The sequence below is a fragment of the Pedobacter jaeyakensis genome (assembly GCF_054461315.1).
Map to the genome: position 1 here is coordinate 863,888 of NZ_CM136921.1, position 230,686 is coordinate 1,094,573.

Consider the following 230,686-nt stretch of genomic DNA (forward strand, 5'->3'; position numbering starts at 1 on the left):
ATTGGAACAAATCTATGTTAGGTCTCGGATAAACGTAGATTTCATAATTTTTTAATAAAACCTCATAATTCTTCCACTTTTTAAAAGATGTAAGGTTGTCTGCCCCCATAATTAATGCGAAATTCCTTTCTGGGTATTTTTCGTTAAGGTAGGTTAGTGTATCTATGGTAAAGGAGGGTTGAGGAAGACCGAACTCAATATCACTCACTTTAATGTGCTTGGCATTATCGGTAGCCAACTTGGCCATCTCCAGGCGATCGTACATATTTGCCAAACCATTTTTATTCTTTAAAGGATTATGAGGAGATACAACTAGCCACACCTCATCAAGACCGCTAAATCCAGCCATGTAGTTAGCGATAACCAAGTGTCCAATGTGTATGGGGTTAAAAGATCCGAAAAATAGCCCTGTTTTCATTAAGCTGATTACTAGTTTCCCAGAAATTTACTTATCAACTCTTCGGCCTCAGCACAGGCGGTGTCTAGGTCGTGGTTCTTTAATATGATGTCAAACTTATCAGCATATTCCAACTCTTTCTCTGCTTTTGTAAATCGTTCCTGAAGTTTCTCCTGACTATCTGTACCGCGACCACTTAAACGTTCCTTTAAAACGTCAAGAGAAGGCGGTTGTACGAAAATAGCCAATGCATCCTGTTCGTATTTACGTTTTAAACGCAGACCGCCTTCTACATCAATATCAAATATGACGTGTTTGTCATCATTCCAAATTCTTTCTATTTCGGATCTTAAGGTGCCGTAGAATGTACCATTATACACCTCCTCAAATTCTACAAATTCCTGGCGCGCAACACGGTGAAGGAAATCCTCCTTGGTAATGAAATAATAATCTTTTTCATTCTGTTCATCGCCCCTTGATTCGCGGGTTGTTGCAGAAATAGAGAAACTTAAGTTCGGAAATTTCTTAAGCAAATGCTTTACTATAGTTGTTTTGCCTGCTCCAGAAGGTGCTGAAAATATAATGAGTTTACCTTGTTTCATTTAATTTATTTGGTCCTCAAGCAAAAGCTTAAAGAACGTTTAATAGTTGTTCCTTAATTTTTTCAAGCTCTTCTTTCATTCCAACAACAAGTTGTTGTATTTGTGCGTCGTTAGCTTTAGCTCCCATTGTGTTAATCTCACGGCCAATTTCCTGAGAAATAAACCCGAGTTTCTTACCATTAGCATCCTTGCTTTTTAGGGTTTCAATAAAATAGTCGCAGTGACTTTTAAGTCTTATTTTCTCTTCAGTAATGTCAAGCTTATCAATATAATATATCAATTCTTGCTCTAAACGGTTCTGGTCTATGTTTAGTTTTCCTACATTATCTTCCAGAAACTGATTTAATCTGTTTTTTATGGAAGGAATACGGAGTGGTTCCAACACCTCAACTTCAGCGAAAAATTGTAATATGTTTTTAATTCTTAATTCAAGGTCCGTCCTTAAGACCATACCTTCTGCGGCTCTAAATTGGTTAAAGTTGGTCAAAGCGTTGACAAATGTAGCATTAAGTATATCCCAGTCACCTTCATTAATCTCCTCTTCAGCATAGCTGATCACCTCAGGGAAATTAAGTGCAGCCTGTAAAAGATTAGTTGAATCTGCTCCTAGACTTTGATTAATTTCTTGTAGCTGCTTATAATACTTACTTAACAGTCCCGCATTAATTGTTGCTCCTTTTAAATTTTCTTCACCACGTTCTACGTTAATAGCTACGCTAACTTTGCCACGTTCAATGTCTTTACTGCAAATGTTGCGCAAAAGCAATTCTTTTTCTGAAAACGCTCTTGGCATTTTTAAGTTCAGTTCTAAGAACTTGCTGTTTAGGGACTTGATCTCTACTGAAAATTTTGCATTTTCATGATCAGTTAAGGCAAGGCCATACCCTGTCATTGATTTTATCATGTGCAAAGATATAATTTATTGCGTTTTCAAAACCATTTAACTTTTTTTAACTTATTCTATTAGCAAACTTTCTTAAGTTTACCCAATTATATGTAGCTAATGTTAATTAATCGCCTATATCTTTTATTAAGCTTCCTGGCGTTATCGCTTTCCTCCACCTCGCTTTTCGCCCAACAAGAATTCCAGTTGAAGGGGGCTATACTTGAATTGGGTACAAATAATAGGATTGGCTCTGCACAAATTCAAAATAGAAGAACAACATTCACTTCCACTACCAATAGCCTTGGCATTTTTGAAATCAAGGCTGCTGTTGGGGATACCTTATTAATTTATGCAGGCGAGTTTTCAGACTCCGCTGTTGTGGTTCGATCTCAGACAGACCTATTAATTAAGTTGAGGAGGGGAACCATGCTGAAAGAAGTAAAAATTACAGAGCAGTCAAAAAAGCTTGAACTTACAGAGATGAAGCAGGAGTACCGAAATAAGGGCGTCTTTTATTCAGGTAAGCCTCCAGTGCTATCCTTCCTTTTTAAGCCACTTACCGCACTTTATGAGACCTTTGGCCGGACCCCAAAGAATGCAAGGAGGTTTGGCAAATACTATGAGACTGAAATGCAACAAACACTGATTGACGGATTTTTTAATGAGACAATTATTCAGGAGAATACAGATTTGAAGGGAACGGATTTAGAAGATTTTATGATTTATTACCGCCCACCATTTGATAAGGCGCAGTATTGGGCTAAATATGATGCCATTAAATATATAAGAGAATCCTATAAAACTTATAAAGAAAGCCTAAAAAAATAAAAGATTAAATGGATAATGCTTCGCAGGCTTTCTCTGCAGCTAGCTTTTCGGCGTTCTTTTTATTGTAATCTCTTCCCACTCCAAAACTTTCGCCTTCAATAACAGCATTTATTGTGAACAATTTTGTGCTTTCTCCTTCGCTATTTTGTACCATGTCAAATGAAATATCTTTACCATGACGCTGGCACCATTCGATTAACTTACTCTTAAAATTGGTTTCTGTTAATTCAAGAGTATGAATGTCTATGTACGGCTTCACAATCCTTTTAAGCAAGAAGTCTTTAGTGAAATTGTAGCCCTTATCCAGATAAATGGCCCCAATTAAAGCTTCGAATGCATCGCCCAACATAGAATGATGTTTGGTTTGGACGTTTACTGTTTTCTGATCAAATACAATAAGCTGATCAAAACCCATCTTTCTTGCAAGTTGATTTAAATTGGCTCGGTTTACAATTTTAGATCGCATTTCCGTCAGAAATCCCTCTTCTTTGTAAGGATAGCTTTTAAAAAGCAACTCTGCTATTACTGACCCTAGAATTGCATCGCCTAAAAACTCCAATCGCTCATTGCTGCTTCTGCTGCCGTTTTTCAAGATTTTTGCAACAGACCTGTGTCTGAACGCCATTTTATACAAAACGGTATTTCCAGGCACGAAGCCTAAAATATTGTTCAACTTTTTTATAAAGTCTTTATCTGCGGACAGATAAAGTTTATACAGGTCAAGTATTGACATTAATTGAAATAAGGACTGTTACTCTTCGTATTTTTTGAAAATCACAGAAGCATTATGGCCACCAAATCCAAATGTGTTGCTTAATGCCGCACGTATAGGACGTTTTTGTGACTTATTGAATGTGAAGTTTAATTTTGGATCAAAATCTGGATCATCTGTAAAGTGATTGATTGTAGGAGGTACTACATCATTCTGTACTGCAAGTATAGACGCAATTGCTTCTATAGCACCAGCGGCCCCTAATAAATGGCCAGTCATCGATTTAGTTGAACTAATGTTTAGTTTGTAAGCGTCTTCGCCAAAAAGATCAACAATAGCCCTGCTTTCTGATATATCACCCAATGGGGTAGAAGTACCATGAACGTTAATGTAGTCAATGTCGGCAGTAGTCATGCCCGCATCTCTCAATGCGTTGGTCATCACCATTCTCGCACCCAATCCTTGCGGGTGAGGAGCCGTTATGTGATTGGCATCTGCACTCATGCCGCCACCAACAAGTTCGGCATAAATTTTTGCGCCGCGTTTTTTTGCATGTTCCAGTTCTTCGAGTATAATCGTCCCTGCACCTTCCCCGGCAACAAAACCATCGCGGTCTTTGTCAAACGGTCTGGATGCAGTTGCAGCGTCATCATTTCTTGTAGAAAGCGCATGCATTGCGTTAAAGCCCCCTATGCCTGCTTCGTTGATAATTGCTTCAGATCCACCGCTGATGATCACATCACACATATTTAGTCTGATGTAATTGTAAGCGTCGATCATTGCATTTGTCGAAGAGGCACAAGCAGAAACTGTTGCGAAATTTGGTCCACGTAAACCATATTTTATAGAAATATGGCCTGGAACAATGTCAATAATGACTTTAGGAATAAAGAAGGGATTAATGCGTGGCGTGCCGTCACCCAAGAAAAAGTTCTTCATTTCATCCTGAAAAGTTTTAAAACCGCCTATACCTGATCCCCAGATTACACCAATACGATTGGTATCCAATTCAGAAAAATTGAAGTTTCCGTCTTTTACGGCTTCATCGGTTGATACTAAGGCATATTGAACAAATGGATCTAATTTGCGGGCCTCCTTTTTATCCAAAAAGTCTTCAGGATTGAAGTTTTTAAGCTCACATGCAAATTTTGTTTTGAACTTTGAGGTGTCAAAACCAGTAATAGGGCCAGCGCCGCTCACACCATTTAATAAGCCATCCCAAAACTCAGGGATGGTATTACCAATTGGAGTGAGCGCACCTAACCCTGTAACTACAACTCTTTTTAATTCCATTTATGCGGATTATACGGAGACCGTATTTTACTTAACGTTTTTTTCCAGGTAAGCAATTGCTTGACCAACTGTACCAATGGTCTCAGCCTGATCATCAGGGATTGCTACATTGAATTCTTTTTCAAACTCCATAATAAGTTCTACTGTATCTAAAGAATCCGCACCCAAGTCGTTAGTGAAAGAAGCTTCTGGTGTAACTTCGCTTTCGTCCACACCTAATTTTTCAACGATAATAGCCTTAACTCTTGAAGCAATATCAGACATAATGATTATAATTTAATGGTTAAATAATTCAGTGCAAAGAAAAATAAATTCTAACACATTTCAAATGTTTTTATTTCTCTATCAATTTTAATGTTTTTATTTCGAACATTAAAGTAAAATTAGTTTTATAATTTCGTATTCCAGTAATCATATTGTGTTTTGAACAAAACTTATTTAAAACTATCATTAGATCTCGATTTTGTCCTTATTGCCATTACTGCGTCTCTTAAAGACTATGTTCTTTGTCACAAAATCAATACCCGCCTTAACTTTGATTTTGAAAAAATCGAAGACCATGAAGTTTATTTTAATATTGATGAAGACCCACTTTCTTTCACTAAGTACTATTTCTTTGTGGAACAGGGCGAAATCGAATACTATTTGATAAACAACCGAAACGCAGAAGGGTTTTTAATTCCAGAAATGAATAAAGTAGATTTTTTTATGGTCATACACCAATATATAGATAAGGAAGACCTCAATTACATACTTAGTGGATTAAATAAACTTCCTGATATTCAGGTAGCTGCGCAGATAGATCCAAAGCGGTTAAAGTCTCGTGAAAACTTGGTAATGTAAATTTTATATTGTGGGTGTATTAAATACACTATATTTGAAGTTAGAATATCAGACAAAATTATATTAATAACCTAATGAAACCATTTCATTCAAGAACAAAAATTGTAGCTACCTTAGGTCCTGCATCAGCCAAACCTGAAGTTTTATATAGTATGTTTAACGCCGGACTTGACGTTTGTCGTTTAAATTTTTCTCACGGTTCTCAAGCAGACCACCAGGCAGTACTGGACACCATTCGTGGTCTTAATGAAAAATATGGCTATAATGTAGGTATTCTTGCGGATTTGCAAGGCCCTAAAATTCGTATCGGGATGGTACAAGATGGCGGTATAAATCTTATAAATGGTTCACGAACAATCATCACTACTCAGAAATGCGTAGGTAACGAAGAACGTATTTATATCACATATGATACTTTTCCTCAGGATGTAAAGCCTGGTGAGATCATCCTTCTGGATGACGGGAAACTACAGATGCGTGTAATTGAAACTAATTTGAAAGATGAAGTATTATGTGAAGTTGTTCATGGAGGTATCCTGACCTCAAGAAAGGGTGTTAACCTTCCAAATACTAAAGTATCAATTCCTTCTTTGACACCGGAAGACAAAGAGAACCTGGAATTCGTACTACAAAATGATGTAGAATGGATCGGTCTTTCGTTTGTGCGTAACGCAGAAGACATTACCGAATTAAAAGAAATTATTGCTGCACGCGGAAAAACTGCAAGGGTAATTGCTAAAATAGAGAAACCAGAAGCTATTGCTAACATTGATGCAATTATTGCCGTTTCAGACGGTGTTATGGTTGCCCGTGGTGATCTTGGGGTTGAAATGCCGATGGAAGAGGTTCCATTATTGCAAAAAATGATCGTTCAGAAGTGTCGTGCAGCCTCTAAGCCAGTTATCGTGGCTACACAAATGCTAGAGAGCATGATCACTACGCCTAGGCCCACACGTGCTGAGGTAAATGATGTGGCTAACTCTGTATTGGACGGAGCAGATGCGGTAATGCTTAGCGGAGAGACATCTGTAGGAGAGTTTCCTTTGATCGTTATTGAAACCATGCAGAAAATCATCCAGAACATTGAGCAGAATAACTATCCATTTCATCCTGAAAAGTTCCTTAAGCCCAAAGCTGAAAGCTTCTTGAGTGATGCTGTTTGCGATTCTGCTTGTTTCTTGTCTAAACAAACCAATGCTGTTGGTATTGTATCTATGACTGTTAGTGGTTACACTGCTTTTGAGATATCAAGTCACAGACCAAAAGCATTGACTTACATCTTCACCAGTAACAGAAGCTTATTAAACAGTTTAAGTTTAATTTGGGGTGTACAGGGCTTTTATTATGATAAGTTTGAAAGTACTGATGAGACGATCCAAGACGTTAATGACTTGCTTAAAGAATATAAGCTAGTTAAAAAAGGTGATGTAATTATCAATACTGCCGCTATACCAATGGAGCAAAAAGGTAAAACCAATATGCTGAAAGTAACGGTTATCGAATAATTTTTCTACTTTTGCAATCCTTCAAAAGGAGAGTTGTCCGAGTGGTTGAAGGAGCACGCCTGGAAAGTGTGTATACCTCAAAAGGGTATCGAGAGTTCGAATCTCTCACTCTCCGCCAGAAGTAAACTAGAAGCCCGGTGTTAACGCACTGGGCTTTTTTATTTATAGCAGACCTTGCTTTGATAGATTTTTTGACATCTTGTTCGTTCTAGCTTCAGTATGAATATCATATCCAGGTAACCATACATTATCAATTCTATACTGTTGCATATCGAAAAGACAAACTAATGATCATTCATGGCCTACCAATTTGCTTACTACACATTTTATCAAGTTAAGACTAAAGAGCCTTTATAGTATATATTCGTTATTAATTGGCTTGATGGGTTCTGGAATTTTATCCTCTCCCAACATCTGTAGAAGGTTAATTTCTATATTGCGAGTAATCTGGTTTAATGGAACGCCTGCTGATTTGTTATCGAATGGATTGACCAAACTCATACCATTTATCTGGGTAGAAACAAACACAAACCCTATTAACCATCCTAAGAAAATGGAATACACTCCTGCCGATTGACTAATTACCAAAGTAAAACTGATAACAAAGAGCCAAATAAATACTTTGGTGAGGTAGGTGTAAGTAGTTGGAAATACAGTGTTTTTTATTCTTTCACTCATCCCCATGGAGTCCGAAAAGCGGGTAAGCATTTGGCTAATCTCCATAAATCTAAAGCCATCGATGGCGTTCTTTTTCGAGATAAGTTGGAGATCCCGTGCTTGAAGATTGAGAATCGCATTGTGTAAATTGCTGTGTTTTGATATCTCATGAAGATCAGCGGTGGTTAAGTATTTGGTATAGATTTCATCAGTTACCCCTCTTAAATTTGCTTTTAAGGCATATAAGAAGGCTATGTGACGATAAATCATTCGCTTTGATACTTCGGGTTCATTTTCCACATAGTTAATCAACGCTCGTGCGAAAGACCTAGAGTCGTTGACTAAAGATCCCCAAATTTTTCTTCCTTCCCACCACCTATCATATGCTTGATTGTTGTTGAAGCCAATAAAAAATGCAATAGCAGTTCCCAACAGAGATGGGATGATTACAGGTATCTCAAAATGATGCGCGATCAAGTATTCCCTAACAAGATATGCGGCTGTACAGGAGCCTATCATGATAAGGTCCACCTGCCATGTATTTCTTAGAATTCGGGAAAGTCTTATATTTTGAATGAGTAACATAATTGACGCTTGGGATTTTTCAAAACAAAATAAGTGCCTAAAATTTAAAAAGGCCACCTTGAATTTCAAGATGGCCTTTTTTCTTTCCTAAACAATCGGATGAATTATTTGGAGTTCTTTTTTTCTGTGATTTCTTTGCGGATCTCAGTAGCTAAGTTTTTCAAATCCTGCATTCCCTTGCGTACGCGGGTACCTGCAGCACCATTGCCGCCGTTGTAAAATTTTTCTGCATCCTTCTGGATTGAATCCACAAGATCTTTCACTTTTTGAAACTTGTCCATACGTTTTTTTAATTTATGAGTTTATAATTGATTGGTTTTGAGGAGTGAATATATCAAAAAATATATTTAATATGTTTCTATATTAATAATAATTTATCTCATCAACATTTATTATAACCATTTAGGGGCATTCTGCAACAGAATGCAAATTCTGACCGCGTTATTTTACTTTATCTTCAAGTAGTTTTATGATTTTAGATTTATCTTGAAGTTGTTCTTTGAGGATCAATACTTCTTCCTTAAGCTTTTTGTTCTGAGTTTTGATGGACCTTACCTCATTTTTAGATGAACTTTCTAAGTATAGCCTGTTTTCATCAGTTTCTAAAACTGAATTATTTAAGTTTTTATTCTCGTATTCTTTTAGAGTTGCTGAGAAGAACGTGGATGGAGATACCTCCAGAGCTTCAGACATACGCGAAAGTTCATCAAATTTAATAGAATGGTTTTTTAAAGCCAATCTAAAGCCATCTGGTTGCATCTTTACTTTTGCGGCCAACCATCTTTTAGTGAGCTTTTTTTCTTTAAGAAGAGTATCTACAATTTCCTTTAAATCCATAAAAAATTAAGTATTATTTGTATAGTGCGTAATAAATTAAGTAATATTGTGTAATAAACTCGTGACGTCTTTCGTTAAAATTTTGGTAAAAATAAATAAAATTTAGGATACGTGGTGAGAAATAATACTAGATGTTAATTTTTAGATATCGTTTTTATATTAATAACTAATTATTCATGGAAAAAAAATCGAGAACAGTGGTTAAACCCGGACAAATAAGAAAGTATAAAATCAACGAATGCTTGCTTAAATATAATTTGCCTGATCACCAGCAAGCAATGAAGAAATTGCCTAAGTTATTGAACATATCATTAAACACTTTTCACAACTACCGTAATATGCTGATAGATGCAAAGCAGGATATTCCACATGAGAAGGTCGTATTGTTTGAAGAATTATTTGAATTGAAAAGAGGAGAATTGTTAAATAAGGTGGTACGTATTACACCTTTAAAGGAAATCTTACGCCGCGAACTTGATTAGATGATAGCTTAATTTGCCTGGCAGACTAAAGTTTATCACTTAAAGCTCTATGAAATAGACATGTGCTCAACAGAGCGCGTATTGTTTAAGTATTTTGTTGTTTTTGTAAACAAACATTATATTTACATCCATGAGTAAAGGTAGATTTCAGGCAGATGCTCTAATGTTGCGCATTAAGAATATCAGGAAATTTAAGGGATATTCTCAATATCAAATAGCTCAAAAATTGGCGCTTTCTCAAAATGCTTACAGCAAGTTAGAGTTAGGACGCAGTAATCTCACTTTGGATAAGCTTTTTGATATTGCAGATATATTGGAAACTGATGTAGTTGATTTCTTTGAAAGCAATTCACACAAAATTGAACGAATTAAAGGTCAAAAAAAAACCGACAACCTTAATTGTTGTCGGTCTATTATTTACTGGTTTCGGTATTTTTTTCTGAAAATGCCCATTCTCTAAAAATATTTTTTAAGAGTAATTTTGCTTCAGCCGGGTTGACGTTACCAGCAATTGTTAGATAGGACTTAGAAGGCTGGAAAGATACTAAGTATAGATTTTTTAGATCAGCAAGGTTCAATTTATTGATTGTTGCTTCCGTGACATCTTCTGGGAAGTATTTTGTCCTATCTTTTATCTTATTCACTAGCTCAATTTTAAGATTTCTAAAGGATTCCTCACTAAACGAGGCATAGTAAACAGTCTTTTGTAAAGCAGATAATGCATATTCCAAACCTGCAATTGAAGTAGAGATGTTGCCGCCTTTCTCGTTAAAAGTAATGCCGGCTTGAGATTCAATCGCCATTTTATTGAGCGTCATATTCAACAACTCGAGTAAGGCGTAGTTAGGTGCTGTGCTAATTTCATCAACAGTAAGGCTAGCGTATACCTTTTGTGTATTTTTGTTTTCCGCTACAATAACATGCATTCCGTTTTTTAATTTGAAGCCAACAGGATTCATAAAGCCAACCTGCGACTTGGCTGAATAAGATAGAATGATGAGTAATATTGTGAATGACAGATTTCTTTTTGTTTTCATTTTTGTATTAGAAGTCCGCAAATGTATAGTTTACGTAAATTCTATCAAATAAGGAATAGATAGAAAGGCGATTTCAGAAGATAAGCACCCCAAATTGCCCGTTTAAAATAAAAATCTGATATACCTTTTTAATTTTTATTTATTTTAGTGTAAACAACCCTATGCCGAATGAATTGCTTGATTGTTGACGACAACAAAATTGAACTAACAGCACTAAAACAGTTAGTGAGCATGGATTCCTCATTAAGGCTAGTTGGCGAATGTTCTGATGCTGCTACCGCGGCTAGGGAGATGGTAAACTCATCTGTAGATTTAATGTTCTTAGATATAGAGATGCCAGAAATGAGTGGGATAGAACTTGTTAAAAGTTTAAGCGGAACTAGGCCGATAATTATATTTACAACATCGGGCTCTGAATACGCAGCAGAAGCGTATGATTTAAATGTTGTTGATTTTATTACGAAGCCTGTTTCTCCTGTTAGATTTCTACAAGCAGTTACGAAGGCCAGAGAACTTAAAAAGATGAGGAGTTTCGCATTAGAAAGCAGAGGAGATGAATTCATCTTCATCCGCGACTCTAATATTGTAAGAAGATTAAAATTAATTGATATTTTCTATTTCGAAGCTATGGGAGATTATGTAAAAGTATGCTTGGATGGACAAGAATATATTATTCATTCCACTTTAAAAGCAGTTGAACAAAAGTTAGTAGGGAATGATTTTTTTAGAGTGCATCGATCTTTTATAATAAATGTGGGGAGGATTGATACAATCGATGGAGGAATGATAATTATGAATAATATTTTGATTCCTGTGTCTGACGCTTTTCGCGCGGCACTTAATAAGCGAATGCAGATTCTTTAAAGTAGTTAATAGCTAATGTATTAAATTTGATACATGTTGTTTTCATTTTCGTGGGCGTCAGTTTTTCATAAATAGCACCTTAAAAGCTGCCTATCGTGTTTTAACGGCCTTTTTTGTCAATTTTCTTTCTTGAAGTGAAAATCATGGCACATTTCTTTCATAAGTCTGTGAAAAATTAAACACATGAAAAAGATAATTATTTTGGCAATTGGCCTTTTCGCGGCAACAGCTGCAAGCGCACAAGTTAGGTTAGGCGTAAAAGCAGGACTAAACTTACCTGATATTATTAAGGGAGATGGTAACAATAACTTTGATACGAAAGTTAATCCTGGCTTCAACGCTGGTGTAACAGTTGATATTCCGTTAATTAAGGGCTTAGCATTTACGCCTGAGCTATTGTATGCAACAAAAGGCTACAAGGCAACCACGAGTTTTGGTGAGTTCACCCAAACAACCAGCTTTATTGATATTCCAATTTTAGCGAGTATCAACCTTGGTGGAAGTGGTTTAAATCTAGTGGTTGGTCCGCAAGTATCATTTTTAACTAGCACTAAAAACAAATTTGATAGTGCCTTCGGAAGTGCACAGGAAACTATTGTTGAGGACGAATCTGACCGTTTCAAGAAAAGTCTTCTTGGTGGTGTGATTGGTTTCCGTTACGATATTAATAGCCAATTTGACATCCATGGCCGTTATGCGTTGGATTTCCAGAAAAATAATGAAGACGGTTCAAGAACTACGCCTGAATACAAAAACCAAGTGTTTTCTGTAGGTGTAGGTGTAAAATTTTAAACTGCTAAACATTGATAAAAAAGCCGCTCAAAAAGTGGCTTTTTTACTTACCACATTTTAGAGAAGTTTTATTCAAACAATAATAAGTGATGTGACGTTTATAATTTGTACTTAAATAAGAAGTTATGAAAACGACAACAGATTTAAAGCATACAGGGAGTCCACAAGGAAATCCAACGTCAGACCGTTCCTTTCACAATGCGAAGGATGATAAGAAACAACAAGGAATAACTAATGGGGGCGGTCAGCGATCAGACCAAACTTCCAATAAGGACAATGATCGAAAACGAGAGAAATAATAAACGAGTTATTTGTGTGAGGATAACATCCCTTTTAAAGAGCCGCCTGCAACATCAGGCGGTTTTTCTTTAACCAGAGGTTTTACATAACTTTGAATTTTATACCTAGCTTCTTAAATGGCAATTAAACACTACCTCATCTTCCCTTTTTTATTTATCACATTATTATGTGCAGGGCAAATAAAGAATAAGTCATACATAAAGTCGCTCTCTGAACCAAATCCATGGGTTGACTCTGTATTTAGCAAACTCAATAAGCGACAAAAAATTGCACAACTGTTTTTCGTAAGAGCACACACAAATTTGGGTAAAGCCTATGAGGATTCTGTTGGCAAAGTGATCAGAAAGGAACACCTCGGTGGAGTAGTTTTTTTTCAGGGAGGCCCTGGAAGGCAGGCTTTACTAACGAACAAATACCAGTCAGATGCGAAAGTACCTTTGCTGATTGCGTCTGATGGTGAATGGGGATTAGGCATGCGATTGGACAGTACTATTTCTTATCCTTATCAAATGGCCTTAGGTGCTGTACAAAACAAAGACTTAATTTACCAGATGGGATTGGAGATAGCTAAAGATTACCGAAGGGTAGGTATTCAGCTTAATCTGGCACCTGATGTAGACGTAAATAACAATGCTAAAAACCCAGTAATTAATTACCGTTCTTTTGGCGAGGATAAGTATAATGTAGCTAACAAAGCCGGGGCATTTATGAAAGGTATGCAGGACGGCGGATTATTGGTGAGTCTTAAACATTTTCCGGGTCACGGCGATACAGACGTAGATTCTCACTATGATTTGCCTCAGCTGAAGTTTAGTAAGGCGAGACTGGACAGCCTTGAGATTTATCCCTTTCGTGAATTGATCAAGGCAGAAGCCGCAGGAGTGATGATAGCACACATGAACATCCCTGCTCTTGACAGCACCCCAAACATGCCATCAACCCTATCACAGCCTATTGTTACTGGAATATTGAAAGCTGAACTTGGATTCAAAGGACTTATCATATCAGATGCTATGGGTATGAAGGGAGTGATTAAATATTTTAAGAATGGGGAGGCTGATGTGATGGCAGTAATTGCCGGTAATGACATTCTGGAGCTCTCTGAAAATAGTGAAAGAGCCATTAGGTTAGTGGCTAAGGCGATACGTCAAAAAAGACTCACAATGGAACGTATTGACGAGAGCGTAAAAAAAATTCTAACTGCAAAATACTGGTCGGGATTAAACAAACGGGACACGATAGTGACGCAAAATGTTGTTCAGGATGTAACACGTCCCGAAAGTTTAAAATTATTGCAGCACCTAGCTGAAGCATCAATGACGGTATTGAGAGGTAAAGCGGTTATTCAAAAGTTGGGCAAAGAAAAAAGAACTGCCATTATTAGTATTGGTACTTCTGGAGTAACTACTTTTCAGCGTAGCCTCGGGGCAGATTACCAAAACTCGGTTTTTTACTCTTTGGATAAAAATGCAAATGCAAATGAGATTGCGAAGGTATTGGCTGGTATACCAGATTTTGAACAGGTTATTATTAGTATACATGACACAAGAATCCGGCCGGGCAACGGAATGGTGCTTAGCCCCGACCTAAAAATGATGATTAGCGACATGGCTAAAAAAGAAGCATCTTTTGTTCTTTTTGCTAATCCGTATAATTTGGCCTCACTGCCTGGTTTGGAAAATAGTAGTGCGCTTCTAGTAGCTTACCAAAAGGAGGATTTTATGCAACAAGCTGCGGCATCTGTATTCAAAAACCAAATTACTGCCACCGGGAAATTACCAGTTACAGTGAATACCTATTTTAAATATGGCGACGGAGAATAACTATTTTGTAGCTTTACTTTTATGCCTCAACAGCCTCTTAAAATTTTACAAGCCTCTGCGGGTTCTGGAAAAACTTTTAGTTTAACAGCACATTACCTCACCTTATTACTTTCTGGAGAAACCAAGTATCGGGAGATTTTGGCAGTTACCTTTACCAATAAGGCTACCGAAGAAATGAAAACCCGCATATTGGAAGTGCTAGAGGGTTTGGCCAAAGGCGATAAGTCAAAAAAAATAGAGGATTACAGGTTATTGGTGTTAAAAGCCCACTCATCTCTTAGTGCGCAAGAGCTGCAGCTGAAGGCTGAAAGGATTTATAGGAAGATATTACATGACTATAGCCGTTTTTCTGTAAGTACCATTGATGGTTTCGTACAAAAGGTAATTCGCGGATTTGCTTTTGAGTTGGGCCTCAATGCAGATTATAGTTTGGAAATGAACTATAACAAAGTAAAAGACGATCTCGTTGCAAAATTAGATGAGGCACTGGACCACAACAAGCAGCTCTTACAATGGATCATTGATCTGGCGATTGAGCGCATAAGCGATAACAAAAGCTGGAATTATAAAACTGAACTCTATAATCTAATCGGTGAGATCTTTACCGAACGTTTCCAGGTTTTTGAACAGGCTGTAGAAGAGTTGGGTACAGACAATATCGATGACCTCTTTAAGAGATATATCGAAGTTACCCGACAGGAGATCAGTAGTTTTGAATCTAAGATTATTGAGTTGGCAAAGGGCATTTTCGAGATTTTTGATAAACATGACGTAAAATTAGATGTATTTAAAGGCAAATCACGAAGTGGACTTGCCAAAATTACTCTGGTTGCTAGGGGAGATTTATCTAAAGTAGAACCCCTATTTAAATACATAGATGAACCCGAGGAATGGTTCCAAAAGAACAACTACCTCGATGCAGTTTATCATGCTGCGAATCCTTTGCTTCGGGAATTGAAGACGCAATACCTTGCTAAATTGCCGGAATACAGTCTTGCTGTAGCCTTTAATAAAAACCTGTATTATTTGCGATTGATGCAGGAAATTGCTGTTTTGCTTAAAAGGTATAGAAGTGAAAACGAAAATTTGCTGATCAGCGATGCCCAGAAACTTATTTCAGAAATAACGAAGGATGCCGGAGATAACCCTTCCTTTATTTGGGAAAAGGTAGGCAACCGCTACAAGAATTTTTTATTTGATGAATTTCAGGACACTTCGACCAGCCAGTGGGGTAGTTTTAAATCTCTGCTCGCAAATGCCATTGCAACTCCAACAGGAAACATGATTGATCACCTAATTGTTGGCGATACCAAACAATCTATTTACAGATGGCGTAATGGTGATTGGAATATTTTACATAAACTCGCTAAGCTCGATATCGGGGTTATTAATGTTTTGGAAGAAAGTTTAGCTGAAAACTATCGCAGTGCTGAGAATATTATAACTTTTAACAACTTCCTTTACCGGTCAATACCTCAAACGTTACAGCAGGAGTTGAATGAAAATATCGCAGTAAGGGCGGATGATATAAGAACTTGGTGGGCAAACGAAAATTATGGGCAAATCATCACAGATATCTATGAAGGCTCAACCCAAAACTTCGCTTCCGGGACGCTGAAGGGCGGTACGGTAAAGATCAAAAGATTTGGTAAGGAAGATTCTCCAAATGAAACAAGATTCACAGAAACAGTGTTCAGGGATTTAGCTTTAAACGACATTGTAGAAGAAATTTTTTATCTAAAAGATCAGCTCCAATATGCCTTGAAAGACATTGCCATATTGGTACGTTCAAATAGCGAAGCTCTTTTAACTGTGAAAACATTGATGGGTTATAATTTGCCGGTTCTATCTGGCGAAGCCTTATTGATTGTAAACAACAAGGCGATTCAGCTAATTATTAACACCCTGCGGATGTTAGTTGGATTAGAATCGCAAATTGCTCTATACAAGGCCAATTGTATTTCGCTCTACCATACGCTCCATGGGAATGAGCCCGAAGCCAGGTACTTCCTGCATCTCAATACCACCCCGCTTTCCGGTTTAGATCAGGTGTTACCTAAAACATTATGTGATAACTGGCAGAGCTGGCTACAATTGCCCTTACCGGAATTGGTAGAAATATTGATTGACAGTTATAAATTGAAGGACCTGCTGGATCATTTGCCATACCTCCTTGCATTTAGGGATCTCTGTGCCCATGCTGGAAAACTAGGTGAAAAAGGAATTATCGCTTTTTTAACCTGGTGGGAAGAAGATGGGGTGCTGAAGTCACTGCCTTCGCCGGAAGGAGCGGATGCCATACAGGTAATTACGATCCACAAGTCCAAGGGTTTGGCATTTAGGGCTGTATTTGTCCCTTTCTGTAACTGGGAAATTAAAGGAAAAGTAAATTCTACTTTTTGGGTGTCATCTGAAGATACTGTATACAAAGAACTTCGGGGTATACCATTACGATATAATGAAGCATTGGCGGATTCGTCCATTGCAAAGGCATATTATGAGGAGTTGTTATACAATAATATGGATGCTTTAAATATGCTTTATGTTGCCACCACTCGCTCCAAGGATTACCTCTACATCGCCACTATGGCTAAAAAAGAAGTAGGTAAGCTGAGCAACATGGGCGACGTACTAAACCATACTTTTGAAAATGATTTTGATGGAAACACCTACGAAATTGTTGAGCACGTGAGCATCAAAAGCAAAATTGAAGAATTGAATTTAATTAAGCTGGATAGTTACCCAACTACATTGCGTTTGGCAGAACTTTATGTGCCCTCTGAAGAAAAGCATTTGAAGCATGTGTTGAATATGGAGCGCTCTGGCAGAAAGGGATCCTTGCTCCACGAAATCTTGGCCAATGCGAGTAACGAAAAACAAGTCAACGTAGTGATTGATAATCTTGTAATCGATGGGGTGATACAGGAGGATGAGCGAAACGGACTAACGATAGAGGTGCTTGAGGTATTAAATAATTCAGATCTGCAACAGATTTTTAGTAGAGGAAAAGACAATATAACTGAGAAAAGTATAATCGATGTAAATGGCAAAATGTACAGACCAGACCGAGTAGTAATTACTAATGAGGAGGTGATTATCCTTGATTACAAGTTTACCATTGAACAAAGTGAAAAGCATATTGAGCAGGTTACTACCTACAAAGGGCTGTTGCTCGCCATGGGTTACAGCAATGTGAAAACCTATTTGTTTTATGCGGTGAGCGGCACTTTAAAATTAGTTTAACAGAATGAAGCCTTTTTTAGAAGAAGTAGCGGAAGATTTAGTGGCGAGGTTTGGCGACAATTTGCAATACTGTGCAATTGTTTTTAATAACAAACGCCCAACATCTTATTTGCAAAAGTATCTTGCGCAATATATAAATAGGCCTTTTTTTAGTCCGTCGTTTTTTACAATTCAAGAATTTTTCGCAGCATCATCTAGTTACAAGGTGTCTGATTTTTACATGCAGTTTTTTACGCTGCATAAAATATATAACGAACTGCTTGCCGAGGAGAGATTGGAGCCGATCAGTAGTTATAAATTTTTCCCGCTGGCAAAGATCATGCTCAGCGATTTTAACCAGCTTGATATTGACCTGGTGGACGCTGGTAAGCTGTACCGTGACCTGGAGGATATATCTGTCATTAATCAGGATTTTGATTACCTGAGTACGGAGCAATATGAATTTTTATCGCAGTTCTGGACCTCGTATTCGGAGGGAAAGCATAAAAAACAACAAGAGCTGTTTATAAAAATGTGGAGACGAATGCCAAAGCTATACCATAAGTTTCATGCATCCCTAAAGGAGCAACAGCACATTACTAATGGCTATGTTTACAGGTTGCTGGCAGAATTGGGCGTAAGTGAGCAAGGTTTTATTAAAAGCTTCGATAAAGGTAAAATTATCTTCATTGGCTTTAATGCCCTGAGTGCTGCCGAGGCTAAAATATTTACACAGCTGCAGGAAGCAGGGAAAGCGTTGTTCTATTTTGACACAGACCCTTATTACCTTGACGATCCGCTACAGGAGGCTGGTCTGTTTTTACGAAAGAATATTAACCAACTTAAATTAATCAATACGTTTGCTAACCGCTCAGGTTTTATGGGTTTCGGAGCCCAGCATGTAGATGTTTATAAAGTTCAGGGTCAATCTGTCCAAGCCAAGATATTGAACACCATGCTGGCGGATGATTACCTTGACAATAAAGAGGTAGGTTCTACAGTAGTTGTGCTTGCAGATGAAAGTTTGCTAATCCCCACACTACAAACTATTCCCTCAGCTTACCATGGTCAGGAAGTAGCCTTAAATGTTACCATGGGATTTGCCTTATCTACCTCCAGTATCTTTGGGTTAACAGATTTATGGCTTAATAGTCAGCTAGAGATTTTGAAGAGTAAAAAGGTAACCTACCAAAATGTAGAAGCATTTTTAACGCACCCTTTGACCGGGTTGAGTCAACGCATGCGAGACAAAATCCAGGCCGCCCTGCTTACTGAAAACCAGGTGGAGATAGCACAAGAACGACTGCTGCGGCAAAGTGGGTTATTTGAAGTCTTTTACAAGGAGATTGGAGGTCCAGAAGAGGTTGTGTCTGGATTATTAGGAATGCTCGATTTTGTGCTTAACAGGCTATCGAACACAAAAGCACTGAAGAAAATTGATGCCGAGCTTTTTGTAAAAACTATTCAGGAATTGAATAGGTTACATGATACCTTTGGCAAGCACATTGGCGGCGAGGACATTACGTTTATAATTTTCCTGGTACAAAAGGCACTTAAATCAGTTGCTGTTCCACTTTCCGGAGATCCTTTGAAAGGGATACAAGTAATGGGTTTATTGGAGACAAGAAATCTGAATTTTGATAAGGTAGTTATTTTAGGTTTTAATGAAGGGATTATACCCAAATCTTCAATAGGCAATAGTTTCATCCCAGATAGCATCAGGCGAGTTTATGGCTTACCTGTTTTGGAGAATCTGGATGCTATCTCTTCTTATATGGTCTACAGATTGATACAAAGGGCTAAAAGCATTAGTTTGGTGTACAACAGTTTAACAGACGAATCTACATCTGGGGAAGCCAGTCGCATTTTAAAGCAGCTGGCTTTTGAGAGCGGCTTCAGCTTTAAATATCATGAGTTGAGTCTCAGTGTTAAGGCTACACCAGCTAAGAGCATTGAAATTGATAAGCATAGTAATGCTTTCATTCGCGAGACTTTGCAACTTTACTTAGATAAAAAGAAAATGTTCTCGCCATCGGCATTAACGCAGTATATCTCCAATCCCATAGATTTCTTCTTTAATTATATTGCCGGAATTAAAGAGCCAAAAGAAGTGAGTACTGTTGTAGAGGCAAATGAAATTGGTTCTATACTTCATAAGGTGATGGAGTATTTTTACCAGGAACTTAAGGATGGGCAAATCACGAAGGAACTGATTGAAATTAGGAGAACTAAAGTTCCCGCGTTGATACAAAAAGCCTTTTCGGCAGTTATGTTCCAAAATCCACAGCTTGTTATCGAATATAAGGGTATGCAGAAAGTAGTTTTGGCGATAGTTGATGCCTACGTCAATGTAATATTAAACCAAGATGAGTCACAGACGCCGTTTACCATTATTAGTCTCGAGCAAAAAGTTGAGGCTGAAGTGTTCTTTCCGTTAAATGGACGTGAAGCAAGCGTAAAAATATTTGGATACATTGACCGGGTTGACGTTAAGGACGGAATCACTAAGATCATTGATTATAAGACTGGTAGTGATAAATTGACATTTAAAGATATCGAAGAACTATTTAATACAGATGGGAAACATATTAATAAAGCCTTGGTTCAAACGTTGCTTTACACCTATGCCTATGAGCAGTTTGCAGGAAAGAACTGTGTTGAACCTAATCTTTATATCGTAAAAACTATGAGCCAGGATGGCGTTTGGTTTAAAACAGGCAGGCAAAATCTAAACGGAGAATTTTTAGAAGAAATTAAGCCTCAGTTTTTGGATGCTTTGCGTAAAAAACTAACTGAATTGTTCGAGGCGCCCTCATTTAAGCCCAGTTTGGTAGAAGATAATTATAAATATTCCATTTACAAGACGTTATTCGGAAAATAGTGTAACACTTTACTTTCAATCAAAATGCATAGATTGATAAAATTGCATATAAAAACAATTTTATCTAAGTTTGCTACAATTAATATTTTCATAGATAATGAGAGAGATTCAATTTAGAGAAGCTTTACGTGAAGCCTTAAGCGAAGAAATGCGCAAGAACGAGAACATTTTTTTGATGGGCGAAGAAGTGGCGCAATACAATGGTGCCTATAAGGTGAGCCAGGGTATGCTGGATGAGTTTGGCGACAAACGCGTTATCGACACGCCTATTGCCGAACTGGGTTTTTCAGGAATAGGAATAGGCGCTGCGATGAATGGATTGATTCCAGTTATTGAGTTCATGACGTTTAACTTCTCTTTGGTTGCTATTGATCAAATTATCAATGCTGCTGCCAAAATATTGTCTATGAGCGGTGGTCAGTTTTCTGTGCCGATTGTATTCCGCGGACCAACAGGTAATGCTGGCCAGCTTGGCGCTCAACACTCTCAAAACTTTGAAAACTGGTTTGCCAACTGTCCCGGTTTAAAGGTAGTTGTTCCTTCTACTCCATACGATGCCAAGGGATTGTTAAAGCAAGCTATACTTGATCCCGATCCAGTTATTTTCATGGAGTCTGAAGTGATGTATGGCGATAAAGGCGAAGTTCCTGAAGGCGAGTATTATTTACCAATAGGAAAAGCTAATGTTGTCAAAGAAGGAACTGATGTAACCATCGTTACTTTTGGAAAAATGCTTACCCGTGTTGTTAACCCAGCAGTTGAGGAATTGACTAAAGAAGGTATTAGTGTTGAAGTGATCGATTTGCGTACTGTACGCCCTATTGATTATCCTGCCATCATTGCCTCAGTTAAGAAAACTAATCGTTTGGTAATTGTAGAGGAAGCTTGGCCTTTAGCGTCTATCTCTTCAGAGATCGCGTTTAATGTGCAAAAGAATGCATTTGATTATCTTGATGCTCCAGTGCTTAGGATTACATGTGCAGACGTTCCTTTACCATATGCACCTACTCTAATTGCCGCTAGTTTGCCAAATGCAGAAAAAGTGGTAAAAGCAGTAAAAGAAGTGCTATACGTAACAAAGTAACAAAGTACTAGGTTATCACATAACAAAAATATAATCCCGCTGGTGAAGGCCTGCGGGATTTTTTATTTACTTTTGGCGCCGTTGCGCCTGAAAATTAAATAAGAAATAAAATGAGTAATTACTCTAAAATTATCGCCACAGAACTTGGCATATCAGAAAAGCAGGTTTCTGCAACTGCTTTGCTATTGGATGATGGTGCTACCGTACCATTTATTTCACGTTACCGTAAAGAAATGACTGGAACGTTGGACGAGGTACAAGTTGCTTCAATCCGCGATCGCATACTTCAGTTGCGGGAACTCGATAAACGTCGCGAAGCCATATTAAAAGCGCTTTCCGCACTTGATAGACTCACTCCAGAAATTGAGGCACAAATCAATGCAGCTATTAATATTGCTACGATAGAAGACATTTACCTACCCTATAAGCCAAAAAGGAAAACGAGAGCTTCTGAAGCTAGAAAAAAAGGACTAGAACCGTTAGCATTAAAACTTCTCGCGCAAGAAAATTCCAATCCTGAAGAACTGGCGAAAGCCTACTTAAATACAGCACTTGAAGTTAATTCCAGTGAAGAGGCATTGCAGGGTGCAAGAGATATTATTGCTGAAATGATCAATGAAAACGTGGATGCGAGAACATCCATGAGGCAATATTTTCAGCAACATGCCATTTTTAAATCTACCCTGATTAAAGGTAAAGACGAAGAGGGCGCTAAATACAAAGATTATTTCAACTGGGAAGAGCCTCTAAAAGCGGTGCCTTCTCATCGCTTGCTAGCCATTAGGAGAGCTGAAAATGAAAACGTGCTTAAAGTGGATACTTTGCCTTCCGAAGAAGGGGCAATAGTTTTACTGGAGAAGCAATTCATAAAGAATGGAAGTCAGAGTGCAAAGCAGGTCAAACTTGCAGTCTATGATAGCTATAAAAGGCTGCTGGGACCGGCGATGGAAACAGAAGTTCGCGGAATTTCAAAAGAAAAAGCCGATGAAGAAGCCATTCGGGTATTTGCTGAAAATGCAAGACAACTTCTTTTAGCCGCCCCCATGGGAGAGAAAAACGTGATGGGAATTGATCCGGGTTTTCGTACAGGATGCAAGGTAGTTTGTCTTGATGCTCAAGGCAAATTGCTAGAAAATACCACCATCTATCCGCACAGTGGAAACAGGGCAGCTAAAGATTCAGCAACAATTATTAATAATTTAATTTCTGAATATAAAATTGAAGCAGTTGCCATCGGCAATGGCACAGCGGGACGAGAAACAGAATCATTTTTAAGAGGATTGGTACTGCCCGATGTGCTGATTGTTATGGTTAACGAAAATGGTGCATCTGTCTATTCGGCGTCTGATGTGGCACGTGAAGAATTTCCTAAGCAAGACATTACTGTTCGTGGAGCGGTTTCTATTGGCCGCCGCCTAATGGATCCACTTGCAGAACTTGTAAAAATTGACCCCAAATCCATCGGTGTGGGTCAATACCAGCACGATGTAGATCAAACCAAACTACAGGCATCTCTTGATGATACAGTAATGAGTTGTGTTAATGCAGTTGGCGTTGAGCTCAATACAGCCTCAAAGCAAATATTAGCCTATGTTTCTGGATTAGGACCTCAGCTAGCGCAAAATATCATCAATTATCGCAATGAAAACGGCGCGTTTAAAACACGCGAAAGTTTAAGAAAGGTTCCTAGACTTGGAGATAAGGCTTTTGAGCAGGCGGCGGGCTTTTTAAGAATCAGGAATGCAGAACATGCTCTTGATACCAGTGCAGTCCATCCCGAAAGATATCCATTGGTAAATAAAATGGCCAGGGATCTTAACTGTAGTGTGTCACAACTAATGAAGGATGCAGATTTGCGCAAACAGATTAAACTTCAGCAATATGTAAGCGATGAGATTGGATTGCCTACATTAAACGATATTTTATCAGAATTGGCCAAACCTGGCAGAGATCCCAGGGATCAATTTGAAGCTTTTAGCTTTACAGATGGAGTAAATGCAATTGCTGATTTAAAGATTGGTATGAAACTTCCCGGTATTGTTACGAACATTACCAATTTTGGGGCTTTTGTTGATATTGGTGTTCATCAGGACGGACTTGTTCATACCAGTCAGCTCTCAAATAAATTTGTTTCTAATGCAAATGAAGTTGTTAAGGTGCATCAGAAAGTTGAGGTTACTGTTGTTGAGGTTGATGTGGCGAGAAAAAGAATCTCTCTTTCTATGAAAACAGAAGCTGCAGCGCCAAAACAAAAGCAGGAGCAAAGGACACCTGCTGGGAAATCGAAGAATCCTGGTAGAGTCCAACGGCCGGAACAGAATAGGCAGCCTGCTAAACAGCAAAATCCAAAGGCTGTTCATAAAGAGAAAAAAAATGCGGATGGTGATCTGCAATTAAAACTGGAGGCTTTAAAAAATATGTTTAAATAAAAAATGGGGCAATTGCCCCATTTTTTATAATTCGATTTGTCTTCTTATACTTTCTTCCAGGGAAATCAATGTTTCGGTTCTTTGAATCCCTGGAACAGCCTGAATCTCCTCATTTAATACATGTCTTAGGTGACTTGTATCCCGGCAAATAATCTTTGCAAACATACTGTATGAGCCTGTAGTGTAGTGAAGTTCTACAACTTCCTTTATTTTACTTAACTGTGCTACCGCATCTTTATATTGGATTCCTTTTTCCAGGTAGATACCTAAAAAAGCACAAATGTCATAACCTGCTTTTTGAGGATCGATGATGAGGTGAGAGCCCTTAATGATCCCCATTTCATGCAATTTTTTCATTCTCACGTGTATCGTTCCCCCTGAAACTATCAAATCTTTAGCGATTTCCGTATAGGGTTTTGTGGCATCCAGCATCAATTGTTTGAGGATGTCAATATCTAGGTTATCAATTTCTAAATTTTGGTTTTCTTTTTTAAGCATCATTTTAATATTTGGTAACTAATATCAAATTTAATTATTAATATTATAAAAATAAAATTAAATGTTTAAAATATTTGCAACGTTAATAGCTTGTTGTTACATTTGTATCAAGAAAGTAATAAAAAATAGTTCTTTAACACATGCTTATACTCTGTAGGGTGGTGAAACTGGCAGACGCACCTCCTTGTCTCGGTGGTGGAGAATTGGGAAACCCGTAAGGGCTAACTACTCCTTGAAGGTTCGATTCCTTCCCCTACAGCAAATAAATAGCAGGATGCTGTTTATAAAGATCGTTCTTTATATAATGTTGGGTGGTGAAATTGGCAGACACGCCTTCTTGTCTCGGTGGTGGGGACTAATGGATAAACGCAGTTTATGGGTTGACCACAAATTAATTTTTGAACTGTAGCTAACTACCCCTTGAAGGTTCGACTCCTTCCCCAACAGCCAGTTTTTTTATGAATAATAAGTTAGTTAAAATCGAGTGACCCCGGATAGGGCCACTCTTTTTTATGCTCTATTTTTTAAGCTTTTTCAGCAGTAATTCAGGTTCATTCGTAGTGATGTATTCAACAGATTCGCTTAAAAGCCAATCCATTGCGGCCTCGTCATTTACCGTCCAGACGTTGGTAATTAGCTTATTGGCTTTCGCTTCCTTTATCCATTCTGGGTTTTGCTTTAACACCTTTAGGTTATAGTCTAAGCCGCTAATCCCATCCGCCACTAGCTCAGCCGGTGTTTTGTCGCCATTTAAGTATTGTACCTTTGCCTTGGGGGCAATTTTTATCATTTCCTTACAGATTTCATAGTCAAAACTGATGTAGTCTACTTTCGATTCCGCCTTAAGGCTCTTTACCATTTCCAATACCTTATGAGATAAAGCAATCCCTCGCTCTTTATTGATCGCTGATGGTTTTATTTCTAACACCAGGCGCGTTTTCTTTTGCTTTATACCAGCAAGGAGATAATCTTTAAGCTTGGGGAAAGCTTCCCCATTTTCCAGTTTCAAAGCAGATAATATTTCTGAGGAGGTTCTCTCGATAGGCAAGCCTTGAATATTGGCGTCATGGTTGATGAATAGCACAGAATCGGCAGACATATGTACATCAAACTCACTTCCAGCGCAACCCATTTTTATAGCAGCTTTTAAAGATGCGATTGAATTTTCAGGGGCACCTGTATTCTTCCATGCACCGCGATGTGCCACTACTTTAGTTTGGCTAAACGCCTCACCAGTTAATACGATTAGAAACATTGCCGCGGGTACTAAGATTTTTTTCATAATGTGATAATAGAGATATTAAATAACACCGAAGATATGTATCGTATGTTACATAAATTATATTTGTATGTTAACAAAAAAGAGCGCCTAAAAAGATGCCCTTTAAATTAGCAATCACAAAGGTTATTTTTTTTCAGCACTATATTTATCACTGAATTTTTTGTCTAATTGTTTGTGTAAATTGTCCAGGTTGATATCTCTTCCCTGTATAAATGCTTTTTCCACCTTGTTTGTCTTCATATCCAATGCATCTCCAGCAGAGATGAGTAGAGTAGCATCCTTTCCAATTTCTAAACTACCAGTCGTTTTATCTATCCCCAAAACTCTAGCAGTATTCAGTGTAATCGTCTGCAGTGCTTTTTCCTTATCCAGGCCCCATGCAGCAACGGTTCCAGCCATAAAAGGAAGATTTCTTTGCTGCCAGTAGCCGTCTATGCTTACCACAACCTCAATCCCTGAATTGGCAAGCAGGCCAGCATTTTTGTAAGGCATATTTACATCATCATCGTTGTTATTTGGCAAAGCATGTGGTTGTTTCACAACAACAGCAATCCCATTTTCTTTTAAAAACGGGATGATTAAGTATGCTTCGTCACCGCCAACAATGACAGGTGTTATGCCGTATTTTTTGGCAAATTTAATGGCATCAGTGATGTCTTTCTGGGAATCCGCAGTAATAAAGAGCTTTTCTTTTCCATCAAAAAGGTGCCTCATTGCTGCCAATCGAGAATTTGTAACTGTTGGTTTATCCGTTTCAGCATAAGCTTTCGCTTCAGCAAATAGCTGATCCAGCTCATTAATTAATGCTTGTGTACGTTCCTGAAGGGCGTCAAGGCTTCCTCCAGAGGCTCTTCCAAACCCACCCCTAAAGCTAGGTGTAACAGGCCAGGTCATATGTTGGGCATCATCTTTTTTAATTGCTGCGTCTTCCCAGTTCCAGGCATCTAGTTGGACAACTGATGAACTTCCTGAAATGGTTCCTCCCTGCGGGGTCACTTGTGCCATTAAGATCCCATTACTTCGTAATGTTGCAGGTACTTTTGAATCGGTATTATAAGCCACTAACGAGCGAATGTGCGGATTGAAATTACCGATCTCCTCAAAATCAAGTGTAGCTTTTACAGATTCAAACTCCGTTAATCCTAAATTGGTAACCGGTGCGATAAAACCGGGGTAAACATGTTTACCATTCGCCGTGATCACATTGATGCCCGTTAAATCGAACTTTGCTACTGTGGCATCTCCTACGGCAATTATCTTTCCTTTATCAAAGATCAAGTAGCCATTTTCAATTACGTGTCCATTACCCAGATGCAGCTTTGCACCCATAATTGCCGTCTTTTTGTCTTGGGCTTTAGCAGGATAAATGTTTGCCTGCGCAAAAGCACCAAGTCCCAATCCCACTAGGAGTAGGGTTAAAATATATTTATTCATGAGAATGGTTCCTTTCTAGTTCATTTAATCCTGCAGAATAGTCTTCAAGTGTTTCACAGTTATATAGTCGCGGTGCATCTCCAAGCGGGCGTTGTGTTTTAACGCCATTTTTTTTGCTGTCTAACATTTTTTGAATCAGTCTTTTGCGTTCTGTCTTTTGATCCTTTCTTACTTGTGCATCACGTTCCATATCCCAATATGCAATGCCATCCACAAAGGTTTTTTCAGCCTTCGCATAAATGGATAGCGGGTTGTCAGACCAAACAACGAGGTCCGCGTCCTTTCCTAACTTTAAACTGCCAACTTTATTGTCAATGTGAAGCATTTTTGCGGGGTTAAGTGTAACAAACTTAAGTGCGTCTTCTTCAGGGACGCCGCCATACAGGACGGCCTTTCCAGCCTCCTGATTTAGTCTCCTCGCCATTTCGGCATCATCTGAGTTGAAAGCGGTAGTGATACCTACATTATGCATGATTTTACCATTATATGGAATGGCCTCTGCAACTTCTATTTTGTAGGCCCACCAATCAGAGAAGGTAGATGCATTAATTCCACGTGCTTTCATTTTATCGGCTACTTTGTAGCCTTCAAGAATGTGTGTAAAGGTGTTGATCTTGAATCCAAGGCTATCTGCTACATTCATGAGCATGTTGATCTCAGATTGCACATAGGAGTGGCAAGTAATAAAGCGCTTATTGTCCAGGATTTCTACGATAGCATCAAGTTCCAAATCTTTGCGTACACTATTACCTTTAACAGATAGTGCGGCTTTATATTCCTTCGCACGCGTAAATTCATCGACAAACGATTGTTCTACACCCATCCTGGTTACCGGAAAGCGCATTCCTGTGCCAAAATTGCTTTGCTTAACATTTTCTCCCAGGGCGAACTTAATGAAACCATCAGCCCCCGCAAACTTCAGTTCTTCAGGTAGCTTTCCCCAACGTAATTTAATCAGCTGAGATTGTCCGCCAACAGGATTGGCTGAGCCGTGTAAAATATGAGAAGTAGTTACCCCGCCAGCCAGCTGACGATAAATATTTACGTCTTCAGAATTGATCACATCTGCAATCCTAACTTCAGCGGAAGAGGATTGCGCTCCTTCATTAATTCCTCCCGCACCGGCGATATGTGAGTGTTCATCAACTATACCCGGTGTAATGTGTTTGCCTGTTGCGTCAATAACTTTTGCATTTCCCGCACTTAGGTTTTTACCAACTGCTTTAATTTTGCCATTTTCAATTAATACATCTGCATTTTGCAAAATCCCCTCTTTCTCGTTTGTCCAAACCGTTGCGTTTTTTAATAGAATGGTTTCCTGGGTTGGCGCTGTGGCAGCTCCAAAGGCAGAAAATGGATAGATCAACTGACCCATGACTACAGGTTTTTTAGGCTCTGTTTTTTTTGCAATCGACTTATTTAAGCTGTCCTTAGGAATGGTAACATTCCCGGAAGCATCTTTTTTAACTAAGATAAAGCGCTTGCCCTGTACCCAGTTTTCTTCAATAACATTGGTTTTTTTAAATAGGCTATCAGAAGTAATCAGGAAGTTGGCAAGTTTGCCTTTTTCCAGGGTGCCTACCTTATCTGAAATACCGATCATACCTGCAGGAATTTCCGTAATAGATAACAAAGCTTGCTTCTCTGTGAGACCGTTTTCGATAGCTGCGCGGATATTCGTCCAGAAGTCCTTTACATTGTCCAACCCAAAAGCTGTCAACGAGAATTTTATCCCAGCTTTCTCCAAAACAGCGGGGTTGGTAGGAGCAAGTTCCCAGGCTTTCATTTGTGCAAGGGTAATATTTCTCGCCTCTATAGAATCTTCTACTTCATAGGCTTTGGCGAAATTGATTGGGACGATCAAACTGGCTCCAGTAGCTTTTATGGCATCTATACGCTGGTATTCATCTCCTCCAGATTTGATGATGTATTGCTTACTGAACTCTTTTCCAATTTTGTCTGCCCGCAATACATTTTGCCATCCGTCAACCTCAAATAGTTGAGGAATATTTTGCTGGGTATTGAATTCGGCTAAAGAAATGTTGTATTCTTCTTTCTGTTTGCCATACCATTGGGCATCATAATAAGTTTGACGTAGTAAGGCGATGGAACCCATTAGTGATGTAGGGTAGTCATTTTGAGACGTTCCTTTATTAAATGAGTAGTTTGCAGATGCTTTAGCATTTAGCATGGTACTGTTTTCTTTTTCGTCACTAAGTGTTACCGCGGCAGATGTTCCTCTGGCAATGCCATCCCGGTTAATTGCATTAACACTACCAAAGCCAACCTTTCGCAATTCTTCGGCTTGTTTTGTGTCGGCAGTAAATATGGCACTTACCTGCGTTTCCGGTCTGATCGCTTCGTTCCATCCATATGCCCCTTTCTTGGTAGAGGTGAAGATGGATTGACGCGCGCCACCGCCAAAACCACGAGCCAGTACAGGCGCTGTTGAGGGTAAGCCGTAAGAAGTAAAGGCATCAACGAGCGAAGGGTAAATGAATTTTCCCTTCAGATCAATAACCACATATCCTTTGGGTATGGTGGTACCCGTACCTGCAGATTGAATGGTTTGGCCTTTTACTAGCAACGTGCCATTTTTGATGGTTTGGTTTACGCTGACTACAATGTTTGCATTTATAAAGGCAAATAACCCCTGTCTAATATCATAAGAACCATTAACGGGGTAGGTTTGCTGGGCAAACATTAGTGTAGCAGAAAACACCAAAGCCAAGCTGAGTAGAATTTTCTTCATAAGATTTAGTTAAGTCTTTAAATCTATCACAAAAAAAGTAGGGATTAAGATTATAACACCATTTTTACTCGATTTTGCCGTTTATTTTGAGGAAATGTGAAAATTTTTGTCCAATAAATGCTGAGTAAACTCAAATTAATGGCTTTGATCTACCCTTAGCCAACCAGTAATGCTCAGTCTCGATTTGTGAGTTACCAGCACCTCGTGCTCCAGCTCATCGCTTTGAAAAAATACCCCTTTGCCATTAGTTGGCGCTATATTCTCTAACCAATCAGCATGATGTATCCTAAGTTCACCTCCATCAGCAGCTGTCCAATCTTCATTCAGGTAAATAATGACGGAGTATTTTCTGGCCGTATTGTTTTTAAACTGATCTAAATGCTTTTTATAGAAATGGCCTTTCTCATACAGCGTATAGTGAAACTCGTAGCCAGTGATGCCGGTATAACAGGTGCTGTTGAGTTCATAAACCAGTTGATCTATTAAATCGAAGAAAGAATTTTCATACGCATTGTTGTGTTTCCTGTCCAGCCAATAAATCTTATCTCCCCTTACTTTTTTGTCATGAGATACCACTGTCGCATTGCCAGTGCCCGCCGCTAAAAGCAGATGACCATGGTTTAGGGCGTGTAGTCTTTTTTGTAAGCCCGTAGATAGATTTTTGCTTAGAAAGTTATTCGAAATGCCAACACGATTTTCAATAAAAGTATCTATCAGGCCACTAATTTTGTTTTCCAATTGAAAAATTGAGCACTATGAAACTGATTATTGGCAAGGTAATCTAAAAAACAGCTAATAATTTGTTAAATAGTAACTGGTCTTTTATAATTTAAGCTCTAAATACTTATTTTAGTTGAAAAATTATTACATGAAAAAACATATATGGTTATTTCCTGTAGCAGCTCTACTTACATTTAGCGCGTCTGCTCAGGATAAGAAAAAAGCACTGGAGAAAACGGTCGACTCGGTGAAAAAAGTTATTGCTCCACCAGCCAAGGCGAGTATCACAGAGAAAATTAAGTCCAGCAAGAAAATTGATGGCCTCTTTACACTGTATAAAGATACAGTTACAGGTAGTTTGCAGCTCTATGTAAAGAAAGACCAGCTGGGTAAAGATTTTATTTACCAAAGCTTTTCAATGGGCGGACCAACTACCTTATTCTTAAACCAGAATATGATTAGAAGTACCATTTTATTCCATATTAGTAAAGCAGATGATAAAATTGAATTCCTTCAGGAAAATACCAATTTCTATTATGATAAAGCTAATCCGGTAAGCAAAGCCTCAAACGTAGACGTCTCTGATGCTGTTTTTTATTCTGATAAATTTAGCGCAAGTGACTCAACAGGATATCTGATTGGCGTTGACGGTTTATTTATGAGTGAGAAACTCGACCCAGTAAAACCTATGACGCCTCCGGGGATGCCGCCAGGTGCGATGTTTAATTTAGGAGGGCTAAATACTTCTAAGTCGAAATACACAGCGGTAAAGTCCTTTCCGGGCAATACGGATGTTGTAGTAGATCTTGCTTATGATAACCCGATGCCATTTAATGGAGGAGGAAAAGATATTACCGATGCCAGATATGTTAGGGTAAAAATGCAGCATTCGTTTATGGAGGTTCCTAAAAATGACTTCCGTCCACGTAAGGATGATCCAAGGGTGGGTTATTTTGGTGCAGAAGTTGATAACCTTACCTCGCTATCTCCAACCCCATATAAGGATTTTATTAGTCGCTGGTATTTGAAGAAAAAAGACCCCTCTGCCAAATTGAGTGAGCCAGTAGAGCCAATTGTTTTCTGGATCGAGAACACTACCCCAATTGAGTACCGCCCAATTATTAAAGAAGCAGGGGAAAAGTGGAATGAAGCATTTGAAAAGGCTGGTTTTAAAAATGCAGTTGTGATGAAACAAATGCCTGATAATGCCACCTGGGATCCTTCAGATATTTCTTATAACGTAATCCGCTGGGTTTCTTCAGCCTATCCTTCTTACGGTGCAATTGGCCCAAGTTTCTTTAACCCCTTAACAGGGCAAATTCTTGGTGCAGATATTACTGTTGAATGGAAATCAGGTGCTGGTGTTGCCATTCAGGACGAACTTTACAACGGTGGAAGTGCTGCTGCAATTTCTTTGCCTTGGGAAAATCCAATTCAAGCAATGGCTCAAACACAACAGGGGCACATGAGCTTCGATAAAAGCCACATGGCTAGTTGTACATTGGCCCAAGAGTTAAGTGCACAATACCAAACAGGCTTGTCTGCAATTGAAGTATTGGATGCAGACGCTCCTGAGGCAGTGAGAGCAGCAACTGTAAAAGAGATGCATAAGCAATTTCTTTATTATCTGATTATGCATGAGATGGGTCACACTTTAGGCCTTAATCACAACATGAAAGCCAGCCAAATGCTTAGCCCAGCACAAATGAACGACACAAAATTAACCAGGAAAATTGGTTTGCAGGGATCTGTAATGGATTATCCAGCCATTAACGTGAGCAGCGACCGCAGCAAACAGGGTGATTATTATACGACCAAAGCTGGCCCATATGATCTTTGGGCTATTGAATACGGTTATACGCCGTTTTCAGAAGCTGAAGAAGAGGCAGGACTAAATAAAATTTTAAATCGCAGTACTGATCCACAACTTGCCTTTGGTAATGATGCTGATGACATGCGTAGTCCGGGTGGTGGTATAGATCCTCGTGTAAATGTTAACGATCAGACCAATGATATGGTTACGTATGGAGAAGATAGGTTTAAGTTGATCAACACCATGATCCCTAAATTAAAATCCAGATTCAGTAAGCCAAACCAGAGCTATCAGGAACTTCGGAGCCGCTATCAGCAACTAAACGGACAACGCTCTAGTATGGCTACAGCACTAAGTCGTTTTGTAGGTGGTGTATATGTAGACAGGAGTTTTGTTGGCCAGAAAACAACAACAGCACCTTTTACACCCGTTCCTGAGGCTTATCAAAAAAAATCATTGGAATTGTTAAGTAAATATGTTTTTGCTCCAGATGCATTTGATGCTGATAAAGCGCTATTCCCATATCTACAAATACAACGTAGGGGATTCGGTTTCTCAGGAAATAATGAAGACATCAAGCCGCAAAGTACATTCCTCTCGCTACAAATGAGTACGCTTGCGCAGTTGTTACACCCTTCAACATTAAGTAGGATTAATAACAGCGGATTGTACGGCAATACCTATTCGGTTGCCAGCGTTTTAAATGACCTTTCTGACGATATATTTGCTGCCGATCTTAAAAGCAATGTTAACCTATTCCGCCAAAATCTTCAAACAGAATATGTAAAAGCGCTTACAGCTATCGTGGCTTCACCAGGTGGTTACGACAATGCAAGTAAGGCTGCAGCCTTATCAAGTTTAGTAAAACTTAAAGATCAGTTGGGGTCAGCAGTTAGTTCTGATGAACAAACAAAGGCACATAGAACTGCACTTAATTTTATAATTGATAAAGCGCTATCGGTAAATAAATAATTCGATAAAGCAGTACCCGTTAAAACGGAGTTCAAAAATAGAAAGTCCGGATGTACTGAAGATATTTCAGACAGCCGGACTTTTTATTTGTAGGTATCTTAATGTATCCGGCTTTTCAAAGATTCCTTGATGTGTCCATGCCACTCCGGTTTTAAAATGCTGAGAATAATAGAATCCCTTCTATTTCCATCTGGCAGTTTTAGGCTTTGCCTTAATACGCCTTCTGGAGTACAGCCTATACTTTTCATGGCAGCTATACTGCGCTCATTTCTAAGGTCGGCTCTAAACTCAACTCTTTCCATGCCCAATGTTTCAAAAGCAAACTGAAGCAACAGGTATTTGCAACGCTTGTTTATTCCCGTGCCCCTGCTTCGCTCTGCGTACCAGGTATAGCCTAACTGTGTAGTTTGATGATATGGCTGGATGTCGTAAAATCTGGTACAGCCTACATATTGCTCTTTTAATTTGTCGAAAACTATAAACGCATAGCTGGTCTGATTATCGCGTTGCTTCAAAGCATCAGTAATATAAGCTAGCATTCCATCCTCGCCAATCAGGCTTACAGCCGAATACTTCCAGGTATCTGGTTCATTCAATGCATAGGGAGCTAGTAATTTGTAATCTGACGAAGTAAGTGGGCGTAATCGAACGCGATCATCCTCCAGGATATAATTATTAGAAAAGTCCATAAACGAAAGTAAGAGATTATAGTCAAGTCTCCCACTTGTTCGATGTTTTCCCTAGCTTTCTCCCATATAAGTGCCGTTGAAAGTACTTTTTGAGGGAGAATCGTGGGAGAAAGGCAGGAGAAAGTAGGAACATGTTGTGAACCGTTCTATAACTTGTAGAAATGCAGGATGTGTGCTATCTTTATCAGATTATGAAACCGAACAGAAGAAAATTTCTAGGAACTGCTGCGGCGCTTGCTGCAGGTACGGTTGCCGCCAAAGCAATGCCTTTTACAAATATGGAAAATAAATATCCCGTGGTTCACCATGTGTTCTTCTGGTTAAAGAACCCAGATTCAAAAGAAGACAAAGACAAGCTGATTGCAGGTTTAAAAAAGCTGAAGAAGATCGAAACAGTTAAAGAGCTTCATGTAGGCGTTGTGGCCTCAACCGAAAAAAGGGATGTGGTAGATACAAGCTGGAGTGTATCAGAATTAATGTTTTTTAGTGATTTAAAAGGACAGGAAGTTTATCAAACGCATCCACTTCACCTGGAGTTTATTAAAAACTGTAGCCCACTTTGGGAAAAGGTTGTTGTTTATGATGCTTTGGAGGCATAAAGAGAAACATATTCTTTAAGTTTGAAAAAAAATTAAATTATGTATAGCATTTTAAAGAGCGCTCACTCCGGTTGGCGTTACATTGTTTTAACTTTATTGATTCTGGCTTTCATACAAGCGTTTACAGGTTGGCTAGGTAAAAAACCTTATACTGAAGGAAACAGGAAATTTAATGTGTTTACACTAATTTCCGCGCACATACAGTTATTGATTGGGCTAATTCTTTACTTTATGAACGATTGGTATAAAGCGGATAGCAGTGTAGCAATCGGCAGGTATTGGAAAATGGAACACATTGGTATGATGGTACTTGCTATTATTTTAATTACTTATGGTAATGCGAGATCGAAGAAAACTACAGATGAGGGACCAGTTAGGCACCGTAATATTGCTTTATACTTCGGGCTTGCGTTAGTGCTGATTGTTGCGGCAATTGTAGCAATGGTTAAAGCTGATCCAACACGCTCATTGTTTGGGGTTTCATAAAATTGACAATTTAATTTTGCTTTGTAACTTTTATTTATATTTTTGTTGGACATGATTAACAATATACATACTTGGCAATGGCATAGCAATTCTGAAAAGAGTTTCGTCGAATCCTCGTGTACCTTATAGTTTATCAACCTAAACCAAACCACATTGAAGACCCGACGTAGACCACACGCCGGGTTTTTGTTTTTTACAACTAATTTAAAATGAGATCCTGAAACAAGTTCAGGATAACGAGTATGAGTAATTATAAAATCAGTACTGCTTACAAAAAGAGACTTGCAGATACCACTACACCGGTAAGCATTTATTTGAGGCTTAGGGATGTTTTTCCGAATACTATCCTTTTGGAGAGTTCAGACTACCATAGTCGCGAGAACTCCGTTAGTTATGTTTGTGCTAAACCCGTATCAGGTATCGTACTGCAGAATGGCTTGCTGAAAACTTATTTTCCTGACGGCAGGAAAGAAGAAAAAGACAGCTTTGTGCTTACGGAAGAAATAGAGCGTTTCAAAGCGGAATTTACACCAGACCGGCTGGAGGATAAGCGTTACATTTCCAGCGGACTATTTGGTTATTTTACCTGGAATGCTGTGCAGCATTTTGAAGATATTGTTTTCACTGCACAATCTCCTAAGCAGGAAGAAATACCAGTTATGCAATATCATATTTACAGATACATCATTGCAATTGACCACTTCAGGAACGAGATCACCTTGTTTAAAAATACGTTTAATGGGGACGATACTGATGATTTGGAAAAGATAGAGTATATCATCAGGAATAAGAATTTTCCAGAATATAGCTTTAAAACTAATGGCGAAGAGACTTCTAACCTAAAAGACCAGGATTTCAGGGATATTGTTGAAAAGATGAAAAAGCACATTCTTAGAGGGGATGTGTTTCAGATTGTACCGTCCAGGGCGTATAAGCAAGCTTTTTTAGGAGATGAGTTTAACGTATACCGCTGTTTAAGATCTATTAATCCTTCGCCATATCTCTTTTATTTTGATTATGGAAGTTTTAAGCTATTTGGCTCCTCACCAGAAGCACAAATTACAATAAAGAACAGTGTGGCAAATATTTTTCCTATAGCCGGAACGTTTAAACGGACAGGTAATGATGAGGAAGACGCGGAACAAGCCAGGAAACTGGAGAATGACCCTAAGGAAAGTGCTGAGCATGTGATGTTGGTAGATTTAGCACGTAACGATTTAAGCAGGCATTGTACTGGTGTTGAGGTTAAATCTTTTAAAGAAGTACAATACTATTCTCATTTGATCCATTTGGTATCAAAAGTTTCAGGGAACCTGCAGGCCAATATACCTGCCTTTAAAATTGTGGCTGATACCTATCCGGCAGGTACTTTAAGCGGGGCACCAAAATACAGGGCGATGCAACTAATTGATGAGTACGAAGGGTTGGGCAGGAATTTTTATGCAGGTGCACTGGGCTACATGGGCTTTAACGATGAGTTTAACCATTGCATCATGATAAGAACCTTTATGAGTAAAAATAATGATCTTCATTACAGGGCAGGGGCAGGCATAGTAGCAGATTCCATTGCAGAAAATGAGCTAAATGAAGTAAATAACAAAATTGCTGCGTTGAGAAAAGCAATTCAAATGGCAGCTGATATTTAATAAAAAATGAAAGAGATGAAAGACATGCCTAATAAGGTATTGGTTATAGATAATTATGATTCCTTTACTTACAATCTGGTGCATTTAGTAAATGAGCTGGGTAGAGATGTTGAGGTGTGGCGTAATGATAAATTTGAACTGGCCGATGTAGGTCAGTTTGAAAAGATTTTGTTGTCTCCGGGGCCTGGAATTCCGGAAGAAGCTGGTTTGCTGCTTGATGTGATTAAAACCTATGCGCCGACAAAAAGTATATTCGGTGTATGTTTAGGGCAACAGGCTATTGCAGAGGCTTTTGGCGGTAGCTTATTGAATCTTGGCAGGCCAATGCATGGAATTGCAACGCCTATAACCGTGACCGATAAGGATGAGCTGTTATTTAAAGACTGTCCGGAGGTAATTAACGTAGGCAGATACCACTCTTGGGTAGTCAGCAACGAAGGCTTGCCTGATTGCCTAACTGTGACTGCAACAGATCATACTAATGAGATTATGGCATTGAGACACAAGGTGTTGGATGTTCGTGGTGTTCAGTTTCACCCCGAGAGTGTGCTTACTGAATATGGAAAACAGATGATGAAAAACTGGTTAGAAAGCTAATATGAATATTTTAGATCAGATTGTTTTAAGGAAAAAAGTAGAGGTTGCGGAAGCTAAGCAATTGGTTTCTGTTGAGCAGCTAAAACAAGAGGTGCATTTTAAAAGGGAGACTTATTCTTTCAAAGAATTTCTATTGGCCCCAAACCGGACAGGTATTATTGCGGAATTTAAGCGCAGATCTCCTTCTAAAGGAGTGATTAACGGAATTGCAAAGGTTGCTGATGTTACCAATGGTTATGCTCTTGCTGGTGCATCGGCGCTATCTGTGCTAACGGATGTGGACTTTTTTGGTGGTAAGTCTGAAGATCTTTTAGAAGCCAGGGCTGCCAATACTATTCCGATATTGAGAAAAGATTTTATGATAGATCAATATCAGCTGCTTGAGGCAAAAGCCTGGGGTGCCGATATCATCCTTTTAATAGCAGCAATTCTATCTCCTGCTGAAATCAAAGCGCTTGCAGGCTTTGCCAAAGATTTAGGACTTAACGTATTGTTGGAGGTCCATAATCAAGAAGAACTCGAGCGAAGCATTTGTGATGATCTAGACGCGATAGGGGTAAACAATAGGAATCTGGCTGATTTTACAGTGAATATCCAAACATCATTTCATTTGGTAAAGCAAATCCCGGATCAGTTTATGAAAATTTCTGAAAGTGCCATTAGCAATACGCACACAATTAAGGATTTAAAGCTAGCAGGGTTTAATGGGTTTCTTATTGGAGAGAATTTTATGAAAACTTCTGACCCTGCACTAGCCATGCGCAGCTTTGTGACTGAATTGAACTCGGTATAACTTTTGTATCTTTGTACTTTACAATGGGAAAACAAAAATATTACGATACAGCGCTTAAGCAGGAACGCGCGATACTTGTTGGGGTAGTCAGACCTGGGGAAAAGGCTGAGGAGACCAGGGAATATCTAGACGAGCTTGCCTTTTTGGTAGATACAGCGGGTGGTGTGGTGGAGCATGAATTTACTCAAAAGATGCTGAAACCGGACCGTGCTACCTTTGTTGGCACAGGAAAATTAGAGGAAATACAGGCTTATGTCAAGTCTGAAGAGATAGATATGGTGGTGTTTGACGATGAATTATCGCCATCACAACTTCGTAATATTGAACGTGAGCTACAGGTTAAGGTATTGGATCGGAGTAACCTGATTTTAGATATTTTTGCTAGTCGTGCGCAAACTGCACAAGCTAAAACCCAGGTAGAACTGGCACAACTCCAATACCTTTTGCCAAGGCTAACCAGGCTTTGGACCCACCTTGAGCGACAAAAAGGAGGGATTGGTATGAGGGGCCCCGGGGAAACTCAGATAGAGAGCGACAGGAGGATGATTTTGGAGAAGATTTCGTTACTGAAGGGCAGGTTAAAATTGATAGATAAGCAAAATGAAACCCAACGAAAGAATCGTGTTGAGCTAATCAGAGTTGCACTTGTTGGCTATACCAATGTAGGCAAGTCTACCATCATGAATATGCTTTCTAAATCAGAAGTTTTTGCTGAAAATAAGCTGTTTGCAACATTGGATACAACAGTTAGAAAGGTTGTTATAGAAAACCTTCCTTTCTTGTTGTCAGATACGGTAGGTTTCATCAGGAAATTGCCTCATCACCTTGTGGAGTGCTTTAAATCAACACTGGATGAAGTAAGAGAGGCAGATATACTTATTCATGTAGTTGATGTATCACATAGTCATTTTGAAGATCAAATCAATGTGGTTAATGAAACCTTGAAAGAATTGGGTGCCAGGGATAAGCCAACCATCATGGTTTTTAATAAAATTGATGCCTATGTGAATCCTGAACTTAAGGATGAAGAAGGCGAGCCAGTAATCTTAACACTGGATGATTTTAAAAAGAGCTGGATGGGTACAAATAATGCTCCAGCACTATTTATATCTGCCCTGCATAAGGAGAATTTGGAAGAATTTAAGCAATTATTGTACGATAAAGTTGTGGCATTACATACAGAACGCTACCCCTATGATAAGCTGTTATACTAGTTGAGAGTTGTTATAGAATAAAGAAATTATGGAAAGTAAACGTCAACAAAAATTTGCCGGTGTATTACAGGAAGAGCTGGCAGGCATTTTTCAGCGCGAAGGGTCGGCTTATTTACCCAATACCCTGGTTACGATAACTAAGGTTCGGGTATCTCCTGATCTTGCTGTCGCTAAGGTTTATTTGAGCTTTCTGAATACCAATAATACCACACTTTCTGTTGCCGAGGTGAACTCGCATGTGGGAGAGATTCGTTACAAATTAGGTTCAAGAATACGCCATCAGGCGAGGGTCGTTCCTACATTAACTTTTTTTGTTGATGATACCAACGAGTATGTGGAGCATATGGATAAGATCTTTGATAAGATCTCAAGAGAGCGTAAAGAAGACGAAGAGCAGGCAGGTTAGCCATGAAACAGGTAGTAGATTTTATTATTGGTAAGGATAGTCTTTATCATTTTGATTTCACTATCAAGAACAAGGAATTAACTACAGTGGATTTAAGTGATACAGACTTTTTTTCTCACTGGGTTAATCGAAAGTTACAACAAAGCAACTGTAGGTACGGCATAGGCGGCTATAATGAGCATCGTACTATTTATAGTCGCAGTGCCCATTTCGATACGGAGGAGGAACCCAGGAGATTACATTTGGGGGTAGACATCTGGGGCGCTGTAGGCACACCTGTATATAATTTTAACGATGCAGTTGTGCATAGTTATCATTTCAATAATAATTTTGGGGATTACGGGGCTACCATCATTCTTAAGTATGAGCTCAATGGCCTGCACTTTCACGTCTTATATGGGCACCTTAGTCTTTCGGCTCTGGATGGATTGAAAGCAGGAATGCCAATTGCTGCCGGGGAAAAATTCGCTTCATTTGGTAAGAAAGAAGAAAATGGCTATTGGCCACCGCATTTACATTTTCAGGTAATAAAAGATATGGAGGGGCTAACTGGTGATTATCCAGGCGTTTGTCGATATTCCGAAAGCGAAGCATTTCTGGAGAATTGCCCTGACCCGTTGTTTATTCTATGCAATACATTTGGAACTAACTCGTTTTAAATTGCGTAGATTTAAGTATGAGACGACTTCTTTTTGTTTTGTTGACATTTTCGGGATTTTACCTCCATGCCCAGCCATCATTAAAAGGTGGGCTGGAATCTTTCATCCAGAACAATAAGATCTATCCTAAATATTCCCTATCCAATTGCATTAGCGGAACAGTTACCATTGCCTTCAAGCTTAATAATAAAGGGAGGGTATACTATTCTGAGGTGAGAAAAGGAATTGGAACTGATCTCGACGATGAAGCGTTGCGATTAATTAGGTTAAGCAGCGGTAAGTGGACAGTGCCTCAGGGTCATGATAGTACTCTAGTAGTTATTGCGCCTATATCTTTTAAACTTACAGATTGCGAAGGGCGTACACCTCAAGATGTTAAGGCGGCCATTGAAGCGTATAAGGCAAATACCGATTTGACGAACGCGGTATTAAATTATTATCGGGATAAAGAAATGAATAAAAAGCCAGGCATAACTGAAAGTAAAGCCTCGGAATTGAAAGCCTTGTTGGGCTACGATGATAGTTATTTATTGCAGCGTTTACAAGATGGTAAACAAAAGATAAGGCAGGGCGATCTGCAGGGCGCCTGCGAAGAATTTAAATTTATCAAATATATGGGATCTGACCTTTCTAAAGAGTTATTGGCTAAATATTGTAAGTGAGGTTAAACAATAACACTAATTGCTGCTTTGATAATGGTGGCGTCGACTTTGTTTACCTTGCCTAAATACTCTCCATCTACTTGAAAATGTGCTTTGTGCTTGGTTTTAATGGTCAGTTCCGTAGTTTGAAACACCTCTATGTTTTCTGGGTTTAGCTTCATTTCTGTGAACTTTAGCTTCAAGATTTCCATTACAGAATACTTTTTGACAAGTACCACTTCAAAGACCTGATCGTCAAGCTTTCCATCGGGATTGATTTTTACACCTGTACCATACATCGTAGCATTGGCTATAACTACCATTGCCGCCTCAGAACGGATCATTTTATTTTTGATTTTAAAGGCAACTTCCATTTTATGGTGGCTCCACAGTGCCTGCCATGCAGCTTTTGTATAGCCCCACATGCCTCTGTGCCCAAGATTATCGAATTTTTTAACCAAGTATGCGTTAAAGCCAATATCTGCGAGGTGAATACACAATTCATCATTAACAGTTACTGCATGAATTTTTTTTGGTGTTCCCTGTAAACATACCTCCAAAGCTAAAGCAGGCTCTAAAGGAATCCCTAACTCTTTAGCCATTCCATTAGCTGATCCGGCAGGTATAATTCCGATAGGAGTATCTGTACCTAAAAGGCAATCAGCTACCAGCTTTAAGGTGCCATCACCTCCAACCGCAATAACTTTATCTGCTTTGGCTGTGGTTATTTTGTCTTTTAGCTTTTGAATGGAGCATTTTTTTGGGAGTGTGTAGATCTCAAAAATATGACTCGTTTTTGAGAGATGGTTTTGAATAACCTCTTTCAAATCTGTCTGACCGTTGCCTGATCCTGGGTTTAAAATAAAAAGTAAGTTCTGGGTTTTGCCAGCGTTGGACATGGTGTATTATTTAATTACACAAACAAGTTTAATGGTACACTGTTTTGATAAGTAATGAATAAATCTACAAGTGTTAAAGTTTACCACGGATACGGGCATACAAATAACCTGGTGGTATACGGGCATGTTTTCAGGTTTAAAGCCAAAACAACTCAGAAGTTTAGCAATAGTCTTTTTGTAAACATCGTACACTTGTTTAAACTCTTTATCTTAAAGCCTTATCCTTTTGTTAAAGTTAGGCTAACTTTTAATGGGCAGGAAGTTTACAATAGAACAGAATACGATGGATTCTTCAAATTTGAATGGAAAGCCAATAATGAGGTTAAAGCTGGCTGGCATGGCGTACAGGTAGAAGCCATTGCAGATGACGGCTCCGTACTGGCAATAGGTCAGGGAAAGATTTACGTTCCACATATTACTCAATATGCTTTCATTTCTGATATAGATGACACCATAATGGTCTCTCACTCTGCAACGATTAGTAAAAGACTGAGAGAACTGTTCATTAAAAATCCAAGAACAAGGAAGACTTTCAAGGATGCGTACACTCATTACAAATTATTGGCAAATGCACATACTGACAGCGATCAGCCAAATCCTTTTTTTTATGTTTCCAGCAGCGAATGGAATTTATATGACTATTTGGTAGAAACCTTCAGGTTCAACAGATTACCCGAAGGAGCTTTTTTACTAAACCAGATAAAGCGATGGAAGGATTTGATTAAGACAGGGAAGACAGGTCATGAAGGAAAATTGATCCGCGTGATGCGAATCCTCGATGCATTTCCCAATCAGAAGTTCGTTTTCTTTGGTGATAACTCTCAGAGAGATCCTACCATTTATACTGCGATTGCAGAAAAATATCCCCAGAATATTGCTGCAGTATACATTAGAAACGTTAGGAAGGATAAGGAATTCGACACCAATGAGCTTTTAAAAAGGATCAGTCGCCAGCAAATTAGTACTTGTTTATTTGACACGAGTAAAGAAGCGATAGAACACTCCAAAAGTATTGGGCTGATCGCACAATAGTCTTATTATTGTAAATGGTTTTTAGATTGCCTGATGATCAAGTTATTTTTCCTAATCCAAGATTGGCTGATCCCGACGGTCTGCTTGCCGTTGGTGGTGACTTAAGTTTGGAGCGGTTGCTTCTAGCTTATCAGAATGGCATATTCCCTTGGTTTAGTGAAGAAGATCCCATTTGCTGGTACTCCCCTCACGAGCGTTGTGTAATTTACCCTAAAGATGTTAAAGTAAGTAAGAGTATGAATAAGGTGCTTAAATCTGGAATGTTCAGCGTCACATACAACACAGCTTTCGAGGACGTGATTTTAAATTGTGCAAAAATAGGAAGGAAAGATCAGCCTGGGACGTGGATTACCCAAGAAATGCAAGTAGCCTATATTGACCTATTTGAGAAAGGATACGCAGGTAGTGTTGAAGTATGGATGAATGAAAAGCTTGTTGGTGGCTTATATGGGGTGATCTTAGGAAAGGTATTTTGTGGAGAAAGTATGTTTAGTTTAGTTAGCAATGCATCAAAAGCAGCACTCATCAATCTGTGTATGTCAAGGCATTACGGACTTATCGACTGCCAAATCCCAAATGATCATCTATTGAGTCTGGGTGCGACGATGATTGAAAGAACTAAATACATGGAATGGCTTAATGTTTAGCTTAAGATCTCCTGGATATCCTCTTTGCTTAAGGATTTTATAAAACTTTCTTCCGTGGTGATCAAAGAACTTGCCAGTCTTTTTTTTCTGTTTTGTAGTGCCAGAATCTTTTCTTCCACAGTATCTTTAGCAATGAACTTGTAAATAAATACTTTCTTTTCTTGTCCAATACGATGGCTTCTGTCAATTGCCTGCTGCTCTACGGCAGGATTCCACCATGGATCTAAAATAAATACATAGTCAGCTTGTGTCAGGTTGATGCCTACACCACCGGCTTTAATGGAGATTAAAAACACTTTTAAATCGGTGTTCATTTGGAAATCCGCTACGATTTCCCCACGGTTCTTTGTTGAGCCGTCTAAGTAGGCAAATGGAATGCGCTCTCGCTCAAAGTATTTTTTGAAGATGGCCAGATGCTTTACGAATTGTGAGAAAATAAGGACTTTATGCCCTCCCTTAAGTACGTTGTCCAATGTATGAATGACGTTTTCAAATTTCCCGGAATCCGAATCATATTCATCATCAATCATTATTGGATGGTTTGCCAGCTGACGTAAGGCAGTTAACCCTTGAAGTAATTGCACTTGTTTTTTCTTGAACGATCCATCATCCATACTGCTCAGTAGATCGTTTCGATACGCTGATTTTGTTTTCTCATAAGAAGCGGCCTGATCTTCGCTCATTGTGCAATAAAATATCTGCTCGGTTTTTGAAGGGAGCTCTGCGGCTACTTGTTCTTTTGTTCTTCGTAAAACAAAAGGCTTGATGATGGCCTGCAGCTTTTTCGCTTTGTCTTCATCTTTGCGTTTTTCGATGGACTGTACGTACTCTTCATTAAAGAATGACTGGGTACCCAAAAGACCTGGATTTAAGAACGTTAGCTGGGTCCATAGGTCACTCACTGAGTTCTCTACCGGCGTACCGCTCAATATCAGCTTATTTTTAGATTTGAGGACTTTAACAGCCTTAAAGGACTTAGACGTAGGGTTTTTTATGTTCTGACTTTCGTCTAGAATGATGTAGTTGAAATAATAATTCTTTAAAATTTCTACATCTACTCTGGTAATGCCATATGTAGTGATTATGATATCATATTTTGCAAACTTAGTTACATCTTTGTTTCTTGAAGTACCAGTATGCGCATGGATTTTTAGCTTTGGAGTGAATTTCTTTGCTTCATTTAGCCAGTTGTAAATTAAAGAAGTGGGCATCACTATTAATGAGGTACTGTGTGCTAATGTCTGCTCATCTTCTTCCTTTAGCTTTTGGAGCATTGCCAGAGTTTGAATGGTTTTACCTAAACCCATATCATCTGCCAGGCAACCGCCAAAGTTATATTCTCTCAAAAAGCTAAACCAGTTGTAACCCGCCTTTTGATAACTGCGCAGATCTCCTTTGAAATTTACCGGCATTTGCATATCTGCGATGTTTTCAAAGTTGTTTAACTTCTCTAACTTTCTGCTGAGGGTAACATTCGCAATACCATCTTCTGCAAGTTCATTAATTAAACCGATGTGGTGTTTTTTTAGACGAAGGTTTTTGGATACATCAGCAAGGCTAAACAAGCTGCCATATTGCGTAAACCATTTTTCAGGAATGATAGCTATCGATCCATCTGGCAAAGTAAACTCCCTTTTCTTGTTTAAAATATGCTGTTTTAAAGAGATAAAGGGTATTGGATGATTGCCGAAATAAACGATGGCATTTATGTCAAACCAGTCATTGTCTTCCTTAACGTCGAAATCTATCTTGTTTGTTGCGAATAGAAACTTTTTGGATCCGGTTGGTGCTTCAATTTCAAAACCTTTTTCCGTAAGCGTCAATATATGTTCGTTAACCCAATTGATCATAGAGTATGCATTGGCCTCTTCTTGATGAAGGGTAACTACTTCCATATTATAAAATAAGGGGCTAACTTTTTTTAAGCCCATTCCTAGCAGTAGGTTGAAGGTAGACTTTTCAAAAGTTGAGTCTCTCTTTATTCTGGTGAAGGTGTAGTTGTCGCCATCTTTCAATAGTCGGACAGTAATTTTTTTTTCGCTACCCATAGTGAATGCATGTTCACCATATTTAAAATAAAGTTGTAGCTGAGAAATGCCATTTTCTACATATATTACTTTGATAACAGGTATTGGATTAAATCTTGCGGTTTTAATCTCAAAACCCTCTGCGTAAACATGATATTTTTCAATCAAAGGGGCAACAAATTTCTGAAAGTAAGTCTCTTCGGTAGCTTTTGGTATGGTGATGAAGCGCTTATTTAAGAAAGGTAAAAGTTTTTTGCCTTCGATGTCCTGCTCAAAAAAATAAATCATATCATTTAGAAGTAGCCAGGCTGGTTGGTTACTGATGATCTGAGCATCCTTAAACATGAAATCTATACGAAGGTCCTGATATTTTATTGTCGGAAAATAACGGGTTTCCTCCTCATTTCTCCTGAAATGGAAAAGTACAGTAGAAGGTGATGTTGCAATGTCTATCTTTCGCTCGGCGGGCCAGCCATCGTTATCTGTCAGGTATAAAGATGTTTTGGTCTTCAATACTTCCAGTACTTCTGATAGTCTTTTTTCAATTTTAGGACGTACGCTGTCGTAAAATTTATCTGTAAAGAACTTACTAAAGAATTCTACTGGTCTAACAGGTTTTTTATAGTATTTCTTTATGATGAAATCCTGCTCAGTCTCATCAAGTATCTTAATTAATTTGAAATCCTGTTCTGTTAGATGGGATGCAAATTCCCTGGCAGTATGAGAAAATAGTCTTTGATAGGTTAATGAAAAATCGCCCTGTGGATTTAATTGAACAATATGAGGTTCAATGAGATAGCCCAAATACGTATGCTTACATAATGAATATACAATTTTGCAAGGTTTGGTACTATCTACACGTAACATTTATCAGAGATTAAAACAAACGGATTGTAAGTATTTAAAATCTTTAAACATACATCAAATTGGAATGCTTTCAAATAAACATACTCATTATTCCATAATATTTATTTGTGTTGGTCAAAGATCAAATTTTATACCTTGCGCAAGCGGCAATGTATTTGCAAAATTTATGGTATTTGTTTGTCTGCGCATATAGGCCTTCCAGGCATCAGATCCGCTCTCTCTTCCTCCTCCAGTTTCTTTTTCTCCCCCAAAGGCGCCGCCAATTTCAGCTCCTGAGGTACCAATGTTGACATTGGCAATGCCGCAGTCTGAGCCTGAGACTGATAGGAAATGTTCAGCTTCGCGAAGATTTAGCGTCATTATTGAAGATGATAACCCTTGTGGTACTCCATTTTGCAGAGCGATGGCTTCATCCAGGGAGCTATACTTGATAAGATACAATATTGGCGCAAAGGTTTCCTGTTGGACTATTTCAAAATGATTGTCAACTTCCGCGATACATGGTTTTACATAGCATCCGGAAAGATACGCTTGCCCTGTTAAAACACCTCCCTCTGCAAGGAAATTTCCCCCTTCTGATTTACATTTCTCTATTGAACTTAAGTAATTATGAACAGCGTCGATATCTATAAGCGGTCCAATATGGTTGGTCTCGTCTAAAGGGTCACCAATTCTTAACTGACCGTAGGCGCTTACCAATTTAGAAGTAAATATATCATAGATGTCTTCATGGATAATTAACCTCCTTGTTGTTGTACAACGCTGTCCTGCGGTCCCTACTGCCCCGAAAACGGCACCAATAATTGCCATATCAAGATCTGCGTCTTTAGAAATGATGATCGCATTGTTTCCTCCCAGTTCCAAGATCGATTTGCCAAGTCGACCGGCGACGGCTACACTAACAGCCTTTCCCATTTTTGTAGATCCAGTTGCCGAAATCAAAGGAATATTACTGTCTTCACTCAACATCTTTCCGATGTCGGCACCCCCAATGATTAAGTTTGATACTCCGTCCGGTATGTCATTTGCGATAAGTACATTAGCAATGATACGCTGACAAGCGATTGCAGTTATTGGAGTTTTCTCTGATGGTTTCCAAACACAAACATTACCACAAACCCATGCCAATGCAGCATTCCAGCTCCAGACAGCTACAGGAAAATTGAATGCTGATATGATGCCTACAATTCCAAGAGGGTGCCATTGCTCATACATTCTATGTTCTGGCCGTTCAGAGTGCATGTTTAAACCGTAAAGTTGCCTGGATAAACCAACTGCAAAATCACATATGTCAATCATCTCCTGGACTTCACCTAATCCCTCCTGCAAACTCTTTCCCATTTCGTAAGATACCAGTGTTCCAAGATCGCGCTTATTTTTGCGTAGTGCGTCGCCAAATTGCCTTACAATCTCCCCCCGTTTGGGTGCTGGTAGTTTTCTCCAAATTATTGAAGCCGACTTGGCAGTTGCTATGACATGCTGATAATCATGTGTAGTAATTACTTCTACCATTGCTATAGAAAGTGCATCTACAGGTGAAAGACTATTGATGGTGGTTCCGTTATGTAAGTTAGACCACTTACTTCCTGTACTATAAGATGGGTTGATGTCTTTTATACCCAGTTTTTCCAGAACACTTTTGATATTGTCGCGCATATGTTATTATTATCGGGAGATCAGACGCAGGTTTTCGTGACCTTAAGATTACCCACGATAGGCTAAAGTTACGTTATTTTGTAAAACATTTCAGTCCAGGACCCCGATATCATTTATTATCAGTTATTTATAAGTAAGGCTGTTTGGATGTGGAAAATTATTTGAAAAGTTTTACAAATATTATTGTAAACTTATAAGATATAGTCAACAGGGATCTGTTCTTTAATCATTCGATATATGGAAGAGGAATTTTATTTTGAATTTAGTGACGATGCCCAACGTTCTGTAGAACGTTATGAAGAAATGATACGCAATCAGGATCAGTATTTCTTTGATGCACAGGCTTTCGAGAATATCATAGATTATTACATTGAAAAGAACGATCCTGTAAAAGCACTTCAGGTGATTGAATATGCTTTAAACCAGCATCCTTATGCTGCTGTTTTCTTAGTTAAGCAGGCCCAATTGTATTTCGTAACCGATCAATTAGAGCGCTCGTTTCTTGCATTACAGAAAGCAGAACTTTTAGAAGCATCCGAGTCGGAAATCTATGTCTTAAGAGGAAATATTTACAACAGCCTGGAGCGTTACTCTGAGGCGCTAGACAATTTTCAAGTTGCTTTAAAGTTCGCTGAAACCACAGATGAGATCTTGCTTCAAATTGCATATGTTTACCAAAATATGTTGGATTACGAGAGCGCAATAATTTATATAAAACAAAGTCTGGAGCTTAACATGGAAAATAAGGACGGGCTTTATGAACTTGCTTTTTGTTACGATATTTTAGATAAACAAGAAGAGAGTATTCAGTTTTATGAAGAGTATATCGATAAGGATCCTTATTCATATGCTGCCTGGTATAATCTGGCTAATTCTTACCATAAGCTTGATCTTTTTGAAAAAGCGATAGACGCGTATGACTATGCCATTTTGATAAAGGATAATTTTGCGTCTGCCTATTATAACAAGGGCAATGCATTGGTACAGTTAGATCGCTATGCAGAAGCAATAGAGGTTTATAAGCAAACTTTTGAGTATGAGAAGCCAAATGCGGATACTTATTGTGCAATTGGAGAGTGCTATGAGAAGCTTGAAAAAATGGATGAGGCGCGGTCCTATTATAAGAAATCTGTAAAAATGGACCCCAAAATGGCTGATGCCTGGTTTGGAATTGGGGTAACTTTAAACTTTGAGGAGCGCTTTTTCGAATCCTTACATTTTTACAGAAAGGCTATAGGACTGGATGACGAAAATCCTGATTTTTGGTTCGCAATGGCTGATGCCTATTATAAACTTGGGCAGATTGAGGAATCAGTAGAAGCATATTATAAAGTATTAGAATATAACCCATTAGATGTTGAAGCCTGGTTGGATTTTTCAACTGTACTGTATGAGCAAGGTAAGTTGCTCGAGGCATCTGAGACAATTGCCGATGCGATCAAGAATAATCCAGACGCAGCGGAGTTGTATTATCGCATGGTAGCCTATTTATTTGCACTCGGACAAAAGAATGATGCACTTATTTATCTTGAAACTGCACTGGCTATCGATCCGGAAAAACATTACATCCTTTTTGAATACTTACCGCAATTGCAGGAAAATGGGTCTATACTAGAAGTAATTAGTCGGTTCATAAAATAACAACTACCGGTTTATTAAATATTACTTGTAAAAACTGTCTGATTTTTTTCACCTTTGTGACTAATATGAATTACCCATTAAATAATATACCAGAGCGCCCTGTAAAACCCCGAAATAAAGGGATTACCATGGTAATGGACAAAGGACTAAGTTTGAGGCAAACGGAAGATTTTATAGATGTTGCAGGCGTTCATACAGATATTGTAAAACTAGGATGGGCAACTTCATTTGTAACACCTAAGCTGAAAGAAAAACTTTCCATTTATAAATCTGCAGGAATCCCAACATACTTTGGGGGAACATTGTTTGAGGCATTTATCATTAGAAATCAATTTGATGATTATTGCCGGGTATTGGAACAATTTGGAATGGAGTATGTTGAGGTTTCTGATGGATCAATTACTATCGAACACGATTTAAAGTGTGAGTATATCCAAAAGCTTTCTAAACATGTCACTGTGATATCTGAGGTTGGATCAAAAGATGCCGCAAAAATATTTGCTCCTTATAAATGGATTAAATTGATGCAGGCTGAGCTTGATGCTGGTTCCTGGAAAGTGATTGCAGAAGCCAGAGAAGGTGGGAATGTAGGAATCTATCGAGGTTCCGGGGAGGTTAGAGAAGGCCTGGTAGATGAAATATTAACGCAAATTCCAGAGGAAACCATCATTTGGGAAGCACCACAAAAAGAACAGCAGGTTTGGTTCATTAAATTATTAGGCACAAATGTGAATCTGGGTAATATCGCTCCGGCTGAGGTTATTCCTTTGGAAACCATTAGATTAGGTTTAAGGGGTGATACATTTGACTATTTTCTGAATCTTAATAACCAGTAATTCCAATGAGAAAATTTGGACTCATAGGTTTCCCCTTATCTCACTCTTTCTCTAAAAAATTTTTTGCTGCAAAATTTGACAATGAATCGATAACAGGTTGTGACTATGAGTTGTATCCATTGGAGAATTTCCAAATGTTTGAAAGTTTGATCAATGGCGATAAGCAACTGGAAGGATTAAATGTGACCATTCCATACAAATTAGAGGTATTAACGGTCTTGAATGAGGTCGATGACGCGGCTAAAGCTATTGGGGCGGTGAATTGCATTAAGATAGAACGGATAGCAGGGGTTGCATCTCTTAAAGGATATAACACGGACGCTTATGGATTCGAAGAATCTCTGAGGCCACTTCTAGAATCTGATCATAAAAAGGCACTTGTCTTAGGCGACGGCGGGGCGGCTAAAGCTGTTAAATATGTGCTGAATAAATTGGGGATACCATTTATCATTGTTGCAAGGAGGCCTTCGGAGGCATCAATTCTGTATTCTGACATTACCTCAGAGATGATGAAAGAATATACGATAATTATCAATACTACTCCTCTGGGGATGTCGCCAGATGTGGTATCATGTCCGGAGATTCCTTATGATAAATTGAGTCCAGCCCACTTGGTTTATGATCTGGTCTATAATCCTGAAGAAACTACCTTTCTAAACAAAGCAAGGATCAATGGATCGAAAGTTAAAAATGGTTTGGAAATGTTGTACCTCCAGGCAGAAAGATCATGGTATCTTTGGAATCAGTAGATGGGTAAACTAAGGTCAGTATTCTTTTTTCTTGTCTTTGCTTTGTTTTCCTGCAATGGTGATAGCTATGCGCCAAAGCCTCGTGGCTTTTATAAAATAGATTTTCCAACAAAGGCTTATCAAGAGTTCAACAAGGGTTGTGCCTATTCATTTGATTATCCCATTTATGCAGAGATGGTACCTGAGCCGTCCGGAAAATCGGGCAACTGCTGGTACAACTTATATTTTAAGCAATTTAATGGGAGGCTGCACCTAACTTATTATGATGTGCTTAATAAGGAAGAGTACGAAGGACTGGTCGAAGACGCAAGAACCTTCGCTTTTAAGCATACTGTTAAAGCCAATGCAATTGATCAAAAACTAATCAACTATCCAGAAAAGAAGGTTTACGGCATATATTATGCTATTGAAGGTAATACGGCATCTTCTGTCCAGTTTTTTTTAACTGATAGCGTTAAACATTATTTTAGAGGTGCTTTGTATTTTAATGAGCGCCCTCAATATGATTCAATTCAACCAGTGGTCACATTTATCAAAAAAGATATTGACAAAATGATCGAGACCTTTAGATGGCATAATTAACACTAATTATTATGATCAAAATCAAGAAGTTTACATTCAACCCCATAGGTGAAAACACCTATGTTTTATACGATGAGACGAACCAATGCGTAATTATCGATCCTGGAATGTACGACGGGGAGGAGCAAAATGAGTTGGTAAACTTTATAAAGCTTGAGAAGTTGACTCCTGTTCTGCTACTTAATACACATTGTCATTACGATCATGTTTTTGGAAACAAGTTTGTATTTGATAATTGGGGTTTGAAACCACAGTTTCATAAGGGCGAGCTTGTTGTATTACAAGCTATTGCTAGTTATTTGCCAGCTATGGGCCTTAGATATGATTTATCTCCTGAACCAGAAGTTTTTCTGCCTGAAACCGGATACGTATCGTTCGGTAAAAGTACTTTAGAACTTGTTTTCGCACCGGGCCATTCTCCTGCTCACCTATGCTTTTATGCTAAAGATGATAACTTTTTAATTGGTGGAGACGTTCTCTTTTACAATAGTATAGGACGCACTGATCTCCCTGGAGGAAATCATGCCCAATTAATAAATAGTATAAAGAATAACTTGTTTAAATTACCTGATGACTGTGAAGTCTACCCAGGCCACGGTCCGGCTACTACAATTGGATTTGAAAAACTACACAACCCATTCTTAACATAAAGCGCAGGACGTTGAATACGCCATTTTATATCGCCCGAAGGTATCTTTTTGCAAAGAAGTCTACTAATGCAATTAATATTATTTCAACAATTTCTGTTGTCGGTGTATTCGTGGGTAGCGCAGCCTTAATCATCATTTTATCGGTATTTAATGGATTCGGTGAGGTAGTGCTTAAAATGTTTAATACGATTACCCCTGAGATCATAATATCGCCGAAAGAGGGTAAAACTTTTGATCCTGGTTCTGCATATTTTAAAAGCTTGAAGAAGAATCCAGCTATTTACTCGTATTCGGAAGTTTTATCTGAAAACGCTCTGTTAAGATATAATGACAAACAGTCCGTTGGACTAGTTAAAGGTGTGAGTGAAGAATACTTGAGAAACAAAAGTTTGGACAGCATTACCGTTGAAGGAAGGTTTTTATTACACAATAGTTCAGGGTCATATGCTGTGTTAGGATCGGCGCTCCAAACGTATCTTATGGTCAACATAACTGATCCTTTCAATCAGCTTCAAATTTTCTCCCCGAAAAAAGGAAAAGCCTCAAATTCACTCAATCCGGCAGATGATTTTACTGTACTTTCAGTGCCTGTGTCAGGAATATTTGAGGTGCAGCAGGATTTTGATAACATCGCCGTTGTCCAGCTCCAATTTGCCAGGGAACTTCTTGGAGAGCCTATAAATATTTCTTCTATTGAGATAAACCTTAAACAGGGTGTTAATGCCGAAGATTTTAAAGAGGATATAGAAGCTAAAATTGGAAACAAGTTTGAAGTAAAAGACAGAATTCAGCAAAATAAAGTGCTCTATAATATTCTTGGAAGTGAGAAATGGGCCGTGTATATTATTTTAACATTCATATTAATTATCGCTATATTTAATATCATTGGCTCTTTGACCATGCTGGTGATTGATAAATTAAAAGACATAGCTATTCTCAGTAGTTTGGGGGCGGGAAAGTCACTTATCAGAAAGATTTTTTTATTTGAAGGCATGATGATTACCATGACCGGCTGTATGTTTGGCTTAATAATCGGCTTCATTTTTTGTCTTCTGCAGCAAAAATTTGGAATGGTTAAGATGTCTCAAGAGAACCTGATGATTTCTAATGCTTACCCTGTTGCTTTCAAGTGGACAGATTTTCTGCTGGTGTTTTCAACGGTTAGTCTTTTCTCTTTTGTGGCATCAGCTTTGTCAGCTAATTTGAGTGTTAAAAAAATTGATTATTTAAATCAACAATTATAATAGTATGAGCTTTTTCACGAGATCGATAATCCTTGCCATATCATTTATTACTATGCTTGTTGCTTGTGATCGGAAATCTGCAAACGAGGAAAAACATGTGCCGAAGATATTCAAAGGACTTTATAGTTTTGGCCCTGAGATCAAGTCTTTCACCGATTGTGAAGAGGGTAAAGAATATTGGGTTGCTGATAGTGCGAAAACGCTGGAGCTTGCTTATAGTAACTTTAACTTTGAAAAGCCTTACGAACCCGTATATATAGAGGTTGTATGTCATTTAATTAAATCAGACAGTTCTATAGTATCATCTGATTTTGATTCTACTATGGTGGTAACCAAAGTTCTTAAGATTACAAAAGAAATTCCGGACGGCCCTTGCAATTAGTTTAGCTAGTTAAGAACAGAGCCTTCTTTAGTGGATTTATAATACCTCTTTCCGCTGCGATCTTAAACAAGACTTCGATTGCTTTTTTTCCCTCTTGGCCCAAATCAATTGAATACTTGTTTACATAGAGATCAATATGTTTATACATCACTTCTTCGCTCATTTCCTGTGCATGTTTTTTGATGAAGTCCAAACCTGATTTTGGATTGGCAAATGCATATTCAACAGACTTTTTAATTAATCTGTTAACTTTTTGCTGCACTTTAAAATCTAATGATCTGTTTATAACGATGCCCCCTAAAGGAATCGCACATCCGGTGAGTTTTTCCCAATAACTGCCCAGATCGACTACTTTATGAAGTCCTTTTTCCTCGTAAGTAAACCTGTTTTCGTGAATAATCACGCCTAAATCGATATTATTATTGATCAGTGCAGTTTCTATTTCAGAAAATAATAATGTTTTTTTATTAGTAAGGTTAGGGTAGGCAATTCCCAGTAAGAAATTGGCTGTGGTATATTTACCGGGAATTCCTACTAATAATTTTTCATCGAGATTAGTTGTTGCCGCAAGGTATTGATCGTCTTTACAGATCAGCAACGGACCCACGCCAAATCCAAGAGCGCTGCCTGCATCAAGTAGTGCATATTGTTCATTAACATACGCGTAAGCATGAAAACTAAGTTTAGTAATATCTAATTGGGTATTTAAAGCCTTTTTGTTTAGCGTTTCAACATCATCAAACGATACCTCAAATTCTAATCCTTCAGTTTCAATTTTATGATGTATCAGGGCATCAAAAATAAACGTATCATTTGGGCAGGGAGAAAATCCTAAGCTAAGTTTCATAATGTAAAAGTAAATACAATATAAAGGCGCTACGTTAGGTATTTGTCAAAAAGCCAATTGCCCAATTATTCAGGTTTTTAATTGCTAATCCAATTTGCCAATTATCCTTATTTCGTCTTTCCACATAATTAGATATTGCCCTAATTTGCAGGCATGGAACAACAGCCTTTTCACAGCAGTAGAGTACAGCTGCTCCTTCCATGCTTTCTGTTGTCGGCCTTACACTCTTGATGATCTTTTCGATTGTGAGGTCATTACCATGTACGGTATTGACGGTGATTCCATTGCACTTCTGTAAATCAGAGATGGAGTGTAGTGTTGAACTATGCTGTGATGTAAATTGGCTTCTCCCAAAGCCAAGTTCATCTATTGAAATAAATGCCTCTCCATCTTCTGCCCCAAGCTCAGAGAATGTATCACTAACTATATTTACAACACTGCCTAATAGAATATTTCTGTCGAAACTTCCGGCAATACCTAAATTCAAAACCAGATCGTATTTCAAATGCAGATACCTGCCAAGCGCATATGCCGTTGCGGCAATACCAACTCCAGTAACGAGTATGTCAAAGGCATCTGATTGTAAAAATTCACCTTCAGGCAAATGGAAGTATTCTATGAGTGGCGATAATTCCTGCCTTGTGGCTACAACTATGAGGATTTTCATTTAGGGCTTGCCTTTGGGGCATGAATTTAGCAAACTTTTATCTAAGTTTGCCAATATTATAACCTGCAATGATATATATAACGAGAAAGGCATCATTCAATGCCGCCCATAAATTATCAAGGCCAGACTGGACGGAAGATGAAAATACGGCAGTTTATGGTAAATGCGCTAATCCAAATTGGCATGGACATAACTACCAACTGTATGTTACTGTAAAAGGTGAAGTTAATCCTGAAACCGGTTTCTTGGTTGATCTAAAATGGCTGAAAGATATTACCAATACCTATGTCGTAGATAAAATTGACCACAGAAATCTAAATCTTGACGTAGATTTCATGCAAGGTAAATTGGCATCAACCGAAAATTTGGCAATCGCTATTTGGGAGCAGTTGGTTGATCTGATTAATGAATCTGGTGCTCAATTACATTCCATTAAGATCTATGAAACTGAGAACAATTTTGTAGAATATTTCGGTTAGCATTACACATATGAATCATATAGAACATTTGGATGATGAAGGGAACGGCTATATTAAAATAGACCGGTATAATCAGGTTAAAATAGAGTCCGTAGCTCATCATTATAAAGATATTTTAGTTCAGTTGGGTGAAAATCCAGAACGGGAGGGTTTACTGAAAACGCCTGAAAGGGTTGCGAAAGCACTTCAATACCTAACCCATGGTTACGATCTCAATCCTGCCGAGATACTTAAAAGCGCGATGTTTAAAGAAGATTATAGCCAAATGGTAGTGGTAAAAGACATAGAAGTATTTTCAATGTGCGAACACCATATGCTGCCTTTTTTTGGAAAAGCGCATATCGCTTACATCCCTAACGGGCATATCGTAGGATTAAGCAAAATACCTCGCATCGTAGATGCTTTCGCTCGCCGTTTGCAAGTCCAGGAGCGGTTAACAAATGAAATTAGAGACTGCATTCAAGATACATTAATGCCTGCTGGTGTAGCCGTTGTGATTGAATGTAAACACCTGTGTATGGCAATGCGGGGAATCCAGAAACAAAATTCTGTAACAACAACCTCAGCATTTACAGGGGAATTTGCAAAAGATAAAACAAGGGCAGAATTTTTAAGGTTAATCACCGCGAACCTTCATTAGTATTGTAATTACAACTAAGAAAGAAACTACTCAACAATTTAATTTAATTTAATGACAACAATGAAAGCATATATATTTCCAGGACAAGGTGCTCAGTTTTCGGGCATGGGAAGAGAGCTATACGAGAACCCTATAGCTAAAGATCTTTTTGAAAAGGCAAACGAAATTATAGGCTTCCGCATAAGTGATATTATGTTTTCCGGAACTGAAGAGGAACTTAAGCAAACTAAGGTAACTCAGCCCGCCATATTCCTTCATTCTGTTATTTTAGCTAAAGTACTGGGTGAAGACTTTAAACCAGACATGGTTGCTGGCCATTCTCTAGGTGAATTTTCTGCATTGGTAGCAACTTCAGCGCTAACATTTGAAGATGGTTTACGTCTTGTGATTACGCGCGCAAACGCAATGCAAAAAGCATGTGAACTTGAACCCTCTACAATGGCAGCCATTCTTGGTCTTGCGGATGAAGTTGTAGAAAATATTTGTAGTGAGATTAATGATGTAGTTGTGGCGGCAAATTATAATTGTCCTGGTCAAGTTGTAATTTCCGGAAGTATCTCAGGAATTGATATTGCCTGTGAAAAGTTAACAGCAGCTGGAGCAAAGCGTGCACTAAAATTGAACGTTGGTGGCGCGTTCCATTCACCTTTGATGGAGCCCGCCAGGTTGGAATTGAAAGAAGCGATTGATAAAATCACTGTTTTATCTCCTGTTTGTCCAATATATCAAAATGTCTTTCCAAAGGCCAATACAAGTCCTGAAAAAATTAAAGAGAACTTAATAACACAGCTTACAGGGGCGGTGCGATGGACTCAAGATGTGGAGCAAATGATTGCAGACGGTGCAACTGAATTTATTGAAGTTGGTCCGGGTAATGTTTTACAAGGTTTAGTAAAAAAGGTTAACAGAACATTAACTACATCTTCAGCAGCAATAGTATAATGTAGTGCACAAGTAACTTAAAAATTATTAATGTGAGTATAGGAGGCAAAATAAGATTTCTGTTGTTGATATTAGGTGCCTGCTGCATTATCACGGCTATTTCTTTAAGACACTCTATCACAAAAAAAGAACTTCTGGATCATGAAGGTGCTCAGTTACAGGAGAGCTTAACTAAAAAGGAGCTGATTGTAAACCGGTTCTTATCTGATAAAAATGAATTAGCAAGAATTAAGCGGTTTTATAAAGATGAAGAGTTAGGAAGGAATTTTATTTTAACCTATAGGGAGCAAGGAATAAATCTGCTTACTTATGAAGGGGATGAGTTAAAATTTTGGAGTTCAATAAAAGCAATTCCTTCTAATCCGGAGCTCATAAAAGAAGGGTCTTCTTTCCTGCAATTTTCCAATGGCTGGTATGAGGTGGTTAAGAAATCTCTTGATGAGGTCACCATTTTCTTCCTCATACAGGTAGAAAATCAATACAGCATACAGAATCAGTATCTCGAAAATGAAATTTCTAGTTACCTCTCGGATAAACAATCGCTTGCAAGGGCGACTTTTTCTGATTATGACGTGTACCCAATCTCAAATCTTAATGGCAAGCTACTTTTTGAGGTCAAGCTAAAACAAGGCTATTCCAAAAGTATTTACGCAAGCATTGAGATCTGGCTGTGGGCAATTGGACTTTTCAGTTTTTGCCTTTTTTTTAATTCTTTCTGTTCATGGCTTGCGAAGCGGGGAGATTTAATTCCTGGCACTATTTTGATTGCCTTATTCTTTTTAACGATAAGGATAACCGATCTTGAATATGGTTGGTTCAACAGGCAGTTTGAATTGTCCATTTTTAATCCCAGTGTATATGCCGAAAGCTTTTTTTTGCCTTCCCTTGGAGATTTCTTGCTGAATGTAATCGCATTATCCTGGGTGGTTCTTTTCATTTACACCTATAGCGACAGGTATAAATTACCATCATGGCTTTCTAGAAGTAAGATAGCAGGCCTTGTATTTCAATTTGTCCTGTTAATTCTCTTTGGTATACTCGCATTCATTTTTAATAACGTCTTTCTTGGATTAATTGAGAACTCCAAGATCAATTTTGACATTACAAACATCATTGACCTCGGTTGGATCAGCTGGATCAGCATCATTATTTTATGCCTGGTTTGGTTTAACATTTATATCATAGCGAGTGTATTTATGCAGTTAACACTGCAGTTAAATGTAACCAATAGGGAGCGCATCTTACTATTTTTTGCGGCTTTTTTCGCGTACTTTATTTTTAGTCTGCAAGCTGGATTAAGCTTGTTTTTCGTGCTTTACGCTCTTTTTATATTTATTATTGGTTGGAATTTTTATGTAAGAGAGAATAGATTCTCTGTAACCGTATTCGCAGCCTTGTTTTTTTGCCTTGCATCCATTTCTTCACTTAAATACCAGGAATTCATAGATGATAAAGAGAAAGGTAATAGGATTGCACTTGCTCAAAAACTTGTAGCGCCTGATGATATTGCAGTTGTCAGTACAATTGAAAATCTTGAAAACGGTATCCTTTCTAATAACTTCGTTCTTAATTATTTCAGGCAGCCAGCGTTAAATAGTATTCTTGAACTGAAGAAAAACATCGATAAACAGTATCTTGACGACTATCTTCCACGTTTTGAGTACAACATCTTTGTTTATAATAGTTTAGATTCTCCAATTGCCGTTCAGGAAACACTACCGTTAAATTATTTCAAGAAACTGGTTCAATCTGGTTCAATAAAACTACCTGAATCCAACTTCTTTTACCGTTTAAACGACACATTTGGCTATCAGAACTACTTTGGGATCATTCCCCTGTATAGCAGGAATAGGTTGCTGGGTACATTGGTTGTCGAGTTGAAATCTCAAGCCTATAATTACAGAGGTCAACTGCCTGAGATTTTAGTGGACAAATTGATCAAGAATGACAAAGATTACAACAATTACTCAATAGCCTTTTATAAGGATGATAAACTGGAAAGCCAGTCGGGCAAATTTACTTATAAAGTGTCCTCTGCGGAGTTTGCAAAGAGATCACTTAAAACATATTTCACTAATGATACTTCTAACTACTCTCATTTAGTTTATTCCCCTGTAAAGTCAAAAATTGTAGTCATCAGCAAAGAAAGAGTTAGCAGTATTATGTTGCTGGCTACATTGTCATTCTTCTTTTTGGTGTTTATTATTTTTTCAGCGATCCTCTATATATTGATCTGGTTATTAAAAAACATAGATGAAAGCTGGGGCGGCTGGTTTAACATTAACCGCTCTTTAATGATTAATGCAAATAAAATATTATATAAAACCAGGATACAGTTTTCTATAATTCTTTCTGTAGTTGCTACACTGCTCATAGTGGGGTGGGCAACTTATTTCTATATCAGCAAAGAATATCGAATTCAGCAAGATGACTTCATAAAGGATAAGGTACGCAAAGTTCAGCAGTCGTACGAGAGACAAATTTCAGTTGGCGGTATTCCAGCGGTAACTGACAAGTCAATTAATGATTTTAACCAGTTTGCTGACATCAATGCTGCTTATCTAAACCTGTTTGATATCAGTGGGGCATTAATTTACACATCTCTTCCAAAAATGTTTGATCTTGGTATAATTAATAGGAGGATGGGCCCGGTGGCATTTATTAATTTGAGCAAACTGCAGAAATCGGACTACATCAATTCGATGGAAAGAATCGGAACTTTTACTTATTCAGCTGCATATGCCCCAATCCGTAATGCACAGAATCAAACAATCGCATATATCAGCGTGCCTTATTATGCTAACGAAGCAGATTATAGGAGTAAGATTGGAATTTTTATCAATACACTGATCAATATTTACGCATTGGTATTTGTCGGTATAGGAATATTGGCAGTGTTTCTTGCTAATCAGATCACCAGTCCGCTTACTTTTATTCAAGAAAGCATTAAGAAAACAAAATTAGGTCAGAAGAATCAACCAATTTTATGGTCGCGACATGATGAGATCGGCTCATTGATACGGGAATATAATAAAATGATAGCAGCCCTTGAGGAAAGTGCGATCAGATTAGCCCGTTCAGAGCGGGAGAGTGCTTGGCGTGAAATGGCCAAACAAGTTGCGCATGAAATTAAAAACCCACTGACACCACTTAAGTTAGGTGTGCAACTTCTTGAAAAGTCATGGAAAGAGAAGGATCCAAATTTTGAAGCAAAGTTTGAAAGATTTAGTAAATCTTTCATTGAACAAATTGATAGCTTATCTACCATTGCTTCGGAATTTTCCAACTTCGCGAAGATGCCTGATACCAAATTGGAGAAGTTACAATTGCTTCCAATAATTAGCCAGGCAAGAAATGTCTTCACAAATAGCGATTCAGTTGAAATCTATATATTAAACCACACTACTACTGAGATTAGTATTTTGGGAGATAAAGATCAGCTTCTAAGAACATTCAACAACCTTTTGAAAAATGCTATCGAAGCATCTCTAGATACTAAGAAGTGCTTGATTAAGATACTCATTAGTAACGATGAAGAGCAAGTTTATATAGAGATAGAGGATAATGGGAAAGGTATTGATATTTCGCTGCAGGAAAAGATCTTTGTGCCGAACTTTACTACAAAGTCTTCAGGTACGGGGCTCGGACTGGCATTCGTAAAACAGGCTGTAGAAAATGCAGGCGGTGCGGTTGTATTTAAATCGGTGGAAAATGTAGGTACTACATTCTATCTGTCTTTCCCTCTATCTTAGTACAATAGACGCCCTACCCATGGTATAGCCGTCAGCATAGAGAATTACATCATATGTTCCTTTAACAAACTCATTAGGATTAACCCAATCCATTTTATAAGATGTGTTGTCGTCGTTGAAAGAAATGGAAGTTGAACTGGTAAACTGCATTTCCTGTCCATCAGCCTCAAACATGTTGTTCTCGTCTGCTACTAAATTTCCCGAAGGATTAAAAATTCTCAGGTATATTTTGTGATAATCTTTCGCTGCAAGCTGATTGGGTACAATTTCAAAGGTAACAGTTAGCTTTTTAGCCGTAGAAGCCTTAGTTACTTCAATGCTTTTTCCGCTGCTCTTTACCCGATAAGCCGTTACGAAAATGTTGGATGCCTTAAGTGCAGCGCTGGTTTTAACTTTTGCACTCAGTTCTGCGTTTCGTTTGGCCAATGCTTCGGCTTCCAGTTTAGCAGTTAACGCAAAGGATTCCAGACTGTCCATTTCTGTTTTTAAGTGAGAATTCTCTTTCTTAAGTTTGAGTAGGTCTTCATTGTAACGCTGGAGAAATTCTCGCAGTTCCCTTATCTGTTGTTGCGCATCGGACAGGTCCTTTTCAGTTAAGGAACCTTTTTCAAGAGCAAGTTTTAATTCCGCAATTTTTTCCCTGGCAAGTCTTTGCTCAGTAATTAACTTATCACTTAAGGCAACATTAATTGTATTGACTTTATCAAGTTCAGCCTCTATTTTCTCTACTTCCAGTTTAAGCCGATCTTTTTCAAGATTTACACTAACAAAACGCTGACTTTCATGTTTGTCTTTAAAAAAAAGGTAAGCATTGGTACCTAGTAACGCGGCAATCACAATCACAAGAAAATAAATCTTATTGCGGTCTCCTTTGTTTACTAAATCGGTTTTGTCGGCCATTTTTAACTTCTATCAGATTAGGTGGAAGCGAACATAAATAAAAAATAGTTAAAAGGTAAAAAAAACAAGTTTTTTATATGAGACATTAAAAAAAATCGTTTACTTGCTTAGGTTGGCAGTAGTAACGCACTCCAAACAACACAAATGAAACTTTATTTTCTATAACACACAACATTAAAAAATGCTTAAAACCAGCATCTGCGGGCTTTTATTATTTCTGGTATCCCCTTTAAGTCTGTTTTCACAAAACACGTCAAAAATTGCTCCAAAAAGAGAGTTTAGGGGCGTTTGGGTCGCCACAGTTTCTAATATTGATTGGCCTTCAAAGCCAGGCTTAACTGTTGATGCGCAAAAGCAAGAGCTAATTGGCTTGTTAGAACGACATAAAGCAAATGGAATAAATGCCATTATGTTGCAAGTTAGGCCAGCTGCTGATGCCTTTTATGCTAAATCCCGTGAGCCCTGGAGCCAGTGGTTAATGGGGAAGCAAGGTTTATCGCCAGCTCCTGGTTACGATCCATTAGAGTTTGCAATCAAGGAAGCCCATTTCAGGGGAATGGAGTTGCATGCTTGGTTTAATCCTTATCGAGCGTCCATGGGACCGGGTGCAGTAATGCACGAGACACACATGACCAGGAAGCGGCCTGATTTGTTTTTTACTTATGCAGGGAAAAAGCAATTTGACCCAGGCATACCGGAAGTTCGTGAATACATCATTCAGGTAATTTTAGATGTAGTGAAGGGCTATGATGTAGATGGAATCCATTTTGATGATTACTTTTATCCTTACAAGGTGGAAGGTCAGCGCATAAATGATGCATCGACTTTTGCGAAATATGGACAGGGTTTCACAGATATTGGCGACTGGAGAAGGAACAATGTCAATACCCTGATCAAGCAATTGGATGATAGTATCCATTTTTACAAGAACTATGTGAAGTTCGGAATTAGCCCATTTGGTATTTGGCGAAACAGTTCTGAAGATACCTTGGGGTCTGCAACAGCTGGATTATCAAATTATGCAGAACTTTTTGCAGATTCCAGAAAATGGGTTCAGGAGGGTTGGGTAGACTATATAAATCCACAAATCTATTTTAGCTTTACCAGAAAAGTTGCACCATTCGCTACACTGGTTGATTGGTGGAGCAATAATACCTTTGGCAGGCATCTTTACATTGGGCAGGCGGCTTATTTAGTTAACCAACGGTCTGAAGCTGCCTGGAGTATACCAAACCAGATTCCCGAACAAATAAGGTATATTAGAAAGAATACCCGTGTACAGGGAAGTGTATTCTTTAGTTCTAAATCGTTTACCAATGTAGCTCGCGCAGTCGGAGATTCACTAAAAAATGACTTGTATATCTATCCCGCCCTTCCACCGCAAATGCCCTGGTTAGACGACATCTTGCCTAATCCACCCCAACAATTGTCGGCAGAGGCATTAGGCGACGGAGTACATTTAAAGTGGCTCAGGCCATTTAAGGCTAAAGATGGAGAAACTGCTTCAGGATATGTTATTTATAGATTTCAAGAAGGAGAGGAGGTTAGTATCCTTAATCCAAAAAATATCCTTAAGATCAGCTACGAAGAATTCAATTCTTTCATTGATACCGATACTGAGAAAGGAAAGCGCTACAACTATTTGGTTACAGCTCTTGACAGGCTTAAAAATGAAAGTGAGCCAAGTGGCCCTGTTGGTATACTTAGATAAGTCTAGATCTTTATAAAGATCTGCTTTTTATACATCACCCACAGGATACCAAGCCAGCAAAGAACGAAAGTGATTGCCCAGGCAAGAGAAGCGTTAATTGGCGAGAAATAGTTTTGAAAACCTGAATATAAATATGTACTTAAACTGATTTCATTGCCATCTTTTGCTTGTACAGTTATGATATTTAAAATCCTGGGTATGAGCCCTGAGATAAAGAATACGGTTATGGCATTCCTTCCGTAAACAACAAATGGTGTCGTAAACCTGGTGTACTGTTGTACATCTATGATCCAGTAGCATAATGCGAATACCATTGTTGCGATACCGCCGGCATACAATACAAACGAACTGGTCCAAAGTGCTTTGTTTATTGGAAATTGTAAGTTCCAAAGTAATCCCAGCCCAATTGCAGCAAGACCTGTACAAAATAACCAGGATATTTTTGTAGCTGGATCAATATCCTTTCTCTTAAGATAAATTCCAACAAGTACACCAAAAAGTCCTGTCGCAATTGCGGGTATTGTGCCTAAAATGCCTTCTGGATCCCAGGTTTTTGATGATTTCCAAAGATGTGCCTCTGTTAATAGACCTCTGTCTATCCACGCACCCAAGTTGGTTTCTTTTTCCAGATTTGGATAACCAACTCCCGGAACGGGCACAAAAGTCATCAATGCCCAATAAATAGTTAGAAGAATAATGATAATTTTAAAGATCGTTTTCTCAGATGATTTAACAAAAATGATAGAAGAGAAAAGAAATACGAGGGCGATCCTTTGCAGGACGCCCGGAATCCGGACATGTTCAAATGATTCGATGGGGTTTGTAAATACTTTAGGGAAAAGGGATAAGAATATCCCGAGTCCAAAAAGAATTAATGCCCGCTTAAACGCCTTTAATAAAATATTTTTGTGTGAGGCGGGATCCAACTTTTTTGTGCCCATCGCGTATGATATAGATACCCCTACTATAAAAAGAAAAGAGGGGAAAATCAAATCTGTCGGGGTACACCCGTTCCATTCCGCATGCTCTAAAGGCGCATAGATATTTCCCCAATCACCAGGATTATTTACTAGTATCATGGCCGCAACTGTGGCACCTCTAAAGACATCTAAAGAAAGCAGTCTGTTGGGCGCCGGCAGCGCGTGTTGGGGTGTAGTCATGTATTATAAATAAAAGGCTTAAAATTTATACCGAACAAACGCCTCCATTGCCTCATATTCGGCCAGGCCCAGCTCATCATAAGCATTTGCCGTTTCCCTATTTCTATCTTCTGCTCTCTGCCAAAATTCTCTGGCGTCGTCACCCGGGAAAACAGCCCTGTCTTTTTGCGACTGATGTTTGAATATAGCGAATTTTTTTCTTTCCACCTCCTGTGGACTTAGCGGTACAGCCATCTCAATTTCATGAGTTTCAAACTCTTTCCACGCACCTCTGTACATCCATACCCAACAGTCGCTTACCCAACTTTCAGTCTTGGCAATTCTTCTCAACGCTTCTATAATAATGTTAAAGCAAACAATATGCGTTCCGTGTGGATCCTCAAAATCTCCGGCGGCAAATACCTGATGTGGTTTTATTTTCTGTAGAAGGTCAATTGTAAGTTCGACATCCAGATCGGTAACCGGATTTTTTTGGTTTTTCCCACTTTCGTAAAAAGGCAGGGCCATAAAATGAATATGGTCATCTTCCAGTCCGCAATAACGAGCTCCAGCAATAGCCTCACCTTTACGCACCAAACCTTTAACGGTTTGAATCTCGGGAGTATCCACCTGGTTAGGGAGTTTTTGACTCATAAAGGAACGCATGTTAGTATAAAGCTCCTTTAAGTCCGGTCTTTCCATCCCCATTTTCTCTGAAAAATCTATGCTGAATTCTACAAAACGGAGCGCATCATCATCCCAAACAGCCGTATTACCCGAAGTTTGATAAGCAACGTGAACGTCATGCTGTTGATCTACTAGTCTAATAAATGTACCACCCATCGAGATGACGTCATCATCAGGGTGCGGTGAAAAAATTACTGCCCTTTTCTTCGCCGGTTCCGCGCGTTCTGGTCGTTGAGAATCATCAGCATGTGGCTTGCCGCCTGGCCAACCAGTTATTGTGTGTTGGAGTTTGTTAAATATGTGAATGTTAATATTATAAACAGGTCCATTATCCAGGGCCAACTGTGCCATGCCGTGGTTGTTGTAGTCATCTTCAGTTAGCTTAAGGACTGGTTTGTTTAAGGAGTTTGCCAACCATATCACTGCTTTTCTGGTTATCACTTCATCCCAACTGCAGTCCTTAACCAACCAAGGAGTATCAAAACGTGTAAGCAATGAAGCAGCATCCTGATCCAGAATAAATTCTACGTTTTCAGATAATTGAAGATAGGTGGCAGGGACCTCGCTTGAAATTTCACCTTCAACCGCCTTTTTTATAATTGATGCTTTTTTTCTATTCCATGCCATGAGTATAATTTCCCGGGCTTTAAAAATAGTACCAATTCCCATTGTGATTGCTTTAGTAGGGACAAATGACTTTCCTCCAAAGTCGCGGGCAGCATCTCTTCTTGTCAGGTCATCTAAGGTTACCAATCTAGTTCCAGAGTTTGGCGCGGATCCTGGTTCATTAAAACCAATGTGCCCAGTTCTTCCTATGCCGAGTATTTGTATATCTAGACCACCTAGTTCGCCGATCTTTTTTTCGTACGCAAGGCAAAATGCGGGAATATCTTCCAGCTTTAAAGTACCATCTGGAATGTTCACATTCGATTTGTCAATATCGATATGATCAAAAAGATTTTCGTTCATAAACGAAACATAACTCTGAACGGCATAGGGTGCCATTGGATAGTACTCGTCAAGATTAAAGGTAATTACGTTCTTAAAACTTAGCCCCTCTTCTTTGTGCATTCTTACTAGTTCTGCATATACTGCAACCGGTGTGGCACCAGTAGCGAGTCCCAGAACCGCAGATTTACCTTCTTTTTGTTTTTCCTTTATAATGTTTCCAATTCTTTGTGCTACACTTAAAGAAGCTAATTTCGGATTTTCAAAAACTGAAACCGGAAGTTTCTCAAACCTGGTTTCTTCAAGAAGATTCAATCTTGCCATTTACTATATGTTATTTGTTTATACGGAGCAGCAAATATAATTGGCACAATGGACTTATTCAAATTATTAAAAAGTTTTGGGTATCTTTTTAATAATGTATAGTGCCCATTGCAACCTACTTGTGAATTTACAGATTATCATTTCAAATTTCTTCAATTTTCCTACATTTAAAAGTACTGTCAGTTCTTCTTTGGTTTGAACTGGTTAATACTTAAAAATCCACGATGAATTTAAATTGGACAAGGCTTTTTAATACGATTAAAAAGGAAGAAAAGTTAATAGTCGGGTTGATGTCGGGAACTTCATTAGATGGGCTGGACATTGCCTTGTGTTCTATATCCGGTAATGGAATCGCTACACAACTTAAGCTACTTCAGTTTAAAACAACGTCCTATAGTAATTCTTTTAAGGAAGAGATCAGATCAGTATTCTCAAAAAGAGCTGCTGATTTACAAATGGTTAGTTTACTAAACGAAAAAATAGGGCAGGTACACGGATCAATGGTGTTAGAAGCACTGGAAAGCTGGGATGTTAGCGCTGATCATGTGGATATTATTGCTAGCCATGGACAAACAATATTCCATGCACCACGATCATTGCATCAATTGGATGAGTTCCCGAATGCAACCCTACAAATAGGTGATGGAGATCATATTGCAGTTAAAACTGGCATCATTACCATTTGTGATTTTCGACAGAAGCACATTGCCGGAGGGGGAGAGGGAGCGCCGTTAGCAGTATATGGAGATTATTTGTTGTTCTCTAAGCATGGGGATGAGCGGATTTTGTTAAATATAGGAGGCATAGCAAATTTTACCTATTTGCCAGCAGATAATGATGCGGGTAAAGTATTTTCCACAGATGTCGGTCCGGGGAATACCATAATGGATCATTTTGTGCAAAAACATTATGAAGGTATGGAATTTGATGACGATGGACGTTTAGCAGCATCGGGAACGATCAATACCGAATTATTACAGGCCCTACTGGATCTGGATTTTTTCTCTACTGCTTTTCCAAAGACCACAGGACCTGAATTGTTCAATCTTGACTATCTTAAAGCGGCGCAGGATCGATCAGGTACTCTATATATCGCAAAGGAAGATGTGCTTGCTACTTTAACCAAATTTACTGCGGAAGTAATTGTTCAAGCCATAAACCGATGCATCACATATCCGCAACAAACCAAGATCTATATAAGTGGTGGTGGTGCACATAATACACTTTTACTACATACACTTAAAAACTCATTGTCTCCTATTGAATTTTTCACAACAGGAGAGTTGGGTATTAGCCCGGATGCAAAAGAGGCGGTTCTATTCGCATTACTGGCCAACGAAACATTATCGGGCACGGCGGTGGATTTTGGCGACAGGGAGACACTTCCTTCAATTACAATGGGGAAAATATGCTTACCGTTTTAAAAGAAAGGTAGAACTAATCAAATATCTTTTGAGATGGGTTAGTTGTTTAACGCTTATTTTATACTTTTGTACAAAACGAATACTATGGCAAGTTTTACGCTTACTCCTGAAACCTGGCTTAAGGTTAAAATAAAATTTCTAAGAAAATACCGTGATTTGGCCCAGTCGGACATCTCTTTTTTACCCGGACAGGAAGACGTGTTGGTAAACCAACTAATGGGACTTGTAAAGAGAGACCGTGATTACGTGGAGTTCACCATAAAAAAGGCGCTGGCAGACCCAGACGGTAATAGACTTTAAAGCTTTTGTATTATACTGCAGTAATTGCAAATGAGTGCTTTTTTTTCTAAGTTTACTTTATACAGATCAGTGAACGATGAAAAAAATCCAATTAATTACGGCACTTTGTCTAGTGGCTTTTGCTACCTTAACCTGGTCATTCAAAGAGGATCTTTTCCAGGTTTCTAAAAATATAGACGTTTTCGCTTCACTATATAAGGAGATTAACATCAATTACGTAGAAGAGACCAATCCTTCTGAACTGATGAAAAATGGCATCGATGCCATGCTTGGTAATCTTGATCCTTATACAGAATACATTCCTGAATCTGAAATAGAAGATTATAAACTTAAATATGTAAGCACCCAATACGGAGGTATAGGTGCCGGAACACTGTTTATAGAGGGGAAGCTATTTGTAAATGAGGTTACTGAAGGCTATCCGGCCGATAAACAAGGTTTAAAACCTGGCGATCAGTTGGTGAAAATTAATGATAATGAGATAAAAGGTAAAGACAGAACTCAAATAAGTCAGCTATTGAGAGGACCTAAAGGCTCTGCTGTTGATCTTGTGATTATTCGTGAAGGAGCGGTTATGTCAAAAAAGTTAATCAGGGATGAAATCAAACAGCCAAATGTGTCTTATTCCGGAATATTGCCAGACAATATTGGCTATATACGTTTGGACAAGTTTTTGGAAAATTCAGCTCAAGAGGTTAAAGATGCTGCTGTAGCATTAAATAAACAACAACCCAAGGGTTTGATTCTTGATTTGCGGTATAACGGTGGGGGTATTTTGCAAGAGGCTGTAAAAATAGTCAACCTGTTTATTAACAAAAATATATTGGTGGTTACGCAGAAAGGGAGGAATCCACAAAAAACCATCACATACAAAACATACAACGATCCTTTGCTCCTTCAAATTCCGTTGGTTGTTTTGGTGGGGGGTTCTTCAGCCTCAGCTTCTGAAATTGTTGCAGGTTCTTTGCAGGATCTTGACAGGGCCATCATCGTTGGCCAGCGCAGTTATGGTAAAGGGCTTGTGCAGCAGACCTTCAATTTGCCATACAATAGCCTTGTGAAGGTTACGGTAGCTAAATATTACACGCCATCAGGGAGATGCATCCAAGCCCTTGATTATGCGCATAGGGATGCGAATGGAGCTACTATCAAGTTTGCCGATTCCGTAGTGTCTAAATTTAGTACAAGCGCAGGAAGAAGTGTTTACGACGGAAATGGTGTCTATCCTGATGTATTTATCAATAATAGCAAGCCAAGTCCAATAACTGCTTCCATTGTTTCTAAAAATCTATTCTTTGATTATGCCAATGTCTATAGAAAGAAAAATAAAGAAATTGCCCCGGCTGCTGTCTTTCAGTTGAGTGATGCAGATTATTCAGATTTTGTAACCTCTCTTGCAGGGAAAGATTATTCTTATTCTTCGCAAACAGAAAAGTTGCTTTCAGATCTGAGATCTGAGGCAGAAAAAGAAAACAAGCTAGCTGCGGTTAAAGCAGACCTTGATGATTTGAAAGAGAAAATGCTTGGCGCTAAAAAGACTGATTTAATTACCTATAAACCAGAGATCAAAAGAATTTTAGAGACACAGATTGTAAGCCGTTATTATTACGAGAAAGGCAAAGTAGTCCAGGCGTTTCAGTACGATAAAGAACTGGCTGCAGCTAAAGCTTTGTTGACCAATTCTAACAAGATGCTGGCAATTTTAAAGGGCGAAGGTGAATATAAAACTATTGGCAGCCCTGTAAAGTCGATCGCTTCAGTAAAAGATTAAAGGTTTACAATATTTGCTTTAGGTTCCATGTAGTTTTACAACCAAGCCATTCATATTGTGGTTTAACTGCAACTGACAGGCAAGTCTGCTGTTTGGCAAAAGATCGGGTAGTGTGTCAAGCATCGCATACTCATCGTCTGTCATTTCGTTTAACTTTTCTTCACCTTCAAGTACATCTACGCAACAGGTAGCGCATAGTGCCATTCCACCGCAAGTTGCAAGAATATCATACTCACAGGCCTTTAAAAATTCCATCAAACTTAAACCCATGTCTACAGGAGCCTCAAGATCGGTTAAACTCCCATCAGGATTTTGTACGTGTACAAGTATATTATTTTCTTCCATCGTTAGAACTCTGAAACGCCATTTACAGTAGTGTACTTCATGGTATATTTAATACCAGGGTTCATGTATTGATAAGCACTATGACTCATCAATGCAGCTTCATGAAAACCACAAAGAATAAGCTTTAGCTTGTTGGTGTAGGTATTGATGTCTCCAATTGCGTAAATACCAGGAATGTTGGTAGAGTAGTCGTCCGTATTTACTTCAATTGCACTTTTGCTAATATTTAAGCTCCACTGTTCGATCGGGCCTAACTTAGGGCTCAAACCAAATAAAGGAATCAAGTGGTCTGCCTCAACAACCGTTTTCTCCATGGTTTTATTATGGATTAGTTCAACTACCTCCAACTTACCTTCTCCAGAGACAGAATTGAGGTTACTGTTTAAAACAAGGTTGATTTTGCCGCTTTCTGCAAGTTCCATTACTTTGTTGACAGAGTCTGGAGCACCTCTAAAGCTTTCGCTGCGGTGCACCAAGGTTAGCTCGCTTACAATATCTGCAAGGAAAATAGTCCAGTCCAGCGCCGAGTCCCCACCTCCTGCGATAACCATTTTTTGATCACGGTATTTCTCAGGGTCGAGAATCATATAATTTACCCCTCTTCCGTTTTCAAACTGTTCCAAACCTGATACAGCCGGCTTGCGGGGCTCAAAACAACCTAGCCCTCCAGCTATAACCACAACCTTAGATTCGATAACAGTGCCCATGTTGGTGGTCAACACAAAATCGGCTTCACCACGTTTTTCTAAGCTTTCAATTCGTTCTCCTAATGTAAAGCCTGGATGAAATGGCTTAGCCTGCTCCATTAAATTATCTACTAGCTCCTGCGCCAAAACCGTAGGGTATCCTGGGATATCATAGATTGGCTTTTTAGGATAGATTTCTGACAGCTGACCACCAACCTGAGGTAAATAATCAATCAAATGACAGCGCATTTTCAATAAACCAGCTTCAAATATTGCAAATAAACCTACGGGTCCGGCGCCTATTACGGCTATATCAGTAGAAATCATGTATTTAAATTTTGGGCGAATTTACGAACTTTTGTTTGTAAATCATTGCTATTTATAAATAATCTATATAGTCCGTAGGACTTATGACAGTTGGGTGGTTTGATAATTTAATTATCTTTGTTTATCAATGACTAAGAACCTTTATTTCGCTTCCGACTTTCACCTGGGATCTCCAAATCATAAGGAAAGTCGTTTACGTGAAGATAAAATCATACGGTGGCTGGACGAAATTGAGCCAACTTGTGCGGAACTTTTCCTCGTAGGTGATGTGTTTGATTTCTGGTATGAGTATAAAATGGTAATTCCAAAGGGATTTATTCGTCTGCAAGGAAAGCTTGCTGCAATGACAGATGCTGGAATAAAAATTTATATGTTTAAGGGTAATCATGACATGTGGATGAATGAATATTTCACTACAGAAATGGGCATCCAGATTATCAGTGATGAACTGATCATGGAGCGCGGAGGCAAAAAGTTTTATTTGCACCATGGCGACGGACTCGGCCCGGGTGATCATAAATATAAGATATTAAGAAAGATCTTCAGAAATCCGCTTTGTCAGTGGCTATTTTCTCTGGTTCCACCTGCCATTGGCTTGGGATTTGGAAATTGGTGGTCCAGCCATAGCAGGCATACCAGTACTTCAGAAGAACATTTTATGGGGCTGGAGAATGAATGGCTGGCAGTCTATTCGAAGGAGCAGTTGCAGCAGCAACATTTCGATTACTTTATTTTCGGACACAGGCATTTGCCGCTGGAACTTGAGCTGGGGGACGGTGTCAAATATGTAAATACCGGAGAATGGCTACATTATTGTTCATATGCTGAGTTCAATGGCAAAGAGCTTAGCCTGAAATATTTCGAAAAAGATTAATTCAAAAGCCGTATTTTTGCTGCCCGAATAAATATTACATTTATTATTAGTTTCTGAAAAAGATATGTTAGAAAAGTTAGAAGCAATCAAACTTCGTTGGGAAGATGTTGAGGAACAGCTAAGTAATCCTGATACTATGCAGGATATGAAGCGTTTTGCCGCTTTGAATAAGGAATATAAAGACTTAGGCAAAATTGTAGATGAATATAAGATCTACAAAAATGTGATGAGTAATATTGACGCGAACCGGGAGATCTTAAGCACGGAGAAAGATCAGGAAATGCGAGAAATGGCAAAAGAAGAGCTGGATTTATTATTGAAACAGCAGGAAGAACTGGAAGAAAAGGTTCGATTGATGTTAATTCCAGTAGATCCTGAAGATGCAAAGAACGCAGTTTTTGAAATTAGGGGTGGTACAGGTGGAGATGAGGCAGCTTTATTTGCTGGAGATTTGTACCGGATGTATAGTCGCTTCTTTGAGCAAAAAGGCTGGAAGGTAGAAACCGTAGATGTGACTGAAGGAACAGCGGGAGGTTATAAGGAAGTTATCTTAAAGGTTAGTGGAGAAGACGTATATGGCCAATTAAAATATGAGTCTGGTGTACATCGTGTGCAAAGGGTTCCAGATACAGAGACGCAGGGCAGAGTGCATACGTCGGCAGCTTCAGTAGCTGTATTACCAGAGGCTGAAGAAATTGATCTTTACATCAATCCTGCGGATATCGAGTTGCACACCTCTCGTTCTGGAGGTGCTGGTGGACAGAATGTAAATAAGGTGGAAACCAAAGTACAGCTAACACACAAACCGTCTGGTATTGTGGTGGTTTGTCAGCAAGACAGGTCTCAGTTAGGTAATAGGTTAATTGCGATGGAAATGTTGCGTAGTAAGCTATACGATATAGAGCTTCAGAAAAAGAATGGCGATACAGCCGCAAGACGTAAGACAATGGTTTCTACTGGTGATCGATCTGCGAAGATCAGAACTTACAACTATCCTCAGGGAAGGGTAACTGATCACCGCATTGGTTTGACACTTTATAACTTAGGTGGTATCATGGATGGGGGCGTACAAGAGCTTATTGATGCGCTACAGTTTGCAGAGAACGCGGAGAAGATGAAAGAAGGCTCTGTAGCATAGCAGGTTACAATTATTTTAAAATATATATTGCGAATTAAAATAATCGCGCTATATTTGCAATCCCGAAACGAAAGTAACGGAAAAACGGACCGGTAGTTCAGCTGGTTAGAATGCCGCCCTGTCACGGCGGAGGTCGCGGGTTCGAGTCCCGTCCGGTCCGCAAAAGCCACTCAATCGAGTGGCTTTTTTGCTATATCCGTTTTTCTCTGATGTCTCAAAAGGCTAGCCTTTCGATTTTAAAGCTCGAATAAATATTAGAGCGAGCAATGAGCATAGGTTTTACACATAATAAAATGGTATTCCGCGTAGGTAAGAGTTCTTAGAACTGCAGCCAAACTCAAGTATAAGATCCGTACAATTCCCGTGTTTGGTTCAGGTTATGTTCAGGTCTTGTTCAGGTTATGTTCAGGTCATGTTCAGGTTTACCTGAGTCTAACCTGAGTAGAACCTGATTATAACCTGATGATTACCTGAAGTAGGCATGGGTGTTGTCCTGCAGATGTATGGTAGATTATAGGCAGTTCCATGAGCCGTGCCTTAATCCAGCGGTGCGTCAATAAAAAGGGCCCAATATCATATGATATTAGGCCCTTTTTATTGTTTTATTTTTATTCTGAACTAAAAGTTAAAGCGTAAGGTAGCACCAAATGTTCTAGGATCACCAAGTACTCCGGCGTATAATCCTGAGTTACCTGCTGCAGCTTGCAGTTGCTCATAATAGTGGGTGTTGCCAATATTTCTACTCCATGCAAATAGCGAGAATTTGTCTGATTTAAAGCCAATTCTGCCATTTAAAAGTGAATATGCCTCCACATTTAGTACCCTGGAAGGAGTTGGATTTGAAGAATACCCAGAACGGTGACTTGCATCGCCAGCAATAAAATATCTGCCTTCTCTTGTGGCTAAACTACCCGGGATGCTGAATTCTGCGCCACCAGAAACATTCCACTTTGAGACTCCCGGTAATCTACCTCCGGAAGCGTCTTTAAAAGCTACCTGTGTGGCAACATTATTAACAAGTTCAGTATGACCGGTTTCCTCTAAAGGAAGTGGTGCATTTGTAAATTTAACGTACTTGCCGTCTAAATATGCAACAGCTGCATTCAATGTTAAGAATTTTTGTGCTTGATAAGTTCCATCAATTTCAAGCCCTTGCACTTTTACCTTCTCTGCATTAGCGAGGTAACCCCTGTTTACTCCTAGCTGTGGCGATTGAACATTGGTTTGATAATCTTTAATTTCTGTATCGAAAGCGGTTATATTTACTATAGCGCCCTTAACAGGCTTTGTTTTAAATCCCAATTCGTAATGTTTAACATATTCTGGTTTAACGACGGCTAACGATAAATCAGCTTCTCCTGTTGCCGTAGTTGGTAAACCACCTACATTAACCCCAACAGGTTTGTAAGCCGTGGAAAAAGTTCCATACACATTTAATTTGGTGGTTGGACGGTATGATAATGTTAAGTTGCCAGACAGGTTGTTATTGTCTGTACTGGTGTTGAATTTTTGATTGGCATAAACAGCTGCCTTAAGTGCAAGTAAAGCAGCATCTGAAGTTTGTAGACCTCCATATGTTACCCTGTCGTAATCGACATCCTTTTTGTCATATGTAAACCTTAAGCCCGGTAAAACATGAAAGTGTTCTAGAAACTCCCAATCTGCTTGTGCAAATATTGCAGTACTTAGTGATTTAATGGTTGAATTGGTTTTGATGCCATAACCATCCAGTAAGCCTGGTTCTGAATAGCGAGCTTGAGCGCCTGTGGCAGCAGTTTGTACAAATCTCCACTGGTCTTTACCAACCTCTTCTGTTTGAGAAAGACCTTTCAAATTTTGGTAAAGGGCAAATACACCTATTACACCGCTTACTTTTTCGGCAATATCACCAGCATATCTTACCTCTTGTGAATATTGATCATGGCGGGAGGTACCTTGAGATTTGGTAAGAACGGAGAATTCAGAGAAATCCCTATCATTTGTTGGATCCCAATTCCAGAATCTCCATGCCGTAGTAGAGGTTAATGTTCCATTTCCGATTTTGTAGTCTACGTTTGCAGATACTCCACCGATAGACTGGTTATGTTTCCAAGGTGTATTGGTATAAATCTCTCTAGAAAACGGATCTATTTTTGGTTGCTGGTAACCAAGATCTGCTACGATTTTAGCGTACTGGCGATATGCGCTTCTTTCCGTCGTAGTAATTCCGGCAACAACTAGCGGGTAACCTGCAGGGTGCTGGAAGCTCGCGTCGCCGCTCAATAATACAGATAGTTTGTCTGAAGGTGTATAGTACAGCTGACCTTTGAAGCCGAGGTTATTTTGACCGCTATATTGACGTTGTTCGGTAACGTTGTATATCGTGCCGTCTCGTTGTGTGCCAGATAGGGATAGCTTTAGCGCAAGATCTTTTGCAACCCCTCCAGAAACTGTAGCCTTAGCTTGAAAGAAATTGTAGTTTCCGGCACTAAATTCTGCCTTTGCAGTTGGGGTAAATGTTGGTTTTGTTGTGGTGATGTTGAATGCACCTGCAGTGGTATTTTTACCAAATAATGTTCCCTGCGGGCCACGCAAAACCTCTATTTGTTCAATATCTAAAAAGTCGGTTGATGTAGCAGCAGGTCGGGCTTGGTAAACGCCATCAACATAGAAACCAACTCCCGGATCTATACCATCATTAGTTAATCCAAAAGTGGATCCTAGACCCCTGATGTTTAAAGTAGTGTTTCTTGCATTGGAGGCGTACAATTGAACCGAAGGAACAAGCTCCTTTAAACGGTTAACGTTAAAAGCTCCCGCGTTTTCGGCTGCTTGTCCGCCTATTACTGTAATTGCGATAGGTACATCCTGAAGTACTTCTGATCTTCTTCTGGATGTTACAACGATTTCATCTAGTAGTGCGCTTTCCACCAAAACTAAGTCCAAAGGCGTATCCTGGATTTTTAGAATTTGAAAATCTTGTGGTTTGTACCCAACTGAGCGTACCTGAAGGTAGAATGGTGTCTCTTGCTTAGCGTCGATAGTGAATGCGCCGTTGTCATCTGCACTTACGGAAATATTGGTTCCTCTTATTAATACCGTTGCTCGCGGCAACGTTTCACCTTTAGTATTTTTTACCACCCCGGTTAATTTCGTTTGAGCCAGGATAGTTGAAGCTTGTAAAAGCAGGATAATTAATGGCAGTAATTTTATTATTTGTAATAATCGTTTCATGTAATGGCTTATCTGGTATGAGTTTTTAAATTGGATTCTTTCTGTTGTGTAAGATTTGTTAGTGCTGAAAATCAACAACAACAGCATCCTGGAGGGAAGTTTATTTCATTATTGGGAAGCGAAAAAGTAGAGTACTTGAACATAGTCTATAGATTTAGTGGGCAAATGTACTGTGATTTTTTACATCTGCAAATTATTTTTTAAAAAAGGGATCTTATTACCCTAAAATCACCACCGATCAATTGTTTTTAGGGCTTGGCAGAAATATGGGTAAATAAAAAAAGCCTCATAGAGGCTTTTAAATATTAAAATGAGTTTTGGCTTAGCTGAATAACTCTTGTAGATCGCGGTCAGCCGTGGGGATTTTTTTAAGAAAATCATTGAACCCAGCTCCGTCTTGTGAACTGTACATTCCGTATGCATCAAGAATGTAACCAACCTGATGGTCTTTATCCTCTAATATATATAGCACAGAGTTATCTGCCGGATCTGAGTCTCCTTCAAAACGATATGTTTTAATAATAGTAAGGTCTTCCGGCTTATAGATTTTATCAAATCCAACACCCTGCATCTTACCATGATCTGTCATTTTTATTTCGTTGTCTAAACCTTTAAGTCTCAATTTTTCTAAAATTTGACTAAGTGTGTTCATTTCTACCGGACGTTCCATAATAATTTGTTTTTATTAATAACAACTGCAAAAGAGAATGGTTTGACCACAAAAAAATCAGCCTATTTGTTGAGTATAGGCTGATTAAATAAGTTGTTTGTTTATAGGTGTTTACAGAGAAAAAGTTGTTTTGACTTTATCTACGAAATCAAGTTTTTCCCAGGTAAACAAATCAACGGTAACTGTTTTTTCTTCGCCGTTAGGTGTTCTGAAAGTTTTGGTTACTGTTTCCGGCTTCCGGCCCATGTGTCCGTATGCTGCTGTTTCGCTATAAATAGGGTTTCTTAATTTTAAACGTTGCTCGATGAAATATGGGCGCATGTCAAACAAGTCCTCTACAATTTTCGCAATCTCACCGTCCGTTTTATTCACTTTACCTGTTCCATAAGTATTGATGTAGATACCCATTGGTTTAGCAACACCGATGGCATAGCTCACCTGTACCAGTATCTCTTCTGCAACACCGGCTGCTACCAGGTTTTTAGCGATGTGACGGGTAGCGTAAGCCGCACTCCTGTCTACCTTACTTGGGTCTTTACCAGAGAAAGCACCACCACCATGGGCACCTTTACCACCATAGGTGTCAACAATGATCTTACGGCCGGTTAAACCGGTATCGCCATGCGGACCACCGATTACAAATTTACCGGTTGGGTTAATGTGGTATTCAATCTGATCATTGAATAAATGAGCATACTGAGGATATTTTGCAATGATTCTTGGAATCAGGATGTCTACCAGGTCTTTTTTGATTTTGGCAAGCATTGTTGCCTCCTCATCAAAATCATCATGCTGGGTGGAGATAACAATGGCATCAATGCGAACAGGCTTGTTGTTATCATCGTATTCTAACGTTACCTGCGATTTTGCATCCGGGCGTAAATAAGAGATCTCCTTATTTTCGCGGCGTAATGCGGCAAGCTCCTGTAGTAATTTATGAGACAGGTCTAGTGCCAACGGCATGTAGTCTTCAGTTTCGTTAGTAGCATAACCAAACATCATACCCTGGTCGCCTGCACCCTGCTCTTCTTTGCTGCTTCTGTCTACACCCTGGTTGATGTCTTGCGACTGCTCATGGATGGCAGAAAGGATTCCGCAGGAATTGGCCTCGAACATGTATTCACTTTTGGTATAACCGATTTTACGGATCACATCACGGGCGATCTGCTGAACATCAAGATAGGTTTTAGATTTTACTTCACCTGCCAGAATTACCTGGCCTGTGGTTACCAGGGTTTCACAGGCAACCTTTGACTCGGCATCAAATGCTAAAAAGTTATCAATAAGTGCATCTGAGATTTGATCTGCAATTTTATCAGGGTGACCCTCAGAAACTGATTCGGATGTGAATAGATATGACATTATATATAATTTATTTTTGGGTTAAACAATTATACAAATGATCCTGATCCTGCAAAAAACAGGCAGTAAAATGAAGTGTATGTTAAATTAGCACTTTTTTTTACGTGGTTGCAATCCCGCTATAAAAATAGCATCGCAAATCAGTCCACTTGACGCGGCTAAATTACTATATATATTTAAATTAGTCAAAAAATATCGATTATTTTGCGGAGTATTAAACGAACGCATTTGTCCAGATCCAACATTCTATTTGTTATTAATCCCATCTCTGGTGGGAAAAATAAAGACAAAATTCCTGCATTAATTGAAAAGAGATTAGACAACACCAGGTTCGTAGCCAATTACAGTTTTACGGAATATGCCGGTCATGCTGCTGAAATTGCAGAAGAGGCGGCAAATAAAAGCTTTGATATTATTGTGGCCGTTGGAGGTGATGGAACTATTAATGAAGTTGCCTCAGTGGTGTTGAAACACAATAAAGTACTTGGTATTATCCCTTTTGGTTCGGGAAATGGCCTTGCCAGGTTTTTAAAGATTCCGCTAAAACCGGCTGGCGCGATAGATCTTATCAATCATTATCAGGTTGCAACAATCGACAGTGGGTTATTTAATGGCAAGGGATTTTATAATATGGCGGGTTTAGGCTTTGATGCCTATATCAGCTCCGTATTTGCTGGTGATAAATCCAGGGGGTTGACAGGGTATTTAAAACTTGGTTTAAAAGAGGTATTGAATTATAAAGCGCAAATTTACCACCTTAACATAGATGGAATTGATTATACGTTTAAAGCTTTCCTTATCAGTATTGCAAATTCTTCACAATATGGAAACAATGCCCACATATCTCCGAAAGCATCTGTGACAGATGGATTGTTAGATATTTGTATCGTAAAGGAATTTTCCATGTTTAAGTTGCCGTTACTTGCCTACGAGATGATTAGTGCGGTTACAGATAGATCTAAGATGGTACAAATTATAAAAGGTAGAAAAGTGAAAATAAAGAGGGTAGAGGATGGGCCTATCCATATAGATGGAGAACCATTTTTTATGGGAAAGGAAATTGAGATATCAGTTTCTCCATTGTCGCTAAACATTATAGTTCCTTAATAAATTGATTATGAAACCAAAAAAAAAGACTTTAAGTGACCTTGGTGGCATTATGTATTCTACAGATCCGTCTTTTTCTTATGAAGAAGAGCATGATGAGATGAGTTTGCCAGTTGCCAATAATCAACAAGATTTAAGAGTATCACTGGATAAAAAGAACCGGGGTGGAAAAGCTGTAACTTTAGTTACTGGTTTTCGTAGCAGTGATGAGGAGATTGAAAAATTGGGTAAGATGCTGAAAACAAAATGCGGCGTTGGCGGATCAGCCAAAGACGGTGAAATATTAGTTCAGGGGGACTTTAGGGATAAAATAGTAGATCTACTTCTAAAAGAAGGATTTAAGGTTAAGAAGGCTGGTGGATAAATTAAGCGAACGATCGTCTTGGGCTTTGCGTGAACTATGTGGAAAAGTGTATAAAATGTATTTTTTTTAGGTAAAAATTTGCATTTCAGTTTTTTTTTAGTTTTAATTGTGAAAGATTGTCTCAGCGATGTGGCAATCTTTTTTAATTATACAGTATTACCAACGGGGAGAACGGCTTAAGAAACGAATTGGATACATAACTATTATTTAATTTGGAATTTAAATCAAAGTTATAAATTTGTTATTGCAACAATTGTTTCTGATAGTCGTTGTGTGTATTACAGAATAATAATCTAATTTTAAAAAACAAAGTACTAAAAACTAAAAACTAAAAAAAAAATGGCAAACGCACCAAAACCAGTAACAGTGAAAAAAGAGAGCTCTTCTTCGGCTTCAAATTTATTTGCAACGTTAACTATTCCAATTTGTATCATCATTGGAATTTGTATCTACAAGTTTATACTTGGAGATCCTACCAACTTTATTGATGATAACGCAGAGAATTTACCAAAAGTAGGTAACTATGCAGGTATGGCTTACAAAGGTGGTTTCATCGTTCCAGTCCTTATGGGTATGTTATTGATGGTAATCGTATTTTCTGTTGAACGTTTAATTGTAATCAGCAAAGCAACTGGAAAAGGAAGCTTAGATGCGTTCGTAAAAAAAGTTCAAGGATTCTTGAATTCTAACAACATTGAAGCGGCTGTTGCAGAATGTGATAAACAACAAGGTTCTGTTGCTAATGTTATCAAATCTGGTTTGAAAAAATACCGTGAAATGGAAACTGAAACCAACATGGATACAGAACAAAAATGTTTAGCAATTCAAAAAGATATTGAAGAAGCTACAACACTTGAAATGCCAATGTTAGAGCAAAACTTAACCGTAATTGCAACTTTGGTATCTGTAGGTACATTAACAGGTCTATTGGGTACTGTAACAGGTATGATCAAGGCGTTTGGTGGATTGGCTAACTCTGGAGCTCCAGATCAGGCTGCACTTGCAACTGGTATCTCTGAGGCACTAATCAATACAGCAACTGGTATCTCGACTTCAACTTTTGCGATTATCATGTATAACATCTTAACATCTAAGATTGATAAATTGACTTATGCAATTGATGAAGCAGGTTTTAGCATCATCCAAACTTACGCTAGTACGCATAAATAAAAAATAATGAATTTTTTTTTACCGGCTTTATGGAAAACCGGAAGAATTAACATCATTAGTAAAAACAATAAGTAATTTTTAAAATTATGCCAAGAGCAAAGGTTCAAAGAAAGAGTACTTCGATCGATATGACCGCCATGTGCGACGTATCCTTCCTGTTACTTACTTTCTTTATATTAACAGCAACAGCACGCCAGCCTGATCCTTTGGAGGTTAAAATCCCAACATCAACGTACAAGTTTAAAGTACCAGATGTGGATATCGCCATACTCTCAATTGGAAAAGGAAAGGTTTTCTATGAAGTGATAGGAAAGGATGTCAAGATGGCCACGCTTGACAAGATGGGTGAGCGTTATAAGATCAAATTCACGCCTGAACAAAGAGAGCGTTTTGGAGTTGTGGGTGCATTTGGAGTTCCAATCGCAAGCCTTCCAGCTTTTATAGATATGAGTGCTGAAGAGCGTACAAAGTATCTTAAAACAACAGATGGTATACCTGTGGATTCTACCAATAATCAATTATCTGAATGGTTGTTACAATCACGTAACTCAGTTGCGGAATTACACCAGGCTCAAATGCGAGTTACGATTAAAGGTGATTCGGAAGAAGAATATCCTGTTGTTAAAAAGATCGTGGATATCCTTCAGAAACAAAAAATTAACAAATTTAGTTTAATTACATCCACCGAATAAGGCGGTGCCAGATAAAAAAATACTATGGCAGAATTAGATACCTCCAGCGGGGGGGCAAAAAAGGCGGTAAGGTAAGAACCAAGAAGGCAAGCACCAAGGTCGATTTGACCGCGATGGTGGATCTTGCATTCTTATTGATTACTTTCTTCATGCTAACAACCTCCCTGTCTAAACCAATTGCGATGGATATCGCCAAACCGGATCAGGAAGATAACGACGTTAAATTGGAGCTGCGTGCTTCTGAGACCATGACAATTTTGTTGGGTAAGAAAAACAAAGTAGCATGGTACATGGGTGAAGCTGGTAAAAGCCAGCCGAATATAGAAGGCTTTGCAGATGTTAGAAAATCGATCATAAAGAACAAAGAAGATCTTATGAAAGCAAGAAGAAGGCAATTGATTGTAATTATCAAACCAACTGATGGCGCAAATTATAAGAATTTTGTTGATATTATGGACGAATTGAACATCGCCGGCATCAAGACTGCACCAGCAATCGATGATGTTTATATTCTGGATAGCGAGAAGGAAGCGATGAAAGCCGCCGGAATATTATAAATTATTAAAATTAAATTATTAAGCTATGTTTGGTTCAAAAATAGATTTATTAAATAAGGAATGGCTTGATGTAGTGTTTGCAGGCAAGAACAAAAGCTACGGGGCTTATGAGCTTCGTCAGCAAAGTAGTTCTAACACCGCAAAATCATTACTAATGGCTTCTGCAGTGTTCATACTGCTGTTCCTTTCTCCAAAGATTGCATCCTTGTTTAAGGGATCTGAGCCTGAGGAAAAAGTTGAAAAGCAGGTTGAGGTTGCGATTGCAACTCCTCCTCCTGTGAATCCGGAGACTCCTCCACCGCCACCGGTAGAGCCGCCACCTCCGAAGCAAGATCAGATCAAGTTCCCTCCTCCGATTGTTAAACCGGATGAGTTGGTACGTGAGGAAGATCCCCCAACCATTGAGGATTTGAAAAAAGCAGATCCAGGTCAGAAAACAATGGAAGGTGATCCTGATGCAGATATCGTAATTGCTACTGCAGCAGGTGATGGTCCAAAGCAGGCTGCGGTTGTTGAAGATACCAGGGTTTATGACTTTGTGAGTCTAGAGCAGCAGCCATCTTTCCCAGGTGGTATGGAGAAATTCTATGCTTACTTAAAGAAAACTGTAAAGTATCCGCCAATGGCTCAGGAAAATAATATTCAAGGTAAAGTATTCCTTTCTTTCGTTGTAGAAAAGGATGGTAGCTTAACTGATATTAAAGTGGACCGTAAGTTGGGTGGTGGAACCGATGAAGAGGCTGTAAGGGTTTTGAAAGCGAGTCCTAAATGGATCCCGGGTATACAAAACGGTAAAAAGGTACGTGTTAAATACAACATCCCTATTAGTTTTACACTGTCACAATAAACATGTTTAACTTAAAATCATTTCAACAGAAATCGCCTCAACAGCGATTTCTGTTTATTTTAGGGCTTGTCATGTTTGCTTTTTACCTGGTTTTGGGCTTCGGTTTAATTCTTTGGAAGGACATGCCGATAACCCTTGATCCTAAGTATCGGATCTTGTTAGGGGTTATTCTTATTGTTTATGCCGTGATCCGTTTTTTAAGGTTAATCAATCAAAAAGAAGAATAAATGAAATATTTAACTTTAGCCCTTTTTCTCAGCCTATTCTTTGCTTGCAAAAGCGAAAGGAAAGCAAATGCAGTTGATCCTGCAATGGAGACTAGGACTTCGGGAGAGGTTAAAATTTTGGTTGATGAATCGTTTTCTTCTATAATAGCCGATCAAATTGCGGTTTTCAAGAGTGATTATAAGGATGCCAGATTTACGGTGATTCCAGGAAATGAAGGAAAAATAGTTCCTGCGTTTTTGAATGACAGTGTTAGATTGATCGTTTTATCGCGAATGTTAACTCACGAGGAAGATACTATTTATAGACGAAGAAGCATCGTACCAAAAACATCAAGATTTGCAATTGATGGCATTGCACTAATTACCCATTCCAGTAACCTGGATTCTAACATAACTACGGAACAAGTTATTGATATCCTAAAAGGCAATGCAAAAGACGGTAAGGCGTTGGTATTTGACAATCCCTATTCGAGTACGTTAAGATATTTTATGACGCTTGCTGGCGTCAAGCAGTTGCCCAAATCGGGAGTTTATACTTTGCAGAACAATAACGATGTCATTAAATACGTTGTTGACCATGAAAATTATATTGGTGTGGTGGGTGTGAATTGGCTACTGGCAAATAATTCCAATATGAATGATTATATTGGGAAGGTAAAAACGATGGGCGTTAAAAACCTGAAGGGCAAAAAAGGTGATGACGCATATTATAAGCCTATTCAAACGAATTTGATTAGTGGCATCTATCCTTTCCTGAGAAACGTATATATTATCAACTGCGAGGGCCGGGATGGCTTAGGCACGGGTTTTGCAAATTGGTTAATGAGCCAGAGAGGACAATTAATTGTGTTGAAATCGGGATTAGGTCCACATAAAATGATGCCTAGAGAATTTAACTTGAAGAGTTCCAAGTAAATTTTATATTTGAAAAACTAAATTAACAGTTACAATTTGATGATAATATAATTAAATCGAATTGGTATATTAAGTGAGATAAAACAACGAACCGCGGAACTTACAAATGTGAGTCCATTTAAAATTAAATTGAAGAACCAATGAAAATGACAAAGAAAGCAATAGCCTTAAGTTTAGGTTTAGTAGTGATGGGTTCTGCCGCTTTTGCTCAAAGTTTAGCTGATGCAAAAAAGGCTATAGATGCCGAACAGTACCAAAAAGCGACATCAATGCTTAAAGCGTTGGTAAAATCATCGGCAAAAGCCGAGAACTTTTTTAGCCTTGGAGATGTGTACTTACAAAGAGACTATTTGGACTCCGCAAGAGCAGCGTTTACCCAAGGTGTAACAGCAGATCCAAAATCTCCATTAAATTATGTTGGTTTAGGACATGCTGATCTGATTGCTAACAATGCAGCTTCAGCGAAAACGAATTTCGATAAAGCCATCGAAGTAGCGTCTAAAAAGGATCAAACTCCGTATTTATACATTGGTAAGGCCTATTTAAGTTTAGATAAGCCAGATTTTGCGGCAGCACTTCCAAATTTGCAAAAGGCTGATGAGATAGATGCTAACGATAAAGATCCTGAAACGTTTCTTGCTCTCGGTGACTACTATGCGATGCAGAGAAAAAACTCAGAAGCACTTCAAAAATACATGATGGCCTTGAGTATCAATCAGAATTTATACAGAGCTACTGTCCAAATTGGACGGATGTATAAAGAGTCTAGAGCTTTTTCTGATGCAGAAACGGAATTAAAAAATGTGGTTGCATCAGACGCCAATTACGGTCCGGCTTATAGGGAGTTGGCTGAGCTTTATATGCAATGGGCAAATCAGGAGCCACAAAATTTTGCAGCTAAAGCTGCAGATGCCTTGACAAATTACAAGAAGTATCTTGACCTGACAGACAAGTCTTATGAGTCAAGATTGCGTTATGCACAGTTCTTATTTTATGCAAAAGATTTCCCTACATTGGAAACTGAAACAAGTGAGTTGGCAACCATGAATCCTAATGATTCTAAGAACATGTTTGTTTCGAGGTTAAGAGGTTACTCGGCTTATGAAAATAAGAACTACCCTCAAAGTTTGCAGTATATGAATGAGTTCTTTGCTAAAATGAAGGATACAACACGTTTGATATCTGATGACTATTTGTATCTTGGAAAGGCTCAATTGCAAGCTAAAGAGGATAGTTTGGCTTTAAAGAATATATTGAAAGCGGTACAAATGGATTCTACTAAAGTAGAGGCGCTTGCTGATGTAGCTAAGTCTTTCTATGATGCTAAGAATTGGCCTAAAGCAATATCAACCTATGATGTTGTTAATAAACTTAATCCAAACGGAAAGGGTTCATTGTACAATTATTATTATCATGGTCTTGCTTCTTACTTCTATTACGGACAAGGTTTCAATGCGAAGCAAAATCCATCCAAGGAAATTTTAGTGAAAGGTGACTCATCTTTATCGCATGTGGCTAAAGCATCCCCTGGAACTATCGATGTCTACTTATGGAGAGCCAGAGTGAATAACCTATTAGATAGTGAAACTGAGCCGACAGGTAGAAAATTGCCTTATTACCAGCAGTTCCTGGATTCTGCTGAAGCAAGAGTAGCAAAAGCAGTACAACCAGCTCCTTCTTCAAAAAGTATGATTGAAGCATATAACCAAATTGCGGGTTTCGCTTCCTATAAGGATGATAAGGAAAAAGCAAAATTGTATTGGGAAAAATCACTAGCCCTTGATCCTGCAAATGCGACAGCTGCTGAAGGAATCAAATCGTTAACTGCGCCTGCTCCAAAAGCACCAGCTAAAAAGAAATAATATAAATTGAACAAAAGAAAAAGGCAGGGTTGTTATCCTGCCTTTTTCTTTTAATTTTGCGTCAGAATTAATCAATATGGAAACTAAAAGTGCAGCGGTAGATTTTCTGCCTATCATATTTCAAATTGTTGTAGCATTAGGGTTTGTGGTAGTTACGCTGATTGCAACTCACTTCCTTGGCCCAAAAAGGAAAACAGCAGATAAGTTATCGACATTTGAAGCGGGTGTTAAAGTTGTAGGTAATGCTCGTCAGCCCTTCTCCATCAAGTATTTTCTTGTAGCGATCCTTTTTGTTTTATTTGATGTTGAAGTGATCTTTATGTATCCTTGGGCAGTTAATTTCAGGGAGCTCGGCATGAATGGAATGATTGAAATGTTCATCTTTATGGGTACACTCTTGCTTGGCTTTATTTATGTATTGAAGAAAAAGGCCCTGGACTGGAATTAATCTATTTAGATTGTTTCTAAATGATTGATGCCTAATTCATTTGGCTTCAAAATATTGTAAATTTGTGGTTCATTCTCTACAGGAATGAGCCTTTTTCGTTTTGTATTATGAGTAACATCAATATAGTAGACGCGCCTCCAGGCATTGAAGGATCTGGTTTTTTTGCAACCTCTCTTGATAAGGTGATTGGCCTGGCACGTTCACATTCATTATGGCCTTTGCCATTTGCTACTTCATGTTGTGGTATTGAATTCATGGCAACCATGGGTTCTCATTATGATTTTGGAAGGTTCGGATCTGAGAGATTGAGTTTTTCTCCTCGCCAAGCCGATTTATTGATGGTTATGGGGACTATTGCAAAAAAAATGAGTCCAGTCTTAAAGCAAGTGTATCTTCAAATGGCAGAGCCTCGTTGGGTAATGGCCGTTGGTGCTTGTGCATCAAGCGGAGGTATATTTGATACGTACTCAGTTCTGCAGGGTATTGATGAAATTATTCCTGTGGATGTATATGTTCCTGGTTGTCCACCGCGACCAGAAGCCATTCTGGATGGCTTTGGCAAGATTCAGGAATTGGTTAGAAATGAATCGGGCAGAAGACGAAATTCAGATCAGTACAAAGAAATGTTGGCATCATACGGTATATTATAATGGCTGAAGGAACCAATCATGAATTGATCGTATCGCTAACTGAGAGATTTGGCGATAAAATAATCGGTGTAAATGAGCCTTATGGACTTTTAACTTTTGAAACTCATAAAGATATCATACTGGATGTACTTAGTTTTTTGAAGAACAATGGTCCTGTAAAATTTAATTTCTTAACTGATATTACTGCGGTACATTACCCAGAAAAGAAACATGGAATTGCTGTTGTATATCATTTGCACAGCATGGTTAGCAAAGTACGAATCCGGGTTAAGGTATTTATCGATGAGCACCAACCTAATATCCCCACAGCGACGAATCTCTGGAATGCTGCAAACTGGATGGAACGAGAAACTTATGACTTATTCGGAGTTAAGTTTGATGGTCACCCAGATTTAAGAAGGATTTTAAATATGGATGAATTAGGTGTTCATCCGATGTTGAAGCAATACCCATTGGAAGATCCAAATAGAGTAGATAAAAAAGACGAATACTTTGGTAGATAAGAATTATGAATCACAATCAACCAGTATATACAGATAACGATCCACAGAATGAGCTGGTCACCCTAAACCTAGGACCTACTCATCCTGCAACGCATGGTGTTTTTCAAAACGTGATTCAGCTAGATGGAGAACGTATAGTAAGTGGTGTTTCAACGATTGGCTACATCCATCGCGCATTTGAGAAAATTGCGGAACACAGGCCTTTCTATCAGATCACTCCATTAACCGACAGGTTAAATTATTGCTCATCTCCAATTAATAATATGGGGTGGCACATGACTGTTGAAAAACTGCTTAATATCAAAATGCCAAAACGTGTTGATTACTTGAGGGTAATTATCATGGAGCTTGCGCGTATATCGGACCATATCATATGCAATACAATTATTGCTCAGGATACAGGTGCTACTACTACTTTCTTATACCTTTTTCAGTTCAGAGAACATATTTACGAAATCTATGAGGAGATTTGCGGTGCGAGGTTAACTACTAACATTGGCCGGATCGGTGGTTTTGAGCGTGACTTTAATGAAATCGCTTTTACTAAGATCAATAAGTTCCTGAAAGAATTCCCCGTTGCATTAAGGGAGTTTGAAAGTTTGCTTAACCGTAACCGTATTTTTATAGACCGTACAGCAAAGGTGGCAGAGGTGTCTGCTGAACAGGCATTGGATTTTGGATGGACTGGTCCGCTGTTGCGTGCTGCAGGCGTCGATTACGATGTACGTGTTAGTGATCCTTATTCTTCTTATGAAGATTTTGATTTTGAGGTGCCAGTGGGAACCAGCGGTGATATATATGATCGCTATTTAGTTAGAAACGAAGAGATGTGGCAGAGTGTTAAGCTGATCGAGCAAGCGCTGGAAAAGATTAAACATGAACCATCAGGAATATTTCATGCCGATGTACCAGAATTTTATCTGCCTGCAAAAGAGGAAGTATATAATAATATGGAAGCCTTAATCTATCACTTTAAGATAGTAATGGGTGAGATTGACGCGCCGAAAGCAGAAGTTTATCACTCAGTTGAAGGGGGTAATGGGGAGTTGGGATTTTACCTTATAAATGATGGGGGAAGAACGCCTTATCGTTTACATTTTAGACGACCTAGTTTTATTAATTATCAAATGTTTGCTCCTATGAGTAAAGGCATGCTGTTGTCAGATGCAATTATCAACATGAGTAGCATGAATATTATTGCAGGAGAATTAGATGCTTAAAGTAGAAGAACAACAACCTGTAGAATTTTCGCCGGCTCTTGCAGAGAAGTTTGGTGAAATTGTTAAAAGATATCCTGAAGGAAAGCACAAGTCTGCTTTGCTTCCCATTTTACATGAAACTCAGGCCGAATTAGGCTGGCTGAGTCCGAATGCAATGGATAAGGTAGCGTCCTATCTTAATATTCAAAGCATTGAAGTTTATGAAGTAGCTTCATTTTACAGCATGTACTTTTTAAGGCCGCAGGGTAAGTATGTGATGGAGGTTTGCAGAACTGGACCTTGTTGTTTGGTTGGTGCGGAAAAGATTATGAATCATCTGGAGCAATCTCTTGGTGTAAAAGAAGGCGAAGTTACGAGCGATGGGCTATTTAGCTGGAGAGGTGTGGAGTGTTTAGCAGCATGTGGCTATGGTCCTGTCTTACAAATTGGCCCTGAGTACACTTTCTATGAGAACCTTACTGAGCAAAAGGTTGATGAATTGATTAACGATTTACGCAATAGATAATGGGACGGAAGCTGTTATTAGAACACATAAATGTACCCGGTATAAATACACTTGAGGTCTACCGCCAAAAAGGTGGCTACCGTGCCGTGGAAAAAGCATTAAAGACGCTTACCCCTGACGAAGTTGTAGAAGAGGTTAAGAAGTCTGGCTTGAGAGGTCGCGGTGGCGCAGGTTTCCCGACTGGAATGAAATGGAGTTTCCTCGCCAAACCGGAAGGAGTTGCCAGGTATTTGGTATGTAATGCAGATGAATCTGAGCCCGGAACTTTTAAAGATCGCTATTTAATGACTTATATCCCTCATGCGCTTATTGAGGGAATGATTGTTTCTAGTTTTGCTCTTGGAGCAAACACCTCATACATTTATGTTAGAGGAGAAATGATGCCTCAAATCCGCATATTGGAGAAGGCAATTGCTGAAGCAAAAAACGCTGGGTTTTTAGGTAAGAATATTTTAGGTTCAGGTTATGACCTCGAGCTTTATGTTCAGCCAGGTGGTGGTGCTTACATCTGTGGAGAAGAAACTGCGCTTTTAGAATCCTTGGAAGGCAAACGCGGCAATCCAAGAATTAAACCTCCATTCCCAGCCATTGCAGGTTTATATGGCTGCCCAACCGTAGTAAACAATGTTGAATCTATTGCTGCTGTGGTTCCAATTATTAACGACGGTGGAGAAGAATATGCCAAAATTGGAATCGGCCGTAGTACTGGCACCAAACTTATATCAGCTTCTGGTAACCTTGTGAAGCCAGGAGTTTATGAAATTGAGTTGGGATTGCCTGTTGAGGAATTTATCTACTCAGACGAATGGTGCGGAGGTATTGCAAATGGAAAGCGGTTGAAGGCTACGGTAGCTGGAGGTTCTTCTGTTCCGATTTTACCTGCAAATCTTACACTGAAACTGGCCAATGGCGATTCGAGGTTGATGAGCTATGAGTCTTTATCTGAAGGCGGATTTGCAACTGGTAGTATGATGGGGTCTGGTGGATTTATAGCCTTTGATGAAGATCAGTGCATCGTTAGAAATACATGGAATTTTTCCAGATTTTATCATCATGAAAGTTGTGGACAATGTTCACCTTGTAGGGAAGGTACTGGTTGGATGGAAAAGGTATTGCATAGGTTGGAATATGGACATGGCAAGATGAGTGACATAGACCTGTTGGTGGATGTTTCTAAGAAAATAGAAGGAAATACAATTTGTCCGCTCGGTGATGCAGCTGCATGGCCAGTTGCAAGTGCGATCAGACATTTTAGGGATGAATTTGAATGGCACGTGAAAGAGCCGATCAAATCATTAGAAACAAATTATGGTTTAGCAAACTATGCTGAACCAATTGCTAAAGCAGAAGTTACGACAGGAAATTAACAATCATGAGTGATAAAGTTAAGGTAACCATAGACGGGATAACAGTAGAAGTAGCACCCGGTACAAGTATTCTAAATGCTGCAAGACAAATTGGAGGAGACATCGTGCCACCTGCAATGTGTTATTATAGCAAGCTTGAAGGAAGCGGTGGGAAATGCCGTACCTGTATTGTTAAGGTAAGCAAGGGTTCAGAAAAAGATCCAAGACCAATGCCAAAGCTTGTGGCCTCTTGCCGCACTACCGTGATGGATGGGATGGAAGTGCAGAACATCACTTCACCTGAAGTGATTGAAGCAAGAAGTGGTGTTGTAGAAATGTTGCTGATCAACCATCCACTTGATTGCCCGGTATGTGACCAGGCGGGAGAATGTGATTTGCAAAACCTGGGCTATGAGCACGGTTTGCAAAAGACCAGATACGAATTTGAGCGCAGAACTTTTGAAAGAATAGATATAGGCGATAAAATACAGCTACATATGAACAGGTGTATATTGTGTTATCGTTGTGTATTTACAGCTGATCAGATCACCAACAAACGCGTTCACGGAATTTTAAACAGAGGAGATCATTCTGAAATCTCTACTTATATTCAAACCGCTGTAGACAATGATTTTTCTGGAAATGTTATTGATGTTTGTCCGGTAGGCGCATTGACGGATAAGACTTTCAGGTTTAGAAACAGGGTCTGGTTTACAAAGCCAATTGATGCCCACAGAGATTGCCCTACGTGTAGCGGAAAGGTTACGTTGTGGTATAAGGGAGCAGATGTACTAAGAGTGACTGCCCGTAAAGATATTTATGGAGAAGTTGAGGAATTCATTTGTAATACTTGTCGCTTCGATAAGAAAAAGACCGACGACTGGGTAATTGAACATCCTACGCATATTAGCGATGCGTCGGTGATCGCATCTAATCACTATGAAACGCTTAAGCCACTTCCAGTTATTCAAAATAACCCGCAGTTGCAGCAAGCAAATAAAGTTGAACTAGAAAAAACAGCCAAATTCTAATGGATATAGCTTTCGTTATAGAAAAATTTGTACTTGTTACCATCATATTTGCCATTAGCTTATTGATAGCCATGTACTCCACATATGCGGAAAGAAAGGTTGCCGCTTTTTTACAGGATAGACTCGGGCCTGATAGAGCTGGCCCATTTGGGATATTACAGCCGTTAGCTGATGGTGTGAAGATGTTCATGAAGGAAGAGATTATCCCGACCAATGCAAGCAAATGGTTATTTATGGTGGGGCCTGGATTGGCTATGTTAACGGCCTGCATAGGTACGGCGGTTATTCCATGGGGAAGTGCTATCGCTATTGGGGATAGAATTGTACCATTACAGGTGACGGATATCAATGTTGGTATACTTTATATTTTTGGTGTAGTTTCTCTTGGTGTTTATGGAGTTATGATTGGTGGCTGGGCATCTAATAATAAATACTCTTTGTTAAGCGCAATCAGGGCAGCCTCTCAAAATATCAGTTATGAGATAGCAATGGGTTTATCGATTATTGCCTTGCTTTTGGTTACCAATACGATGAGTCTAAAGGAAATCGTCGAGCAACAGCATGGATGGCATTGGAATATTATTTATCAACCTCTGGGCTTTTTAATATTTATTATTTGCGCATTTGCAGAAACCAACCGTGCGCCGTTTGATTTGCCGGAGTGCGAAACTGAGCTAATTGGGGGGTATCATACGGAATATTCTTCTATGAAACTTGGGTTCTATTTGTTTGCAGAATACATAAATATGTTTGTTTCCTCTGCCGTAATGGCTACGCTATATTTTGGGGGCTATAACTACCCTGGAATGGATTGGGTGTTGCTACATACTGGCCCTGCTATTGGACCATTGATAGGTACTTTGGTGTTTTTTATTAAGATATTTGCTTTTATCTTTTTCTTTATGTGGGTGCGCTGGACTATCCCTCGTTTCCGCTATGATCAATTGATGCATTTGGGCTGGAAGGGTTTAATTCCACTGGCTATAGCAAATATCATTATCACAGGAGTAGTGATTGCCATAATTGAAAAGTTTTAACGATCCGCAATGCGGTATAATAAGGAGGTTTAATGGAACCATTAACCAGTAAGAAGAAAGTATTAGAACAGAAGCCCCTCACGTTTGCAGAGCGCATGTATCTTCCTGCAATTGCAAAAGGGTTATCTGTAACAATAAGCCACCTTTTTAAAAAGGAGGCAACTATCAGGTACCCGGAAGTTCAGAGAGAATTTTCTACCAATTTTAGAGGCATGCACTCTCTAAAAAGGGACGAAAATGGTAAGGAACGTTGTACTGCATGTGGACTTTGTGCACTTTCGTGTCCGGCAGAGGCGATTACGATGATTGCAGCTGAGCGTAAGCCAGAAGAAAAAGACCTTTATAGAGAGGAAAAATACGCAGCGGTTTATGAGATTAATATGCTTCGCTGTATATTTTGTGGTTTATGTGAAGAGGCCTGCCCTAAAGAAGCAATTTATTTGGACGGACCAATCGTTCCTTCAGATTACTTGCGTAAAGATTTCATTTATGGTAAGGATAAACTGGTTGAACAACCGCTAACTAGCATATAAATGGGAGTGTCAGTATTTTATTTCGTTGCCACATTGAGCGTCATTTTTTCATTGATGGTAATTTTTGCAAAGAACCCGGTACATAGCGTTTTATACCTAATTCTAACATTCTTTACGTTCACTATACATTATATTTTACTTAATGCGCAGTTCTTAGCGGTGGTAAATTTTATCGTGTACATGGGAGCAATTATGGTGCTTTTCCTTTTTGTACTGATGTTGTTAAACTTAAACAAGGACAATGAGCCTTTGAAATCTAACATGGTGAAAATTGTTGGAGTTATTGCAGGGTGTTGTCTAGTGGTTACTTTGATAGGTTCTTTAAAAGCTACTTCCATATCAGATCCTGTTATTTTAAGAAATCCTAATCTTGGGTTATTAAAAAACCTGGGTAAAGAATTATTCGGACCGTTTATGTTGCCCTTTGAATTGTCTTCAATACTGTTGTTAACAGCGATGGTTGGAGCTGTATTGTTAACCAAAAAAGAAAAAATATAGTGCAGAATATTACTCAGGAATTGCAAGGTGTACCACTTAATCACTATATCTGGTTAAGTGCAATAATTTTCACGATTGGTGTTGTGGGGGTATTAACCCGCCGTAATGCTATAGTGATATTTATGTCGGTAGAGTTGATGTTAAATGCAGTAAATCTATTGTTAACTGCTTTTTCGGTACATAGTAATGACCCATCCGGACAGGTTTTTGTGTTTTTTATTATGGCTTTGGCTGCTGCTGAAGTCGCCGTAGGCTTAAGTATAATTGTAATGGTTTACAGAAATACGCAGTCGATTGATATCAATGTGTTGAATCGCCTTAAATGGTAATTAAGAATAAGTTATAAGATGATCATAGATTTAGTTTGGCTGGTTCCATTAATCCCCTTCATTGGTTTTATCATCAATGGTCTGGGTAGGAATACATTTTCAAAGGGCCTCATCGGTTTTATTGGAAGCGGCGTAATATTCATTTCTTTTTTAATTAGCCTTGCCATATTTTTTCAGTTAGGCGCTGATCCGGTTAAGTCGCACGAGGTGTTTTTATTTGATTGGATCTCTGCAGGTTCTTTGAAGATACCATTGTCTTTCCTTGTGGATCCGCTAAGTTCAGTCATGTTGTTGATTATAACTGGTGTTGGGTTTCTTATCCATATCTATTCTACTGGATACATGCATGAGGATGATGGCTTTGGGAAGTTTTTTAGCTATCTGAATCTTTTTATATTTTTCATGCTACTGCTTGTCCTTGGATCTAACTATATCGTCATGTTTATTGGATGGGAAGGGGTAGGGTTGTGTTCTTATCTACTGATCGGATTTTGGTACACCAATAGTAGCTATGCTTCTGCCGCTAAGAAAGCTTTCGTTATGAATCGAATTGGTGATCTTGGATTCCTGCTTGGTGTATTCTTTATATTTACCACGTTTGGAAGTATTGAGTTCTCAAAAATATTTCCGCAAGCTTCCACTATGATGCCAGGCAATGGTACGATTACGCTTATTGCGTTATTGTTATTCATTGGTGCATGTGGTAAATCTGCGCAATTACCATTGTTTACCTGGTTACCAGACGCGATGGCTGGCCCAACTCCGGTTTCTGCGCTGATTCACGCCGCTACCATGGTAACAGCGGGTATTTACATGATCACTAGATCTAACATATTATTTGACCTCGCACCGTTGGTGCAGCACATTATTGCTGTTGTCGGCTTAGCGACGGCCTTTATTGGTGCATTGATTGCTTTGACTCAGACAGACATCAAAAAAGTCCTGGCGTATTCAACTGTCTCCCAATTAGGTTACATGTTCCTGGGCTTAGGTGTTGGCGCTTATGATGGCGGGTTTTTTCATGTGATAACGCATGCATTTTTCAAGGCACTGCTCTTCCTTGGTGCTGGTTCGGTAATTCATGCGATGCATCACGAGCAAGATATGAGACATATGGGCGGACTTCGTAAAAAGCTTCCTATAACTTTCATTACAATGCTTGTAGGAACTTTGGCGATTGCCGGTTTACCGCCTTTTTCCGGTTTCTTCTCAAAAGACGAAATATTAGCACATGTCTACGAGCATAATAAGTTGATGTGGGTAATTGGTGTTGCCACCGCATTTTTGACGGCTTTCTACATGTTTAGAATGCTGTTTTTAACTTTCTTCGGGAAGTACAGGGGAACCCATCATGCTGAAGAGAAAATTCATGAATCACCTAAATCGATGACCATCCCCTTGATCATTTTGGCAATTTTATCTGCATTTGGCGGTTTTATTGGTATCCCTGAAGTACTTGGTGGCCACCATTGGTTATCTCAATGGCTTTCACCAGTGATCGCGCACCATGCAGAAGGCGGAGATCACGCTACAGAATTTATGCTAATGGGAATAACTATTATCGGGGTCTTGATAGCTATAACTATAGCGTATGGTAAATATGTTAAACAAAATCATGTTCCAATTCCAGACGAAGCAAAGAGACCGCTTCTTGTAAACCTGTCATACAATAAATTTTATATTGATGAAATATATGACGCCGTTATACGTAAGCCACTTGATTTGCTTTCTACTTTTTTCTATAAAATAGTGGACAATAAAATAATTGACGGAATCGTAAATGGTTTAGGCTGGGGGACTTCGGAGGCAAGTAAAGGGCTAAGACTTGTGCAATCTGGAAATGTCGGTTTTTATATTTTCATGATGGTGATAGGAATCATCTCAATGTTATTGTATACTTATTTATCATTATAAAAGACAGTTCACAACGAAATAATGGAACAACTTTTACTACTTCTTATATTCTTACCATTAGTCGGAGCACTGGTAACTGCATTTTCAGGTAAATCTGCCAAATATGTAGCACTGATATCGGCACTGGCTTCTGTAACAGTTACTATTCTTGTGCTTTGCAGTTTTACTCCTGATGCATCAACGCAGTTCGTTATAAACTATCCATGGATCCAGCAATTAGGAATCAATTTTCACGCTGGTATTGATGGAATAAGTATCATAACCATTTTGCTGACCAATGCATTAATACCGTTAATTATATGTTCAGCTTATCAGCATGAGTATAAAAATTCAGCTTCATTCTTCGCGTTGATCTTGTTTATGCAAAGCGGACTTATCGTTGTCTTTACGGCGCTTGACGCTTTTCTGTTTTATATTGGTTGGGAGGCTGCGCTAATCCCTATCTATTTCATTTGTGCGATATGGGGAGGAAAAGATCGTATAAAAGTAAACATGAAGTTTTTTGTATACACAATAGCAGGATCACTTTTCATGTTATTAGGTATTATATATCTATATCTTCAAAATCCAGCTAATAACTTCGATATCGCTGCATTTTATAGTCTCGGACTAGACAGCGTTCAACAAGGATGGATATTTTGGGCCTTTTTTATCGCATTTGCTATCAAGATGCCAATTTTCCCGTTCCATACCTGGCAACCTGATACCTATACCCAAGCTCCTGCAGCTGGTACAATGTTATTGTCTGGTATTATGCTTAAGATGGGTATTTATGGGGTGATCAGGTGGTTGTTGCCTATTGTACCTCTTGGAGTACAGGATTGGGGACAAACGGCCTTTGTATTATCGGTAATCGGCATAGTCTACGCGTCTATTATTGCTTTTATGCAGAAAGAAGCCAAACGATTAGTCGCCTATTCATCAATAGCGCACGTTGGACTCATCAGTGCAGGGATATTTGCACTAAACATTCAGGGAATGCAAGGAGCAATGATCCAAATGCTGAGCCATGGCGTTAATGTTATTGGGTTGTTTTTCGTCATTGACATTATATCCAGCAGGATGCAAACAAATAAGATTAGCGATTTGGGTGGTATTGCAAAGCAAGCACCTAAGTTAGCCATAACGTTTTTGATCATCGTCTTAGGAACGGTTGCTTTGCCTGGAACAAATGGTTTTATTGGCGAGTTTCTATTGTTGATGAGTGTCTATCAATTCAGTATTTGGGGAGCCGTTTTTGCTGGCTTAACAATTGTATTTGGAGCGGTTTATATGCTTAGAATGTATCAAAATGTGATGTTGGGTAAAACTAACGAGCTTACTATTAGCTTTACTGACATTAAAGGATCAGAACAAGCCGTTCTTTACATCATTTGCATACTGATTATCATAATTGGTGTTTATCCAAAGCCAATTATGCATTTATCTGAGGCAGCTGTGCAACAATTAATAAATCAAGTAACACAAAAATTAACATTGGGAATCTAAGCAAATGAATATCATTATAACAATAGCTGTTACAGCTCTGGTGGTGCTTTATGCGGGTTTATTCAAAGCGAAGAAAGCGCTATTGCCAATCACTATTATTGGCTTGCTTATCTCTTTAGGTTTTGTGGTATGCTCTTGGAACGGCAACATTTCGTATTATAATATGATGCAAATGGATAATTTTGCATTGGCTTTTTCTGCAGTAAGTATTGTTGGAACCCTGTTTATCTTCTTGCTTACCCAGAATTATTTTGCTGAAAATAGCGAGAATATTGCAGAATATTTTACACTTATTCTGTTTTCGCTTTCTGGAATTCTAATCATGGTTTCGTATCAGAATATGTCGATGTTATTCATCGGTCTTGAAATTATGTCTGTCAGCCTCTATATTCTGGCAGGTATTCGCAAGAACGATTTTGGCAGCAATGAGGCGTCGCTTAAATACTTCCTCATGGGCGCATTCTCAACTGGCTTTCTGTTGTTTGGAATAACACTTATTTATGGTGCAACTGGTTCGTTCGATTTGCACACCATCAACCAATATTTAGTTGGAAATTACCGTGAAATTTCCCCGATGTTTTATCCAGGTGTGATCTTATTATTGATTGGCTTGAGCTTTAAAATAGGTGCTGCGCCATTTCACTTTTGGACTCCAGATGTTTATGAAGGTGCGCCTACATTGATTACAACATTTATGTCTACAGTGGTTAAGACAGCAGGCTTTGCTGCATTCTTAAGGCTATTTGCTGGTACTTTTGCACCATTGCATGATTTCTGGCTTCCACCGCTCATAGTTATCGTCTGTTTAACTCTATTTATAGGTAATGTCACCGCGCTGTTTCAAAAGAATTTCAAGAGAATGCTCGCATATTCTAGTATCTCTCACGCCGGTTATCTGTTATTTTCATTAATAACCATATCCAGTGCTTCTTCAAACAACGTATTGGTGTATGCTTCTGCTTATACGTTTGCAAGTATTATCGCGTTCGCAGTGTTGATATTGGTAAAGCAAAAGATTGGCAGCGATCATTTTGATAGTTTTAACGGACTAGCAAAACGTAATCCGTTAACAGCATTTGTACTCACTGTGGCCATGTTGTCCTTAGCGGGGATTCCGCTTACGGCAGGCTTTATCGGTAAGTATCTGATGTTCTTAAATGTGATGGGTGATTATCAGTTTTATTTAGTAGGATTTGCCATTTTGAATGCTTTGGTTGGATTTTACTACTACTTCAAGGTTATCGTTGCGATGTACTTTAAAGAGGGACCTGAAGTTGACCTTAATACGCCTGTTCAATACAAAATAGTGCTACTGTTTTCGCTTGTAATTACCGTGTTTTTAGGGGTTTATCCTGCCGTAATTTTAAATTTGATATAATGAGTTCTATTGATAATTATTTGTAGTTTTACGAATAATTGAAATATGCAGGATTTCTGGACTTCATTACAACATTTCGTTGACCCCGAAAAATTACTCCGAGAGGGTGGTTTCTACGTTGTGATGTTTGTTATTTTTGCCGAAACGGGACTATTCTTTGGTTTTTTTTTGCCGGGCGATTACCTTTTGTTTTTAGCGGGAATGTTTGTCGCTACGGGCAAGCTTGATGTCAATATTTACGTGATGATTCTTGGACTGGTGATCTGTGCGGTTTCCGGGAATTTTACTGGTTATTGGTTTGGGCGAAAAGCCGGACCAATGCTTTACCAACGGAAGGATTCCTTTTTTTTTAAGCAGAAATATTTAAAAGCGGCAGAGGAGTACTATAACAAGCAAGGTGCATTTGCCCTTATTATGGGAAGGTTTGTTCCAATAGTAAGAACTTTCGCGCCGATTTTTGCAGGTGTTGTTAAGCTTGAATTTAAAAAATTTGCATTTTATAGCATTACAGGTGGGATTTTATGGATAACCTCCCTAACTTTGCTAGGATATTTCCTTGGAAAGCGATTTGAAAAAGAAATAAATGATTATTTATTATATATAATAATAGGTTTCATTGTTGTTACCACTATACCACTACTGATTGCATTTGTAAGAAAGAAGGTGGTTAAAAACAATGATGAAGAAACGATTAACACTGAACAATAACAATGAGTAACTACGAAACCCATCCTTGGCATAGCGTTTCTCCGGGAGAGAATTTACCCGAAATCGTTAATGCTATCATCGAAATCCCTAAAGGCTCAAAAGCGAAATACGAAATTGATAAAGATTCAAATCTTATCAAGTTAGACAGAGTACTATTCTCTTCAGTAATGTATCCGGCTAATTATGGCTTTATACCACAGACATATTGCGACGATAACGACCCGCTCGATATCCTGGTACTTTGTTCGGTTGACGTATATCCAATGACTATAATTGAAGCAAAAGTTATTGGTGTAATGCATATGGTTGACAATGGCGAGCAGGACGATAAGATCATCGCAGTCGCAAAAAATGATATGTCTGTAAACTATATCAACGATCTGGCAGACCTTCCTCCTCATACAATGAAAGAAATTGTTAAATTCTTTCAGGATTATAAGGCTCTGGAAGAAAAACAGGTAACCATTGAGCACCTGCTTGGAGTTAGGTACGCGCACAAAGTGATACAGGAAAGTATTGAGCTGTACGATAAAAAATTTAGGAAATAAATTTAATGATTTTAAACTCTGTTTGTTTGTTTGTGATTGCGTCTGTTAACACGTACTTGCCAGCGTCAACTCTATCTCTGGCTGCTGCTGCAGTCGACCCTCAGACCGGTTCTGTTGGGTGGCGGTTGATCCTTGCGCTATTTCTGGTGCTGCTTAATGGATTTTTTGTTGCTGCAGAATTCGCAATTGTTAAAGTGCGAGCTTCTCAAATAGAGATAAAAGCAAAATCTGGCAGTCGTGTGGGCAAGATGGCTAAGAACATCGTGCACAACTTAGATGGTTATCTTGCCGCTACACAGCTTGGGATTACCCTCGCTTCACTTGGCTTGGGTTGGGTTGGTGAGGATGTGATGCATACCATTTTTCAAAACATGTTTATCGGGTTTAACCTCAATGTAAGCCAGGCATTCATACATTCTGCCTCTACAGTTGTTGCTTTTTCACTGATCACTGTAATGCATATTGTGTTTGGAGAGCTAGCTCCTAAATCGCTTGCCATACAAAGGCCGGTAGCAACTACACTATTTGTTTCCGTACCATTACAGATCTTTTATGTTGTCTTTAAGCCGTTTATCTGGACGCTTAACAGCCTCGCTTCAATCATTCTGAAACCTTTTGGTATCAACACTGCAGGGGGACATGAATCTTTGCACAGTAATGAGGAGTTGCAATATCTACTTGATCAGGGAAAAGAAAGTGGTGCGCTTGAAGATAATGAGCATGAACTTATTAAAAATGTATTCGATTTTAATGAGCGTGTAGTAAAAAACATAATGGTTCCCAGAACCAAGATATCTGGTATTGAACTGAACACTTCAAAAGAAGAGGTTGTAGAGATCATCATTGGAGAAGGTTATTCACGCATGCCGGTCTATGATGAGATTATCGACAAGATTATTGGTATTGTGCACGCCAAAGATGTTCTTCCTCTACTTGCAGGAAACAAAGAATGGGCATTGAGTGACATCATCAGAAAGCCTTATTTTGTCCCAGAAACCAAAAAAATAAATGATCTGCTAAGTGAACTCCAGCAAAAAAGAATTCAAATTGCCATTGTGATTGACGAGTTTGGAGGAACAGCAGGAATGGTAACGCTTGAAGATATTGTTGAAGAGATTGTAGGCGAGATACAAGACGAGTATGATGAAGAGAAGCCTACAGTTGAGAAGGTGTCCGAGACCGAGTTTATCATTAATGCATATGCTACTGTATATGACGTTAATGAGCACCTGCCTCATGATCTTCCAGAAGATGAAGATTTTGATACTGTTGGTGGTCTGGTTTCACATGCATTTGGGAAGATTCCTGAAGTGGGTGATAGTGAAGAATGCTACGGCTACCTTTTCACGATTTTAAAGAAAACTGAACAGAATATTGAAACCATCAAGCTTGAGCTTGTCATCAGCAAAGCTGATATGGTGGATACCCACTAATATTTAGGTCAATGCATGTATTTTATACTCCGGATATTCATTCAAGTGAGTATTCCTTAAGTGAAGAGGAAAGTAAGCATTGTACAAAAGTATTGAGACTACAAAAGGGGGCGGTTATACACCTGATCGACGGGAGAGGAGGGCTATATAAAGCTGAACTTATCGACGATCATAAAAAACGCGTAACCGTTAAAGTTATTGATACCGTTCTTGAGTATCGTAAAAGAAATCACTATCTCCATATTGCCATAGCGCCCACTAAAAACATGGACCGCTTGGAATGGTTCCTTGAAAAAGCAACCGAAATCGGAATAGACGAAATCACCATGGTCATCTGTGCCCGTAGTGAGCGGAGAACAACCAAAGAAGAGCGGCTTTACAAAGTAGTAACATCAGCTGTAAAGCAATCACTTCAAGCTTATCATCCCAAGATTAATCCTGATCTGAGCTTAAATGAGTTTCTTAAACAAGATGAATCGTCGGAAAAATTTATTGCACACTGTTTAGATGAGGAGCCGAGAAATTATCTGTCAGAGTTTCGCGTACCAGATAAAAGATACACCATATTAATTGGTCCGGAAGGCGACTTCAGTCCAGATGAAATTAAATTGGCTTTGCAGTGCGGCTACAAACCAGTAACTTTAGGTAATACCCGATTGCGGACAGAGACCGCCGGCCTTGCGGCTTGTTTCGAGGTTAATTACTTAAACAGATGAGGTTAAACATTATTTTTTTAACAGTAATTGCCATTTTTAATAGCTGGTTGGCACCTACCTATAAAATGGCGAAGCTTAAATATAATGGCGGTGGAGACTGGTATGCCAATCGCACCGCTTTGCCTAACCTAATAGAATTTTGCAATAAAAATCTGAAGACCAATTTTGCGGGCCAGGAAGATATCGTAGAAATTGGAAGCGCAACACTTTTCAATTATCCCTTTGTTTATTTAACGGGCCATGGAAATGTGGTATTTAGCGATGCTGAGGCAGCCAACCTTAGAAAATATCTAACAGGCGGGGGCTTTCTCCATATTGATGATAATTATGGCTTGGATAAGTTCATCCGTAAGGAAATGAAAAAGGTTTTCCCAGAACTAACATTTGTCGAGCTGCCTGCAAATCATATCTTGTACAATCAAAAGTTTAAATTTCCGAACGGGCTTCCTAAAATTCATGAACATGATGGGAAACGTCCGCAAGGTTTTGCGCTTATCTGGCGAGAACGAGTAGTTTGTTATTACACTTTTGAATGCGATCTGGGCAATGGATGGGAAGACTATGGAACTTATCCTGGAGATACCCAGGAAAGTAGATCAAACGCCTTAAAAATGGGCGCTAATTTAATTCAATATGCATTTAGTCAATAGTGATATATGAAAGCTAAGGTAAATGGCAGGTATGCGCATGAAATCGAAGCTGACAATGCTGTTCTCAGCATTGATGGTCAGGAAATAACTATTGATTATATTCAACTACAAGGTCAACATGCAAATATCCTCTATAAGGATAGGTCATACAATATTGAGTTCATTTCGACAGAACGCTCCGGTAAATTATGCAGTATAAAAGTAAACGGAAACACTTATACGGTCGAATTGCAAGATAAGTACGATTTATTGCTCCAGCAGTTGGGTATGGATAGTTTGCAATCGGTTAAGGTTAAAGACGTCAAAGCGCCAATGCCTGGACTTGTGCTAAATATTTTCGCTGAAGCAGGAGCAGAGGTAAAAAAAGGAGATAATCTTTTGGTGCTAGAAGCGATGAAGATGGAGAATATGATCAAATCGCCCGCCGACGGACAGATCAAAAGTGTTTTGATAGAAAAAGGCAGCAAAGTAGAGAAAAACCAGGTATTGGTACAATTCTCTTAAACAAAAAAGGGCCTATCTGGCCCTTATCAATTGCTTTAAATTAGTAAATTATCTTTTCTTGCTGTTAAATGCTTTCGGTGGTTTAACACTAAACTGAGGCTTTCCGGTAGAACGGATCTCTGAAGCACCCAACATCGTCATCGCACAACGGAAACCGATGTCAGCTGTTGATTCATCCTGTTGTAAATATCTTCTTGTTGCCGGGTTAAGCCATAAGGCCTGGTCATCCCAGGATCCTCCTTTGTATACTCTCGATTTATCATTTACCAGGGTAATTTCCCCGTATAAATCACCTGCCGGATCGCGGTAGCCTCTCTGGTCAGCATAGGTATTTTTCAAAGAATCAGGAGATTTCGCTGCAGCAGCTTGCTTTTCTGCCCAGGTTTGTTTCTTTTGTGATTGAGCAGCAACCATTACAGGTCTGTTGCGGTTATCCTTTTCTATTTTCCCGGTAATAGGGTCGGCAATCTTTTTGTCTTCATAGAAGTTACCCCTAAATGGATTGAATGCATCTGCAGCTTCAAAAGTGTTTACGCGATAGACATCGGCAACCCACTCATTTACGTTTCCAGCCATGTTGTACAAACCAAAATCATTTGGCATGTAAGACCTCACTGCAACCGTTAATCCACCCTTATCATTCAAAGATCCGCCTACACCCATGTAATCACCCTTGGTTCTTTTGAAGTTGGCCAATATCAAGCCCCTGGTTTTTTTCTTTGCAGAACTTAAGCCCAGGCCATTCCAAGGATAAATTTTGTTTTCCGCTATATTTTCATATTCCGTGTTGCCGATAAGACCAAGTGCAGCATATTCCCACTCTGCTTCCGTAGGTAAACGGTAAGGTTGTTTCAAAATACCATCTTCAAGTCTAACGTTTCTGGTAGCCGTATTTTTTCCACCTGCAGGAGCACCGGCAGTCGCTGCCGCAGCAGTACTTCTTGGGTTAAGATCTGGGAGCGCTTTCTTCCCTTTATCGTCATACTGGCCATTTAAATAAATGTCTGTATTAAATGGCTCTTTGGGTCTGTTAGCATTTGCTGCAACAGGTGTTGTTGCACTGTTTGCGTTCGTTTTGTTGGTGCCATTTAGATCCTGAAAACTGGTCATAAAGCCCTGGTTTCTTAGCAAAGACTCATTCACCCGGTCAGTTCTCCATGCGCAATACCTGTCGGCTTGCTCCCATGAAACCCCAACTACAGGATAATCCTGGTAAGCGGGGTGCCTAAGGTAGTTATCTACGTAAGGTTCGTTATAAGATAGTGGTCTTCTCCAAACCAACGTATCAGGAAGTTCGTTGTAATAATATTCATAATCAGTAGGATAATTGGTTCTTATCCAATTCAGGTATTCCAGCCAATTCGTATTGGAAACTTCGGTTTCATCCATGTAAAATGAAGAAACTGTGGTTTCTCTTTTGCGGTTGTAAGTACTTAGTTCTTGTCCGGGAGTGTTAATTGCACTGCCACTCATCACAAATACACCACCCTCAATCTCTACCAATCCAGGGCCTGGTCCGCGCTTAAACTTATTGTTAACTTCAAATCCCCCAAATTCTTTTTTATTATAAGCCATTCCAGTCTTATCTGAAACGCCGTTTTTCGACGGTTTACAAGAGCTGAATGAAATAGCTATAACTAAAAGTGAGGCAAATGAATATAAGATCTTTTTTTCCATGGCTTAGTAATCATCAAACTAAGTTTAAAATTACATAAAAAATAGTGTACAAGCCAAAAAAAGTTTAGTAATAGGCTTCAAGAGCATCTATTTAAGCCCTGTTAGTTTTCACCTGCAACTAAAAAGTAAACGCGCCCAAGCGTATTTCCTTGAAATTGCTCACTAGTATTGCTAACTTGCGTGCAATAATTTTTAATTATTACAGCAGATGAGCTATAGGGACTTGTTAAAAACTGTATTAGGCTTTTTTTTGATGACAGTTTCTAGCGGATTGTTAGCGCAGTCTGTGCAGCCTCCTGCACTAACTACAGGTAGCGATCCGAACAACATCATTACCGCCGTTCCTTTCCTTTTAATTACCCCGGATGCCCGGTCTGGTGGCATGGGTAACGCAGGTGTAGCCGTTCATCCCGATGCCAATGCCATGAGCATCAATCCCGCAAAGCTCGCTTTTCTCGATAAGAAATATGGGTTTGCGGCCTCTTATAGCCCCTGGCTTAAAAGCCTGGTTCCCGATATCAATTTAGGTTACCTAAGCGGCTATTATATGCTTGATGAGACCAATACCATCGGAGGTTCGTTGCGCTATTTTTCTCTGGGTGAAATTCAGTTTATCGATGTAAACCAGCAGGAACTGGGTATTTATAGTCCTAATGAGCTGGCCCTGGATTTTACTTATGCAAAGCGATTCGGCGATTCCTTTTCAATTGGTACCTCTTTGCGGTATATTTACTCGAACCTGTCATCCGGACAAACCGTTCAAGGGCAGCAAACTGGCGCTGGCAGTGCGGTGGCCGTTGATGTATCTGCCTATTACAAGACTAATTCAGTTTTATTTGGCAAAGATGCTATCCTATCTGCAGGGGGCAATATCTCAAATATTGGCACCAAGATCGGCTATACAGATGGTGCTGTCAAAAGTTTTCTGCCCACCAACTTTAAATTGGGTGGTGCAAGTACATTTATTGTAGATGATTACAGCACATTTACATTCGCCTTAGATTTTAATAAATTATTGGTTCCAACCCAACCTAGATACGATAGCAACGGTAATATTTTAGCCGGAAAAGACCCAAATCGCTCCGTTCCGGCAGGGATATTCGGCTCTTTTTCAGACGCTCCAGGGGGATTTGGCGAAGAATTAAAGGAAATTAATATTGCAACGGGTATTGAATATTGGTACAATCAACAATTTGCTTTTCGTACAGGTTATTTTTATGAGAACCCTAAAAAAGGAGACCAGCGTTACTTTACAGTAGGGGCGGGCCTCAAATACAATGTTTTTAATATCGATTTTTCTTACCTCATCGCCAATGCACAAAAAAGTCCGCTAGCCAATACTTTGCGGTTCACATTGCTTTTTAACTTTGGAGAGTCCAAATAACTAACACAACAAGAATTATGAAAATAAAGGTAGGCTTTGGCTTTGATGTGCACCAGCTTAAAGAAGCACACCCTTTTATTATGGGCGGGGTTAATTTGGAGCATTCCAAAGGCGCTTTTGGGCATTCCGACGCCGATGTTTTGTTACACGCCATATGCGATGCCCTACTGGGCGCAGCCAACTTAAGGGACATAGGTTTTCATTTTAAGAATACGGATCCGAGGTGGAAAGGCATCAGCAGCCTGATCCTGCTTCAGGAAAGTGTTAAATTGATACAGGAGAAGGGTTGGCAAATCGGAAATATCGATGCCATGATTTGTCTGGAAGCGCCAAAGATCAATCCGCACATTCCCGCTATGCAAAAGAATATCGCCGAGGCGATCAACATTTCTGTAGATGATATTTCTATTAAGGCCACCACCAATGAGCAAATGGGTTTCATCGGTAGGGAAGAGGGCGTAGTTGCTTATGCAGTTTGCCTCATAGAGAAGGCATAAAAAGGGCCGGAGTTTCTCTCAACACTCCAGCCCTTACTTATAAAAAATCAATTAGGGATTTCATTCTTCCAAATAACCAAATTTTCCTTGATTATAGTCGCTTATTGCCACCTGTATTTCTTCCGGGGTATTCATCAGGAAGGGACCATACTGCGCAATCGGCTCATTAATCGGCGCTCCGCTCAACACCAATATTACTGAATTTTCCAATGCCTCTATAGCTATTTCAGTTCCATCGTTTTTAAAATGTACAAATTGGTCTGTAACTGCTACCTCATCTCCATTTATTAGAACCCCACCCTCGATAATCACAAACCCGGTGTTAAAATCTGCCGGCAAACTGATCCTGGTTTTCGCGCCTTTGTTCAACCGGGCATTGTACAAATGCATTGGCGAAAATGTACTCGCAGAACCTTTCAGCCCATTGTACTCACCTGCTATTACCTCAACCACACCACCTCCATCAGGTAAAACAAATTTAGCCATATCTGCTTGTTTTACATCCTGATACTTTGGCTTGCTCATTTTGTCCTTTGCAGGCAAATTAATCCAAAGTTGCACCATTTGAAAATCTCCGCCTTGGCGACTAAATTCTTCCTCATGGTATTCTTTGTGCAAAATGCCACTGGCAGCAGTCATCCATTGCACATCTCCCGGATAAATTATTCCGCTGTTGCCAGCGCTGTCGTGATGCGCTACGGCGCCATGATAAGCAATGGTTACCGTTTCAAAGCCGCGGTGCGGATGCACGCCTACGCCACGGGGCTCATTTCTTGCAGAAAAATTAATTTTTGCATTGTAGTCCAGCATAAAGAAAGGGCTCATTTTAATTTTATACCCACTTGGGAAAAAATTGTGTACCCTAAATCCATCTCCTACCATATGAGGTGCCGGCGCTTTGAGTACGGCCGACACACTTTTAATATTTGCTTCCATTTCGTCTCCTTTCTTTAATTTTGACTGGATGCATTGTTGTTGATTAGGCTTGTTTTACAAATTGTAATTCACCTGCTAATTTTACTTCCTCACTTACCATTACACCACCTGTTTCTAAAGCTGCGTTCCATGAAAGACCAAAATCTGTTCTGTTGATTTTTCCCGACAAAGTGAAGCCTGCTTTAGTGTTTCCCCATGGATCAGTGGCTATACCACCAAATTCTACGTTTAATTTTACAGCTTTAGTTGTTCCTTTAACTGTTAAATCTCCAGTCAATACGTAGTCGCCGCCATCTTTCTTAAAAGAAGTAGAGGTAAAGCTAATCTTCGGGTAAGTTTCAGCATCAAAGAAATCACCGCTAGTCAAATGGTTATCCCTGTCTTTATTGCCGGTATCAATCGAATTGGTTTCTGCTTCAAAAGTTACTTTTGCATCTTCGAAATCATCAGATTCTGAAGTCAGACTTGCGCTGATCACATTCAGGCTACCAGTAACGGTCGTGATCATTAAGTGTTTTACTTTAAACTGAAGTTCGCTGTGGGTTGGGTCTAATGCCCAGTTAGTAGTTGCCATAATATTATTTTTTCGTTGTTATCAAAATTGTAATACAAATGTATAGCCATAATGCGGCAACCACATTGACCTATGTTAAGAAAGTAATAAAAATACCTTAGGTGCGAAAATGCTTGTGCGCCAAATCCTTACGTACGCGACTAAGCGACTCAGGTGTGATGCCCAGATAGGAAGCGATCATCCACTGCGGAACCCTGAGGGTTAGGTTGGGGTATAGGGTAATAAAATTCAGGTACCGCTCCTCAGCTGTAGCACTAAGCAACATATTGATGCGCTTTTGCATAAAACGGATGGAGTTGTTCAGCATGTTATGGTTTAGGTCATGCATGCAGGGCACATGCTTAGCGGCATCATTCATGAAATCTTTATGTACTAATACGGCTTTGGTCGCTTCAATGGCGTCTATAAAAAAATCAGATGCCTCATTAAACAACATCCCGTTCCGTTCACTTAACCACCATTGCTCAGGGGCAAACTGTATGATGTGGGTTTTACCTTTGCTATCAATAGAATAACTCCTCATCAATCCGCTCAATACAAAGTATCCGTTCGCAGAAGTATCCCCTTTCATCAGGATCATTTCATTTTTCTCGAAACTCTTGATCTTCAGTTTATCAGAAATCAGGGCAAATTGTTCGTCGGTAATCGCTACTTTATGTTGGAGGTAGGTTTTAAAGGTTTCAAGTAAGGGATCCATTGCGGGAGCTATTTCTTTTCAGGGTTGATGGCAGAAAAATCCACACCACACTTGCAGTTGCCGCCGCATCCGCCATTTTTTGGCACTAATGAACGATAAACCATCCTGCCCACATAAGCCAGTGCAGCAATAAAGATGATAATGACCAATATTGTTTGGATGTCCATAATACAAAACTAATTAAAACGCTCACTTAAGCGGTCTGCAAAATGTAAATTTAGCCTTCCAGCAGGCCTACCGTTCCGCCTACCCAGTCGAAGTCTTTGTTATACCGAACACCTATCATTTTGCCCTTACTTAAGCGCGCAAGGTTAATGCAAAGTTTGGGTTCAGAATGGTCCGGCCACAGGTACATCAGCCGTATTTCCACCTTAACTCCTCCCGTTGGGGATGCTACTACCGGTTCATAATTTACCTTGCGCTGTAAAATCCAGTTTTCAGGATCGGCAATGGCCAGGATGTCTTGCTGTTTAACATCAATAACCACCCCCATGCCGGCAAAAGAAAACAAGGGCTTTAATACGTAATTTTCCAGGTCTTCCGGTATCGCCGGCAATTCATTTAAAAAATGGGTTTCCGGTACAAAATCGCTTTTTAGAAAAGGCATTGTATACTTACTGATCCGGTAAAACCAGTTGGGGTGCGTAATCCATTCTATGTCAAGCTCCTCCCTGGGGTCAAAGCTATCGTTAAATAGGTCGGTATTTCCAGCTACTTCATCAAATATCAGTCTGTTATACAGGCGCTTTAATTTAATTTTCTTTCCATTTTCCAGGTAAAATAAGGAATTGCCCTCTTTAAAAATATCGGCTAGCGCCAATATTTTGATGCCTAAGTATTTCTGGGTAACATAAAAGTCTATCGCGGTTTTTTGGTTAGGTGCATCCACATCCATTAGTGCCACTTCGTGCGGTTCATGGTTCCCTACTATCACTTGCTTCAATAGTGCAATGTAGGATGCTTCATCATAGCCATTAAAAAACGGAATTAAGTCTGCATCTAGTCCGTAAGAACGAACATATTGTTGTGCCATATGCAGCTGAAAGCCGTATAGGGAAGGGAAGCCCTGCATCTCTATCAACTTCGGCACCAGGTTGCCATTTTCGTCCTTGCATATCCCAAAGTCGAAAGTCAGGAAATGCGGGTGGTCATTTTCGCCTGGAACCTTCCAGTCCTGCGGAATAGCCCGCTCGGTAAGTGCTTTAAAACCATCACTTTTTATCAAATTGATAATTTCTTCCCCTGCTTCAGCCAATTTCTGCTGCAAATCAGCAGTTATAAATACCGGAGTTTCGGCTACCCTGAAAGGAATTTCCGGGAAGCCCTCTTGTAAATTGGCCAAAAATTCCTGATACCTGAGGTCAGAGAAATTGTTGTTAAAAGCTTCGCGGTATTTGCCAATCATAGTTAAACTTCTTCCTGCAGCGTATTTATCGCCTGTGTAATAAAATTGGGTAATATTATACTTTGTGTCAGTTGTAACTTATCCGGGTCGTCAACCCCGGCTAGCATGTCATCGTATTTGGCTTGACCGTGGTTTGCAATAATGGCGGCTTTCTTTTCATCTTGTAACAGGTAAATCTTCATTCCAACCGGATCAGCTTCCGGGTGGAACTGTGTTCCAATTATTTCATTTGTAAACCTAACTGCCATTACACAACGTTCCAGGTCTACATGCGGCCTTTCTTTTTCCAGCGCCAAAACGCTGGCGTAAGGGTTAGAGAAAGAAACATCGTCGGGGTTTACCACTTGCCAATCCCTACTGTCAACCGTAAAGAATGGATTGGAAAGTCCGTCAAACAGTATTTCATCGGTGCCTGCTTCTGTTAAAAAAACCGGGAAAATACCAAATGCAGTAGAGCGGCGCTTAATTACTTTGCCTACATTAAACTTCCTACAGGCCATTTGATAGGAATGGCAAATCAGGAAAGCGTGTTTTTTGACCGCTTCGTTCGTCTCATTAAATGATTCAATGGCATCTAACAGGTCAAAAAAGTCGTTTTCCCATTTCATGCCTTCTCCGTCGTACGGACTACCCGGACCGCCGCTGGAGATAAAAATATCGTAACTCAGGTCCGGTATTTCCCCCTTTTGTCTTAAATCAAAAATATCAAAGGAAAGATCCAGACCAGATTCTTCCCTGTAACGCAATAAGATTTCCTGTATCCCGCGCATCCCCTGGTTGGCGTTGCCATTGTTCATGTCAATCACAGCAACCCTAATCTTATGCCTGTCAATTGTGCCCACTATTTCGCTCCTATTAAAGTTTGTGTAGTGATGTAATCCACTACGGCTTCAAAGTTACCACTTTGTTCGTAAACAGCCAATTGCCTGTCGGCACCGGTACCATTTTCTAATATTTTCAGAACGTAATTGATCTCATTCCGGCAACCCAGTTCATCCACCACATCATCAATAAAATCCAGCAATTCCAGGATCAGGTTTCTGCAGTTCACTTCCATCTCTTTACCAAAATCAATCAGGTTTCCGTCAATGCCATACCTTGCTGCACGCCATTTATTTTCATTGATCAGGGCTCTCGAGTAGCTGATGAAAGTCAAGTTCTGCAGCCTCAATTTATAAAGTTTGGCGCAAAGGCACTGGAACAATGCGGTAAAAGCCATGGTTTCATCAATCAGCATCGGGCAATCACATATCCTAAACTCAATGGTTTCAAAAAAGGGATGTACCCTGATGTCCCACCAAATCTTCTTCGCATTGTCGATGCTGTTGGTTTTAATCAGCAGTTTTACATAGTTGTCATAATCCTCTATGCTGTTAAAAATATCAGGGATCCCGGTTCTCGGGAACTTATCGAACACCTTGGTGCGGAAAGACTTATAGCCCGTATTCCGGTTTTCCCAGAAAGGGGAGTTGGTAGACAAAGCAAAAACGTGTGGTAAAAAATACCTAACCTGGTTGGCGATGTGGATGGCCAGTTCCCGCGATTGGAAGCCCACATGTACATGCAGGCCAAAAATCAGGTTAGAACGGGCAGCCTCCTGCAACTCATTAACAATTTCGCTGTAACGCGGGTGTTCCGTAATCAGCTGCTTTTCCCAGTGTGAAAAAGGATGTGTGCCGGCAGCACCAATGCGCAATCCCAGCTCACCGGCCAGCTGCGACACGGTATGCCGCAACTGCGATATTTCTGTTCTTGCCTGCTCCGTGTTTTTGCAAATCCCTGTTCCCACTTCCACCACCGCCTGGTGCATTTCTGCTTTAACCTGGTCCTTGTGGATTTTTTGGGCGGCTTCAACAATCTTCTGATCGTGCGATGTCAATTCCCGTGTTACTGGGTCAACAACCATGTATTCCTCTTCAATCCCAAGCGTAAATTCGTTCTTCATATTTGGTTGGTTTATTTCTTTGGCTTGGCAGGGGCTTTCTTTGCGACTGTTTTAGCCGGTGCTTTGGCTGCAGTAGCTTTTTTAACAGCTACTGGAGCTGCTGCTTTCGCCGCAACTGGCGTTACTGCCTTAGGCTTAGCTACTTTAGACTCCACTGGGGCTTTGACCACTAACGGCAATCCCGCTGCAGAATTTCTAACATAGGTGCCCCAGGTTAAATTGTCTTGTCCGGCCACCTGCTTTTTGGCACGTTCAATGGCGTACTGTGCAGTGGTTTCCACTACCCAATCAAAATTGGCCTGTCCAACACTGGTTACTTCTGCATCTGGAGCGGGGTTACAGAAATCTATTGCGTATGGAATGCCATCGCGCACGGCAAACTCTACGGTGTTAAAATCATAACCCAAATATTGGTTCAATTTAATCACATAGTCGTGAATCGTTTTTAGTAAGGCTTCGCTGGATGGTGGTGTATCCACCTGGTAGCGTAAGTGGAAGGGATTGCGCGGCTCATATTGCATAATGCGTACATGTTTCCCTCCAATGCAGTAGCACCTAAAATATTCGGTAAACTCAATTTCTTCTTGCAGCATCATCACTGTGCGTTTTGTCTTGCTGTGCTTGTCAAAAAAGTCTTCCTTGTCGTGCAGTTTGTATACCTCTTTCCAACCGCCCCCGTCAAAGGGTTTCATGTAAGCAGGAAATCCGGTATACTCAAAAATCTCTTCCCAGGCCATTGGAAAAGCCAGGTTGCTGAAGGATTGGTCAGACGTGTCGTCCGGCATTTCGTATGAGGGGATTAAAGCTGTTTTTGGTACAGGTACTCCTATTTGAATGGCCAATGCATTGTTAAAAAACTTTTCATCCGCACTCCACCAAAACGGGTTATTAATTACTGCAGTACCGGTACTTGCTGCGTTTTTCATTGCGGCACGGTAAAAAGGCACATCTTGAGAAATGCGGTCAATGATCACGGCATAGTCAAGCGCTTCTGCCTGAAATATCTTATCTATACTTACAAATTCAGCAGAGATTCCTTTTGCGGCAATTTCATTAATGCGATTCACCAAGGCTTCAGGAAACGATCTTTCCTTGCCAAATAAGATTCCAATTTTCTTCATAATAAACTTGTTAATGTTTTAGTTTCCATTAGTTTAAATAGCAAAATAGCTTTAAATGTTTTACAATTTTGATAAGTATTCGGGCAGTTGGCTCCTCCATATCGGCCAGTCATGATCGGCATTCTGCCTGATGTCCAGCCAATGGCTAATTCCCTTATTGTTCAATATGCCTGATAGTCTTTCATTGTCAGCCCTGCAAATATCCCGGTCTGATGTTCCCAAAATGATTTTCATATTCCAAAGTTCCGGGTTGCTGTCGTTCACTAAAAAATCCACCGGGTTATTAAAGTACACATCGTCATTGTAAAAGCCGTCAAGCTGGCTCCGCATGTCAAATGCGCCGCTCATACTAAACAGGTGGCTCACCAGCCATGGGTGTCTGAAGGCAAAGTTTGCTGCATGGTAACCACCAAAACTGCAGCCTGCCGTTACAATTTTGGAATAGCCGGTCTCGTGCCTGGCCAAACCAACAACTTCTTCTAAAATCGCTTTATCATACCAGATGTGATTTTTTACGCGGTCGGCTGGCTGTGCCCCCTTATTGTACCAGCTGTGTTTGTCTATACTGTCTGGGCAATAGACTTTAATCTTTCCTTCATCAATAAACCATTGGATGGAGTCAATCATTTTAAAATCTTTATTCTCGTAGTACCTGCCCATGCTGGTAGGAAATAAGATTACCGGGTAGCCGCTATGTCCAAATACCAGCATCTCCAGGTCGCCACCCAGGTTATGGCTATACCATTTCTTGTATTCTTCTTTCATAGGTTAATATTTAGGTGCTTTAAGGTAGCCATTTCTATTAAATAATTTTACAAATGCCAAATAATGATTTTTTAAGGAGAATAGTACCTTTGCGCCGATATGTTGATTTCGGAGGTTGTTAAAAGTGCGTATGTATTAAAGTCAGGAAACCTGAAAAGAGCGGTTGAACTGGAGATTTTTCTTCCTGAAAATCTGCTGGGAAATGAGCGCTTAAATTTATTGCTGGTTAACGACGGACAAGATGCTGAAGAATTGCAGCTGGGGCAAATCCTGCGCGATCTGTACTCCAAAGGAAAGATAGGGGCTACTGCAGTAGTGGCCATTAAGGCATCTGCAGACCGCATACAGGAATACGGTGTGGCGGGCGTTCCTGATTTTATGGGTCGGGGCGCTAAAGCATCTGCTTATACCCAATTTATCATTAATGAACTACTTCCTTTTGTAGAAAGCGCTATAGGTTTTAACATCAACGGAACCAAAGGATTTGTTGGCTACTCTCTGGGCGGACTAAGCGCTTTTGACATTACCTGGAATAACGATCAGTTTTTTGATATAAGTGGTGTATTGTCAGGTTCGTTTTGGTGGAGAAAAAAGGATTTGAAAGATGGATATACTGATGCCGACAGGATTTTACACCAGGTCATCAGGGATACGCAAAGCAAGCCTGCCTTAAAGTTCTGGTTGATGACAGGCACCGAAGATGAAAAAGCGGATCGCAACAAGAATTGCATTATAGATTCTATAGATGATACGATCGATGTGATCAAAGAGCTGCTCGCGAAAGGCTATACCAGACCAGCCGATATCGCTTACTACGAGATGGTTGGTGGTCAGCACAATGTGTCTACCTGGGCTAAAGCCTTGCCTGCCTTTTTGCTTTGGGCATTTCCGCCGAGAATGGTTTAATCTTCGCTAGTTGTTTCAGGCTTGTCATGTCCAACATTGCGCTGGTATTCGCCTGCATTTTCGTCAGCAAATGGATCTGCTTCAGCTTCCGGCTCCAGGTTATTGTCCAGCCTTGCGTTCCATTCATCAAGTCCTGTTTCATTCAGGTTTCCGGTTTTTGGCTTATCCTGATCGGTTGGTTTAGGGTCAATGTTTTGCTCGTTCATGTGATTGATCTTTCTAGAACAACAGTTATTCTGCCGCATTGTTTTACGGCCTGAGGGCAGAGTTTGTTGAGACAGAATTATAGTTATCGCCAGCCCAAAGCTGGGGCAACGTGTTCTAAAATAGCAGAAAGCACGTGGATATTATAATCTACGCCCAAGGTACTGGGTATGGTCAGCAGCACGGTATCTGCTTCCTGTATCGCTTCGTCTAATGCCAGTTCTTTAATGAGCTGATCGGGCTCGGCTGCGTAGCTTTTACCAAAAACTGCACGTTTATCCGCTTCGATATAGCCAAAACTGTCTGATCCTTTACCTTGTTGCCCAAAATAGTACCTGTCCTGCTCAGTTACCAATGCAAAAATAGAACGGCTTACCGAAACCCTTGGCTCGCGCTGGTGCCTGCTTTTTTCCAGGCTTCTTTATAGAGCCTAATCTGTTCTGCCTGTTGTATGTGAAATGGCTTACCACTTTCGTCAAATTTCAAGGTAGAGCTTTGCAGGTTCATGGCGTTCTCAGCTGCCCATGTAGCCGTTGCATTTGATGCTGCTCCCCACCAGATGCGCTCACGCAGGCCTTCTGAATGTGGTTCCAGTCTTAGCAGGCCGGGCGGATTAGGGAACATTGGGTTAGGGTTGGGTTGGGCAAATCCGGCACCATCCAGCTTGTCCAGAAATTCAATAGCTTTTTTTCGCCCCATATCTGCATCGGTTTCTCCCTCGGCAGGCTCATAACCAAAATGGCGCCATCCATCTATAACCTGTTCGGGCGAGCCGCGACTAACACCCAGCTGTAAGCGACCACCAGAAATAAGGTCGGCAGCACCGGCATCTTCCACCATGTAAAGTGGGTTTTCATAGCGCATATCAATTACGCCCGTCCCGATCTCTATTTTATTGGTTTTGGCTCCGATTGCTGCAAGAAGGGGAAAAGGCGAAGCCAGTTGACGTGCAAAATGATGTACCCGAAAATAAGCACCATCCAAACCAATTTCCTCTGCGGCAACCGCAAGGTCAATTGATTGTAACAAGGTATCACCTGCAGTTTGAGTTTGATAAGCAGGGTGGTCAGACCAATGTCCGAATGATAAAAATCCTATTTTCTTCATCGCTAGCTCAGTTATTTAATAGCTAAGGTAAGGAATGCCCTATTTCAGCTAGTCACGGCCCAGTAATAATGCAGTCTGAGAAGTAGGCTAAATGCGCACCAGATATTTTTTTGTCCACCAGAAAATTAATGGAGATAATATAACCGTGGGAAGCAGCCAAGCCAATATACTTGGTAAGACCGTATTATTTACAACCAGAAAGGCTGTGGCGGCTGCGATATAACTGCCAATCATCCTTTGTAAATGAGTAGTTAGGCCAAAGTTTCTAATGGGCGATTTGCCTTTGTAATTCCGCCAGTCTTGTAAAACGAAGGCAAGGCTGATTGATCCAAAGACAAGCAAAACAATTCCGAAGTTTATGCCATTAAATAGATTGATTGCGCCAAGCACAATAAAACCTGATCCAAAGAATAACATGATTGTTGAAAGCATCCAGTCGTACACGTTTACGCTACCGCTGCCTGTCTTTTTTTGATAACGTATTCCCGTCAGCAGCATATAACTGGTAAATACCCCTATGATGAACAAAAACAAATTTGGATGAAGGAAACACATTGGAAAAGACACCAATGAAGCCAGTAGTAAACTATAGAAATAGATCAGGCCGATGATTTTGTGAAGTTTCCCGCCCTTTTTTAGCAAGATTACAACGGCGCCTGTAATTAAACTTATCGCACCTCCGGTAATGTGCAAGGTTAGCAGAAGATTAAAAAGATCCATTAGAGTTGGTTTGGTTACTAAATATAGACAAAGAATTTTTAAATCTATTGGTTGCTTGCCTGGGCTAGTAAACCGGCAATGTCCTCTCGGTTGATGAAATACATCCCGATCCCTTCCCTGGAAATCCCGTCTTCAAGTTTGTAAGTAAATCTTAAACCGTGTTCATCCATGATATGTTCCAAATGTTTGAAAGCAACGTTGGCAGATTCTAAATCGCAAGCAAGTTGTGACAAATGGCTGGATACAATAAATCCGGAATTTTTAATTTGAGAAAACCCCTTTAGTACCACACCCGATGCGGTATACCCATCTTCAGGGTTGGTGCCTCTAAAAAGTTCATCAAGAAGCACAAGTGTTTTGTCTTGATGGTTTAACAGCTCTGCAATCTTACGCACTCGTGATACCTCATTTAAATAATGACTCAAGCCCGAATTTAAATCGTCGCCAAGATTAATGGTAGTCATTAATCCGTTCAGTATTGTAGTCGTCATCCGCTTTGCTGGAACCGGAAAACCCAGATGCGCCAGGTATACTGATGTCGCAAGGGAACGGAGGAAGGAGGATTTTCCAGCCATGTTTGATCCCGTTAAAAAAATACAATGCTGATCGGGATTTAAGCTGATGTTGTTTCTCACCGCTTGTTTAATGCCGGGATAAAAAAGACCTTCCAATTCGATATTTAAAGATTCCCCTTCATGATAGGTTGCGACGCAGAATCCATCCCGCTGTGCGATTTTAGCTACGGCCTCAAGCACGTCAAGCTCATAAAAGAGATGAAGCAGGTCGATGATAACTAATTTGCCCTTCCTGCGGATGATACTGTCAAGTCTCCCAATTTCAAAGTACCGGAGTTTTTTCTTTTTGCTCAGTTTGACAACATTCGCTAATACAGGCATTTCCAGGATGGATTTTAATCTTCCGGCAATGTCAATCAGGTATTCAGACTTGCTGTTTTCCAGTTTGATGATCAGTTCATCGCTGTATACGAACAATTTAATCAATTGTTTTATGCCAATGAGTATGGTGTAATAGGATGGGCTTTCACGGATTTTATTCTTTAAATAGGCAACTGTAGCATCAATCAAGTTTCCATTGTGGTAATCTTTCTCGTGTTTCAGGTAATGCAAAATTAAATCGGCTTGACTATGGGTGATGTCCAGGTCGATAGGCATATTCATCAACGAACCAATTGCGTCAGATCGCAACTTTATCTCTTCGAAATCATTAGTTGGGTTGCGCAGCATTTGTTCCAACCGCTCACGACCGCCAAGGATTTTGGTCTTTTTAAACAGTCCATACAGGGAAAAATAGTTTTTGTCTGTTTGATGCACATTTAGATCAGCATAGGTCTGCTCATCCATGAAGAAGCGTTCTGATTTCATCTGCCTTGAAGGTAAGGAATATTATCCACTAGTTGTACCATTCTAAGACCTGACAAGCTCTGGTTTAGGTTTACCCTTAAGCGTAGCTTGGTCGTACCCAGGTATTAGCTTGTTCGCAAAAAGGTACCCGTTTTGCGAACAAGGCACGACTGAAGTGCGCTTGAGCTAATTTCAATGCGAGAAGAAGAGTGGTACATTGCCCCTTGAAAACAGGAACTAAAGCTTTCTTGCTTTGATCTCTTTATTTACTGTGTTTAAATTGATCAATAAGGGAAGCAGGGTTAATGGGAAGGTAAAAATTGGGATTAGTCCTATAGAAAGGTTTTTGAAACCTTTTGTGGCAAAGATATAAATCAGGATGGCGATCGCGATAATGTAGATAATGCCAAAACCAATGGAAACGCCTTTAAGAAGATCTTTCTTTTTTATTAATTGTTCGTTTGTTAGGGCTGCAGTAGTGTTCTTAATCATGCTTTTGTGGTGAGTTCGGCAAATTTATAGTTTTTATTGTAGTTGACAAGAGATCTTTAGAGACAAAGATAAGTCGCAAAATGAACTACTTCTCCATCTTGATATAAGCAGGATAGGATTCCCGATTGGGTAGACTAAATTCTTCATCGTAAGGGGGTGTGCCAGCGCTGTTATTGTATACTGCCACACGTTTTACGCCGGTTGAGGTGCTGCCACCAGTACCATTGATAACGTTCAGAATGTTACCCGGACCAGAAAAGCGGGTGATCACCAGTTTTTCGAGTTTTACATTTGGGCTATTGGGTATTTCAAAGCCATTGCTTTTGTTTACGTTTCCGTCAGTCCCTGTGAACACTGCGTAAGAGCCCATTCCGATGCTAAGATGAGTTTTTACAGTGTTGGCTACTTTGAATGCTGCATAGCCATTAACACGGCCGCCCTGACTGCTCCAGCTGGCTTGATCTGGGGCATCGTATGGAGGTTCGTTTTGGAAGAAATAGGTGCTGCCACGCTCACCCAGCCAAAGCACTTCATATTCCTGAAAATGCTCAGTAAATAGCGCGTAAAGGGTCACATCGTTTCCTGTAACTATTAATCCATTCTTACAGCGATCCCTCGACCAGCGAACGTGTCCGCCAGGTTGCGAGCCATGGTCGGCACGCCACAACCAAAAGTGGTCGCCCACCACATTGCTGCTGTTGATTTGCATGGCCGTATGGATCTGAATATTTTTAGATTGTACGCCGCCAACTCTGCAAGTGATGTCCGCAAGCAAAATTGGGTTCTCCGCATGGTTTGCCTTTGCTCCCTCTTCACCAACCCTAATCTGATAGGTTGTGCTGTTGGACGAATCCATGAGTAGCCCTGCGATAATAATCCCATCTTTATCGTCGGCATAAATACAGCCCCAGGTGTTTTTTTCAGTAGGCTCCAATGTTACGGAGGCGATGCCGGCACCAAGCAAAATGGCATCTTTTCTATTCACTTGAATAGGTGCGTTCAAGGCGTAATGACCGGGTGTGAAAAATATGTTTTTGCCCGCTTTCAGCGCATTGTTAATTTCCACATCGGTGTCGCCTTCTTTGGCCACATACCAATCCGTGAGCAAGTCCTGGATTTTTCCTTTACCCATTGCTGTTGCCGACCAGGAAGTACCTGTTCTATCCTTTTGCCATGCCGGAACGAAAATTTTATATTCCTGATCATCATCAATAAAAAGAAAAGGTTTTTCCCTGATGATGGGCGTAGCCGCAATTGAAGAGTTGATGGCATCGGATTGTGGAGGGTTGACACAACCCTGCCAAACCATATTATAAGAACCGCCCATGGTGTTCGAACCAGCAGGGAAGATGGCGTTCCGGGTGTGCCACTGTTGCTGTCCGCCCCAGTTTGGTCTGGATGAGGTGTAATGGGTATCGGCGATAAAACCGCCGCTGCCCCAGAAATTGTTGGCTCCGATATCTGAAATATATTTAGAAGTGCTTTCAATTAACATTCTTCGTGCGCTGGTTGATTGCGAAACTGTCCATGCAAAATCCCGCATTACGGATACGTTTTCCACCGAACGCCAAAAAGTACAGGTGGCATTTGCTCCTCCGGAAAGGTGAGGTCTGGTGAATATTGCACCCAACTTAACTGCCGAGGGCACTTTGCCCAAACCGCCAATGTGTGAATAGAAGCCCAATTCTATGGCGTTCGCTGCTGCGGATGAGGCAGAACCCGAGCCCCCAGGATCGTAACTTTGGCCGTTTACGTTCGACTTGAAATAATAGGCCTGTCGTTTGGTGGTCCACTCACCGTTGGAACCTCCACGACCAATCGCTCCGAATTGCGAGTTAATGTCGTTTCTTGCCGTCTCTGCTTTTTCATACTTCCTGTCGTAGAAATACATATTGTCGCCAAAAATCTGTTGCTCCAGGGAGAGGACTATGGTGATGTCATTTCGGGTAATTTTATAATAGTTTTCGTATTGAACTTTATTTGGCTTATTGTCGGTAAATGTTAATTTGGAAGTTGAACCGAGTTGTAGAAAATCTGCTGCCAGTCGACTTCCACCTCTGGTGATTACATAATTTCCTGAACCGCCGAATGCTGGCCAGGATAAAGTAATGCGGTGATTTTTCTTGCTATATGTAATCTTGCCGTTTATCTTATTCTCCTGTTTTTTATTAATAGCGGAATACGCTATTGCAACATTGCCTAACAATAATATGAAAGTAAATGCTGTGAAAACAGCGTGCATCTTTTTATTCATAAGGGAATTCATCAACGTGTAAAATACAAAAACAGATTCTTGTGTCGCAATTTACCATTGATTTTGTCTTTTTAACACCTTCGGAATATATATCTATCCAGGTATATTTGTTTGAATGACAAGACCTTTAGCAGATGAAGAGCTTATTTTAAGTCTTAAACGGGACGTTATGCTTATTTCAAACCCGAACCTGGTGCATCCATTTTTTGGAAAAATGACGGAAGAGCAAATTGGCTATTATTGTATAAACGCACCGATCATCACCTTCGGCAGTTTAACGGATGATGCCACTGCGAAGAGTAGACAATTTTTGCTGACTGAACATCGGCGAATTGTGGAATGGCCGTGAGTAGTATGATCATTTCGAATATTGCTTTCCAACTGAATTATAATTAAATTTGCTATCATGAGTGCCGCCGTCAAAAATAAAGAAATGTTATTTTCTGCCCTTTTAACTAATAGGCAGAAAATCCGTTCGTATGGAGTTTGTAGACTCAGTGTCTTTGGTTCGTTTCTAACCGGCAAGTTCAAAAAAAACAGTGATGTCGATTTGCTAGTCGAATTTGAGCCACAGCAAAAAAGTTACGACAATTTTATGGAATTGTCTTTTTATCTTGAAGATTTACTTGGACGAAGAGTTGAATTAGTTACGACACAGTCTTTAAGTAAGTATATAGGTCCTCATATTCTCCAGCAAGCAGAAAATGTTGCTATCTAATATTGAGTTGCTAAGACATATTGTTGACGAGGTCATTTTTGTGCTAAAGGCCACCGAAAACAAAGATAAAGATCAGTTTACCAATGATCCCATCTTGTCACGTGCTGTGATTAGAAGCCTCGAGATAATCGGAGAGGCCACTACCAAATTAGATCCTGATTTCAAAATCAACAACCCTCATGTCGAATGGAGAAAAATGGCAAATACTCGTCATCGCTTAATTCATGACTATTTTGGTGTAGATTATGAAATTGTATGGGATATCATAATTTCAAAATTGCCGCAGCTGCACATTGATATTGCAGAAATTATCCAAAGCAATAGTTAATAGGGCCGTCTTTCGCATATCTGATCCTCTTGCTCAACAATTTCTTTTCCCCAGATACTTCGGCTGTTTTTATTTTTTTTACGCTATCGTAAAGTTAAAATATGTTAAACTAGCTCATATTCATGCCGTTATTTTAAAATAAATTTGGTTTGTTACGAAACATTCGTAGATTTACGAAAAGATCGTAATAAGCTATGGAAAAATTATCAGCACAAGAAGAAGAAGCCATGCAAGCAGTATGGCAATTCGGGGAGGGTTTTATCAAAGACTTTTTAGACGCGATGACTGCGCCTAAACCTCCCTACACTACCCTTGCCTCAACGGTAAAAAACCTGGAGCGTAAAGGTTTTGTAAGCAGCGAGAAAGTGGCAAACTCTTTCAGGTACAAAGCAGCCATAAAAGAGGAGGAGTATAAAAAACGCTTTATGAGCGGTTTTGTGAGCGACTACTTTGAAAACTCTTACAAGGATCTGGTTACCTTTTTCGCTAAAAACAAGAAGATCAGCGCCAAGGAATTAAAAGAGATTATCAACATGATTGAGCATCCTAAATCTTAATCATATGCCTGAGTTATTTATTTTCCTGCTAAAAGTAAATATTGCGCTAGTTGTGTTTTGCCTGGGTTATTACCTGGTGCTGCGCCAGCTCACCTTCTATACCCTAAATCGTGTTTACCTGGTTTTAAGTATTCTATGCGCTTCCCTTTACCCGCTTGTTGATATACCAGCGCTTTTACAACATAAGCAACTGGCAAGCGTACAGCAGATAGCTATAAACTGGCAAACTTCGGCGACACAACTTGCCGAAGAACCTGCTTACTGGACCGTATTAACTTATTTGTTTTGGGCGGGTTTGTTAGTTTTTGCTGCGCGATTAACACTTCAACTCGCTTCCCTTTACCGACTGTACCGCGGTTCAATTCCTGCTGTTTTTCATGACCATGAGGTGCGGGTGACTAAGGCAAACATCAGTCCTTTCTCGTTTTGGCAAAATATCTACATTAATCCTGACAATATTGAGCCCGCTGATCTAGAAAACGTACTTCGCCATGAGCAGGTACACGTTAACGAATGGCATACGCTTGATATTTTACTGGCCGAGCTCAGCGTAGTTGCCTACTGGTTTAATCCAGGTGTTTGGCTGATGAAGAAAGCAGTGCGCGAAAATGTAGAATTTATTACCGACCGTAAGATCCTGCAGCAAGGGGCCGACAGCAAAGCCTATCAATATAGCCTATTACATGTAAGCACTGCCGAGACCGCATCGGCTGCCATAACTAACCATTTTAATTTTTTAACCTTAAAAAAACGTATCAAGATGATGAACGCAAAAAGATCCTCGAACCTAAACCTGACCAGGTATGCTTTCCTGGTTCCAAGTGTTTTTGCCTGCCTTTTTATAGTCGGCATATCTAAAGCAGAAGTAGTTAAAACCCAACTCCTGTCTTTAAAATCCAATGCACAGGTTAGTGCTTCAAATTATCACATTGAGCAGACCGACACGCCCAAGAAAAATAAAAAAATAACAGCAGTTCGCATATCTAAACGGGTTGACACAGTGAAGCCCAAAACCATAACTATCCTTAAAAAGAAAGGTGATACGACGATCTCCAGTATTGTAATTTCTGATATGCCTAAAGAGATGGTGATGATTTCAGACGGGAAAATAGATTCCACCAGAAAAGAATTCGGGGTATCTTATTCCTACACAATAACCAGCGATCCGGTGCGACCTAAAGTTATTGATGTTAAATTGACTGAGCCCGCAAGTCAGGCTGAGTTTAAAGACAAGTTAATTTTGATCAATGGTGAAATTGCGACATCAAGCCAGTTGAAGAAACTGCCTGTATCAGATATTCAAGCTGTAAGATCAGTTGATGCTAATGCGCAGGATAGCAGCGACGGCATACCTTACATAAAAAAATATGGCGACAAAGCTAAAAACGGTGTGATCTTTATTACCACTAAGAAATCGAAATAATTGTTAATGTCTTTATATGCAAGTTTGAGGGGCACAATAGATAAAAGTGCTCCTCTTGCTTTTCCTTGGCTTAAAGTTAAAATGACAATTCTAACGACGCCAATTCATTGCCTAATTGCTTAATGCCAGTCATGATTTTTTCAATTTGCTTGTGACTTGGCTTTTTATGTCCATTAACATATTGAGACAATAGTGTCTTATCCATGCCAATTCTACTACTCAATGCGCTTGCATTGATTATTTTGTAATATTCAAAAAATTGTGGTACATCGATTTGAATTGAAAAATCATTAATTGATAATTCTTTCTTTCCGCTAAGCTCAGCAAAAGAATTATACGCTTCGACAATATTGGCCCTTAATTCCTCAATTGTTTCCCCAGTTGTTCCAACAGGAATATTTTCAAAGTCTTCAGAATAGGCAGAAAAACCCGTTCCAGTTCTTTCTACTACAAAAACTATCTTTTTCATTTCGTTCTTTTAATTCGACCAACATCGGTCTAATAATGTAATATCTCTCATCTCGATTGAAGGCTCGATGCAAAGGTATCGAGCAACCTTCATCTCACAGGTGGGGCTATTTAAGCCCCGCCTGTTTAAGAATTTTATTCGCTAGTCCAGTTCCTACCTCTTGGGACGGATGATTTGCAATTATTATCGTTTTTCCTTCAAGTTTAGGATTGTGCCATATTTCGTGACTACCCTTAGCATCTCTAAGCTTCTGCCATCCGGCTTTCTGAAGCAATTTCTTTAGCTCATTCCATTTCATGTTAGATGGTATATTTACTTGCTAAATTCATATCAAAAGTATATAAATGTATACTTATTAGCAAATAAAGTATACAAAAGTTTACCTAATTGCCTTATCTGTTTCTTTAAGCACTTTTCGTTAACAGAGTAACCTCTGATTAGGTAATCTTTGAGGATTTTGTTGACCCAGATACGGAACTGGGTGCCCTTTTTAAAACTAACACGGTAGCCCACTGAAAGCCACACAGTCTCGTTTTCAAGTTTAACATCGATGGCCGTTACCCAGTCTGGAGTATGATAAATCATGATTTGTTCTATTTGCATAAAATTGGGATCGCTGCGTTTATTCGCAAAGCTTAGTGCAAGTCACTGTGTTTTTTTTGAGAAAAGCCAAGAAAATCCAGAAATTTTTTTACTGCTACGGAGATGCTACACTTTTGCTTTACTGCTTAGGTTTTGTTTTAGTGTTTGATTTGACAGATACACCTGACTCATTAATGGATCTTGATGCTGGATTGTAAAGCGGATTATCTCCACTGTTGCCAGCAGGTGAATAAAGTGGATTAACTGCAATGGCATTGTGGTCGCTAGTTTTATTACTTTTTAATACTTCGACCCGTATTGATTTTAAATATAATTTTTTGTTGTTTACATTGATATCAATCAAACTTGAATTTTGTTACCCTATAATCAATATGGTGAAATTCCGTTGTCATCGTTGGCAATTCCCTTTTTGTTCTTCTTAAGGCTTGATTTCAACCCTCCAAAGCGATAGTTCAGGCTTGCAGAAAAACTTCTGGCATATCGTTGGTTATTCCTTTCCTGGTGAAAGTTAAGAGCGTTTGTTGTGCCTGTATTATTACGGTACTTGGAAAATGGGCTGCTGGCTTCAGCAGTAAAGTAACATTTATTTTTGGCTAATTCTTTGGTTAGGCTAAATCCACAACCTCGGAAAGGACTATTTTCTATTCCCTGCAAATTGATATCAGCACCATTGAGATTAACGCTCCCAGCAGTGCTCCATCCCTTGTCAAAACGATAGGTTGATGAGGCTGAGAAATAATACATTACCCGTTGATTGCTCACTATTGTTTGATTAACTAAACCTTCAACGCGCCCATATATTGTTGTCAAATTAGAAGTTATATTCCACTTTGGAGTAAGCGGATAGCTTATGTATATGTTACTGGCCAACATGTTCAAATGACCGGAATTTTCTAAAGTGGATCGTGTTACATTACTAACAGGATCGTATAGCGAGGTTGGGAAAACCATGTTGGAATTGAAGTCGTAGTTTACCCGGATATTTAGCGCTAATTTTTTGAAACTACCGTAGCTTAAGGCTATGCTATTGGAGGAGGCAGGTCGCAGATTAGGATTTCCACTTGATTGGAAGTTTGGATTAGACCGGTCTACAAAGGGGTTCAAATGCTGAATTTCAGGTCTTCGAACTTTTCGTGAATATTCCAATGTGAGACTGTTATTATTTTTAAACTGCCTTTGAATAGATACAGATGGGAGAAAACTAAAATACGATTTGTTGATTTGCGTATTGTTAGAAATAAAACTTGCATCAACATTAGCTTGCTCTAATCTAACCCCTGTTTTAAAGTTCCAGGCGTTTATTCTATATTGATACGAGTTATAGAACCCAATAATATTCTGTTTGTTATTAAAGTTATTGCTGAGCCCATCATTCGTAGTATATATTTGATTTGTGCTGAGGGTATCATAAAGGAAGTTACTTTTATTGTTTCGAATAATTCCTTTTACCCCGGCTTCTAAAGTTAATTTTTTAAATGGATGTGTATAGTCAGCCTGGAAAGATTGTTCCAATGATTTTTCGTCATTGCGCTGTTGATAATCTGGCGATTGATAGGTTATCGCGTCGGCGACATCAAAATTTCCGAATCGATCATTATTTGTTTGAAGAATTCTGTAAGAGAAAGTTAGCAGTTGATTTTTATCTCTTTTAAAACCTAATTGATAATTTAGCGAAGCATCAAAATTTAAGCCCTTTCCAGTATTATCACCAATCAGTCTGTAACTTTGGGTCGGATCAGTAAAATCAGTTAACAGCGAATGCAGATCGCTTTTTGTACGGTTATGATTTGCGTTGGTATTGAACTGCGCGGTGAACAAATTAAGGCTGTCAATTTCATAACTGAAATCTGTGCCTAAATATCCATTTCTACCATTGAATTTCACAGCCGTACCCTGGGTTAATATTGCATTACTTGAGTACTGTTTGTTTGAATTGGTAATTTGTGGTGAATCAAAAAAGCCTCCGCCCAAAAAGCCTGAAATACCAAACTTGCCATCTTTAACGGTAAAATTTCCTCCAACCCCTGGTCCGCCTACCGGAAATCGGTGAGCTGCATTTACACTTGCCAAATAGCCATCGCTAACACGCTTTTTAGTCACAATATTAATGATCCCATCCAGAGACTCCGATTCATATTTTGCAGGAATTGTGGTGATCACTTCCACCTTTTCGATACTCGAAGCCGGCATGTTTTGTAATACGGCCTGCGGATTTCTGTCGACAATAGTAGAGGGTTTTCCGTTAATAAATATTCTATAGTTTGTATTCCCCCTCAACCTAATCGAGTTATCGCCATCGATGGACAATAGGGGTACCTTACGCATCATCTGTAAAATAGTTGAGCTTTTGCTCTCAGGATCGGCCTGGATGTTATAGCTTATCCTGTCGATGTCCTGCTGTACTACAGGTTTATTATTTTTAATCACCACTTCTTCAAGACGATGTACTTCACTTTTTGTTTGAAGCGTATCCGGCTTCCTAATTGTGGTATCCTTTAGGTTGGTGGTTTGTGATTTTGTTGCAAGGACATTTACCAATAAGATAAAGGTGAGTAAAAATTTCGCATTCATATTTTTTGATTTATAACCGAAAGTAGCGGGGCAGTCCCAGGCGATAAAATAATAGTGACAACATGAAGGAGATTGATGATAAACGGCTGTGTTTGACGTTCATCATTCAAAAATGGACGTTCATCATCAAAATTTGTTTTATGCTTACAGTTACTCTTTCTTTGGACAATGAAACCATTTGACTGGACACAGCTCTTTCTGAAGCCATATAAAGTTTACACCCACCTATGCTTCTGGCTGATTGTTTCATGCGCGGTAATCTTTTTTAAGGAGTATCCCGATAGGATGACCGGCCTCACTATGATTTGCTTAGTACTACAAGTGACGTTGGAATTTGTGATACCTGGTTATTCCCAAAATTTATTGGTGATACCGCTCTTTAAAAAATATGGCTGGCTTTGGGGGGCAGCGGCCTATTTATTACAGCTGGTTCTACTTACTTTTTTGCTACCCTATGTACTAAACGCCGTAGGTATGCTTTTTCCTATCACTGACCGTGTGGACTGGAGGAATGAGCACATTGCTTTTTCAGTAGTTACGTTTACAGTGATGGCCACTATTTATAAGGTAGCGCTTGACGGGCTAATCTTAGATAAACATCAGAAGGAAAATGAACTTAGACACCTAAAGGCACAATTAAATCCCCATTTTTTGTTCAATACCCTTAATAATCTATATGGGTTATCGGTTGCAGAATCTAAAAAATTGCCAGGGTTGATGTTGAGGTTATCAGAATTGCTGCGCTATTCGCTATATGATACTAATCAAAACTATGTGCCCATTAAGAAGGAACTGGATTACATTATTAACTACGTAGAATTAGAAAAGATACGCCTTAGTGATAAAACGGAAATAAAAATGGAAGTGTTTGGCAATTATACAGACCAACGCATCGCCCCTTTGTTATTAATTGTATTCATTGAGAATGGGTTTAAGCATTTTTCAAGTCCTAAAGACCGTCGGCCTTTTATACACATTATATTTCAGTTTAATGAAAATAGATTACAGCTATATGTTCAGAATTCCATTGATCCGGAATATTCTCTGTCTGCAAATAAAGCAGAAGGCGGGTTGGGGCTTGATAATGTTAAACAAAGATTAAATTTGATTTACCCGCAGCGGCATTCGCTAAATATTATCAAGGAAGGTGATTTGTTTGAAATAAAACTGGATATAGAACTGGGCTGATATGAATTGCATTATAGTAGATGATGAACCTATTGCTCGAGATATACTCAAAACGTACATCTCGCAAATACCCTATTTAACGCTGGCTGCCAGTTGCGAGGATGCTTTTGAAGCGATGCAGATATTAAACGAAAAAGAGATAGACCTCATTATTCTGGACATGAATATGCCGCGGCTAAGCGGTTTTGAGATGTTGCGTTCACTTAAGAAATATCCTGCCGTAATTATTACTTCGGCATATGGAGCGTTTGCGTTGGAAGCATTTGAGTTGTCGGTAGTTGACTACCTGTTAAAGCCATTTTCCTTTCCACGTTTTGTACAGGCCACTGAAAAAGTCGTTAACAGAGATCGCAATACTGGCGTTCCCGATAAGCTGAATGACAATGAGGATTTTTTGATGGTAAAATCTGATAAAAAGCTTGCGAAGATCTTGTTAAAAGAAATTGAATATGTAGAAGCTTACGGTAACTACATTTTTATCTATCGAAATACAGGCGAGCGTATTATGTCTAAACAAACGCTAACACAATTTGAAGTACAGTTGCCTGGCAATATGTTTATCCGTATACATAAATCATTTGTGCTATCACTAAAGGCGATTAAATATTTAGAAGGTAACGAGATCACGGTCAATAGCAGGAAGCTGCCCATAGGAAAGGTTTATCGGGAAGAATTGATGAGGCGCTTGTGACCAGTTTTGCACGTTCCTCAATAAGTTCTCTTTCTTCTTTACTCAATTGGTGGCCATCGCTCGGTGCAATGGTCACATCGAAAAATTCATACCGTGCATCTAGTCAAACATTTAGTTAGTTGATATCTTCTAAGCCAATAGAGGTGCTAATTTTGTTAATTGCCTGCTTTTAAATAGCTTAGGCGTAAATATTCTAAACAAGTAATGATGTATGAACTAGAAGAAACCGGAGGCGCAAATATTGGATTTGGCCGAGCCACGTGGCCATTTGCTAAATTATTTGTTAATAAAAATGAATTGCAACTAAATGCATCAATCATTGGCAATGTATGTTTCAGACCGTCTGATATTATTTCTCTCGAACCATCTTCGCTAACTTCTGGAGCCGGAATAAAAATTAATCATCGAGTTAATGGATATAGCCACAAGATCATCTTTTTGACGTCCGGCAGTCGCGATTTAATAAAACGGATTGAAGATACCGGGTTTTTAAATAACGCTGAACCTATACCTGCAGAAGTAGAGGCCAAGATATTAAAATATCAATCCAGCGGAAGTTTTCCAATGAAATGGTCTGCGGTTATTGTTTTTGTTGTTATTTGGAATTTATTGTTTGTGGGCGATCAACTGGGTTATTTTGGTAGTAGCAACGAGGGTATTCCAATTGGGATAGGTGCGCAATTGGCACTGGCATTCGCCTTTTTATTTGCCTTGGCAATTATATTGTCAGAACCTTTTAGCCGACTTGTGTTAAAAGATGGCCATAAAGCAATAGAAATTAGATCATTTTTGTTCTTTTTAATGTTGATCACCGGATTGATGTTTACCCTGATCACACTAATATCACTTTAGCTTGATATAGGGATACCTATAGATTCTATATTTCCACTTCATGTTAGCTGATAATGATCAATTGACTTTTGCAGTTGCTCCCTGATTTGTTTCACTAAAATTCTGGGACTTAATACTTTCATCTTGGAACCGAAACCCAGTAGCTCCCGTTCGAGTTCAAAATTTAAGATTACCCTTATACTGAATATCTTCCCTGTTTCGTCTTCGGTTAGCAGGGTCTGCGTATGGTGCAACGGCTTCGTAGTGATATAAGGCGCATTGTCCTTGTCTATCCAAAAAACAACCTCGCAATCACGTTGTTGAGGAGATTTGGTCACCCCGATACAATTGTCGTAATAAGTAGCCAGATCAAGCGTGGTGTTTTCCTGATAAGGCTCTTCGTGATCTGTTATCGATTGGATCCTGTCGAGCGCCAGATTATACAGGTTTCTTCCATTCCGCTTGTGCTGCACGCCCAATACAAACCACCGGTTACGGTATTCTTTCAATAGATAGCCACTAAAACAAAAGCTACTCTCTTGTCGGGCTTTAAACGAACGATAGGTGATGCAGATCGTTTTTTTGGCTACAATGGCCTTGCGGATTACTTCAATGTGTTCCAGACCTTTTAAGTTGTCGTTGCGTTCAAAATCTATCACAGGAATGCTATTAGTATTCTGCGTGTAGATTTTGTCTTCCAGTTTGCTCACCATTTCATTGAGATCGGCAAAATGATTAAAACCTTTAAACTGCTTCAGCAAACCAGATACCTCACTTAGCACCTGCATGTCCTGCTGGTTGAGTGGGCTGTTGGTGATGCTATAGTTTTTGTCGCTATACGTGTAGTATTTTTTATCGACCACGATAATTGGTGCCTCGTAGCCCAGTTTATTGCTGCGCATCATCTCCATATCTGCCTGTACTGTTCTTCGGCTCACACCTGTATCGATATCCTGATATTCATAGATCGCATCACTACAGGCTTCGATCAGATCGTCCAGCGTCCATTTTTTATAACGGTTTTGCAAGCACTGGTCTATGGTGCGGTAGCGGATGAGGGCGTTTCTATTGACAGGCATTGAATTGGAAATTATTTTCAATGAATTTATGAATTAATTTCAAGTACGCAAATAGACTGCGCAGGAGCTATATTTCTTTGTGTCAGTAAATAATAAAAACAGTCATGGAAAAAGAAAAAATCAGCAACAACGAATTAAGGGCTTTAGGTATCGAAGAAGTAGAAATCCTAGTGAACTTTAGTCGCGTGGCCAATGGTTTATTGAAACATAACGTTATGGGGAAGGCAGAAATCCTGGCCAATATAGAAGCATTGATTGATGATCCAATGCCCTATGCCCTGAAGAAAGGCGGCAAGTTTAAGAACTTGGCAGAAGATGTGATCGCCATGCGTAAGGAAGGTAAGTTTGTTAAACAAGAGCGCAGCAATTTTAAGCTGAAGGAAGAAATCGCTGAGTTTCCGGTATGGGGTTTGGAACATATTGAAGTAGGTGCACTGGCGCAGATGAGGACAGCTATAAAACTGCCGATAGCTGTTGCTGGAGCCTTAATGCCTGATGCCCATCAAGGTTATGGACTGCCGATCGGCGGAGTGCTGGCGACCACGTCAAACACGATTATTCCATTTGCAGTTGGGGTAGATATTGCATGCCGAATGTGCTTAAGCATCTTTGACCTGCCTGCAGCAGCTATTGATACGGAGACTAATAAGCTTAAAAATATATTGGTTGACCATACTTATTTCGGAATCGGGTGTACCACTAAATCATACTTTGACAGTTCCTTGTTCGACAGTGCGACCTGGAATGAAACCAAGGTGATCCGTACTTTGAAAGACAAGGCTTATGCCCAGTTGGGTACCAGCGGCACGGGCAATCACTTTGTAGAATGGGGAGAATTGAGCCTCGTTGAGGGTGCTTTAGCAGATATTCCTGCCGGTAAATACCTGGCTTTGTTGTCGCATTCCGGTTCACGCGGGTTTGGTGGATCGGTAGCAGACCACTATAGCAAGATCGCAATGACCAAGACAAAACTGCCTGCCGAGGCTAAACATCTGGCCTGGCTCGACCTGGATAAGGATGAAGGTCAGGAATACTGGATCGCCATGAATCTTGCTGGTGAATATGCAAGTGCAAACCATCATGAGATTCACAATAAGATCGCCCGTGCTTTGGGAGTCAATCCGTTGGCAAGAATAGAAAATCACCACAATTTTGCCTGGAAAGAGCAATTGGCAGATGGTACTGAAGTGATGGTGCACCGTAAAGGTGCCACACCAGCAGGTGAAGGTGTTTTGGGAATCATTCCGGGAAGTATGAGTACGCCAGGTTTTCTGGTGCGGGGAAAAGGGAATGCAACCAGTATCAACTCGGCCAGCCATGGTGCAGGTCGTTTAATGAGCAGGAGTGCGGCTTTCAGAACACTGGATAAAAAGCTGATTGCAGCTAACCTGATCGACAAGAGAATTACCCTTATGGGTAGTGATATGGACGAGGCACCAATGGCCTATAAAGACATTCATGCGGTAATGGCTGCGCAAAAGGACTTGGTTGAAGTGCTTGCGAAGTTTGAACCAAGGATTGTGAGAATGGCAGATGCAAGAGAAAAACCAGAAGATTAGAAAATAATTTAAAATAATTTTTACTGCGCAGATACACTGCGCAATGGCTTTCAATCTTTGTATTGACAAAAGAAAATAATACTAACTAAAAGGAGGTTCAAAATGAAATTTAACCTGTTGAGCAGAACAAAAAATCAAACGGTAAACCACGAAGGTGCAAAAGCGTTTCTGATGACACCGGAATTCGAATTGTATTCTACGGTAGTTACCTGGAGCTTAAACGATTCTTTTTACGAAAAGAATGAAACGCGAGTGGAACGTCTACGTTTACTGATCGCTCAATGCGAACCTCTGTTTGTCGGTAAACTCGCTGTGTATGCGCGAACTAAAATGTATATGCGTTCGGTACCGCTAGTATTGGTTACCGAATTGGCTAAGCTGCACTCGGGCGATAATCTCGTCGCCCGGGTTACCGACGGCGTAATTGGTCGTGCAGATGAGATCACTGAGCTTTTGGCTTGCTATGAGTTGCTCAACGAGCGTAAAGGGACGAAAAGGCTGAACCGCTTGTCAAAGCAACTGCAAAAAGGTTTGTCGACCGCTTTCAACCGTTTTGATGAGTACCAGTTTGGTAAATATAACCGTGATGGGGCGATCAAACTGCGTGATGCACTGTTTCTGGTGCACCCTAAGGCAAAAGACGAGTTGCAGCAAGTACTGTTCAACAAAATCGTTACGGATGATCTGAAAACGCCTTATACCTGGGAGACGGAGTTATCTGCATTAGGCCAAATGAATTTTGACAGCGTTGAATCCAAAGCCATGGCGTTCCGTAGCAAATGGGAAGAGCTGATTGACAGCGGAAAGCTGGGCTATATGGCCCTGCTGCGAAACCTGAGAAATATTCAGGAAGTTGGTGTAAGCTATGCACATTTCGAAAAGGTATGTGCCCGTTTGGGTGATGCCGCGGAAGTAGCAAAAGCAAAGCAGTTCCCTTTCCGTTATCTGGCGGCTTACCGCGAACTGATTGACCCATCCGCTACTGGCCCTGTCATAGGCATTGTAAAAAAACTAGCGGCCATGGTGCAGGGGGGAAATACAGGGTATAGCGGTGATTTACTGGATGCTTTGGAAAAGGCGGTTCAGGCAAGTGCTGCAAACATCAAAGGTTTTGATCATGAAACAAGTGTGCTCATTGCTTGCGACGTTTCGGGGTCCATGCAAACACCTGTGTCCGCAAAATCAAAGATCTTACTTTACGATGTAGGATTGATGCTGGCTATGCTCTTGCATTCACGTTGTAAAAATGCAGTGGTTGGCATGTTTGGTGATTCATGGAAAACGATTACTGTGCCCCGCAGCAATATATTGAGCAATGTGCAGGAGTTTTACCGCCGTGAGGGTGAAGTGGGTTATGCCACTAATGGTTACCTGGTGATCCAAGACATTCTTTCCCGTAGGATCAGGATGGACAAAGTGTTGTTGTTTACCGATGGTCAGTTGTGGAATGCCACTTCTGCTTCAGATAGTCATATACAGACATTGTGGTTGCGTTATAAGAAAGCGGTATCACCCGAAGCTAAACTATACCTGTTCGATTTAAAAGGTTACGGTCAAGCTCCATTGCAAATACTACGGAATGGTGTCTACCTAATCGCGGGCTGGAGTGATAAAATTTTTGAAGTACTGGCCGCTTTGGAAAATGGCGAATCCGCATTGGATGCAATCAATAAAATAGAATTATAAACCAAGAATGGGGAGCCCAGTTCCTCATTCTTTTAAAGAAATAAAAAATATAAGGATGCCGTAGAAACGGGTTACTTCGCACCATTGGAGGGGGTGGGCAGTGTCGTGCAAATGATGCTGTGGGTTCGAGTCCCAAAAGCGGTCCCCCATCCCGAATCGCCTGTTGCTCCTTATAAAATACTAAAGAAGGTGTCGTAAATAAGTCTTACTTCGATTGGACGCTGCGGTTGTCGGTTCGAATCCGTCCCTGTAAGGTAGCTCAACTGGATAGAGCTCAGCGCAGATTGCCTTATTGAATTTTACCCTTCTTTTTAAAAAATATTAAGGTGCCGTAAATATGCGCTACTTCGTGTCACCGGTTCGATCCCGGTCGTTGGCGTAAGCTGATGTAGCTCAGATGGTAGAGCAGTTAAAATTGCGCATATTGACTTTGTTGCCCTTAATAGTTAAAGAAGATGCCGTAGATCAGTGTTACTTCGCCCGTCACGCAAAATGCAAACCCTGGCCAAGTGTTGCTCTTTCATTTATATTATGTAAATTATACGATTGAATCATGACAGAAATTATCCTTCAGAAGCTACTCGAATTAGAGCAGTCTGAAAACATAAAAATACTTTACGCATGTGAATCTGGTAGTCGCGCGTGGGGTTTTGCTTCCCCTGACAGTGATTTTGATGTCCGGTTTATTTACACCAGAGCAGCTGATGATTATCTGAGTATAGCCGACAGTACGGATACCGTTGGCTTACCCGTTGATGAGGTGCTGGATATTAGCGGCTGGGATATCAAAAAGGCTTTAAAGCTGTTTTTAAAATCCAACGGACCGTTATACGAGTGGCTACAATCGCCTATTGTATATTGCCAGGAACCTAACTTTGCAAGGGAAATGCGTGGACTTATGCCTAGTTACTTTTCTTTGCGATCTGCTGCAAATCACTATTTGTCGATGGCTTACAATACATTTTCTGAGGATCTGCAAAGTGACCATGTGAAGATGAAACGCTACTTTTATGCATTGCGGCCCGTTCTTGCATGCTTATGGATTATTGAGCGTCATAGCGTACCACCAATGGAATTTGAACCTTTAAAGGTGCTGATTAAAGACCCTAAAGTTCAGCAAGGCATTGAGAAGTTGATGGAGAAAAAGCTTGTGGCGGATGAAAAAGCGATGATTGAGCCAGTGGCATTGCTGAATGATTGGCTGGCTACCACGCTATCTAATTGCAAGATCCAGATACCTTTGTTACCTTCTATAAGGCAGCAAACAAATGAGTTGGATCAAGTTTTCAGAAAATACATTGGGGTATGACCTATAAAGAACTTAGACAGCATAAGCAGCTGATCCTGTTGGATTGCGTTAGTGGCAGTACGGCATACCATTTGAACGTGGAGGGTTCCGATATAGACAAAAAGGGGATTTTCATTATGCCCCAACATCAGCTTTATGGGTTTGATCAGCAACAGCAAATTGCCAACGAAACCAGTGATGAAGTGTATTTTGAGATCGGCCGTTTTCTGGAATTGCTGACGAAGAATAATCCCAATATCTTAGAGTTGTTAAGCACTCCCAGGGAGCATGTTTTATTCCGTCACCCCTTACTCGAACTCATCAAGCCTGAAGATTTCCTATCTAAACTTTGCCAGGATACTTTTGCCGGTTATGCACAAACGCAAATTAGGAAAGCACTTGGGTTGAATAAAAAGATCAATAACCCAATGGATGCTGAACATAAATCGGTGCTGGACTTTTGTTACGTAACACACAATAATGGTAGTGTCGCACTCAAAGAGTGGCTTATGGCATATCAGTATACGCAGGATCAATGCGGCCTTGTTAAGCTCGATCATTTTCGGGATGTTTACTTACTTTATCATGAGAAACAATTAAATGAAGGCAGATTCGCAGGAATTGCATCTGGTCCTAATGCCAATGATGTGCAGCTTAGTACTGTACCTAAAGGATTGGAACATATTGCTATAATAAATTTTAATAAAGATGGCTACTCTACCTATTGCCGTGAATACAGGGAATATCAAGAATGGGAAGCAAAGCGAAATGAGCAACGTTATCAGTTTACTTTAACTCACGGTAAAAGCTACGATTCAAAGAACATGATGCACACGTTTAGACTGCTTAATATGGCGGAAGAGATTGCATTGCAACATAAGGTAATCGTTAGACGAGAAGACAGAGATTTTCTCCTGAAAATCCGCAATGGCGAATTTGAGTTTGATGCGCTAATGGAGATGGTGGAAGCCAAAATGGAAAGTGTACAGGTCGCTTATAGAAATTCCTCTCTGCCGGAAAAACCTGATCACAACAAAGCTGAATCAATATTAGTAGAGATCAGGACAAAATACTATTCGATGTGCGACTTATAATCCGCGAGCTCACCTAATTATGCCTTATCGATGCCAGCTATATTTTAATAATGTCTTTCCAAATTTTATCATTTGGCATAAGGTGTCTTTAGGATATTTTATCTTCCCTTTATGAAAAAGTTAGCAATTGTTCTACTTATAATTGGGTCGTTTGCAGCACTAAGCGTTAACACCAAAGCTGCTGATGGTGGTAAGGAGATTTATCTGCCCAAAAAGATCTCTACGGTCCCAGATAACAACGATTTCAATAACAATGAGAGCGAGTACAGTAATAAAAGGAGTGTTCAATCTGCTAATTTCATGATTTATTGGTCGAAGGAATATGGAGATGATCCTTTGTTAAACGATGACCGAACCAAAAGATTTGACATCACCAGAGCAGTCAGTGAATTGGAGCGATATTATCAATACTATGCCGAGGAGTTGAAGGTTGTTAAAAAGGGAAGTTCTATAAGTGACCGCTATAAGATTCTGTTTTTTATTACGGGTGGTAAAGATGGTACGGCATACGGATGGGGGGCAGATCAAAAAGTTGGAATATTATGGTCGCCAGCTGTGCGGATGAGCAAAGAACCTTACGGCGTTCTCGCCCATGAGCTTGGGCATGTATTCCAATTCTTTGCAGAAACTGACCATAACGGAACAAGTTTTAGAGGCGCTTTTAATGAAATGGGTGCGCAATATTTGCTATGGCAAGTGTATCCAGACTGGCTCACGTTCGAAAATTTCCACCTCAAAGCATTTCTGGAAAATACACATCATGCCTTTTTGCACCCAATTAATACCTACCATTCCCCATTTGTAATTGAGTATTGGGCAAGCCTTCATGGGAAGGAATTTTATGGTAAACTGCTTCGAGAGGTTAGAAAGGGTGAAGATCCGGCACAAACCTACCAGCGCATCACTAAAATTAGTCAAAACAAATTTAACGATGAGATTTTTGATGCCGCAAGGCGATTTGTGACCTGGGATATCAAGAGGATAGATACGATAGCGAAAAAATATGAGAACCAGCATCATAGCAAGTTAATCGAAACAGATAGCGGATGGCTGAAGATTGCCCCAGAAAATATTCTGGAAAGCTACGGCTACAATGCCATCCAGTTAAAAGTACCAGAATCCGAAAAGAAGATTTCCGTTCAATTTCAAGGCCTAAGCGCATTAAATGATGCTAAAAGTGCTAAAGCAGCAGGAACGGGCTGGCGATTTGGGTTTGTCGCCTACAGAGCGAATGGTAAACGGGTATATGGCAAGATGCATTCAGACATGAATGAACTAGCGACCTTCGATGTGCCGAAAGACACTCAATTTCTTTGGTTGGTCGTCAGTGCTGCCCCATCTGCACATATTCCATTGGATCGCAAAGCTGAAAATATCCAGCAATTTCCTTATCAAATTAAATTATCAGGGACGAGTTTGAACAAATAAAATCACTAAATTGAGGCACTAACGTTGAGCAACAAACTTACTGGTATACTCCTACCAGCATTATCAACAAAGAAATTGAGCCAGGGATGGCTAACAACTCAAATTACCTTGCAGATCATAACATGCAGTGGAAAAACGGACAGGCGCGCCAAAAGCAGGACGACCAGGCATTTACTTCACTGCATTTGTATACTAGAAAGGGAATTGAACTTCAGAACAGCTATGTACGACCGTGACGGGCATTTATTAGATTTCTTAACGCAGTAAAGCAATAGTCTCCTCCTGGGTGCGTAAGGTTAGGCACCATCCAATACTTTCTGACTACAACAAATACCAACTCGGATACATTTCATCTGACGACTATCAAGAATTTTGTACTTGAAATTTATTGAGTTTAAAAGGAATTAAAAAAGAGTTATGCAAAAAAGAAAGTTAGGAAATAGCGGGTTAGAAGTTTCCGCATTAGGATTTGGCTGTATGGGTTTAAATTTTTTGGATGGAAAAGGGATGGAGAAAAAAGAAGCCATAACGCTATTACGCAATGCAGTAGAAAGAGGTATCACATTTTTTGATACTGCGGAGGCTTACGGACCTTATACCAATGAAGAAATTGTGGGCGAAGGATTACAGCCTTATCGAAAAGATGTAGTAATCGCTACAAAATTTGGTTGTAAAGATGCGAGGCCGGCAATAGGTTTAGACAGCAGACCCGAAACTATTAGAGCGGTGGTTGAAGGATCTCTAAAAAGACTAAAAACAGATTACATCGATTTGCTTTATCAGCACAGAGTTGATCCAAATGTTCCGATAGAAGAGGTAGCAGGAACAGTGAAAGACTTGATACAAGAGGGCAAAGTAAAATACTTTGGTCTATCGGAAGCAAGTGCTAAAACGATTCGAAAAGCACACTCAGTTCAACCTGTAGCAGCATTACAAAGCGAATACTCTTTATTTTGGCGTGAACCAGAAACTGAAATAATACCAACACTAGAAGAGTTGGGAATTGGTTTTGTTCCGTTTAGTCCGTTGGGCAAAGGCTTCCTCACAGGTGCCATCAACACAAAATTAGCAGATGTTGACCGTAGAAATATCCTTCCTAGATTTAGCGAAGAAAATATAAAGGCCAATCAGGTTTTAGTGGATGGACTCTCTGAAATTGCCAGAGAAAAAAACATCACACCCGGACAATTGGCATTGGCTTGGCTATTGGCTCAAAAGCCTTGGATAGCACCAATTCCCGGAACTACAAAATTACATCGCCTGGAAGAAAATATTGGCAGCACAACGGCTGTTTTAACGACCGATGAGCTTGCAAAAATTGACGTCACGGTAAATGGGATTACCCTTGTGGGTGACCGTTATCCCGAATTTTTAGCAAAGCAGATAGACAAATAAAAACTAACAACCATGCAAAATATTAGGGGAAAAGTTGTGGCCATTACCGGTGCAAGTAGCGGAATGGGTAAAGCCATTGCAATAGAATTAGCAAAAAACGGTGCAAAGGTTATTTTGGGTGCAAGGCGAACGGAACAATTACAACAAGTTGTTGACGAAATCAACAGCAAAGGTGGCGAAGCCACTTTTGTTCAAATTGATGTAAAAAATAAAGCCGATTTAATCAGGCTGGTAAATACAGCAGTTGAGCAAAATGGGAAGTTAGATGTACTGTTAAACAACGCAGGCGTCAGTCAATTAAGCCGTATTGACGAATTGGATATAGATGGTTGGGAAGAAATGATTGACATCAACCTCAAAGGCGTTTTGTATGGGATGGCGGCCGCAATCCCTATTTTTAAGCAACAACAATCGGGGCATATCGTCAATATCATTTCCACATCAGGAATAAAGATTGTGCCCATGCAAGGCGTGTACGCAGGAACCAAAAATGCCATTCGCACCATTGCAGAAGCTTTTCGTCAGGAGTCGGACGGAAACATACGCATTACAGGGATTTCGCCGGGATTTGTGAAAACAGATTTTGCGAACAATATAAAAAATGAAGCAATGAAAACGGCAGTTCAGAACGGAATGGAACAAATGGCTATAGATCCCATAGCCATTGCCAATGCGGTAATTTATGCAATAAGTCAACCAAGCGATGTTGAAATCGGCGATATCGTTATTCGTCCGTCAAAACAAAATTGATTAAGTTCGTAAAAGAAAATGCAACAACAACCTAACATCAATCACCTAAAAAGTATATCCCAGTTGGCACGGGTCTTGGGAATTCCTGCACCAATGCACCCATTGATTGCACTGGTTGATTACAAGAATGTTTCGATTGATCAATTTCCGAAAGGGCAAAAAATAAGTCTGGATTTTTACAAAATTTCCTTTAAGCCTACATTTACGGGGCAAATAAAATACGGACAAGGGCATTACGACTTTGAAGAGGGTGGACTGGCATTTTTGAAGCCTAATCAAATTGTTTTTTCACCCGAAGAGACAGAAAGCTATGAAGGGATTGCTTTGTATTTCCATTCAGACTTTATACGGAATTATCAGTTAGGAAGCACAATAAATCAATATGGCTTTTTCTCTTACGATGTTTCAGAAGCCTTATTTTTATCCGCAAAAGAAAAAGAAGTTATCGCCAACTTATTTGCTTCAATAGCCAATGAGTTAGAAAACAATATTGACAATTTCAGCCAGGATGTTTTGGTGTCGCAAATAGAGTTGTTATTGAATTACAGCAATCGTTTTTACAATAGGCAGTTTATAACCAGGAAAGCAATCAATCACGATACCATCACTTCTTTGGACAAGCTGTTAAACAACTATTTTGCAACAAGCAGTTTGAAAAGCGGTTTGCCAACCGTGAACTACATCAGCACGGAATTAAAGTTGTCGCAACGCTATTTGAGTGATATGTTGCGTTCCTTGACAGGACTAAACACACAACAGTACATACAGAATGCCATTATAGAAAAGGCAAAAGAAAAATTATCCACGACAAAGCTATCGGTTTCGGAAATTGCTTATGAATTGGGCTTTGAACATTCACAATCGTTCAGCAAACTTTTCAAGACAAAGACAAACATCTCGCCTTTGGAATTTAGGCAGTCGTTTAATTAAAAGATGTACATACTCATGCGCTCGAAACTTACCATCCGGTTACTCTTACTTAGCCTCTCATTTTCTTTGATTGCGATGACTGTTTTTGGGCAGGTTTTTGACAATAAGCCGGAGTATCCGAAATATGCCCCTGAATTGTTGAAACAAGATCTAGACTTTGTGTTTAGAAAGTACGGAGAGGTACACCCTGATTTTTACAAGGAGACACCAAAAGATACTGTGTTAAAGCGTTTGGAGGCGTTGAAATTATCAATTACCAAGCCGATGACCCGGATGGACTTTATCAGTTTGTTTGCGCCGGTGCTGTTTCATGTAGTTAAGGACGGGCATAATTATGTAAATGGTCCCGATGCTGAAATTGAGACCTATAAAAAGAATGGTGGTTTGTTTTTTCCATTGCCCGTTAACATGCGCGCTGGTCGGATCTATTGCAACTCTTTGAAAACAGAAATACCTTTTAACGCTGAAATCGTCAGTATTAATGAAGTCGGGGCCGGGGAGGTGGTTAAAAAGCTCTTGTCTGGATACAATGCCGAGAGCGAGTATTTTGCAGAAGTATCCAATTCGCCAGGGTTTTGCTGGATGTACTGGGAACGTTATGGGGGCTATGATGAATACCGCATTGAGTATGTCGACGGAGGTAAAGTAAAGTCGACAACACTAAAAGGATTGCCACAGGACAAGCTGGAAGAATTGACTATTTCTGTACCTCAAAAGAACTATGCTTTTCACGAGCTGCCTGAACATAAAACGGGCGTAATACAATTTAACGTTTGTGATGGATTGGAAGGATTTAAACCCTTTTGCGATAGCGTTTTTACCATCATGAAAGGCAAAAAGTACGAACACCTGGTTATTGATATGCGTGAGAATATGGGCGGCACAACCAGGCTGGGAGAAGTGCTTTATGGTTATCTGACCAATAAAGCGATCAGTCAGTTTGATAAAATAGAAACCCGGATCAGCAAGGAGAAACGAGCAGAGTTTGTGGAGATGAACCGGAAATATGGCGGCTGGTTTCAATGGTACGATTACCTGTATTATCCGATATATATACGGACCAATGCAAAACGCAGGGCGATCATGACAACCAAAGAAGGAGCTTTGGCTACAGAGCGTTTTAAACCTAAAAAGCCTGAAGTAAGTCCTTTATTGTTTAATGGCAAAGTGTACCTGCTAACCAGTGAGAAAACCTATTCTGCTGCGGCCATTTTCGCGGCTACTTTGAAGCACTATAAATTGGCGACCCTGGTAGGTCAGGAGACTGAAGAAACCACCAGCTTCACCGCAAACACAGTTGAATTGGTGATGCCCAATACCAAGCTGTCCTTCTCAATTTCCTGTGCCAGGATCTTCATGGTAGGGTGGAAGGACGATGGTCACGGAGTGATACCCGATCAAATCATTAAACGGGATGACAATTCGACAAGCGACCAAGAGCTGGGATATGTATTGAAGGAGATCAAAAGCAATAAGGCAAACAAACTATTTTTGTAACGATGAGTAGTCTGGAATATGAAGAATTATCGCAAGGCGATGTGGAGTTGATTGCAACTGAATTGTACCCGAAGGCGAAACGCAGCTTGATGTTCTCTCTAGCCGCAATGCTTCTTTTTAGTTTTCTACTCCCCTTTGTACCGGGCAAGCGAAGTACCAAATCGGCGATTGAGACTATGGGTTACCCCGGTGCCTTTATCACTTACTTCTTTATATTCGCCTGCTTCGGATTGTATTTTTACAGAAAGTCGGTCCTGGGGCTACGCCGCGATTTAAAAAGCGGCAATAAGTGTGTTTTTACAACCAGGATTTCTAAGAAAGTTTGGCATAACGACCAGCAATTTGAACTCAAGCTGGAAGAGCATCCAAAAGTGTTCTCAAAAAAAAAGTTTTTTTATCCTGTTGTTGAATCTCACTGCTTCCATGAGGGTGACATGGTTGTCATTGAGTATTTGGAGCGATCGGAGGTGCAGTTAAGGATGTTCGCAGAGGTTTAATTCTACGACCACTGTTACTTAAATGGATTGCAAAATAATTTGCTTTTTAATTACTATTGTAGGCAACTTAAAATCGTTTACTTTTATCAAACTATTCTTTAAACATTGCTCTAGAAGACTATTTCTTCCATTCATAATGCAGTGAATATATCTTAGGAAAGTTTGGTAAACGCCATTAAAACAATAAAAAGCAGAGGGGGATTATGAAAAATATAATCACGAAAATTATTCACCCTATTGGGGAATAATCTGGATACATTAAAGCCCTCGGAATAAAATAAACAAAAACTATTGTAAATAATAGTTTCTCAAGAGCAATCCATTTGATGTTTTCGAATAAAAGAAATTTTTGCTTTCGCTTTTGCACACTTAAATGTAATCAATATTTACCCTCTAAAAAAACCATTCATATCTATCTTAAGGCTTTCAACAATCTTTCCTATGCCGTTCCGATGGATGGGACTAAACTCAAAACTCTGAAAATTCGTTGGCCATAGCCAGCCCAATACTTTCATATTTTTCCTTATAATTTATATCATATTTATAGAGAAAGTGCTTGAAGATTAGATCTCCTGACACCGGGATTTCTGAGATTTCAGTCTTGTATATATAGCCAAATTCCGCTGAGTTGCCCTTCAATGCCATTTGAAAATTGTAGCCGAAAACGCCATCACAAAATTCATTTATTTTAACCCCAGAGAGTTCCTTTTCTTTGCCTGATTTTAGAAACAAAATATGATCATTAACTATTTTTTCAACGCGCGCAATATCAGAGCAATTAATTCCTATCGACTGTCCTAACGCATCAACTTGTCCTAACGGAAAATCAATAGTTTCTCCTGGCCATATTTTTAATGAACACTTTTTATCTGTACTTAGATATCTTACAGTATCAGTATAAATTTGAGAATGAGAAATTATCTCTTTGAAATTTAAAGGAACCCAATATTTATATGCATAGGCTGCATTAATAATATGATTTGAACGAATACGAACTTTTTCACCACCTGATAATTTACATAGAACGTTTCTTTTAAGCAATGAGTCTAAACACTTATTGGGACTGGATTGGCAACTTCCACCTAAATGAAAAAGTGACAACATTATGGTTCCAATACTGAATTTTATTAATAAACCTTTTGAGTGCATGAGTTCAATTTAAATATTTTTTTAACCTATCCCTTGCGCGCGGTAGGTCATTTTGTGGTCGTGGCGATATCATTTAATAGCCATTGTACTTTTCATTAAGACACCCGTGTGGATCACATTCCGAGTTGCTTGTATCGTGAGGTTACGATGGAGAGATATTCTTCTTTTACATCATCTGGTAAAAAGGATTTTTCGATCCAGTCCACTGCTATATTTTGATTTTTCTGCAATCGGTTATAAGCTCGATCCTTTTGCCGAGTTGTTAATTCCAGGCGCTCAGCAAGCCCGTCAAATTGAGTCCGACCAATCTTTCTTTTTTTAGCTCCCAATGTAAGCGCTAGCTCCTCATTGTCAGCGGGATTGGCCACGATACATTTAATAAATCATATGCCGGAGATAAAATCCAGCCTTGCGATGATAGGATCATTGAAAAATTCTTGAGGTGCATATCACTGTTGCGGGAATTGTATTGGAGCAATTTCTTTTGTGCTAACTGGCGCAAGTATACTTCCGAACATCAGCAGAACCTGGTTTACGCTGGATAGGTTCAATGTCTCCTTTCCCTGCTCAATTTTGCGAATTACTGTCAGCGCGACGCCGGCACGCTCAGCGAATTCCTCCTGAGTTAATCTGGCAAGCTTTCTCTTTTCTTTTACAAACGACGCTAATCCTTTCATTATATGCATTTACATCTATTTATGTAAAAATAGTAAAATTATATGTAAATAGATATAAAATTACGTAGATATGGATAACTATATACATATGGATATAGTCAATTTTTTCTTGATTTTAGGGATCTAATACCTGCTAATGGGCGCCAAAATTACTATCAATTCACTCTTACTTATCCTATCGGTTTCATTTATTAGACTAAACTTTATAATCTTGTAGGCAACTTATAAATCGTTTACTTTGTATCCAACTATTCTTTAAACATGGATCGAGAAGACTCTTTCATAAATCAAGACATTAAAGTAACCGTCGATGCTATTGTGTTTGGCTATAATCAGGAAAATGGCATATCTGTTCTATTGATTAGACGAAAAATAGATCCCTATATCAATGAATGGGCGCTCCCCGGCGGATTTGTGCTTAATCACGAAACACTAGAACAAGCATTGGCGCGTGAACTAAAGGAAGAAGCAGGCATATCTATAAATTACCTCGAGCAGCTATTTACGTTTGGAACACCAGATAGGGACCCTCGGAGAAGAATTATTTCGATTTCGTATTTTGGCCTTGTAAAATCTGCTGACTTTAGCCTGTTTGCCTCATCAGACGCCTCTGAAGCAGCTTGGTTCAATATCTATGAACTACCTGAGCTGGCTTTTGATCATAAGGAAATCGTAGACAAAGCAATTACAAGATTAAGAGCCAAGATCACTTATGAACCTATAGGATTCGAACTACTTGACAAAAAATTTCTATTCTCCGATCTGGAGCAACTTTATATGAAACTGCTTGGACATGAAATAGATCGCAGGAACTTTAAGCGCAAGGTAATGTCATTAGGTCTCGTTGTAGAACTGAATGAAAAGGCGCCAGTCATCAATGCAGGCCGTCCAGGAAAATTATATTCATTTGATAGTAAAAAATATAAACAATTAAAAATCAAAGGATTCGACCTCTATAAACTCCTTTAAATATGGTTTGCAAATTTAATTTGTGTAAAAAACACGCAAATTATTTGGATTGTAATAAATAAGTTCTTTTATTTGTGTCATTATTACGCAAAATAAACATTTACACATTAAAATTTAACGCATATGTTTGGTATCCAGCACATCAAATTTGACTCAATGACTTATGTACTCCATTTCAAAAATGGAAGCATAAAAAGAGAGGGGCGCGGACTCTCTTTCTTTTATTTTGCCCCGAACAGTTCAATTGTTGCTATTCCGATGGGGAGTAATGATCTCCCTTTTATTTTTAGCGAATCCACTAACGATTACCAGCAAGTAAACATCCAGGGTCAGATCAGTTATAAGATCAGCAGACCAAAAGAGCTGGCAGATGTTTTAGATTTCACTGTAAACGACAATGGGATATACAAGAAGAACGATATTGAGAAACTGAACCAACGGATTATCAACGAAGCTCAAACTGCAACTTCAGCATACATACACAGCATTAAACTGAAAGATGCCATAAGATCCGCCAAAGCAATAGAGAATAACATCCTCGAAGGTTTAAAAGCATCTGCTGCAATAGGCATGTTGGGCATTGAAATTCTTGGAGCAAATATTCTTGGTATTTCGGCTACTCCAGAAATGGCAAGAGCGCTGGAAACCGAAACCAGGGAAAAACTACAGCAGGAAGCAGACCAGGCCATCTATGAGCGCAGGAACTTTGCCGTTGAACAGGAACGCATAATAAAGGAAACAGAATTAAATACAGAAATAGCAGTAGAGGAAAAGCAAAAGCAGATTGCGGAAAAGAAAATGGAATCTATGGTCCAGCAATCTGACAACGAAAGAAAGTTGAGAGAAATGCAGCTGGAGGCCGATATCTCTGTAGAGAATCAAAGAAAGCAATTCATTGAGCAAAAAACTGCCAATGATAAAATAGAAGCAGAGACCCAAGGCTACGTTTTAGAAGCCACACTGAAGCCGTACAAAGAAATGGATTGGAAAATTTTGACTGCACTGAACAACAATTCTGACCCTAGGTTCAATATTGCCCTTGCCTTCAGAGAACTAGCTGAAAATGCTGACAAAATAGGCAATCTAAACATCAGCCCTGATTTATTAAATTCATTGCTTAGCGAAAGACCAGAAAAGAGAAAATGAGCGTAGAGTATGCCATTATAGTCAAAAACAAAACAAGACTGGAAGCTTTAATAGAACGGTTTAACACTAAAGCACAGGCCAGGTTTTATATTGAAAAATTAGGCGGGAATTTTGAGGACTATGAGAATGAGCATGAAATCTTCCATGACTCATTAAATACACTGCAGACCAGGCTTACCAAAGTCATCAAATACAAAATTCTTGACAGGGCCTTTGTACCCTCTTTTATCTTCTCTGAAAAAAACGTTATCGTCGTAATTGGTCAGGATGGCCTGGTAGCTAACACTGCAAAATACTCAAGAGGTATTCCGATTGTAGCAGTAAATCCAGATGCAAAACGCTATGATGGGGTTCTGTTGCCATTTAGCACGACGAATTTTATCAAAGGTGTTGAGGCCGTTATAGCCAATCAATACCATGCCGAAACAAAACGGTTTGCAGAGGCGAGGCTCAACGATGGGCAACGGTTGCTCGCTTTTAACGACCTATTTATAGGAGCCTCCTCTCATGTCTCTGCAAAGTATAAAATAACCCATAGAGAAATCACCGAAGAACACTCCTCAAGCGGACTGATCGTTTCTACACCGGCTGGCTCAACAGGTTGGCTCAGTTCAATTATGAATATGGCTTATGGTATCACGAATACCTTCGGAGGAAATCAACAACTCAAAAGGCCTGTATTTAAAGAAAATGAACTGATCTTTGCTGTGAGGGAACCATTCAAAAGCATCAGAACGCAGACGGGAATTACCCTGGGCTCAATTAAGCAAAAATCACATTTAACGATCGAATCCCTAATGCCCACAAATGGAGTCATTTTTAGTGATGGCATAGAAACCGATTTCTTAAGTTTTAATAGTGGCGCCATTGCAACAATAGGCATAGCGTCGGAAACGGCCAAATTGGTCGTTACAAAGTAACTCACATATGACAATAAAAACCGAACGCTATAAGCGGTTGCTATCTGCTATATTTCGATTATAAGCTCTTTGTTATAGCCATTGTACTTTTCATCAAAATACCCGTGTGGATTATTATGACGAAGTATTCATCCCACTTTTGGCGAAATACCCACTTAAGCTATTTAATCTTGAGGGTATCTATCAAAAATAGTTTTTGATCTACTTTTTGTTCTTTAACGGAAATAACCTCGTAGGATTTACTTGATAAGATATTTTTGTGTGAACTATCAAAATGAACTGTTTTAAATTTTAAATAGTAAGTCCCAGATTCATTTATCACTTTATTAAAAAAGCCTAAATTCCAATTCTTAAAATGGTCTTTATTTACATTTAAATAGCCTCTTGAAAATAAAAACGTGTTATCAGTATAGCTTACAGAACCATTATCGTCAAATCTAATGGTAAGTTCTATGGCTTCGCATTCACGAGAAAGGATTTTTTCATTCGACTTTTTTGATGTAAAGCTTTGAAGTTCTCCAACAGTAGCGTCGATCTTTAACGATTGCAATGTATCGGATAGGTTACTGACAAATAACCTTAAGGGATGTAGACCATTAAGATAGTAGTCTTTAACAATATAAAATTCTGATGTCTTTTCTGAATGAAAAGCAGCATAGTTTCCATTTGCATAATAGACTGTAACAGTATCATCCACATCCATTTCTTCTAGAGTTTTATCAATTTCATGGTATTTAATTACACCTTCAAACTCTTTAACCTCTTTAATCTCAAATCCTCGACTAAACTTACATGCAAATTGCGAAATAAGAATTGCTAATAAAACGGCTAATTTTTTGGGCATGATGAAGTTGTTATTCAGGAACTTGATAGTAATAATCCTAAAATTAATAAAAATGTCCGCATTTGATCTAAGGGCTTTATTTGTCGTCATTTATACCTAAACTAAAATGAGGTTTTCGTGGTCTCTAAGGAAATCCAATCCAGACTATAACTTATTCCTATCCACTTTATTTTCATCACGAGTTTGCCTCGTGCCTAGCAATGACGTGCAATCTATTTCAGGCACTGTGGAAGCTAGGAGCATTATTAAAAATATATTTTACTGAAAGTTTGGTCTTTCACAAATAACTAGAAGATATTTGTTTAGGAATTAGTGATTTCCGCCACAGCGCATGGATATGGATTTAGCCATAACGTAACGACTAATTACCACAACCAAATTGAACCGTAGATGATAGATTATAACAAATACAGCGATACAGAACTGGCCGGATTATTTCGGGGTGGGGATGACGTTGCGTATAAATCTATCTATGATCGTTACTGGCAGTTGTTGTTTAGGTTTTCCAGGAAGCTGTTACAAGATTCGGCAGTAGCCGAAGATGTGGTGCAGGAGGTGTTTACCTCCCTGTGGTTGAAGAGGGATCAGCTGGATGTAAATGTCCCATTAGCGCCATACCTGTATAAGCTTACTAAAAATAAGGTGCTGGATTTGGTAAAGCACAGTAAGGTAGAAGTGCGTTACCTGGAGCACCTGAAACAGGTGATCCAGCTGGGCGAAGCCCTGCCAGATCAGTTGTATGTGGAGAAGGAGCTGTACGATTTGATTGAGAGGGAAATCAAGAATTTACCAGAGAAGATGCGGATCATTTTTGAGATGAGCCGGAAAGAATACAAGACCAATCAGCAGATTGCAAAAGAGCTGGGTATTTCGCAACAGACGGTGAAGAACCAGATGAGTAATGCCATTCGTAGCCTCAAGGGCAAGCTTGGGGATTCAATTAACATTTTTTTAATAATATTTTAATTTGGCATAGTACTCTGTTTGAGGTTGGTCGTTAAACCATTAATTAACCCAATAGCGAAAGCATGGAACAAGAGTACTCCAAGGAGAAAGCACTTTTAGAAAAATTCAATAACGGACTCGCTAAACCGCAGGAAGAGTTGCAGATCAATGCTGCATTCAATCAATTTGCGAAAACCGCAGCAGAAGATAATCGTGAATTTAATGCCAGAGAAGTAGGAGAAAGGATTTGGTCTAACCTACCACCAGCGCAAATACCTGCTAAGACTATACGAATGTGGCCGCGCATAGCCACCATTGCCGCTGCGGTAGCAGCGATAGCTTTTGGCGTTTACTTCTTTAAATACTCCAATACCGAGATCGGGAAACAAGTTCAGGATGACTTGACATATAAAAACGACATTGCGCCAGGTAAGCAAGGGGCAACCCTGACATTGGCCAACGGTAAAACCATAAAATTATCGGATGCTGCCAATGGCAAACTTGCCGAACAGTCAGGAGTAACGATCACCAAAACTGCAGACGGCAAGCTGATCTATGAAATTAAAGATAAAGGTGTAGAGAACAATAAAATAAACACCCTATCTACTGCCAATGGAGAAACATACGACCTGACTTTACCGGATGGGACCTTGGTTAGTTTAAATGCCGCGTCTAGCTTAGCATACCCTGCGAATTTCTCTGCACTGAAAGAACGCAGGGTTAAGCTGACCGGAGAAGGATATTTTGAGGTTGCTAAAGATAAGACTCATCCTTTCATTGTAGCGACAGCCACACAGGAAGTACAGGTACTGGGTACGCACTTTAACATCAATGCTTACGCAGATGAAGCTAGCGTTAAAACTACCCTATTAGAAGGTTCTGTTAAACTATCGTCATTGCGGGGAGTAGAGTCTGAAACAAGTTCAGGACAGGCTGTGCGCCAATCTCAAAATGAAGCAATCCTTAAACCCAATCAACAAGCCACGCTTAAGGCTGGCGAAATAGCAGTTAAAGATGTAGATACAGAAACTGCGGTAGATTGGAAAAATGGGGATTTCATATTCGAGAGGGAAAGCCTGGCTTCCATCATGTGTAGAGTGGCACGATGGTACAATATTGAAGTAAGTTACCAGGGAAAAATAGATGTACAGCAAACCTTTAGCGGACGGGTTTCCCGATCGCAAAATATCTCTGCGGTACTTAAGAGCTTAGCCTCTACAGGCCTGCTACAATTTAAAGTTAATGGAAAGGCAGTAACCGTTTTAGAGAATAAGAACAAATGACATAGATAAACTAAATCCAGGATAAAGAAGAAGAACCATCCTAATACAATTAATATATCAACGAACCACAAACCGAACTAAAGACATGAAAAAAATTCTACAAGAATAGGCTAATACAGCGGCGGGGAGCTTAAAGAAAAACGCGGAAGTGCTCGAACACTTCCACGCTTAAAATTTGAGTTAACCCTTCCCGAATCAAGTTCGGGATAAAACAATTTTGAGACCATTTTATGTATTAACCCAAGAGACAAAAGTATGAAAAAATATGCTTTTAACCCAGGTATGCTACGCTTTGGCATACCGCCAAAAATTCTATTGATTATGCGCTTAATCATAGTTTTATTAACCACTTCAATACTTCAGGTAAGTGCCAGCACCTACGGGCAACAAGTTACCCTGAATGAAAAAAATGTTCCCTTAACCACTGTATTTAAAGAGATACGGAAACAGACCGGCTACGACTTTTTATATAGTGATAAAATGATGGATGATGCTAAAAAAGTAACCATCCAGCTGAAAAATGTAACGCTAGAAACCGCTTTAGAACTGGCGTTTAAAAACCAGCAACTAAGCTATACCATTGAAAACAAAATGGTGACGGTAAAGCAAAAAGAGAAAAGTTTTCTCGACGACATTATTGCAAGATTTCAAAATATTAATGTTAGGGGTAGGGTGGTCGACTCTTTAGGTAATGGGTTATCAAGCGCAACTGTTAAAGTTAAAGGCGGAAAGAGTGTGTCGACCAATGCCAATGGGGATTTCTATTTAGCGGGTGTTGATGAGAAAGCTGTATTGGTGATTTCCAATATAGGCTACAAGGTACTCGAGATAAAAAGGTTAAAGGAGGAACTAGGAGACATAAAATTAGAGTTTTTAAGTAGTAATCTTGCAGAAGTAACTATTGTAAATAAAGGATACTACAATACTGATAAGGATAAAAATACTGGAACTATATCAACTTTTACCACGAAGGATATGGAAAAGCAACCAATAAATAATATCCTGACAGCTTTAGAAGGTAATATACCCGGTCTTCAGATCACTCAAGTATCAGGTGTCCCTGGATCAGAGTTGAGGGTAAGTTTGCGCGGATATAATAGCTTGGCAAATGGAATAGATCCGTTATACATAATAGATGGAATCCCGTTTAATGCTAAAAACTTTGGAGGAGGAGCTGGTAAAAATATGAGTGCGTTTCCATCAATCAGGCCTGAAGATATTGAAAGGATTGATGTGTTAAAAGATGCTGATGCAACCGCTATTTATGGCTCCCGTGGCGCAAACGGAGTTATACTAATCACTACTAAAAAGGGCAAATCAGGGGTGACAAAAATAGAAGCAAGTGTTTACAAGTCTTTTTCAAACGTTCCTTCTCGTCTTGACTTAATGAAAACAAACGAATACCTACAGATGAGGCGAGAGGGTCTGAAAAATGACGGACTTCATGTTGGAGATTTCGATTACGATCTAAATGGTGAGTGGGATACCACTCATAATGTAAACTGGCAAGATGAAATGTTTGGGCATACGGCTCAAACAATTAACGCTTATGCAAATATTTCTGGTGGAAATGAAAATACACAATTTCTTTTTGGCCTAAGCTACCGCAAGGAATCTACTGTGTTTCCAGGGGACTACGAATATCAAGTAGGTTCAGGAATTTTAAACTTCAATCACCAGTCAGAAAATAAAAAATTTAGAGCAGATATCAACCTTAATTATTCTTCAAATTCAAATCGTTTACCTGACGCAGATTTTACATCAAATGTCCTTCGGGCACCAAATAGTCCCAACTTCTTCAATGCTGATGGAACATTAAATTGGCAAAATTCTACTTTTCCAAATCCACTTGCAGGAACCAATATTAACACTACTCTATACCTAAGAAATCTGATTGCCAACTCTGCATTTTCGTACGCAATAATTCCAGAGCTTCAAATAAAAACTAACATCGGATATACCATCAATAATGGTAAATCTATCACATTGACTCCATTCACTGCTTTTGACCCAGCAAACAGTGCCTTTGCCAATGACTTCAGATCTAATCAAAGAGCGATTAATGAATCAAGTACATGGATTATCGAGCCTCAAATGAACTACACAAGGAACTTTGGTTTTCACCATATCGATGCACTGTTTGGTGGTACATTTCAGGGGACCTCTACCGAAACTACAAGTCAGTTGGCGAGTGGATTTTCAAGTGATGCACTTATCAAAAATTATGCAGGTGCTACAACAATTACAGGCCTCACTCTTACAAACTCAGAGTATAAGTATATAGCGGCATATGCACGTCTGGGATATAATTTAAACGATAGGTACATAGTGAATTTAACAGGTCGTCGTGATGGCAGCAGTCGCTTTGGCCCTGGCAGAAGGTTTGGAAATTTTGGATCGGTTGGTGTTGCTTGGATATTTTCAAGAGAGAACTTCATAAAAGACAATCTTCGATTTCTGAGTTTTGGGAAAATTAAGGGAAGCCTGGGAAAGACAGGAAACGACCAATTAGCAGATTACGCTTACTTAAGTGGTTACTCACCTTTGGGGGGAAGTTATGGAGGTACTCCTATTTTACGACCAACAAATTTATTCAATCCTCTTTATAACTGGGAGACCATAAACAAAATGGAAGGTGGAATTGAGTTAGGCTTCTTTAATCGAAATTTGGAATTTGGTGCCAATTATTACCGACACAGAACAAAGAATCAACTAGTAGGATACTCACTACCAACTGTAACAGGTTTCGATAAAGTCATTGCCAATTTACCCGCTGTTCTTCAAAACACAGGGTTGGAATTCGAATTAAACAGCATTAACCTACATCGCCGCAGTTTTCGTTGGCAAACTAGTTTAAATATCAATTTTCCTAAAAACAAACTAGTTTCCTATCCAAATCTAGAAGGTTCCAGCTACGCAGAAATCTATGCCATTGGTCAACCTTTAACTATAAACTACGATTATGTGTACAATGGTTTGGATAAAGAAACTGGGCGTTATACATTTGCGGATTTAAATAAGGATGGAGAAATTACAACTGCTGACCGAATTCCAGTTTTTTATGGAACAAAAGCGAGTGCTGGAATAAACAATACTTTTTCATGCAGTGGTTTTACTTTGGATTTTATGTTTCATTTTGTGAAACAAATCGGCTACAATGGGGAGATATTTTCCGCACCAGGAAACTCAAATGTTAATCAACAGCGAATCGTTTTGGACCGCTGGCGTAGTCCAACGCAATTAGGAAAATATCAAAAATATACTGCAGATTATTCTGCTACATATGACGTGAATGGAAAGTATGTTAGTAGTAATGCCACGGCGTCTAACAATTCCTTTGTGAGACTGAGAAACGTTATGTTATCGTATACTTTACCCAAAACAATACTAAGTGCGATAAAAATGGCAGGTATCAGTGTATACGCGCAAGGTCAGAATTTATTTGTTATTTCAAAATTCACAGGTCTGGATCCTGAAACAGCGACAATTGGATTGCCGCCACTTAGAATCTACAGTTTCGGAGTGAGAGCCAGTTTATAAAAATATCCTATAACACTAATCTACAGACAAATGAGAAAATTAATCAATGCAGTTTTTCTATTTTTTCTAATTATAATTGCAAGTTGTGAAAAATTCGTACAAATCGATCCTCCCGACACATCTCTCATAGCTTCAACAACTTTCTCTTCAGACGGGACTGTAATTTCAGCGCTCGTTGGTATTTACGCTAATTCAATTACACAATCTGCCGATCCATTCATCATTAGTCGCGATGCAGGCCTTTCTGCTGATGAATTGAAGTCATATTCCTTAACACCAACGCTACAACAAATTTACCGAAATAATTTAGATCCTTTTATAGGGCAGCCCAATAATACCTGGGCGGGTGCTTACTATTCTATATATCAGTGTAATGCAATTATTTTAGGCTGTTCAGCATCCTCCTCACTATCTCCTAAAATAAAGAAGCAGGTGATTGCTGAGGCACAATTCATGCGTGCATTTTGGTATTTTTATTTAGTAAATTTCTATGGGAATGTGCCTTTGGTAACTGGTACAGACTATATTAGTAATAAAACCCTTCGTCGGGAAAGTCAAGATAAAATTTATGAGCAGATTGTTTCGGATTTAAGTTCTGCAAAAGATAGTCTGAGTGCTAATTATGTTGAAGGATCAAATCTTGCTAACTCATCGCTAAGAGTAAGAGCGAATAAATCTGCCGCAGCTGCGCTCTTGGCTAGGGTATATCTGTATACCCGAAAATATAGTCAGGCGGAAGTTGAATCCAGCTTTGTCATTGACAATACAGAATTATACGCAATGTTACCACTAAGTGATGTATTTAAAGCAAATAGCAAAGAGGCAATTTTGCAATTTATGCTTCCTCAACCGAATTATTTTGACACTCCTGAAGGAATTGGTTATGTTTTATACTCGAGACCATCTAGTGGCGGAAGTAATTCCAATACGATTAGTACTTCTCTCTTAAATGCTTTTGAAAATGGTGACTTGCGCCTCCAAAATTGGATTGGAAAAGTTACAGATGAAACTGTTACGCCGAATGTTGATTATTTTTTCCCATATAAATATAAAGAAACTTACGGTGGTGCTCAAATAGAGCAGTCCACAGCTTTGCGATTGAGCGAACAATACTTAATTAGAGCTGAAGCGAGAGTTCAACAAAATAAATTAGGTGGAGCTATATCGGATTTGGATGTCATACGAAATAGAGCTGGACTAGCACTTATCGCTAACGTTAATCCTACAATAAATAAGGAAAACTTATTGAGTTCAATATATAGAGAACGTCGGGTTGAGTTATTTACTGAATGGGGCCATAGGTGGTTAGATCTCAAAAGAACTGGTAAGATTGACGAGGTTATGACTGCTGAATCAGTTGTCAAAGGTTCCACTTGGAATAATTTTAAACAGTACTATCCAATCCCTAGAAAGGAAATTCAAAACAATCCTAATATAGTTCAAAATGACGGATATATAAAATAAAATTGATATGAATAAATTAAGAATAATGCTTATCCTGCTTAGATTTATTAGTCTAGTTGCCGTCTTTAATTTGAATTTAAGTCAATATGTTGAAGCGCAGGAATCAAATAATAGTAATCAATATGTGCCCAAGATAGGAGAACCGATAGCAAACTATGTATTCACTGATTTAATTGGTACGGATAAAACGAAAGTGGGAATTTTTGACTCTAAAGGAAAGTGGCTGGTTTTAGATTGGTGGACAACGATTTGTAGCAGTTGCATTTCAAATATGCCAAAATTAAACAAAATGAGGGCTGATTTCCGAAAGGACGTAGAATTTATTCTTATTGGACAGTCTTCCACTGATAAGAACAATTATAGTTATCGGGTTAAAGATGTGTTTAAAAAGTTGAAAAATAAGTATAATCTGGATTTAACAGCTGCTTTTGATAGCGCTTCATTCGATCTTTTCGGATTGCAATCAGTGCCATTTATTTTAGTTGTTAATCCAGAAGGTAAGATCGTTGCGAAAACATACTCTCTTGATTCCGCTGCGTTGAGTGCTCTGATAGATGGTAGAGATGTGAAACTTAATTATTCATACACTAAAGGCGAAACACATAGAATTTCAAAGTGGGATGACCGGCTACCTCTATTAACTAGCGGGAAAATGGCGAATGGTGGCATTGATACCAATTTTTTATACCGGTCTATACTAGCAAAATGGGACAATTCCATGTTTCAATATTTCACTACTGGCTTCTCGGACATTGATAGTATATCCCCCAACATGCTGTACCCAGGAAAAGGGGTTGCATATGGATTCTCTTTGACAGAATTAGTCAAACTTGCAGCATTGGGAACTCCAGAATGGAGCGATGAAGATACTATCTTGTACAAATCTTATTCTCCTGCTTTGCTCCTTGAAACCTCGAATAATAATCGATTTGGTGCGGGAAATGAAACTACAGGTGAAAATATGTATTCTTATAACATTTCAATACCTGGAACAACGCCAGCTCAACTCCGAAAACATCTGCTAAAAGAACTTGAAGACGCTTTTAGCTTTAAGCTAACTATTGAGGATAGAAAAATACCGGTATATAGATTGATTATTTCGAACAAAGCTAACTTTGAACATGCCAAATCAAAAACTGGAAAATTTTCTTCCATTTATAATTTAAATAAGAAAAATTGGATATTAAAAGCTTTGCCATTGAAAAACCTACCTCACAGACTAATTGCCGCAGCAAGACAGGAAAGGAAACAAAAGTTTCCAATTATTTTAGATGAAACACATCAGAATGCCTTACTTGATATTAACTTGCCGTTAGACGATTTTGATTTTACAGAGGTAGTGAAATATTTAAATAAAGTTGGTTTGAATTTAGTTGATGGTACAGCAATAATAAAATGTTTGGTTGTGACAGATGCTTCTGCCTCAAAACTTAGAGAGAAACTTTGAATTTTTCTCCACACATGCTGTTGAGAAAGTAGGTTTTAGCAGCTTATCGAAATACGAACAATGTGTTTTTCTGATACCGTAATGTCATATAGGCAGATTATAAGTATTCGATCTCATTGAAACCTGAAAAGCACTTGATTAAATTAAAAGTAACAGGTTGTAACTGGGCTGCTGAATTAACTATATTTGTTAAACTTAAAATTATTAATAAAAAGCAGATAGTACTGAATTGAAAATATACTAATGATTGCATCTTCTTATCCCACGGTCATAAAACTGGAAATTTTAAACACAACGGGGAATGGAGCAATGCCTGCGATAGCGTGGGCTTGCTTGTTCTGCGTTGTGTAGGTATCCAGTGCCTTTGACCGTAGTTCAGGTTTTGCCCCCGCTGTCGCACGCAGCAGTCACAGGCAGCTCTGCCAAGACAACACATGATATCCTTCGCTTCGCTCTGGATGACAAGAGCAGCGATGCCCTTGCACCAAATATAAATTAACAATGAACTCAACTTGATCACGAGTAGGTGAACACCATCCCTATATACTTTTAATCAATTCTTTTTAATTTTTACCTCAAAATTTAATGAAAAACCAACATCTGACGGAGATGACTTCCACGGCATGGAAAAATGATGCCATTGCCTACCTCAGGTCTCTATATCCGCAATTCCCTATTGAACTGGAGACCGCTTTAATGGCACCCCGCGCGTTACGCGCAAAATATGGATACAAAAGCGATATGCTACTGATCCCAAACATGAAAGCTGACGAGGCACACTACTTAAGGAAAGGCCTCGCCAAATTGTACACCAGGAGTGAACGGGATAAAAAGGAAAAAATCTTTTACATCTGGAAAGAGAACGAAATGATCGTGCTGCTGAATGCTTTTAAAGAGCACCTGCCCAATGAGAAGTTTTATATCGGACTGATGGAAGATGCGGAACTGGTAAGTTTGAGCAATTGCTGCATGGATGGCATCTACAGGTCGCACATTGCAGCGCATGAATTAACACAAAAGATCATGAGCCTGAAAACGGAGCGAAGGCAGGATCAACTGGATATTTTAATGGCCGATAAGGCTGACCGCTACGGGATGTTTGTTGAAAAATTTCCAGGTATCTGTTATCGCTTAACCAACCAGGAAATCTGTGCTTTCCTGGGTATTACACCTTCTACGCTAACGCGTGCTAAGAAAGCTTGATAATTGATAAGCGGCTGCGTCATTTAAAAACGATGCAGCCGTTTTGTTTTCTATTCTGTATCTTGGTTTCTAAATCATGAAAGTAGAAGTTATTGATATTCAGCACCAGCTATTGGGCCATTACCTACAGCCATTCCTGTTTCTGTCTTCAACAGGGATCATGCCACATGCTTACACTACTTTTCCTAATTCAAATCTTTGTCTTTCTTTATACCGCGATAACAACATCAATTACACGCATGCCGGTGGGCAAAACCTTTGTGAGGTAAGCAAGGGATGCAGTACATACCAAAGCCGTTTATATGGTTTCCATACCCAGCCGTTTAATGCAAGGGTTGATGCTCCCTTAGATCAGATTTGTATTTTGTTTCATCCGGGAGCGATCAGGGCTTTTACCGATATTCCTTTTGAGGAGTTAATGGCTGCTGAGAATGCGTTTGACATCCTATTTCCTGTTCATGCGCAAAGCATCCTTGATCGGGTGTTCTCTTCTCCTATAAACTCAGTACGCGCTGCAATTTTAGAAGAGTTTTTGTTGAGCCGGCTATCTGATTTAAGCTTTAGCCCTACTGTTTCGAGCGCCATAAATGAAATGACAGGGAAATCTGCGGATTTGCTGAAGCTGGATGATTTTTCCCAGCGCTGCGGTGTAAATCCTTCTACGCTTTACCGGCTTTTCATGGCAGAGATTGGCCAAAGTCCGAAATCTTTTTTCAACACCATTCGCTTTAGAAATGCGCTCAAATATGTATTGGCGAGGGATGAGGCTTCTTTTACCCATATTGCTTACCGCCATGCTTTTCACGATCAACCTCACTTTAACAAAGAGATGAGGCGCCTTTCTGGCTACAACCCCGCACAGTTAAGAAAAGTGGCCAGCGTGGAGCAAGATTGCTTAGCCTGGGTTGCCGGCTAAAGTCCTGCACGATTTCTACAATTTTTTGCGAGGTAGCTGCGCTACTTTTGAGCAAATTCTAGTGTTATGAAATTTTTTCTTTTTGTGATTTTGACATCTCTTCTGCCTCTGGTTGGTTTTAGCCAGATGAAAATCAATACAGCTGAGGCCGCCGACCCAGGCTTGCAACGCATTGGTGCTTACGGAAAACTATGGGGAGTGCTTAACTACTTTCATCCGGTTATGGGTAAGGGGAGCGTGGACGGCGACAGTCTTTTCCTAAAAAATATTGGTCAGCTTTTAACCGATCCCTCCGAAGCAAATTTTAAACAAAGTCTTGATAACCTGCTTATAGGGGTGAATGATCCTCAGTCGGTAGTTATAACTACTGCTAACAAAGATGTAGGAACAGTTTTAACGGCAAGAAATGCCTTTGGTGTTTTCGCATTGCCGGGAAATCTAACTTATATCGCTCTTCCCCAAACTGCATTTAATAAGTTTTTGCCCCTAGATTCCATTTTATTGAAAAGCCGTTTTAAAAAGGTGATTGTCGACCTCCGCAGCGCATCAATCAACAATGATCTTGGGATAAAGCAATACAGGCTTTTTGTGCAGCCACTGATTGCCAGTATGCTAAACCGAAGCATGATCTTACCTACAGAACGCAGCTTTTTTTATAAAGGCTTGATGCGCCAGGATTTTCCGCAGGACATCAATCTTTTTGATCCGGATAACTATGGGAATGTGGCACACTTGCAGGTTCATCAGGGATTGAAAAATATTGCCGAAGGGGCTTATCTGTTACCTGAAAAAGCAAAAAAGTACAGTGCTGATCAATACTGCTTTGTGATCAATAGGTATACCAATGTAAACTCCGTAAAAGCCGTCATGGCGCTTCGCAACCGTGGGGCTTGCCGGGTTGTTTTCGACGGACGAGTGCCGGAATATTTATATGGTACTTTTTACTATCAGGAATTACCAGGCGGGCTGACCGCAAAAGTAAGGACCTCTGAAGTTATTTATGAAGACGGAACGCTGGGGGCTAAGCCGGATTTGATATTTGAGGGTAAATCAGATACTTCTTTAAATGGGCTATTGATTCAAAACGCCAGTATGTTGTTAAAGAGGGCCGGTACTAGACCCGGTCATCTGCCTGTTGAGAACACCGTTTTTTTTAGAAAGCCGGTAACGACTACTATAAGTAATGGTACTCCTGATGCGGCGCATCGGTTATTGGGACTGTTTAACTTTTGGAATACGATTCACTTTTTTTCGCCCAATAAAAACCTGATTGCGGTAGACTGGGAAACTTCCTTGCCCTATTTTGTAAAGCAGTTTTTGGAGGCGGATACAGACGATAAATATTTTATGGCGCTGATGGAACTGACTGCCGCTATAAAAGATGGACATGGCATTTTAATGAACAAGCTAAGCGGGCGGTCGCCCAAAGGTTTTATGGACGGCAACTTACCTTTTGCTTGTGAGCAAATTGACGATAAGGTATATGTGACATCGATTATGCCAGACCCTGCGCAGAAAACACCTTTGGAGGCCTTGCATTACGGCGATGAAGTCCTTGCCATCGATGGCATACCAGTAAATTCGATCATTAGTAAATGGGAACCTTTATTGGTAGCCTCCAACAGCGCAGGTTTTAGGCGTGAATTGTATGCAACCTGGTTTACTGCCGGTAGCGTGGGCAGTAAGGCCAGTGTTACGGTACTCCAGGATGGGTTAGAAAAGACAATTATTTTAAACAGGATAAACCGCAATGATTACTATAACTTATGGGGAAAGGTAATTCGCCCGATGGCGACCCCGGCGGTTTACCCTCCTAACTGGAAAATTTTAGATGGAAATGTGGGCTACATCCGTATGAACAGAATCTATACCAAAGAACTGGACAGTGTAGCAATGGCATTGAAGGGTTGCGAAAAAATTGTTATTGATGCGCGTGGTTATCCCCGTGATGGTAGTATTGGTACCAACCTTGCCGCCTATATCGCCAGAAAAACAGACACGGTTTCTTATGACGTATTCCCTTTTGTAACGAGTCCGGATTTGAGCAAAAGGCAAATGCTAATGGAATATGCTGTAATTGTGCCCAACGCTAATGTATTGTTGAAGGATAAGCAGTATTTTTTATTGGTGGATGAAGGCATACAGAGTCAGGGTGAATGGAACGTGATTGCCATACAAGGCGTGACGAAAGCCACGACCATAGGACGTACCACTGCCGGCGCAAATGGTATGGCCGTTACGGTAACCCTGCCCGGAAATTACATGACCTTTTTTTCTGGGTTTGGAGAATATTATATGGACCATACGCCCAATCAGAAAAATGGGGTGAAGCTGGACCTGGAAGTAAAGAAGACGCTGAAAGCCGCAATTAACGGGACTGATGATATTTTAGCGCGTGCATTGCTGTTGATTAAGGGGAAATGATGCAAATTGTGATCTCAAACTAGCTTCCATTTTTGGCCAAAAGGGCTTCATCTGGACACTAAGCCGTTATACCTTTGGGTATTGAAAAACGAGATATATGAAAGGAAATCTACTCTTAATGGAAATGCACTGGATGAACGGTAATCGTGGCGACCTGGTTTTTAGAAACAACATGACCGGCGAGCGAGTTAGAATCAAACGCATGTTTTGTGCACTGGATTTTGTGGGTGTCCTGGTGCAACAGTGTAGAGCTTTTGAAGCTGGTGCCTTCAATGCTAAACCGCTGTTTTTATACAACAACAATGAGGGCGTAAGGTGGGTATTTCATTCGCACATCAGGAACGGTAAGGTGCAGGTAGCACTGATGCTGGATCAAGTGGGTAGTCCTTTTGAATTCCGCCCAGTGTTTAGGTGGGAAGGTGCGCTAGGGGATTTTCGTGCCTCGATAAATTGGTTTGTTAATGGACTGCAGCCTTATGGTTTTTTTGATAAAGTAGCGGCATTAGGGAAGCGCTTGTTTGGAGTAGGAGTAGGGAATAGGGAGCCTGGCTTGGTGTTGAAAAGGTATTGCACTTTTTAGAAATTTATTGATAAAATATAAGATTTAATATATTGATATTCAATATTTTGCGGTTTATTTTTTTGAATAATATTTGGTTGTTACTTCAGTGATCAATAATTTAGCTGCATTAATTTGTAGTGCTCGAACCAATATATTAAAATAAAAATGGACGAAAAGCTTTTAGGTATTTCTGATGAAGTGGTATTGAATAAGATCTATTTAATAAGGGGACAAAAGGTAATGCTAGATAGGGATCTAGCGGAATTGTATGGGGTGGAAACGAAACAACTGAAACGGCAGGTAAGAAGAAATCTGGAACGGTTTCCTGGGGATTTTATGTTTGAATTGACGGCAGAGGAACATAAAATTATAAGGAGCCAATTTGGCACCTTAAAACAAGGGGAACATGTAAAGTATAGCCCATTAGTTTTTACTGAACAAGGCTTGGCAATGCTTTCTAGTGTACTTAATAGTACAATTGCTATTCAAGTGAATATTCAAATAATAAGAATATTTACTCGCTTAAGGCAAACCCTGTCTGATAACACAGATATAAGACTTGAAATCCAAGAACTAAAACAAAAAGTTGAAAAGCAATATTTAAAGCAAGATCATCAAGATAAAAACATGGAAGTATTGTTTAGTTACCTGGACGAACTCATGGAAAAGAAGGCTAAGCCTAGAAGAAGAATTGGCTATATGCCAGATGACCTGTAGTTTTCAAAACAATAAAGCTGATTAGTAGCATCGTTAACCACAGCTAAACAAAGTTACGATGAGATTGAACCCATTAAATATTTATATATGGGAAAAATAATAAGGGGGATCCTTGGTGGATTCTCAGGACTGGTAGGTACCGTTGTTGGTGCCAACTGGAGAGGGATTGACACGATTCGTGCACGTCCGAAGAAATCAAACATTCCGGCTACGGTTCCTCAGCTGTCGCAGCAAGGCGGATTTACAATTATGAGTGGATTTTTACAGGAGGTACGCGATGTGCTTTTGTTTGGCTTCCAGAGCTACAAAACCGGACAGACGCCATACAACGCTGCCTTCTCTTACAACCTGAAGCACGCCATTGGCGGGGTGTACCCGATGCAAACGGTTACTTATGCGAATGTTAAACTGGCCAATGGTGGTTTAAGGGGTATATCTGGAGCTGCTGCGGTTTCTGCGGTTTCATCTGAGATCGATTTCTCCTGGACGGTGAACGCGCCTGCCGGTCATGCGCGTTTGACCGATAAGATCACTGCGGTAGTGTTTTGTCCGACGGTTTACCAGTTTGCCTGGGTTGAAAACGTGGTGGCAAGAAGTGCCGGGGAATATACCATGAGTTTGCCTGCTGAGTTTGGTGGGGAAATAGTGCACACTTGGTTATTCTTCGCCAGTGCTGATAAGAAGAAGGTATCGGATAGTGTTTATGTGGGGCCCGTGACGGTGTTGTAATAGGAAAATTAGGTGATCTCGTTCTGAGGCTGCATAATCGCGCTTCGCGCAATGACGCTATGCCTCATCAGAGACACCAAATTTTCTGTCTAAACAACAACACTAGGTTTACGGGGCTTTGTTGGAGGATTGAATTAGCGGGCGGCACGCCGCCCGTTAGTTAAAAAAAAATGTTATGAAGGAGTTGAACTTTATGATGCCGGTGGAAAAGCCGGGAAAGAAGAATTTAGAGAGTTATTTGCTGGGGGTTATACTGGTGCTGGTTTGGTATACCCTGCCAAAGTTGTTTGCACAAATGGATGGGAATATTGGTACGGTTGACCCGGGTATATGGATGCTGATTGTATTGAGCCTGCTCAGCTTTTTAATGGTAATTGGGATGAGTTGGTGGTTGCTACACTGGAGCTGGTGCGCACTGGGTTTGCCGCATCTGAGGACAATGGTTTTACAGTTTAAAGATTTACAGTTATGGCAACAATTAGGGTTTTACTTATGCTGCTTTGCACTATTGGTGCTGGCAGGGGTTGGTGCGCTGATCGCAGTGTTGTAGCCGCTTTGTCCGGAGCGAATGGGTTGTTGTACAATTTTCATGGTTTGTCATCCCGTGTTCCGAGGGATCTTCCCTGGCGGGTTGCAAACAGATCATTCCGGGTTCAGGACGACAACAGGACCAGGCACGACAAGGTGTTGGCGATAGCCAGATCGCAGCTTGGTGTGAGGGAAAAGACCGGGCACAACGATGGGGCAGCAGTGGAAGGTTACCTGAATTATGTAGGGTGTAAGAAGGGGAATCCATGGTGCGCGGCGTTTGTAAGCTGGTGCTTTTGGAAAGCGGGATATTTGGCTCCGCGCACGGCCTGGAGTCCATCACTATTTCCTGCAGAGCGCTTGGTGCAAGTTGGAGTTGGAGATGCAGGCCTGCGCCTGGATGGCGAGAAGGGCCTGGTCATCGGGATTTACTTTCCGGAGTTAAAACGGATTGCGCACTGTGGTTTGCTGGAGCGGATGCAGGGCGACTTCTGCCAGTCGATTGAGGGGAATACGAATAGTCAGAGTAGCAGGGAAGGTAATGGGGTATATCGGCGGCTTCGCCACCGCAGGACGATTAAGGCGTTTGCTGATTGGTTGGAATAAGCGTGTTGAACTCGTTTCAGCAACTCAAAAGCTATTCGCAAGGACAAAGGAGGGAGGAGGGGGGAGATTAGCTTCGCTGAGCTCGCGAAGGGCTCGGTTGCCACGTCGTGCCTCCTCGCAATGACAAAGGAGGGAAAATTTCAACACGAAAGGTGTGAATCTTGACATGAACGGGTTGATTTTCGACATGAAATTTTTGGAATAAAATATTTATAATACTATGGGAAGGTTAAAAAATGGAATAAATGGTCCGGTTTATGGTAAAGTCGGGAATGTAGTTGGGGCAAGTTGCCGCGGCGTGGACTATGTGAGAAAGGCTGCGGGAAAGTCGACAAAGCCGGCTACACCGGCGCAGCAAATTCAACGGGATAAGTTTGCCCTGGTAGTGGGTTGGCTTAAGCCCTTGCTGGATATAATCAATTTGGGTTATCAGGTTTTTCAGGGCGATAAAACGCCCTTAAACTTGGCCTTGTCTTATCACTTGAAGGAAGCAGTAAAGGGCGAAGCTCCTGATTTCAGTATAGATTTCAAGAAGGCAGTTTTTAGTAAAGGTGAACTCCTGATCTCATGGATAATTGAAGTGTTGGTATTGGTCGACCGCATCATTCACATCAAATGGGACAATTTGCCTGCCACTCCGTTTAACAACGATAGCGACAAAGCGACCTTTATTGTGTACAATCCCGCCAGGGAACAATTCGTGACCTTCGAAGATATCGCCATAAGAAACGATAAAGAGGCACGCATACAACTCCCGGATAGTTTCAGTACCGATAAGGTACATTGCTGGATGAGTTATGCCAACGCGGCCCGCGACAAAGTGAGTACGAGTGTGTATTTGGGTGAGCTGCTGATCAGTTGAGCATCCAGCCGAATGCTATTATAATTCAACTAACAGGCTGATAATTCGATAATAAACCTTATCTTTGCGCCAAAATACAGGCGCATTTTATGCAAAAAATTAGAAACATAGCTATTATAGCACACGTTGACCACGGTAAAACTACATTGGTTGACAAGATTTTACACACTTGTTCTATTTTTCGTGACAACGAACAAACAGGTGATTTGATACTTGATAACAACGACCTGGAGCGTGAGCGTGGAATTACCATCGTTTCAAAAAACGTTTCTGTTAGGTATAAAGATTATAAAATCAACATCATTGATACTCCTGGTCACGCCGATTTCGGTGGTGAGGTTGAGCGTGTATTGAAAATGGCTGATGGTGTGTTGTTATTGTGTGATGCTTTTGAAGGTGCAATGCCTCAAACGCGTTTCGTAACGCAAAAAGCCCTGGCCTTAGGTTTGAAACCTATCGTTGTTGTCAACAAAGTAGATAAAGAAAACTGTCGCCCAGAGGAAGTATATGAGCAAATCTTTGAATTGTTCTTCAACTTAGAGGCTACGGAAGATCAGCTGGACTTCCCGGTAATCTACGGTTCTTCTAAACAAGGATGGATGAGTACAGACTGGACTAAGCCAACTACTGATATCTTCCCGTTATTGGATGCCGTTATCGAAAATATTCCTCCTCCGCCAATGTTGGAAGGAACGTTGCAAATGCAAATTACTTCTCTTGATTATTCTTCTTTTGTTGGCCGTATCGCTGTTGGACGTGTTCACCGCGGGGTAATTAAAGAAAACCAACCGGTAACGTTGATTAAGCGTGATGGTAAGATTGTTAAATCAAGAGTAAAAGAATTATACACTTTTGAAGGTTTAGGAAAGATCCGTGCTGCTGAGGTTAAATCTGGTGATATCTGCGCTGTTGTAGGTATTGATGGTTTCGACATTGGTGATACGATTGCTGATTTTGATGCACCGGAACAACTTCCTGTAATCAAAATTGATGAGCCTACCATGAACATGTTGTTCACCATCAACAACTCTCCGTTCTTCGGTAAAGAGGGTAAATTTGTAACCTCTCAGCGTATTAAGGAGCGTTTATACAAAGAGATGGAGAAAAATCTTGCCCTAAAAGTGGTAGAGACTGAATCTCCTGATTCTTATTTGGTATATGGAAGGGGTATCCTCCATTTATCAGTATTGATCGAGACCATGCGTCGCGAAGGTTATGAGATCCAGGTTGGACAGCCTCAGGTAATCATTAAAGAAATTGATGGTAAGAAATGTGAGCCTGTTGAAACTTTGATCGTTGATGTTCCTGGTGAAGTTGCCGGTAAGGTAATTGAATTGGTTACGCAACGCAAAGGTGAATTGCTGATCATGGAGCCTAAAGGTGATCTTCAGCATTTGGAGTTTGAAATTCCTGCTCGTGGTATCATCGGTTTGAGAAATAACGTGCTTACTGCTACTGGTGGTGAAGCAATTATGGCTCACCGTTTCAAAGCTTACGAGCCTTGGAAAGGTACAATTCCTGGAAGGTTAAACGGTGTGTTGGTTTCTATGGATAAAGGTAACACTACTGCTTATTCAATCGATAAATTGCAGGATCGTGGTCGTTTCTTCGTTGATCCGGGTGTTGATGTTTATGAAGGTCAGATTATGGGTGAGCACATCCGTGATAACGACTTGGTAGTAAACATTGTTAAAGGTAAAGCTTTGACCAACATGCGTGCTTCTGGTACTGACGACAATACACGTATTGCGCCAGCGATCAAATTCTCTTTGGAAGAGGCGATGGAGTACATCCAGGCTGATGAGTACATCGAGATCACTCCATTAAGCATGCGTTTACGTAAAATATATTTGACGGAGAATGAGCGTAAGATTAACGCTAAGAAATTCTTGTAGTTAAATTGTCTTAATAGAAAAAGCCCCGGTAACGTTTGTTATCGGGGCTTTTTTATTTAATCGTTAGTCCTGCGGTGCCTTACAAAATATTGGGTAAGGTTGATTGCCATAACCAGGTGGTTGATCAGGTTAGGGATCAGTCCGTAATATTTGGTGAAGATGGAAAAGCGCTCTGTTAGACTTTCCAGGTGTTTTTTCTTGGACATGCCCCCAACCAGGTATTTAGCCACATAGATGTGGGTATTAACAATACTGGAGGCTTTTTTGGTGGCCTTGATGATCCAGTCGATATCTGAACTGTATTTGTACCTGAGGTCGTAAGGTTCTGTAATGCTGCGTTTGATGTAAATGGCCTGGTGACCAACGCTCATGCCATACCTAAAGCTACGCCAGTTGAATTGTTCTGGTGCGCAATGCCGGCGCTGCCCGAGGCTCTCCCATTTTTCGTTAAACATTTCTGTTTCGCCATAATAGATATCGGCCGAATGTGCCGTTTCAAAGACATCAGCAACGGTTTCTGGGGCGTAAATCTCATCACCGGAGTTCATAAACAAGACGTATTCTCCAGTGGCCAGCGCAAGGCCTTTATTCATCGCGTCGTATATGCCCCGGTCCTGTTCTGATACCATTTTGGCCAGGCGGTCTTTGTACTGGTTGATCTTTTCTACTGTGCCATCGTTAGATGCGCCATCAATGACGATGTATTCTATGTTAGGATAGGTTTGGTTAAGCACAGAAAGCATGGTACGCTCAATGTCGTTCACGTTATTATATACGATTGTTATGACGCTTAACTTGGGCTGCATAGTTCCCGTAAGATACCATTATTTTGGCATTAAATCCAGAAGGGATTGGTATAAATTGTAGTGTTTTTCGGCAATTACCGGTTCAGAAAAATGGTTAATGATGGTTTTTCGTGCTTCTTTCTGGATATCTGCCGCATTTTCGTCATGGTAGAGCCATTCGATACCTGTTGCGAGGTCTTCTGATGATTCATATTCAGCAAGATAGCCATTTTGCAGATGTTTGACCATATCCGGTATGCCGCCGGTGGTAAATGCAACTACCGGTGTGGCACAGGCCAGGCTTTCCATTACCGTATTTGGAAGGTTGTCTTCCAGCGAAGGGGTGATGAAAACATCAGCCGCAGAATAACATTTAGCCAGGTGCTCATCGTTACTGATGGTTCCCAGGAAAGTAGTCTTGAATGGGAACTCAGGCATTTCTGCATTGTCCTTATTGCCAAATATCACCAGTTCTATTTTTGACTTGTCGATTCCCGGTCGCGTGGCGAGATCGTTTAATGCATCGATGAGGTAAGACGTGCCTTTATGCTTATCGTTTTTGGAGGGCATAAAGCCGCTCATCAATACGAACTGAGCTGGATTGATTTTAAGGATCTTCTTGGCTTCTGCTTTTACGTATGGTTTAAATATGCTTGTTTCAATGGTGTTGGGGATTACCGTTGTGGCCCTGAAGCCCATTAAGCTGCTCAGCTTTACTGAATTGGCCATCCAGTTGCTGGGTGCCACAATATGGCAGTTCAACTCTGAATAGGCCTTCTTTTTTCTAAGCCAGGTTTTGTGGGAGAGGTCGTTCTTGCCGCTTTGCTTCAGCAGGGGACAAAAGCCACATTCTTTATGGTAGTTTTCGCAGGAGTAGCGGACATGGCATCCGCCGGTGAAGGCATTGCTGTCGTGGAAGGTCCACACAATTGGCTTGTCCAGCTCGTCCAGCTCTGCCAGGAACTTTGGAGAAAGGAAGCCGTGGTTAACCCAGTGCAGGTGAATGATGTCGGCCTCTTTTACCGCCGGGTGGTTGATGACCGAAGTGCCGAACCACTGCAGGGAGAAGGGTGTTTTTACCGCTTTAGCTACTGCTTTTGAGAGGTACCGCTCGGAGAGAATGTTGAAAACTGCCCTTGCCCTTTTGATGGGGCCCTTGCTAAACGTGCCGGTAAGCACGCTTTCCTTGAACTGAAAGTAGACCATCACTTTAGATTCGACGCCGATGGCGTTCAAAGCTTCATTTAATCTTAAGCAGGCCCTTCCGGCACCACCGTTTCCTTCATATGTATTTAGGTGTACTACTTTCAATTAATGTGTTTTAAATAGGTGATTGATTGGTTTTGCTTTGTAATAGAACGCTTTCCGCAGGTAAATTTATTGTTATTTTAGCTAAGTTTCATCCTTTGTTAAATTCTTGTGTATTTTCGTTCTCCTATCCGATTAAGGCTTTATGAAAAAACTATTTTATGCCATTGCATCTGCTTTAATGCTGACCAGTGGAGCGGCATTTTCGCAAAATGACCCGTATTTTTTGGCTTATCCTACACTGACACCCGATGAACAGACCGTAATTTTTAGTTTTGAGGGCGACCTTTGGAAAGTGCCGGCAACAGGTGGCGCTGCGAACCGCATTACAGCGATGGCTGGCGATGAGATCAATCCACGGGTTTCTCCGGATGGCAAATGGCTTGCTTTTTCATCTAACCAGTTTGGTAATTATGATGTTTACATCATGCCGGTGGCAGGGGGCATTGTTAAACAGCTGACCTTTAATGATGGGAGTGATGAGGTAGACGGATGGAGCTGGGATGCTAAGACCATATATTTTACCTCCAGCAGGTACAACAACTACAGCAGCTATAAAGTAGCGGCAACCGGTGGTACCGCAGTTCGGTTATTTGATACGTATTTCAATACAACGCACAACATCGCGGAAGCACCTAACGGTGAGCTTTTCTTTAACGATACCTGGGAGAGCAAGAATTTTGCAAACCGGAAGCGTTATAAAGGGGCGTTTAACCCGGATATCCAATCCTACAATCCTAAAACGAAAACCTACAAGCAGTATACAGATTACATAGGTAAGGATTTTTGGGCGAGCGTAGACAAGAAAGGGACGGTGTACTTTGCATCTGACGAAGCCAACGATGAACTAAACCTTTACACCTTTACTGCAGGTAAGAAGACCAGGCTGACCAGCTTTGACACCTCCATTAAACGCCCTTTTGTTGCTGCTGCGGGAAATAAAATAGTGTTTGAGAAAGATTATCAACTTTATCTATATGATGTATCCTCCAAAAAATCGGAGAAACTTAATGTAAGTGTTTCCAGAAATAATGTGCTGGACAAGACACAGGAATTTGACGTTAGGGGAAACATCTCGGCCTTCGACCTATCGGCCGATGGCAACAAACTGGCTTTTGTATCCAGGGGAGAATTGTTTGTTAGTGATGCGGAAGGCAAGTACATTAGAAAGATGGAGCGTTCCAGTTCTTTTGGTACTGCTGATGAACGCATACTGGAAGTGAAATGGCTAGCCGATAACCGCACGCTTTTATTTAACCAGACCTATAAGGGTTACCAAAACTGGTACACCATGAACGCCGATGGCAGCGGCAACATCAAGCAGCTGACCAAAGACAACCGGAATAACCGGGACATCACCCTAAATAAAGCCAAGACGTTTGCAGTTTACCTGAGCGGAAGGGATGAAGTGAGGTTGCTGGACTTAAAATCTATGGATAGCAAAGTGATTGTGAAGGATGAGATATGGGCCTTCCAAAATTCTTCGCCTTCGTTTTCACCCAATGGAGAATATGTACTGTTTACGGCCATACGTAATTTTGAGCAGGATATTTTTGTACACCACATTAAAGACAATAAAACCATTAACCTGACCAATACCGGCATTACAGAATCCTCGCCATCCTGGTCGCCAGATGGCAAGTACATTTTCTTCAGCAGCATGCGTACCAAGCCTTCTTATCCGTTTGGTCCGCAAAACGCAAGGGTTTACCGCATGGCGCTGGACGATTATGACCAGCCTTACCGCAGCGATAAATTTGACGACTTGTTTACGGCTCCTAAGAAGACAGAGAAAACGGAAAACCCTCCGGTGGTGAAATCACCTAAGGACAAAAAGGCACCGGCAGTTAAGCCTGCCAAGCCGGATAGTGCGGCAAAAGTGGCTTCTAAGACAGAGAAGGCCAAGGACATGATTAAGATCAATACCCAGGACATTATGGACAGGATTGAGCTGATTAGTCCGTCGTTCGGTTCACAGTACGGAACAGCTGTCTTTTCTAAAGGGGAGAAAACCTATGTGTTTTATTATTCTGACCATGAAGGCGGTGCCCAGGCACTTTACCGTACCACTATAGAGCCTTTTGAGGCGAATAAAACGGAAAAGGTTACCGATGGGGGCGGAGATATTGTAGAGGCAGGCGGCAAGTATTATGCTTTGGCGCGTGGCACCATCAACAAATATAACATTGATGCCAACCGGTTGGAGCCGCTGAACATTGGCTTTAAGTTTAGCCGGAACCTGAGCGGGGAGTTTAACCAGATGTTCTATGAAACCTGGGCCGGAATGGAAGAAAACTATTACGACGAAAACTTCCATGGGGTTGACTGGATAAAGCTGCGGGAGAAATATGCAGGCTACCTGCCCTTTGTGACGAGCAGGAACGACCTGAGGATTTTATTGAGCGATTTGCTGGGTGAGCTGAACTCCTCCCATCAGGGCTTCAACAGTTTTGGTAACGAAGAGCGCAAACCATTGAACTATGTGACCAACCAAACAGGTATTGTGTTCTCTGACACTGATCCATTGAAAGTGGACCGTGTGCTGGCGAAAAGTAATGCCAGACACGATGGCGTAAATATTAATCCAGGAGATGTACTGACGGCTGTTAATGGGGTGAAGGTGGATCCGAATGTGGACCGCGACTATTATTTTACCAGTCCATCGCTAGATCAGGAAATTACCCTTACGTTTAACCGCGCAGGGAAATCCATTACTGCAAAAATACACCCGCAAAGTTCTGGTGCGCTGAAAGGCAACTTATACGATGAATGGATTGCGCGCAACAGGGCGAAAGTAAAGGAACTGGGTAACGACCGCATTGCCTACTCGTACATGAAAAATATGGGCGGTGATGAACTGGAGCGCTTCCTGCTGGATATGGTTGCGCAAGAGAACAATAAGGAAGCAGTTATTTTAGACCTGCGTTACAATACCGGCGGTAATGTGCATGATGAAGTATTGAAATTTCTATCGCAGCGCCCTTACCTGAAATGGAAATACAGGGGTGGTAAATTAGCGCCTCAAAGTAACTTCGCGCCAGCGGCAAAACCCATTGTGTTGTTGATCAATGAGCAGTCCTTAAGCGACGCGGAGATGACCGCAGCCGGATTTAAGGAGCTGAAGTTGGGTAAGATCATTGGTACAGAGTCTTACAGATGGATCATCTTTACTTCTGCGAAGGGTTTGGTGGATGGTTCTTCTTATCGTTTACCTTCATGGGGTTGCTATACCTTAAGTGGTCAGGATTTAGAAAAGGAAGGTGTTAAGCCTGATATTTTCGTGAAGAATACCTTTATGGACAGACTGGAAGGGAAGGACCCACAGATTGAGCGTGCGGTAGCAGAAATATTAAAAGACTTAAAGAAATAAGATGGAGAACTTGCTTACAGACAGACAGTTTTGGGTGGATTATTGGGAACGCAAAACAGACCTGTCTGTCAACATTCCAGGAAATTACCTGTTTAATAAAGAGCTTGGAGCCATTATCAAGACCAGGGGTGTAAAAACCGCAATTGAGCTGGGTGGTTTTCCCGGTTACTATGCGGTATTTTTAAAGAAGTACTTTAACCTTGACGTAACGCTGCTGGATTATTTTGTGCACGAGCCAGTTACCAATGCCTTGCTGGCCGCCAATGATCTTGTTGCAAAAGACATCCACATTGTGGAGACCGATTTGTTTAAGTATACACCGGAGCAGCAGTATGACCTGGTCTTATCCTGCGGATTGATTGAACACTTTGTAGATACGGAAGACATCATCAACAGGCACATTGCTTTTGTTAAACCAGGTGGAACGTTGTTCATTACCCTCCCAAACTTCAATGCGATCAATGGCTGGCTGCAAAAAAACTACGACAGGGAGAATTACGATAAACACAATATTGATTCGATGGATCCGGAACTGTTGGCTAAAATCTGTAAAAAGGCAGGTTTGGAAGTGGTACAATCCAGGTATTTTGGCCGTTTCAGCGTTTGGCTGGAGGATGAGAAAAAGAAATCTGCAGGTACCAGGTTATTGAAAAAGTCGATCTGGATTGCTGGTAAAGTATTGACCAAGCTGATCCCGTTTGATTCGAAGCAACTATCGCCTTACATCATTCTTGAAGCAAGAAAGCATTAATACATGAGCATAAATTGGGGCTACTCTCCAAAAATTGAGAAATTTATACCTCTAGGTGGTTTTCCTGCCGATAGGTATTTGATTATTGCCCAACAGGCAATTGAGAACCTCGGTTGGAAACTAAGTCACCTTTCGGCTTCCGGTATCATAGCATATACCGGATTGTCGGCCGCATCATACAGTGAAGAGATCTCCATTCGCATCAAAAATAACTTCGCTATTTTTAAAAGTGAATGCATAGGCGTTCAACTGCTTTTTAATGATTACGGGAAGAATACCCAAAACAAGGAAAAGTTTTTTGCCGAATTTGATTATGTGGAGTTTCACCTTAAAGACATTTGGGAAGAACGAATTGAAAGTTTTAACCAGCACATTGTCGATCAGGACGACAATTACTTTAATCAGGCACCGCTTACCGCCAAGGATAAGATAAAAAACGTATTGTACCTCTTCCTGCCCCAGCCGGGCTATGTAGTAACACCTCTAATTTTAAATCTCAATTTCATTTATTATATCTTGCTTTTTGGAGTGCTGGTGGTTGCTACCTTAAACTCCCCTCAGGATCCTCAGGCTGCGGTCAACCATGTCTATTTGCGGTTTGGGGTAGGGGAAAGGAATCACGTTTTGGAAGGAGAATTCTGGCGTTTAATCACACAGCTATTCGTCCATTTTTCATTCTGGCATTTGTTTTTTAACATGTATACCCTCGTATACATTGGGTTAATGATTGAGAACAAGCTGGGATCTGGAAAGACTTTAGCCGTTTACTTTATGGGCGGTGCATGCGCCAGTATTTTAAGCATTTATTCGCACCATACCGGTTTTTTGGGCGGCGCATCAGGTGCAATACTGGGCATGTTTGGTGCTTTCCTGGCGCTGCTGATTAGCAGGGCTTTTGAAAAAAATGCAAATAAGGCATTGTTGATTAGTACCGTTATTCTGGTTACCTACATGCTGATCAATGGTTATTTTGGAAAGCGGGTAGACAATACCGCCCATGTTGCGGGCTTAGTGGCCGGCTTTATATTCGGTTATTTATTTTATAACCCTATACTGTTTAAAAGGAAGGTTTCCAGTTTCCTTAGGTATGGTATTGCGGGAGCGGCATTTATTTTACTGGTGCTGGGGACTTATTTGTTTTTGCCAAGATACCAAACTGAAGAATATGTAAAGTTGCGTCAAGAGTTTATTGCGAATGACGAGACATTTAGTGGCATTTTCTTTCAGTTGAGATCAGAATTGAGTAAAAAGGAAAAGCTGGCTGTGATTAAGCAATCGGCGATTGCACCAGTAGATAGGAATTTCGGGCTGATCAATAAAATGAAGAAGCTGACCCTTTTAGAAGCTGAGGAAATGGATTTGAAATACCGCATTAAAATGATTGAAAAGGCTCATTTTGTTGCTTTAAGTTTGTACAAATATTACCGGTTTGATGCTCCGGACAATTGGCGCTTGAAGAAGGACATCCAAAAGGGAATAACTGAGATCAATAAGCTGAAATACGAACAGTCGCAATAGATCAACTCAGTTTTTCGATAACAAAGCGTTTAATGCGCTGCCAGAAAGAGCCCTTCCTGTTTGTTAGGAATGATTTTATTGCCTGGTAAGCTTCAGGATCTTCCTCCACCCTGGAAGGGAATTGCGTAATCTGCTTGGGATTGATGATCACATTATAGATTTCATTGATGCCAGAATGTGTACCTGAGCCATCGTGACCGATGTTATTAACGAGGGAATGTGAAGGGTTGAGGGTTAAGCCGCCTTTTAAAAAAATGGATGCATACCACCTGATGGCCCAGGAGTTATTTTTTCCGTTTTTGAAATCCTGCATCTGTTTCCAAAAATTCATGGAGTTTTCAATAGAAAAGGCATGTTTCTTTTCTTTATCAAACTGTTTCGTGAGCACATCGATATTGGGTTCAAAGTGATCCCAGGCGCGTTCCCATGTTGCCCAGCCCCAGCTGGTGGCCGCCCGGTAGAAAAACGTTTCTGGAAGCTCCGTTTTCAGATTGTACATGTAGGCGCCGATGTGCATCACTTTATGGTTATCCCGGTAAAGGTCCAACGCTTCATTGAAATAAGTAAGGGTATGCGGGGAAGTAATCAGGTCGTCTTCAAAAACAATCACTTGCTTGTAATCGCTAACCAATTGTGTGACACCACTGATGATCGATTGTGCCAGTCCCATGTTCTCATTGCGGTTGATGATTTCTACCGACTTAAAGCCATCTGTATTTTTGATCAGCTCACGAACTTCAGTTACGCCAGGCTCATCTGCAGGAGTTTTGGCCCCATCAGAAAAAATAAACAGCCTGCTCTCTGCAGCCAGCGTATTTTGTTGCAGGAACTTTATGGTACGGGCAGTATGCTGTGGTCTGTTGTAAACAAATAAGGCAATAGGTGCAAAGGTTTGCATGGTTAAAATATTTGCAGGTTCTGATCGGATTTCTCAGTAAGAACGGTATAAGCATTGCCAAATTGTTCCGTTTTATTTTTTCCCAAGAGGTTTCCAAGCATTTTTTTAATATGGTATTCCAATTCAATCTTCAAAACCTTAAGCAGAGATTTCTGCTTTTTCAGTACCTGGAACTCACAGAATTTAATGGTCTCTACAGGAGTTAGTGAAGTTTTATCTACCTTTACCGTTAAGCCTTCGCTTTGCAACAGGAACCTGATCAGAGTAGGCGTGTACATGTTGATGTGGCCGTAGTCCAGGAAATGTTTCATTCGCTGATCTATCCCAAATCGATAATCCAGGGGCACCTCGATCACGATAAACTTGGCTACACGTTTGAGTTCCCTAAGCAGTACCCTTTCGTGCTCTACATGTTCCAGAACATGTGCAAGGATCACGAGATCAAATGCGTTATCGGCATAAGGAATGGTGTAGCCGTCGAAGCACTTCACCTCTTTTACCTTTGCCAGTTTTCTTTCTTCAATGATAGCTACGCCGCTTTCGGCAATTTCCAACGCGTAAAGCGCATCGCCAAAACCCCATTCATTAAGGTAGTGTAAAATGCTGCCATCGCCGGCGCCAACTTCCAGTACTTTGGAGGGCTTGATGGATTTGCAGACTTCAATGATGTTTTTTGCTTTAGATTTAGCGCCCAGCATGCGCCATTCTACTTCATTGCCAGTGTAGAAGTCGTTATAAGCATCGGCAATATTATCGGTTACAAGTGCCATTGAGGGTACTGATGTTAAATTCCTAAGCAGTTGTTGCTTTTATAAAAAATAGAAGTGTATTTGGAGATGATCACGCCAGGTGCCATGCCGGAGAAGGGCAGGTATTTAAAGCCATTCTCTTTAAAGAAGGTATGCGCTTCTGCATATTCGGCGCGTTCAGAATCGTCCAGCACCACAACCCCGTCTTCTGTTAAAGCCGAGATGGCCTGCTTGCAGCAGTTTACACGGTCACGCCCGTCTACAATGATGACATGGAACTTTTTGCCTGTAGGTGCCGCACTTTTACAGTAATCTCCGCCTGGTTGCAAATCGCACTGGATCATTTTTACATTAGGAAGGTTGATTTTAGAGCTTTTGTCAAACCATTCTTTGTCGTGCTCTACGGAATAAACTGAACCTGCCAGTTTAGCATAGAATATGGTGGAGTTACCAGACCCGAATTCGAATATATCGTGTTGTTTAGTAATGCGGTCTTTGATGAAGTCTATAAATGAGTAGGTTACCCATGGAATGGCGTTGCCGTTCTCATCAATGGCCGATTTGGTTTTAAAGGCGTCAAACCAGCCTCTATCGGCCAAATAACCTTTAAAGCCCAGGGAGAGTAGAACTTTTAGTTTGCCTGGTTCTAACAGGGTTGATTTAGAAAGTTTGCTTTTCACAGTGCTTAATCTTTAATGCCGTCAATGATTAATGATGAGTAACCCAATGGTTCTTTGAAACGTTTGTCGTATCTTTTGGACCGGATAACGTGCCCGTCTTTACTGTCCCATTCGTTAAAATGGAACTGTCCATTCTCGTCATAATATTCCAGCAGGCGAGGGGTAAAACCCGCTTCTTTGAATACTGTAGAAAGCTTTTGGTAATCGTACAATAGTTTATGGTCATGAGCACCTTCACCAAAACCTCCTGGTTTCACCATATTGATGTATTCGGGATTTGGGTGAAAGCCATCAGGTACGGCAATCCTTACTGACCCCCCTTTTTCTAAATATTGGTAGCAGTTTCTTAAGGCGATAAGGGCATCGTCATAACTGATGTGTTCAAAAACGTGCTCAGCCAGGAAACGCGTAGCCTTTTTGTCGCCAAACAGGTACTTAAAAGAATCGGCCTCAAGCAAGTTCAGGCTTTCTATATTGGTAGGTAACCAGTTTTCGTAATCGGTATCATGAGCCCCAATAATGATCTGCAATTTGCTGCTGCTGGTCTTAATTTTAGACCTCAATCGCATCTTGCGCCATTTATCAATAGGGATATAAATTAAAGTTCTTAAAGCCTTTCTTAAGGATTTCATTGTTTATTTGGATCGGTTTGGGTACCAAAGTTAACAGAATCGCCTTATCGTGCATTCCCTCTGGCAGTTATTTTTTGAAATAAGTGGATTAAAAAAAGTGATTTCAGCATTAAGATACCCTGATGCCTCGTTTTTGGAATAAGCAGGATGTAAAAAGTAGAGACAAAATAGGCAATTAACGTGGCAATGGATGTTCCAATTCCTCCGTACAAAGGAATCAGCCAAAAGTTGAGGGCAATGTTGACGATGGCACCTGCAATCGTTCGCTGCAAGGCCAGTCCATTGTAGCCTTCGGCCAGTAGAAATTGTGAGCTGGCACTCCCAAGGAAAACGAAAATGCCCGACCAGATGTGAATGGATAACATATGGCCGGCTCCTTGGAATTTGTTTCCATAAAGCAAGTGAATGATGTCGTTGGCAAAAAAGCTGATAAAAATTGCGGTAGGCAAGCTAATGTAAACTAACAAGTCATACAGGTTAATTATTCGCTTGTTATAACGTTCCAGATCTGTTTTACGCGCATTGATGATGGCAGGGAAAACGGAAGTTACTATGGCAATGGGGATGAAAAGCCATGCCTCGCTGATGGTTGAAGCTGCGCTATAAATGCCCACGGCTTCACTACCTGCACTTTTAAGCATCACCTGATCTATCTTCATGTAAATTGAAACCATAACGGCCGAGAACATTAAGGGATAGGATTGTTTGATCAAACTTTTTGCCCGCTCCATGCTGAAAGTCCAGTTTCTGAGTTTAAAACCCTGTCTGTGGTACATCATCACCAAACCTGTAGCTAAAAAGACCGCATCAAGTGTAAATGCAACAGCAAACCAGATTAAATCTGCATTAAACCAGATGAGCAAGGCTTTAAAAGCGGTTGTAAAAAGGATCTGAATGTTTTGGACATGAACTACGTATTTAGATTGCACCTGAGACTGGAAATACGCGTCTATGATGTTGAATGATTTAAATATAGATGCCGCTGCGTAGAAGAAAATAATCCAGGTTAAAGAAGTTCCAGGCTGTTTAGAGAAATGGTGGAAAGCGATATAGACCAGCACACTGGCAGGAATTAATAAGGAGTTAACACCAAGTCTCATCCATAAGGACGTTCCAAGAATTTCGTCTTTTTTTGAAGGCTCGTTGATGATTTCCCTAATGATGAAGCTGTCCAGGCCCAATGATCCAACTGCGCTGATAATCAGTGTCATTGCTAAGGCAAAATTAAGATCGCCAAAAGAATCTGGTTTGAGGTGCCTTGCAACCAGGATGCTGATAAACATGCTGAGTACCTTGCCGAACATCAGCCAGCCCGTATTCTTTACATACTTTTGGAATGCCTCTTCGTCAAAACCTTTTATGGCTGGGATTTTCATTCTTGCAAAGATGTGAATTTAAAAGCTCTTCTCAATTCGCTTTAATTGCTTTAGGTGGTGGTTTAAATGGATGTAAGCGAAACGAAGCCATTGAAACGCATTAAAATAGCCAAGCCTGGGATGTTTAGTTTTTACTGATTTGCTGGCACGCTGCAGCTTTGGTATTTCGGTTTCCAGTTGGCTTAGGAACTGGTTGATCAATATTGAAGTTTTATCGCGACTAATTTTTTTAACGCGATCGGCGAGCTTATTTGGGGCAGTAAATTTTTTGCCGGGTGGTAGTGCCCCAAAAAATAGGATCAGTTTTGGAATAAAAGGCGTTCTTACAACTTTGCCATTTCCCTGGGCTGCATCCGCCAGGGTATCCAGGGTGAGGATGCTGGAATCAAAAATGTGAAAATAAACTTCGCTGTACGACCATCCCCCAGTAGGCGGGGTTAACTGCCATTGTTCGTCGCTGATTAGCGCTAACTTCTGCTGGTAAGCTTCAACGACATTTTTAACGTTTTGATAATCCTTTTCAATGCTCATGTCCGTTTCTAAAAGCTAAAAATGCTGCAACAGTTCTTCCAGATGATTAATTTGCCAGTCCACATCCTGAGGTTTCTCCAAATTCATGGGGTTAAAATAAATGGCTTTCATCCCGAAATCCTGGGCACCCCTAATGTCTGCCTCTATGCTATCCCCAATCATGATGCTTTCTTCCTTTGCCGCTCCTGCTTTATCCAGCGCGTAGGCAAATATGGCCTTGTTGGGCTTGTTCACACCCACATCTTCAGAGATGATGACATTAGAAAAATAGGGATTGAGGTTGGATACCGACATCTTCATTAAGGTAGATTCCTTAAAGCCATTTGAAATGATGTGCAGGGTATATTTCTTTTGCAGGTAGCCCAGTACTTTTTCAGAACCTGAAAAGAGGTTGGTTTTGGTTGGCGTGATCCTGACATAATCCTCCTCAAACTGATGAGGCACCTTTTCGGGAGCAATACCCAGCTGTACAAAAGTACGGTGAAACCGCTCTGCCCTTAAGGTTTCCTTAGTGATGTTGCCGAGGTGGTATTCTCTCCATAAAGAATGATTGTTCTCTGTGTAGAGGGTAATGAACTGATGTGCAGAAGCGCAGCCGAGTTCATCCAGTTTATATTCGCTGTAAAGTTCCTGCAGGGTTTCCTGTGCGTTTTTATCGAAATCCCAAATGGTATGGTCGAGGTCAAAAAATAGGTGTTTAATCATAGCTTAGATCCGTAGGCGAGGTCTCCTGCATCGCCTAATCCGGGAACAATATAAGCCTTACTTGTCATTTCTTCATCAATTGCACCTAACCATAGCTTTGCCTTTGGGAAATTTGCCCTGAGGTGACGTACTCCTTCCGTGCTGGCAATGGCCGATACGATGTGCAGTTCTTTTATGTTGTATTTGCCTACCAATTCTTTGCAGCAAAGTACCATACTCATGCCTGTCGCCAGCATGGGATCGGCCATGATGACAATCCGATCGCTGAGGTCCGGCGCCGAGATGTATTCTATTTGAATTTCAAAACTGCCGCTCTTATGGTTTCTGCGGTACGCAGCGATAAAGGCCGAATCTGCACGGTCAAAAACATTTAGCATCCCCTGATGTAAAGTTAAGCCAGCCCGTAGTATGGTCGCCAGTACAGGTTGCCGGGCCAATTGCACAGTAGCTGCCGTTCCCAAAGGGGTTTGCGTTTCTGTTTGGGTGTAAGGGAGGGTTTTACTGATCTCATAGGCAAAATATTCGCCCAGTCGCTCCATGTTCCTTCTAAAACGCATGGCATCCTTTTGAATCAGTTCATCTCTGAGTTCGGCGACAAAAACATTTGCGATAGAATTTGTTTTACTAAGATCGAATACCATATCTAAATATAGCTTTTATGACCTGCAATTGGTAATAAATCCTGTATTTTTTGATTAAATTTGAATACTATGAAGTTCAAAATCGTCTCAGATTATAAACCCACCGGTGATCAGCCGAATGCCATCCAGCAGTTGGTACAAGGTGTAAATGCAGAAGAGCATTACCAAACGCTGTTAGGGGTTACCGGCTCTGGTAAAACCTTTACGGTGGCCAATGTAATTGAACAAACGCAGAAGCCAACTTTGATCTTAAGCCATAATAAAACGCTGGCTGCACAATTATATGGAGAGTTTAAACAGTTTTTTCCGGAGAATGCCGTGAATTACTTTGTCTCCTATTACGACTATTATCAACCTGAGGCATTTATGCCCAGTACCAATACTTATATAGAAAAGGATTTAAGCATCAATGAAGAGATAGAAAAGCTCAGGTTACGCACCACTTCAGCATTGATGTCGGGCAGACGTGACGTGATTGTCGTTTCTTCTATTTCCTGTATTTACGGTATGGGAAATCCGGAAGATTTTTCCCGTTCGGTATTTCGTTTTTCCGTTGGGACACGCATTTCCAGGAATTCGTTTTTGCACAGCCTGGTGGAAATTTTATATGCCCGCACCACCAATGATTTTAAGCGCGGAACATTCCGTGTTAAAGGAGATACCGTTGATATATTTCCCGCTTATCTGGATGTTGCGTACCGCGTTTCGTTCTTTGGGGATGATGTAGAAGAGTTGAGTGCCATTGACCCGGTAACCGGTAAAACGCTGGAGAAGCTGGAAGACATGGCCATTTATCCGGCAAATCTTTTTGTGACACCTAAGGACCGCTTTAATTCGTCTATATGGGGCATCCAGGAAGAGCTCGAAATTCGCAAAAACCAATTGATTGGCGACAGGCAATTGTTGGAAGCGAAGCGACTGGAAGAGAGGGTGAATTTCGATATCGAGATGATGAAAGAGCTGGGCTATTGCTCAGGAATTGAAAACTATTCCAGGTTTTTTGATGGAAGACAGCCAGGTATGCGGCCTTTCTGCTTGCTGGATTATTTTCCGGATGATTACCTGATGGTGATTGACGAAAGTCATGTTACTGTACCACAGATCAGGGCGATGTACGGTGGTGACAGGTCCAGAAAGATGTCGCTGGTAGAGTATGGTTTCCGTTTACCATCGGCGCTGGACAACCGGCCATTGAATTTTGAGGAATTTGAGCGCCTGGCGCCACAGACCATTTATGTGAGTGCTACCCCGGCCGATTATGAGTTACAAAAATCAGAAGGTATTGTGATCGAACAGGTGATCAGGCCAACGGGATTACTTGATCCTTTAATTGAAGTCAGGCCGGCGATAAACCAGGTGGATGACCTGCTGGATGAAATTGACAAAACGATAAAAATGGGCGACCGCGTTCTGGTAACCACCTTAACCAAAAGAATGGCCGAAGAGCTGACCAAATACATGGACAGGTTAAATATCAAGTGCCGCTACATCCACTCTGAAGTGAAAACACTGGAACGTGTAGAAATATTGAGGGGACTGAGACTGGGAGAATTTGATGTGTTAATAGGGATCAACCTGTTAAGAGAAGGACTGGATTTGCCAGAGGTTTCCTTGGTTGCCATTTTGGATGCCGATAAAGAAGGCTTTCTGCGTTCAGAGCGATCATTGATACAGACCATTGGCAGGGCAGCAAGAAACGATAGGGGGCATGTGATCATGTATGCTGATAGCGTTACAGAATCTATGGAGAAAACGATTGATGAAACCAACAGGCGCCGGGAGCGACAAATTGCTTATAACCTGGAGCATGGCATCACACCTAAGACTGTGGGTAAGAGCCGGGAAGCCATTATCGAGCAAACGTCGGTGTTAGACTTCTCTTCGGGAGAAAACAAGCGGGCCAAGCCTTATATTGAGGTAGACGAGGTCAGTATGGCTGCCGATCCTATCGTACAGTACATGACCAAGCCGGAAATGCAAAAGTCTATAGACAAAACAAGAAAAGACATGGCAAAGGCAGCAAAAGATATGGATTTCTTGCTGGCAGCCCGGTTGCGTGATGAGATGTTTGCGATGGAAAAGGTATTTGAAGAGCGTTTTAAATAAAAGCTACCTCGGATATTACTTGATTTCTTCGTAATCTACAAAATCACCCAGTTTATCGGCATTTCCTTTAGGCTGAGGAGGCATATAGTCTATAGAAATATCGCCCTCGCGTTGGCCTTTATCGTAACCTTGTCGCTTTTGTTGGTTTTGCTGCGCTTGCTGTTGCATTTTGCCAAACATGTTTGTTAACATCACTGGAAAAATGAGACGCAAAATTACGCGGATGATATAGAGTACCAAAAAGGTAATAAGTATAAATTTTAATAGTGCCATACTGATGACTTTAGTCTTTAACTACAAATATAGACGGTTAGGGATTTTAATTATTACAAATACGAAAAGATTATGGCAGTTGGATTACATTTGCGAAATGGACGGAAAAAACAGAAAAGACATTTATCCGGGACTGGAAGTTGAGGTCATCCTTAAAAAAGACCAGCGAAGCGGGAAGTTAACCCAAGGCACTGTGGCAAAATTATTAACTTCTGCCCCATATCACTCCAGAGGAATAAAAGTGATGCTGGAAGATGGGCAGGTTGGCCGGGTAGCAGTGATATTGGAGTAGGACACTTCCTGCTTTTTTATTAAACCAATTTTATATAAGTTTGGGGCTATTTAATATTTAAACAAACCTTAATGAATAATTGGTTAAAAGCGAACGGCATCCACCTTGCCATTATCGGATTCTTTGTTGTGATCTGTTTCGTGTATTTCAGTCCGGTGCTACAAGGCAAAGCGCCTGCTCAAAGCGATGTATTGCAGGCAAAAGCTACTGCTAAAGAGATCATAGACTATAAGGAAAAAGATGGGAAAGGCCCTTTGTGGACCAACCAAATGTTTGGCGGGATGCCAGCTTACCAAATTTGGGTACAGCATCCATACAATGGAGCCACGTATGTGATCAATCTGATCACAGCGATATTTCCAGATCCGGTAGGTGTAGTACTCTTGTACCTATTAGGGGCATACCTGTTGTTTTGCGTATTGCGAATAAATCCCTGGCTTGCAGCTGCAGGTGCCATAGCCTTTGCATTTACCTCATATAATTTTATCATCATTGCCGCCGGCCATAGCAACAAAGCTTTTGCAATTGCTTTTTGTGCGCCTATCATCGCCGGTGTAATCCTGACACTTCGTGGCCGGTATTGGCTAGGGGGCAGCTTAACTGCACTATTCCTGGCATTGGAGATCAGGGCCAACCACATACAGATGACCTACTACCTCATGATCGCATTGCTGATCTTTATTGGGATAGAGGTTTATCATGCCGTTAAATCCAAAAAAATACAGGAGTTTGGAAAGGCGCTAGCCTTCCTTGCGGTGGCTATGATCTTATCATTTATGGTGAATGCCGGCAAATTGTGGACTACCTACGAATATGGAAAAGAATCAAACAGGGGAAAATCAAACCTGACTACCGGTGCGCCGGAAGAAGCTGATGGACTCTCTAAAGAATCTGCCTATGGTTGGAGCCAGGGTGTCGGAGAAAGTTTCACCTTCCTGATACCGAATTTGTATGGTGGTGCAACCAGTATAGATGCATTGGTTAATCCAGAAAGCCATACCTACAAAACGCTTCAGGGCGTTACTGGAGGTGATCCAACCGGAGCAATACAGCAACTGGCCGGGCAACTGGGAATGCAACAATACTGGGGTGAAAAACCGGGAACTTCCGGTCCGTATTATTTCGGTGCTATCGTTTGTTTCCTGTTTGTTTTCGGTTTACTGGTGGTGAGAAGCAGGATAAAGTGGTGGATATTAGGTACTACTGTGCTATTTATGCTCTTGTCTTTCGGGAAGAACTTTCCGGTGGTTTCCGATTTATTCTTTACTTACTTCCCGATGTACAATAAGTTCAGGGCTGTAGAATCTATATTGGCTATGGTGGGATTGATGGTTCCATTACTTGCATTTTTAGCGATAAAAGAGGCCCAAGACGGTGCTTATGATCAAAAAACGTTGGTCAAGAAATTGACGATTGCCGGTGGAATTACAGGTGGTTTTGCTTTACTTGTTGCCATCATGCCTACCGCGTTTTTCAGCTTTACAACGGCTAACCACCAGCAAATGCTACAAGCCCTAACACAAATGCTTCAAAATAATGCCGGAGTTGCACAGAGTATACTGGCTTCACTGGTAGCTGACCGTGCGGATCTTGCCAGAGCCGACGCTTTGCGTTCTGTATTATTTATTGCCATAGGTTATGCTTTAGTTTGGGCATTGATTACCAAGAAGATCAATATGCAGGCTGCGGTGATCTTATTAGGCCTCGCGGTATTGATAGACATGTGGCAGGTAGACAGACGGTATTTGAACAACAGTAATTTTGCGAGCAAAAGCGACCTGGCCAACCATTTTCAGCCCAGGGAAGTTGATAATGCAATTCTTTCTGATAAGGATCCCGATTTTAGGGTGCTTGATCTAAGTGTTAATACTTTTCAGGACGCCAGCACTTCACAATTTCACAAAACGATTGGTGGATACCATGCTGCCAAGTTAAAGCGCTACCAGGAGTTAATTGAAAATCAATTGACTAAGAGTGTAAATCAGGATGTGCTGGATATGCTGAACACCCGTTATATCATTACGCAGAACCCGCAGACCGGTTCTTACACCATGAACCGTAACAATACTGCAGCCGGGAATGCATGGATTGTACAACGTGTGCAATATGTAAAGGATAGCGATGAAGAGATGAAGGCCATCAGCAGTTTTGATCCTAAAGCTGAGGCCATTGTTGATCAGCGTTACAAAAGCCTGATTACCGGTAAAAATGTTGGTGCAGATCCTACAGCCTTTATCAAACTGGACAGTTATCATCCAGATCACATGGTGTATTCTTATAGCGCTCCGCGCAATATTATTGCCGTGTTTTCTGAGATCTATTACGATAAAGGCTGGAATATGTATGTGGATGGAGTAGAAAAGCCTTATTTCAGAGCAGATTACGTACTTCGCGCTGCGGAGCTGGAAGCAGGAAATCATAAAGTAGAGTTTAAGTTTGAACCTGTATCTTATTACCTGGGCGAAAAGATTTCTTTGGTAGGAACTATCCTTTTACTGGCTGCTCTTGGCTTTGCATTCTACAGTGAAAGGAAGAACAAGGTTGCTGGTTTGAAAGCATAACAATGGCTTAATGACTTGTTAATCTATGCTTTGCAGTTTTGTAAAATAAACTGTACGTCATGGCTGAACTATTCTTACTCGTTTGCCTAATTGCCATTCTGGTATTTTTCTTCGGCCCGTTTGAACTGACAATGGAGGAAGATGATGTCTAAAAGAGAGGTAGAAATTGTGGTGATCTCTGATGTTCATTTGGGCACTTACGGCTGCCACGCCAAGGAACTTTTGAAATACCTGAAAAGCATTAAGCCAAAAATGGTGGTGCTGAATGGTGACATCATTGACATCTGGCAATTCAGCAAAAGATACTGGCCGGAAACTCACATGAAGGTAGTTCGTAAACTGATGAAGTTTGTAGTAGAAGGGGTTCCTGTGTACTATTTGACAGGAAACCATGATGAATTGCTAAGAAAGTTTTCAGATATTCATATGGGGGCCTTTCATCTGCAAAATAAATTAATTCTGGAACTGGATGGTAAAAAGGCCTGGTTTTTTCATGGCGATATCTTTGACGTTACCATGCAACATTCCAAGTGGCTGGCAAAGCTTGGTGCAGTTGGTTATGATACCCTGATTTTGATCAACAGTATGGTTAATTGGCTCCTTACCTTGATTGGTCGTGAAAAAATGAGCTTTTCAAAAAAGATCAAAGCCAGATTTAAAGATGCAGTTAAGTTTATCAATAAGTTTGAAAATACCGCCGCGGAACTGGCCGTAGAAAGTGGTTATGAATACGTAGTTTGCGGACACATCCATCAGCCTGAAATGCGTAAAATTGAAGTTGAAGAAGGCGCGGTAACTTATTTGAACAGTGGCGACTGGGTGGAAAATCTTACCGCCTTGGAATACAATGATAAAAACTGGAATATCTTTAAATACAACCACAAAGATTTTGAAAAGGACGAAGTAGAAGAAGGGGTACTTTCTGATGGCGACGACCTTCATAGCAAATTAGATATCGGCACACTTCTGCAAAAGATAAAATTAGAAATTGTGTAAAGCACAAAATTTGCAGATATTCGATCCCAATGAAAATTCTATATTCCATTCAAGGCACCGGGAACGGGCATGTGAGTCGTGCCAGAGAAATTGTGCCCTTGTTACAGCAATATGGAGATGTGGATTTATTAATTAGCGGTACACAGGCTGATGTAAAGCTTTCGCAAGACATCAAGTTTCAACTACATGGTTTCAGCTTTATTTTTGGTAAAAAGGGTGGGGTGAACCATCTGGAAACCTGGAAAACCATGAATTTGCCAAGGTTTATCAAAGACATGAGGAATATACCGCTAAAGGACTATAACCTTATTTTGAATGATTTTGAACCCGTAACAGCCTGGGCCTGTAAAACACAAGGTATTGAAAGCGTCGGACTTAGTCACCAAGCCTCCTTTCAATCGCCAAAAGTACCTAAGCCAAAGAGTATAGATTGGGCCCAGCTGGTGATGAAGTACTACGCACCCGCAACACATTATTTAGGTTTTCATTTTGACCGTTATGACGATTTTATCCATACACCCGTAATCCGTAAGGAGATTAGGGATATGGTCATTTCGGATGCGGGGCATTACACTGTTTACCTGCCGGCGATAGATGATAAATCCCTGGTCCCAATTTTAAATGCGATACCGAATGTGCAGTGGGAAGTTTTCTCCAAGCACTGTCCGGCTGATTACGAATCGGGAGATGTAAAGGTCTTTAAGATTGACAATTTAAAATTTAACACCAGCCTGGCATCTTGTGCCGGATTGTTAACAGGCGGAGGGTTTGAAGGACCTGCAGAGGCCCTTTATTTGGGTAAGAAGTTACTGGTAGTTCCGATGAAATTTCAATATGAGCAACAATGTAATGCCTATGCCTTAAAGCAATTCGGCTTGCCTGTGATATGGGGGAGCAATAAGAACTGGTTGCCAATTATTAAAAACTGGGTTGAAAATCCTCAGGAACACCGGTTTTATTTTCCAGACGAAACTGCGCAAGTAATTGATCAGGTTGTAAAGCGGTTTGCCAGATAATTTGCTTTACTTTGCCGTTAGTACACTGGCATGATCAATCAATTCAGAACATTAAATCCGTTAAACCTGCTTATTCTGTTTGCGTATACCTTTTTTATGCGCATCGCGATCTACGCAGATTTACCGGCTGTATTGCAATTTGAGTTTCTGGAATCATATGCTAAATTCCTGATCGCTATTCCGGTTAGCAGTATATCTCCAATGGCAAACGTCACATTGGCTGGTATATTGATATTGGTGCAGGCAATACTTTTTAACCGGATAGTTAATAACCACTCCCTGCTCAATAAACCTGGATACCTGCCTGCCTTGTTGTATGTTACTTCGGCCAGTTTATTTATGCCCTTTTTGATACTTAGTCCGACCCTGATCTGTAATTTCCTCCTGATCCTGATTATGGACAAGTTCCTGAAAATCGGGAAGTCGCCTACGGCGATTATGATCATGTTTGATATCGGGATGCTTATTGCTATCGGCACCCTGATTTACTTCCCATTCATTGTCATGCTGAGCATGTTGTGGCTGTCATTATTGCTATACCGCTCATTTAACTGGCGAGAGTGGGTGTCCGGACTGGTTGGCTTTCTGATTATCTTCTTTTTTGTTGGGGTTTACTATTACTGGAACGATAGTCTCTCGCAGTTCTATAAAATTTGGCTTCCGCTGGGCAACAAGTTTCCATCAGTTTTTAAAATCAACTACAACGATTACCTGGTGCTCATTCCGGTAGCCTTAATGATCATCCTGGCATCACTACAGCTAAGAGAGAACTTCTTTAGGAGTTTTATCAGTACGAGAAAGGCATTTCAAATGCTTTTTTTCATGTTTATCATCAGTATACTTAGTTTTTATACGAAGCCAGACTTTAGTGTTTATCATTTCTTGCTTTGCGTGCCCCCTGGCTCCGTGCTTTTGGCGTATTACTTCTCCAATGCAAGAAAGCGCTGGTTCTATGAAAGCTTATTCCTGATCCTGGTATTTGCCATTCAGTACTTTTTGTTTGTTTAACTATTTTTAACAAATCTGATCCTTCAAACCAATTAAAGATTAATAGCTTTGTGACTATGGACTCAGGCGTTGTTAATGCATAACCTTGTTATTGATATTGGTAATACAAATCATAAGCTCGCTATTTTTAACGGCAGGGAGCTTGTTCATTATCAGGGTTCTGGGCCTGTTTTTCCTGCGGTGCTGAGCGAATTGATCAACAAGTACCAGGTCAAGAATTCAGTTGTATCCAGCGTAGCCGATCAGCATGAGGAATTGATAGAATTGCTCAAGACTAAAACAACGTATCATCCCTTCTCGACATCGTCAGCTTCAGCGGTAAAAAACCATTACAAAACACCGAAAACCCTTGGATTGGACAGATGGGCAAAGGTGATTGCAGCCAGTGCCTATTATCCGGAAAAGAATTGTTTCATCATAGATGCAGGAACTTGCATCACTTACGATCTGATCAATAGCCATGCGGAGTACTTTGGTGGAAGCATAAGTCCGGGAATAGGAATGAGGTTTTCCGCATTAAGTTATTATACCAAGCGTTTGCCAAATGTAAACTGGGATAAAAAAGACTTGAGCATACCAGAAGGTGTTGATACGATTACTGCCATTAAAAATGGCGTTTTGCAGGGTGTTGCTGGCGAAGTTAGCCACAATATCAGCCTGCAGACAGTAAAAAATACAGGATTAAAAGTGTTAATAACCGGTGGAGATGCTACTTTTTTGTTAGAGCAATTAAAAAACAGCATCTTTGCGCCTCAAATTATACACGATCCCTACTTGGTTTTAAAAGGATTAAATGAAGTTATTGCATTTGAATATGTACAAAAAGATTAAATATATAGCAGCAATATTGATATTGCTTACCAGTATTTCTGTTGATGCCCAGGTTACCTCACAGTCGCCTTACTCCGGTTATGGTATCGGCAATTTTAAAGGCTCCTTGCTTCCACAACTTAGGGCAATGGGTGGAATTTCTACTGGTGTTTTCAGACCTGGGATAGACAACCTGATCAATTTGCAAAATCCGGCGACCTATTCTGGTATCAATTTAGCCACGATAGATATTGCGGCAACCGGAACATTTACCCAGCTAAAGCAGTCAGGCGTAACTGAAAAGAGCTTTAACTCTACCCTAAGCCACATTGCACTGGCTTTTCCGATCGTTAGGGGAAAAACAGGGATGAGCTTTGGGATTTTACCTTATACAGAACTGGGCTACAAATTTAATACTACTGCAAAAATAGACACCAACACTGTCAATTATCCGCACTCGGGAGAGGGAGGGCTTACAAAGGCTTATATCGGTCTTGGTCAGCAAATTGGTGATCATTTTAGAATCGGCGGAAATGTGGAGTACCTGTTCGGGAATTTAATGGAAACGGTTTCTACAGAGTTAGAGACCAGTCCGGCTATCAATTCCAGGATACAAAACAAAAACAGCGTAGGTGGAATCAGTTTTTCTTACGGTGCGCAATATGAAATTCCGTTAACAACGAAGAGTCGGATCACTTTAGGTTACTCAGGATCTTCTTCGTCGACCATCAGTTCCAACAAAACACAGGTGATTACGCAGTACTTAAAAGAGGGTGGTGTAGAAAAGGCTGCATTTGATACCGTTGCGAACACAGAGAACAATTCTGCCAAATTAAAACTTCCATTAATCCATAACTTTGGCGTATCCATACAGAAAGATGATAAATGGATGGTTGGTGCAGATTTTAGAACAGGTAAATGGTCAAAATACAGTCTGGATGGGGCAACTACTAATCAACAGAACTTGCAAGACAGCTGGGGTGTATCCTTAGGTGGGCAGATTACACCGGACATTACTTCAATTGGTAATTACTTTAAACGCGTAGATTATCGCTTTGGAGTGAGTTATGATAAAAGCTATATCAAGCTGGCAAATGGAGATGATGTTAAGCAAATGGGTATTTCCTTCGGGCTTGGTCTTCCTTTAGCGCCAAACGTGGTAAGGACTTCTTTCTATAAAATGAACATTACTGCGGAACTTGGTAAAATGGGTTCGGTTACAAATGGCAATATCGAAGAGAACTACTTGAAAATACACTTGGGCTTTACGTTGAACGACAGGTGGTTTAGAAGATTTAAGTTAGATTAATGAAGCCACAAAGTATAATATATTACGTTATTGTACTTTGCATGCTTCAAATGCTGAACTCCTGCGGGGAAGATGATTTGAAGTCGGCCACCAAACTTAACGGAAAGATCAACCTGAGCAGCGATACTACCCGGGACGTAAACATCACCTATAGTGATTCGGCTAAAGTAAAGGCTCAGTTCTTCGCGCCTATGTTGGTTAAGGTGGTGCCTATGACTGGTGCCAGTTACCAGGAAATGAGTAAGGGGGTTAAAATCAATTTTCTGAATCCGGAGGCAACGATCAAGGGCTCCATTACATCAGATTACGCGATTATGAAGGATGTGGAGAAAACGGCTACCTTCCAGCGGAATGTCGTGGTAATCAATGAGAAACTGACCTATAATACGGAAGAACTGGTTTGGGACCAAACAAAAAAGAAATTCTTTTCTCCAAAAGGCGTAATCACAAAGCCCGATGGTACGGTGCTTACTGCAGTAAACTTTAGTGCTACGGAAGACTTCAACACAATAACGTGGGACAATGGTACCGGGCAGGTCTATGTGCCTGATAATTACGGGCAGTAAATATGTTTTGTAATAAATTTACTTTTTTTCTCAAAAGTTGTATCTTGCGCCCTCTTAAAAAAAATTAATAAAGATAATATTATGGGGTTAATGACATTTTTGCGAAATCGCGCAGGCTACATCCTAATTGGGGCCATAGGTTTTGCAATTGTTGCATTTTTAGTTGGTGATGCAATTAACGTGGGTAAACCATTCTGGGCCGCTTCTCAAAAAGTAGTTGGAACAATTGATGGTGAGGAAATTAATATAGATCAATTTGGTCCGAAAGTAGAGCAGAGTGTTGCTCAGTTCAAACAACAATATGGTGGTTCTGGTAATGCGCAAATGCAGGCGATGGCAGTTGATAACGTATGGCAGGGAGAAGTAGCAAACGTACTATTGGGCAAAGAATATAGCCGTTTAGGTTTAACTGTATCATCTGATGAATTATCTGACTTGATCCAGGGACCAAAACCAAGTCCGCTTATTGTACAGTACTTCGGAAACCCGCAAACCGGACAGGTTGATAGGGCACAAGTTCTAAACACCTTTAAACAAGGTTATAAGGATGCTAAAGTAAGGCCTCAATTACAGGCTTTGGAAGCTGAGATTGAAAGACAGGCTTTACAACAGAAATACGCAAAGCTAATTAATAACTCTATGTATGTTTCCACCCTGGAAGCTAACGATGAATACATGAACCGCAACAAGATTGCGAACTTTAAATATGTAGCTTTAGATTATGCAGCTGTACCTGATGCAACCATTAAGCCTACAGATGCAGATTATTCAGAGTACTATGATAACAACAAAAAGCGTTTTGAAAACCCAACAGAAACGCGTTCTTTACAATATGTATCCTTCAGCGTAAACCCTACTAAAGAAGATACTGCTGCTGTTAAAACTCAAATAGATAAGTTAGCAGGTGATTTTAAAACTTCAACAAATGATTCTTTGTTTGCTGCAGTTAATTCTGATGTAAAAGTACCTTATACCTATTTGACTAAAGGAAAGTTGGACGCAGCTGTTGATTCAGTAGTGTTCAATCTGCCTGCAGGTTCATTTTACGGCCCTAAATTTTCAGGGAACTCTTATAAACTGGTAAAGGTTATCGATACTCGTTTTTCACCAGATTCTGTAAAAGCAAGTCACATTCTGCTTAACCCGGCTCAGTTGGGTGGTGTAGATAAAGCTGTGAAAATGGCAGATTCATTGAAAGCTTTGGTTCAAAAGGGAGCGAGCTTTGCGTCCCTGGCTTTACAATACAGTACTGACGGATCTAAAGATAAAGGTGGTGAGTTAGGTACATTTGCCCGCGGACAAATGGTTGCTGAATTTGAAAATGCAGCATTTAACGGCAGTGCTGGTGATTTGAAAGTTGTGACTTCTCAGTTTGGTGTTCACTTACTTAAAATTGAAAAGCAAATTGGTTCATCCAAAGTGGTTAAATTGGCCTACATCGAAAAGAACCTCACTGCAAGTAACAAGACTAAAGATGCAGCTTACAAGAAAGCAAGCACGTTTTTGAATCAGGTAAAGGATGGTGATTTTGCAGCTATTGCGCAAAAGAGCGGATACACCATTGCCGTTGCTGACAAGATTACGCCTACACAAGGTTATGCACCAGGTTTAGATAACCCTCGCCAACTAATTCGTGATGCTTACGAAGCTAAGAAAGGTGAAACACTTGATCAGGTTTACCAGATGGACAACGCATTTGTGGTTGCACACTTAACGGATGTTCGTCCGAAAGGGCCGCTTTCCCTTGATTTGGTTAAGAAAGAAATTGAGCCTATGGTTCGCATCGCTGTGAAAGGTAAAATGTTAAAAGAGAAAATGGACAAAGCATTAGCTGGTTCAGGAAATCTTAATCAGGTAGCTCAGAAAATTGGAAAGAGTGTATTACCTGTACAAAATATGGTGCTCGCTAATCCAGTGATCCCTGGAGCTGCACAAGAAAACAAACTTGTTGGGACCGTATTTGGCTCGCAACCGGGAAAGTTGTCCAAATCAGTCATCGGCGAAGGTGGCGTTTACGCCTTTGTTGTAGACGGTTTTGCAAATCCTGCACCGTTAGCGAACACCTACAAGCAAAAGGAAGCCATGATGCAAATGAGCGCTCAGCGTTCGTTAGGGTCAGCTTTCCAGGCATTACAGGATAAAAGCGATATAAAAGACAATAGGGTGAAATTCTATTAGTCTTATTTTACGTAATTTTGCAACCGGAAGTACATACTACTTCCGGTTTTTTGCTTCAGGGCGTTTGCATTTTTTTTGTTATAGATTTTTAAGCTATGGAAATTCAGGAAAATTTTGTCAATAAAGTAGCCACCAGTGGTTTGGTTACCCTTAATCTGGAAGATTATTTTGATAAAGGAGAACGGCTAGTTTACGATATTAAGGACAACCTGTTTCACGGCTTGATGCTGAGGGAGAAGGATTTCAGGGAGTTTATCAAAACCCACGACTGGTCGGCCTATCAGGGCAAGAATGTGGCAATAACCTGCAGTACCGACGCCATCGTGCCAACCTGGGCCTACATGCTGCTTGCCAATAAAATGAAGCCCTACGCCAATGAAGTCATATTTGGTACACTGGAAACCCTGGAAGCTGTATTGTTTACAAAAGCACTTGCTAAAATAGATTTGCAATCCTTTGCCGATGAACGTGTGGTGATTAAGGGCTGTGCAGATATAGAGGTGCCAGTAGCTGCATATGTAGAGATAACAAGCTTGTTAACGCCTGTTGTTAAGAGCATTATGTACGGTGAGCCATGTTCAACTGTGCCCATCTTTAAACGTAAAGATTAAAGTTGGATTGCTTTTTGTTTAATCTGGGTATGAGAAAGTTTTTATTGTTGACCATCGCCACCTTTGCAGGCTTGTGTTCATATGCCCAGGAACTTCCGTTCGTAAAAGAACCGGTATTTCAACCCGGTGAAGTATTGCAGTATAAGTTGCGATATGGATTCATAACTGCCGCTGAAGGTACATTGAAAGTGCTGGACTCTGACCTGAAATTTGATGGCAGGCCCACTTACAGATTGAGTGTTGACGGAGTAACGTCAGGTACATTCGACGTGTTCTATAAGATAAGAGACCACTATGACTCGTATATAGATCGGAAAGATCTTAAGCCCTATTTTTATCAGGAAAACATCAGGGAGGGTAGTTACCGCAGACAAGACAAGGCACGGTTTAGTCAGGACGATAAAAAAGTTACGGCAACCAAAGGAACTTTTTCTACACCAACGCAGCAAACCTTTGATCTGGTTTCTTCCTATTATTTTGCAAGGAGCCTGGACATTTCAAAAATGAAAGCAGGTGATTATGTGAAACTGAATTACTTTTTGGGTGATGAGGTGAGTCAGCTGGAAATTCAGTTTGTAGGTAGAGAAGTAATAAAAACGAAATTGGGTAAAATCAAATGTCTTAAATTTAGTCCCTCCATTAAGCCAGGAAGAATATTTAAGAAAGATAGCAGGCTGTATCTTTGGATTACCGACGATGGTAACCGGGTGCCTGTAAAAGCAGAAGTAGAAATCCTGGTGGGATCGGTAGTGATGGAGATAAAATCTGCTGATGGTTTGAAATACCCATTGGCAATAGTTAAGTAACATGATAGAGGTACAAAATACACTAGTACACGAAGATCTTATCACAGAGAATTTCGTGTGCAACCTAAATAAATGCAAGGGAATCTGCTGCGTAGAAGGTGATGCCGGAGCGCCTCTGGATGTTGCAGAAACCGCTATACTTGAAGAGATCTATCCTAAAATAAAGCATCTGCTAGAGCCCAAAGGAATCAAAGCCATTGAAGAACAAGGAACTTCTGTAGTGGATGCAGACGGCGACCTGACTACCCCATGCGTAGATGGGAATAAGGAGTGTGCTTACGTTACTTTCGAAAATGGAATCACTAAATGTGGCATTGAAAAGGGCTATGAACAAGGACTGGTGGATTGGCAAAAGCCGATATCTTGTCACCTTTACCCAATCAGGGTAACCCAATATCCGGAGTTTGAAGTATTGAATTACGATAGATGGCACATTTGCCACGATGCATGCTCCTTCGGCAGGGAATTAAAGGTGCCGGTTTACCAATTTTTAAAAGGCCCGCTCCTGCGGAAATATGGCGCCGAGTGGTTTTCCGAACTGGAAGAAACTGTTCAGGAAATGAATACTTAGTATCAGCCAAAATTGCTTATTGTTTTGGCAATAGTTTCAAATATTGAATACCTCATTTCGTTTTTCTTTGATATTGGCTTCTGTTAGTCGGAATACTCCGCTGGCGGTACCTCCATTTATGAACGGGTATGAATAAGAAACAACTTTTAGCAGTATTTTTAATATTTGTAAATGCAATGGCATTTGGGCAACATGATCCAAAGGCCTTAAAAGAATGGCAGGACCAAAAATATTCTATGTTCATCCATTTTGGAGTGTATTCTGTCCTTGGAGGAGTTTGGAATGGTAAACCTGCAACACGTAACGTGAGCGAGCAAATTCAGGCGCATGCCGGTATTTACAGCGACGATTATGAAAACGTGGCAAAAACATTTAATCCGGAAAAGTGGAATCCAGACTCTATTGTTGCACTGGCCAAAAATGCCGGAATGCGCTCTATTGTGATCACTTCCAAACATCATGACGGTTTCTGCATGTTTAAAACCAATACAACGGATTTCAACATCGTTGAGGCAACACCTTATAAAAGAGATGTTTTAAAAGAGCTGTCTGAGGCCTGTAAAAGAGGAGGACTGAGGTTTGGTCTTTATTTCTCGCTCATTGACTGGCATTTTCCTCAGGCTTCGCCAATATCCAGCAGCAATTCTGATTACATTACCCCTGAACATGTAGAATACAATAAGAAACAGATTACCGAGTTGTTAAGCAATTATGGACCAGTATCTGAACTCTGGTTTGATATGGGCTCTCAAAATGCAAATGAGAGTAAGGATTTGAGAGACTTAGTACATAAGTTACAACCAAATTGCATGATAGGCAGCCGTATTGGGAACGATATGGGTGATTTTAATGTGATGGGGGATAATCAGGAGCCTGACTATGTAATCGGCGTTCCATGGCAATCGCCAGCCTCGTTTTTCGATGAAACATGGGGCTATCGTTCTTTCCAAAAGCGCGGTAAAGAGGAAGATAAAATCCGTGAAAAACTGACCAGTTTAATTAGGGTTGCCAGTCGCGGTGGCAATTTCCTGCTCAATATTGGCCCAAAAGGTGATGGAACTGTTGTTGAATTTGAAAAGGACGTGTTGCTTGCCATGGGTAAATGGATCTCAAAGAACAAAGAAGCCATCTACGGCACAGACCCAGATCCGTTCCACATATCATTTAAATGGGGCAGTTTAACCAGCAGGCCTAATAAACTTTACTTGCATCTCTTGGCTGCGCCTGAAAATAACCTGATCAACTTGCCTGGACTAACGGGTAAAATCAAATCAGTAAGCGTATTGGGAGAAAAGGACAAACCTAAGTTCAGTCAAAATTCAGCAGGTGTTAAGATTACAGTTCCGGCATCACTTGACATCGCAAGGGAATTCAAAGTGATCATGATTGAATTTGTTGATGGATACAAAGTCCCGCCCGCCAATATTATCGACTTGAAAGGAAATTCGCTGGAATTGACGGGTCACAATGCATTTAAACATTACAGCAGTTCTGGTATTGATTACAGCAACCGTTACCAGAGTACGGTAATGGAATCGTGGACCATTAATCCCACGGTGAGTCAATCCGTTAAACCGGTACTTTATTTTACGGACAACGAGAAAGGAAAAAGCATTGACTTAGAGATTAATGGAAAGGTGACCACCGTTTCCTTAACCGGAGGCGATGCATCGCCATTGGCAACTGATAAAGCCAATATCAGCTGGGGACCACTGTACCAGTCGGGCTATTATTATTCCGGACCGGGCGGTGTACATGGAAATTTGAAGGATGTGGATGTGAACAAGCCGTGGCCGGGGAGCGACAATAAACCTTGGGAACTTAAATCGGCCTGGAAAAATAATGAAACCTACACCGTATTGATGGATCGGAACAGTGCTACTTACTTGTTGCAGGAGATTACTTCAGCTACAGACCAGCCTTATATCGTTGGAATCACCAGTGGAGATGCAGTAACTGTATCGTTAAACGGTCAGGTATTGGCAGAGCACAACAATCCCTTCAAAGTAAAAGAGATGAAGGACCTGATCCTGCTCCATTTAAAAAAGGGGAAGAATCAGCTCATTGTTAAATACTATAATGGCTTTAAGAAGAGCAGCAACATCAGTATTGATACCGATGTAAAACAAGTTTGGTATAAAAAGGAGTTGAAAACCCTAAGCATGGAAAAGGGTAAATACTATCCTATCAGCTGGAAACTGCATAACCCGCTTTCTCCGCATACTACGCTGGGATTGCCGAATCTAAGTTTGGTTTTAGACGAGAAATAAGTTCAAGTATGCAGACCTTATGGCGGAGATGTTAAATCACTGCCAAAATAACTTAACGATTGGTCAATATACCGAAATATACAGCAGCCTAAAACACTTACTTTGAGTAACCAAATACTAACCAATGACGAAGAATAATTATTTATTCCCTTTTATCATGATCACCTCACTGTTTTTTATGTGGGGGTTTGTACACAACCTTGATCCAGTTCTGATACCACATTTAAAACGTTCATTTAGTTTAAGTACTTTTCAAGCTACGCTTGTGGACTCTGCAGTTTTCATCGCCTACTTTGTGATGGCCTTACCTGCTGGTTTCATTTTAAAGAAGTATGGCTATAAAGCAGGAATAATTGTCGGCCTGGTATTTTTTGCTGTTGGATCTTTTCTGTTTATTCCAGCTGCGAACACTCAGTTGTATGTTTTCTTTCTCGGGGCATTATTCATTATTGCATGTGGCTTAACCATTTTAGAAACAGCGGCTAATCCTTATGCTTCATTACTCGGCCCTCCTGAAACAGCTACTTTCCGCCTCAACTTTTCGCAAATGTTTAACGGACTTGCAGCATCTTTGGCCCCAGTTATAGGGTCAAGGGTGATCCTAATAGAAGGCCTGTCAGACAAACAGCTCAGTACGATGAGCGCCTCAGCAAGGGAACTGGCCCTGGCATCAGAAGCATCTTCAGTAAAAACGCCATATTTCATTTTGGGAGGCGTCATCTTACTAATTACCATCATTTTCATTTTTATAAAGCTGCCTGAAATTAAAGAACAAGAAGAAGCAACAGGTGAAAAAAGAGGAGTGTTGGAGGCGTTCAGGCATAAGCACTTGAGTTGGGCAGTCGTTGCTCAATTCTTTTATGTAGGCGCTCAGGTATGTGTGTTCAGTTTATTTCTTCTCTATGCAACTAAAGTAGCCGGCATTGATCAGAAGACTGCCGGAGATTATTTGGGTGGAGCAGGACTGGCGTTTTTGATTGGTAGGGTGCTGGGCACATTCCTGATGAGATTCTTTAAGCCGGGAATATTACTGGCTATTTATTCCATTGTGAGTATCGCACTTTGTGTGGTTGCGATAACCGCTACAGGCATGGTAGCCTTATTCTCAGTGATAGGAATCGCTTTTTTTATGTCGATTATGTTCCCAACTATCTTCTCTTTAGGTATAAAGGATTTGGGAAAAGACACTAAATTTGGTAGTAGTTTGATCATTATGTCGATAGTAGGCGGGGCAATATTACCACCGTTAATGGGTTATATTACTGACATAACGAGCAACATTCAAATCGGCTATGTGGTACCACTAACCTGCTTCGTAGTTGTTTTCTTGTTTGCAGTAAAGGGACATAAAGTGATCAAAACAGTTTAAAATTTACAGATGAAAAGATATTGCCTGGCACTGGGTCTGGTTGAAGATCCGCAGTTAATTGCAGAATATATAGACTACCACAAGGCTGTTTGGCCGGAAATAAAGAATAGCATTACCAGTGCTGGAATAGACTTAATGGAGATATACAGGTTTGGGAACAGGCTTTTCATGATCATGGAAGTGAGCGACCAATTTAGCTTTGAACAAAAAGGCGCCATGGATGCTGCTAATGAAAAGGTACAGGAATGGGAAAAGCTGATGTGGAAGTACCAGCAAGCCATTCCAGGTACAAAACCCGGCGAAAAGTGGGTAATTATGGATAAAATATTTGAATTGAACGCCTGATGTCAGACAACTTTAAAAAAAGCTTTTTACAAATTCACCCTGCAGATAATGTGTTGGTTGCATTACAGGACCTCTTTAAGGGAGATGCAATAACCTGGAACAACCAAACTATTATATTACAGGACGATATACATGCCAAGCATAAATTTTTTATCGATCCATTGGGGATTGATGATGAGGTAATCATGTATGGCGTTTTGGTGGGGAAGGCAACCACGCCGATTGCGAGGGGTGGACTAATGACCACTGCCAATGTCCACCATGCTTCTCAGGATTATGCGTACAGAGCAGTAGATTACCAATGGCATAAGCCTGATGTATCTGCTTTCATCAACAGGACTTTTAATGGTTACCATCGTGAAGATGGCCGTGTAGGCACTGCAAACTACTGGCTTTTTATTCCTACAGTTTTTTGTGAAAACAGGAACATGGATGTGATTAAGGAGGCGCTGCACAATACGCTGGGTTATAATGTCACTGACAAATACAAGCAATTTACCGAGCAGTTACTGGAAGCCAGTCAGGCCGGTCAGGATATTGCCGACTTCAAAATCGATGAAATTGCTTTCGCCGGGATGCCAAAAAATAGGGTGTTCAAAAATGTAGATGGTATCAAATTCTTAAACCATCAGGGTGGTTGCGGTGGAACCAGGCAAGATGCTTCGGTATTGAGCAACTTACTTGCGGCTTATGCAGATCATCCCAATGTAGCTGGTATTACAGTGCTTAGCCTGGGCTGTCAGCATTTGCAGACACAAGAATTCTTAGACGATCTGGCGACAAGAAATCCAAACTTCAAAAAGAAGGTGCTGATATTTGAACAGCAATTGAGCCAGAGTGAGGACCAATTGATCAAAGATGCGATCCTGAAGACGTTCGTAGAACTTCAGGAGATCAACAAGATAGAAAGATCGCCTGCACCTTTGAGCAAATTGACGGTGGGTGTAAAGTGCGGCGGTAGTGATGGTTTTAGTGGAATATCAGCTAATCCGGCTGTGGGTTACACGTCCGACTTATTAGTCGCCCTGGGCGCAAAAGTGTTACTGGCAGAGTTTCCAGAGCTGTGCGGCGCAGAGCAGAATATTGTAGACAGGTGTGTTGACCAGCCTACTGCAGAGAAATTTATTCGGCTAATGCGCGCCTATGATGCACAAGCACATGCCGTAGGTTCTGGATTTCATATGAATCCATCGCCGGGCAATATCAAAGACGGACTAATTACCGATGCCATAAAAAGTACCGGTGCCGCAAAAAAAGGAGGGACATCACCAGTTGTTGATGTGCTGGATTATACAGAGCCTGCTACTAAAGACGGCTTAAGCCTGGTTTGTACACCAGGAAATGATGTAGAAGCAACGACAGGTAAAGCGGCCAGCGGCGCAACACTGATCCTTTTTACCACCGGACTAGGTACACCTACCGGGAATCCCGTTTGCCCGGTAATAAAAGTGGCCACCAACACGGCATTGGCCACAAGGATGGGCGATATCATTGATATTGATACAGGTGCCATCATCAGGGGTGAAAAAACCATAGCTGAAATGGGCGCAGAGATATTGGAATATTGTGTAAAAGCAGCCAGCGGCGAGGTGATTCCAAAAGCAGTTTTATTAAACCAGGACGACTTCATTCCATGGAAAAGAGGCGTCTCCTTATAATTAGTTATGTTTAGTTTAAAAGAAAAAACGGCAGTTGTTACCGGTGCCGGCAGTGGAATAGGTCGCGCAATAGCAGTATTGTTTGCTAGGCAGGGCGCGAAAGTCCACATCCTAGAGGTTAATGCAGATGCGGCGGCTGAGAGTTTAAAGGAAATTGAGCAGGCTGGCGGAGAAGCGGCCATCCACGCCTGCGATGTGACTAGTCAGCAAGCTGTTGTGAATATATTCAACAACATCGGCAAAGTAGATATTTTAGTAAATAACGCAGGTATTGCCCACATAGGTAGGGCCGATACCACCAGCGAAGAAGATTTTACCAAAGTTTTTAATGTGAATGTAAAGGGCGCATACAATTGCCTGTTTGCAGCGATTCCATTGATGAAGAAAAACGGCGGTGGTGTAATCCTGAACATGGCATCCATTGCAGCAATAGTGGGCATCACAGATCGCTTTGCGTACTCGATGAGCAAGGGCGCTATCGCGGCAATGACATTATCCGTGGCACGGGATTACATGGCCGATAACATCAGGTGCAATAGTATTTCTCCGGCACGTGTGCATACCCCATTTGTTGACGGCTTTATTGCTAAGAACTATGCGGGACAAGAGAAAGAGATTTTTGAGAAATTGTCTAAAAGCCAGCCAATAGGCAGGATGGGTCAGCCAGAAGAAGTGGCAAGCATGGCCTTATACCTATGTTCTGATGAAGCAAATTTTATAACAGGTAACGATTATCCGGTTGACGGAGGTTTTGTTAAATTAAATAACTAGCACAATGAAATTAATAAGATGGGGATCGGCAGATCAGGAAAAAACTGGAGTTATCATCAATGATCTGTGGTATGATACTTCTGCCTTTGGCGAAGATTATAACGAAAAATTCTTTAACGATAATGGTTTGGAAAGACTGTCTGCTTTTGTTAAAGAAAATGAAGGTGGTTTAAAAGAAATTCCTCAAGATACCCGGTTGGGATCGCCCGTGGCCAGGCCTTCAAAAATTGTTTGTATCGGGCTAAATTATGCAGACCATGCCAAAGAAACTAATGCGCCATTGCCACCAGAGCCTGTGGTTTTTATGAAGTCGACCACCGCTTTAGTCGGCCCGTTCGACGACATCATCATTCCAAAGAATTCAGTTAAAACAGACTGGGAAGTAGAATTGGCTGTGGTAATTGGTAAAAAAGCCAGCTATGTGGAAGAAGCAGACGCGATGGACTATGTAGCCGGTTATGTGTTGCACAACGATGTATCAGAACGCGAGTTTCAAATAGAAAGAAACGGCACCTGGGACAAAGGTAAAGGCTGCGATACTTTTGCACCATTAGGCCCGTTCTTAGCAACCAAAGATGAAATAGCCGATGTAGATAACCTTCGCCTTTGGCTTACCGTAAATGGCAAGATCATGCAGGATGGCAATACTTCCAACTTTATTTTTAATGTACCCTTTGTGATCGCTTATGTAAGTCAGTTTATGACGCTATTGCCTGGAGATGTGATCTCGACCGGAACACCGGCAGGTGTAGGGCTAGGTTTCAAACCGCCGATTTATTTGAAAGAGGGAGATGTGGTAGAACTGGGTATTGACGGACTGGGCACTTCAAAGCAGCATTTAAAAAACTATGCTTAAGATAGATGCGCATCAGCATTTCTGGAAGTATACACCTGATATGGATGGCTGGATCACTGAAGAGATGGCGGTGCTAAAAAGGGATTATATGCCTGCGGATTTAGCGCCATTGTTGAATAGCAGTGGTTTTGACGGCTGTGTGGCCGTGCAGGCTGATCAGTCGCCAGATGAAAACAATTTCTTGCTCCAACTTGCTGAGCAAAATGATTTTATCAAAGGCGTTGTTGGATGGGTAGATTTGCGCGCTCAAAACTTATCAGAGCAACTCGCAGAATTAAAAAAGAATAAGAAATTAAAAGGTTTCAGACATATACTTCAGGGAGAAGAGGATCGGGCTTTAATGCTACAACCTGATTTTTCGGCAGGAATAGCCGAAATAAAAAAGCATGGGTTTACTTACGACATTTTGATCTATACGGACCAGTTACAATACTTACCTGAACTATTAAAAGCACATCCTGAACAAGCATTTGTGCTGGACCACATCGCCAAACCAAACATCAAAGACAATGGCATCGGCGAATGGCAAAAAGGTATTGAGGCATTAAAAAGCTTTGAAAATCTGTATTGCAAAGTTTCCGGTATGGTTACGGAAGCAAATTGGCAAAGCTGGAAACAGGAAGATTTCCATCCCTATTTAGACATCGTTTTCGAAACATTTGGTGCAAAAAAAGTAATGTTTGGGTCTGACTGGCCGGTATGTTTAGTTGCTGCCCAGTATGCTGAAGTCTGCGCCATTCTGGAAAAGTACATGTCAAAGCTGAGTACCGATGAGCAACAGCTTGTTTGGAGCGGTAATGCAGTAAAATTTTACAACTTAAACTAGCAATCGATGGATTTGCAACTGAAAGATAAAGTAGTCATCGTAACAGGCGGTGCAAAAGGTATTGGAGAAGGTATTGTTGCCGTATTGGCACAAGAAGGCGCAATACCGGTAATTGTGGGCAGAAATGAAGCAGATAACCAAAAGACAGTGGATAAAATTAAGGCGACGGGAGCGAAATGTTTCCAGGTCGTTGCAGAACTATCCGATCCAACAGCCGCAGAAAAAGCAACAGCAGCCGTAGTAGCTGAATTTGGAAGGATAGACGGCTTGGTAAACAATGCCGGCGTTAACGACGGCGTTGGGCTACAAAACGGAACTTACGAAGGTTTTGTGGCTAGTTTACATAAAAATGTGATCCACTATTACCTAATGGCACAAAAAGCACTGCCCTATCTCATTGAATCAAAGGGATCGATTGTTAACATTGGCTCAAAAGTAGCCGACACCGGTCAGGGTGGAACCTCTGCCTATGCGGCATCAAACGGTGCCAGAAATGCGTTAACCAGAGAATGGGCATTGGAATTGTTACCGCAAGGAATCCGCGTAAACGCGGTAATTGTAGCCGAGTGTTTTACACCATTATACCAAACCTGGATCAACTCTATTCCAAACTCAGAAGAGAAATTGGCAGATATTGTTTCTAAAATTCCATTGGGTAAAAGGATGACTACCGCAGAAGAAATTGCCAATGCAGCAGTCTTTTTATTATCAGAAGTGTCCAGTCACACCACCGGTCAACTGGTCTATGTAGATGGTGGTTATGTACACTTGGACAGGGCTATTAAATAGCCCTCGTTTCTTCTTTTAGCCAGCTTATTTCATCAGGGTTTAAAAGCGGACTCAATTTCTCTAAAACCATTGCGTTGTAGTCGTTCAGCCATTTGATCTGTACGGCTTCAAGTAATTCCTTCTTGACTATCTTTGTGTTGATGGGAGCGATGGTTAAACATTCAAATGCATAGAACTCGTTAAATTCGTTGGTCACATCTGGTATGGTATTCACCAGGTTTTCTATCCTGATTCCATGCTTACCCGGGCGGTATAAGCCAGGTTCTATCGAGGTCACCATGCCCAATTCAATAGCTACAGGAGTCGCTGTTGGGTTGAAAACCTGCGGACCTTCATGCACATTTAGAAAGTATCCTACACCATGCCCGGTACCATGGCCATAATTTAATGCATAGTCCCAAAGCGGTCTGCGGGTTATCGCATCTATCTGATAGCCACAAGTGCCTTTAGGGAAGCGGGTTTTACAACCATCAATCATCCCTTTTAGCACTAGGGTATAATCTGTGCTTTCTTCTTCTGTATTGCTGCCCATGGGGATTGTCCGAGTAATATCTGTGGTACCGTATAAATACTGTCCGCCAGAATCTAAGAGGAACAAACCTTCCGACTTAATTTCCACGTCACTCTCTTCCGTTGGTCCGTAATGCGGTAATGCACCATGCGCCTGATAAGCGCTGATGGTATTAAAACTATCACCGACAAATCCCTCTTGTGCCGCCCTGAATTTTCTCAGTTCTGCTGCTGCAGATAATTCCGTAATGGTAATCTTTCCAATATTTTCTGAAAGCCATTTTAGGAAATGTGTAAGTGCCACACCGTCCTTTAACATCGCTAAACGTGTATTACGTAGCTCTGTTCCATTTTTAATCGCCTTTAAATTGGTAGACGGATTGGTTTCCCTAATCACCCTAACGGTGGGTGGCAGCAATTTTAAATAGGCAAAGCAATTGCGTTTAGGATCAATAAGGATGGTGCTGTTTTTATGGATATTCTGAAGGGCAGGTTCTATTTCTTCATAAGGAAATACTTCAACGCCACTTTTCAGCAAGGTTTCTTTTTCCGTATTGCTCAGCTTACCGGAATCAACAAAAACTTTTGCATGATCCTGGTCGATCAAAGCAAAGCTCAGCACCACGGGATTGTAACTCACGTCCTTTCCACGGATATTAAAAATCCATGCCATGTCGTCCAAAGAGGACACCAACTGCATATTTGCACCAGATTTAGATAGCGCTTCCCGTATTTGGGCTAGTTTACTGCTTACAGATTGCCCTGCTGCTTCATCACCAATTAAATATCCTTTTTCAGATGGGAGCTCGGGTCGGTTTTCCCAGATTGGGCTTAAATAATCTTTGTCGGCCAGACTAATTCCCTTAACAGAAAACTGTTGGGTAAACAGTCCACCTAAAAGTACAGATAATAATTTTTCATTGCTGGCTATGGTGCTTCCAGCAGGTAGGGTATCAATAAGCCATTGGATGTATTCAGGTGCATGTTGTACTTTCTGTTTTACCAATTCAAAGCCGCTGTTCTCCAATTGTTCTGCAGCCTGCTCAAAATAACGGAAGTCGGCCCACAGCCCTGCAAAGTCATGCGTAATCACCAGCGTTCCCGCCGAACCTGTAAAACCGGACACAAACGGTATGCACTTATAATGATGAGGCAGGTACTCGCTAATATGCGGATCGGCAGAGGGGATAATATATGCGGAAACATGATCAGCTGTCATTTGCTGACGGATTGCGGCTAGTTTTTCGGGATAGGTCATAGTTTTTATGTAATAGTAGTTAGGGCAAAGCTATAAAAATCGAGAAACATATTGTTTTTGTTGGACAACTTGAATTGAGGATATTTATTTTACTAACTGGGAATATATTCTCTTATCTAGTTAATTCCACAGATTTTAATTTGTAAGAACACCCCCTGATTGTTGAGATATTTAATTTTAATAAACTGATTATAAGTTCATTAAAACTTTTTTCTTATTAAGTTAAAACAATGAGCAAACCGTGGCGTATTTTTTGCCGTACATACAACTTTATGGAATACTTGGATTCAGAAAATTATTCTGTATATTTTTGTACCAGATATAACTAAACCCTGTAATAAGTTAATGAGCTATCAAGATTACAAATGTAAAAAGTGCAATACGGATTTCCATTACCAGGTACCCCGTGGATTTGTGCTGAAACATTTATTAGGATTTTTACCGATACGCATTTATTGGTGCCCGAAATGTACGACTAACCGGTACGTTTGGATTGGGAAAAAGGAAAAAAGCAGGTACTAGCGTTTTTCGGAATGTTAATTGCTGTGAGTGTCGATATTACATTTACTAAAATTAATTATATTTGAATAGGGATGACGCTTTCAGACATATCTGTACCAAACAAACCATGAAAAAAATTCCACTCGCGTTAGTTTTCTGCGTCCTTTCTATACCCGTATTTTCTCAAATGGGTGCTAATTACAATTACAGCATCGCAGCAAGAGGTTATACCCTAATGCAAATGCCAAAGATTCTGAATGAGTCCGATGCTTACAGCTTGGTAAGTGCACCGTTCAATGGCTTCATGTTCAAGATTAACGACAATCAGATCAGTTATCGTATAAACGGGACTTACTATAACAAATCAAAGAATTTTTACAACAATTGCGAAACCTGCGAAATAGCTGATGGGAAAACGGTCGACTATTCAATTAAAATAGGCTTTGAAAAAAACTTCAACTACTCACGGATCCAACCTTATTTTGGGATTGATTTGGGCTATCGTTCTAATCAGTTTAAAGGCACTCTGGAGAATAGAAATGCGTTGAAGGCGATAGCTGCATCGGCTACAGGCTCACAAGATGTAGAAGCTACAAAAACGGGCTTGGTGTTATCGCCGGTAATTGGTTTCAAGATCAATGTGGTGGAGCAAGTGTCCTTTTTTGCAGAAGCCAATATGGATTTTTTCTATTCTTATGAGCGACAAGACATTGTTGCGCAGGACATCAATAACACCCGGACGCTTAATAAATATTATAAGTCGGAGTTTCTGTTCAATCCAGTTTCTATAGGCATCCAGCTGCATTTGGGCGGTAATTAATCCCCCATGTTTCTCTTCTTCATTTCAAGGTAATATTTGCGTATGTTTGCAACCGTATATTTTTAATTTACAACATGAAAGTTGCATTAATAACAGGTGTTACGGGACAGGATGGAGCCTATTTGGCAGAATTCCTATTGAAGAAAGGTTATTTTGTACATGGTTTAAAAAGACGCTCATCTTTATTTAATACCGACAGGATAGATCACTTATATCAGGATCAGCATGAGCAAGGTGTCAATTTCAAACTGCACTTCGGCGACCTTACAGATTCTACCAATTTAATCCGCATTATTCAGGAAACGCAACCAGACGAGATTTATAATCTGGCAGCAATGAGCCATGTACATGTGAGCTTTGAAATGCCGGAATATACTGCCAATGCCGATGGTATCGGAACGCTAAGGCTATTGGAAGCGATCAGGATCCTGGGTTTAGAAAAGAAAACAAGAATTTATCAGGCATCCACTTCAGAGTTGTACGGCTTGGTTCAGGCAGTACCGCAAAGTGAGACCACGCCATTTTATCCGCGTTCCCCATACGCTGTAGCAAAAATGTACGCCTATTGGATCACGGTGAACTACAGAGAGGCTTACGGCATTTATGCATGTAATGGTATTTTATTCAATCACGAAAGTCCGCTAAGAGGGGAGACTTTTGTTACCAGGAAAATCACGCGTGCAGCTTGTAAGATCGCTTTAGGTTTACAAAGTTGCTTATATCTGGGTAATTTATCAGCGCAACGCGATTGGGGCCACGCGAAGGACTACGTCGAAGCGATGTGGTTGATTCTGCAACAAGAAAATGCGGAAGACTTTGTAATAGCAACAGGTGTAACTACAACGGTAAGAGATTTTGTGAAAATGAGCTTTGCCGAACTTGGCATAGAAGTTGAGTTTAGCGGCAAGGATCAACATGAGCGGGGTGTGATTATTGACGTGGACGAGGAAATCGTGGCTAAATTAGGATTGAATGATGAAAATTTGAAGCCTGGAACGATTGTCGTTCAGGTAGATGAAAAATATTTCCGACCTACCGAAGTTGAACTGCTACTAGGAGATCCTACCAAGTCGAAAACCAAATTGGGTTGGGAGCCGAAATATGATTTACCTGCATTGGTTCAGGATATGATCCAGGCAGACTTAAACCTGATGAAAAAAGACGAACATTTAAAGTTGGGTGGTTTTAAAACACTTAATTATTTTGAATAACTTTACGCTTCTAAATTTTAATAATATTACGCCTCTACAACTAAATATGAAATTCAAAAAAGCATTAACCGGCTTTCTATTCTTTTTTGCCATACTTTTATCACAGGTAGCCTTTGCGCAAACCAATTATGCAGATGTGAAGGTAGATGAATTGTCGGACGCCAAGATCAGGGAAATGATGCAACGTGCGGAGTCTGTGGGTTATAATGACGCACAGTTGGAGCAAATGGCTGCTGCACAGGGTATGAAGCCTGAAGAAATTGCAAAGTTAAGGACGAGGGTGGCGAGATTGAGGGCCAATTCTGGATCTGCAGCAAATCCTACTTCGGTTGATGCTGATTTAAATTCTGAAAGAACATCCGCAGATACCAATAAAAGAAGATCACCAGTTGTTGTAGATGTATTAGGTAACCTGAAACCTAAAATCTTTGGAGCTGAACTGTTTTCAAACAGTAATATTTCTTTTGAGCCCAATGTGAGGATGGCAACCCCTAAAAATTATATCATTGGTCCGGATGATCAGTTACTGATCGACTTAAGCGGTGATAATGATGTAAATTACAATTTGAAGGTAAGTCCGGATGGCACTATCCGGTTACAATACGTTGGTCCGGTTGCTGTCGGCGGACTCTCGATAGAACAAGCTACCGCAAAGATAAAGAGCAGTTTGGCTGCTACTTATCCATCTCTGAGGAGTGGACGAACCAATGTTGCGGTCAACTTAGGAAACATCAGAAGTATAAAAGTAACCTTATTAGGAGAGGTGGTTAAACCTGGTTCTTACACCTTATCCTCACTATCCACAGTTTTCAACGCATTAAATGCTTCTGGCGGTCCTAATTCAAATGGATCATTTAGAAAGATTCAGGTTATTAGAAACAATAAGGTGGTATCAACCATCGATGTGTATGATTTTCTATTGAATGGCATACAAAAAGGTAATGTGCGTTTGCAGGATCAGGATGTGGTTAACATCCCGGTATATCAAAGTCGGGTGGAGATAACAGGTGAGGTAAAACGTCCTGCTTTGTTCGAGGTGTTAAGCACAGAGAACTTGGCTGACGTGATTAGGTTTGCCGGTGGTTTTAGTGACAAGGCATATACTGCACAAATCAAAGTATTACAAAACACGAATAAAGAAAGAAGCATAACAGATGTTCCGGCAGAAAGCTTCAATGCCTACGGTCCGCTGAATGGAGATAAATATGTTGTGGAGCGGATATTGGACCGTTTTGCTAATCGAGTAGAGATTTCGGGCGCAGTATTTAGGCCGGGGCAGTTTGAGCTGGATAATGGATTAACTTTAAAGGGCTTGATTACCAAAGCAGACGGTTTAACTGAGGATGCCTTCTTAAACAGGGGGTATATCAATAGGTTGAATGCCGACAATTCACCTTCCTTAATTTCATTTGATGTGGCTAAAATTCTGGATGGAACCGAAGCAGATATCAAATTGCAACGTGAAGATAAAATCACCATTTCTTCAATTTTTGATTTGAGAGATGAATATAAAGTAAGCATTCAGGGAGAGGTAAGATCTCCTGGTTCTTTTGAATATGGGGATAACATGAGCCTCGAAGCCTTGATCCAGATGGCTGGAGGTTTTAAAGAAGGCGCGACGCCAAACAGGATTGAGATATCTAGAAGAGTGAGGAACAGCGATGCCTTATCTAAATCAGCGTTATCTGCAGAATTGTTTACCGTAAATGTTGATCAGAATTTAAAATTGATCGGTGACACATTTATCTTGAAACCATATGATATAGTTTCAGTGAGAAGCTCTACAGGTTATGAGGTACAAAGACAGGTCAAGGTAGAAGGAGAAGTTTTGTATCCTGGTATTTATACGATCAGTTCTAAGAATGAACGCTTATCTGATTTGATAAAACGAGCGGGAGGATTAACGCCATCTGCATATGTAGAAGGAGCATCATTGAAAAGGCCGGGGCCTGCAGCGGTAAATACCGCAAATAAAAATGCAATTGACACTAAAGAAGAGGAAGAACGGAAATTATTGAATTTGAAGAGATTACAGCAAAGCGGAGCCAAGGATAATTTAGGATCGGAAATCAGTCAAAAAGTAATTACCTCTGACTTAGTAGGAATTGACTTAGAACGTATTATAAGGAAACCAGGCAGCAGGTTTGATTTATTAGTTGAGGAAGGAGACATTTTGCGTGTTCCGAAGCAATTGCAAACGGTTAAAGTAACTGGAGAAGTATTAAGCCCGAACAGTATTGTTTATTCTCCAAGAATGACATTTAAACAATATATCAATGGAGCAGGCGGTTTTACTTTCAATGCCTATAAAAGAGGAGCACACATTAAGTATGCAAATGGGTCGGTGCAGGCCGCAAATAAATTTTTATTTATTAATAATTATCCAAAGGTATTGCCTGGTGCGGAAATATTAGTTCCTAAGAAAGCGGAGAAGGAGCCGCTAACGGTTCAAGGATGGATTGGTATTGGTACGGCAGTTGCTTCTTTGGCGGCGATTGTAGTTAGTTTATTAAGATAATTACAGCGAAATGGAAGATAAATCAAATGTAATTGTTAACAGTGAGGAGATTTCACTAAAAGAACTTATTAGCAAAGCAAATTACTTTATTATCTATCTAAAAACTAAATGGATATTTATATTCTTTTTTTGCCTTCTTGGTGGAATAACTGGATTTGCTTATGCCTGGAGTAAAAGGCCGGTCTATGTTGCTGCAACTAGTTTTGTCTTAGACGATGGGGGAGGCAATGGAGGAAGTTTGTCCTCGATAGCTGGGTTGGCTTCTATTGCAGGAATTGATTTAAGCAATGATGGTGGTGGCATTTTTCAAGGTGATAATATCCTGGAATTATATAAGTCACGCGCTATGATTGAAAAAGCATTGTTAACAGAGATCAACTATAAAGGTAAAGCCGAATTGTTGGTAGATAGATACATTGATTTTAATGGGCTTAAGAAAGAATGGTCAAAAAGTCCTGAATTAAAAAATATGTCATTCCTGAATATTGGAAAAGAAAAAAGCAGCAATCATTGTTCAAGATTGCAAGATAGTGTGTTAGGAAAAATAGTAGAAAGCATCAACAGCTCATATCTTAAGGTGGCAAAACCCGATAAAAAGTTAAGCATTATAAAAGCTGAAGTGAGTTCAGAAGACGAATTTTTTGCTAAAACTTTTAACGAACAAATTGTAAAAAATGTGAATGACTTTTATGTTCAAACTAAAACTAAAAAGTCTTTAGAGAATATTACTATTCTGCAAAGAAAGACGGATTCTGTCCGTACAGTTATGAATGGAGCTATATATAATGTAGCTGCAGTAGCAGATGCAACGCCAAATTTAAATCCCACAAGGCAAGTTCAACGGAGCGCTCCCATGCAACGTTCCCAATTTTCTGTTGAAACTAATAAAGCAGTTTTGGGATCTTTGCTTCAAAATTTAGAAATGATAAAAATGACTTTGCTAAAGGAGACCCCGTTGATCCAGATAATAGATAAGCCTGTTTATCCTTTAGAAGTTAATAGAATAAGCAAATCTAAAGCAATAATCTTAGGTGCATTATCAGCCGGATTTTTAGCTATTTTTATGCTATTAATGAGAAAGGTTTTTAAGGACATAATTGCCGAACAATGAACACTTATACGTTAAAGGTTGTTGAAAAAAGAAAGGAAACGGATGATGTTGTTACGTTATGTTTTAAGCAACCAGGACTAAAAAAAATAAAATATCTTGCAGGTCAATATCTTACTCTAATATTTAGAGTAAATGAAAGGCGTTACATTAGGCCATATTCCTTTTCCTCATGCCCTGGTGTAGATGAATTATTAGAAATAACGGTTAAACGGGTTGTAAATGGCATAATATCTAACCATATATGTGATATAGTAGCTGAAGGTGATATCATACAAGTAATGCCCCCAATGGGAGACTTTGTTTATAAAGAAGATAAAGGATTTAATAGCATATATTTATGGGGCGTAGGAAGTGGAATTACACCTTTAATTTCTATAACAAAATATATTCTATTTACTGAACCGACTGTAAAAGTTCATTTGATTTATGGAAATCGTAGCCATGAATCTACTATTTTTTTACAACAAATTCAAGAACTGCAAAAGCAATACCAGCATTCATTTTACGTTAAACATTTTTATACAATATTAGTTGTTGATGACGACAATCCCAATATAATACAAGGTAGGATTGATCAGACAAAAGCTCTCTCTATTTTAGAACAGGATCATGACCTAGCAATGAGTGCCCATTACATTTGCGGGCCTACTGGACTGAAAGAATCTGTAAAAAAGGCTTTAGCAATAAGAAATATAAATCCGAATCATATTTTTTCTGAAGACTTTGAATTAATAAAAGATCCAAAAGACTTTGATAACGTCTTTACCCAAAAAATGCAGTTAAGATTTCAGGAGCAGACATATCAATTAGAAGTAATAAAAGGAAAAAGCATTTTGGAGGCTGCATTAGACGCAGATATTGAGTTGCCATATTCTTGTCAAACTGGTAATTGTAGTACATGCAAAGGGATGTTGATATCTGGAATGGCTAAGATGATCGGCTTAAGCGAGGAAAGAAGTGATTTAGTTAAGAATGAATATCTATTATGCTGTTCATATCCATTAAATAATAATGTGTTAATTGAAATTTAAAAAATATGAAAGTAGTAATACTAGCTGGAGGTTTAGGTACAAGGTTAATGGAGGAAACGGAAGCCCGACCAAAGCCTATGGTGGAAATTGGTGGAAAGCCAATTTTGTGGCACATCATGAAGATTTATGAGGCCTATGGCTACAATGATTTCGTATTGTGTCTTGGATATAAGGCGCAAAGTATCAAGGAATACTTTCTAAACTATTACTTGTATAACTCTGATGTATCCATAGATGTTGGTAAAAATACAGTTGATGTACATTTTTCAAATTCAGAAGCATTTAAAGTGACATTGGTAGATACCGGTCTAACTACAAATACGGCGGGTCGAATAAAGAAAATCCAAAAATATGTAGCTGATGAGACTTTTATGCTTACTTATGGAGATGGCGTAGCTGATATCAATATCGATGATCTCGTTAACTTCCATAAAAGCCATGGAAATCTCGCCACTTTAACAAGTATCCAAACGCCTGGTCGATTTGGTAATATTGAGATGAATGATTCAGGGGTTGTTCAGCATTTTGTGGAAAAGCCACAAGGAGACGGTATGTGGATTAATGGTGGTTTCTTTGTTTTAGAACCGGGCATTTTCAAATATTTGGAAGGCGAAATGGATGAAATTCAGTGGGAAAACAAGCCATTGAAAGAGATTGCCGAAGCCGGGCAGCTTTCTGCCTATAAACATGCTGGGTTTTGGAAACCAATGGATGCTTTAAGAGATAGAATGGAGTTAGAACAGCTATGGAGTACTGGCCAGGCTAAATGGAAAATTTGGTAAACATGTTTAGTTATCTCAAAGAAATATATAAGGGCAAAAAGGTCTTAGTCACTGGGCACACTGGATTTAAAGGCGCATGGTTATTAAAAACTCTTCACCTGCTAGGTGCCGATATTAAAGGATATGCCTTAGAACCGCAGACCTTAGATGATTTATATTTTAAAATAAGTGGAGATCAGTTATGCGATTCTGTGATTGCAGATTTACGAAATCGAAATGCGCTTAAAGAAGCAGTTGTAGATTTTCAGCCCGATTTTATTTTTCATTTGGCCGCCCAACCACTCGTTAGGCTATCCTATGAAATTCCCTCCGAGACTTTCGAAGTAAATGCAATAGGTACAGCAAATTTATTGGACGCTGTTCGTTTGTTAGATAAAAAGTGTGCTATCGTTTTAATTACGACAGACAAAGTCTATCACAACAACGAGTGGGATTATCCTTATCGTGAAAATGATCGTCTAGGCGGTTATGATCCATATAGTGCAAGCAAAGCGTGCGCGGAGCTGGTAATAGATTCCTATAGAAGTTCCTTCTTCAATATATCAACTTACAATACCCACCAGAAGGCAATCGCTGTTGGACGAGCAGGAAATGTAATTGGTGGAGGAGATTGGTCGAAAGACAGGTTAATTCCAGATATTGCAAAAGCTTTATGTGATGGAAAAAAAATAAGTATTAGAAATCCGAATTCAATTAGACCCTGGCAGCATGTATTGGAACCTGTCGTAGCTTATTTAATTTTAGGTGCTAAATTGGAAGATAATGCGTTAAAGTACAGTCATGCATACAATTTCGGTCCTTACATAACGGATGCATTACCTGTTCTAGACATGCTTAAGCTAGCGATAGAATGCTGGGGAAGCGGTGAATTTAGAATAGAAAGTAACGCCGATCAACCACATGAAGCTGGGTTGCTGAAGTTGGATATTAGTAAAGCGATTAATGAATTAAAATGGAAACCAAGATTGAATGCAAATACAGCGGTTCAGATGACTATGGATTGGTATAGAGCCTTTTATGAGAATAAGGATACGATTAACCAATTTACTGAAAAGCAAATTAAAGACTTCTTAGATGCTTAAGGTTCTAGTCACCGGAATTACAGGTTTTTTAGGTTCGCATATTGCAGAGTCCTTAATACAAAGCAATTTTCGAATTATCGGCTTAAAACGGTCTGAATCTGATATATGGAGGTGCCAAGAATTTGAAGAACAAATAGATTGGGTAGATATTGATGGATCTTGGAAGAACTCCATTATAGAAAAATCTCCAAATATTATTATTCATAGTGCGTGGATCGGTGTCGAAGCGAAAGATAGAGATAATTGGGAAACACAAGTTAAAAACCTACCCTTTTTGGTCGAGCTGCTTGAGATCGCCAAAGCACTTAATGTAGATAAATTTGTATTTCTTGGTTCACAAGCTGAGTATGGTAATATAAATGGGAAAGTAGCTGAAGAACGGGCTGTTTCTGCGCTTAATGCTTACGGATCAGTCAAGTTGGCTTCATTGGAACTTTTAAAATCTTTCTGTCAATTAAACCATATAAACTGGGTCTGGTTAAGACTTTTTTCTCTATTTGGAGAAAAGGAGAATGACAACTGGTTAATTCCTTCAGTTGTAAAGGCAATGCTCAACAGTTCCGAAATGGATTTGACAGAAGGTGCTCAAAAATACGCTTACCTCTATGTAAAGGATTTTGCAGAAATCCTTCAAAAGGTCTTGAAAAATGAAATGATTTCAGGAGTATATAACGTATCGTCTAACGAAGTTCAATCTTTAAGAGCATTATTAGAAATGATAAGGCATCAGGTTAATCCAAAATTTCAATTAAAATTTGGCAAAATACCTTACCGGGACAACCAGTCAATGCACATTGAAGGCGATATATCTAAAATTACGAAACAAATAGGGCCTATAAAGTTCACTGACTTTAATGTAGCTTTACAAAAAACTTTAAATTTCTATCAAAAGAATAACGTCAAATGAAAGCATCAGATTTTATTGCAGATTTCTTACAAAAAAAAGGAATCGAAAGTGTTTTCGAATTGTCTGGTGGCATGATTACACATATTTTAGACTCTCTTAATCAAACTACTGATATTAAGATTATCACGATGCACCATGAACAGGCAGCAGCGTTTGCCGCCGAAGGATATGCTAGAGTTACCTATTTGCCAGGCGTTGCTTTAGCAACAAGTGGTCCAGGAGCTACGAATTTGCTAACTGGAATTGGCAGTTGCTATTTTGATTCAACCCCGGCTATTTTCATTACTGGACAAGTTAATAGGCATGAGCAAAAGGGTGATCGAGACATTCGTCAACTCGGTTTTCAAGAGACTGATATTGTGGCAATGGCAAAGCCAATTACTAAAGCCTGCTTTTTGGTAAATGATCCTAACGATCTTGAAGATGTTTTCGAGAAAGCATTCCTAATTGCAGTTGAAGGTAGACCAGGACCGGTGTTAATAGATATTCCCATGGATGTTCAACGTGCCCAAATAGAGCCCGTAAATAGAACAATTAAAAAGCAGATACATAACCCTATCGAGTCAAGCCTATTAATTGATTTAATTTCAGAGATTAAAGAGGCAAAAAGGCCTTTAATCTTAGCAGGTAGAGGCATAAAGGCAGCGAATACTCAGGAACAGTTTGACCTTTTTGTAACTCAAACGAATGTTCCGGTAATTACCACGTTACTTGGCTTAGATGCAATTACCTATAGCGACGAGCTTCGTGTTGGTTTTATTGGAAGTTATGGTAATCGATGGGCTAACATTGCCTTTGGGGAATGTGATCTCTTGATCGTGTTGGGAAGTAGGTTAGATATTCGGCAAACTGGTGCAGATACGAAATTCATTGAGAACCGAAAGATTTACCACATTGATTGCGAAATGGGGGAAATAAATAATCGGGTATTTGGCTGCAAGGCCATAGTTGCAAACCTCTCGAATTTCTTTGTAGAGTTTTCTACTCAACTCAATGGAGAGTCTTTTGGAGTCCAAACGGAATGGTTAAGCAGGATTAACGAGTTAAAAGCATTGTGGCCCGATGTAAAAGAGTTAACACCGACGGGAATTAATCCAAATGAATTTATGCATGTGATCTCGCAAATGGGAGGAGCTGCAAAAGCCTACCTGGCTGATGTTGGCAGTCACCAGATGTGGGCGGCACAATCATTAGAGCTCAAAAAGGGGCAGCATTTCCTGACGTCCGGAGGAATGGGCGCAATGGGCTTTTCGTTACCAGCGGGAATTGGCGCATGTATTGCCTTGGATAACCAACCAGTCGTTGTAATTATTGGCGATGGGTGCATGCAAATTAACATACAGGAATTGCAGACTATTGTTAGAAATGACTTGAAAATAAAGATTTTAGTACTCAACAACAATACCTTGGGTATGATACGACAATTCCAAGACAGCTATTTTGAATCCAGATATCAATCTACATATTGGGGTTATAGTGCGCCTGATTTTGCGAAAATTGCACTTGCTTATGGAATTGATGCAATGACTATTACGGATCCAAAAGAGATGGAAGCGGGCGCATCTTGGTTATGGAGTGATGAAAATATCGCTAAGCCACAATTGCTCCAGGTCATGATAGATCCCCATACGAATACCTATCCTAAAATTGCGTTTGGCAAGCCCATTACAGAAATGGAACCTTTTGCTAAACCAATAGAAATGGAAGGAACTTAATTATTTACGATTTATATACACAATATATGCTACAAAACATAACAGACTCAGCTCTTGAAAATGCTTTAAGAGAAATTGCAAAACGAAAAACCTCTCAAGTGATCATTCCTGGACAAAATTATATTCCTGTTACAGGAAAAGTGTTAGATGAAGAGGATATTTTGTTAGGGGTAGATGCAGCGTTGGATGGATGGTTAACCGCCGGTAGATTTGCAAACAAATTTGAATATGATTTCGCACAATACTTTGGTGCTCATAAAGCTTTGCTCGTCAATTCTGGTTCATCTGCAAACTTAGTAGCTTTTTATGCATTAACGTCACCAAAACTCGGAGATCGCGCGATTAAGCCGGGCGATGAAGTAATTACTGTAGCTGCAGGTTTTCCTACGACGATAAATCCTTTAATTCAGTTTGGAGCAATCCCTGTTTTTGTTGACGTTGATATTGCAACACATAATATCTTATCAGAAGATATAGAAAAGGCTGTGTCGCCAAAAACAAAAGCGATTATGGTTGCGCATTCTTTGGGAAATCCGTTTGACTTGGACGAAGTTATGCGCGTTGCAAAAAAATACAATCTTTGGGTTGTCGAGGATGATTGCGACTCTTTGGGCGCAACTTATAAAGGAAAAAAAACAGGTACTTTCGGAGATATTTCCACTTTTTCTTTTTATCCGGCTCATCATATTACCATGGGTGAAGGTGGAGCTGTATTGATCAATAATCCTGAACTGTCGAAGTTGGCTGAGAGTTTTAGGGATTGGGGTCGTGATTGTTACTGTGAACCGGGAAAAGACAATACCTGTGGATGTAGATTTGAACAGAAATTGGGTAGCTTACCATACGGTTATGATCATAAATATACATATTCTCATATTGGTTTTAATTTAAAAGTTACAGATATGCAAGCTGCGTTCGGAGTTTCGCAAATCGGCAAGATCGATCAATTCGTACAGAGAAGAAGAGAGAATTACGCAGCATTATATTCCAGGATGAAAGAATTTGAAGAAGTTTTTATTCTGCCTGAACCGACCCCTAATTCAGATCCTTCATGGTTTGGATTTTTACTTACCTTGAGGGAAGGTGATTCTAGCGACAGACATATGTTAGTTCAGCATTTGGAAGAGAAAAAGATAGGAACTAGGTTGTTGTTCGGTGGTAATTTATTGCGCCAACCTGCATATGCAAATATTGAGCATCGTGTAATCGGGGATTTAAAAAATACAGATACGATTATGAACCAATCCTTCTGGTTGGGCGTTTGGCCTGGATTAAACAATGATCATTATGATTACATAGCTAAGGTAATTAGGGAATATTTATCCTAATGTATGAGCGGCGTAGTTATAATAATCACCTTTTAAATTAGCTAATGAAAAGTACTTTATTAACTGTTGGCATTCCAACATTTAATGGCGAAGCATATTTGATCCAAGCAATAGAAAGTGTGTTAACACAACTTAACGAGAGTAATTCTTCAGATATTGAAATCCTTATATCTGACAATGCCTCTACGGATCAAACGGAGCTGTTGGTAAATAAATTTGTTACCGCTTATCCCAACATAGTAAGATATCATAAAAATGAAGTTAATGTTGGTTTTGATAGGAATGTGGATAATCTTTTTAAAATGGCTACAGGCAGATATGTGGAGATATTGGGAGACGATGACTATCTGGAAAATCATACAATTGATGAAATTTTAAAGGTGATAAGGAGAGATGAGGGTTATGGTTTTTTATTATTGAATGTTGGATTCTTAAATATATCTACCAACACAGAATTGGCCGCTAATCTAATGGAATCTGACCAACAATTTCAAGATAAGGACGATTTCTTTAAATGGAGTAAATGGAGAACATCTGCTATTTCATCTATTATCATTAGAAGAATGGATTGGCTTTCTGTAAATCTAGATTCCTATATGGGAAATCAGTGGATCCATATTAGTGCGCTACTAGAAGTAATAGCAATTAATGCTAAAGCTTATGCATTTTCTAAAAAGATGATCACAGTTAGAGTAGGAAATGCCCGTTGGAGTAATAATGGAAACCAGCTTAAGTTGGGGCTGATCCATTTAAAAGTGATTTCTAAAATGTTGCAGTTGGATTATAAGTCCGAAACATTTCAGTGCTTTGTGGATGATCGTTTCAATGGAAATTTAAAGGATATTATATTGCTGGCGCCATTTAATTTTTTTGAAAGAATAAAAATAGCACGACTGATGAAATTTTTCTTTAAAGACCGTCTATCTTTTTGGGTTTTGCATCTTCCTATGCTGTTTATATTCGGTTATCCTTTACTGGTTTTAAAACCTGTCGCGATAGCATTAAAAAGGAAATTTAAATAGAGAATTACAGATAAGGGAATATTTATGATTATATACAATTTTAAGTGAAGGTTTTATTCCATAATTTTCATACACAGCTAAACAGCAATAATCTTCTTTTTGTAAGTGATAATACGGTTATAGGAGACAATCTATTAACCCCTTTTAAGGTGATGAGAGATGTCGCCGAGAAGCAGGGTTTGAGTATTGGGACCTCACATATTATTAAGAAAGAACAAGCCGATGCCATAGTTTTTCTGGATTATCCAGGGAAAAGTAACGAGCTTTTTAGATATGGTATTAAGAACAATATTCCGCTATTTTTGATCACGCTGGAAAGTCCAATAATTAAATCAGAAATTTTTCAAATGGGCTTGCATATTCCCTTTAAAAAAATTCTGACCTGGTCAGATCATTTGATATCGATAGATCCGGAAAAGTACATTAAAATAAATTACAGTTATAATGTAACTGCTGATTTCGAACTTGGGAAACGGAACAAAGATTTAATAGTAATAAGCGGTAACAAAGTGAGTCAACATGCTCAGGAACTTTATTCTGAACGTCTTGACGTTATTAAATGGTATGAAAAGAATTATTCTGGATATTTAGATTTGTATGGCACCGATTGGGACATTAAGATTTTGAATAATGACTTGGTCGGAATAGTTTTCAATAAAATAAATAGAAAATTCAAATTTATCCAAAATAATTATTCTTCCTATAGGGGAAAACTTAGAAGAAAGGCGGAAGTTTTAGCCCAATATAATTTTAGTTTATGCTTTGAGAATGCCAACAATTTCGAGGGTTATATAACAGAAAAGATTTTTGATTCTTTAATGGCAGGAACAATTCCTATATACAAAGGGGCAAGTAATATTTCAGAATATATTCCAAGCAATTGCTTCATCAACTACAATGATTTCAACTCAGTTGCAGAGATGCACAAATTCCTTGCTCGACTTACTGATGAAGATATAAAAGGATATCAGGCAGCGATCAAAGAATTTCTGTTATCGCGGGCTGTCGATGGGTTTTCAATAAACACGTTCGTTAAAACTGTGATAGACACGATATTAGAAGATGTAAAATGCTCTTAACAATTGGAATTCCTGTATATAACGGACAAAAATTCATAGAACAAGCTATTGAGTCAATTCAAAAGTACAACTTTAACCATAATGAAGTAGAAATCATTATTTGTGATAATTCTTCAACAGACCAAACTGTAAATATAGTTAGAAACTATTCAAATTTAACATTAATTCAGCATAAGGAGAATGTTGGATTTGATGGAAATCTAAACAGAATATTTAACTATGCGCGGGGCAAATATGTTTGGGCGATTGGTGCAGATGACCTTTTAGTCGGAAATTTGGACAAATTAATGGCATTGTTGCGTGAGCGAGACGATTTTGGTGTAGTCTTTGTCGGTGGTAGTAAGAACTTGGTCCAAGATTATCAAGTATTCAACGTAGCTGAAGAATTTTTATTTAGCACTAACTTCCGATCTGGATTTTTTCCGAATAATATAATAGCTAAAAAGATTTGGATGAATTGTGAGACTCAAGCTTTTATAGATTCTGGCTGGATTCACTACGCAGTTGTGCTACAGGCACTTCGTATTGAGCGTGCAGTATTAATGAAATCAAAAAATATAGTTGAGAATCCATCAGCTAATCAACTGAAAACCTGGAATAAAAATGGACTTGGTTTACTAATTGGTTTAAAATTAGTCGAAATTTTTCAAGTTATGCCTCAATGGGGCTATGAAAATAAATTTAGAAGAAGGACTAAGAGAGTAATTAAAGATTCCTATCCAAGAGCAATTATAATTTCGAAAATGCGCGGCATAAAAATCTCTGGGGAAATTCTCTCTGACTTTATAAGATTGTTTGGAGAATTCCCAACATTCTGGATTATTGATATTTGGATTTTACTAATTCCGTCATTTTTTTACATGATCATTGCCAGGTCCTTAATTTGGGTTAAACTATTTAAGTAATGCGACCGAAATTAAAAGATTATTTTTTTAGCTTTTTAAGTATATTCATAAATGTTTGTTCCAACATTTTAATGGTTCCACTTTACGTAGAATATTTTGGAGCAATTAATTATGGCATCTGGATCGTTATAAACACAATACTTCAATATTTGATGCTAGCCAATTTTGGTATTCCAACCGCATTAACGACAATAGCGACGAACTCTTCTCATCAAGAAAGCATTGGCGAAATTTTCCGAAAATCGTTAAGAATTATGGCTTCCATAGTAGGATTATTGGTGATTTTAATATCAGTATTGTACTTATTTCAGGTTATCCCTTATGATTTCTTTTTCGGTAAAACAAAGCAGACACAGTTATATGCTTCTATCCTGTTTCTAACGATTATACTTTATCTTATAAGATCACCTTTCCAATTGTCATCTTCTATATTCCTTATTTTAGGTAAAGTTTCTCTTAGTAAAAAGTATGAAATAGTTAATAATCTAATCATCCCATTTTCGTTTTTGGTTACTAGTCTATGTAGGGGAAACATTTCATTCTATGCAATCTGTTGGAGTTTGCTATTATTGGTTTCTTCAATTATAATGTTTATCCATGCACGATTTTATCTTTCACATGATTTTATTATACAAAATAAGCAGATTAAGACATCTTCTGTTAAGTATATTCAGATCATAAAAGTAAGTGCAGGATATTTTGCAGTGAGCATGGGAGCGCTATTAGTCTGGAATACAGATAATTTTGTGATAGTCAATTTTTTAGGAGTAAATAGTGTAACGTCTTATTCATTAACATTTAGAATTTTCACAGCTTTTTTCTCAATTTTATTTACTATAAATGCAGTATTGTTGCCATTTTATGGCAAGTATAATAGCGTTCAAGATTATGATTCAATTCAGAAGGGCCTTAAAAATTCGATATTAATCATGACTCTCCTTTCCGGACCTATATGTATCGGAATTTTTCTTTTCAGCAAAGAGATTTTTCTTACATGGACAAATAATCCGAGATTATATCTAGGTAATAGAATTTTTCTCGCTTTTGGTTTTTATACCTTTATCTTATCTTGTGTAAATTCAATTAGTACTTTATTATCTGCGGTAAAAAAAATTAGGTTGCTAATCATAGTCACGTTTGCAGAGGGAGTTACAAATCTTATATTGAGTATTATATTAATTAAAAAATGGGGCATAATCGGGGTTAGTATAGGAACGCTCGTAGGGAGCGTGCTCAGTTTTATTTTGCTGTGTATTTTTTTTAGGAGAAATATTGATATTCCAATAAAAATTCCTTTTGGTATAGTGTTGCGCAATCTTTCGATATTAACGATTACATCTGTAAGTCTCTTGTTCACAGCTTTTACAAATGAGGTCTTTGTCTTTAAAGTAGTATGTTTTTTTATCTTTATTGCAGTATATCTTTTAACTAATTTTAAAGACATTGTTGAGCTCCTAAAATTTAAAAATGAAAAATTGGCCTAAGGTTTCCTTGTGTATTCCTACATATAACTCGGAGGCTTATCTTGAAGAAACTCTTACTAGTATTAAGAATCAAACTTATACTAACATTGAGGTAATTATTGTTGATAACTGCTCGACAGATGGAACTGTAGGTATCATCAAAGAGTTCGCTGAAAAATATAATTGGAAATATGTGTTGAACGACGAAAACATAGGTGCAGGATTAAATATGAATAAGTCAATTTCGTTTGCAAACGGAGAACTCGTTGCCGTCTACCACTCTGATGATATTTATGATCCAGAAATAGTTTCAAAATCCGTTGCTTTTCTTGAATTAAATGCAGACTGCGGTTTCGTTTCGACCTTGGCGAAATTAATTAATGCTGTTGGAGATGAACAGGGTCAACTTAAGTTGCCTGGAAGTCTAAAATCTAAGAATAGAAATATATATAATTTTGAAGAAATTTTTTCAGCAATCTTAGATTCTTTTGTGCCATTTCTGATTACCCCTACTGTTATGGTTCGTAAAAGTATATATGATAAATTGGGGCATTTTAAAATTCACGGGAAATATAAGTCTGCAGGTGACTATGAAATGTGGCTAAGAATTTTAAAAAATTATCCTGCTGGAATAATTCCTGAGCCATTAATTAAATACAGAAAGCATGCGCAACAAGGTTCTCAAAAAGAAATAAGAGAAAATTATGGCCTTCCTGATGGGTTAGTTGTCTACGAAGAATATTCTCAAGGGGACAGATTATTAGAAGAAAAATATCGAAGGGTTTTTTCCTATTTATTAATGTTGCAGGTACTAAAGCTTAATAGTAGAGGTGACTTCCAAAACAGTAAGAATATGATTAGACTTATTAAGGAACGTGGAAATTTTCAGTATAAATTTGCAGGTGTATTATTTAATCTATTGAATTTCTTTAAAATAAGATTTAATGTAGAACTTCTTGATGGAGTGAAAAGCTTTTTAGCGAAGAATAACTAAAGCAATGGCTTTTTATTGGTTTATCTTCATTATCATGTCAATTGCCGCCCTCTTACCAGTAGGTATTAGAGAGCGAAAAGTTTTATTTTTGGGTATTTGCCTAATCTTGACATTGATTTGCGGTTTTAGAGCAAGTATAACGGCAGACTACGATGTCTACCTTGCGAAGTACTTATCGATAAAAAATGGCGAATCAGGCGAAGGCATGGAATTTACCTATAGTATTATTTCAAATCTTGTGGCGAATTCAATTAATCACTTCAATGGTTTGATATTCATATATGCCATGTTGTCTATAGGTAGTTTCACCTATGCAGCTATGAAGCAAACAAAATCTTTTCTACTTGTCCTTCCTTATTATTTTTCTTACTATTATTTCCTTCATCCAATGACCCAGATTCGTGAAGCTGTCGCAGCCTCATTTTTGCTGGTTTCATTACAATTTATCAAGGAGAGAAAATTTATAAATTTCCTTTTTGTAATCTTGATAGGCTCTTGCTTTCATGTTTCATTAATACTATTCATCCCATTTTACTATATATTAGGTAGGTTAAATTTAAGTTTAAAAGGCGCTTTTGCTCTTATGATTCTAGGTGTATTGGTTTCCCAAATACATCTTTTAAACCTTGTGCTAGGATTTGATTTGAATTCTGAGTCCTATATTCTCTCAAAAATTTACATGTATAAAGGAACTATTGAGGCTGGTGTCGGTGAACGTACGGCAGGAGTTTATATTATCATGATTTATTTAAAATTATTCTTCAATTTTATACTAAGACTAAAAGAAAAGGCAATATCTAAACACACTAAATACTACAATGTGTTTTTAGATCTCCATTTCTATGGTTGCTTAAGCTATATATTGCTCTCTGATATTCATATGGTTGGAGGAAGGGTTTCGGAATTATTGTCAGTTGTGGAGATTTTTTTAGTACCATACTTTATATATATATTTCGACCATCCATCTTTGGAAAGATTCTGATACTGTTCATTTGCGCTTTCCAGCTAATAATTGCACTTTACTTTGTCCATTTGAGTGGTCCCTATAAAATCGGTTTTTAAGGTCAGAAATTTATTGACGAGTAGGGAAACAGTGTATATATTAATGACAAATGATTAGTGGATAAATTTTTTCTAATGTCTATATTTACCCAATATATTCTTGGACTGTCGCAGTTTCGTTGGTCCACATATATCTTAAAAAACTTTAATGAAAACAATAGCATTTATCACTCCACAGTTAAAAAGTGGTGGTGGAAACAGGGTTTTTATAGAGCTTGCCAATCATTTTGCCCAGAATGAAGCCTATGACGTAAAAATTTTTTACCCTAATAATTCTTTGGAGGTCACCCATTATAAAATTCACTTTGATGTTGAGATAATTAAGGTTGGTGTTATGGCAACCTCTATTAAAGGGAAATTAGCTAATTTATATTCAGTATATAAACGGCTAATTGAATTTCTTAGAGAATCTTCAAATGCAATAATAATAATTTCAGATCCAATATTGTGTATGTTCTTAGGATTTGTTCCCAAATCCTATCGCAACAGGGTCGTACGTTTAATACAATCAGATGACTATCATATTTTTGATGATCTTTTCCTTCTTAAATATAAAGCTGTTTTATGGATTTTTAAAGCATTTACCAAATACTCGTTTAAGCTGAACGTGAATCATGTTTTTGTTTCTACTTTTGTATATAGACAATTTCTTAAATACAGCAAGAGGAAAGATGTTGAATGCAAAGTAATCAATCCCTCAGTTGATAAAGAGGTCTTCAATAATTTGAGTTGTGAAACTGAAAAAAATCTTAATGTCTGCCTGGTAGGCCGTAAACACCCATTGAAAAGAACCTCTGATTTTATAACAGTATGGAATACAATGATGGACGATTCAATCAAGAAACAAGTCAAGGCTGTTTATATCATCTCAACGGAAGATTTAAGTAGCTTAAACCTTGGTCATATACAATTGATCAAACCTGAGTCAGATGCCGAAATTGCTGCGGTATATCAATCTTCTGGCATATTCGTCTCAACTTCTTTGTGGGAAGGATTTAGCTTGCCACCATTAGAGGCTATGCACTGTGGATGTGCCGTTATTTCAAGTAGTTCAGGAGGTATAAATGAATATGCCAAAGATCGGGAAAATTGCCTAATGTATGAACCAGGTAACTTGATGCAGCTTAAAGTTCTCCTTGAAGAAATGATCAGCAATAACAATTTAAGATTTCAACTCTCTGAAAATGCACTTGAAACTTGTAAT

The 230,686-nt window shown here is 39.8% G+C and carries 220 protein-coding genes and 4 tRNA genes (2 of these 224 cut by a window edge); 156 read left to right on the forward strand and 68 right to left on the reverse strand.

Going from position 1 to position 230,686, the window contains the following annotated elements; translation table 11 throughout:
• The 3 genes in view from nadD to ACXZ1K_RS04000 are tightly spaced (at most 28 nt apart) and all read right to left on the reverse strand, a layout consistent with a single transcriptional unit that may run on beyond the window.
• On the reverse strand, nt 1–418 hold the 5' portion of the coding sequence (nadD, locus tag ACXZ1K_RS03990; protein WP_458972091.1) for a nicotinate (nicotinamide) nucleotide adenylyltransferase. It extends 155 nt beyond the left edge of the window; only the first 418 of its 573 coding nucleotides appear in the window; the start codon lies at nt 416–418; its stop codon lies off the left edge, out of view.
• A gap of 11 nt (nt 419–429) precedes the next feature.
• Nucleotides 430–999 carry a guanylate kinase gene (gene gmk / locus ACXZ1K_RS03995; protein WP_458972092.1) on the reverse strand — a complete coding sequence of 190 codons (570 nt, stop codon included), beginning with the start codon at nt 997–999 and terminating at the stop codon, nt 430–432.
• Between the two features lie 28 nt (nt 1,000–1,027).
• Entirely contained in the window at nt 1,028–1,891 is an 864-nt protein-coding gene (locus tag ACXZ1K_RS04000) for a YicC/YloC family endoribonuclease (RefSeq protein ID WP_458973230.1), read from the reverse strand.
• A 111-nt stretch (nt 1,892–2,002) separates the two neighbouring features.
• On the opposite strand from ACXZ1K_RS04000, the gene ACXZ1K_RS04005 reads away from it, so the two are divergent.
• Nucleotides 2,003–2,713, forward strand: a complete 711-nt coding sequence (locus ACXZ1K_RS04005; protein WP_458972093.1) for a hypothetical protein — start codon at nt 2,003–2,005, stop codon at nt 2,711–2,713.
• 4 nt (nt 2,714–2,717) lie between these two features.
• Here the strand turns inward: ACXZ1K_RS04005 and rnc are convergent, their stop codons facing one another.
• Genes rnc through ACXZ1K_RS04020 form a run of 3 tightly spaced genes read right to left on the reverse strand, consistent with a single transcriptional unit; the run spans nt 2,718 to nt 4,982 of the window.
• A complete protein-coding gene (gene rnc / locus ACXZ1K_RS04010) occupies nt 2,718–3,446 on the reverse strand; it encodes a ribonuclease III (protein ID WP_458972094.1) in 729 nt (242 codons plus the stop codon).
• A gap of 18 nt (nt 3,447–3,464) precedes the next feature.
• The gene (gene fabF, locus ACXZ1K_RS04015; RefSeq protein WP_458972095.1) at nt 3,465–4,718 is read right to left on the reverse strand and encodes a beta-ketoacyl-ACP synthase II; all 1,254 of its coding nucleotides are present in this window, start codon (nt 4,716–4,718) and stop codon (nt 3,465–3,467) included.
• A 27-nt stretch (nt 4,719–4,745) separates the two neighbouring features.
• Entirely contained in the window at nt 4,746–4,982 is a 237-nt protein-coding gene (locus tag ACXZ1K_RS04020; protein ID WP_008508386.1) for an acyl carrier protein, read from the reverse strand.
• Between the two features lie 159 nt (nt 4,983–5,141).
• Between ACXZ1K_RS04020 and ACXZ1K_RS04025 the strand changes: the two genes are divergently transcribed.
• The 3 genes from ACXZ1K_RS04025 to ACXZ1K_RS04035 all read left to right on the forward strand — a co-directional run bounded on the left by ACXZ1K_RS04025 (nt 5,142) and on the right by ACXZ1K_RS04035 (nt 7,184).
• On the forward strand, nt 5,142–5,561 hold the full coding sequence (locus tag ACXZ1K_RS04025) for an IPExxxVDY family protein (protein WP_458972096.1): 420 nt from the start codon (nt 5,142–5,144) through the stop codon (nt 5,559–5,561).
• Between the two features lie 74 nt (nt 5,562–5,635).
• Nucleotides 5,636–7,066 (forward strand): pyruvate kinase, encoded by a 1,431-nt coding sequence (gene pyk, locus ACXZ1K_RS04030; RefSeq protein ID WP_458972097.1) that lies wholly within the window; start codon nt 5,636–5,638, stop codon nt 7,064–7,066.
• A gap of 27 nt (nt 7,067–7,093) precedes the next feature.
• Nucleotides 7,094–7,184 (forward strand) — tRNA-Ser (locus ACXZ1K_RS04035).
• A 233-nt stretch (nt 7,185–7,417) separates the two neighbouring features.
• Here the strand turns inward: ACXZ1K_RS04035 and ACXZ1K_RS04040 are convergent.
• The 3 genes from ACXZ1K_RS04040 to ACXZ1K_RS04050 all read right to left on the reverse strand — a co-directional run bounded on the left by ACXZ1K_RS04040 (nt 7,418) and on the right by ACXZ1K_RS04050 (nt 9,145).
• Nucleotides 7,418–8,308: a bestrophin family protein gene (locus tag ACXZ1K_RS04040; RefSeq protein ID WP_458972098.1), complete on the reverse strand. Its 891-nt coding sequence runs from the start codon at nt 8,306–8,308 to the stop codon at nt 7,418–7,420.
• 104 nt (nt 8,309–8,412) lie between these two features.
• Nucleotides 8,413–8,589 (reverse strand): histone H1, encoded by a 177-nt coding sequence (locus tag ACXZ1K_RS04045; protein ID WP_458972099.1) that lies wholly within the window; start codon nt 8,587–8,589, stop codon nt 8,413–8,415.
• Between the two features lie 160 nt (nt 8,590–8,749).
• On the reverse strand, nt 8,750–9,145 hold the full coding sequence (locus ACXZ1K_RS04050; RefSeq protein WP_458972100.1) for a hypothetical protein: 396 nt from the start codon (nt 9,143–9,145) through the stop codon (nt 8,750–8,752).
• Between the two features lie 176 nt (nt 9,146–9,321).
• Here ACXZ1K_RS04050 and ACXZ1K_RS04055 point away from each other — a divergent pair, with 176 nt between their 5' ends.
• Together ACXZ1K_RS04055 and ACXZ1K_RS04060 are read left to right on the forward strand one after the other, a co-directional pair.
• Nucleotides 9,322–9,627: a hypothetical protein gene (locus ACXZ1K_RS04055; RefSeq protein WP_458972101.1), complete on the forward strand. Its 306-nt coding sequence runs from the start codon at nt 9,322–9,324 to the stop codon at nt 9,625–9,627.
• Nucleotides 9,628–9,790: 163 nt separating this feature from the next.
• Nucleotides 9,791–10,087, forward strand: coding sequence for a helix-turn-helix domain-containing protein (locus ACXZ1K_RS04060; protein ID WP_458973231.1), 297 nt, complete (start codon nt 9,791–9,793; stop codon nt 10,085–10,087).
• On the opposite strand, the gene ACXZ1K_RS04065 is transcribed toward ACXZ1K_RS04060, so the two are convergent.
• The gene (locus ACXZ1K_RS04065) at nt 10,041–10,664 is read right to left on the reverse strand and encodes a peptidase M16 family protein (protein WP_458972102.1); all 624 of its coding nucleotides are present in this window, start codon (nt 10,662–10,664) and stop codon (nt 10,041–10,043) included. The genes ACXZ1K_RS04060 and ACXZ1K_RS04065 overlap by 47 nt on opposite strands.
• Before the next feature lie 168 nt (nt 10,665–10,832).
• Between ACXZ1K_RS04065 and ACXZ1K_RS04070 the strand changes: the two genes are divergently transcribed.
• From ACXZ1K_RS04070 to ACXZ1K_RS04105, 8 genes are all read left to right on the forward strand, one after another.
• Nucleotides 10,833–11,528: a LytR/AlgR family response regulator transcription factor gene (locus ACXZ1K_RS04070; RefSeq protein ID WP_458972103.1), complete on the forward strand. Its 696-nt coding sequence runs from the start codon at nt 10,833–10,835 to the stop codon at nt 11,526–11,528.
• 183 nt (nt 11,529–11,711) lie between these two features.
• Nucleotides 11,712–12,320: a porin family protein gene (locus ACXZ1K_RS04075; RefSeq protein ID WP_458972104.1), complete on the forward strand. Its 609-nt coding sequence runs from the start codon at nt 11,712–11,714 to the stop codon at nt 12,318–12,320.
• Nucleotides 12,321–12,445: 125 nt separating this feature from the next.
• A complete protein-coding gene (locus ACXZ1K_RS04080) occupies nt 12,446–12,619 on the forward strand; it encodes a hypothetical protein (protein WP_458972105.1) in 174 nt (57 codons plus the stop codon).
• A gap of 117 nt (nt 12,620–12,736) precedes the next feature.
• A complete protein-coding gene (locus ACXZ1K_RS04085; RefSeq protein WP_458972106.1) occupies nt 12,737–14,443 on the forward strand; it encodes a glycoside hydrolase family 3 protein in 1,707 nt (568 codons plus the stop codon).
• A 21-nt stretch (nt 14,444–14,464) separates the two neighbouring features.
• Complete coding sequence (locus tag ACXZ1K_RS04090) at nt 14,465–17,686, forward strand: UvrD-helicase domain-containing protein (protein ID WP_458972107.1); 3,222 nt, start codon at nt 14,465–14,467, stop codon at nt 17,684–17,686.
• A gap of 4 nt (nt 17,687–17,690) precedes the next feature.
• Nucleotides 17,691–20,546, forward strand: a complete 2,856-nt coding sequence (locus ACXZ1K_RS04095) for a PD-(D/E)XK nuclease family protein (protein ID WP_458972108.1) — start codon at nt 17,691–17,693, stop codon at nt 20,544–20,546.
• Between the two features lie 97 nt (nt 20,547–20,643).
• Nucleotides 20,644–21,630 (forward strand): pyruvate dehydrogenase complex E1 component subunit beta, encoded by a 987-nt coding sequence (locus tag ACXZ1K_RS04100; RefSeq protein ID WP_458972109.1) that lies wholly within the window; start codon nt 20,644–20,646, stop codon nt 21,628–21,630.
• 110 nt (nt 21,631–21,740) lie between these two features.
• Entirely contained in the window at nt 21,741–24,059 is a 2,319-nt protein-coding gene (locus tag ACXZ1K_RS04105; RefSeq protein ID WP_458972110.1) for a Tex family protein, read from the forward strand.
• Nucleotides 24,060–24,083: 24 nt separating this feature from the next.
• On the opposite strand, the gene ACXZ1K_RS04110 is transcribed toward ACXZ1K_RS04105, so the two are convergent.
• Complete coding sequence (locus ACXZ1K_RS04110) at nt 24,084–24,557, reverse strand: Lrp/AsnC ligand binding domain-containing protein (protein WP_458973232.1); 474 nt, start codon at nt 24,555–24,557, stop codon at nt 24,084–24,086.
• A 152-nt stretch (nt 24,558–24,709) separates the two neighbouring features.
• On the opposite strand from ACXZ1K_RS04110, the gene ACXZ1K_RS04115 reads away from it, so the two are divergent.
• Nucleotides 24,710–24,816 (forward strand) — tRNA-Asp (locus ACXZ1K_RS04115).
• A 46-nt stretch (nt 24,817–24,862) separates the two neighbouring features.
• Nucleotides 24,863–25,007, forward strand: a tRNA-Asp gene (locus ACXZ1K_RS04120).
• 67 nt (nt 25,008–25,074) lie between these two features.
• On the opposite strand, the gene ACXZ1K_RS04125 is transcribed toward ACXZ1K_RS04120, so the two are convergent.
• The 4 genes from ACXZ1K_RS04125 to ACXZ1K_RS04140 all read right to left on the reverse strand — a co-directional run bounded on the left by ACXZ1K_RS04125 (nt 25,075) and on the right by ACXZ1K_RS04140 (nt 30,763).
• Nucleotides 25,075–25,839, reverse strand: coding sequence for a glycerophosphodiester phosphodiesterase (locus ACXZ1K_RS04125; RefSeq protein ID WP_458972111.1), 765 nt, complete (start codon nt 25,837–25,839; stop codon nt 25,075–25,077).
• Between the two features lie 123 nt (nt 25,840–25,962).
• The gene (locus tag ACXZ1K_RS04130) at nt 25,963–27,273 is read right to left on the reverse strand and encodes an amidohydrolase family protein (protein WP_458972112.1); all 1,311 of its coding nucleotides are present in this window, start codon (nt 27,271–27,273) and stop codon (nt 25,963–25,965) included.
• Nucleotides 27,266–30,025, reverse strand: a complete 2,760-nt coding sequence (locus ACXZ1K_RS04135) for an amidohydrolase family protein (protein ID WP_458972113.1) — start codon at nt 30,023–30,025, stop codon at nt 27,266–27,268. The genes ACXZ1K_RS04130 and ACXZ1K_RS04135 overlap by 8 nt, the downstream gene beginning before the upstream one ends.
• Before the next feature lie 135 nt (nt 30,026–30,160).
• The gene (locus ACXZ1K_RS04140) at nt 30,161–30,763 is read right to left on the reverse strand and encodes a 2OG-Fe(II) oxygenase (RefSeq protein WP_458972114.1); all 603 of its coding nucleotides are present in this window, start codon (nt 30,761–30,763) and stop codon (nt 30,161–30,163) included.
• Between the two features lie 130 nt (nt 30,764–30,893).
• Between ACXZ1K_RS04140 and ACXZ1K_RS04145 the strand changes: the two genes are divergently transcribed.
• Entirely contained in the window at nt 30,894–33,530 is a 2,637-nt protein-coding gene (locus tag ACXZ1K_RS04145; RefSeq protein ID WP_458972115.1) for a zinc-dependent metalloprotease, read from the forward strand.
• Between the two features lie 98 nt (nt 33,531–33,628).
• On the opposite strand, the gene ACXZ1K_RS04150 is transcribed toward ACXZ1K_RS04145, so the two are convergent.
• A complete protein-coding gene (locus ACXZ1K_RS04150) occupies nt 33,629–34,219 on the reverse strand; it encodes a GNAT family N-acetyltransferase (RefSeq protein ID WP_458972116.1) in 591 nt (196 codons plus the stop codon).
• 191 nt (nt 34,220–34,410) lie between these two features.
• On the opposite strand from ACXZ1K_RS04150, the gene ACXZ1K_RS04155 reads away from it, so the two are divergent.
• The 9 genes from ACXZ1K_RS04155 to ACXZ1K_RS04195 all read left to right on the forward strand — a co-directional run bounded on the left by ACXZ1K_RS04155 (nt 34,411) and on the right by ACXZ1K_RS04195 (nt 41,281).
• Nucleotides 34,411–34,818: a Dabb family protein gene (locus ACXZ1K_RS04155; protein WP_458972117.1), complete on the forward strand. Its 408-nt coding sequence runs from the start codon at nt 34,411–34,413 to the stop codon at nt 34,816–34,818.
• A gap of 39 nt (nt 34,819–34,857) precedes the next feature.
• The gene (locus tag ACXZ1K_RS04160) at nt 34,858–35,304 is read left to right on the forward strand and encodes a cytochrome B (RefSeq protein WP_458972118.1); all 447 of its coding nucleotides are present in this window, start codon (nt 34,858–34,860) and stop codon (nt 35,302–35,304) included.
• A gap of 242 nt (nt 35,305–35,546) precedes the next feature.
• A complete protein-coding gene (locus tag ACXZ1K_RS04165; RefSeq protein WP_458972119.1) occupies nt 35,547–36,950 on the forward strand; it encodes an anthranilate synthase component I family protein in 1,404 nt (467 codons plus the stop codon).
• A gap of 24 nt (nt 36,951–36,974) precedes the next feature.
• Nucleotides 36,975–37,547 (forward strand): anthranilate synthase component II, encoded by a 573-nt coding sequence (locus ACXZ1K_RS04170; RefSeq protein ID WP_458973233.1) that lies wholly within the window; start codon nt 36,975–36,977, stop codon nt 37,545–37,547.
• Nucleotide 37,548: 1 nt separating this feature from the next.
• A complete protein-coding gene (gene trpC, locus ACXZ1K_RS04175; protein ID WP_458972120.1) occupies nt 37,549–38,340 on the forward strand; it encodes an indole-3-glycerol phosphate synthase TrpC in 792 nt (263 codons plus the stop codon).
• Between the two features lie 23 nt (nt 38,341–38,363).
• On the forward strand, nt 38,364–39,554 hold the full coding sequence (gene hflX, locus ACXZ1K_RS04180) for a GTPase HflX (RefSeq protein ID WP_458972121.1): 1,191 nt from the start codon (nt 38,364–38,366) through the stop codon (nt 39,552–39,554).
• 28 nt (nt 39,555–39,582) lie between these two features.
• Nucleotides 39,583–39,960 carry a 30S ribosome-binding factor RbfA gene (gene rbfA / locus ACXZ1K_RS04185; protein WP_458972122.1) on the forward strand — a complete coding sequence of 126 codons (378 nt, stop codon included), beginning with the start codon at nt 39,583–39,585 and terminating at the stop codon, nt 39,958–39,960.
• A 2-nt stretch (nt 39,961–39,962) separates the two neighbouring features.
• A complete protein-coding gene (locus tag ACXZ1K_RS04190) occupies nt 39,963–40,619 on the forward strand; it encodes a peptidoglycan DD-metalloendopeptidase family protein (protein WP_458972123.1) in 657 nt (218 codons plus the stop codon).
• A gap of 17 nt (nt 40,620–40,636) precedes the next feature.
• Nucleotides 40,637–41,281: a TonB family protein gene (locus tag ACXZ1K_RS04195; protein WP_458972124.1), complete on the forward strand. Its 645-nt coding sequence runs from the start codon at nt 40,637–40,639 to the stop codon at nt 41,279–41,281.
• Between the two features lie 2 nt (nt 41,282–41,283).
• On the opposite strand, the gene ACXZ1K_RS04200 is transcribed toward ACXZ1K_RS04195, so the two are convergent.
• Complete coding sequence (locus tag ACXZ1K_RS04200; RefSeq protein WP_458972125.1) at nt 41,284–42,159, reverse strand: diacylglycerol/lipid kinase family protein; 876 nt, start codon at nt 42,157–42,159, stop codon at nt 41,284–41,286.
• A 54-nt stretch (nt 42,160–42,213) separates the two neighbouring features.
• Between ACXZ1K_RS04200 and ACXZ1K_RS04205 the strand changes: the two genes are divergently transcribed.
• Nucleotides 42,214–43,191 carry an App1 family protein gene (locus ACXZ1K_RS04205; protein WP_458972126.1) on the forward strand — a complete coding sequence of 326 codons (978 nt, stop codon included), beginning with the start codon at nt 42,214–42,216 and terminating at the stop codon, nt 43,189–43,191.
• A gap of 14 nt (nt 43,192–43,205) precedes the next feature.
• Nucleotides 43,206–43,838: a leucyl/phenylalanyl-tRNA--protein transferase gene (gene aat, locus ACXZ1K_RS04210; protein ID WP_458972127.1), complete on the forward strand. Its 633-nt coding sequence runs from the start codon at nt 43,206–43,208 to the stop codon at nt 43,836–43,838.
• On the opposite strand, the gene ACXZ1K_RS04215 is transcribed toward aat, so the two are convergent.
• Both ACXZ1K_RS04215 and amaB read right to left on the reverse strand, forming a co-directional pair.
• On the reverse strand, nt 43,835–46,732 hold the full coding sequence (locus ACXZ1K_RS04215; protein ID WP_458972128.1) for a DEAD/DEAH box helicase: 2,898 nt from the start codon (nt 46,730–46,732) through the stop codon (nt 43,835–43,837). The genes aat and ACXZ1K_RS04215 overlap by 4 nt on opposite strands.
• Before the next feature lie 114 nt (nt 46,733–46,846).
• Nucleotides 46,847–48,388 carry an L-piperidine-6-carboxylate dehydrogenase gene (amaB, locus tag ACXZ1K_RS04220; protein ID WP_458972129.1) on the reverse strand — a complete coding sequence of 514 codons (1,542 nt, stop codon included), beginning with the start codon at nt 48,386–48,388 and terminating at the stop codon, nt 46,847–46,849.
• Nucleotides 48,389–48,625: 237 nt separating this feature from the next.
• On the opposite strand from amaB, the gene ACXZ1K_RS04225 reads away from it, so the two are divergent.
• From ACXZ1K_RS04225 to ACXZ1K_RS04255, 7 genes are all read left to right on the forward strand, one after another.
• Entirely contained in the window at nt 48,626–50,029 is a 1,404-nt protein-coding gene (locus ACXZ1K_RS04225) for a tetratricopeptide repeat protein (RefSeq protein WP_458972130.1), read from the forward strand.
• Nucleotides 50,030–50,094: 65 nt separating this feature from the next.
• A complete protein-coding gene (locus tag ACXZ1K_RS04230) occupies nt 50,095–50,865 on the forward strand; it encodes a phosphosulfolactate synthase (protein WP_458972131.1) in 771 nt (256 codons plus the stop codon).
• A gap of 5 nt (nt 50,866–50,870) precedes the next feature.
• Nucleotides 50,871–51,614, forward strand: a complete 744-nt coding sequence (locus ACXZ1K_RS04235) for a shikimate dehydrogenase family protein (RefSeq protein ID WP_458972132.1) — start codon at nt 50,871–50,873, stop codon at nt 51,612–51,614.
• Entirely contained in the window at nt 51,615–52,196 is a 582-nt protein-coding gene (gldD, locus tag ACXZ1K_RS04240) for a gliding motility lipoprotein GldD (protein ID WP_458972133.1), read from the forward strand.
• Between the two features lie 11 nt (nt 52,197–52,207).
• Nucleotides 52,208–52,846 (forward strand): MBL fold metallo-hydrolase, encoded by a 639-nt coding sequence (locus ACXZ1K_RS04245; RefSeq protein ID WP_458972134.1) that lies wholly within the window; start codon nt 52,208–52,210, stop codon nt 52,844–52,846.
• An 11-nt stretch (nt 52,847–52,857) separates the two neighbouring features.
• The gene (locus ACXZ1K_RS04250; protein ID WP_458972135.1) at nt 52,858–54,090 is read left to right on the forward strand and encodes an ABC transporter permease; all 1,233 of its coding nucleotides are present in this window, start codon (nt 52,858–52,860) and stop codon (nt 54,088–54,090) included.
• 4 nt (nt 54,091–54,094) lie between these two features.
• The gene (locus ACXZ1K_RS04255) at nt 54,095–54,472 is read left to right on the forward strand and encodes a hypothetical protein (RefSeq protein WP_458972136.1); all 378 of its coding nucleotides are present in this window, start codon (nt 54,095–54,097) and stop codon (nt 54,470–54,472) included.
• A 1-nt stretch (nt 54,473) separates the two neighbouring features.
• Here the strand turns inward: ACXZ1K_RS04255 and ACXZ1K_RS04260 are convergent, their stop codons facing one another.
• Nucleotides 54,474–55,319: a menaquinone biosynthesis family protein gene (locus ACXZ1K_RS04260; RefSeq protein ID WP_458972137.1), complete on the reverse strand. Its 846-nt coding sequence runs from the start codon at nt 55,317–55,319 to the stop codon at nt 54,474–54,476.
• Between the two features lie 34 nt (nt 55,320–55,353).
• A complete protein-coding gene (gene mqnB / locus ACXZ1K_RS04265; protein ID WP_458972138.1) occupies nt 55,354–55,986 on the reverse strand; it encodes a futalosine hydrolase in 633 nt (210 codons plus the stop codon).
• 68 nt (nt 55,987–56,054) lie between these two features.
• Between mqnB and ACXZ1K_RS04270 the strand changes: the two genes are divergently transcribed.
• Genes ACXZ1K_RS04270 through ACXZ1K_RS04285 form a run of 4 tightly spaced genes read left to right on the forward strand, consistent with a single transcriptional unit; the run spans nt 56,055 to nt 61,799 of the window.
• Nucleotides 56,055–56,465, forward strand: coding sequence for a 6-pyruvoyl trahydropterin synthase family protein (locus ACXZ1K_RS04270; protein WP_458972139.1), 411 nt, complete (start codon nt 56,055–56,057; stop codon nt 56,463–56,465).
• Between the two features lie 10 nt (nt 56,466–56,475).
• Nucleotides 56,476–57,105 (forward strand): GTP cyclohydrolase I FolE, encoded by a 630-nt coding sequence (folE, locus tag ACXZ1K_RS04275; RefSeq protein ID WP_458972140.1) that lies wholly within the window; start codon nt 56,476–56,478, stop codon nt 57,103–57,105.
• Between the two features lie 60 nt (nt 57,106–57,165).
• Nucleotides 57,166–58,047: an ACP S-malonyltransferase gene (gene fabD, locus ACXZ1K_RS04280; RefSeq protein ID WP_458972141.1), complete on the forward strand. Its 882-nt coding sequence runs from the start codon at nt 57,166–57,168 to the stop codon at nt 58,045–58,047.
• Between the two features lie 32 nt (nt 58,048–58,079).
• Nucleotides 58,080–61,799, forward strand: a complete 3,720-nt coding sequence (locus ACXZ1K_RS04285) for a sensor histidine kinase (protein ID WP_458972142.1) — start codon at nt 58,080–58,082, stop codon at nt 61,797–61,799.
• Here ACXZ1K_RS04285 and ACXZ1K_RS04290 read toward each other — a convergent pair.
• Nucleotides 61,791–62,699 carry a hypothetical protein gene (locus ACXZ1K_RS04290; protein WP_458972143.1) on the reverse strand — a complete coding sequence of 303 codons (909 nt, stop codon included), beginning with the start codon at nt 62,697–62,699 and terminating at the stop codon, nt 61,791–61,793. The two genes, ACXZ1K_RS04285 and ACXZ1K_RS04290, sit on opposite strands and share 9 nt — an antisense overlap.
• A 181-nt stretch (nt 62,700–62,880) precedes the next feature.
• Between ACXZ1K_RS04290 and ACXZ1K_RS04295 the strand changes: the two genes are divergently transcribed.
• Entirely contained in the window at nt 62,881–64,410 is a 1,530-nt protein-coding gene (locus ACXZ1K_RS04295; protein WP_458972144.1) for a glycoside hydrolase family 10 protein, read from the forward strand.
• Nucleotides 64,411–64,412: 2 nt separating this feature from the next.
• Here ACXZ1K_RS04295 and ACXZ1K_RS04300 read toward each other — a convergent pair whose 3' ends face one another.
• Entirely contained in the window at nt 64,413–65,570 is a 1,158-nt protein-coding gene (locus tag ACXZ1K_RS04300; protein WP_458972145.1) for an acyltransferase family protein, read from the reverse strand.
• An 18-nt stretch (nt 65,571–65,588) separates the two neighbouring features.
• Complete coding sequence (gene nagB / locus ACXZ1K_RS04305; protein ID WP_458972146.1) at nt 65,589–67,508, reverse strand: glucosamine-6-phosphate deaminase; 1,920 nt, start codon at nt 67,506–67,508, stop codon at nt 65,589–65,591.
• A 224-nt stretch (nt 67,509–67,732) separates the two neighbouring features.
• On the opposite strand from nagB, the gene ACXZ1K_RS04310 reads away from it, so the two are divergent.
• The 3 genes from ACXZ1K_RS04310 to ACXZ1K_RS04320 all read left to right on the forward strand — a co-directional run bounded on the left by ACXZ1K_RS04310 (nt 67,733) and on the right by ACXZ1K_RS04320 (nt 71,003).
• Nucleotides 67,733–68,932 (forward strand): anhydro-N-acetylmuramic acid kinase, encoded by a 1,200-nt coding sequence (locus tag ACXZ1K_RS04310; protein ID WP_458972147.1) that lies wholly within the window; start codon nt 67,733–67,735, stop codon nt 68,930–68,932.
• Nucleotides 68,933–69,016: 84 nt separating this feature from the next.
• Nucleotides 69,017–69,232, forward strand: a complete 216-nt coding sequence (locus tag ACXZ1K_RS04315; RefSeq protein WP_458972148.1) for a hypothetical protein — start codon at nt 69,017–69,019, stop codon at nt 69,230–69,232.
• A 76-nt stretch (nt 69,233–69,308) separates the two neighbouring features.
• A complete protein-coding gene (locus ACXZ1K_RS04320; RefSeq protein ID WP_458972149.1) occupies nt 69,309–71,003 on the forward strand; it encodes a S41 family peptidase in 1,695 nt (564 codons plus the stop codon).
• Between the two features lie 18 nt (nt 71,004–71,021).
• On the opposite strand, the gene ACXZ1K_RS04325 is transcribed toward ACXZ1K_RS04320, so the two are convergent.
• Together ACXZ1K_RS04325 and ACXZ1K_RS04330 are read right to left on the reverse strand one after the other, a co-directional pair.
• The gene (locus ACXZ1K_RS04325; protein WP_458972150.1) at nt 71,022–71,348 is read right to left on the reverse strand and encodes a 2Fe-2S iron-sulfur cluster-binding protein; all 327 of its coding nucleotides are present in this window, start codon (nt 71,346–71,348) and stop codon (nt 71,022–71,024) included.
• A gap of 2 nt (nt 71,349–71,350) precedes the next feature.
• Nucleotides 71,351–72,361 carry an NAD(P)/FAD-dependent oxidoreductase gene (locus ACXZ1K_RS04330; protein WP_458972151.1) on the reverse strand — a complete coding sequence of 337 codons (1,011 nt, stop codon included), beginning with the start codon at nt 72,359–72,361 and terminating at the stop codon, nt 71,351–71,353.
• A gap of 127 nt (nt 72,362–72,488) precedes the next feature.
• Here ACXZ1K_RS04330 and ACXZ1K_RS04335 point away from each other — a divergent pair, with 127 nt between their 5' ends.
• The 3 genes from ACXZ1K_RS04335 (at nt 72,489) to ACXZ1K_RS04345 (ending at nt 74,533) form a co-directional block, all read left to right on the forward strand.
• Nucleotides 72,489–73,235 carry a UDP-2,3-diacylglucosamine diphosphatase gene (locus ACXZ1K_RS04335; protein ID WP_458972152.1) on the forward strand — a complete coding sequence of 249 codons (747 nt, stop codon included), beginning with the start codon at nt 72,489–72,491 and terminating at the stop codon, nt 73,233–73,235.
• A gap of 64 nt (nt 73,236–73,299) precedes the next feature.
• Nucleotides 73,300–74,373, forward strand: coding sequence for a peptide chain release factor 1 (gene prfA / locus ACXZ1K_RS04340; RefSeq protein ID WP_458972153.1), 1,074 nt, complete (start codon nt 73,300–73,302; stop codon nt 74,371–74,373).
• Between the two features lie 86 nt (nt 74,374–74,459).
• Nucleotides 74,460–74,533 (forward strand) — tRNA-Asp (locus ACXZ1K_RS04345).
• 458 nt (nt 74,534–74,991) lie between these two features.
• On the opposite strand, the gene ACXZ1K_RS04350 is transcribed toward ACXZ1K_RS04345, so the two are convergent.
• From ACXZ1K_RS04350 to metK, 3 genes are all read right to left on the reverse strand, one after another.
• Nucleotides 74,992–77,586, reverse strand: a complete 2,595-nt coding sequence (locus ACXZ1K_RS04350) for a TonB-dependent receptor (protein ID WP_458972154.1) — start codon at nt 77,584–77,586, stop codon at nt 74,992–74,994.
• Nucleotides 77,587–77,908: 322 nt separating this feature from the next.
• Nucleotides 77,909–78,256, reverse strand: a complete 348-nt coding sequence (locus tag ACXZ1K_RS04355; protein WP_458972155.1) for a hypothetical protein — start codon at nt 78,254–78,256, stop codon at nt 77,909–77,911.
• A gap of 111 nt (nt 78,257–78,367) precedes the next feature.
• Nucleotides 78,368–79,618, reverse strand: coding sequence for a methionine adenosyltransferase (metK, locus tag ACXZ1K_RS04360; RefSeq protein ID WP_458972156.1), 1,251 nt, complete (start codon nt 79,616–79,618; stop codon nt 78,368–78,370).
• A 228-nt stretch (nt 79,619–79,846) separates the two neighbouring features.
• On the opposite strand from metK, the gene ACXZ1K_RS04365 reads away from it, so the two are divergent.
• The 29 genes from ACXZ1K_RS04365 (at nt 79,847) to ACXZ1K_RS04505 (ending at nt 104,798) form a co-directional block, all read left to right on the forward strand.
• Entirely contained in the window at nt 79,847–80,725 is an 879-nt protein-coding gene (locus tag ACXZ1K_RS04365; RefSeq protein ID WP_458972157.1) for a diacylglycerol/lipid kinase family protein, read from the forward strand.
• Nucleotides 80,726–80,735: 10 nt separating this feature from the next.
• A complete protein-coding gene (locus tag ACXZ1K_RS04370; protein ID WP_458972158.1) occupies nt 80,736–81,089 on the forward strand; it encodes a translation initiation factor in 354 nt (117 codons plus the stop codon).
• Between the two features lie 339 nt (nt 81,090–81,428).
• Complete coding sequence (locus ACXZ1K_RS04375; protein ID WP_458972159.1) at nt 81,429–82,259, forward strand: MotA/TolQ/ExbB proton channel family protein; 831 nt, start codon at nt 81,429–81,431, stop codon at nt 82,257–82,259.
• 86 nt (nt 82,260–82,345) lie between these two features.
• Nucleotides 82,346–82,951 (forward strand): ExbD/TolR family protein, encoded by a 606-nt coding sequence (locus tag ACXZ1K_RS04380; protein WP_458972160.1) that lies wholly within the window; start codon nt 82,346–82,348, stop codon nt 82,949–82,951.
• 113 nt (nt 82,952–83,064) lie between these two features.
• Complete coding sequence (locus ACXZ1K_RS04385) at nt 83,065–83,508, forward strand: ExbD/TolR family protein (RefSeq protein ID WP_458972161.1); 444 nt, start codon at nt 83,065–83,067, stop codon at nt 83,506–83,508.
• A gap of 25 nt (nt 83,509–83,533) precedes the next feature.
• Complete coding sequence (locus ACXZ1K_RS04390; RefSeq protein ID WP_458972162.1) at nt 83,534–84,355, forward strand: energy transducer TonB; 822 nt, start codon at nt 83,534–83,536, stop codon at nt 84,353–84,355.
• Between the two features lie 2 nt (nt 84,356–84,357).
• A complete protein-coding gene (locus tag ACXZ1K_RS04395; RefSeq protein WP_458972163.1) occupies nt 84,358–84,582 on the forward strand; it encodes a hypothetical protein in 225 nt (74 codons plus the stop codon).
• Nucleotides 84,583–85,497, forward strand: coding sequence for a substrate-binding domain-containing protein (locus tag ACXZ1K_RS04400; RefSeq protein WP_458972164.1), 915 nt, complete (start codon nt 84,583–84,585; stop codon nt 85,495–85,497).
• A 140-nt stretch (nt 85,498–85,637) separates the two neighbouring features.
• Nucleotides 85,638–87,359, forward strand: coding sequence for a tetratricopeptide repeat protein (locus tag ACXZ1K_RS04405; protein WP_458972165.1), 1,722 nt, complete (start codon nt 85,638–85,640; stop codon nt 87,357–87,359).
• Nucleotides 87,360–87,435: 76 nt separating this feature from the next.
• Entirely contained in the window at nt 87,436–87,807 is a 372-nt protein-coding gene (locus ACXZ1K_RS04410) for an NADH-quinone oxidoreductase subunit A (protein WP_458972166.1), read from the forward strand.
• A gap of 107 nt (nt 87,808–87,914) precedes the next feature.
• Nucleotides 87,915–88,457, forward strand: a complete 543-nt coding sequence (locus ACXZ1K_RS04415; protein WP_458972167.1) for an NADH-quinone oxidoreductase subunit B — start codon at nt 87,915–87,917, stop codon at nt 88,455–88,457.
• Complete coding sequence (locus ACXZ1K_RS04420) at nt 88,457–88,960, forward strand: NADH-quinone oxidoreductase subunit C (RefSeq protein ID WP_458972168.1); 504 nt, start codon at nt 88,457–88,459, stop codon at nt 88,958–88,960. The genes ACXZ1K_RS04415 and ACXZ1K_RS04420 overlap by 1 nt, the downstream gene beginning before the upstream one ends.
• Nucleotides 88,961–88,965: 5 nt before the next feature.
• Complete coding sequence (locus ACXZ1K_RS04425; protein ID WP_458972169.1) at nt 88,966–90,180, forward strand: NADH-quinone oxidoreductase subunit D; 1,215 nt, start codon at nt 88,966–88,968, stop codon at nt 90,178–90,180.
• The gene (locus ACXZ1K_RS04430; protein WP_458972170.1) at nt 90,173–90,685 is read left to right on the forward strand and encodes an NADH-quinone oxidoreductase subunit NuoE family protein; all 513 of its coding nucleotides are present in this window, start codon (nt 90,173–90,175) and stop codon (nt 90,683–90,685) included. The genes ACXZ1K_RS04425 and ACXZ1K_RS04430 overlap by 8 nt, the downstream gene beginning before the upstream one ends.
• Complete coding sequence (gene nuoF, locus ACXZ1K_RS04435) at nt 90,685–92,052, forward strand: NADH-quinone oxidoreductase subunit NuoF (protein WP_458972171.1); 1,368 nt, start codon at nt 90,685–90,687, stop codon at nt 92,050–92,052. The genes ACXZ1K_RS04430 and nuoF overlap by 1 nt, the downstream gene beginning before the upstream one ends.
• A gap of 5 nt (nt 92,053–92,057) precedes the next feature.
• Nucleotides 92,058–93,062: an NADH-quinone oxidoreductase subunit G gene (locus ACXZ1K_RS04440; protein ID WP_458972172.1), complete on the forward strand. Its 1,005-nt coding sequence runs from the start codon at nt 92,058–92,060 to the stop codon at nt 93,060–93,062.
• Nucleotides 93,062–94,099 (forward strand): NADH-quinone oxidoreductase subunit NuoH, encoded by a 1,038-nt coding sequence (gene nuoH, locus ACXZ1K_RS04445; RefSeq protein ID WP_458972173.1) that lies wholly within the window; start codon nt 93,062–93,064, stop codon nt 94,097–94,099. Before ACXZ1K_RS04440 ends, nuoH begins: the two co-directional genes overlap by 1 nt.
• A 32-nt stretch (nt 94,100–94,131) precedes the next feature.
• Nucleotides 94,132–94,632 carry a NuoI/complex I 23 kDa subunit family protein gene (locus tag ACXZ1K_RS04450; RefSeq protein ID WP_458972174.1) on the forward strand — a complete coding sequence of 167 codons (501 nt, stop codon included), beginning with the start codon at nt 94,132–94,134 and terminating at the stop codon, nt 94,630–94,632.
• Nucleotides 94,633–95,130 carry an NADH-quinone oxidoreductase subunit J family protein gene (locus ACXZ1K_RS04455; protein WP_458972175.1) on the forward strand — a complete coding sequence of 166 codons (498 nt, stop codon included), beginning with the start codon at nt 94,633–94,635 and terminating at the stop codon, nt 95,128–95,130.
• Complete coding sequence (gene nuoK / locus ACXZ1K_RS04460) at nt 95,130–95,459, forward strand: NADH-quinone oxidoreductase subunit NuoK (RefSeq protein ID WP_458972176.1); 330 nt, start codon at nt 95,130–95,132, stop codon at nt 95,457–95,459. Before ACXZ1K_RS04455 ends, nuoK begins: the two co-directional genes overlap by 1 nt.
• Nucleotides 95,460–95,480: 21 nt before the next feature.
• Nucleotides 95,481–97,373, forward strand: coding sequence for an NADH-quinone oxidoreductase subunit L (nuoL, locus tag ACXZ1K_RS04465; RefSeq protein WP_458973234.1), 1,893 nt, complete (start codon nt 95,481–95,483; stop codon nt 97,371–97,373).
• 21 nt (nt 97,374–97,394) lie between these two features.
• Nucleotides 97,395–98,861, forward strand: a complete 1,467-nt coding sequence (locus ACXZ1K_RS04470; protein ID WP_458972177.1) for a complex I subunit 4 family protein — start codon at nt 97,395–97,397, stop codon at nt 98,859–98,861.
• A 4-nt stretch (nt 98,862–98,865) separates the two neighbouring features.
• Complete coding sequence (locus ACXZ1K_RS04475; RefSeq protein ID WP_458972178.1) at nt 98,866–100,239, forward strand: NADH-quinone oxidoreductase subunit N; 1,374 nt, start codon at nt 98,866–98,868, stop codon at nt 100,237–100,239.
• Between the two features lie 45 nt (nt 100,240–100,284).
• Nucleotides 100,285–100,947, forward strand: a complete 663-nt coding sequence (locus ACXZ1K_RS04480; RefSeq protein ID WP_458972179.1) for a DedA family protein — start codon at nt 100,285–100,287, stop codon at nt 100,945–100,947.
• 2 nt (nt 100,948–100,949) lie between these two features.
• The gene (locus ACXZ1K_RS04485; RefSeq protein ID WP_458972180.1) at nt 100,950–101,495 is read left to right on the forward strand and encodes an inorganic diphosphatase; all 546 of its coding nucleotides are present in this window, start codon (nt 100,950–100,952) and stop codon (nt 101,493–101,495) included.
• A gap of 5 nt (nt 101,496–101,500) precedes the next feature.
• Nucleotides 101,501–102,928, forward strand: coding sequence for a hemolysin family protein (locus ACXZ1K_RS04490; RefSeq protein ID WP_458972181.1), 1,428 nt, complete (start codon nt 101,501–101,503; stop codon nt 102,926–102,928).
• A gap of 11 nt (nt 102,929–102,939) precedes the next feature.
• Nucleotides 102,940–103,644: a 16S rRNA (uracil(1498)-N(3))-methyltransferase gene (locus ACXZ1K_RS04495; RefSeq protein ID WP_458972182.1), complete on the forward strand. Its 705-nt coding sequence runs from the start codon at nt 102,940–102,942 to the stop codon at nt 103,642–103,644.
• Nucleotides 103,641–104,294, forward strand: coding sequence for a DUF4159 domain-containing protein (locus ACXZ1K_RS04500; protein ID WP_458972183.1), 654 nt, complete (start codon nt 103,641–103,643; stop codon nt 104,292–104,294). Before ACXZ1K_RS04495 ends, ACXZ1K_RS04500 begins: the two co-directional genes overlap by 4 nt.
• 6 nt (nt 104,295–104,300) lie before the next feature.
• Nucleotides 104,301–104,798, forward strand: a complete 498-nt coding sequence (locus ACXZ1K_RS04505) for an acyl-CoA carboxylase biotin carboxyl carrier protein subunit (RefSeq protein ID WP_458972184.1) — start codon at nt 104,301–104,303, stop codon at nt 104,796–104,798.
• A gap of 48 nt (nt 104,799–104,846) precedes the next feature.
• Here ACXZ1K_RS04505 and ACXZ1K_RS04510 read toward each other — a convergent pair whose 3' ends face one another.
• The gene (locus tag ACXZ1K_RS04510) at nt 104,847–106,475 is read right to left on the reverse strand and encodes an SUMF1/EgtB/PvdO family nonheme iron enzyme (RefSeq protein ID WP_458972185.1); all 1,629 of its coding nucleotides are present in this window, start codon (nt 106,473–106,475) and stop codon (nt 104,847–104,849) included.
• A 208-nt stretch (nt 106,476–106,683) separates the two neighbouring features.
• Here ACXZ1K_RS04510 and porV point away from each other — a divergent pair, with 208 nt between their 5' ends.
• Nucleotides 106,684–107,859, forward strand: coding sequence for a type IX secretion system outer membrane channel protein PorV (gene porV / locus ACXZ1K_RS04515; RefSeq protein ID WP_458972186.1), 1,176 nt, complete (start codon nt 106,684–106,686; stop codon nt 107,857–107,859).
• Between the two features lie 17 nt (nt 107,860–107,876).
• Entirely contained in the window at nt 107,877–108,356 is a 480-nt protein-coding gene (gene ispF, locus ACXZ1K_RS04520; RefSeq protein ID WP_458972187.1) for a 2-C-methyl-D-erythritol 2,4-cyclodiphosphate synthase, read from the forward strand.
• Nucleotides 108,357–108,416: 60 nt separating this feature from the next.
• On the opposite strand, the gene ACXZ1K_RS04525 is transcribed toward ispF, so the two are convergent.
• The 9 genes from ACXZ1K_RS04525 to ACXZ1K_RS04565 form a co-directional block, all read right to left on the reverse strand.
• Nucleotides 108,417–109,292 (reverse strand): pirin family protein, encoded by an 876-nt coding sequence (locus ACXZ1K_RS04525; RefSeq protein ID WP_458972188.1) that lies wholly within the window; start codon nt 109,290–109,292, stop codon nt 108,417–108,419.
• 43 nt (nt 109,293–109,335) lie between these two features.
• Complete coding sequence (locus ACXZ1K_RS04530) at nt 109,336–109,866, reverse strand: YceI family protein (protein WP_458972189.1); 531 nt, start codon at nt 109,864–109,866, stop codon at nt 109,336–109,338.
• Nucleotides 109,867–109,963: 97 nt separating this feature from the next.
• The gene (locus tag ACXZ1K_RS04535; RefSeq protein ID WP_458972190.1) at nt 109,964–110,563 is read right to left on the reverse strand and encodes a Crp/Fnr family transcriptional regulator; all 600 of its coding nucleotides are present in this window, start codon (nt 110,561–110,563) and stop codon (nt 109,964–109,966) included.
• Between the two features lie 8 nt (nt 110,564–110,571).
• Nucleotides 110,572–110,730, reverse strand: a complete 159-nt coding sequence (locus tag ACXZ1K_RS04540) for a FeoB-associated Cys-rich membrane protein (RefSeq protein ID WP_458972191.1) — start codon at nt 110,728–110,730, stop codon at nt 110,572–110,574.
• A gap of 50 nt (nt 110,731–110,780) precedes the next feature.
• On the reverse strand, nt 110,781–111,968 hold the full coding sequence (locus ACXZ1K_RS04545) for a hypothetical protein (RefSeq protein WP_458972192.1): 1,188 nt from the start codon (nt 111,966–111,968) through the stop codon (nt 110,781–110,783).
• A gap of 2 nt (nt 111,969–111,970) precedes the next feature.
• Complete coding sequence (locus ACXZ1K_RS04550) at nt 111,971–112,810, reverse strand: type 1 glutamine amidotransferase (RefSeq protein WP_458972193.1); 840 nt, start codon at nt 112,808–112,810, stop codon at nt 111,971–111,973.
• A complete protein-coding gene (locus tag ACXZ1K_RS04555) occupies nt 112,810–113,913 on the reverse strand; it encodes a carboxylate-amine ligase (RefSeq protein WP_458972194.1) in 1,104 nt (367 codons plus the stop codon). Before ACXZ1K_RS04555 ends, ACXZ1K_RS04550 begins: the two co-directional genes overlap by 1 nt.
• Before the next feature lie 11 nt (nt 113,914–113,924).
• Nucleotides 113,925–115,034: an ATP-grasp domain-containing protein gene (locus tag ACXZ1K_RS04560; protein ID WP_458972195.1), complete on the reverse strand. Its 1,110-nt coding sequence runs from the start codon at nt 115,032–115,034 to the stop codon at nt 113,925–113,927.
• 60 nt (nt 115,035–115,094) lie between these two features.
• A complete protein-coding gene (locus ACXZ1K_RS04565) occupies nt 115,095–115,799 on the reverse strand; it encodes an esterase family protein (RefSeq protein WP_458972196.1) in 705 nt (234 codons plus the stop codon).
• A gap of 99 nt (nt 115,800–115,898) precedes the next feature.
• On the opposite strand from ACXZ1K_RS04565, the gene ACXZ1K_RS04570 reads away from it, so the two are divergent.
• Nucleotides 115,899–116,705: an alpha/beta hydrolase gene (locus ACXZ1K_RS04570; protein WP_458972197.1), complete on the forward strand. Its 807-nt coding sequence runs from the start codon at nt 115,899–115,901 to the stop codon at nt 116,703–116,705.
• Here ACXZ1K_RS04570 and ACXZ1K_RS04575 read toward each other — a convergent pair.
• The 7 genes from ACXZ1K_RS04575 to ACXZ1K_RS04605 form a co-directional block, all read right to left on the reverse strand.
• Nucleotides 116,702–116,911, reverse strand: coding sequence for a hypothetical protein (locus ACXZ1K_RS04575; RefSeq protein ID WP_458972198.1), 210 nt, complete (start codon nt 116,909–116,911; stop codon nt 116,702–116,704). The two genes, ACXZ1K_RS04570 and ACXZ1K_RS04575, sit on opposite strands and share 4 nt — an antisense overlap.
• 83 nt (nt 116,912–116,994) lie before the next feature.
• Nucleotides 116,995–117,264, reverse strand: coding sequence for a hypothetical protein (locus ACXZ1K_RS04580; protein ID WP_458972199.1), 270 nt, complete (start codon nt 117,262–117,264; stop codon nt 116,995–116,997).
• Nucleotides 117,265–117,281: 17 nt separating this feature from the next.
• Nucleotides 117,282–118,016, reverse strand: coding sequence for an LLM class flavin-dependent oxidoreductase (locus ACXZ1K_RS04585; protein WP_458972200.1), 735 nt, complete (start codon nt 118,014–118,016; stop codon nt 117,282–117,284).
• Nucleotides 118,017–118,103: 87 nt separating this feature from the next.
• Nucleotides 118,104–118,736 carry a hypothetical protein gene (locus ACXZ1K_RS04590; protein WP_458972201.1) on the reverse strand — a complete coding sequence of 211 codons (633 nt, stop codon included), beginning with the start codon at nt 118,734–118,736 and terminating at the stop codon, nt 118,104–118,106.
• Between the two features lie 44 nt (nt 118,737–118,780).
• Nucleotides 118,781–120,118 carry a MutS-related protein gene (locus ACXZ1K_RS04595; protein WP_458972202.1) on the reverse strand — a complete coding sequence of 446 codons (1,338 nt, stop codon included), beginning with the start codon at nt 120,116–120,118 and terminating at the stop codon, nt 118,781–118,783.
• A gap of 216 nt (nt 120,119–120,334) precedes the next feature.
• The gene (locus tag ACXZ1K_RS04600) at nt 120,335–120,589 is read right to left on the reverse strand and encodes a hypothetical protein (RefSeq protein WP_458972203.1); all 255 of its coding nucleotides are present in this window, start codon (nt 120,587–120,589) and stop codon (nt 120,335–120,337) included.
• 85 nt (nt 120,590–120,674) lie between these two features.
• Nucleotides 120,675–122,843 carry a hypothetical protein gene (locus ACXZ1K_RS04605; RefSeq protein ID WP_458972204.1) on the reverse strand — a complete coding sequence of 723 codons (2,169 nt, stop codon included), beginning with the start codon at nt 122,841–122,843 and terminating at the stop codon, nt 120,675–120,677.
• A 115-nt stretch (nt 122,844–122,958) separates the two neighbouring features.
• On the opposite strand from ACXZ1K_RS04605, the gene ACXZ1K_RS04610 reads away from it, so the two are divergent.
• The 5 genes from ACXZ1K_RS04610 (at nt 122,959) to ACXZ1K_RS04630 (ending at nt 125,869) form a co-directional block, all read left to right on the forward strand.
• Nucleotides 122,959–123,192: a hypothetical protein gene (locus ACXZ1K_RS04610; RefSeq protein WP_458972205.1), complete on the forward strand. Its 234-nt coding sequence runs from the start codon at nt 122,959–122,961 to the stop codon at nt 123,190–123,192.
• A 57-nt stretch (nt 123,193–123,249) separates the two neighbouring features.
• Entirely contained in the window at nt 123,250–123,561 is a 312-nt protein-coding gene (locus tag ACXZ1K_RS04615; RefSeq protein WP_458972206.1) for a nucleotidyltransferase family protein, read from the forward strand.
• The gene (locus ACXZ1K_RS04620; protein ID WP_458972207.1) at nt 123,548–123,889 is read left to right on the forward strand and encodes a HepT-like ribonuclease domain-containing protein; all 342 of its coding nucleotides are present in this window, start codon (nt 123,548–123,550) and stop codon (nt 123,887–123,889) included. Before ACXZ1K_RS04615 ends, ACXZ1K_RS04620 begins: the two co-directional genes overlap by 14 nt.
• 194 nt (nt 123,890–124,083) lie before the next feature.
• On the forward strand, nt 124,084–124,446 hold the full coding sequence (locus ACXZ1K_RS04625) for a BlaI/MecI/CopY family transcriptional regulator (RefSeq protein ID WP_458972208.1): 363 nt from the start codon (nt 124,084–124,086) through the stop codon (nt 124,444–124,446).
• A 4-nt stretch (nt 124,447–124,450) separates the two neighbouring features.
• Entirely contained in the window at nt 124,451–125,869 is a 1,419-nt protein-coding gene (locus ACXZ1K_RS04630) for a M56 family metallopeptidase (RefSeq protein ID WP_458972209.1), read from the forward strand.
• A gap of 76 nt (nt 125,870–125,945) precedes the next feature.
• Here ACXZ1K_RS04630 and ACXZ1K_RS04635 read toward each other — a convergent pair whose 3' ends face one another.
• From ACXZ1K_RS04635 to ACXZ1K_RS04650, 4 genes are all read right to left on the reverse strand, one after another.
• Entirely contained in the window at nt 125,946–126,338 is a 393-nt protein-coding gene (locus ACXZ1K_RS04635) for a type II toxin-antitoxin system HicB family antitoxin (protein WP_458972210.1), read from the reverse strand.
• A gap of 106 nt (nt 126,339–126,444) precedes the next feature.
• Nucleotides 126,445–126,636 carry a type II toxin-antitoxin system HicA family toxin gene (locus tag ACXZ1K_RS04640; RefSeq protein WP_458972211.1) on the reverse strand — a complete coding sequence of 64 codons (192 nt, stop codon included), beginning with the start codon at nt 126,634–126,636 and terminating at the stop codon, nt 126,445–126,447.
• 32 nt (nt 126,637–126,668) lie between these two features.
• Entirely contained in the window at nt 126,669–126,941 is a 273-nt protein-coding gene (rhuM, locus tag ACXZ1K_RS04645; RefSeq protein WP_458972212.1) for a RhuM family protein, read from the reverse strand.
• Between the two features lie 366 nt (nt 126,942–127,307).
• A complete protein-coding gene (locus ACXZ1K_RS04650) occupies nt 127,308–129,512 on the reverse strand; it encodes an outer membrane beta-barrel protein (protein WP_458972213.1) in 2,205 nt (734 codons plus the stop codon).
• Between the two features lie 168 nt (nt 129,513–129,680).
• Here ACXZ1K_RS04650 and ACXZ1K_RS04655 point away from each other — a divergent pair, with 168 nt between their 5' ends.
• The 3 genes from ACXZ1K_RS04655 to ACXZ1K_RS04665 all read left to right on the forward strand — a co-directional run bounded on the left by ACXZ1K_RS04655 (nt 129,681) and on the right by ACXZ1K_RS04665 (nt 132,243).
• Entirely contained in the window at nt 129,681–130,700 is a 1,020-nt protein-coding gene (locus ACXZ1K_RS04655) for a sensor histidine kinase (protein WP_458972214.1), read from the forward strand.
• A gap of 1 nt (nt 130,701) precedes the next feature.
• Complete coding sequence (locus ACXZ1K_RS04660; RefSeq protein ID WP_458972215.1) at nt 130,702–131,391, forward strand: LytR/AlgR family response regulator transcription factor; 690 nt, start codon at nt 130,702–130,704, stop codon at nt 131,389–131,391.
• 204 nt (nt 131,392–131,595) lie between these two features.
• Entirely contained in the window at nt 131,596–132,243 is a 648-nt protein-coding gene (locus ACXZ1K_RS04665) for a hypothetical protein (protein WP_458972216.1), read from the forward strand.
• 38 nt (nt 132,244–132,281) lie between these two features.
• Here ACXZ1K_RS04665 and ACXZ1K_RS04670 read toward each other — a convergent pair whose 3' ends face one another.
• Nucleotides 132,282–133,301: a helix-turn-helix transcriptional regulator gene (locus tag ACXZ1K_RS04670; RefSeq protein ID WP_458972217.1), complete on the reverse strand. Its 1,020-nt coding sequence runs from the start codon at nt 133,299–133,301 to the stop codon at nt 132,282–132,284.
• A 104-nt stretch (nt 133,302–133,405) separates the two neighbouring features.
• Between ACXZ1K_RS04670 and ACXZ1K_RS04675 the strand changes: the two genes are divergently transcribed.
• The 11 genes from ACXZ1K_RS04675 (at nt 133,406) to ACXZ1K_RS04725 (ending at nt 145,425) form a co-directional block, all read left to right on the forward strand.
• Nucleotides 133,406–134,860, forward strand: coding sequence for an RtcB family protein (locus tag ACXZ1K_RS04675; RefSeq protein ID WP_458972218.1), 1,455 nt, complete (start codon nt 133,406–133,408; stop codon nt 134,858–134,860).
• Nucleotides 134,861–134,962: 102 nt separating this feature from the next.
• On the forward strand, nt 134,963–136,546 hold the full coding sequence (locus tag ACXZ1K_RS04680; protein ID WP_458972219.1) for a TROVE domain-containing protein: 1,584 nt from the start codon (nt 134,963–134,965) through the stop codon (nt 136,544–136,546).
• Between the two features lie 553 nt (nt 136,547–137,099).
• Nucleotides 137,100–137,855 carry a nucleotidyltransferase domain-containing protein gene (locus ACXZ1K_RS04685; protein WP_458972220.1) on the forward strand — a complete coding sequence of 252 codons (756 nt, stop codon included), beginning with the start codon at nt 137,100–137,102 and terminating at the stop codon, nt 137,853–137,855.
• Entirely contained in the window at nt 137,852–138,928 is a 1,077-nt protein-coding gene (locus ACXZ1K_RS04690) for a DNA polymerase beta superfamily protein (RefSeq protein WP_458972221.1), read from the forward strand. The genes ACXZ1K_RS04685 and ACXZ1K_RS04690 overlap by 4 nt, the downstream gene beginning before the upstream one ends.
• 111 nt (nt 138,929–139,039) lie before the next feature.
• The gene (locus tag ACXZ1K_RS04695) at nt 139,040–140,356 is read left to right on the forward strand and encodes a DUF6055 domain-containing protein (RefSeq protein ID WP_458972222.1); all 1,317 of its coding nucleotides are present in this window, start codon (nt 139,040–139,042) and stop codon (nt 140,354–140,356) included.
• Nucleotides 140,357–140,442: 86 nt separating this feature from the next.
• Nucleotides 140,443–140,592: a hypothetical protein gene (locus ACXZ1K_RS04700; protein ID WP_458972223.1), complete on the forward strand. Its 150-nt coding sequence runs from the start codon at nt 140,443–140,445 to the stop codon at nt 140,590–140,592.
• 181 nt (nt 140,593–140,773) lie between these two features.
• Complete coding sequence (locus tag ACXZ1K_RS04705; protein WP_458972224.1) at nt 140,774–141,751, forward strand: aldo/keto reductase; 978 nt, start codon at nt 140,774–140,776, stop codon at nt 141,749–141,751.
• 12 nt (nt 141,752–141,763) lie between these two features.
• Nucleotides 141,764–142,501, forward strand: coding sequence for an SDR family oxidoreductase (locus ACXZ1K_RS04710; RefSeq protein ID WP_458972225.1), 738 nt, complete (start codon nt 141,764–141,766; stop codon nt 142,499–142,501).
• A gap of 18 nt (nt 142,502–142,519) precedes the next feature.
• Nucleotides 142,520–143,431, forward strand: coding sequence for a helix-turn-helix domain-containing protein (locus tag ACXZ1K_RS04715; protein ID WP_458972226.1), 912 nt, complete (start codon nt 142,520–142,522; stop codon nt 143,429–143,431).
• Between the two features lie 15 nt (nt 143,432–143,446).
• On the forward strand, nt 143,447–144,928 hold the full coding sequence (locus ACXZ1K_RS04720) for a S41 family peptidase (RefSeq protein WP_458972227.1): 1,482 nt from the start codon (nt 143,447–143,449) through the stop codon (nt 144,926–144,928).
• Between the two features lie 2 nt (nt 144,929–144,930).
• Complete coding sequence (locus ACXZ1K_RS04725) at nt 144,931–145,425, forward strand: hypothetical protein (protein ID WP_458972228.1); 495 nt, start codon at nt 144,931–144,933, stop codon at nt 145,423–145,425.
• Nucleotides 145,426–145,893: 468 nt separating this feature from the next.
• Here ACXZ1K_RS04725 and ACXZ1K_RS04730 read toward each other — a convergent pair whose 3' ends face one another.
• The 4 genes from ACXZ1K_RS04730 to ACXZ1K_RS04745 all read right to left on the reverse strand — a co-directional run bounded on the left by ACXZ1K_RS04730 (nt 145,894) and on the right by ACXZ1K_RS04745 (nt 147,251).
• The gene (locus ACXZ1K_RS04730) at nt 145,894–146,574 is read right to left on the reverse strand and encodes a hypothetical protein (protein WP_458972229.1); all 681 of its coding nucleotides are present in this window, start codon (nt 146,572–146,574) and stop codon (nt 145,894–145,896) included.
• 113 nt (nt 146,575–146,687) lie between these two features.
• Complete coding sequence (locus ACXZ1K_RS04735) at nt 146,688–146,942, reverse strand: hypothetical protein (RefSeq protein ID WP_458972230.1); 255 nt, start codon at nt 146,940–146,942, stop codon at nt 146,688–146,690.
• Nucleotides 146,912–147,022, reverse strand: a complete 111-nt coding sequence (locus ACXZ1K_RS04740; RefSeq protein ID WP_458972231.1) for a HipA domain-containing protein — start codon at nt 147,020–147,022, stop codon at nt 146,912–146,914. Before ACXZ1K_RS04740 ends, ACXZ1K_RS04735 begins: the two co-directional genes overlap by 31 nt.
• Before the next feature lies 1 nt (nt 147,023).
• The gene (locus tag ACXZ1K_RS04745; RefSeq protein WP_458972232.1) at nt 147,024–147,251 is read right to left on the reverse strand and encodes a helix-turn-helix domain-containing protein; all 228 of its coding nucleotides are present in this window, start codon (nt 147,249–147,251) and stop codon (nt 147,024–147,026) included.
• 261 nt (nt 147,252–147,512) lie between these two features.
• Here ACXZ1K_RS04745 and ACXZ1K_RS04750 point away from each other — a divergent pair, with 261 nt between their 5' ends.
• The 3 genes from ACXZ1K_RS04750 to ACXZ1K_RS04760 all read left to right on the forward strand — a co-directional run bounded on the left by ACXZ1K_RS04750 (nt 147,513) and on the right by ACXZ1K_RS04760 (nt 150,286).
• Nucleotides 147,513–148,220, forward strand: a complete 708-nt coding sequence (locus ACXZ1K_RS04750; protein WP_458972233.1) for an NUDIX hydrolase — start codon at nt 147,513–147,515, stop codon at nt 148,218–148,220.
• Between the two features lie 156 nt (nt 148,221–148,376).
• A complete protein-coding gene (locus ACXZ1K_RS04755) occupies nt 148,377–149,366 on the forward strand; it encodes an SPFH domain-containing protein (RefSeq protein WP_458972234.1) in 990 nt (329 codons plus the stop codon).
• Nucleotides 149,363–150,286, forward strand: coding sequence for an NAD(+)/NADH kinase (locus tag ACXZ1K_RS04760; RefSeq protein WP_458972235.1), 924 nt, complete (start codon nt 149,363–149,365; stop codon nt 150,284–150,286). Before ACXZ1K_RS04755 ends, ACXZ1K_RS04760 begins: the two co-directional genes overlap by 4 nt.
• A gap of 160 nt (nt 150,287–150,446) precedes the next feature.
• On the opposite strand, the gene ACXZ1K_RS04765 is transcribed toward ACXZ1K_RS04760, so the two are convergent.
• Complete coding sequence (locus ACXZ1K_RS04765) at nt 150,447–151,130, reverse strand: hypothetical protein (protein WP_458972236.1); 684 nt, start codon at nt 151,128–151,130, stop codon at nt 150,447–150,449.
• A gap of 390 nt (nt 151,131–151,520) precedes the next feature.
• Between ACXZ1K_RS04765 and ACXZ1K_RS04770 the strand changes: the two genes are divergently transcribed.
• From ACXZ1K_RS04770 to typA, 15 genes are all read left to right on the forward strand, one after another.
• A complete protein-coding gene (locus ACXZ1K_RS04770) occupies nt 151,521–152,096 on the forward strand; it encodes an RNA polymerase sigma factor (protein ID WP_458972237.1) in 576 nt (191 codons plus the stop codon).
• A 62-nt stretch (nt 152,097–152,158) separates the two neighbouring features.
• On the forward strand, nt 152,159–153,358 hold the full coding sequence (locus ACXZ1K_RS04775) for a FecR family protein (RefSeq protein WP_458972238.1): 1,200 nt from the start codon (nt 152,159–152,161) through the stop codon (nt 153,356–153,358).
• Between the two features lie 255 nt (nt 153,359–153,613).
• Complete coding sequence (locus tag ACXZ1K_RS04780; RefSeq protein WP_458972239.1) at nt 153,614–156,898, forward strand: SusC/RagA family TonB-linked outer membrane protein; 3,285 nt, start codon at nt 153,614–153,616, stop codon at nt 156,896–156,898.
• 30 nt (nt 156,899–156,928) lie between these two features.
• Nucleotides 156,929–158,362, forward strand: coding sequence for a RagB/SusD family nutrient uptake outer membrane protein (locus tag ACXZ1K_RS04785; RefSeq protein WP_458972240.1), 1,434 nt, complete (start codon nt 156,929–156,931; stop codon nt 158,360–158,362).
• 7 nt (nt 158,363–158,369) lie between these two features.
• The gene (locus tag ACXZ1K_RS04790; RefSeq protein ID WP_458972241.1) at nt 158,370–159,809 is read left to right on the forward strand and encodes a TlpA family protein disulfide reductase; all 1,440 of its coding nucleotides are present in this window, start codon (nt 158,370–158,372) and stop codon (nt 159,807–159,809) included.
• A gap of 585 nt (nt 159,810–160,394) precedes the next feature.
• Nucleotides 160,395–161,012, forward strand: a complete 618-nt coding sequence (locus tag ACXZ1K_RS04795; protein WP_458972242.1) for a Crp/Fnr family transcriptional regulator — start codon at nt 160,395–160,397, stop codon at nt 161,010–161,012.
• Between the two features lie 76 nt (nt 161,013–161,088).
• Nucleotides 161,089–161,928 (forward strand): helix-turn-helix domain-containing protein, encoded by an 840-nt coding sequence (locus ACXZ1K_RS04800; RefSeq protein WP_458972243.1) that lies wholly within the window; start codon nt 161,089–161,091, stop codon nt 161,926–161,928.
• 126 nt (nt 161,929–162,054) lie between these two features.
• The gene (locus ACXZ1K_RS04805; protein WP_458972244.1) at nt 162,055–164,352 is read left to right on the forward strand and encodes a S41 family peptidase; all 2,298 of its coding nucleotides are present in this window, start codon (nt 162,055–162,057) and stop codon (nt 164,350–164,352) included.
• A gap of 97 nt (nt 164,353–164,449) precedes the next feature.
• On the forward strand, nt 164,450–164,932 hold the full coding sequence (locus ACXZ1K_RS04810) for a hypothetical protein (RefSeq protein ID WP_458972245.1): 483 nt from the start codon (nt 164,450–164,452) through the stop codon (nt 164,930–164,932).
• Between the two features lie 147 nt (nt 164,933–165,079).
• Entirely contained in the window at nt 165,080–165,631 is a 552-nt protein-coding gene (locus ACXZ1K_RS04815; protein WP_458972246.1) for an ORF6N domain-containing protein, read from the forward strand.
• 87 nt (nt 165,632–165,718) lie between these two features.
• The gene (locus tag ACXZ1K_RS04820; RefSeq protein WP_458972247.1) at nt 165,719–166,360 is read left to right on the forward strand and encodes a DUF6266 family protein; all 642 of its coding nucleotides are present in this window, start codon (nt 165,719–165,721) and stop codon (nt 166,358–166,360) included.
• Between the two features lie 175 nt (nt 166,361–166,535).
• Nucleotides 166,536–166,910, forward strand: coding sequence for a hypothetical protein (locus ACXZ1K_RS04825; protein ID WP_458972248.1), 375 nt, complete (start codon nt 166,536–166,538; stop codon nt 166,908–166,910).
• Entirely contained in the window at nt 166,829–167,494 is a 666-nt protein-coding gene (locus ACXZ1K_RS04830) for a C40 family peptidase (RefSeq protein WP_458972249.1), read from the forward strand. Before ACXZ1K_RS04825 ends, ACXZ1K_RS04830 begins: the two co-directional genes overlap by 82 nt.
• Nucleotides 167,495–167,714: 220 nt before the next feature.
• On the forward strand, nt 167,715–168,356 hold the full coding sequence (locus tag ACXZ1K_RS04835; RefSeq protein WP_458972250.1) for a DUF6266 family protein: 642 nt from the start codon (nt 167,715–167,717) through the stop codon (nt 168,354–168,356).
• 89 nt (nt 168,357–168,445) lie between these two features.
• A complete protein-coding gene (typA, locus tag ACXZ1K_RS04840; RefSeq protein WP_458972251.1) occupies nt 168,446–170,251 on the forward strand; it encodes a translational GTPase TypA in 1,806 nt (601 codons plus the stop codon).
• 56 nt (nt 170,252–170,307) lie between these two features.
• Here the strand turns inward: typA and ACXZ1K_RS04845 are convergent, their stop codons facing one another.
• The gene (locus ACXZ1K_RS04845) at nt 170,308–171,057 is read right to left on the reverse strand and encodes a glycosyltransferase family 2 protein (RefSeq protein ID WP_458972252.1); all 750 of its coding nucleotides are present in this window, start codon (nt 171,055–171,057) and stop codon (nt 170,308–170,310) included.
• 18 nt (nt 171,058–171,075) lie between these two features.
• On the reverse strand, nt 171,076–172,347 hold the full coding sequence (locus ACXZ1K_RS04850) for a glycosyltransferase family 4 protein (RefSeq protein WP_458972253.1): 1,272 nt from the start codon (nt 172,345–172,347) through the stop codon (nt 171,076–171,078).
• Between the two features lie 142 nt (nt 172,348–172,489).
• Between ACXZ1K_RS04850 and ACXZ1K_RS04855 the strand changes: the two genes are divergently transcribed.
• The 3 genes from ACXZ1K_RS04855 to ACXZ1K_RS04865 are packed head-to-tail and all read left to right on the forward strand — an operon-like array spanning nt 172,490 to nt 177,983.
• Nucleotides 172,490–175,714, forward strand: coding sequence for a S41 family peptidase (locus tag ACXZ1K_RS04855; RefSeq protein WP_458972254.1), 3,225 nt, complete (start codon nt 172,490–172,492; stop codon nt 175,712–175,714).
• Nucleotide 175,715: 1 nt separating this feature from the next.
• Complete coding sequence (locus ACXZ1K_RS04860; protein ID WP_458972255.1) at nt 175,716–176,465, forward strand: class I SAM-dependent methyltransferase; 750 nt, start codon at nt 175,716–175,718, stop codon at nt 176,463–176,465.
• A 3-nt stretch (nt 176,466–176,468) separates the two neighbouring features.
• Nucleotides 176,469–177,983 carry a rhomboid family intramembrane serine protease gene (locus ACXZ1K_RS04865; RefSeq protein WP_458972256.1) on the forward strand — a complete coding sequence of 505 codons (1,515 nt, stop codon included), beginning with the start codon at nt 176,469–176,471 and terminating at the stop codon, nt 177,981–177,983.
• 1 nt (nt 177,984) lies between these two features.
• On the opposite strand, the gene ACXZ1K_RS04870 is transcribed toward ACXZ1K_RS04865, so the two are convergent.
• From ACXZ1K_RS04870 to upp, 8 genes are read right to left on the reverse strand one after another with little or no spacing between them, the layout of a single operon-like run.
• Nucleotides 177,985–178,881 carry a glycosyltransferase family protein gene (locus tag ACXZ1K_RS04870; RefSeq protein ID WP_458972257.1) on the reverse strand — a complete coding sequence of 299 codons (897 nt, stop codon included), beginning with the start codon at nt 178,879–178,881 and terminating at the stop codon, nt 177,985–177,987.
• 2 nt (nt 178,882–178,883) lie between these two features.
• On the reverse strand, nt 178,884–179,651 hold the full coding sequence (locus tag ACXZ1K_RS04875; RefSeq protein WP_458972258.1) for a class I SAM-dependent methyltransferase: 768 nt from the start codon (nt 179,649–179,651) through the stop codon (nt 178,884–178,886).
• A gap of 14 nt (nt 179,652–179,665) precedes the next feature.
• On the reverse strand, nt 179,666–180,310 hold the full coding sequence (locus tag ACXZ1K_RS04880) for a class I SAM-dependent methyltransferase (RefSeq protein ID WP_458972259.1): 645 nt from the start codon (nt 180,308–180,310) through the stop codon (nt 179,666–179,668).
• Between the two features lie 5 nt (nt 180,311–180,315).
• Complete coding sequence (locus ACXZ1K_RS04885) at nt 180,316–180,942, reverse strand: class I SAM-dependent methyltransferase (RefSeq protein ID WP_458972260.1); 627 nt, start codon at nt 180,940–180,942, stop codon at nt 180,316–180,318.
• A 44-nt stretch (nt 180,943–180,986) separates the two neighbouring features.
• Nucleotides 180,987–182,318, reverse strand: a complete 1,332-nt coding sequence (locus tag ACXZ1K_RS04890; RefSeq protein WP_458972261.1) for a flippase — start codon at nt 182,316–182,318, stop codon at nt 180,987–180,989.
• An 18-nt stretch (nt 182,319–182,336) separates the two neighbouring features.
• Nucleotides 182,337–182,849, reverse strand: a complete 513-nt coding sequence (locus ACXZ1K_RS04895) for a DinB family protein (protein WP_458972262.1) — start codon at nt 182,847–182,849, stop codon at nt 182,337–182,339.
• A gap of 15 nt (nt 182,850–182,864) precedes the next feature.
• Nucleotides 182,865–183,554: a YjjG family noncanonical pyrimidine nucleotidase gene (locus ACXZ1K_RS04900; protein WP_458972263.1), complete on the reverse strand. Its 690-nt coding sequence runs from the start codon at nt 183,552–183,554 to the stop codon at nt 182,865–182,867.
• Nucleotides 183,551–184,195 (reverse strand): uracil phosphoribosyltransferase, encoded by a 645-nt coding sequence (gene upp / locus ACXZ1K_RS04905; protein WP_458972264.1) that lies wholly within the window; start codon nt 184,193–184,195, stop codon nt 183,551–183,553. Before upp ends, ACXZ1K_RS04900 begins: the two co-directional genes overlap by 4 nt.
• 69 nt (nt 184,196–184,264) lie before the next feature.
• Here upp and uvrB point away from each other — a divergent pair, with 69 nt between their 5' ends.
• The gene (uvrB, locus tag ACXZ1K_RS04910; protein WP_458972265.1) at nt 184,265–186,301 is read left to right on the forward strand and encodes an excinuclease ABC subunit UvrB; all 2,037 of its coding nucleotides are present in this window, start codon (nt 184,265–184,267) and stop codon (nt 186,299–186,301) included.
• Nucleotides 186,302–186,316: 15 nt separating this feature from the next.
• Here uvrB and ACXZ1K_RS04915 read toward each other — a convergent pair whose 3' ends face one another.
• Complete coding sequence (locus ACXZ1K_RS04915) at nt 186,317–186,574, reverse strand: DUF4834 family protein (protein WP_458972266.1); 258 nt, start codon at nt 186,572–186,574, stop codon at nt 186,317–186,319.
• A 97-nt stretch (nt 186,575–186,671) separates the two neighbouring features.
• On the opposite strand from ACXZ1K_RS04915, the gene ACXZ1K_RS04920 reads away from it, so the two are divergent.
• The 20 genes from ACXZ1K_RS04920 to ACXZ1K_RS05015 all read left to right on the forward strand — a co-directional run bounded on the left by ACXZ1K_RS04920 (nt 186,672) and on the right by ACXZ1K_RS05015 (nt 208,182).
• Nucleotides 186,672–186,866, forward strand: coding sequence for a YwbE family protein (locus ACXZ1K_RS04920; RefSeq protein WP_458972267.1), 195 nt, complete (start codon nt 186,672–186,674; stop codon nt 186,864–186,866).
• 71 nt (nt 186,867–186,937) lie between these two features.
• Complete coding sequence (locus ACXZ1K_RS04925; protein WP_458972268.1) at nt 186,938–189,427, forward strand: hypothetical protein; 2,490 nt, start codon at nt 186,938–186,940, stop codon at nt 189,425–189,427.
• 144 nt (nt 189,428–189,571) lie between these two features.
• Nucleotides 189,572–190,423, forward strand: a complete 852-nt coding sequence (locus ACXZ1K_RS04930) for a UDP-2,3-diacylglucosamine diphosphatase (protein ID WP_458973235.1) — start codon at nt 189,572–189,574, stop codon at nt 190,421–190,423.
• Between the two features lie 29 nt (nt 190,424–190,452).
• A complete protein-coding gene (locus tag ACXZ1K_RS04935; protein WP_458972269.1) occupies nt 190,453–191,439 on the forward strand; it encodes a glycosyltransferase family protein in 987 nt (328 codons plus the stop codon).
• Between the two features lie 30 nt (nt 191,440–191,469).
• Nucleotides 191,470–192,447: a DUF6427 family protein gene (locus ACXZ1K_RS04940; RefSeq protein WP_458972270.1), complete on the forward strand. Its 978-nt coding sequence runs from the start codon at nt 191,470–191,472 to the stop codon at nt 192,445–192,447.
• Between the two features lie 75 nt (nt 192,448–192,522).
• Nucleotides 192,523–193,278 carry a type III pantothenate kinase gene (locus ACXZ1K_RS04945; RefSeq protein WP_458972271.1) on the forward strand — a complete coding sequence of 252 codons (756 nt, stop codon included), beginning with the start codon at nt 192,523–192,525 and terminating at the stop codon, nt 193,276–193,278.
• Nucleotides 193,241–194,566, forward strand: a complete 1,326-nt coding sequence (locus ACXZ1K_RS04950) for an outer membrane protein transport protein (protein WP_458972272.1) — start codon at nt 193,241–193,243, stop codon at nt 194,564–194,566. Before ACXZ1K_RS04945 ends, ACXZ1K_RS04950 begins: the two co-directional genes overlap by 38 nt.
• Nucleotides 194,566–195,132: a hypothetical protein gene (locus ACXZ1K_RS04955; protein ID WP_458972273.1), complete on the forward strand. Its 567-nt coding sequence runs from the start codon at nt 194,566–194,568 to the stop codon at nt 195,130–195,132. Before ACXZ1K_RS04950 ends, ACXZ1K_RS04955 begins: the two co-directional genes overlap by 1 nt.
• A 90-nt stretch (nt 195,133–195,222) precedes the next feature.
• Entirely contained in the window at nt 195,223–197,310 is a 2,088-nt protein-coding gene (locus ACXZ1K_RS04960; protein WP_458972274.1) for a peptidylprolyl isomerase, read from the forward strand.
• A gap of 95 nt (nt 197,311–197,405) precedes the next feature.
• Nucleotides 197,406–197,921 carry a DUF2480 family protein gene (locus ACXZ1K_RS04965; protein WP_458972275.1) on the forward strand — a complete coding sequence of 172 codons (516 nt, stop codon included), beginning with the start codon at nt 197,406–197,408 and terminating at the stop codon, nt 197,919–197,921.
• Between the two features lie 29 nt (nt 197,922–197,950).
• A complete protein-coding gene (locus ACXZ1K_RS04970) occupies nt 197,951–198,727 on the forward strand; it encodes a DUF3108 domain-containing protein (protein WP_458972276.1) in 777 nt (258 codons plus the stop codon).
• Nucleotide 198,728: 1 nt separating this feature from the next.
• Nucleotides 198,729–199,298 (forward strand): DUF3109 family protein, encoded by a 570-nt coding sequence (locus tag ACXZ1K_RS04975; protein ID WP_458972277.1) that lies wholly within the window; start codon nt 198,729–198,731, stop codon nt 199,296–199,298.
• Nucleotides 199,299–199,426: 128 nt separating this feature from the next.
• The gene (locus tag ACXZ1K_RS04980; RefSeq protein ID WP_458972278.1) at nt 199,427–201,568 is read left to right on the forward strand and encodes an alpha-L-fucosidase; all 2,142 of its coding nucleotides are present in this window, start codon (nt 199,427–199,429) and stop codon (nt 201,566–201,568) included.
• A gap of 124 nt (nt 201,569–201,692) precedes the next feature.
• Entirely contained in the window at nt 201,693–202,937 is a 1,245-nt protein-coding gene (gene fucP, locus ACXZ1K_RS04985) for an L-fucose:H+ symporter permease (RefSeq protein WP_458972279.1), read from the forward strand.
• 9 nt (nt 202,938–202,946) lie between these two features.
• Entirely contained in the window at nt 202,947–203,282 is a 336-nt protein-coding gene (locus ACXZ1K_RS04990; protein WP_458972280.1) for an L-rhamnose mutarotase, read from the forward strand.
• Nucleotides 203,282–204,940, forward strand: coding sequence for a UxaA family hydrolase (locus ACXZ1K_RS04995; RefSeq protein ID WP_458972281.1), 1,659 nt, complete (start codon nt 203,282–203,284; stop codon nt 204,938–204,940). Before ACXZ1K_RS04990 ends, ACXZ1K_RS04995 begins: the two co-directional genes overlap by 1 nt.
• Nucleotides 204,941–204,946: 6 nt before the next feature.
• Entirely contained in the window at nt 204,947–205,711 is a 765-nt protein-coding gene (locus tag ACXZ1K_RS05000; RefSeq protein ID WP_458972282.1) for an SDR family NAD(P)-dependent oxidoreductase, read from the forward strand.
• A gap of 4 nt (nt 205,712–205,715) precedes the next feature.
• The gene (locus tag ACXZ1K_RS05005) at nt 205,716–206,567 is read left to right on the forward strand and encodes a fumarylacetoacetate hydrolase family protein (protein WP_458972283.1); all 852 of its coding nucleotides are present in this window, start codon (nt 205,716–205,718) and stop codon (nt 206,565–206,567) included.
• Complete coding sequence (locus ACXZ1K_RS05010) at nt 206,560–207,393, forward strand: amidohydrolase family protein (protein WP_458972284.1); 834 nt, start codon at nt 206,560–206,562, stop codon at nt 207,391–207,393. Before ACXZ1K_RS05005 ends, ACXZ1K_RS05010 begins: the two co-directional genes overlap by 8 nt.
• A gap of 6 nt (nt 207,394–207,399) precedes the next feature.
• Nucleotides 207,400–208,182 carry an SDR family oxidoreductase gene (locus ACXZ1K_RS05015; protein ID WP_458972285.1) on the forward strand — a complete coding sequence of 261 codons (783 nt, stop codon included), beginning with the start codon at nt 207,400–207,402 and terminating at the stop codon, nt 208,180–208,182.
• Here the strand turns inward: ACXZ1K_RS05015 and ACXZ1K_RS05020 are convergent.
• Nucleotides 208,175–209,950 (reverse strand): aminopeptidase P family protein, encoded by a 1,776-nt coding sequence (locus ACXZ1K_RS05020; RefSeq protein ID WP_458972286.1) that lies wholly within the window; start codon nt 209,948–209,950, stop codon nt 208,175–208,177. The two genes, ACXZ1K_RS05015 and ACXZ1K_RS05020, sit on opposite strands and share 8 nt — an antisense overlap.
• A 628-nt stretch (nt 209,951–210,578) precedes the next feature.
• Here ACXZ1K_RS05020 and ACXZ1K_RS05025 point away from each other — a divergent pair.
• The 17 genes from ACXZ1K_RS05025 to ACXZ1K_RS05105 all read left to right on the forward strand — a co-directional run.
• Complete coding sequence (locus tag ACXZ1K_RS05025; RefSeq protein ID WP_458972287.1) at nt 210,579–211,271, forward strand: hypothetical protein; 693 nt, start codon at nt 210,579–210,581, stop codon at nt 211,269–211,271.
• 74 nt (nt 211,272–211,345) lie between these two features.
• Nucleotides 211,346–212,482, forward strand: a complete 1,137-nt coding sequence (gene gmd / locus ACXZ1K_RS05030; protein WP_458972288.1) for a GDP-mannose 4,6-dehydratase — start codon at nt 211,346–211,348, stop codon at nt 212,480–212,482.
• A gap of 46 nt (nt 212,483–212,528) precedes the next feature.
• The gene (locus ACXZ1K_RS05035; protein ID WP_458972289.1) at nt 212,529–215,000 is read left to right on the forward strand and encodes an SLBB domain-containing protein; all 2,472 of its coding nucleotides are present in this window, start codon (nt 212,529–212,531) and stop codon (nt 214,998–215,000) included.
• 10 nt (nt 215,001–215,010) lie between these two features.
• A complete protein-coding gene (locus ACXZ1K_RS05040) occupies nt 215,011–216,111 on the forward strand; it encodes a lipopolysaccharide biosynthesis protein (protein ID WP_458972290.1) in 1,101 nt (366 codons plus the stop codon).
• Nucleotides 216,108–217,142, forward strand: a complete 1,035-nt coding sequence (locus ACXZ1K_RS05045; RefSeq protein ID WP_458972291.1) for an FAD-binding oxidoreductase — start codon at nt 216,108–216,110, stop codon at nt 217,140–217,142. The genes ACXZ1K_RS05040 and ACXZ1K_RS05045 overlap by 4 nt, the downstream gene beginning before the upstream one ends.
• A gap of 5 nt (nt 217,143–217,147) precedes the next feature.
• Nucleotides 217,148–217,924, forward strand: coding sequence for a glucose-1-phosphate cytidylyltransferase (gene rfbF / locus ACXZ1K_RS05050; RefSeq protein WP_458972292.1), 777 nt, complete (start codon nt 217,148–217,150; stop codon nt 217,922–217,924).
• Complete coding sequence (rfbG, locus tag ACXZ1K_RS05055) at nt 217,909–219,006, forward strand: CDP-glucose 4,6-dehydratase (protein WP_458972293.1); 1,098 nt, start codon at nt 217,909–217,911, stop codon at nt 219,004–219,006. The genes rfbF and rfbG overlap by 16 nt, the downstream gene beginning before the upstream one ends.
• A complete protein-coding gene (locus ACXZ1K_RS05060; protein ID WP_458972294.1) occupies nt 218,999–219,913 on the forward strand; it encodes an NAD-dependent epimerase/dehydratase family protein in 915 nt (304 codons plus the stop codon). The genes rfbG and ACXZ1K_RS05060 overlap by 8 nt, the downstream gene beginning before the upstream one ends.
• A complete protein-coding gene (locus ACXZ1K_RS05065) occupies nt 219,910–221,628 on the forward strand; it encodes a thiamine pyrophosphate-binding protein (RefSeq protein ID WP_458972295.1) in 1,719 nt (572 codons plus the stop codon). The genes ACXZ1K_RS05060 and ACXZ1K_RS05065 overlap by 4 nt, the downstream gene beginning before the upstream one ends.
• Nucleotides 221,629–221,654: 26 nt before the next feature.
• Complete coding sequence (gene rfbH / locus ACXZ1K_RS05070; RefSeq protein WP_458972296.1) at nt 221,655–222,956, forward strand: lipopolysaccharide biosynthesis protein RfbH; 1,302 nt, start codon at nt 221,655–221,657, stop codon at nt 222,954–222,956.
• Nucleotides 222,957–223,000: 44 nt separating this feature from the next.
• The gene (locus ACXZ1K_RS05075; protein WP_458972297.1) at nt 223,001–223,978 is read left to right on the forward strand and encodes a glycosyltransferase family 2 protein; all 978 of its coding nucleotides are present in this window, start codon (nt 223,001–223,003) and stop codon (nt 223,976–223,978) included.
• Between the two features lie 44 nt (nt 223,979–224,022).
• Nucleotides 224,023–225,057 carry a glycosyltransferase family 10 domain-containing protein gene (locus ACXZ1K_RS05080; RefSeq protein WP_458972298.1) on the forward strand — a complete coding sequence of 345 codons (1,035 nt, stop codon included), beginning with the start codon at nt 224,023–224,025 and terminating at the stop codon, nt 225,055–225,057.
• The gene (locus ACXZ1K_RS05085; RefSeq protein ID WP_458972299.1) at nt 225,048–225,962 is read left to right on the forward strand and encodes a glycosyltransferase family 2 protein; all 915 of its coding nucleotides are present in this window, start codon (nt 225,048–225,050) and stop codon (nt 225,960–225,962) included. Before ACXZ1K_RS05080 ends, ACXZ1K_RS05085 begins: the two co-directional genes overlap by 10 nt.
• Nucleotides 225,962–227,446 carry an MATE family efflux transporter gene (locus ACXZ1K_RS05090; RefSeq protein WP_458972300.1) on the forward strand — a complete coding sequence of 495 codons (1,485 nt, stop codon included), beginning with the start codon at nt 225,962–225,964 and terminating at the stop codon, nt 227,444–227,446. Before ACXZ1K_RS05085 ends, ACXZ1K_RS05090 begins: the two co-directional genes overlap by 1 nt.
• The gene (locus ACXZ1K_RS05095) at nt 227,430–228,419 is read left to right on the forward strand and encodes a glycosyltransferase (protein WP_458972301.1); all 990 of its coding nucleotides are present in this window, start codon (nt 227,430–227,432) and stop codon (nt 228,417–228,419) included. The genes ACXZ1K_RS05090 and ACXZ1K_RS05095 overlap by 17 nt, the downstream gene beginning before the upstream one ends.
• Nucleotides 228,420–228,453: 34 nt before the next feature.
• Entirely contained in the window at nt 228,454–229,482 is a 1,029-nt protein-coding gene (locus tag ACXZ1K_RS05100; protein ID WP_458972302.1) for an EpsG family protein, read from the forward strand.
• A 148-nt stretch (nt 229,483–229,630) separates the two neighbouring features.
• Nucleotides 229,631–230,686, forward strand: partial view of a glycosyltransferase family 4 protein gene (locus ACXZ1K_RS05105; RefSeq protein ID WP_458972303.1) — the 5' portion only. 66 nt of this gene lie beyond the right edge of the window; 1,056 of the gene's 1,122 nt are visible here — the first part of the coding sequence; its start codon is at nt 229,631–229,633; its stop codon lies off the right edge, out of view.

Excerpts from the sequence above, each read along its gene's own strand:
- gmk (WP_458972092.1), bottom strand. The coding sequence starts at position 999 with ATGAAACAAGGTAAACTCATTATATTTTCAGCACCTTCTGGAGCAGGC.
- ACXZ1K_RS04000 (WP_458973230.1), bottom strand. The coding sequence starts at position 1,891 with ATGACAGGGTATGGCCTTGCCTTAACTGATCATGAAAATGCAAAATTT.
- ACXZ1K_RS04005 (WP_458972093.1), top strand. The coding sequence starts at position 2,003 with ATGTTAATTAATCGCCTATATCTTTTATTAAGCTTCCTGGCGTTATCG.
- rnc (WP_458972094.1), bottom strand. The coding sequence starts at position 3,446 with ATGTCAATACTTGACCTGTATAAACTTTATCTGTCCGCAGATAAAGAC.
- fabF (WP_458972095.1), bottom strand. The coding sequence starts at position 4,718 with ATGGAATTAAAAAGAGTTGTAGTTACAGGGTTAGGTGCGCTCACTCCA.
- ACXZ1K_RS04020 (WP_008508386.1), bottom strand. The coding sequence starts at position 4,982 with ATGTCTGATATTGCTTCAAGAGTTAAGGCTATTATCGTTGAAAAATTA.
- pyk (WP_458972097.1), top strand. The coding sequence starts at position 5,636 with ATGAAACCATTTCATTCAAGAACAAAAATTGTAGCTACCTTAGGTCCT.
- ACXZ1K_RS04040 (WP_458972098.1), bottom strand. The coding sequence starts at position 8,308 with ATGTTACTCATTCAAAATATAAGACTTTCCCGAATTCTAAGAAATACA.
- ACXZ1K_RS04045 (WP_458972099.1), bottom strand. The coding sequence starts at position 8,589 with ATGGACAAGTTTCAAAAAGTGAAAGATCTTGTGGATTCAATCCAGAAG.
- ACXZ1K_RS04050 (WP_458972100.1), bottom strand. The coding sequence starts at position 9,145 with ATGGATTTAAAGGAAATTGTAGATACTCTTCTTAAAGAAAAAAAGCTC.
- ACXZ1K_RS04055 (WP_458972101.1), top strand. The coding sequence starts at position 9,322 with ATGGAAAAAAAATCGAGAACAGTGGTTAAACCCGGACAAATAAGAAAG.
- ACXZ1K_RS04060 (WP_458973231.1), top strand. The coding sequence starts at position 9,791 with ATGTTGCGCATTAAGAATATCAGGAAATTTAAGGGATATTCTCAATAT.
- ACXZ1K_RS04065 (WP_458972102.1), bottom strand. The coding sequence starts at position 10,664 with ATGAAAACAAAAAGAAATCTGTCATTCACAATATTACTCATCATTCTA.
- ACXZ1K_RS04070 (WP_458972103.1), top strand. The coding sequence starts at position 10,833 with ATGAATTGCTTGATTGTTGACGACAACAAAATTGAACTAACAGCACTA.
- ACXZ1K_RS04075 (WP_458972104.1), top strand. The coding sequence starts at position 11,712 with ATGAAAAAGATAATTATTTTGGCAATTGGCCTTTTCGCGGCAACAGCT.
- ACXZ1K_RS04080 (WP_458972105.1), top strand. The coding sequence starts at position 12,446 with ATGAAAACGACAACAGATTTAAAGCATACAGGGAGTCCACAAGGAAAT.
- ACXZ1K_RS04085 (WP_458972106.1), top strand. The coding sequence starts at position 12,737 with ATGGCAATTAAACACTACCTCATCTTCCCTTTTTTATTTATCACATTA.
- ACXZ1K_RS04090 (WP_458972107.1), top strand. The coding sequence starts at position 14,465 with ATGCCTCAACAGCCTCTTAAAATTTTACAAGCCTCTGCGGGTTCTGGA.
- ACXZ1K_RS04095 (WP_458972108.1), top strand. The coding sequence starts at position 17,691 with ATGAAGCCTTTTTTAGAAGAAGTAGCGGAAGATTTAGTGGCGAGGTTT.
- ACXZ1K_RS04100 (WP_458972109.1), top strand. The coding sequence starts at position 20,644 with ATGAGAGAGATTCAATTTAGAGAAGCTTTACGTGAAGCCTTAAGCGAA.
- ACXZ1K_RS04105 (WP_458972110.1), top strand. The coding sequence starts at position 21,741 with ATGAGTAATTACTCTAAAATTATCGCCACAGAACTTGGCATATCAGAA.
- ACXZ1K_RS04110 (WP_458973232.1), bottom strand. The coding sequence starts at position 24,557 with ATGCTTAAAAAAGAAAACCAAAATTTAGAAATTGATAACCTAGATATT.
- ACXZ1K_RS04125 (WP_458972111.1), bottom strand. The coding sequence starts at position 25,839 with ATGAAAAAAATCTTAGTACCCGCGGCAATGTTTCTAATCGTATTAACT.
- ACXZ1K_RS04130 (WP_458972112.1), bottom strand. The coding sequence starts at position 27,273 with ATGAATAAATATATTTTAACCCTACTCCTAGTGGGATTGGGACTTGGT.
- ACXZ1K_RS04135 (WP_458972113.1), bottom strand. The coding sequence starts at position 30,025 with ATGAAGAAAATTCTACTCAGCTTGGCTTTGGTGTTTTCTGCTACACTA.
- ACXZ1K_RS04145 (WP_458972115.1), top strand. The coding sequence starts at position 30,894 with ATGAAAAAACATATATGGTTATTTCCTGTAGCAGCTCTACTTACATTT.
- ACXZ1K_RS04150 (WP_458972116.1), bottom strand. The coding sequence starts at position 34,219 with ATGGACTTTTCTAATAATTATATCCTGGAGGATGATCGCGTTCGATTA.
- ACXZ1K_RS04155 (WP_458972117.1), top strand. The coding sequence starts at position 34,411 with ATGAAACCGAACAGAAGAAAATTTCTAGGAACTGCTGCGGCGCTTGCT.
- ACXZ1K_RS04160 (WP_458972118.1), top strand. The coding sequence starts at position 34,858 with ATGTATAGCATTTTAAAGAGCGCTCACTCCGGTTGGCGTTACATTGTT.
- ACXZ1K_RS04165 (WP_458972119.1), top strand. The coding sequence starts at position 35,547 with ATGAGTAATTATAAAATCAGTACTGCTTACAAAAAGAGACTTGCAGAT.
- ACXZ1K_RS04170 (WP_458973233.1), top strand. The coding sequence starts at position 36,975 with ATGCCTAATAAGGTATTGGTTATAGATAATTATGATTCCTTTACTTAC.
- trpC (WP_458972120.1), top strand. The coding sequence starts at position 37,549 with ATGAATATTTTAGATCAGATTGTTTTAAGGAAAAAAGTAGAGGTTGCG.
- hflX (WP_458972121.1), top strand. The coding sequence starts at position 38,364 with ATGGGAAAACAAAAATATTACGATACAGCGCTTAAGCAGGAACGCGCG.
- rbfA (WP_458972122.1), top strand. The coding sequence starts at position 39,583 with ATGGAAAGTAAACGTCAACAAAAATTTGCCGGTGTATTACAGGAAGAG.
- ACXZ1K_RS04190 (WP_458972123.1), top strand. The coding sequence starts at position 39,963 with ATGAAACAGGTAGTAGATTTTATTATTGGTAAGGATAGTCTTTATCAT.
- ACXZ1K_RS04195 (WP_458972124.1), top strand. The coding sequence starts at position 40,637 with ATGAGACGACTTCTTTTTGTTTTGTTGACATTTTCGGGATTTTACCTC.
- ACXZ1K_RS04200 (WP_458972125.1), bottom strand. The coding sequence starts at position 42,159 with ATGTCCAACGCTGGCAAAACCCAGAACTTACTTTTTATTTTAAACCCA.
- ACXZ1K_RS04205 (WP_458972126.1), top strand. The coding sequence starts at position 42,214 with ATGAATAAATCTACAAGTGTTAAAGTTTACCACGGATACGGGCATACA.
- aat (WP_458972127.1), top strand. The coding sequence starts at position 43,206 with ATGGTTTTTAGATTGCCTGATGATCAAGTTATTTTTCCTAATCCAAGA.
- ACXZ1K_RS04215 (WP_458972128.1), bottom strand. The coding sequence starts at position 46,732 with ATGTTACGTGTAGATAGTACCAAACCTTGCAAAATTGTATATTCATTA.
- amaB (WP_458972129.1), bottom strand. The coding sequence starts at position 48,388 with ATGCGCGACAATATCAAAAGTGTTCTGGAAAAACTGGGTATAAAAGAC.
- ACXZ1K_RS04225 (WP_458972130.1), top strand. The coding sequence starts at position 48,626 with ATGGAAGAGGAATTTTATTTTGAATTTAGTGACGATGCCCAACGTTCT.
- ACXZ1K_RS04230 (WP_458972131.1), top strand. The coding sequence starts at position 50,095 with ATGAATTACCCATTAAATAATATACCAGAGCGCCCTGTAAAACCCCGA.
- ACXZ1K_RS04235 (WP_458972132.1), top strand. The coding sequence starts at position 50,871 with ATGAGAAAATTTGGACTCATAGGTTTCCCCTTATCTCACTCTTTCTCT.
- gldD (WP_458972133.1), top strand. The coding sequence starts at position 51,615 with ATGGGTAAACTAAGGTCAGTATTCTTTTTTCTTGTCTTTGCTTTGTTT.
- ACXZ1K_RS04245 (WP_458972134.1), top strand. The coding sequence starts at position 52,208 with ATGATCAAAATCAAGAAGTTTACATTCAACCCCATAGGTGAAAACACC.
- ACXZ1K_RS04255 (WP_458972136.1), top strand. The coding sequence starts at position 54,095 with ATGAGCTTTTTCACGAGATCGATAATCCTTGCCATATCATTTATTACT.
- ACXZ1K_RS04260 (WP_458972137.1), bottom strand. The coding sequence starts at position 55,319 with ATGAAACTTAGCTTAGGATTTTCTCCCTGCCCAAATGATACGTTTATT.
- mqnB (WP_458972138.1), bottom strand. The coding sequence starts at position 55,986 with ATGAAAATCCTCATAGTTGTAGCCACAAGGCAGGAATTATCGCCACTC.
- ACXZ1K_RS04270 (WP_458972139.1), top strand. The coding sequence starts at position 56,055 with ATGATATATATAACGAGAAAGGCATCATTCAATGCCGCCCATAAATTA.
- folE (WP_458972140.1), top strand. The coding sequence starts at position 56,476 with ATGAATCATATAGAACATTTGGATGATGAAGGGAACGGCTATATTAAA.
- fabD (WP_458972141.1), top strand. The coding sequence starts at position 57,166 with ATGAAAGCATATATATTTCCAGGACAAGGTGCTCAGTTTTCGGGCATG.
- ACXZ1K_RS04290 (WP_458972143.1), bottom strand. The coding sequence starts at position 62,699 with ATGGCCGACAAAACCGATTTAGTAAACAAAGGAGACCGCAATAAGATT.
- ACXZ1K_RS04295 (WP_458972144.1), top strand. The coding sequence starts at position 62,881 with ATGCTTAAAACCAGCATCTGCGGGCTTTTATTATTTCTGGTATCCCCT.
- ACXZ1K_RS04300 (WP_458972145.1), bottom strand. The coding sequence starts at position 65,570 with ATGACTACACCCCAACACGCGCTGCCGGCGCCCAACAGACTGCTTTCT.
- nagB (WP_458972146.1), bottom strand. The coding sequence starts at position 67,508 with ATGGCAAGATTGAATCTTCTTGAAGAAACCAGGTTTGAGAAACTTCCG.
- ACXZ1K_RS04310 (WP_458972147.1), top strand. The coding sequence starts at position 67,733 with ATGAATTTAAATTGGACAAGGCTTTTTAATACGATTAAAAAGGAAGAA.
- ACXZ1K_RS04315 (WP_458972148.1), top strand. The coding sequence starts at position 69,017 with ATGGCAAGTTTTACGCTTACTCCTGAAACCTGGCTTAAGGTTAAAATA.
- ACXZ1K_RS04320 (WP_458972149.1), top strand. The coding sequence starts at position 69,309 with ATGAAAAAAATCCAATTAATTACGGCACTTTGTCTAGTGGCTTTTGCT.
- ACXZ1K_RS04325 (WP_458972150.1), bottom strand. The coding sequence starts at position 71,348 with ATGGAAGAAAATAATATACTTGTACACGTACAAAATCCTGATGGGAGT.
- ACXZ1K_RS04330 (WP_458972151.1), bottom strand. The coding sequence starts at position 72,361 with ATGATTTCTACTGATATAGCCGTAATAGGCGCCGGACCCGTAGGTTTA.
- ACXZ1K_RS04335 (WP_458972152.1), top strand. The coding sequence starts at position 72,489 with ATGACTAAGAACCTTTATTTCGCTTCCGACTTTCACCTGGGATCTCCA.
- prfA (WP_458972153.1), top strand. The coding sequence starts at position 73,300 with ATGTTAGAAAAGTTAGAAGCAATCAAACTTCGTTGGGAAGATGTTGAG.
- ACXZ1K_RS04350 (WP_458972154.1), bottom strand. The coding sequence starts at position 77,586 with ATGAAACGATTATTACAAATAATAAAATTACTGCCATTAATTATCCTG.
- ACXZ1K_RS04355 (WP_458972155.1), bottom strand. The coding sequence starts at position 78,256 with ATGGAACGTCCGGTAGAAATGAACACACTTAGTCAAATTTTAGAAAAA.
- metK (WP_458972156.1), bottom strand. The coding sequence starts at position 79,618 with ATGTCATATCTATTCACATCCGAATCAGTTTCTGAGGGTCACCCTGAT.
- ACXZ1K_RS04370 (WP_458972158.1), top strand. The coding sequence starts at position 80,736 with ATGAAACCAAAAAAAAAGACTTTAAGTGACCTTGGTGGCATTATGTAT.
- ACXZ1K_RS04375 (WP_458972159.1), top strand. The coding sequence starts at position 81,429 with ATGGCAAACGCACCAAAACCAGTAACAGTGAAAAAAGAGAGCTCTTCT.
- ACXZ1K_RS04380 (WP_458972160.1), top strand. The coding sequence starts at position 82,346 with ATGCCAAGAGCAAAGGTTCAAAGAAAGAGTACTTCGATCGATATGACC.
- ACXZ1K_RS04385 (WP_458972161.1), top strand. The coding sequence starts at position 83,065 with ATGGTGGATCTTGCATTCTTATTGATTACTTTCTTCATGCTAACAACC.
- ACXZ1K_RS04390 (WP_458972162.1), top strand. The coding sequence starts at position 83,534 with ATGTTTGGTTCAAAAATAGATTTATTAAATAAGGAATGGCTTGATGTA.
- ACXZ1K_RS04395 (WP_458972163.1), top strand. The coding sequence starts at position 84,358 with ATGTTTAACTTAAAATCATTTCAACAGAAATCGCCTCAACAGCGATTT.
- ACXZ1K_RS04400 (WP_458972164.1), top strand. The coding sequence starts at position 84,583 with ATGAAATATTTAACTTTAGCCCTTTTTCTCAGCCTATTCTTTGCTTGC.
- ACXZ1K_RS04405 (WP_458972165.1), top strand. The coding sequence starts at position 85,638 with ATGAAAATGACAAAGAAAGCAATAGCCTTAAGTTTAGGTTTAGTAGTG.
- ACXZ1K_RS04410 (WP_458972166.1), top strand. The coding sequence starts at position 87,436 with ATGGAAACTAAAAGTGCAGCGGTAGATTTTCTGCCTATCATATTTCAA.
- ACXZ1K_RS04415 (WP_458972167.1), top strand. The coding sequence starts at position 87,915 with ATGAGTAACATCAATATAGTAGACGCGCCTCCAGGCATTGAAGGATCT.
- ACXZ1K_RS04420 (WP_458972168.1), top strand. The coding sequence starts at position 88,457 with ATGGCTGAAGGAACCAATCATGAATTGATCGTATCGCTAACTGAGAGA.
- ACXZ1K_RS04425 (WP_458972169.1), top strand. The coding sequence starts at position 88,966 with ATGAATCACAATCAACCAGTATATACAGATAACGATCCACAGAATGAG.
- ACXZ1K_RS04430 (WP_458972170.1), top strand. The coding sequence starts at position 90,173 with ATGCTTAAAGTAGAAGAACAACAACCTGTAGAATTTTCGCCGGCTCTT.
- nuoF (WP_458972171.1), top strand. The coding sequence starts at position 90,685 with ATGGGACGGAAGCTGTTATTAGAACACATAAATGTACCCGGTATAAAT.
- ACXZ1K_RS04440 (WP_458972172.1), top strand. The coding sequence starts at position 92,058 with ATGAGTGATAAAGTTAAGGTAACCATAGACGGGATAACAGTAGAAGTA.
- nuoH (WP_458972173.1), top strand. The coding sequence starts at position 93,062 with ATGGATATAGCTTTCGTTATAGAAAAATTTGTACTTGTTACCATCATA.
- ACXZ1K_RS04450 (WP_458972174.1), top strand. The coding sequence starts at position 94,132 with ATGGAACCATTAACCAGTAAGAAGAAAGTATTAGAACAGAAGCCCCTC.
- ACXZ1K_RS04455 (WP_458972175.1), top strand. The coding sequence starts at position 94,633 with ATGGGAGTGTCAGTATTTTATTTCGTTGCCACATTGAGCGTCATTTTT.
- ACXZ1K_RS04470 (WP_458972177.1), top strand. The coding sequence starts at position 97,395 with ATGGAACAACTTTTACTACTTCTTATATTCTTACCATTAGTCGGAGCA.
- ACXZ1K_RS04475 (WP_458972178.1), top strand. The coding sequence starts at position 98,866 with ATGAATATCATTATAACAATAGCTGTTACAGCTCTGGTGGTGCTTTAT.
- ACXZ1K_RS04480 (WP_458972179.1), top strand. The coding sequence starts at position 100,285 with ATGCAGGATTTCTGGACTTCATTACAACATTTCGTTGACCCCGAAAAA.
- ACXZ1K_RS04485 (WP_458972180.1), top strand. The coding sequence starts at position 100,950 with ATGAGTAACTACGAAACCCATCCTTGGCATAGCGTTTCTCCGGGAGAG.
- ACXZ1K_RS04490 (WP_458972181.1), top strand. The coding sequence starts at position 101,501 with ATGATTTTAAACTCTGTTTGTTTGTTTGTGATTGCGTCTGTTAACACG.
- ACXZ1K_RS04495 (WP_458972182.1), top strand. The coding sequence starts at position 102,940 with ATGCATGTATTTTATACTCCGGATATTCATTCAAGTGAGTATTCCTTA.
- ACXZ1K_RS04500 (WP_458972183.1), top strand. The coding sequence starts at position 103,641 with ATGAGGTTAAACATTATTTTTTTAACAGTAATTGCCATTTTTAATAGC.
- ACXZ1K_RS04505 (WP_458972184.1), top strand. The coding sequence starts at position 104,301 with ATGAAAGCTAAGGTAAATGGCAGGTATGCGCATGAAATCGAAGCTGAC.
- ACXZ1K_RS04510 (WP_458972185.1), bottom strand. The coding sequence starts at position 106,475 with ATGGAAAAAAAGATCTTATATTCATTTGCCTCACTTTTAGTTATAGCT.
- porV (WP_458972186.1), top strand. The coding sequence starts at position 106,684 with ATGAGCTATAGGGACTTGTTAAAAACTGTATTAGGCTTTTTTTTGATG.
- ispF (WP_458972187.1), top strand. The coding sequence starts at position 107,877 with ATGAAAATAAAGGTAGGCTTTGGCTTTGATGTGCACCAGCTTAAAGAA.
- ACXZ1K_RS04525 (WP_458972188.1), bottom strand. The coding sequence starts at position 109,292 with ATGGAAGCAAATATTAAAAGTGTGTCGGCCGTACTCAAAGCGCCGGCA.
- ACXZ1K_RS04530 (WP_458972189.1), bottom strand. The coding sequence starts at position 109,866 with ATGGCAACTACTAACTGGGCATTAGACCCAACCCACAGCGAACTTCAG.
- ACXZ1K_RS04535 (WP_458972190.1), bottom strand. The coding sequence starts at position 110,563 with ATGGATCCCTTACTTGAAACCTTTAAAACCTACCTCCAACATAAAGTA.
- ACXZ1K_RS04540 (WP_458972191.1), bottom strand. The coding sequence starts at position 110,730 with ATGGACATCCAAACAATATTGGTCATTATCATCTTTATTGCTGCACTG.
- ACXZ1K_RS04545 (WP_458972192.1), bottom strand. The coding sequence starts at position 111,968 with ATGATTGGCAAATACCGCGAAGCTTTTAACAACAATTTCTCTGACCTC.
- ACXZ1K_RS04555 (WP_458972194.1), bottom strand. The coding sequence starts at position 113,913 with ATGAAGAACGAATTTACGCTTGGGATTGAAGAGGAATACATGGTTGTT.
- ACXZ1K_RS04560 (WP_458972195.1), bottom strand. The coding sequence starts at position 115,034 with ATGAAGAAAATTGGAATCTTATTTGGCAAGGAAAGATCGTTTCCTGAA.
- ACXZ1K_RS04565 (WP_458972196.1), bottom strand. The coding sequence starts at position 115,799 with ATGAAAGAAGAATACAAGAAATGGTATAGCCATAACCTGGGTGGCGAC.
- ACXZ1K_RS04570 (WP_458972197.1), top strand. The coding sequence starts at position 115,899 with ATGTTGATTTCGGAGGTTGTTAAAAGTGCGTATGTATTAAAGTCAGGA.
- ACXZ1K_RS04575 (WP_458972198.1), bottom strand. The coding sequence starts at position 116,911 with ATGAACGAGCAAAACATTGACCCTAAACCAACCGATCAGGATAAGCCA.
- ACXZ1K_RS04585 (WP_458972200.1), bottom strand. The coding sequence starts at position 118,016 with ATGAAGAAAATAGGATTTTTATCATTCGGACATTGGTCTGACCACCCT.
- ACXZ1K_RS04590 (WP_458972201.1), bottom strand. The coding sequence starts at position 118,736 with ATGGATCTTTTTAATCTTCTGCTAACCTTGCACATTACCGGAGGTGCG.
- ACXZ1K_RS04595 (WP_458972202.1), bottom strand. The coding sequence starts at position 120,118 with ATGAAATCAGAACGCTTCTTCATGGATGAGCAGACCTATGCTGATCTA.
- ACXZ1K_RS04600 (WP_458972203.1), bottom strand. The coding sequence starts at position 120,589 with ATGATTAAGAACACTACTGCAGCCCTAACAAACGAACAATTAATAAAA.
- ACXZ1K_RS04605 (WP_458972204.1), bottom strand. The coding sequence starts at position 122,843 with ATGAATAAAAAGATGCACGCTGTTTTCACAGCATTTACTTTCATATTA.
- ACXZ1K_RS04610 (WP_458972205.1), top strand. The coding sequence starts at position 122,959 with ATGACAAGACCTTTAGCAGATGAAGAGCTTATTTTAAGTCTTAAACGG.
- ACXZ1K_RS04615 (WP_458972206.1), top strand. The coding sequence starts at position 123,250 with ATGAGTGCCGCCGTCAAAAATAAAGAAATGTTATTTTCTGCCCTTTTA.
- ACXZ1K_RS04620 (WP_458972207.1), top strand. The coding sequence starts at position 123,548 with ATGTTGCTATCTAATATTGAGTTGCTAAGACATATTGTTGACGAGGTC.
- ACXZ1K_RS04625 (WP_458972208.1), top strand. The coding sequence starts at position 124,084 with ATGGAAAAATTATCAGCACAAGAAGAAGAAGCCATGCAAGCAGTATGG.
- ACXZ1K_RS04630 (WP_458972209.1), top strand. The coding sequence starts at position 124,451 with ATGCCTGAGTTATTTATTTTCCTGCTAAAAGTAAATATTGCGCTAGTT.
- ACXZ1K_RS04635 (WP_458972210.1), bottom strand. The coding sequence starts at position 126,338 with ATGAAAAAGATAGTTTTTGTAGTAGAAAGAACTGGAACGGGTTTTTCT.
- ACXZ1K_RS04640 (WP_458972211.1), bottom strand. The coding sequence starts at position 126,636 with ATGAAATGGAATGAGCTAAAGAAATTGCTTCAGAAAGCCGGATGGCAG.
- rhuM (WP_458972212.1), bottom strand. The coding sequence starts at position 126,941 with ATGCAAATAGAACAAATCATGATTTATCATACTCCAGACTGGGTAACG.
- ACXZ1K_RS04650 (WP_458972213.1), bottom strand. The coding sequence starts at position 129,512 with ATGAATGCGAAATTTTTACTCACCTTTATCTTATTGGTAAATGTCCTT.
- ACXZ1K_RS04655 (WP_458972214.1), top strand. The coding sequence starts at position 129,681 with ATGAAACCATTTGACTGGACACAGCTCTTTCTGAAGCCATATAAAGTT.
- ACXZ1K_RS04660 (WP_458972215.1), top strand. The coding sequence starts at position 130,702 with ATGAATTGCATTATAGTAGATGATGAACCTATTGCTCGAGATATACTC.
- ACXZ1K_RS04665 (WP_458972216.1), top strand. The coding sequence starts at position 131,596 with ATGATGTATGAACTAGAAGAAACCGGAGGCGCAAATATTGGATTTGGC.
- ACXZ1K_RS04670 (WP_458972217.1), bottom strand. The coding sequence starts at position 133,301 with ATGCCTGTCAATAGAAACGCCCTCATCCGCTACCGCACCATAGACCAG.
- ACXZ1K_RS04675 (WP_458972218.1), top strand. The coding sequence starts at position 133,406 with ATGGAAAAAGAAAAAATCAGCAACAACGAATTAAGGGCTTTAGGTATC.
- ACXZ1K_RS04680 (WP_458972219.1), top strand. The coding sequence starts at position 134,963 with ATGAAATTTAACCTGTTGAGCAGAACAAAAAATCAAACGGTAAACCAC.
- ACXZ1K_RS04685 (WP_458972220.1), top strand. The coding sequence starts at position 137,100 with ATGACAGAAATTATCCTTCAGAAGCTACTCGAATTAGAGCAGTCTGAA.
- ACXZ1K_RS04690 (WP_458972221.1), top strand. The coding sequence starts at position 137,852 with ATGACCTATAAAGAACTTAGACAGCATAAGCAGCTGATCCTGTTGGAT.
- ACXZ1K_RS04695 (WP_458972222.1), top strand. The coding sequence starts at position 139,040 with ATGAAAAAGTTAGCAATTGTTCTACTTATAATTGGGTCGTTTGCAGCA.
- ACXZ1K_RS04700 (WP_458972223.1), top strand. The coding sequence starts at position 140,443 with ATGGCTAACAACTCAAATTACCTTGCAGATCATAACATGCAGTGGAAA.
- ACXZ1K_RS04705 (WP_458972224.1), top strand. The coding sequence starts at position 140,774 with ATGCAAAAAAGAAAGTTAGGAAATAGCGGGTTAGAAGTTTCCGCATTA.
- ACXZ1K_RS04710 (WP_458972225.1), top strand. The coding sequence starts at position 141,764 with ATGCAAAATATTAGGGGAAAAGTTGTGGCCATTACCGGTGCAAGTAGC.
- ACXZ1K_RS04715 (WP_458972226.1), top strand. The coding sequence starts at position 142,520 with ATGCAACAACAACCTAACATCAATCACCTAAAAAGTATATCCCAGTTG.
- ACXZ1K_RS04720 (WP_458972227.1), top strand. The coding sequence starts at position 143,447 with ATGCGCTCGAAACTTACCATCCGGTTACTCTTACTTAGCCTCTCATTT.
- ACXZ1K_RS04725 (WP_458972228.1), top strand. The coding sequence starts at position 144,931 with ATGAGTAGTCTGGAATATGAAGAATTATCGCAAGGCGATGTGGAGTTG.
- ACXZ1K_RS04730 (WP_458972229.1), bottom strand. The coding sequence starts at position 146,574 with ATGCACTCAAAAGGTTTATTAATAAAATTCAGTATTGGAACCATAATG.
- ACXZ1K_RS04740 (WP_458972231.1), bottom strand. The coding sequence starts at position 147,022 with ATGCACCTCAAGAATTTTTCAATGATCCTATCATCGCAAGGCTGGATT.
- ACXZ1K_RS04745 (WP_458972232.1), bottom strand. The coding sequence starts at position 147,251 with ATGAAAGGATTAGCGTCGTTTGTAAAAGAAAAGAGAAAGCTTGCCAGA.
- ACXZ1K_RS04750 (WP_458972233.1), top strand. The coding sequence starts at position 147,513 with ATGGATCGAGAAGACTCTTTCATAAATCAAGACATTAAAGTAACCGTC.
- ACXZ1K_RS04755 (WP_458972234.1), top strand. The coding sequence starts at position 148,377 with ATGACTTATGTACTCCATTTCAAAAATGGAAGCATAAAAAGAGAGGGG.
- ACXZ1K_RS04760 (WP_458972235.1), top strand. The coding sequence starts at position 149,363 with ATGAGCGTAGAGTATGCCATTATAGTCAAAAACAAAACAAGACTGGAA.
- ACXZ1K_RS04765 (WP_458972236.1), bottom strand. The coding sequence starts at position 151,130 with ATGCCCAAAAAATTAGCCGTTTTATTAGCAATTCTTATTTCGCAATTT.
- ACXZ1K_RS04770 (WP_458972237.1), top strand. The coding sequence starts at position 151,521 with ATGATAGATTATAACAAATACAGCGATACAGAACTGGCCGGATTATTT.
- ACXZ1K_RS04775 (WP_458972238.1), top strand. The coding sequence starts at position 152,159 with ATGGAACAAGAGTACTCCAAGGAGAAAGCACTTTTAGAAAAATTCAAT.
- ACXZ1K_RS04780 (WP_458972239.1), top strand. The coding sequence starts at position 153,614 with ATGAAAAAATATGCTTTTAACCCAGGTATGCTACGCTTTGGCATACCG.
- ACXZ1K_RS04785 (WP_458972240.1), top strand. The coding sequence starts at position 156,929 with ATGAGAAAATTAATCAATGCAGTTTTTCTATTTTTTCTAATTATAATT.
- ACXZ1K_RS04790 (WP_458972241.1), top strand. The coding sequence starts at position 158,370 with ATGAATAAATTAAGAATAATGCTTATCCTGCTTAGATTTATTAGTCTA.
- ACXZ1K_RS04795 (WP_458972242.1), top strand. The coding sequence starts at position 160,395 with ATGAAAAACCAACATCTGACGGAGATGACTTCCACGGCATGGAAAAAT.
- ACXZ1K_RS04800 (WP_458972243.1), top strand. The coding sequence starts at position 161,089 with ATGAAAGTAGAAGTTATTGATATTCAGCACCAGCTATTGGGCCATTAC.
- ACXZ1K_RS04805 (WP_458972244.1), top strand. The coding sequence starts at position 162,055 with ATGAAAATCAATACAGCTGAGGCCGCCGACCCAGGCTTGCAACGCATT.
- ACXZ1K_RS04810 (WP_458972245.1), top strand. The coding sequence starts at position 164,450 with ATGAAAGGAAATCTACTCTTAATGGAAATGCACTGGATGAACGGTAAT.
- ACXZ1K_RS04815 (WP_458972246.1), top strand. The coding sequence starts at position 165,080 with ATGGACGAAAAGCTTTTAGGTATTTCTGATGAAGTGGTATTGAATAAG.
- ACXZ1K_RS04820 (WP_458972247.1), top strand. The coding sequence starts at position 165,719 with ATGGGAAAAATAATAAGGGGGATCCTTGGTGGATTCTCAGGACTGGTA.
- ACXZ1K_RS04825 (WP_458972248.1), top strand. The coding sequence starts at position 166,536 with ATGAAGGAGTTGAACTTTATGATGCCGGTGGAAAAGCCGGGAAAGAAG.
- ACXZ1K_RS04830 (WP_458972249.1), top strand. The coding sequence starts at position 166,829 with ATGGCAACAATTAGGGTTTTACTTATGCTGCTTTGCACTATTGGTGCT.
- ACXZ1K_RS04835 (WP_458972250.1), top strand. The coding sequence starts at position 167,715 with ATGGGAAGGTTAAAAAATGGAATAAATGGTCCGGTTTATGGTAAAGTC.
- typA (WP_458972251.1), top strand. The coding sequence starts at position 168,446 with ATGCAAAAAATTAGAAACATAGCTATTATAGCACACGTTGACCACGGT.
- ACXZ1K_RS04845 (WP_458972252.1), bottom strand. The coding sequence starts at position 171,057 with ATGCAGCCCAAGTTAAGCGTCATAACAATCGTATATAATAACGTGAAC.
- ACXZ1K_RS04855 (WP_458972254.1), top strand. The coding sequence starts at position 172,490 with ATGAAAAAACTATTTTATGCCATTGCATCTGCTTTAATGCTGACCAGT.
- ACXZ1K_RS04860 (WP_458972255.1), top strand. The coding sequence starts at position 175,716 with ATGGAGAACTTGCTTACAGACAGACAGTTTTGGGTGGATTATTGGGAA.
- ACXZ1K_RS04865 (WP_458972256.1), top strand. The coding sequence starts at position 176,469 with ATGAGCATAAATTGGGGCTACTCTCCAAAAATTGAGAAATTTATACCT.
- ACXZ1K_RS04870 (WP_458972257.1), bottom strand. The coding sequence starts at position 178,881 with ATGCAAACCTTTGCACCTATTGCCTTATTTGTTTACAACAGACCACAG.
- ACXZ1K_RS04875 (WP_458972258.1), bottom strand. The coding sequence starts at position 179,651 with ATGGCACTTGTAACCGATAATATTGCCGATGCTTATAACGACTTCTAC.
- ACXZ1K_RS04885 (WP_458972260.1), bottom strand. The coding sequence starts at position 180,942 with ATGAAATCCTTAAGAAAGGCTTTAAGAACTTTAATTTATATCCCTATT.
- ACXZ1K_RS04890 (WP_458972261.1), bottom strand. The coding sequence starts at position 182,318 with ATGAAAATCCCAGCCATAAAAGGTTTTGACGAAGAGGCATTCCAAAAG.
- ACXZ1K_RS04895 (WP_458972262.1), bottom strand. The coding sequence starts at position 182,849 with ATGAGCATTGAAAAGGATTATCAAAACGTTAAAAATGTCGTTGAAGCT.
- ACXZ1K_RS04900 (WP_458972263.1), bottom strand. The coding sequence starts at position 183,554 with ATGATTAAACACCTATTTTTTGACCTCGACCATACCATTTGGGATTTC.
- upp (WP_458972264.1), bottom strand. The coding sequence starts at position 184,195 with ATGGTATTCGATCTTAGTAAAACAAATTCTATCGCAAATGTTTTTGTC.
- uvrB (WP_458972265.1), top strand. The coding sequence starts at position 184,265 with ATGAAGTTCAAAATCGTCTCAGATTATAAACCCACCGGTGATCAGCCG.
- ACXZ1K_RS04915 (WP_458972266.1), bottom strand. The coding sequence starts at position 186,574 with ATGGCACTATTAAAATTTATACTTATTACCTTTTTGGTACTCTATATC.
- ACXZ1K_RS04920 (WP_458972267.1), top strand. The coding sequence starts at position 186,672 with ATGGACGGAAAAAACAGAAAAGACATTTATCCGGGACTGGAAGTTGAG.
- ACXZ1K_RS04925 (WP_458972268.1), top strand. The coding sequence starts at position 186,938 with ATGAATAATTGGTTAAAAGCGAACGGCATCCACCTTGCCATTATCGGA.
- ACXZ1K_RS04930 (WP_458973235.1), top strand. The coding sequence starts at position 189,572 with ATGTCTAAAAGAGAGGTAGAAATTGTGGTGATCTCTGATGTTCATTTG.
- ACXZ1K_RS04935 (WP_458972269.1), top strand. The coding sequence starts at position 190,453 with ATGAAAATTCTATATTCCATTCAAGGCACCGGGAACGGGCATGTGAGT.
- ACXZ1K_RS04940 (WP_458972270.1), top strand. The coding sequence starts at position 191,470 with ATGATCAATCAATTCAGAACATTAAATCCGTTAAACCTGCTTATTCTG.
- ACXZ1K_RS04945 (WP_458972271.1), top strand. The coding sequence starts at position 192,523 with ATGCATAACCTTGTTATTGATATTGGTAATACAAATCATAAGCTCGCT.
- ACXZ1K_RS04950 (WP_458972272.1), top strand. The coding sequence starts at position 193,241 with ATGAAGTTATTGCATTTGAATATGTACAAAAAGATTAAATATATAGCA.
- ACXZ1K_RS04955 (WP_458972273.1), top strand. The coding sequence starts at position 194,566 with ATGAAGCCACAAAGTATAATATATTACGTTATTGTACTTTGCATGCTT.
- ACXZ1K_RS04960 (WP_458972274.1), top strand. The coding sequence starts at position 195,223 with ATGACATTTTTGCGAAATCGCGCAGGCTACATCCTAATTGGGGCCATA.
- ACXZ1K_RS04965 (WP_458972275.1), top strand. The coding sequence starts at position 197,406 with ATGGAAATTCAGGAAAATTTTGTCAATAAAGTAGCCACCAGTGGTTTG.
- ACXZ1K_RS04970 (WP_458972276.1), top strand. The coding sequence starts at position 197,951 with ATGAGAAAGTTTTTATTGTTGACCATCGCCACCTTTGCAGGCTTGTGT.
- ACXZ1K_RS04975 (WP_458972277.1), top strand. The coding sequence starts at position 198,729 with ATGATAGAGGTACAAAATACACTAGTACACGAAGATCTTATCACAGAG.
- ACXZ1K_RS04980 (WP_458972278.1), top strand. The coding sequence starts at position 199,427 with ATGAATAAGAAACAACTTTTAGCAGTATTTTTAATATTTGTAAATGCA.
- fucP (WP_458972279.1), top strand. The coding sequence starts at position 201,693 with ATGACGAAGAATAATTATTTATTCCCTTTTATCATGATCACCTCACTG.
- ACXZ1K_RS04990 (WP_458972280.1), top strand. The coding sequence starts at position 202,947 with ATGAAAAGATATTGCCTGGCACTGGGTCTGGTTGAAGATCCGCAGTTA.
- ACXZ1K_RS04995 (WP_458972281.1), top strand. The coding sequence starts at position 203,282 with ATGTCAGACAACTTTAAAAAAAGCTTTTTACAAATTCACCCTGCAGAT.
- ACXZ1K_RS05000 (WP_458972282.1), top strand. The coding sequence starts at position 204,947 with ATGTTTAGTTTAAAAGAAAAAACGGCAGTTGTTACCGGTGCCGGCAGT.
- ACXZ1K_RS05005 (WP_458972283.1), top strand. The coding sequence starts at position 205,716 with ATGAAATTAATAAGATGGGGATCGGCAGATCAGGAAAAAACTGGAGTT.
- ACXZ1K_RS05010 (WP_458972284.1), top strand. The coding sequence starts at position 206,560 with ATGCTTAAGATAGATGCGCATCAGCATTTCTGGAAGTATACACCTGAT.
- ACXZ1K_RS05015 (WP_458972285.1), top strand. The coding sequence starts at position 207,400 with ATGGATTTGCAACTGAAAGATAAAGTAGTCATCGTAACAGGCGGTGCA.
- ACXZ1K_RS05020 (WP_458972286.1), bottom strand. The coding sequence starts at position 209,950 with ATGACCTATCCCGAAAAACTAGCCGCAATCCGTCAGCAAATGACAGCT.
- ACXZ1K_RS05025 (WP_458972287.1), top strand. The coding sequence starts at position 210,579 with ATGAAAAAAATTCCACTCGCGTTAGTTTTCTGCGTCCTTTCTATACCC.
- gmd (WP_458972288.1), top strand. The coding sequence starts at position 211,346 with ATGAAAGTTGCATTAATAACAGGTGTTACGGGACAGGATGGAGCCTAT.
- ACXZ1K_RS05035 (WP_458972289.1), top strand. The coding sequence starts at position 212,529 with ATGAAATTCAAAAAAGCATTAACCGGCTTTCTATTCTTTTTTGCCATA.
- ACXZ1K_RS05040 (WP_458972290.1), top strand. The coding sequence starts at position 215,011 with ATGGAAGATAAATCAAATGTAATTGTTAACAGTGAGGAGATTTCACTA.
- ACXZ1K_RS05045 (WP_458972291.1), top strand. The coding sequence starts at position 216,108 with ATGAACACTTATACGTTAAAGGTTGTTGAAAAAAGAAAGGAAACGGAT.
- rfbF (WP_458972292.1), top strand. The coding sequence starts at position 217,148 with ATGAAAGTAGTAATACTAGCTGGAGGTTTAGGTACAAGGTTAATGGAG.
- rfbG (WP_458972293.1), top strand. The coding sequence starts at position 217,909 with ATGGAAAATTTGGTAAACATGTTTAGTTATCTCAAAGAAATATATAAG.
- ACXZ1K_RS05060 (WP_458972294.1), top strand. The coding sequence starts at position 218,999 with ATGCTTAAGGTTCTAGTCACCGGAATTACAGGTTTTTTAGGTTCGCAT.
- ACXZ1K_RS05065 (WP_458972295.1), top strand. The coding sequence starts at position 219,910 with ATGAAAGCATCAGATTTTATTGCAGATTTCTTACAAAAAAAAGGAATC.
- rfbH (WP_458972296.1), top strand. The coding sequence starts at position 221,655 with ATGCTACAAAACATAACAGACTCAGCTCTTGAAAATGCTTTAAGAGAA.
- ACXZ1K_RS05075 (WP_458972297.1), top strand. The coding sequence starts at position 223,001 with ATGAAAAGTACTTTATTAACTGTTGGCATTCCAACATTTAATGGCGAA.
- ACXZ1K_RS05085 (WP_458972299.1), top strand. The coding sequence starts at position 225,048 with ATGCTCTTAACAATTGGAATTCCTGTATATAACGGACAAAAATTCATA.
- ACXZ1K_RS05090 (WP_458972300.1), top strand. The coding sequence starts at position 225,962 with ATGCGACCGAAATTAAAAGATTATTTTTTTAGCTTTTTAAGTATATTC.
- ACXZ1K_RS05095 (WP_458972301.1), top strand. The coding sequence starts at position 227,430 with ATGAAAAATTGGCCTAAGGTTTCCTTGTGTATTCCTACATATAACTCG.
- ACXZ1K_RS05100 (WP_458972302.1), top strand. The coding sequence starts at position 228,454 with ATGTCAATTGCCGCCCTCTTACCAGTAGGTATTAGAGAGCGAAAAGTT.